Source organism: Pseudomonas sp. WS 5051 (assembly GCF_012985715.1).
GTDB classification, from domain to species: Bacteria; Pseudomonadota; Gammaproteobacteria; order Pseudomonadales; family Pseudomonadaceae; genus Aquipseudomonas; species Aquipseudomonas bubulae.
In genome coordinates this window covers 56,760-287,445 of sequence record NZ_JAAQWV010000007.1, presented here as the reverse complement: position 1 = coordinate 287,445, position 230,686 = coordinate 56,760, and the positions used below count along the sequence as shown (strand labels likewise).

The window sequence follows — 230,686 nt, the reverse complement described above, 5'->3', positions numbered from 1 at the left end:
TCCGTCGTACATGGGTAATACCGCCCGCGTGAACCAGGGTGGCGCGGATATAGTCGATCAGTTGTTCCTGAATCAGCTCGCGGCAGTCGTGAATAGAGTTGAACACTTCACCCACCGCCAGCGGGGTTGTGGTGTGCTGGCGGATAAGTCGAAATGCCTCCTGGTTTTCTGCCGGGGTGCAGTCTTCCAGCCAGAACAGGTTGAAAGGCTCCACAGCCTTGCCCAGGCGCCCCGCTTCGATCGGTGTCAGGCGGTGGTGAACGTCATGCAGGATGTGCAGGTCATCGCCAAAGCGCTCGCGCACGGCGGCAAACAGCTTGGGTACATGATTGAGGTACTTGGCGGTGTCCCAGACATGCTCTGCTGGCAGGTCGCTGTCGGCCGGTTCATAGCGTTCGCCACTGCGCTTGGCCACGCCATAGGTGGTGGCAATGCCCGGAATGCCGCATTGCACACGCACCGCCTTGTAGCCCAGTTCCACATGACGGGCCACTTCGGCCAGGCAGCCTTCGATGTCCTTGCCCGTGGCATGCCCGTACACCATTACCCGCTCGCGGCTTTTGCCGCCGAGCAGCTGGTACAGGGGCATATTGGCTGCCTTGGCCTTGATGTCCCACAGTGCCACGTCAACGGCAGCAATGGCGGTCATGGTCACAGGGCCACGGCGCCAGTAGGCACCGCGGTAAAGGTACTGCCAGATGTCTTCGATACGTCGCGCATCACGCCCGATCAACGCGGGCAGCACGTGTTCTTCGAGGTAGGCGACAACCGCCATTTCGCGGCCGTTCAAAGTCGCATCGCCAATGCCGTAGACCCCCTCGTCAGTGACGATTTTCAGGGTAATCAGGTTGCGACCCGGACAGGTGACAATCACGCGTGCTTCAACAATTTTCATCGGTTCAGGCCTCGGCGACAGAAGAAAATACAGGCATGTTCAGGCTTGGCATGGCCGCTGCGGGAATCAGCGCGCCGGGATGCTGCACCACTTCTGCGGCCAGCGTGTGCCCCCAGCGCGCAGCCTGTTGCGGCTCACCGCCTTGCAAGCGGCAGGCAAGGTACGCAGCACTGAAAGAGTCGCCTGCCGCCGTGGTATCGACGATCTGCCGCACCTGTTCGGCGGGCACCTCGAAACGCCCGGTCGGGCACTGGATAAGGCACGAAGCCGGACCACGCTTGAGAGCCACTTCGCCCACACCAAACCGGGCATAGGCGCCAAACAGGGCTTCGGGATCGGCATAGCCGAACAACGCAGAATCGTCTTCCCAGGTGATCAGCGCCAGATCGGTCAGGCGCAGCATGTCGCTGTACGCCTTGCGTGCAGAAGACGCATCTGGCCACAGGTGTGGGCGGTAGTTGTTGTCAAAGACAATGCGCGTGCCGCTCTGGCGCGCTTGGCCCAGGGCCAGCATCAGGCGCTCGCGGCCGCCGGCGGTGAGGATCGCCAGGCTGATGCCGCTCAGGTACACATAGTCGTAGTCGGCCAGGGCGCGCAGTACGTCGTCGGCTTCTGGTCCGTCGAAAACCCGTCGGGCGGCGGCTTCTCCGCGCCAGTAGGCAAAGCGGCGTTCACCCTGGTCATCGGTCTGGATGAAATACAAACCGGGCAGCGCGTCCTTGATCACTCGCACATGCTGATCGCCGACACCCTCATCACGCCAGAGCTGGCGCATGGCAACGCTGAAAGCGTCTGCGCCGATGGCGGTTACATAGTCGGCAACAATACCGTTGCCAGCACCCAGACGTGACAGATAGACCGCTGCATTGAGCGTATCGCCGCCAAAGGTCTGGCTGAAAAGCGCTCCTGGCAGACCGCGCATCTCAATCATGCACTCGCCCACCAGAGCGACTCGTCGGGGGTGGGGCAAATCGGCCTGTGGGCAATGCCCGAGGGTTACCGTCATCACTTCGCGCCTTGTTTTTATGGGTCGCTTGGCGTCGATACAGGCACGGATCGTGTCCTTGCATCGAGCTGATTATTATTTTCGGAACGGCGTTTCATTTCATTGCTTGAGGGCGAGTTTAATCAAAATCCCCGCACCGTCAAGAAAAATGAAACAGCGTTTCGTTTCCCTACGGTATATCCTTGTTTTTTTCATTTGCGTTGGAGCCTTCATGGACAACAGCACCACCCAGAACAATGAACTGGTCTCTGCAGTCGGCCGCACCATGGCCGTGCTTGAAGCGCTGGCCGAGCACCCGGAAGAGAGTGGCGTGTCCGAAATCGCGCAAAAACTGGATATGTCAAAAAGTACGGTCTATCGCTTTTTGCAGTCGCTCAAGGCCCGTGGTTATGTGGTTCAGGATGCTGAAGACCGCTACCGCCTGAGCGTGCGGTTGTTCGAACTGGGTGCCCAGGCCCTTCCCCATCTGGATATCGTGCGCGAAGCCGAGCCGGGGATGCGCCGGATCAACGAACTGACCGGGGAAACCGTGCACCTGGGCATCCTCGACGAAGGCAGCATCGTCTACGTGCACAAGATCGACTCCAAATACAACCTGCGCATGTATTCGCGTATCGGCCGTCGGGCGCCGCTGTACTGCACCGGCATCGGAAAGGTGCTGATGGCCTGGCTGAAAGAGGATGAGTTGCTGGCACATTTGCGCGAAGAGAGCTTCGAGCGGCGTACCGCCAACACCCTCACCAGCATCGACGAATACCTGCAGGAACTGGCTGTGGTACGCCAGCAGGGTTATGGCGAAGACCATGAAGAATTTGAAGACAACATGCGTTGTTTATCAGCCCCCATCCGCGACCGTTTCGGCCATGTGATTGGCGGCATGAGCGTATCCTTCCCGTGCTTTCGCTTTCGTGAGGAACTGAAACAGGACTACGTCAAACAACTGATGGAAGCCTCGCAGCAGGTTTCAAGTCAGTTGGGCTGGCATCCGCAAGGTTAAAGTAGGGGGCTGTTGCGCTGTGTGGTAAAGCGCAGCCCCTGCGCTAACGCGAATACAACCCAACTGCAATAAACACCTTGAATGCGATAAACTGCCCGCCGTTTAAAAAACGGCAAGGACTTCACCGGCTAGCCTCTCGCACAAGGATCGTCATGTTCAAACCCTCTTTCCCCCTCGCCCTGACAGCGGTGCTGCTTGCAGGTTGCCAGTCAGCGACCATTGACCCCGATAGCCCGCCCAAGCTCACCCAAGCCCAGGAAAAGGAGCAGGCGGTACAACGCGGTGTGTATGAAAAACTGATCAGCAGTGTGCTCGCCCGTGAGGGCGACCTGGCTAATGCCCAAGGGCGCGATGGCAGTTTCAATCTGATGCTGACCCTCGATGACAAGAACCGCATCATTGGCTGCGGCACTCAACCCAACAAGAAAGTGGATGCCAGGGTTTACCCCTACAATCGCAAGCTGGCTCTGGACCTGCGGTCGATCTGCTGGACAGCGGTGTTCCCCGAGCTGCCCTCGTCACTGATCGACCCCAAGAGCAAGACGGCAAGTGTCGTGGCGCCGGTTCTGGTGTATCCATTGGTTGGGCTTTCCCCCGAGACCCGGGCACGGCGCGATGCGGCTTTGCAGGACAAGGCGCAAAACGACTTTTTGTTCAAGCAACTGCTCGCGCCGATGCCCATCGACAGCATTGGTGTCGCCACGCTGATGATGATGACTGACAGCACCGGCCAGGTGCGCGAATGTGCCGCCAGCCTTGATCCGCACGCCATGCGCCCTTCTGAGTTCAGGCATGACGATGGGTTGCTTGCAGGACTGGTTCAGCGCTGCAAGCAACTGGACTTGAGCGCCATGCCGGGCTTTGTGCCCAACACCCTGGGCATGAGCAGCGCGTTTTATCGCGTCGAGTACACGCCCTGGAAAGCCGGGCTCAAGCCCGCTCAATCGCAAAGTTGTTCCACGACTGGCTCACAGGCATCAACTCAAGGCTGTTGATATTGATGTGCGCCGGCTGGTTGAGAATCCAGAAAATCGTTTCGGCTATGTCCGCTGGCTGAATCGCCTGGGCGCCGGCGTAGACCGAATCATATTTGGCCTTGTCCCCGGCAAAGCGCACCAGCGAAAACTCGCTCTCGCACAGGCCAGGTTCAAGGTTGGTGACGCGCACGCCGGTACCCTGCAGGTCACAGCGCAGGTTCAATGAGAACTGCCGCACAAAGGCTTTGCTCGCGCCATACACATGACTGCCAGGGTACGGCCAGTTACCGGCAATAGACCCCAGATTGACGATGCCTGCCCCGGCACCGTGAGCGATCAACCGTGGCAGCAGCAAGCGCGTGCTGTACAGCAGGCCCTTGATATTGGTGTCGACCATGGTCTCCCAGTCATCCAGCGAACACTCGGGGGCTGGCGCGGTGCCCAAGGCCAGCCCGGCATTATTGATCAGCACGCGTAACCTGCTGAATTCCGCAGGCAGATGTTCAATGGCCTGCTCCATCGCGACACGGTCACGCACGTCCACCACCAGCGGCAAGATTCTGGCTTGCGCACACAGCTCGTCAGCCAGTGCATGCAGGCGCTCGGCCCGGCGACCGGTAAGCACCAGCGACCAGCCTGCGGCAGCAAAACGACGGGCACAGGCTTCGCCAAAACCGGACGTGGCACCGGTAATAAAAACAGTCGGCATCATAGACAGCTCCTTGGGATCGATCAGGACCACGACCGGCCCAGCAGACCAACGCCTGCCAGCACCAGCAATAGCCATTGGGTAAAACGGGCGGCCTGTTCGGCCTGGATACGCGCGAACAATTGTTGCCCCAGCCACAGCCCCAGCAGCAGCGCAGGCAGCATCAGCAATGCCTGCCGGCCTGTGCCGGGGGGGATGGCCAAAGCCACCGCCAGCCCGGCCAGCGCCGCAAGATCGACGGCAAAAAAGAACATGATCAGCGTCGCTCGCAACGCCCGGGCCCGCAACCCGCAGTGGCTGAGCCACGCCACTACCAGCGGCCCGCCAATACTGAATGCGGCGATCAACGCCCCGCTGCTGCCCCCCACCAGCCAGGCACCGGCGCGACCCTCGCCCATCGGCAGGCGAATACGCGCCAGACCCAGAATCGCCAGTAGCCCCACCAACAGGTAGACCCCCACTGTCAGCCCACCGCTGTCGATACCCGTCAGCAACCAGATACCGCACGGCACTCCGCACGCGGCCGCCAGCAGCAGGCGTTTGAGCAGCGGGTAATGCGCCTCGCGCCAGGCACTGCGCAACAGCATCACACTGGACCCCACCTCCAGAAACAGCACCAGCGGCACCGCCTGTTGCAGCGACCCGAGCATCGCCAGCCCGACCACGGCAATGGCCGCAAAACCAAACCCCGTGAGCCCGCGCACCACAGCCGCCACCAGTACGCACAGCGCACTCAGGGCCCAACTTGCTTCAGGGTTCATACACTGCTCCAGGGTGCTCAATGGCGCCACTGTAGTCAGCCGCGCGCCCCGAGGCTTAGATCCAGTCGGGGCTTTCGATGGGGCCAGAACTGGCCCTATCGAAAACCACATCTGGATCTAAGGATTGCCCCCGGCCGTGACTAGTCTGCGAGCAACTGGCCGCACCGGACCGACCCTCAGGAGTGACATGCATGGCGACGAATCTGAACCACCAATGGATGCCTTTTACCGACAACCGTGAGTTTCACCGCGCACCGCAGTTGTTCGTCCGCGCCGAGGGCGTTCGTTACTGGAATGCCGAGGGCCGCGAACTGCTCGATGGCAGCTCCGGGTTGTTTTGCAGCGCTGCCGGCCATGGCCGTACCGAGATCGCCGAGGCGGTGTGCAAGCAATTGCTGACCCTGGATTTCACCCCGCACTTTCAACGGGCTTCGCCGTTGTCTTTCGAGCTGGCGGAACGCTTGAGCGACTTGTTGCCTGCTGGCCTGAACAAACTGTTTTTCACCAACTCCGGCTCCGAGTCGGTGGACAGCGCGATGAAAATTGCCCTGGCCTATCACCGTGCTCGCGGCGAAGCCCAGCGCACCCGGTTTGTGTCCCGCGAGTGGGCTTATCACGGCGTCAACTTTGGCGGCGTGGCCCTGTCGGGGATGATGCGCAACCGCCAGGCCTTCGCCACCGGCGGCCTGCCCCACGTCAGCCATATGCGTCACACCTGGCAAGAGGACCAGCGCTTTCAGTTGGGCGAACCGCAGCAGGGCGCCGACCTGGCCAGCGACCTGGAACGGATCATCGCCATGCATGGCGGCGACAGCATTGCTGCCTGCTTTGTGGAGCCGATTGCCGGCTCCATCGGCGTGTATGTGCCGCCTGTGGGCTACCTCAAGCGCCTGCGCGACATTTGTGACAAACATGGGATTTTGCTGGTGTTCGATGAAGTCATCACAGGTTTTGGCCGCACCGGCCAGGCGTTTGCAGCACAGAGCTTTGAGGTGAAGCCGGACCTCATCACCCTGGCCAAGGCCCTGACCAATGGCGCAATCCCGATGGGTGCCGTGGCGGTGGACGAGGCGGTTTACGACACAGTGATCAATGCCAGCAAAGGTGGCGGCCCGGAACTGTTCCACGGTTATACCTACTCCGGGCACCCGGTGGCCTGTGCGGCAGCGCTGGCTTCGCTGGATATTTACCGGGATGAGGATTTGTTTGCCAAGGGCGCGCAACTGGCGCCGTATTTTCTGGAGTGCCTGAGCGGGTTGCAAGGCCTGCCACAAGTCAGCGACTTGCGCGGTTATGGGTTGCTCAGCGGAATACAGCTGACGCCGGGGGATGCGCCGGGAGCCAAAGGTGCGCGGGTGCAGAGGGCGCTGTATGACGCCGGGCTGCATGTTAAAACGACCGGGGATGCGATCATCTTTGCCCCGGCGCTGGTGACTGGGCGGGCGGATTTGGATGCGATGTTTGAAGTGTTGAGAGAGACGTTGGGGCGGGAGGTTTTGTAAGGCTAAAGCAAGTCCCTCACCCTAGCCCTCTCCCAGAGGGAGAGGGGACTAAAAGCAAAGGCAGAACTGACCGCACGCGGCTGCGAGATCACCCCCCATCAAGCGCCCTCTCCCTCTGGGAGAGGGCTGAGGTGAGGGGCTTTCAGCTCGCGCCACGCTTCACCCAGCGCCGCAATCCCCGGCTCGATCAGTTCTTCGGCAATCGCCCCGAAGCCCAGCCGAAAGCAGTTGAGCGGGCGCGGCTCGCTCAAATAATGAATATCCCCCGGTTCGATCAACACACCACGCCTGGCCACCAGCCGCTGCAACACCCAGGCATCCACATCCGGCGGGCAACTGACCCACAGCGACGAGCCCCCCGCCATGCCGCTGGCATTGAGTTGCGGCAAATGCTCGGCCATTGCCCGACTGATCACCCGCCACTTGCGCGCCAGCCGGTCGCGCAACCGCCGGGCATGGGCATCGTAATGGCCCATCGATAAAAACAGCGCCAACGTACGCTGGTTGTTCGACGGCGGATGCCGGTAGATGTAACGGCGCAGCGCCCGCAGTTCATGGATCAGCTCGGCATCCGCGGCAATAAATCCCAACCGTACCCCCGGCAGCAGGCTTTTGGTCAAGCTGCCCAGATAGATCACCCGTCCGCTGTCATCAAAACTCTTCAAAGCCGGATGGTTGCTGCCCAAAAAATTCTGTTCGTTTTCGTAGTCGTCCTCAATGATCAACAAGTCATTTTCACGGGCACTGGCCATCAGCTCCAGGCGTCGGTACAGCGGCATGGTCACGCCAGTGGGCGACTGATGGCTGGGCGTGCAAAACACCATCTCGCAGTCGGCCAGTTGCTCATTGACCACCAGCCCCTGGCGATCAATGCGCAGCGGTTTCAACGCGCAGCCACTCAGGCTGAAAATATTGCGCGCGTCCACATAGCCCGGATCCTCCAGCCCCATCACCAGCCCCGGGCGGCCCAGCAGCCTGGCGAGCATATACAGCGAATTCTGCGTGCCGATGGTGATCATCACTTCCTGCGTCGACACGCTGATCCCGCGTTTGGGCAACACACGCTGGACAATCTGTTCGACCAACAACGGATCGTCGAGCATCACTTGATCATCGACCCAACTGCGCATATGTGCGCCAGTGCTGGCGATGCGCGAACAGTCGCGCCAGCGGGCAGCGGTTTGCTCATCCGCCTCGACCTGACCATAGATGAACGGGTAGCGATACTCACGCCAGTTGCGCGGCTTGACGATGGCCCGCAACTGCGACGCACTGCTTTGCAGGCGCGCCTCCCAGTCCGGTGCATGGTCGGGGCGCTCGAAGATTTTTTGCGTGGCGGGTTTGAGGCTGACATTGAGCTGCTGGCGCAGGTACTTCTCGTTGATAAAGAAACCGCGCCGGTCCGATGGGATCAGATAACCATCCTGCACCAACTGCTCATACACCAGCACCACAGTATTACGCGACACGTTGAGCAGCTCACATAGCTTGCGCGATGACGGCATCGGCTCACCGGGCGGCATGGCACCGTCCAGAATCGCGCTGAGCAAGCTCTCGCGCAGTTGCTCCTGTAAGCCCCGGCCAGCTTCGAAGGGTCGAAAATAACGCTCCAACATGGTTCAAGCTCCTGGCCCGGCGCCCCGTCATGGCGCACCCAATGCGCTACAACCCTTGCCACACAAGGCCTGCAACGACCTCTGGCACCACAGCTTGCAGCAACTGGATCTAAAGCAAGCGCCGAGCCAGCGCCTAAGATCGGGCTGACAAAAACACAGACATCCCCCAGCCCGGAGTCTCACCATGCTCAAGCCCCTGAACAAATGGATCCGTCGCACCGTCTTGTTGCCCCTTACCGCTCTGAGCCTGGTAGTCACTGCCCACGCTCAGACCGTGACCATCGGCGTGCAAAGCATGTTTGCGCCCTGGAAAGACGCCATCGCGCAAAAGCAGTTCGAGCAAGCCACCGGCTGGGATATCCAGTGGCGCAACTTCGACAGCGGCGGCGACGTGATGATGGCCATGGCCTCGGGCGATGTGCAGATCGGGGTCGCCGGCAGCAGCCCGATTGCCGCCGCCGTGAGCCGCGGTGTGGATGCGCAATTGTTCTGGATTCTGGACAACATTGCCGATGCCGAGGCGCTGGTGGTACGCAATGGCAGCGGTATCGTCGCGCCACAGGACCTGGCCGGCAAAACCCTCGCCGTACCCTTTGTCTCCACCACCCACTTTCACGCGTTGTTTGCCCTTGAGCAGTTCGGCCTGACCGGCAAGGTCAAGGTTATCAACCTGCAACCTTCGGATATCCCCGCAGCCTGGGAGCGCGGTGATATCGACGCGGCGTTTATCTGGGATCCGGCCCTGGGCCGTCTCAAGCAAAGCGGCCATGTGCTGATGACCTCGGGCCAACTGACCGACTGGGGCAAGGCCACCTTCGACGGCCTGGTGGTAGATAAACAATTCGCTGCCGCCAACGGCCCCGGCATGCAGGCGTTCACCCAGGTGCTGCAAGACAGCACCGCGGGTTACGTCAAGGCGCCAAAATCCTGGACCGCCGACTCGCCGCAGGTCATCAACGTGGCCAAGCAGTCCGGGGCCAAACCTGAAGAAGTACCACCGGTGCTGGCGCTGTACCAGTTCCCGCTGGCCAGCGAACAGGCCGGCCCGACGTGGCTGGGCGGTGGCGCTGCCAAGGCACTGGCCGCCACCGCCGAGTTCTTGAAAGCTCAAAAGAAAATCCCGGCCTTGCTGCCTGACTACAGCGCGGCGATCAACCCGACGTTTGTGCAAAACGCCCAATAACCCGCTCCCACAGGGCATCAAGTTAATTGACGAGGAACACGCCATGCCCCTCAGCCTAAAAATTCATGATGTGTCGGTGCTCTACCCCGGGCAGCAAAAGGGTCAGCCGGTAAGGGCTCTGTCCGGGGTCAATCTGGACATTGCCGCCGGTGATTTTGTCGTCGCCCTGGGTGCTTCAGGGTGCGGCAAGACCACACTGCTCAACCTGATGGCCGGGTTTATCCAGCCCAGCAGCGGGGTAATTACCCTGGGCGACTATCACGGCCAGGTGCCCGAGCGCATCGACGGCGCCGAGCTGCGTGACCAGGTCACCGGCCCCGGCGCAGAACGCGGTGTGGTGTTCCAGAAACATGCGCTGCTGCCGTGGCTGAATGTGATCGACAACGTGGCCTTCGGTCTCAAGTTGCGCGGTATCCCCAAGGTCGAACGCGAAGAACGTGCCCTGCATTTTTTGCAGTTGACCGGGTTAGCGGAGTTTCGCGATCACGCCACTTATCAGCTGTCGGGCGGCATGCAGCAACGTGTCGGGATTGCCCGCGCCCTGACCAATGACCCGAAGATGCTGCTGCTCGACGAGCCCCTCGGCGCACTGGACGCCCTGACCCGCGAACGCTTGCAGGAACTGATCCTGGAGATCTGGCAGCGCACGCAAAAGATGATGTTTTTTATCACCCATGACGTCGAAGAAGCGCTGTTTATGGCCACCCGACTGATCATCATGTCGCCACGCCCGGGGCGTATCACCCACGAGTTTTCGGTGGATTTCGGCCAGCGCTTTCTCAAGTGCCGCGACGCTCGCGCCGTAAAATCCAGCCCCGATTTCATCGCCCTGCGCGAGCAGATCCTGAGCATCATCCACGGTGACGAGGAGGCAGCGTAATGAGCCTTTTGGACGAAAAACAACGCAATGCCGTGCTGCGCACCCTCCATGAACTGCGCCGCGCCGCGCCGGCAAAGCCGGGCGAGCAATATGGCGCACCGGGCAACGGCTCCAGTATGGGGCTGAGCCTGGGCACGATTTGTGTCGTGTTCGCCTTGTGGTTTTTCGCCACCAATGGCGGTTGGATCAAGCCGCTGTTTTTGCCCTCGCCCCAGGCGGTATGGGCGCAGATCGTGGATGTCAGCCGCGACGGGTTTGCCGATGCCAGCCTGTGGACACATATCGGCTGGAGTGCCCTGCGGGTGTTTGGCGCGTTTGCGCTGGCGGTGCTGACGGCAATCCCGGTGGGTATTTTGATGGGCGTCAATCGGGTGGCCCGAGGCGTGTTCGACCCACTGGTGGAGTTTTACCGCCCGCTGCCGCCGCTGGCCTATCTGCCGTTGGTGGTGATCTGGATGGGTATCGGTGAAGGCTCAAAAATCCTCCTGATCTACCTGGCGATGTTTGCCCCGCTGGCACTCAGTGCCCGGGCCGGGGTCAAGTCGGTGGCCATTGAGCAGATCCACGCGGCCTATTCGATGGGCGCCAGCCGCGGGCAAGTGCTCAGGCAGGTGATCATGCCGGCAGCCCTGCCGGAAATTCTGACCGGCATGCGCATCGCCATCGGCTTTGGCTGGACCACCCTGGTGGCCGCCGAAATGGTCGCGGCCACGGCCGGGCTGGGCTTTATGGTGCTGACGGCGTCCAAGTTCATGGCCACTGATGTGGTGATCATGGGCATTCTGGTGATCGGAGCGCTGGCCCTGCTGTTCGATCTGGGCATGCGCTGGCTGGAGCGCAAACTGGTGCCGTGGAAGGGCCGGGGATAAATGAAAACCCGTAGCCGGCCCAGTGGGAGCGAGCCTGCTCGCGAAGGGCGTTCGCGAGCAGGCTCGCTCCCACAGTCGCAGGTCTTAGCGCACCAACCCGCGCAACAGGGTCACGGTCTGCTCGCGCACGATGCCCATCAGCATGGCGTAACGCTCGGCCGTCAGTGTGTCCCAGCCCAGTGACTTCAGCGAGCTGGTGCGGGTCAGGTGAAACGGCAGTAACTGCCCGGTCAGGGTCATGGAGCGCAGGATGCATTCTTCATCACTGGCATCCGGGCCCATCAGCCGCGAAATGATTCCGCTGGTCACGCCGATAATGCGCTGGCCTATACGCTGGCTGATCATTTCTTCACCGGCGCTGGGGCCCAGCCCCGCCTGCTCCCGCGCATAGAACTTGCGCCAGCTGTTGGTACGGTTGGACACCAGCATGAATTCGGCAATCTTGCTCTGGATGGCGCAGAAGGTGTCGATCAGCTGTTCGGTGTCCGGCCGCGTGCCCAGCAGCGCCTGGGCCGCTTCGATGGTCGGCGCCAGGTAATCCCAGATCCGCTCCACCATGTACTCGGTGCAGGCGCTATACACCCCTTCCTTGTTCTTGAAGTAGTAATTGAGCGCCGGTGCATTAACCCCCGCCAATTCGGCGATATCGCGGGTCGAAGCGCCCTCGTAGCCACGCTCGCCAAACAGGTTGAGGGCCGCTTCGATAATTCGCGCACTGGTTTCATCCCCACACGTATAGCCGCCTTCGCTGGCAGGTCGGCGCCGGTGAATCGTGGTCATGGGCTTCTCCTTGATCGATGAAGACGGGAGTGTGCCTGAATTTATATCGATTGACATAATTTTACCGATCGCAATAATTGTTACAACCGATAACAATTGAGAGCACCATGACCGCACATCAGGCCCTAGACCCATCGATCAAGATCAGGCCCAAACGCCAGCCTGGTAAAACCCTGGCGCTGGGTGCTCTCGGCCTGGGCGCGCTGCTGGGTGCTGCCATATGGGGTGCACACTGGTGGAATGTGGGGCGTTTTATCGAAAGCACCAACGACGCCTACCTGCAGGCCGACAGCCTGAGCGTAGCCGCCAAGATCGCAGGCACGGTGAGCGAGGTGTATGTCAGCGACAACCAGAACGTCAGCGTCGGCCAGCCGCTGGTGCGCCTCGATGTGCGGACTTATCAGGCTGCGCGGGAAAAATCCGAAGCGGCCATTCGCGCAGCCGAGGCCGATATTGCCCGGGGCGAAGCCGAGCTTGAACAGCACGGCGCGTCCATTGCCCAGGTGCAGGCGCAGCTGGAAGGCGAAAGCGCCAACGAGCAGTACGCCGCCGCCCAGGTCAAACGCTACGCGCCCCTGGCCGAAAGTGGCGCCGAGACGCAGGAGCGCATGGCCGAGCTGCGCAACGCCCTGCGTCAGGCCAGCGCAAGGCGGGCTGCCCAGGCGGCGGCACTGAACGTTGCCCAGCGCCAATTGCACACCCAGCGCGCCGCCATTGAACAAGCCCGTGCACAACTGGCCAGCGCCCAGGCCAGCACCCGCCAAAGCAAGCTTGATGAACAGGACACCGTGGTTTACAGCTCCCTGGCCGGCCGCGTCGGCAGCCGCTCGGTGCGGGTGGGCCAATACCTGCAACCCGGAACGCGCCTGATGACCATAGTGCCCCTCGATGAGGTCTACCTGACCGCCAACTTCAAGGAAACCCAGATCGAGCGCATGCACCCCGGCCAGACCGTGGCGGTGCATATCGATGCCTGGCCGGGGATAAAATTTGAGGGTGTGGTTGAAAGCCTGTCGCCCGGTACCGGCTCACAGTTCGCCCTGCTGCCGTCCAACAACGCCACCGGCAACTTCACCAAGATCGTACAGCGGGTGCCGGTGCGCATTCGCCTGAACCCCTCTGCCGATAAAGGCATTGAGTGGATGCCGGGGCTGTCGGCCACTGTCGACGTCGACACCCATCGTGGCTAGTGCTGTTGCTGCATCCGCAGCGCTGCAACCGCCCCGGGCAAACGCCAGTACCAGCGACTGGATTGTGGTCTTTGCTGGCGCATTGGGCGCGTTGATGGCCACGCTGGACATCTCCATCACCAACGCCGCCCTGCCTCAGATTCAGGGCCAGATTGGCGCCTCTGGCACCGAAGGCACATGGATCTCGACCGGCTATCTGATGGCTGAAATTGTCATGATCCCGTTAACCGCCTGGCTGACACGGGTGTTCGGGCTGCGCAATTTCCTGATCGGCAACGCGATTCTGTTCAGTCTGTTTTCGATCCTGTGCGGCATTAGCGAAACCTTGCCGCAGATGGTCATTGGCCGGCTCGGCCAGGGCTTTGCCGGGGGGGCCATGATTCCCACGGCGCAGGTGTTGGTGGCCACCCGCTTACCGCGCCATCAAATGCCCATCGGCATGACAATGTTCGGCCTGATCGTACTGCTCGGGCCACTGCTGGGCCCGGTATTGGGCGGCACCCTGACCGAAAATTTCAGCTGGCGCTGGTGTTTCTTTCTGAACATTCCGGTGTGCGCCTTGCTACTGGTGATGCTCAGTCAGGGTCTGAAAAAAAGCCCGAGCAACTGGCAAGCGTTTATCAAGGCCGACTGGCTGGGGATTATCGGCCTGACCGTGGGCCTTAGCGCCATGACCGTGGTACTCGAAGAAGGCAATCGCGAGCGCTGGTTCGAGTCTTCGCACATCATCGGCCTGAGCCTGCTGGCGGTGTCCGGGATCGCCTTGCTGCTGATTGCCCAGAGGCTGTCGAAGACGCCGATTGTGCGTCTGAAACTCCTGCTCAATCCGCGCTTTGCCAGCGTGATCGCGATTGTATTTGTGGTGGGCTGCGGACTGTATTGCGTGGCCTTTGTACTGCCGCAATTTCTGAGCAATATTGCCGGTTTCAATGCTCAGCAATCCGGAGCGGTGATGCTGATGTCGGGTTTGCCGGCGTTTTTGATGATGCCTGTTTTGCCACGCCTGCTTGGCCGCGTGGATACCCGCATCATGGTCATGCTTGGCCTCGGTTGCCTGGCCAGCAGTTGCCTGTTGGCCATGGGGCTGACCGCCGACAGCGTGGGCGAGAATTTCACTCGCACCCAACTGCTGCTGGGCCTGGGCCAGGTAATGGCGATGATGCCGCTCAATCAGGCCTCCATGAGCTGCGTGCCGGCCCACGAGGCGGGTGAGGCTGCGGGTATCTACAACATGGCGCGCAACCTCGGCGGCTCGGTGGGGCTGGCGCTGCTGGGGACGTTTATCGAACGGCGCAGCAGCTTCCATGATGCCACCTTGCGCGATGCCGTAAGCGTACAGTCGGTCGAAGCTCACACTCAGCTTGCAGCGTCCGCCCAGGGCTTTTTCGCTGAGCACGGCGATCTCGCCCATGCCCAGCTCCAGGCACTGGGTCAACTGGCCGGGCAGATCCAGGTTCAGGCGCAAGTGATGACCTACAGCGAAACCTTCTACGTGCTCGGCATCGCCTTGCTTTTGTGTCTGCCCCTCGCCCTCTTTCTAAAAAAACCGCCTGCCGGTACGCCATTGAACACAGGACACTGACCATGATCGCTTGCAAACCCTTGAGCCTGTTGGGTCCGTTGTTGCTGGTGGGCTGCACCTTGGGCCCGGACTATCACGCGGCACCCGACAGCCACCTGCAAGACAGGGACTTTACCCGTCAGGTGGTTGGCACCCAGGCGCAAACAGCACAGGTTGCCGAATGGTGGCGCGACCTCAATGACCCGGTGCTCAACCAGTTGATCGACAGTGCACTGGGCCACAGCCCCGATCTGCAAGCGGCCGCCGCGCGGTTACGCCAGGCCCGCGCCGGACTGGCGGAAAAACGCAGCAACCAGATGCCCAAAAGCTCGGCCACGGCAGCGGCGCTTTACACCGGCTCGGGTGACAGCCAGACCGACGCCACCCACCTGTACCTGAGCGGTTTTGATGCCAGCTGGGAGCTGGATATTTTCGGCGCCAGCCGCCGCGCGGTAGAAGCAGCCAGTGCCGAAGCCGATGCCGTACAGGCGGATCTGGCCGACGCTCATGTGCAACTGGCCGCTGAAGTGGGCCAGGCCTATATCGGCCTGCGCGACCAGCAACAGCGGCTGCGCATCGCCCGCCAGTCCGAACAGCTTGAGCGCCAGTTGCTGGACTTTACCGGGCAGCGCCTGGCCCAGGGAACCGCCTCGGAACTGGACCGTGAACGCATCGCCACCCAGGTCGAAACCACCCGTGCCGCGTCCATCGCCCTGGAGCTGGAAGTGATTGAATCCCTCGACGAACTGGCCTTGCTCAGCGGTCTCGAGCCCGGCGCCCTGGACACCCGTTTGGGCACCGAAGCCGCGCTGCCGGCACTGCCCGCCATGGTCAATATCGGTGACCCGGCGCAGTTGCTGCAACAGCGCCCCGACATCCGCGCTGCAGAACGCCGGCTGGCCTCCAGCACCGCGCAGATCGGAGAACACAAGGCGGCGGCATTTCCCAGGGTCAGCCTGTTCGGCTCCCTGAGTTTCAGCGCCAGCGCGCCGGGCCATCTGTTGCGCAAGGACAACCTCAGCGTCCTGGGTGTCCCCTATCTGCAGTGGAACTGGCTGGACTTTGGCCGCGTGCAGGCCCAGGTCAAACAGGCCGAAGCCGGACGCGACGAGGCCCTGGCCAGGTACCGCAGCAGCGTGCTCGGTGCCCTGCGCGATGCCGATGTGGCACTGGCCCGCTACGGTAACGAACGCCAGCGCAGGGGCACCCTGGGCCGGGTCGAAACCAGCGCCGTACGCGCATCCACCCTCACCGAACAGCGATACCGCGCCGGTACCAGCAGCGTGCTCGACTGGCTGGACGCCGAACGCACCCGCTACCGCGCCGAACAGGACCGGGTTCACAGTGACGGTCAGTTGATCAAGGACTACATAGCCCTGCAAAAGAGTCTTGGGTTAGGGTGGCGCTCCCCGACCTGATTTCCGGATAGACCATGCGCTCCAGTCAGCACGATTTGATGTGGCGCCAGCTGCTGCCCAAAGTGCGCAGGCACGATGAGCCGCTGCAGGTGCAGCTGTGCACCGCGTTTGTCACGGCCATGCTCGACGGGCGTTTGCCTGGCGGTACACGGCTGCCATCGAGCCGTGATCTGGCGATGCTGACCGGGGTTTCGCGCAATACCGCAGTACTGGTCTACGAACGCCTGGTAGCCGAGGGTTATGTCGATTCGCGGCCCCGTGACGGTTTTTTTGTGTGCGGCGCCATCACTCCGACACAGACCACCCGGCCTCTGCCCGAACAGGCTGCGCAACCACCTGACTGGGCCTCGCGCATGCACCTGGCGCGCAACCCGCTGGCGTTTATGGACCGCCCGCCCACCTGGCGTGAAGTGCGCTACCCCTTTATCTACGGCCAGTTCGATCCCCGGCAATTCCCGCTCACCCAGTGGCGCCAGTGCAGCCGTCAGGCACTGGAATTGAAGGCCGTGGATCGTTGGTGGCAGGAAGGCGAGAACGTCGGCGCCAGCCAGCTGATCGATCAACTGATCCGCCGCGTGTTGCCGCGCCGCGGAATTGCCGCCACCCATGATCAAGTGTTGTTGACCCTGGGCCGCCAGCAGAGTTTTTACCTGCTCGCGCGCCTGTTTGCCCGCCCCGGCAGCGTAGTCGGGGTCGAGGAACCGGGCTTTCGCGATCCGCGCAATGCCTTTGCCCACGATGGCGCGCACATGGTCTCGCTGCCCATCGACGAACACGGATTGCAGATATCCCCGGCACTGGCAGCCTGCGACTATCTGTATTGCACACCCGGCTACCAGTGCCCGACCGGTGTGACCATGAGCCTGGGCCGGCGCCAGGCCTTGCTTGAACATGCGCAGATGCACGATCAGGTGATCTTCGAAGACGATGATGACCCCGAGACCGAATACGACGGCCGCGCCCTGCCAGCGCTCAAGGCCACCGACCCGGCGGAGCGAGTGATCTACCTCAGCAGTTTGTCAAAGTTGCTGTCCCCGGGGCTGGGCATCGGTTACATCGTTGCCCCGGCACCGGTGATCGAGCAACTGCGCCAGCTGCAACGGCTGATGATCCGCCAGATCCCGGGCAACAACCAGATCACCGCCGCGCTGTTTATTCAACAAGGCCACTACGATCGGTTGCTGCAACAGGCCCGGGAAAAACTGCAACTGCGGGCCGGGGCGATGGCCACCGCATTGCGTGAAGTGCTGCCGGATGCGGAGTTTGTCATGCCCAGCGGCGGCGCCACGCTATGGCTCAAGCTGGCCGGCGAGCACGACTTGCTGAGCTTGTACTACGCAGGGTTGGCCAAGGGCGTGCTGTTTGACCCGAGCAGTGCGTTTTGCGTCGAGCCCGACACCCTGCCCCGGCCTTGCCTGCGCCTGGGGTTTGGCTCCATCGCCCAGGAGCTGATTGCCCCCGGCATTCGCGAGCTGGGACTGGTGATCAACGCCCACGCGAAACGACCTGCAGTTGTGCGCGGCTGAGCCATTTGCCCCACAACAGCGCCTGCGTTGCCCCTGTGGGAGCGGGCTTGCCCGCGATGCAGGCAACACGGTGCATCTGGCCCACCGCAGTGCCCCCATCGCGGCCAAGCCCGGCTCCCACAACCCCAGGGCCATCTCTTCCTGTGGGAGCGGGCTTGCTCGCGATGCAGGCAACGCGCTGCATCTGGCAAACCGCAGTGATCCCATCGCGGCCAAGCCCGGCTCCCACAACCCCGGCTCCCGCACGGTAGTCGCACTACCAGCCCCTGGCCCTATCGATAGTCCCCGCTGGCCCCATTCGCTGGTCACGGATATGCAGTACTACTGCTGACCACCAAAGCACTTGGCGTCGTCCTGAAAACAAAACGTTAAGGATGGGAAACTCTCACTATGTTTTACGCAAAGTATCCGTTAGCCGTCAGCCTTGCCGCCTTCGCTTTTACCCAGCATGCGCTGGCAGCCGACACGTCCGCTGCCCCCGAATGTGCCCAGTATGAAAAGCTGCTGACCCGCGCCGAACTGGCCTTCAAGAACGTGCCCATTTGCGCGCGGATCAAGCCGGACCTGTGGGGGCTGCGCAAGGAGCTGGCCGAGCATGGCATCGGTTTTACCGCCACCTCGTATAACGGTTACACCTATGACGTATTGGGCAACAACGCGAAAAAGCAGGTGTATAACGGCCAGAACCCCAGCTACAACACGTCGCTCAACCTGTACCTGACTTACGATCTGACCCGCATCGGTTTTGCCAATGACGCGCAGCTGACACTGGCCGGCAACTGGGTGGACTCGACCTACACCCCGGCCAACCCGCGGGTCAAAACCGTCTCGGTATTTGCCATCAACCAGTCCTTTTTCAATCACCAGCTGGAACTGGAATACGGCTTCATACCCGGCGTGCGCCTGTTCTATGGCATGGCGCTGGGGGGCAGTGCCTCGACCGCCGCCCTGGGGCCAAGCAGCGTGGTGCCATTTCAGGTCGGCATGTCGGCTACCGAGCCGACCCCAACCGTCAACGTGATCGTGCGTGACCCGTCGCTGCGCTTCTACAACAGCACCGCCCTGACCCGCAGCGTCAGCCCCGAAGGCATCCAGAAGGATGTCGACCTCAACCCCAGCGGATTGCGCCTCAAGGTGCCGGATGCCCGCGCCATGCTGATCAATGAGTTCGGCTACAAGCAGGCACCGTCGGCCAGCTCCAACGCCATGTGGCTGCGCGCAGGGGCCATGTACAACACCAGCCATTACACCGAGTTCACCACCGGTGAAAAGTCGGACAACAACTACGGCGTATACCTGGCCGAGACGGTGCAGGTGACCAAGCCCTACGGCGATGCCCGCGGCTGGTATCTGGACAGCAAACTTGATTACTCGCCTGACTCGGTCAACGCCATCAACAAGGCATTCCAGGTCAGTGCCTTCAATGTCGGCCCGTTCGCCAGCCGCCCTGCCGACATGGCCGCCGTGGGCCTGACCAAGAGCTACTACAGCAAGGATCTGCGCGACGTGACCAGGAGCTATGGCATGGAAGCGGCGCCCTACACCCTGGCGGTAACCGCTTCCTATGCGGCCCGCCTGATCCCCGGCGTGTATTTGATCAGCGGTCTGACCTACACCAAGAACCCGGTATTCACGCCGATCCATTCCGATGCCCTGTTGCTCCAGGAATCGCTGAACTTCCTGTTTTAAAGCGCCAGCCCCCAGCCGTATATACCCGTCACCTGGTCCTTTGCAGCGCAGGCCCAGGTGCTAATGCGAGGTCGTAGAACATGAGCGATGAACGTTATCAACTGTCCACCGGCGACTATCTGGCGCTGGACGCCACAGCCATGTCCGCTGCGGTCAAAACCGGCGAACTGCCCCCCCGGATGCTGCTCAGCGCCGCCCAGGCGCGCTGCGATGCGGTAAACCCGCTGGTCAATGCGGTCAACATGCGCCACGACGAGCATGCCAACAGCGTGCTCAGGGCCCGTCACCACGCCGGCAGCGAGCTGCTGGGAGCATTGGCCGGTGTGCCGATGCTGCTCAAGGACTTGAACACTTACCTGACTGGCACCCTGACCACCAACGGCTCAAGAATGCTGGCCGACACACCGCCGGCAACGCGCAACAGCACCATCGTGCAGCGCTACGAGGCTGCGGGGATGCTGATCTTCGGCAAGACCACCAGCCCCGAGTACGGCCTGACCACGACCACCGAATCCTCACTGTGGGGCCAGACACGCAACCCTTGGAGCCTGGCCCACAGCGCAGGCGGCTCATCCGGCGGTGCGGCGGCAGCCGTGGCCGCAGGCATCGTGCCCGTGGCCCACGCCACCGACGGCGGCGGCTCGATTCGCATCCCGGCGTCGTATTGCGGCCTGTTTGGCCTCAAGCCCACGCGCTATCGCACCCCTCAGGGCCCGGACACCTTCGAAGGCTGGTTCGGTGCCAGTTGCGGTCATGTGGTATCACGCAGCGTGCGCGACTCGGCACTGTTGCTGGACGTCAGTCACGGTCATGAAAAAGGCAGTCCCTACTGGCTCGCGCCACAGGCCATAAGCTACAGCGAGGCAGTGCGACGCAGCCCCGGTTCGTTGCGCATCGGCGTGGTCGATCAGGCCATGACCGGCCTGGAACTGGACGCCGATATCCGCAGCGTTTTGAACACTACTGTTGATCTGCTGTTGGGCCTCGGACATCGGGTAGACCCCGTGACCCTGCCCGTCGACCCGCAGCAGGTATACGGCGCTCACGGCGCCGTGAGTGCAGCCGCACTGCTGGCCGCCGTGCGTGACCGCGAAACCGTCCTCGGCCGCCCGTTGCACGCTGACGAACTGGAGCCCGTCAGCCGTTATCTGGTCAACAATGCCACTTCGGCCACCGCCGAAAACCTGTACCGTGCCCGACGCAGTTTCGAATTGATCGGCAGTCGCATGGAACACCTGTTCGACGACTATGACCTGCTGCTCAGTCCGGTCACCTCGCAGATCACTCCCGAACTGAAAGTGGCCAGTCTGGATCAGGATTACCCGCACTACATCCAGGGCATCATCGGCAGCATCGGCTACAGCGTACTGGCCAATGTCAGTGGCCAGCCGTCCATGTCGGTGCCGCTGGGCACCAGCAGCAGCGGCTTGCCCATCGGCATGATGTTCAGTGCAGGCTGGTGCCGCGAAGACCTGTTGTTCCAATTGGCCGGGCAACTCGAACAGGCAAGCCCCTGGGCTGATCGACGCGCACCGCTGTAAGCCACTCAACCGATGAACACTGCTCGATGGGATTGAAATGATGAATAACCAAATCTCCGGATTTCGCCGTCATTACACCTTGTTTGTGTTGTTCCTGATTTCGGCGGTCAGCCTGATCGACCGTCAGGTCATGGGCGTTGTGATTGAACCGATCAAGGCCGAATTTCACGTTTCCGATACCCAGATCGGCCTGCTTACAGGTCTGGCCTTTGCTCTGGTCTACTGCCTGTTTGCGATCCCGTTGGGGCGCTTTGCCGACCGTGGCCATCGGCGCAACCTGATCGGCTGGTGCTGTGCGCTCTGGAGCGTGATGGCCATGCTTTGCGGCTTTGCCAGTAACTTCTGGACCCTGGCCCTGGCACGCATCGGCGTGGCAGTGGGCGAGTCGGGCAGCGGCGCAGCATCGATGTCGATGATCGCCGACCTCTACCCGCCCCATCAGCGCTCCAAGGCCATCAGCGTATTCATGCTCGGAGCGCCCATCGGCGCCTTGCTGGGCATGAGCCTGGGCGCCTATATCGCGTACTACCACGGCTGGCGCGAAGCCTTTATCTGGATGGCGCTGCCTGGTATCGCTGCCGCTCTATTGCTGCGGTTTACGGCTGCCGAACCATTGCGCGGCTTATGGGAGAAAGCCCGTGAGACGCGCCCAGCCGTGCCCCATGAAAGCGTGATGCAAGTGATGCGCGTGGCCTGGGCGTCGAAAACCTTTGTACGTATTGCCCTGGCCGGGGCGCTGCTGGCGTTTGCCAGTTATGCGTTCAGTATCTGGAGCACTGCATTTCTGGTACGCAGCCACGGGCTGACGCTCAAGGACGCAGGCATCATCATGGGCCTGGCAGCCGGGCCGGGGGCCATTATCGGCTCTCTGTCCAGCGGCTGGTTGAGCGCCTGTCTGGCCCAACGCGACAGCCGCTGGCAATTGGGCGTGCCGATCGTCGGGGCACTGCTGGCTTTGCCGATGTCGATTGCCTTCGCGCTGTACCCGGCCGGTCATCCCTGGACGCTGGGTGCGCTGCAAGTGCCCCAGGCAACGGTGTTCATGTTTGGCATGTCGGTGTTCGGCATGTGGTGGATGGCACCGAGCTACACCGCCATTGCCCAACTGGTGGCGCCTGAGCGCCGCGCAACCATGATCGCCCTCTACAACTTCGGGATCATGGCCATCGGTGCAGGTTTCGGCCCATTGGCCGTGGGTGTGCTGAGTGATCACCTGACCCCGCTAATGGGCATCAATGCCCTGCGCTGGTCGCTGGTCATCTGTTCCGGGGGGTATCTGCTGGCGAGCGGGTTATTGATCAGCGTATTGCGGCCGTACGGGATCGCAGCCGGTCTTGCCAATGTACTGCCGGTGTTGCCGACGAACAAGCTGCAGACTGCGTAATTCTGTTGGTGGGGGCAGACTTGCTTGCGATGCCGGCGACTCGACTCATCTGGTCGACTGCGGCGGGGCCATCGCGGGCAAGCCCGGTTACCACAGATATTTAGCGCTCAAAAAGCCTGATGTAAATAGTTACCGAGGGTCTGCTTTCACACGAACAAATCCAGGGTCCAGACCGAATACCTCAACCCCTTCGACAGTCGATTGGCCGATCGTAACCTCACGCCGCACCACGGGTGCGTCTAGACGCTCGCGATACTGTATGACGTAGGCGTCCCCTTCCTTCTCAACTGCACCGTGAGGAATGACCAAGCTGTTTTCATTGCTATAGGTCACGATCGTCATGTGCGCACTCATACCTAGCCTCACCTTTTTCAGGTCACCATCCTCGGGATCATTGACGGTGATCGTGATCGGGAATCTTGCTGAGCTGCTGCTATCATCCGGCACAGCCAACTGGCTGATGGCGCTTACATAACCGTTTAAATTCGGCACCGAAAAACCCACCCCATGGATCGCTACTGGCTGATTCAGGGAGAACTTGTTGACGTCTGACTCCAACACCTGGGTGACGACCTTAAGCCCAGATATGTTGGCCAACTTGAGTATTTGTTGGCCTTGGGCCAAAGACGCTCCTTTGTGAAGAGACCCCGGCTCGCCCCCTGACGATTGGGGTGCGCCAATGGATAGCACTACTCCCGGAAACGGGGCATGGATCGTCTTTTGCTCCAGCATCGTGTTTAGCCGCTCATGAGCAATGGATGCATTCTGGTATTCCATATCAGCTATGACTTTGCCCTCGCCCTTGCCAACAGCCAGCATGTCTTTGAGCTGTGCTTTGGCTGAGGTCACCTCAAGCAATTGTTGGTCACGTTGTTGCTTCAAGGTATCTCGCTCGTTGCGAGATACAATGCCGCTCTGATAAAGCGTCTTGACCTGGGCAAGCTCAAGGTCAAGCCTCTGCATGGCCAGCTCGGCCAGTCTTAGCGCCTGCCTGGCTTGCCTCACTCCCGAGCCCGTATCCCAAACGCGAAACGCTGCAGCAGTCTGCTGCGCTTTCAACTTGCTGGCCAAAGCGTCCCTTACTTTGACTTCCTGCAACCTGGTATCGAGGGTCAACAGAGCCTGCCCCTCTTCAACATACATACCTGGACTCAAATTGTTGTCCAAGGCAAAACCTTCAAAAGGCGCCGTGAGAATGGCTGTCTCAACCGGCTCAACTTTACCCACCAGCCCGATTTCATGCTCCAGGTTCCGACTGTTAACCGCTACCCAGGAGTCAGTGCCGTGCGGGGCTTCGGGTACGATAAATACCAGTATCAAGCTCAATACCAGCACTCCCGCTGCGAGAAATTTCCAACGCCTCTTCGAAGCCTGGATTCTGTCAAAAACTCTCAAGTGAGATCTCCCAACTCTCCAACATTACGCCCAACAGCACATCCAACTGGGACCTGGCATCCAGATATGAAATTTTTGCGCTCAAGTTCGCTTCCTCAGCGGCCCGCAGGTCTGACTCAAAACTGATGATCTGAAAGTTGCTGGATCGGCCTGCGTTCAATTTGTCGTTCTCTATCGCCAGCTTGCGCCTGGACAGGTCCATCACCCGCTGGGAAATTTCAAGCTGACGCCACTGGGTATTCAGGCTACGTACTGCGTCAGTAGTCTGGCGCTGCAAATCAACCCGAGCCTCCTCCAGCAGCAATTGCTGTTGTTCCAACGCTGTCTGGGCATGGACCTTGCCCTGGCGAGTACTGAGATCATTGATGGGAATTTCCAGTTTGAGCCCCGCGTAAGTGTCCCAGGCCCTGGCAGAACCGTTGAGGCTGTGTTGATCGCGCTGCTGAGAGGCACCCGCCACCAAAGAAAAATCCCAACGGACCTTGTCTTTGGCAAGCAGCAGGTTGATCGAGGCCTGTTCGCTCTGCACAATCGTGCTCAAGTACTGGGGTTGCTTGGCCTGTGCCACTTTAAATGCCGTCGCCTGATCCAGTTCAAGCCGGGTCACTCGCAAGCTGTCACTGGCGCGCACGGGCGTTGATAGGTCAAGCGCCAAAAGCTTGAGCAGCAACAAGCGGCTCGCCTCCAACTGATTCTTTGCATCTTCCACCGCCAGCTCCTGACTCGCGATATCCGCCTCGATCTGCACAACATCAAACTCGGCTACTCGTCCTGCTGTGATCAGTTGCTTGTTGACCTTGAGCAAAGCGACTGCCCGCTCCAGCGCCTGCGTGGCGATCGTCACCTGATTCTGGGTTTTAAGCAGTACGCGATAAGCCGCAATGATTTCGTAAATGGTTTGGGACACACTGGCTTTCAAATTAAGCTGGTTGACTTGCTCAGCCAATTTCGCCAAGCGCAAGGGCGCAGTTGTGACGTTTTTACCCGCCCCCCGAAGCAAGGGTTGAGTCAAGGTCAACGCGAGGCCATTACTGCTCAAATCACCCGAGTTTCTCGTGGCATTGAACTCCTGGTTCCAGCTCAATTCCACGTTGCTCCCATACTCACCCAGCAGGCTCACCGAAGGCCCAATACCTGTTGCACGACTGCTGTCCACGCTCCCTTTGGAAAGTTTGTGAGTGCCAATGAGCTTGAGCTTGGGGTTAAACATGTCATCAGCGACAAACAAGTCGAACTTCTCTCGCACGCGCTGAAGTTTAAGGCTGCGTATGTTGTAGTTGCGGCGCAAGCCCAGAGACACTGCTTCGACCAACGACAAATCAATCGAGTGCTGACTCATCAAGGCTGTGGGGGGAGCATTAGGGGCCGGCACGTCTGTTTGCGCAGATGCCACCAAGGATTGCATCGCCACACCGCACACCACGGCCAGAATCAGTCCTGTTTTAATAATCACGCAGGGCCTCCACCGGAGTCAGGCGAGAAGCCGTAATGGCAGGTTTCAAACCAAAGAACACGCCGACCAAAACCGTGCTTGTGACGCCCAAGGGGATGGCGCTGAATGCCATGGCGAACGCCCAACCCGATACTTGGGCATAAATGTAAGCCAGTGCCATGCCCAGCCCAGCGCCCAACACAGCCCCTAAAACGCTAAGCGCAGCGGCTTCGATCAGAAACAAATTGCGAATGTCCTGACGGCGGGCACCCATTGCCATACGTAAACCTATTTCACTACGGCGCTCAGAAACGTTCATATACATAACGTTCATCACCGCCACTCCGCCGCCTACCAGCGTGATGACCCCCAAGGCCATCAAGAGGTAATGGAAAGTGCGATTCTGGCTATTCATCCCCTCGATCATTTGCACAGGTGTAACCACCTCAATGTCTCGAGACTTGAAAGTACGGGTCAGCATTTCACCGAAGGTCGAGGCTACGTTTTCACTTTTTTTGTGAAGGGGGATACGCGCAACCAAATCATCTATTCTGGCCTCGCTTGCCACACGATTCATGGCCTGCAACGGTACAAAAACTGAAAGATCGGCGGAGACCGGACTGATCAGTGAGTGCGTTCGAGATTGCAATACACCGATAACCCTAAACAGGTAGTTATTGATTTTGAGCCAGTCACCGGTCTTGATCAGAGTTCCATCGCTGCTCAGTGAGGTTGCGATATCGTGACCAAGCACAACCACATTTTCGTCCTGATCAAAGGGATGCAAAAACCGCCCATACGCTAACGACAGTTTCATCACGTCTAACAGGGAAGGCTCGGTTCCTACCAGGCGGATATTGATAGTCCGGTGGTTAAATCCGGCCTGGGCAGGCACTATCGCTGCAGGAGCGATCAACAGACCTTCCAGGACCAACTTCCTGAATGTTGCAGCCTCGATAGAGAGAGGTGACGCTTGCCGCCCTTGCTTGACAGAGAAACTCACCGCAAATGTATCGACGCCCATGTTGTGGAAGACACTTGCGACCTCCTGCCGTGCGTTATGCCCGATATTGATGACTGCGATAATCGAGGCGCTACCTATCACGATGCCTAACAAGGCGAGAATCGAGCGCTTGCCCAGCGTGCGAAAACTGTCTGCTGCATCTGCGCCCACTTGCAGCAGTGATGGAGGCAGGAAAGTCATCAGGGCTAGCACTTGCCCGCCTCCTCAACCCGCCCGTTACATACACGGACTTGCCTGCGCATAAGGCCTGCAACCAGTGGGTCGTGGGTAACAATCAATAATGTGACGCCTTGTTCTTTCTGGATCGACAGCAACAGCTCGAGAATTTCACTGGCCGTCTGGCCATCCAGGCTGCCGGTCGGCTCGTCAGCCAGTATCAGGGATGGCTGCCCCACCAGAGCCCGGGCAATAGCGACGCGTTGCTTTTGCCCTCCCGACAGATCGGCAGGCTTGTAGCCTGCGCGATGAGCCATCCCGACCCGTTGCAACATCAGCATCGCCCGTTCCAGAGATTGCCCGCGGTCAACCCCGTGATAGCGAAGCGGCAAGGCTACATTTTCGACAACATTTAAACGGGGGATCAAATTGAAATTCTGAAAGACAAATCCGATGTTCTTCTTTCTCAGGGCTGCCAACTCGTCACTCTGTTTTTTTGTGACAGGGCGTCCCATAAACAGGTACTCACCCGCGTCGGCAAAGTCCAGCAGGCCGATTATATTCAACAATGTACTTTTACCGGATCCGGACGGACCAATAATGGCGCAGGAGTCTGCGACCGCGATATGAAAATCAACGTGGCTTATGACCGGGCTCCCTCCCCCTTGGCACGCATAACTCTTGCTGACCCCCTTCATTGAAATGCATGCCGGGCTGCTCATGACAACACCGCCCCCCCCTGCCCGTCAGACCTGTATTCGACCCATGCACAAACATAAATAGCTGGGACTGACAAACGACCAGAAGAACAAAGAACAGTTGGCTGCTCACATAAAAATGAAGGCATAGAAAATCTCTGAATTTTAAAACTTTGAGCCCACTACAATTAAAACCGCCTAACCAGCAAACACATTTAATCACTGGCCGACACTAGAAAATGTAGGGGCTCGCCTCACAATATGTAGGTAAAGACCACGCGACCAGCTCAATAAAATACGCCCCCAGAACATATAGAACTTGTACCCGCTTATGCTAACTTTAAGCGAGCCGGTTCAGAGTGACCAGAAACAGCTCGGCTGCCAGCTTTCGAGCCATCGCATCTATATACTCACAAGGGTCGTACCGCATTATCAGAGCTCAGTGTTCAGGCGCCGAAAAGCATGACGTTTTTTCCCTGACAATCGAGCGAAAGCCCATATCAGGGCGGACTGTCTTCCTGACTCAACCCGAACAACAGCCAGAACTAAAACTGAGTTCCAATCGCCGCAACAGTCGAACAAACAAATCAAAGAATAAAAAGGCCGACCTAGTATTTCATTATTTTTTTAAATACTGCAGCCCCACGCAGTGCAACCACGCTCAAAACACCACCCTGGCATCTCTATGTACGCCTCCGCGGATTTTATACGCTGGTAACCTTAGAATTTCTTACGCAGAACGCAGGAAAATTTTTGCACTTTACCATTCGCTGATAAGTTGACACTAAACTCAGGTGCTGGTGCATAGGTACGCAGTACAATATTGGCTGGGGTCCAGCTATCACTCATCTTAAAAATCTTCGCCCCAGTAAGCTGCTCGCCGGTAATAAAAAATGATGCGGAGACGCTCCCATAAAAACGTGAACGGTCCACAGGGGTGATTTTGTATTTTGTAACCTGCACAACGGTATGCTTCCCGCTAACAAGCGGAGTAATAGAGCTTACGCCTTCAATTTGCGCAGTCACACCCGACGCACTGCAACTCAATGCCAATGCGCTCTGTACCGCTGGCCCTACAGGCACCTGCGATGCTTTTCTGGCTGCATGGCTTTGTTTTGCACTCTTTAGCGTTTCGGCTCTGCGTGCTGCTAATTTTGCGGCCTTATCTGCTGTTTTTTGTACTTTATCTGCGGCCAGTTGCTTTCGGATTTGTTCGCCGATGGCATCATTTTTTGCATGTACGGCGGCCGCTTTTTTTCGTGCCTCTTCATTTCTGAGTTGGGCTTGTTTTTGAAGACGCGCTCGCTCCTCAGCTTTTTTAATGTATTCCTGGGTTAACAGTTTCTGAAGCTGTTCCTGGGACATTTTATTCCCGGCTTGAACAGAAGATACGGCCCCCACAGACGCACACCCGAGAGCAAGTACTGCAATAGTTTTTTTAAAACTAGCTGAAAGCATTATAGGCACCTGATCATTTAGTTTTTGAACAAATTTACAAACTCAATTTAGCCGTTGTATTTGAGCATCAGAAAAAAACAAATAATGTAGGCCTAGACTTTGCAATCAGTAGGAAAACAGCAAAAAACAAACCAACCACCAAACATTTCCGGTGTGTAGCCCCCCCCTGAGCCAATTTGCACACGTGAATTTCCGCATAAAAAAACCCCGCTCTTCTTTCGAAGGCGGGGTTTTTCACTCTGGACAGATCAGTGCGCGTAAGTCAGTAACAACTCGGCAGGCGCTTTGAAATCCAGGGACATCATGACGCTCAGCGCGGTGATGGTGAAGATCGAGAACACGAACAGCTTGCGTGCCCAGACCTTGTCGTCGACGGCCTTGTAGCCCGTCCACGCCATGTACAGCCAGTACATGCCCATCGCAGCAGCCACGGCCATGTAGCTCATGCCGGCGTAACCGCCGAGGGTGAGCATCAGGGTCGCGATCAGAAACGCGAGGATGTAGAGCAGGATGTGCTTCTTGGCAACCTTGATCCCGCGCTTCACTGGCAACACCGGAATCGATGCAGCCAGGTAATCGTTGAAGCGGAAGATCGCGATGGCGTAGGAATGCGGCATCTGCCACAGGCTGAACATCACCAGCAAGGTCATTGCAGCCATGTCGAAGCTGTTGCTCACAGCTACATAGCCGATGACCGGAGGCATTGCACCCGACAGACTGCCGATAAGCGTGCCGTGAACCGACTTGCGCTTGAAGTACAGGCTGTACAGACCGACGTAGATCACGAAACCGATCGCGGCGAACAGAGCCGCCAGCGGGTTGGCTACGCGATACAACAGGTACAGGCCGGCGCCCCCCAGCAGGGTGGCGTAAACCAGCGCCACCTTGAGGGAGATCAGGCCTTGAACCAGTACGCGGTTCTTGGTGCGGTCCATCTTGATGTCAATGTCGCGGTCGATGCAGTTGTTGAACACACAACCGGACGCTACCACCAGGGAGGTGCCGATTACCGCAGCCAGGAACAGGGCAAGATCGAAATGCCCCTTCGAGGCCAGGAAGAACCCGCCTGCCACAGAAAGCACGTTACCGAAAATGATCCCCGGTTTGGTGATTTGGATAAAGTGCTTGAAGGACATCGGGTCTTACCTCACTTCGCCATCATTTCAGTGTGGATGCTGAACATGATCCACAGGGACAAGCCCACCAGCAGCACAATTACCAGCGCAGCAAATACCAGCGCGGTGACGTTGTTGCGTTGTGCAGGCGAACGGTCCAGGTGCAGGAAGTACACCAGGTGAACAACCACTTGCACCACGGCGAACAACAGTACGATCGCCAGGGTGGTGAATTTGGGCAGCGATGGGTACATCACCAGCCCGAACGGAATAACGGTCAGGATCACCGACAGGATGAAGCCGATCGCGTAGGACTTCACGCTGCCGTGGTTGGCGCCGTCGGAATGTGCGTTAGCCATTACAAAGTCCCCATCAGGTAAACAACGGTGAATACGCAGATCCACACCACGTCCAGGAAGTGCCAGAACAGGCTCAGGCAGCTCAGGCGGGTCTTGTTGGTCGAGGTCAGGCCGTTTTTCTGCACCTGGTACATCATGATCGCCATCCAGATCAGACCGCTGGTCACGTGCAGACCGTGGGTACCGACCAGGGTGAAGAAGCCAGACAGGAAGCCCGAACGGCTAGGGCCGTAGCCCTCGGAGATCAACAGGTGGAACTCGTTGATTTCCATGGCGATGAAGCCTGCACCGAGCAGGAAGGTCATGGCCAGCCAGAACAGCACCTGCTGTTTCTTGCCCTTGAACAACGCCAGCATGGCGAAGCCGTAGGTGATCGAACTGAACAGCAGCAGGGCAGTTTCACCCAGTACGTACGGCAGTTCGAAGATGTCGTGGCCCGACGGGCCACCTGCAACGTTGTTTACCAATACCGCGTATACCGCGAAGATCGATGCAAACAAGATGCAGTCGGTCATCAGGTAGAGCCAGAAACCAAAAATGGTTGTCTCGCCCGCGTCGTGGTGTTCCTCATGCTCATGGTCGTGACCATGAGCGTGTCCAGCAGTGGTCGCTAAGTTCGACATGGTTTAAGCCTGTTCCAACTTGGTTTCAACACGAGTAGCCGGAATTGCTTTGGCGGCTACCAGACGCTTGTGCTGCTCGGCCTCGATACGCTCGATGGTCTCGACCGGCACCATGTAGCCTTGGTCGTCACGGGCGGCGTGAGCAACGAAGACAACAACCGTACCTACCAGACCCACGATGGCCAGCCACCAGATGTGCCAGATCATCGCGAAACCGAAGACGGTCAGCAAAGCACCCATGTACACACCGGTAGCGGTGTTGTTAGGCATGTGGATAGGCGAGTACTTGGCCGGAACCTGGTACGCAGTGCCGTTTTCCTTGGCTTCGGTGAACGGGTCGATACCGTCGACTTTTGGCAGTACAGCAAAGTTGTAGAACGGTGGTGGCGACGAAGTCGACCATTCCAGCGTGTGAGCATTCCATGGATCGCCGAATTCGCAGGCGTTCTCTGGCTTGTTGCGGTCACGGACGCTGACATACAGCTGGATCAGCTGGCTGGCGATACCCATGGCAATCAGTACTGCGCCGAACAGGGCTACGTACAGGTAAGGCACCCACTCAGGGTTGGTGCTGGCATTCAGACGACGGGTCATGCCCATGAAGCCCAGTGCATAGAGCGGCATAAAGGCGATGAAGAAGCCGACGATCCAGAACCAGAACGCGCGCTTGCCCCAGGTTTCGTTCAACTTGAAGCCGAACGCTTTCGGGAAGTAGAAGCTGAAGCCTGCGATGTAACCGAATACTGCGCCGCCGATGATCACGTTATGGAAGTGAGCAATAACGAACAGGCTGTTGTGCAGTACGAAGTCAGCACCCGGGATGGCCAGCAGTACGCCAGTCATGCCGCCGATGGCGAAGGTCACCATAAAGCCCAGGGTCCACAGAACCTGGCTGGTGAAGCGCAGACGGCCCTGGTAGATGGTGAACAGCCAGTTGAATAGCTTCACCCCCGTCGGGATCGAAATCAGCATCGTCGCCAGACCGAAGAAGGCGTTGACGCTGGCACCCGAACCCATGGTGAAGAAGTGGTGCAGCCAAACCATGAAGCCCAGCACCGAGATCGCGCCGGAGGCGTAGACCATCGAGTGGTGACCGAACAGACGCTTGCCGGTGAACGTGGAGATAACTTCGGAGAAGATACCGAACGCCGGCAGAATGAGGATGTACACCTCAGGGTGACCCCACGCCCAGAACAGGTTGACGTACATCATTGGATTGCCACCAAGTTCATTGGTGAAAATGTGGAAATCCATGTAACGGTCAAGTGTCAGCAGTGCCAGGGTAGCGGTCAGGATCGGGAACGAAGCCACGATCAGGACGTTTGCCCAGGTGCAGGTCCAGGTGAAGATCGGCATGTCCATCAGTTTCATGCCTGGAGCACGCATCTTCAGTACGGTCGCCAGGAAGTTAACCCCGGTTAACGTCGTACCTAACCCCGATAGCTGTAGAGCCCAGATGTAGTAATCCATCCCCACGCCCGGACTGTACTGCAAGCCCGACAGCGGCGGATAGGCAACCCAACCGGTCTTGGCGAACTCGCCGACGCCCAGCGACAGGTTGACCAGCACAACGCCGGACACCAGCAGCCAGAAGCTCAGGGAGTTGAGGAACGGGTAGGCCACGTCACGGGCGCCGATCTGCAGCGGCACTGCAAGGTTCATCAGGCCGGTGAAGAATGGCATCGCCATGAAGATGATCATGATCACACCGTGAGCGGTGAAGATCTGGTCATAGTGTTCAGGTGGCAGGTAGCCAGGCGAACCCTCGGTGGCCATGGCCAGCTGGGTACGCATCATGATTGCGTCGGCAAAGCCGCGCAGCAGCATGACCATGGCGACGATGATGTACATCACGCCGATTTTCTTGTGGTCGACTGACGTTAGCCATTCGGTCCACAGGTAGGTCCACTTCTTGAAATACGTGATTGCTGCAAACAGTGCCAGACCACCCAGCGCGATCATGGCGATGGTCACCATCACGATCGGCTCGTGGAACGGGACCGCTTCCCAACTTAATTTACCAAACATCGTTTACTCCTCTGCCCCGGCAGCTGAATGCGAACTCATGTCCACCACATCGGTCCCGGCCACTTCTTTCTTCTCGTGCTTCACCGGCTTGCCTGGCGTCATACCTTCGTACTTGTCGACGATTTTCTGAAACAGGTTCGGTGTGTACGAGGAGAACAGTTCAACGGGGTTGTTCTGACTTGGCTTGCTCAAGGCTTCGTATTCAGCTTGGTCAAGCTGTTTAGGTGATGCTTTGACTTCACTTACCCAAGCATCGAAATCAGCCTGAGTAGTCGCGATCGCTTTGAATTTCATGCCCGTGAAACCGGCACCGCTGTAGTTGGCAGAGATGCCTTCCATTTCAGCGTTGCGGTTGGCAATCAGGTGCAGCTTGGTCGTCATCCCGGCCATGGCGTAGATCTGACCGCCCAGGCCTGGAATGAAGAACGAGTTCATGACCGTGTCAGAGGTGATACGGAAATTGACCGGGGTGTTGGCCGGGAACACGATCTTGTTGACGGTAGCGATACCCTGTTCCGGATAGATGAACATCCACTTCCAGTCCATTGCCACCACTTCGATGGTAATCGGCTTGACGTCGGACTCGAGCGGACGATAAGGGTCCAGCGCGTGGGTCGACTTGTAGGTGATCACGCCCAGGGCGATGATGATCAGAATTGGCACAGTCCAGATCACGACTTCGATCTTGGTGGAGTGCGACCATTTAGGTGTATAGGTAGCGCTGGTGTTCGACGCGCGATATTTCCACGCGAAGACGAGGGTCATAATGATGACCGGCACCACGACCAGAAGCATCAGCAGTGTTGCAGTGATGATCAGATTCCGCTCTTCGATCCCGACCTGCCCCACCGGATCGAGCAATGTCATGTTGCAACCTCCCAGCAGCAGCGTGCCGAAAAGTGGCAATAAGCCAAGGAGTCTGGGGTACCTTTTTTTAGTCATCTCACGACCTCTAAAACAGCTTGCACAATGCAGTTGGTTTTTTTCGCCAACACTTCGCCCTGCCAAGGGTTGGCTCTTTTCCGGAATTGAATGAAAGCCTGCTCTATCACCATCAGGCGAACGGGCAAAATTCCGGGTTAGCAGTGATTTCTTATTCGATACGTGGTCAATGGCCTTGTCACAGACCAATTCCATTTGGTGCGGAACTTAGAAGGGTTGCCAGTACCTGGGAGTCGCATGGGACGCCTGTATTGAACAACCCAGTCGGCCTTCAACTTCCCGCTTGGGCTCAGGGATGAGCAGGCTGGACGTTCAGTGCGGGCGATTGTAGTTAGGTAGCTCTCTATAAACCATGTCTCATCCCGAAATAATTCTTATCGGGTACGGTAACAATCCCTGCCTATTATTACGCCAAGCGTTCAAGCCCCCCCTTGAAACAGAGTTGTAGCACGTCTTTAGCCCTGCACTTTCATGCCCCTTTTTAGCGCATGAACACACCCCCCTGACCCCGCCTGAACGCCCAAATAAAAAGGGCTACAGCCGATTTGCGTTGAGTCTCGCAACCCTGATTTCAACCCCTTTGCCAGCGTCAAAATGCCTCAGCTGGGTTACACGAAGTCATACGATTAAAAGACCACTGGTCAGACCAAAACCAGCCCTGCGACACCCTGCGCGTGACAATATGTCGCAGTGTCGCACAGCCTTTTTCGACGTGAGGATCACGCCTTCTTTACATTTGCGCAGGGACAAAAAAACGCCCCGCACTGCCGAAGGAAGCACGAGGCTGCTCAAGCAAAAATTGGTGGCTGGCTCAGCTCGATTGTTTCCGGTTGCGATAGATGCCCAGTGGCACCAGCACCGCAGTCATTACAAAGGCCACCAGTGCCCACTGTGCCAGCGACAGACCAAGCACCGGCGGGTATGGGGTGGAGCAAAACCCGTCGACCTGAAACCCCAGGGGGAACACGGCTGCCAACGGCAGACCATCGACGATTGGCTGCAACACATCAAGACCGCAGCTCACGGCCGGGTGAGCGAGGATATAGACGTGGCGCCCGGCGGCGGCAATACCACCGATGGCACTGAGCACCACCAGCACTTCAAACACGGTGAGGCTGCGCCGGCCAGGCATGGCTGCACCGATAAAGGCAAAGATCGCGATCAGCAGCAGTGCATAGCGTTGCAGGATACACAGCGGGCAAGGTGCCTCGCCGAGCACGATCTGCATGTACAGCGCGCCGCCGATCAGCGCCAGGCAGATCACCCCGAGCAGGACCAGGAAGCGTTTCTCCCGGCCCAGTTGCAACATGTCATTGGTCATCCCGCGTCCCTTTGCCTGATTATGTGTAAGCCGCACAGTTTACACCCAGACCCCGGGTCTGGATGTATCTGAACGTTGCAGGAAAAGTGGCGCAAGGGGATTAATGGGGGATTAAGGTCTTGCCTGCTTCTTGTAGCAGCCTTCGTTCCTCGGCAGCTGCCACGCGCCCTACTTCAGCTCGGCTGCCGGGCCGAAGAACTCGTAGCGGCTTTGCTGCTCCGGCACACCCAGGGCTTTGAGATGACGCTTGACCGCCCCCATAAAGCCTTTTGGCCCCAGGAAGTAGGCATCCAGATCACGCTCTTGCGGTAACCACTGAGCCAGTACTTCTTCGGTCAAAAGCCCTACATGATCTGCAGACTCGCCCTGCTCGTCATAGCAGTAGAAACGCTTCAATTGCGGATGCTGGTCTGCCAGTTCATCGATCCATGTGCGGAAGGCATGCACATCGGCATTGCGGGCACAGTGGATAAAGTGGATCGGGCGTTTTGTCGCCAGGGCCGCTTCAAGCATCGCCAGGGTCGGTGTTATGCCCACACCGCCACTGATCAGCACCAGCGGTTTTTCGCTATTGGCCAGGGTGAAGTCGCCCGCTGGCGGGAACAGTTCCAGGGTATCGCCCACATTCAGACGGTCGTGCAGGAAGTTGGACACCACCCCACCCTTCTCGCGCTTGACGCTGATACGGTAGCGACCGACCTGAGCCAGCGCCGACAGTGAGTAGTTGCGACGCACTTCTTCGCCATCGATCATGAGTTTCAGACCGATATACTGGCCCGGGGCAAAGTCGAGGATCGGTTGCTGGTCTACCGGGCGGAAGTAAAACGAAGTGATTTCAGCACTTTCCTGGATTTTGGCAGCCAGTTTGAACTCGCGCCCGCCGCGCCAGCCGCCAGGTGCTGCAGCTTTTTCGTCGTAGATGGCAGCTTCGGCACCGATCAGGATATCGGCCAACTGGTTGTAGGCCGCTCCCCAGGCGCTGAGCACTTGCGGGGTCGCGATGTCGCTGCCCAGCACTTCTTCAATAGCCCGCAGCAGGCAGCTGCCAACAATTGGGTAGTGCTCAGGGAGGATTTGCAACGCAACATGCTTGTTGATGATCCGGGCCACCAGATCGCCCAACTGGTCCAGCTGATCGATGTGCCGTGCATACATCAGCACGCCGTTGGCCAGTGCTCGCGGCTGGTCACCACTGGCCTGGTTGGCCGGGTTGAACAGCGAACGCACTTGCGGGTATTCCGAGAGCATCATGCGATAGAAGTGGGTAATCAGCCCTTCACCGCCGCTTTCCAGCAGTGGCACGGTAGATTTAACGATGGCACGATCCTGAGCAGTAAGCATATGGGTGACTCCTGAGCACGTAGGCTTCAACAATTACCCTTTACTTATCAGTTTCCGTGCCAACAATTAAACCCTTTAAAATCAGCAAGTTAATACAAACATAGTCATTTTGACACGAGTTACTATACAGTCATAAAGACTACGCGAGGTCAAAATGACTGCAAAACTGCTACTGACCACCCTGCTGCCGCTGGTGGACGATCTGTCCCGTGATCTGCCCGAGAGCGAACGCTATCGCCGCTTGCTGCACGCGCTGCGCACCCTGCTGCCTTGCGATGCCGCAGCCCTGCTGCGACTGGATGGCGAATGGCTGGTGCCGTTGGCTGTTGATGGCTTGAGCCTGGACACCCTGGGGCGCCGCTTCAAAGTCAGCGAGCACCCGCGCTTTCAGGCTTTGCTCGCAAGTCCAGGGCCCACCCGTTTCCCCAGCAACTGCGAACTGCCAGACCCCTACGACGGCCTGGTCGACGGGCTGGCCGAACACCTGGAAGTCCACGACTGCATGGGCTGCCCGCTGTTCGTCGAAGAGCGCCCATGGGGGCTGCTAACCCTCGACGCACTGGATTCCAAACGCTTCGAGCCGGTCTCGCTGGATGACCTGCAGGCCTTTGCCAGCCTGGCTGCCGCTACGGTCAATGTGGCTCAACGGATCGAACGGCTGGCATTGCGGGTCGAGGATGAGCAGCGCAAGGCCGAACTCTATCGGCAAGCCAATGGTTCGCCCAACAAGGAGCTGATCGGCCAGAGCAAGGTGCACAAACGCTTGCTGGAAGAAATTGCCCTGGTGGGCGGCAGCGATCTGACGGTACTGATAACCGGTGAAACCGGTGTCGGCAAGGAGCTGGTGGCCCAGGCCATTCACGCAGCCTCGCCACGGGCAGACAAACCGCTGATCAGCCTTAACTGCGCGGCCTTGCCCGACACGCTGGTTGAAAGCGAACTGTTCGGCCATGTGCGCGGTGCCTTTACCGGTGCCACCAACGACCGACGCGGCAAGTTCGAGCTTGCCAACGGCGGCACGTTGTTTCTGGATGAAGTGGGCGAGCTGTCGCTGACCGTGCAGGCCAAGCTGTTGCGGGTGCTGCAAAGCGGGCAGTTGCAACGCCTGGGCTCGGATCAGGAGCACCGGGTCGACGTACGCCTGATCGCAGCCACCAACCGCGACCTGGCCGAAGAAGTGCGCAGCGGTCGCTACCGCGCCGACTTTTACCATCGCCTTAGCGTTTACCCGCTCAGGGTGCCAGCCTTGCGCGAACGCGGCCGTGATGTGTTGCTGCTGAGCGGCTTTTTCCTGGAGCAAAACCGCTCGCGCATGGGCCTGGGCAGCCTGCGCCTGAGTCCCGACGCGCAGGCGGCGCTGGTGCAGTATTCCTGGCCGGGCAATGTGCGCGAACTGGAACACCTGATTGGCCGCAGCGCCCTTAAAGCCTTGGGCAATTGCAGCACGCGGCCGCGCATCCTGACCCTGACGGCGGCGGATCTGGATTTGCCGACCTCCGGCGCCAGCGCTGCGCCGATCGCCCCCCAGAACCTGCCGGATGCCGTGGGCGACTTGCGCCAGGCCACTGAAAATTACCAGCGCCAGCTGATCAGCACCTGCCTGGAACGCCATCAGCACAACTGGGCCAGTGCGGCGCGGGAGCTGGGGCTTGACCGGGCAAACCTGGCCCGCATGGCCAAACGGTTGGGCCTGAAACCCTGATCCCGTAGCAACTGCCGAGGAACGCAGGCTCGACAGCTGCAGGAACACTGCAACTGTGGGAGCGAGCCTGCTCGCGAAGGTCGTTCGCGAGCAGGCTCGCTCCCACAATAGGGCTTGACCTGCAACAGAGTATCTACAAGGGGATTTATGCCGACCGGTTAAAGCCCGTAACATTCAGGTCGATAACCCCGTATCGCTCCCAGCACAGAAGATTTTTATGTCATCGAACAATGCCCGCGCAGACTCACTCTCCCTTCTGCTCTTCACTCTGCGCAGCGGCAAGTTGTTGGCGATCAACCTGCTCAAGGTCAGTGAAATCATTCCCTGCCCGCCGCTGACCAAAATGCCCGAGTCCCACCCCAATGTGAAAGGCATCGCCGTGTTACGCGGCGCGGCACTGTCGGTAATCGACCTGAGCCGTGCCATCGGCGAGCAGCCGCTGCTCGACCCGGACGCTGGTTGCCTGATCGTCACCGATGTCAGCCGCTCCAAACAGGGGCTGCATGTGCAGGCGGTGAGCAAAATCGTGCACTGCCTGAGCACCGATATCCGTCCGCCGCCCTACGGCTCCGGCAAGCGCTCGTATATCACCGGTGTGACCCAGGTCGACGGCGTATTGGTGCAGGTACTGGATATCGAAAAAGTGATCCACGGCATCGCCCCGGCCAAGGTCGAGGACGCCAGCGACAGCCTCAGTAAAGAAGAGTCAAAACTGCTGGCCAATGCCCGCATTCTGGTGGTGGATGACAGTCAGGTGGCCCTGCAACAGTCGGTCATTACCCTGCGCAACCTGGGCCTGCATTGCCACACCGCACGCAGCGCCAAGGAAGCCATCGAGCGGTTACTGGAGCTGCAAGGCACGCCGGATCAGATCAACGTGCTGGTGTCGGATATCGAAATGTCGGAAATGGATGGCTACGCCTTTACCCGTACCGTGCGCGACACCCCGGACTTTGCCCATCTGTATGTGCTGCTGCACACCTCGCTCAACAGTGCGATGAACAGCGAAAAGGCGCGCCTGGCGGGGGCCAATGCGGTGCTGACCAAGTTCTCTTCGCCGGAGCTTACACAGTGCTTGATCCTCGCCGCGCGCACGGTTGCCGAGCAAGGTTACTGAGTAGCATGAGCCAGTATTGCCTGTTGCTGCGCAAAGATTTGCGCCAGCCATTGCCACCGGCCCACTGGCCCCAGGGCTTCACCCTGGTAACGCTCACCGAGGAGCTGCTGCAACCGGTACATGCCCTGATCAGCCTGAGCCATACCGACGGCACCGGCAGCATGCAAACCCTGCAGGACTGGCAATACGGCCTGCAACATGACCCCGAGTACGATCCCGCACTGTGTTTTGTGATCCTCCTGGAGGGCAAGGCCGTTGCGGTTGCCCAGGCCTGGACCAGCGCCTACCTCAAGGATCTGGCGGTACACCCGCACCACCGGGGCCGGGGCTTGGGCGGCGCACTGCTCAACCATGTCTTTGCCGTTTTCCGCCAGCGCCGTGAGGCTTGCCTGGATCTCAAGGTCATGGAGCACAACCACAACGCCCGGCGCCTGTACGACAAGCACGGCATGACCCTGATCCGGCGCGAGGCGCTTTAGCGCCGGGTTTGCCAGAACTCTTGCGCAAGCGAGCGCAAACCTGCGGCCAGCTCGGCGACATCCCCTGAATGGCGATGGCTCTGTTGCCCGGCATCCACAGTGACGTCACAGGCACTGCGAATCCCGGCGATATTACGGTTGATATCTTCACTGACCACGCTTTGCTCTTCGACCGCCGAGGCGATCTGCACACTCATCTCGGTGATCTTCTGAACTTGTGCACTGATCCCGTCCAGCGCGCAACTGGCCAGTTGGGTCTGATTGACACTGCTCTGAGCGTATTCACTGCTTTGCTGGATGACCTGCACCGCCGCCCGGGCACCTTCTTGCAGAGCGCTGATCATGGCCTGGATTTCACTGGTCGACTGCTGCGTACGCTGGGCCAGACCACGAACCTCATCGGCCACCACGGCAAAGCCGCGGCCCTGATCACCTGCGCGGGCCGCTTCGATAGCGGCGTTGAGCGCCAGCAAATTGGTTTGTTCGGCAATACTGCGGATCACTTCCAGCACCGAGGAAATATCGCTGCTGTGACTTTCCAGGTGATGCACCACCTCGGTGGCTCGCTCCAGCTCCGTCGCCAGGTGCTGCACCGTGCTGCGGCTCTGCGTCACCAGCTGATGGCCTTCACGGGTTTCACTTTGCACCCGATCGGCTGCTTGCGACGCCTGCTGGGCGTTGATCGCTACCTGCGCCACACTCGCCGCCATTTCGTTGATAGCAGTGGCCACCTGATCGGTCTCCAACTGTTGATTCAAGGTGCTGGCATGGCTGCTTTGCAGATGCTGAACCAGTTCGCTGGCGTGCCCGGCCAATCGCTGCGAGGCATCACCGATACGCCCCACCACAGCGCCGACCTGGGCCTCAAGCATATGCAGGGCAAACTCGATCTGGCCGAACTCATCACGGCGCCCGGTATAAATCTGCTGGCTCAACGGATTGTCGCCAACGCCTTTGGCGCGACGGGTCAATGCATGCAAAGGCCGCAGCAACCAGGCAATGGCCAGCGAACTCAACAGACTGCCCAGCAGCCAGATCAACAGCCCGGCCTGTGCGTCAACGCTGGCCAGCCACAGCGTGCCCACGGCTGTAACGGCGCCAAATACGGCACTGACAAACAATGCCAGCCTGCCCCCCAAGCCAAGGCGCAAGCCGGCCGGCAACAGCGGCTTGCGCCCCGAGCGTAGAGCGGCGTAGTGGGCCTCGGCGACTGCGACACGTTCAGGAGTCGGGTGGGTACGCACGGATTGGTACTCGACGGTCTCGCCATTTTTCATCACCGGCGTGACATAGGCGCTGACCCAATAGTGATCACCGTTTCTGCAACGGTTTTTCACCATCCCCATCCACGAGCGCCCCGCCTTGAGGGTCTGCCACATATGGCTGAAAGCGGCGGGCGGCATGTCGGGATGGCGCAGCAGGTTGTGCGGGGTGCCCAGCAACTCGCTCAGTTCATAACCGCTGACCTCGATAAAGTCAGGGTTGGCGTAGGTGATGGTGCTGTCGAGATCAGTGGTGGAGAGGATGTTGGCGTCGGGGGCAAAATCAACGGATCGGCCGGTAATCGGTAGATTGATTTTCATGACGGGCGCGCTCGGATTATTAGAGAAGAGTCGGCAGGGTCGTCGACTCTAAGCGCACCTATTAAGCAAATACTGATCTGGCGCATGACTAAAGGAGTTAATCAGGCCTGAACAAACACTAATGGCATATTGCCACTTTTTAGGGCATAAAATTAGCGTTTGCCCATGGTTTTGCGGGTGCCATGAGGGGGCGCGTTAGGGGTTTTATCATGACCGCCGAGGCCGCTTTTTTGGTAGTACGCCTTGCCCTGGGACTTGGCCTTGGCAAACTCCGATGGCTTGAACGGAAAAGTGAACGCAGGAATGACCGGTTTTTCCGGGGTATCGAGGTTCTCGGTGCTCACGGCATCAGGAGCGGTCGTTGGTGTAGGAGAAGTCATGAAAGCTCCGATATACGGGAAATAAACAGGCCGGATGGCGCAAGACCGCCCAGTATACCTGCGCACCCTGTATAGGTTGCACTCGCTGGTCGTAAAAATAATCCAACCCGCGGTGAAAACCCGTGACGTAGCAGCTGCCGAAGGAACGAGGCAGCTGCTACAAACCTTAAAGCTGTCACAAATGTCAGTTAGCCGTCACCGTTATGACCGGGTCCACACGCTATAACCTTTCTATAAGCCCCCATTCCACGCACACGGCGTCTATCCGGCATGCCCAATAAAACCAAAAAAATCTTGCTGGGCACGCTGCTGATTGCCCTGATGGGTAGCAGCGTCTGGTGGCTCAATCGCCCGGCGCCCGGCAAATCGGCAGGTAGCGCGCCAGTGCCGGTGCGGGTCGTGCAAGTCCTGCAACAGGATGTACCGCGCTATATCAACGGGATTGGCGCCGTACTGTCGCTGCACAGCGTCATCATACGTCCGCAAATCGACGGCATCCTCACGGGTATTCGGGTCAAGGAAGGCCAGACGGTCAAGGCTGGCGACCTGCTGGCTACTCTCGATGACCGCTCGATCAAGGCCAGCCTGGATCAGGCCAGGGCCCAACTGGGACAGAACCAGGCGCAACTGCAGGTCGCATTGGCCGACCTCAAGCGCTATCAGTTGTTGAGCGTGGACAATGGCGTGTCCCGGCAAACCCTCGATCAACAGCAAGCCCTGGTCAATCAGCTCAAGGCTTCGGCCCAGGGTGATCAGGCGGCGATTGCCGCGGCACAGGTGCAGTTGTCCTATACGCAAATCCAGTCCCCGGTCAGCGGGCGCGTGGGCATTCGCGCAGTAGATGCGGGTAACTTTCTAAGAGTCAGCGATGCCCAGGGACTGTTTTCCGTGACCCAGATCGCCCCCATTGCCGTGGAGTTTTCCCTGCCCCAGCAGCACTTGCCCCTGCTCCACGACTTGCTCACGGCCAAACAACCGGCCCGGGTCAAAGCCTTTGTCGGCAATACCGGCAGCAGCGGCACGCAACTGGGCGAGGGCCGCCTTAGCCTGATCGACAATCAGGTCTCGGCAACCACCGGCACAATCAAGGCCAAGGCTCAGTTCGACAATTCCACGCAAAGCTTGTGGCCGGGCCAGTTGGTCAATGTCGAAACCCAGACCGGACTGGACCGCAACGCGCTGGTAGTGCCACCGCAAGTGGTGCAGCGCGGGCTGGATAATTACTTCGTCTACCGGGTCAGCGGCGACAAGGTCGAAACCGTTCCCGTGCAGCTGACTTTTCAGGACACCGAACTGAGCATCATCACCGGCGTCAACCCCGGCGACACACTGGTCAGCGATGGCCAGTCGCGGCTCAAGTCCGGCTCGCGGGTTGAAGTCCTGAGCGGGCCAACGGCTGCCCGGGTGCAGCCATGACCCGCAGCCGCTCGGTGTCCGCCTGGTGTGTCGATCACCCGGTCGCCACGGTATTGCTGACCTTCGCCCTGGTGCTGGTGGGGCTGATTGCCTTTCCCCGGTTACCCGTGGCGCCCTTGCCCGAGGCGGAATTCCCGACCATCCAGGTATCTGCGCAATTGCCCGGCGCCAGCCCGGACACCATGGCGTCTTCGGTGGCAACGCCCCTGGAGGTGCAATTCAGCGCCATCCCCGGCATGACCCAGATGACCTCCAGCAGCGCCCTGGGCTCGACCACCCTGACCCTGCAATTCACCCTCGACAAAAGCATCGACACCGCCGCGCAAGAGGTTCAGGCAGCGATCAACACCGCGTCCGGCAAACTGCCCAAGGACATGCCGACCCTGCCGACCTGGAAGAAGGTCAACCCGGCCGACAGCCCGGTACTGATCCTCAGCATCAGTTCGCTGCAGATGCCAGGCACTGAACTGAGCGATTACGTCGAAACCCTGCTGGCCCGGCAAATCAGCCAGATTGATGGTGTGGGCCTGATCAATATCACCGGTCAGCAACGCCCGGCGATCCGCGTCCAGGCCTCGGCCGACAAGCTGGCGGCCATCGGCCTGACCCTGGCCGATATCCGCCTGGCGATCCAGCAAACCAGCCTCAACCTGGCCAAGGGCGCGCTGTATGGCCCGTCGAGCATTTCTACGCTGTCGACCAACGACCAGTTGTTCGACGCGGATGAATATGGCCAGTTAATCGTCTCGTACAAGGATGGCGCCCCCGTGCAGCTACGGGATGTGGCACGGGTTATCAACGGTTCCGAGAACGACTACGTACAGGCCTGGTCGGGCCACCAGCCGGGGCTCAACCTGGTGATTTCGCGCCAGCCGGGGGCCAATATCGTCGACACGGTAGACCGCATCCAGGCCGCCCTGCCCGGTCTGCAGGCCATGCTCCCGGCTTCGGTCGAAGTGACGGTGCTGAGCGATCGCACCAAGACCATTCGCGCCTCCCTGCATGAAGTGGAAATCACCCTGCTGATCGCCGTGCTGCTGGTGGTTGCGGTGATGGCGCTGTTTTTGCGCCAGTGGTCGGCCACGCTGATTGTGTCGGCGGTACTCGGCGTGTCGCTGATCGCCAGTTTCGCACTGATGTATGTGCTGGGCTTCAGCCTCAACAACCTGACGCTGGTGGCCATTGTGGTGGCGGTGGGCTTTGTGGTGGACGATGCGATTGTGGTGGTGGAGAACATCCACCGCCATCTGGAAGCCGGAGAAAGCATGCGCGACGCAGCGATCAAGGGCTCCAGCGAGATCGGCTTTACCGTGGTATCCATCAGCGTCTCACTGGTGGCCGCGTTTATCCCGCTGCTGTTTATGGGCGGGGTGGTCGGGCGGTTGTTCAAGGAGTTCGCCCTGACCGCGACCTCGACCATCATGATTTCCGTGGTGGTATCGCTGACCCTGGCGCCCACACTGGCCGCGCTGTTTATGCGCACACCGGAACACAAGCCCGATGCCAGGCCGGGCTTTGGCGAGCGCCTGCTGGGCCTCTATGAAAAAGGCCTGAAGCGGGCCCTTGCGCATCAGCGATTGATGCTGGGGATTTTCGCCGTGACCCTGGCCATGGCTATCGCCGGCTATGTGTTGATCCCCAAGGGCTTTTTTCCGGTGCAGGACACCGGCTTTGTACTCGGCACCACCGAGGCGGCGTCCGACATTTCATTCCCGGACATGACGCAAAAGCATCTGGCGCTGGCCGAGATCATCGGCAACGACCCGGCCGTGCAGGCGTTCTCCCATGCCGTGGGCGTGACCGGCAGCAACCAGACCATCGCCAACGGCCGCTTCTGGATTGCCCTCAAGGACCGCGGCCAGCGCGACGTGTCGGCCAGCGAATTTATCGACCGCATTCGCCCGCAACTGGCCAAGGTGCCTGGCATCGTGCTGTACCTGCGTGCCGGCCAGGATATCAACCTCAGCTCGGGCCCCAGTCGTAGTCAGTATCAATATGTGCTCAAGAGCAACGATGGTCCGACGCTCACCACCTGGACCCAGCGCCTGACCGAAAAACTGCGCGCCAATCCGGCCTTTCGAGATCTGTCCAACGACCTGCAACTGGGGGGCAGCATCACCCATATCAGCATTGACCGTAATGCGGCGGCGCGCTTTGGCCTGACCGCCACCGATGTCGATGAAGCACTGTACGACGCCTTCGGTCAGCGCCAGGTCAATGAGTTCCAGACCGAGACCAACCAGTACAACGTGATTCTGGAAGTCGACGCGCAGCAGCGCGGCAAGGCCGAAAGCCTCAATTACTTCTACCTGCGCTCGCCGCTGACCGGGGAAATGGTGCCGCTGTCGGCCGTGGCCAGGGTCGATGCGCCCATCAGCGGGCCGTTGTCCATCAGCCATGACGGCATGTTCCCGGCCGCCAACCTGTCGTTCAACCTCGCCCCCGGCGTGGCCCTGGGCGATGCGGTGCTGATGCTCAATCAGGCAAAAAACGACATCGGCATGCCCGGCACCATCAGTGGCAACTTTCAGGGCGCCGCCCAGGCCTTTCAAAGTTCGCTGGCCAGCCAGCCCTGGTTGATCCTCGCGGCGCTGGTGGCGGTGTATATCATTCTGGGGGTGCTGTACGAGAGCTTTGTACACCCGCTGACCATCATCTCCACCCTGCCCTCGGCCGGGCTTGGCGCGCTGCTGATGCTGTGGATATGTGGCCAGGATTTCTCGATCATGGCGCTGATCGGATTGGTGCTGCTGATCGGTATCGTCAAGAAAAACGGCATCCTGATGATCGACTTTGCCCTCGATGCCCAGCGCACCCGTGGCCTGAGCCCCGAAGAGGCCATCTACCAGGCGTGTATCACGCGGTTTCGGCCGATCATCATGACCACTCTCGCCGCGCTGCTCGGCGCCCTGCCGCTGATGCTGGGCTACGGCACCGGCGCCGAACTGCGCCAGCCTCTGGGGATTGCCGTTGTCGGCGGGCTGCTGGTGAGCCAGGCGCTGACGCTGTTTACCACGCCGGTCATATACTTGTGGCTTGAACGACTGTTCCATCGTTCCAAACCCGTCAGCTTGCTGGCGACGAATCACTGAGGCGGGTCATGCGCGTTCTGATTATTGAAGATGAAGAAAAAACCGCCGACTACCTGCACCGCGGCCTGACCGAGCAGGGTTACACAGTGGATGTGGCCCGCGACGGCATCGAAGGTCTGCACCTGGCAATGGAGAGCGATTACGCCGTGATCGTGCTCGATGTGATGCTGCCTGGCCTCGATGGCTTTGGCGTACTGCGGGCCTTGCGCGCGCGCAAGCAAACCCCGGTGATCATGCTCACCGCCCGCGAACGGGTGGAAGACCGCATACGCGGGTTGCGCGAAGGCGCTGACGATTACCTGGGCAAACCGTTCTCGTTCCTGGAGCTGGTCGCCCGCCTGCAAGCCCTGACCCGCCGCAGCGGCGGTCACGAACCGGTGCAAGTGACCGTCGACGACCTGTGGATAGATCTGATCAGCCGCAAGGCCAGCCGCGCCGGAGCCCGCCTGGACCTGACCGCCAAGGAGTTTTCATTGCTCAGCGTGATGGCCCGTCGTCAGGGCGAGATCCTGTCCAAGACCGCCATTGCCGAGATGGTCTGGGACATCAATTTCGACAGTGACGCCAACGTGGTCGAAGTGGCGATCAAGCGCTTGCGCGCCAAGCTCGACGGGCCATTCGAACACAAGCTGCTGCACACCATTCGCGGCATGGGCTACGTGCTGGAGCGGCGCAGTGTTTAAGCGCCCCGCCGCCCTGAACTCCATCGCCATGCGCCTGAGCGCAATGTTCGCCCTGGTGGCGTTGCTGGTGTTTGTGCTGATTGGTGGAGCGCTGTACCAGCAGGTCGACAAAAGTATCGGCCGCCTGCCTGAAGCAGAGCTGGATGCCCGCTACAGCGTGCTTGAGTCATCGATCAACCGCTACGGCAACGCCGAGCACTGGGCCAAGATGAGCACCAAGCTCAAGCTGCTCAGCGAAGAGGACAAACGCATCCGGTTTTGGGCGATCAGTTCAGACCCGGCCTATGAGTACGGCAACCCCGAGGCAGCCGTGCGCAAATTTGCCCAAGGACCCGTGGGCGTGCGGGACTTGCGCCTGCCCGGCCAGGCCTACCCGTTCAAAGTATTGATCAGCGAAATTCCAGCCAAAGAGCAGCGCCCGGCGCTGCGCTTTTTGATTGCCATCGATACCCAGACCTTTCGCCAGACCCAGCATCACTTGCTGCTTGCCCTGATAAGTCTGGCAACGATTGGCGTACTGCTGGCCTCATTGCTCGGCTATTGGGTGGCGCACATCGGCCTCAAGCCGCTGATCAAGCTGTCTGAAGAAGCGCAAAAGCTGGCTCCACCGCGCCTGTCGGGGCGTTTGCACCTGGCACCGCTGGCTCCGGAGCTGGACCAACTGGTCAGTGCCTTCAATTCGACCCTGGACCGCGTCGAGCAGGCCTGGACCCGGCTGGAGTCATTCAATGCGGATGTGGCCCATGAACTGCGTTCGCCGCTGACCAATCTGATTGGCCAGACCCAGGTGGCGCTGACGCGGGGGCGTTCGGCCGAGCATTACTTTGAAGTGCTGCAGTCGAACCTCGAAGAGCTTGAGCGCCTGCGCAGCATCATCAACGACATGCTGTTCCTGGCCAGCGCCGATCAGGGCAGCAAGGCCTGCAAGCTGTCGAGCGCCTCCCTGGCTGATGAAGTGGCGACCACCCTGGAGTATCTGGAGTTTATTCTTGAAGACGCCCGGGTTGTGGTGCGGGTCAGCGGCGATGCCCGGGTCAATATCGAAAAACCCCACCTGCGCCGGGCGCTGATCAACTTGCTGAACAATGCCGTGCAGCACACCGAAGCCGGGCAAACGATCGAGGTGTCGATCGAGCAGAATTCCGGGCGGGCCATAATCAGCATCAGCAACCCCGGCCTACCGATTGCCGCAGAACACTTGCCGCGCTTGTTCGAGCGTTTCTACCGGGTGGACGCGGCCCGCCACAACAGCGGTGCCAACCACGGGCTGGGGTTGGCCATCGTCAAGGCGATTGCACAGATGCATGGCGGCGAGGTGTTTGTGCACAGCGACGGCGGGCGCAATACGTTCGGGTTGGATCTGCCCGCTTGACCTGTAGCACTGTAGATACTCTGTTGCAGGTCAAGCCCTATTGTGGGAGCGAGCAGGCTCGCTCCCACAGTTGCAGTTTTCCTGTAGCTGCCGAGGCTCTAGTCCACGGCCCTCGCATTTGTTACTCAAAACGCAAAAGTCCTTGTCTAAAACAAGGCTTTTTCGCCCCTGCCTGGCGCTATAGATTTAACCCATCACACAGCACTTGCTAAGCAAGAAGGTCTTTGAAATGTCCAGCAGTATGGGTATGGCTAGCGTTTTCGTTTTGTCGTCTTTGTTGTTGTCGCCTTTGGCCATGGCGGAAGAGTCCCCTGCATTCGTCGCACAAAATGCGGCCCGCGCGGCATCGTTTGAACAGCATCAGGCAGAGCTGACAGCACGCCATCAAAACGACGCAAAACCGCAGCCTACACAGGCAAAAGCCAGTGTTTCCGATCAAGCCAAAGACAGCTGATTGCTCACTCGCAGACTTCCCGACCCAGTCGGTCATCTGTCACACATGTGACTGACTGTTTCAAAAGCCGCTATCATAGCGGCTTTTTTTTGTTTTAAAAAAAGCGCTGCCAACACTGGGAGCCCTTCGAACAAGAACAGAATTTGCAAAGAAAATAAAAACTGCCGCCACTTTCAAGGAGCAACAAACTGGTGAAGTACTCACACAAACTCAGTCCGTTATTCATTGCCCTGGCTGCAACGATCCCCACCTACGCCCACGCCGACGAAGACTCAACCAAAGACGGTTTTATCGAAGGTTCCAGCCTTAAGATCCACGCCCGCAATTACTATATGAACCACGATATCCGCAGCCCCCATGCTGATGACAGCAAGGAATGGGGCCAGGGTTTTGTCGGCAAGTTCGAGTCGGGCTTCACCCAGGGTACGGTAGGCTTCGGCCTGGATGCCTACGCCTTGCTCGGGCTCAAGCTCGATGGCGGTGGTGGCACCGATGGCAGCAGCATCCTGCCAGTCAGTGATGGCAACGGCAAAGCGCCTACCGCCTTTTCGTCTGCCGGTGCCGCACTGAAAATCCGCGCCTTCGATACCGAGCTCAAAGCCGGTGATATGTTCCTCACCAATCCGGTAATAGCCGGCGGTGAAACCCGCATGTTGCCGCAGACCTTTCGCGGTGTCAGCCTGACCAACACCAGCTTCGAAGGCTGGATGTTCGAAGGCGGCCAGGTCAGTTTTGAAAAACCTTACAACCAGAGTGGCATGCGCCGCCTGACCACCACCTACGGTGACCTGGGCGATCAAAGCAGCAAGCACATCACCTGGGCCGGCGCGTCCTGGAGCGGCGTGCCAGAAATCACCAGCAACCTCTACGCCGCCCAGTTGCAGGATATCTGGAACCAGTACTACTACGACTTTGACTACACCTGGGAGATGAGCGAGGGCATCACCCTCAACCCCGGCCTGCACTACTATCACACCCAGGACACCGGCAAGGCCCTGCTGGGCGATATCGACAACAACACCTTCAGCCTGCACCTGGCCCTCGGCATTGACGGCCACAAGGTGACCGCGGTGTACCAGCGGGTCAATGGCAACACGCCTTTCGACTATATCTATCAGGGCGACAGCGTTTACCTGGACAACTCGCAGCAATATTCGGACTTCAACGGCCCGAACGAGCGTTCCTGGAAGCTGCAATATGAGTATGACTTTGCCGGCCTCGGAATCGCCGGCCTGACCGCCAGTGCGTCGTATTCACGGGGTGAGCTGGACCTGACCAAGGCCGACCCCGACAGCATCGGCTACAGCAACTGGTACAACCCGGAAGGCAAGAACGCCCATCACTGGGAACGCGACCTGGGCCTCAAGTACGTGATCCAGGAAGGCAAAGCCAAGGATCTGGCAGTGACCCTGCGCTGGGCCACCAACCGCGGCAACACGGCCTACCAGAGCGTGGACAGCGATGTGGATGAGTATCGGGTGATCATCGACTATCCTATTGATGTGTTTTAATCCATGAACAAAGGGCCAGCGTAAAGCTGGCCTTTTCATATGATTGCGTTCATTTTATGGGGCCGAACCCAGGGCGACAATGAGCATGGCCATCAAGCATATCTTGCGCAGTAACGTGCTGACCCTACGCCTGCTGATCGGCGCCACAAGCGTTTCAATCATTGCCATTCTGAGCATCGTCAGCTTCCTGCTGGTACGCGAACACCGCACCGCAGAACTGGCCGCCATCCGCACTTCCCTCAATATCGTGCAGTTGGTCGGGCGTGACGTTCAAAACACGGTAAATCTCTACGACTCAGCGCTCAACGCACTGATCGACGTATCTAAACGCAGCGACCTGAACAGTGTCTCCCTGCCGCTGAAACATATGCTGTTGTTCGATAAAGCCGAACAGACCCCGGCCAATGGCGGCTTTTACCTGCTCAATGCCCAAGGCGACCTGGTCGCCGACTCACGCACTGAAGTCAGCCCCAAAGAAAACTTCAGCCACTGGCCAAGTTTTGTGGAACACCGGGAGTCGGACAGCCCCAACCTGTTTATCTCCCACCCTTTTGACTCAGCCCAAAACGATGGTATGTGCTGCATCAGCTTCAGCCGGCGGATTTCCGGGCCAGACGGTAGCTTTCTCGGCGTCGCTGTGGCGCAGATGAAGCTGGATTATTTCAAGACCCTGTTCCAGAGGCTCGACCTGGAACCCCATGGGTTTATCCGCCTGATCAGTACCGATGGCACGCCACTGACCCAGCATCCGGAACCGGCATCCGCCGACGCGCACACCAACCTGAGCAACAACCCCGTGTTTGTCCGCTTTCTGCAAGAACACAGAGGCAGTTTTATCGCCCTCTCCAGCATTGATGGCGATGAGCGGCTGTACAATTTTTCCGAGGTCGGTGACCTGCCGTTGATTGTGGTGGTCTCACTGGCCACTGAGGATGTGTTCAGCGCCTGGAGGCGCAACGCCATTTTGGTCGGTATCGGTACGCTATTGTTGTGTAGCGCCCTGCTTACGCTCACCTGGCTGCTGGGCCGTGAATTGCATTTGCGTCAACGTGCCGAGCGCCAGCTCGAGGCGCTGGCAACCACCGACCCGCTGACCGGGCTGGCCAACCGCCGCAAGCTGGACCAGACCCTGGAACAGGAATGGCGGCGGGCGCAGCGCTCAGGCAAGCCGCTGTCGCTGATCATGTTTGACATTGACCATTTCAAGAATTTCAACGACACCTATGGCCATCAGGACGGTGACGAGGCTTTGAAACGTGTGGCACGGACTATCCAGCAGTGCATGCACCGTTCCACCGATCTGGCGGCCCGTTATGGTGGCGAAGAGTTTGCAGTGGTGCTGAGCGATACCGATGCCAGTGGCGCGTACAACCTGGCACAGAGCATCCGCCAGGCCGTCGAACAACTGGAACCGTTAACGCCCTCCCATCGCCGGCTCACCACCAGCATGGGGGTCAGTACCCGCCAGGTTAAACCGGACGACCAGCTAGCAGGCTTGATCAACAGCGCCGATCAGGCCCTGTATCAGGCCAAGAAGGCCGGGCGCAATTGCGTAATCAGTGCAGCAGAGTTGTCCTGAGTGAGTGCCAGCCTTGAATGAAAGGCCCGCTGTACATGGTTTTTTCTTCAGAGGGTCAAGCCATTAAATATCATCTGCGCACACCGGTTATCACCCGCCGCATGCTGGTCTGGGCCAGCGCCTTGTCGGTGGTTGCGATTGTGAACATCGTCGGCTACCTGCTGGTCAGGGAATACCGCAATACCGAAGATGATGCGGCTCGCTCTGCCTTGAATATCGTGCAGCTGATCAGCCGTGATATCCGCAATACCATTTCCACCTATGACTCGGCGCTCAACAGCCTGGTCAGCCTGGTGCAAAGCCAGGCGCTGGCCTCGCTTTCGCCGCAGACACAACAACCCCTGCTTTTCGACAGAGCGGCCGAGGCGCCGTCCAATGCCGGTTTTTTTGTGCTGGATGCCGACGGCAAGGTGATTGCCGGCTCACGCCCGGTCGAGCCCCTGCTCAACAACGCTCGCCAACAGTCCTGGTTCAAGGTTCATCTCAAGGGGCAAAATGAAGGCATCTTTATCAGCCGCCCCTTGCCTGCCAGCGATGCCCCCAATGACTGGAGCCTGGTACTCAGCCGCAGGATCACTACCCCGGACGGCAGGTTTGGCGGCGTCGCCGTGGCCCTGATGAAGATGAGCTACTTCCAGAACCTGTTTCGCGGCCTGGACCTGGGCCCGAAGGGTAATATCAGCCTGGTCAGCAGCGAAGGCATCATGCTGATCCAGTACCCGGCCACCACCATGTTCTATACCGGCCAGGACCTAGGGCACACGCCGATCTTCCTGCGTTTTCTGACCGAGCGCCACGGCAGCTTTACCGCCGTGTCCGGTATCTATCACCTGCAGCGCCTCTACAACTTCGCCCAGATCAGCGAGTTACCCTTGCTGGTGGTGGTGGCTTTGTCCACCGAGCATATATTCAGCAACTGGCGACACACGGCCCTGTTGATCGGCAGCGCAACCCTGCTGCTGTGCCTGGGCCTGCTGTGGCTGACCTGGTTGCTGGTACGCGAATTGCGCCTGCGCCAGCGCGCCGAAGGCGAACTCGCCGCCATGGCCGCCACCGACCCGCTGACCGGACTGGCCAACCGGCGCATGCTGGACAAGACCCTGGATCTGGAATGGCGCCGCGCACAACGTACAGGCGCGCCGCTGTCACTGATCATGATTGATATCGACCACTTCAAGCCCTTCAACGATGCTTATGGTCATCAGGCAGGGGATGAGGCCCTGCGCCAGGTCGCCCGGGTCATCAAGGCCAATGTGCGACGCCCCGCCGACCTGGTGGCCCGCTACGGTGGTGAAGAATTCGCGGTAGTACTGACCGAAACCGACGCGGCAGGCACGCGCCTGCTGGCAGAAAAAATTCGCGCCGCGGTTGAGCAAATGGAGCCGGTCGACCCCACCACCAAAAAGCTCACTGTGAGCCTGGGCGCCTGCACCCGCTACGCCAAACCCGGCGACGACCGGGAAGAACTGCTCAGCACTGCCGACAAAGCGCTTTATCAGGCCAAAAAACGCGGGCGCAATCGGGTGATGGATATCAATGAAACCGGCCTGAATGCGCTGAAACCTAAAAACGAAACATAAAAAAAGGCCACCCGAGGGTGGCCTTCAAAAACTAGAGAAAGAAGTTTTACTTAAACTGCCGCAACCGGACGCATATACGAAATCGGTGCAGTGCTGGCATCTTCAAAGGTCACGACTTCCCACGCATCGGTCTGTTCAAGCAGCTTGCGAATCAGCTGGTTGTTCAGTGCATGGCCAGACTTGAAGCCCTTGAATTCACCGATCAGGCTATTGCCCAACAGGTAAAGGTCGCCAATTGCATCGAGGATCTTGTGCTTCACGAATTCGTCTTCATAGCGAAGGCCGTCTTCGTTCAGTACACCATCCGCGTCGACCACGATGGCGTTTTCCACGCTACCGCCGAGTGCGAGGTTGTGCTTGCGCAGGTACTCGATATCACTCATGAAACCAAAGGTACGCGCGCGGCTGACTTCTTTTACAAACGAAGTGCTGGAAAAATCCACGGTTGCACTTTGGGTGCGGTTACGGAAAACCGGGTGATCGAAATCGATCTCGAAGCTCACCTTGAAGCCTTCGAAAGGGACGAAAGTGGCGCGCTTGTCGCCATCTTCCACTGTCACTTCACGCAGGATGCGGATGAACTTCTTCGGCGCGTCCTGTTCTTCCAGGCCGGCAGATTGAATCAAGAACACGAAAGGTCCGGCGCTACCGTCCATAATCGGGACTTCAGACGCGGAGAGTTCGACGTAGGCGTTATCGATCCCCAGGCCAGCCATGGCCGAGAGCAGGTGCTCTACCGTGTCTACTTTTACATCGCCGTTGACCAGCGTGGTCGACATCGTCGTCTCGCCGACGTTTTCCGCGCGCGCAGGGATCTGCACAACAGGGTCAAGGTCTGCACGACAAAACACGATGCCGGTGTCCACAGGCGCAGGCTTGAGGGTCAGGTAGACCTTCTCACCGGAGTGCAGGCCGACACCTGTGGCACGGATAATATTTTTCAGGGTGCGTTGTTTAATCATGGCATTGGCCGCTTCAGCGCAAATTGCGAACTGGTATCAACAAAGGCTGGCGATAATAGCAGACCGAGCCTTTGCTGAACACCAATCACCTTAATACCCCTGATTGATTTCATTAATCAGCCTGGCGACGCAGGAAAGCCGGGATGTCCAGGTAATCCAGATCATCTTGCGGATTGAGCTTGGCAGCAGTCGTCGCGCCTTGCTGGGCCTGGTTGCGCATCACGGTCGGGCGATCCAGATCACGGTAGTTGACCACCGGTTGTTCCTGACGCTCGGTACGGGTTTCCTGACGAACAGGGGCGCTGTGTGCTGCCGAAGCTGCGTACGAAGCCTGCAGGGTGTTGTCGACAACCTTGACCGGCTTCTCGATTTTTGCACCCAGACCGGTAGCAACCACGGTGACATGCAGCTCGTCACGCATGTCCGGATCGATAACAGTACCGACCTTGACCATTGCGTGTTCCGAAGCGAAGGCTTCGATGATGCTGCCCACGTCGGAGTACTCACCCAGGGACAGGTCAGGGCCGGCGGTGATGTTTACCAGGATGCCGCGAGCGCCTTCCAGGTTCACGTCTTCGAGCAACGGGTTGCGAATGGCCGCTTCGGTGGCCTCACGTGCACGGTTCGGACCGCTGGCGCAGCCAGTGCCCATCATCGCCATGCCCATTTCGCTCATCACGGTGCGTACGTCGGCAAAGTCGACGTTGATCATGCCCGGACGCTTGATGATGTCGGAGATACCGCGAACGGCACCGGCCAGTACGTCATCGGCCTTGGCGAACGCAGACAGCAGGCTTGCGTCTTTACCCAGGATGGTGAGCAGTTTTTCGTTCGGAATCGTAATCAACGAATCGACGCTTTCGGACAGCAGACGAATACCTTCGTCGGCGATCTGCATGCGCTTGCGACCTTCGAACGGGAACGGACGGGTCACCACCGCAACGGTGAGGATGCCCATTTCCTTGGCCACTTCGGCAATGATCGGCGCAGCACCGGTACCGGTACCACCGCCCATGCCCGTGGTGATGAACACCATGTTGGTGCCCTGCAACACTTCAGCGATACGCTCGCGGTCTTCCAGGGCAGCCTGACGACCGACCTCAGGGTTCGCGCCGGCACCCAGGCCCTTGGTCACGCCAGTGCCCAGTTGCAGGATGGTACGCGCACCAATGCTTTTGAGCGCTTGTGCGTCTGTGTTGGCGCAGATGAATTCCACGCCTTCGATGTTGCTCTTAACCATGTGGTTAACAGCATTGCCACCGCCACCACCAACACCGATAACTTTGATTACCGGGCTTTGCGGGATGTTGTCTACGAGTTCGAACATGGTCCCTCTCCTTTCATTTCTCTAGTTTTTTTCGCCTACTTCTACCGCTTTGAATCTGTTTACAGCTCAAGCTTTAAAAGTTGCCCTGTACCCAGCGCTTGAGGCGCTCAAGCACAGGGGCTTTTTGTTCGTCACTGCTGTAGTTGTCGCGGTTGCTGATACCCGATATCGAAATACCGTCTGACTGCTTTTGCAGCCCGTACAACAACAAGCCCACAGCGGTGGAATAAATCGGATTGCGCACAACGTCGGTGAGGCCCTTGAAACTGTGCGGCACACCCAGACGGACCGGCATGTGGAAGATCTCTTCGGCCAGTTCGACCGCGCCTTCCATCTTTGAAGTACCACCGGTCAACACGATGCCCGCCGGAATCAGGTCTTCGTAACCGCTGCGACGCAGCTCGGCCTGAATCAGGGTGAACAGCTCGTCGTAACGCGGCTCGACCACTTCGGCCAGGGCCTGACGGGACAGTTCACGGGGTGGGCGATCGCCCACGCTTGGCACCTTGATGGTTTCGCCGGCACCGGCCAGTTTGGCCAGTGCACAGGCGTAACGAATCTTGATTTCTTCGGCATATTGCGTTGGTGTACGCAGCGCCATGGCGATGTCGTTGGTCACCTGGTCACCGGCAATCGGGATCACTGCCGTATGGCGAATCGCACCTTCGGTGAAGATCGCGATGTCGGTGGTGCCGCCGCCGATATCAACCAGGCAAACGCCCAGTTCCTTTTCATCATCGGTCAGTACCGAGTAAGCCGATGCCAACTGCTCAAGGATGATGTCGTCCACCTCAAGGCCACAGCGGCGTACACACTTCTCGATGTTTTGCGCGGCATTCACGGCGCAGGTCACGACGTGAACCTTGGCTTCAAGACGTACGCCCGACATGCCCAGTGGCTCACGTACGCCTTCCTGGTTATCGATCACATAGTCCTGCGCCAGGGTGTGCAGCACACGCTGGTCAGCCGGGATCGCGACAGCCTGGGCGGCGTCGAGGACGCGCTCAAGGTCGGCGGTGCTGACTTCACGATCACGAATCGCCACGATGCCGTGGGAATTCAGGCTGCGGATGTGATTGCCGGCCACGCCGACAAATGCCGAGTGAATCCGGCAACCGGCCATCAGCTGCGCTTCTTCGATGGCGCGCTGGATCGATTGCACGGTGGACTCGATGTTCACCACCACGCCTTTCTTCAGGCCACGGGACGGGTGCGTGCCAATACCGACGATTTCGATCGTGCCGTCTTCACCGACCTCGCCTACCAGCGCAACCACCTTGGAGGTGCCGATATCGAGGCCGACGATCATTTTGCCGCTTTGCACATTTGCCATGGGTCCTGCCTCTTCTTAATTCTTCGCGACAGCGGGTTGGGCTATCGTGGGTGCCACAGGTTCCCGCCAGCCGACGGCCAATCCGTTGGCATAACGCAAATCGATGCGCGCTATGTTTGTAATCTGTTCTTTCAGCGTTTTTTCATAGATGGCTATGAAGCGACGCATTTTTTCTACCAGATGATCGCGCCCCAACAACAGCTCGATCCCGGGCCCTGCACTACCGGCTCCAGTGGTCAGGAACCAGCTACCGCGCTCACGCAACTCCAGCCGGGCTATGGAAAAGCCCATCGGACGCAGCATCTGGCTCAACACCTGATACTGCTGCATCACCTGCTGCTGAGCCCGTTGTGGACCAAACAGCTGCGGCAAATGTTCGTAATTGGCCAGCTCACGCGGGGTGAACGCCTGGCCCTGGTTGTTCAACAGTGCCTCATCCCCCCAACGCGCAACCGGCAGTTGCTCTTCAAGGCGAATCACCACCTGGTCGGGCCACACGCGACGGACTTCGGCGTGGGCGATCCAGGGCATCTGCTCGAGCTCGGTGCGCATGCCTTCCAGGTCTACGGTGAAGAAGCTCGCTGCCACATAAGGGGCAATGCGCTGCTGCACGGCTTGCTGGCTGATATAGGTCAAATCGCCCTGCACGTTGATATTGGTGATCGGGCGATCGGCATAGGGCATCAGGCGCTGCGCACCTTCATAGGTGCCATAACCCAACGCCACCAGCAGCACCGGCCAGAACAACGCTTTCAAAAAGCCGAAATTGGCTTTTGGCAAACGCACCGACATCGGCTCTTTCGCCACCATCCGGCTGGCGCCACGCGGCACCGGCTTGCGGCCGGGAGCGGGTGGTTGATGACGAAGCGATGCACCTTGCATGGACTTAACCCCGCGCCTCTAAACTTGCCGCCAGAATCGACAGCACCAGCTGTTGGAAATCCAGACCCGCCGCCTTGGCCGCCATCGGCACCAGGCTGTGATCGGTCATGCCCGGCGCGGTGTTGACTTCCAGCAGCCAGAACTGGCCTGCGGTGTCCTGCATCACGTCCAGACGCCCCCAACCGGCAATGCCGATCGCCTCGCAGGCTTTCGCCGTGAGGTCCATGAGCTCCTGTTCCTTGGCACTGTCGAGGCCGCACGGGATCCGATACTGGGTATCGTTGGCCACGTACTTGGCGTCGTAGTCGTAAAAACTGTGGGGCGTACCCAGGGCAATCGGTGGCAACACCTGGTCACGCAGGGTGGCGATGGTGAACTCGGGACCTGTGATCCACTGCTCAACCAACACTTGCGAGTCGTACTTGCTGGCATCGGCCCACGCGACGATCAACTCGTCCACGTTACTCACTTTGGCCATACCGATACTTGAACCTTCATGAGCCGGTTTGACGATCAAAGGGAAGCTCAGTTCCTTGGCCGCAGAAATACAATCGGCTTCGCTGCTCAATACTGCGTGACGTGGCGTTGGAATACCCAGGCTGTGCCACACCTGTTTGGTGCGCAGCTTGTCCATGGCCAGGGCCGACGCGAGGATGCCGCTGCCGGTGTAAGGAATGCCCAGGCACTCCAGCAGGCCTTGCATGCTGCCGTCTTCACCGCCACGACCATGAAGGATGATGAACGCGCGGTCGATTTTTTCGCTGGTGATACGGGTGATGAAGTCATCGCCCACATCGATACCGAAGGCATCCACACCGGCGCTTTGCAGCGCGCCCAGCACGGCATTGCCCGACTTCAACGAGACTTCACGCTCAGCGCTTTTGCCGCCGAACAACACGGCCACACGGCCGAAATCGGCTGGGGCAATGGTCGAGAACAGATTGGCATAGGCAGCAGTCATTTCAACTTTCCTTCACTGGTAGCGGCAACAGCGCCGGCGAACAGCGGGCTCTTGATAAGTTGCGGTGCCAGACGGCCGATATCGCCCGCCCCTTGGCACAACAGAATGTCGCCAGCGCGCAGCAGCGGCTTGACGATCGGCGCCAGCTCGACGCCGCGCTCGATGTAGATCGGGTCCAGCTGGCCGCGCTGACGGATGCTGTGGCATAGCTGGCGGCTGTCAGCCCCGGGAATCGGCTCTTCGCCAGCCGGGTAGACTTCCATCAACAGCAATACGTTGGCATCGGCCAGGACCTGGACGAAATCGTCGTACAGGTCACGGGTGCGGCTGAAACGGTGCGGCTGGTACACCATCACCAGGCGACGTTCCGGCCAGCCACCACGTACGGCCTTGATCACCGCGGCGACTTCGGTCGGGTGGTGACCGTAGTCATCGACCAGCATCACGCTGCCGCCATCAACTGGCAGCTCGCCATAAACCTGGAAGCGTCGCCCCACCCCTTCAAAGCCCGACAGGCCCTGAACGATGGCTTCATCGCTGATGCCTTCATCAGAGGCTATGCAGATGGTGGCCAGGGCATTGAGCACGTTGTGGTTGCCCGGCATGTTCACCGACACATCCAGCGGCTCGCGGTCAGGGCGCAACACGGTGAAGAAGGTTTGCATGCCCTGCTGGCGCACATTGATCGCGCGTACGTCAGCGTTTTCGCTGAAGCCGTAGGTCACGGTCGGACGCTTGACCAGCGGCAGGATTTCACGCACCACCGGATCGTCCAGGCACAGCACGGCCAAGCCGTAGAACGGCAGGTTGTGCAGGAACTCGACGAAGGTCTTCTTCAGCTTGTTGAAGTCGCCTTCGTAGGTCGCCATATGGTCGGCGTCAATATTGGTGACCACCGCCACCAACGGCTGCAGATGCAGGAAGCTGGCATCGCTTTCATCAGCTTCGGCAATCAGGTAACGGCTGGTACCCAGTTGTGCATTGGTACCGGCTGCATTCAGGCGGCCACCGATCACGAACGTCGGGTCCAGGCCACCGGCCGCGAACACCGAGGCCAGCAAGCTGGTGGTAGTGGTTTTGCCGTGGGTACCGGCAACAGCGATACCGTGGCGATAGCGCATCAGCTCGGCCAGCATCTCGGCACGAGGCACCACCGGAATGCGGCGCTCAAGTGCGCTCGCAACCTCGGGGTTGGAGGTATTCACGGCACTCGATACCACCAGCACATCGGCGTTGGCAGCGTTCTCGGCGCGGTGGCCGATATAAATGTGTGCGCCGAAGGACTCGAGCCGCTCGGTCACAGGCGAAGCGTTCAGGTCCGAGCCCGACACTTCATAGCCCAGGTTCAGCAACACTTCGGCGATACCGCACATTCCCACACCGCCGATACCGACGAAGTGGATGCGACGGATACGGCGCATTTCCGGTTGTGGCATAGCTTTTTGATTCTCAACCATTGGCCACCTCCAGGCAGATATCTACAACGTTGCGGGTCGCATCGGGTTTGGCCAGGCGGCGGGCATTGGCCGCCATGCTGTTGAGTCGTTCCGGTTGCATCAAAACCTCTGTCAGGCGTGCAGCCAGTTCGGCTGCGCCAGTTGTCGCTTGCGGCATCAGGAAGGCTGCGCCCTCGCGTGCCAAAAAGTCGGCGTTACGGCTCTGATGGTCATCGATCGCGTGGGGCAATGGCACCAGCAGCGAAGGCAGACCGGCCGCAGCCAGTTCACTGACGGTCAGCGCGCCTGCGCGACAAACCACCAGGTCGGCCCAGCCATAGGCATGGGCCATATCCTTGATAAAAGGCTGTACGTCAGCCTCGACGCCGACCGCGACATAGCGCTCGGCGGTAATCCGGTCATGCTGCTTGCCGGCCTGGTGAAACACTTCAGGGCGAACGTCAGCCGGGACCTTGGCCAGCGCTTCAGGCAACAACTTGTTCAACGGCTCGGCGCCGAGGCTGCCGCCCAGTACCAGCAAGCGCGCCTTGCGCCCTTCGAGCGCAGCCCGAGGCGCCAGGGTAAACAGCTCGGGGCGTACCGGATTACCGGTGCTACGCAGCGTCTGCGAGGCTGCAAAGGTGCCGGGAAAGGCTTCGCACACCCGGCTGGTCATCGGCACCAGCAGGCGGTTGGCCGTACCGGCTACCGCGTTCTGCTCGTGAATGATCACCGGTACACCGCAGGTTTTCGCCGCCAGGCCGCCAGGCCCGGTCACGTAACCGCCAAAACCCAGCACACACACCGGCTTGAGTTGACGAATGATCCTGCGCGCCTGAAACAGCGCCTTGAGCAGTACAAAAGGGGCCTTGAGCAACGACAGCTTGCTCTTGCCACGCAGGCCCGCCACGTTAATCAGGTGCAGTTTGAAACCGGCAGGCTCGACCAGTTCATTCTCGATGCCACGGGGCGTACCGAGCCAGTGCACGGTGTAGCCGCGGGCTTCGAATTCGCGGGCGCAAGCCAGCGCCGGGAACACGTGGCCACCGGTGCCGCCCGCCATGATCAGCACGTTAGCGCCCATGGGTCGGCTCCTCTGCAAAGTCGCTTTCTTTGAAATCGGTCTCTTCACTGCCCAGGTGGGTTCGACTCTCCCACTCGATGCGCAGCAACAGCCCCATGCACACGCAGCAAATCACCAGCGAGCTGCCGCCATAACTGAGGAACGGCAGGGTCAGGCCCTTGGTTGGCAACAAGCCGACGTTTACCCCGATATTGATCAGGAACTGGCCGATCCACAGGAACGACAGGCCGTAGGCCATATAAGCCGAGAAATACTGCTTGGCGCGCTCGGCCCACATGCCGATGTACATGCCGCGCACACACACAAATACGAACAGGGCCACGGTCAGCAGCGAGCCGACAACACCCAGCTCTTCTGCCAGTACCGAAAACACGAAGTCGGTATGTGCTTCAGGCAGGTAGAACTGCTTCTGCACACTGTTGCCCAGACCGACACCAAACCACTCGCCGCGACCGAAGGCGATCAGGGCCTGGGTCAACTGGTAGCCGGAGCCGAACTGGTCGGACCACGGGTCGGTAAAGGTAATCAAACGCGCCATGCGGTAAGGCTGTGCCTGTACCAGCACGAACACCGCGCCGACAGCCAGCGCCACCATCAGAGCGAAACGGAACAGGCCGACACCACCGAGAAACAGCATGGCAGCAGCGGCGCCCATCATCACAACCGTGGCTCCGAAGTCGGGCTCCATCAGCAGCAGGCCGGCCATTGGCAGCAGCACGATAAATGGCTTGAAAAAGCCCATCCAGCTATCCCGCACTTCCTTCTGCTGACGCACCAGGTAGCCCGCCAGGTAGATCACCACAAAGACCTTGGCGATCTCCGAAGGCTGCACGTTGAAGAAGCTGAAACCGATCCAGCGCATCGAGCCGTTTACCTCACGGCCAATGCCCGGGATCAGTACGGCCACCAGCAAACCGAATGCACCGATCAGCAACATGAAGCCCATGCGTTGCCAGGTCGCGATCGGCACCATCATGGTCATGATGCATGCGCCCAGGCCGAGCACGATGTAAAACAGGTGGCGGATCATGTGGTACAGGGTGTTGCCCGACTGCAACGCCGCCACTTCGGACGAAGCCGAAGTGATCATCACCAGCCCCAGACCGAGCAAGGCCAGGCAACCGGCGAGCAACGGGAAGTCGAGGTCGATGCCACGGCCCGTAATCAGCGGTGAAGGATAAGGCTTGAGGATGCCGAACATCATGCCAGCACCTCCACGGCGCGAGCGAACAACTGGCCGCGCTCTTCGTAGTTTTTGAACATGTCGAAACTGGCGCAGGCTGGCGACAGCAAGACTGCATCACCCGATTGCGCCAGTGAGCGGCTCAGTGCGATGGCTTCGTCCAGCGAACCGGCACGCACTTGCGGCACGGCATCGCCAAGGGCGTCGGCTATCAGCCCCGCATCACGACCTATCAACACTGCCACGCGGCAGTGCTTGGCAACCGAATCACGCAAGCCGCTGAAATCCGCGCCCTTGCCGTCGCCGCCGGCGATAAGGATCAGCTTGCCATCCATGTCCATCCCCAGCCCTTCGATAGCAGCCAGTGCCGCGCCGACGTTGGTGGCCTTGGAGTCGTTGTAGTAGCTCACGCCATCCAGCTCGCGCACCCACTGACAGCGATGCTCAAGACCGGTGAAATTGCGCAGGCTGGCGAGCATGGCGTCGAACGGCAGACCAACCGCGTGACCCAGCGCCAGGGCAGCCAGGGCATTGGCCTGATTATGTGCGCCACGCACTTTCAGCTCGCGCACGGGCATGAGGTTCTGGAATTCGAAAGCGAGGTATTTTTCGCCATTTTCTTCACGCAGGCCGAAGGCCTTGAAGTCCGGCGCGCTGAGGCCGAAAGTCCAGCACGGCTGACCTTCGCTCATCAGCGGGCGGGTCAGGGCATCCTGACGATTGACCACCACCTGCCGGGCGCCACGGAAGATCCGGTGCTTGGCCAGGTGGTACGCAGGCAGGCCGCTGTAGCGGTCCATATGGTCTTCGCTGACATTGAGCACTGTGGCCACTTCAGCACCCAGCTGGTTGGTGGTCTCCAGCTGGAAGCTCGACAGCTCCATCACGTACAGCTCGATATCATCGCTGAGCAGGTCCAGTGCCGGCGTGCCAAGGTTGCCACCCACCGCAACGCGCTTGCCGGCTGCCGCAGCCATTTCGCCGACCAGGGTGGTCACGGTGCTTTTGGCGTTGGAACCACTGATTGCCACGATAGGCGCTTTCGCGTTACGCGCGAACAGGTCGATGTCGCCCGACAGTTTCACGCCGCGGGCAGCAGCAGCTTGCAGCGCCGGAGTCGCCAGGGCCAGGCCGGGGCTCACGTAAAGCTCGTCGGCGCGGCACAGGAATTCGACATCCAGCTCGCCACAACGCACTTCCACTTGCGGGTAGTCACGGCGCAGCGTGGCAAGCTCCGGCGGGTTTTCCCGCGTATCTGCCACGGCAAACGACACGCCCCGTTGCGCCAGGAAGCGCACCAGGGACATGCCGCTCTTGCCGAGGCCGACAACGATGCGGAAGTGGTCAGAAGCGATCAGAGACACAGGTTCTACCTCAGCTTCAGTGTGGCAAGGCCGACCAGTACGAGAATCACGGTAATGATCCAGAAGCGGACGATCACACGTGGCTCAGGCCAGCCTTTGAGTTCAAAGTGGTGATGAATCGGCGCCATGCGGAACACCCGCTTGCCGGTCAACTTGAAGGACGCTACCTGGATCACCACGGACAGGGTTTCCATCACGAACACACCGCCCATGATGAACAACACGATTTCCTGGCGCACGATCACGGCGATAGTGCCCAGGGCTGCGCCCAGCGCCAGTGCGCCGACATCACCCATAAAGACTTGTGCCGGGTAGGTGTTGAACCACAGGAACCCGAGACCGGCGCCAATCAATGCGCCGCAGAACACAATCAACTCACCCGCGCCCGGTACATAAGGGATCAGCAGGTAGTCGGCAAATTTCACGTTGCCCGACAGGTAGCAGAAGATACCCAGCGCACCGCCGACCATCACGGTGGGCATGATCGCCAGGCCATCGAGGCCGTCAGTCAGGTTGACCGCATTGCTCGAACCCACGATCACAAAGTAGGTGAGAACAACAAAGCCGATGCCCAGCGGAATGCTGGCGTCCTTGAGGATGGGCAGGATCAGCGTGGTTTCTACCGCGCTTGGCGCCGTCACGTACAAGAAGATCGCCGCGCCCAGACCGAACACCGACTGCCAGAAATACTTCCAGCGGCTTGGCAAGCCACGGGAGTTTTTTTCGATTACCTTGCGGTAGTCATCCACCCAGCCGATGGCGCCGAACAACAGGGTCACGATCAGCACGACCCACACATAACGGTTGCTCAGGTCAGCCCACAACAGGGTGCTGATGGCGATGGCCGACAGGATCAACGCGCCGCCCATGGTCGGAGTGCCCGATTTGGACAGGTGCGATTGTGGGCCGTCATTACGTACCGACTGGCCGATCTGACGGTTTTGCAGGGTGCGGATCATCCACGGCCCCAGGCACAGCGACAAGGTCAACGCGGTCAGCACCCCGAGGATCCCGCGCAGGGACAGGTACTGGAAGACCGCGAAGCCTTTATGGAACTGTTGCAGATACTCCGCTAGCAGCAGCAGCATTAATGTTTCTCCCCGCTGGAACCGCACAAAGCCGCAACGACGTTTTCCATCGCAGCGCTGCGCGAGCCCTTGATCAAAATAGTGGTGTTTGTTTCGTGCTCAGCGCGAAGCGCCTTGATCAGGTCAGCCTGATTGGCGAAGTGACGAGCCTGGTGTCCAAAAGCAGTGACGGCATGAGCCATCATGGGTCCCACCGCATAGAGCGCTGAAACTTTGTCGGCGGCATAAGCGCCTACTTCACGATGTCCTTGCTCCGCCCACTCACCCAGTTCGCCAATATCTCCGAGCACCAGGACGGTGCGGCCGGAAAAGGCGGCGAGTATATCAACGGCAGCGCACATTGAGGTGGGGTTTGCGTTGTAAGTGTCATCAATAATTCGCAGGCCCGCGGCGGTCAATTGCGCGACAGCGCGACCTTTTACCGGCAACACGGCTTCAAGGCCGGTTTTGATACCAAACAGCGACACGCCGAGGGCGTGAGCAGCTGCCGCAGCGGCCAGTGCGTTGGCCACGTTGTGGGTGCCCAACAGGTTAAGTTGGACCTGCTCGCTACCCAGCGGGCTGTGCAAGGTGAAGCCCGGGCAACCGCGAGCGTCACGGCTCAGATCGCTGGCATAAAAATCGGCTTGAGGGTTGTTCAAGGCAAAACTCAGCACCTTGCGCCCCGCTGCCCGGTTCTTCCAGATGGCGAATGCCTTGTCATCCAGATTCAGGACAGCGATTCCGTCAGCCTTCAGCCCTTCGATGATTTCGCCCTTGGCTTCGACGATTTTATCCGGGCCACCGAACTCGCCCACGTGGGCAGTACCGGCATTGTTGAGCACGGCGACATGGGGCTGGGTCATGGCCACGGTGTAGGCAATTTCGCCGAGGCGTGAAGCGCCCAGCTCAATAACCGCAGCCGTGTGCTCAGTTGTCAGTTCCAGCAGCGTCAACGGCACGCCCAGATCGTTGTTCAGGTTGCCTTTGGTCGCCAGCACCGGGCCACGGGTGCGCAGAATGCAGGCGAGCATTTCTTTGACCGTGGTCTTGCCGCTTGAGCCGGTAATCGCCGCCACCGGCTTGTCGTAGCCGGCACGGTTGAGCGCACCCAGGCGACCCAAAGCTTCGCGGGTGTCCTTGACCACCAGCTGTGGCAGCGCCGACTCCGGCACTTCGCGCTCAACCAGCGCGGCAACGGCGCCCTTGGCAGCCACTTCATTGAGGTAGTCGTGGCCATCGAAACGCGGGCCGGTCAGCGCAATAAACAGCTGACCCTTGCTGATCGCCCGGCTGTCGATGCTGACCCCGCTGAAACGGCAGTCGACATCGACCACACGCCCCTGCAGGGCAGCAGCCACTTCACTGAGCAACAGAGGCTTAAGCATGGGCAGCCTCCCAGGTGTTCAAGGCTTTTTCGGCTTCGACCAGATCAGAGAAGTCATGGCGTTCGCCGTTGATTTCCTGATAGTCCTCATGACCTTTACCCGCCAGCACGATTACGTCAGCGGCGCTGGCACCGGCGATCAACTGCGCAATGGCATCACCGCGACCGGCGACAAAAGTGACGTCCTGCGGCGCGACAAAACCCTCACGAATATCATCAAAAATTTGCCCCGGTGCTTCGGTGCGCGGGTTGTCGTCAGTCACCAGAACACCATCAGCCAAACGCTCAACCACCTGCGCCATCAACGGACGCTTGCCGCGGTCACGGTCGCCGCCGCAGCCAAACAGGCACAGCAACTGACCTTTGGCATGCGGGCGCAGGGCCAGCAGTACTTTTTCCAGTGCATCCGGGGTGTGGGCGTAGTCGACCACCACCAGCGGCTTGTTGCCGCCACCCAAACGCTGCATGCGACCGACCGGGCCTTCCAGCTTGGGCAGCACTTTGAGAATTTCGTCCAGCGGGTAGTCCAGCCCAAGCAAGGCGCCAACGGCAGCCAGTACGTTGCTCAGGTTGAAGCGTCCCAGCAGCGAGCTGCGCAACAGATGCTCGCCTTGCGCCGTCACTACGGTGGCCCGCACACCGTCATCATCAAAGATGGCATCACGGCAGTACAGGGTGGCCCCTGTGTCCTCAAGGCTATAGCTGATCAGGCGCGACTCATGCTTTTCAGCGGCCAGTTGGCGGCCAAATTCATCGTCCAGGTTCAGCACCCGGCAGCGCAGGTCCGGCCAGGCAAACAACTTGGCCTTGGCGGCGGCGTAAGCCTCCATCGTGCCGTGGTAATCCAGATGGTCGCGGGACAGGTTGGTCAGCACGGCGACGTCAAATGCCAACGCACTGACGCGCCCCTGATCCAGGCCATGGGAAGAAACCTCCATCGCTACCGCTTTGGCCCCGGCCTTTTTCAGGTCGGCGAGCATGGCCTGTACGGCAATCGGGTCTGGCGTGGTGTGACGACCGCTTTGCAGCGCACCATAAAAACCGGTGCCCAAGGTGCCGACGATGCCGCAGTGCTGACCCAGCAGGTCAAGCGCCTGGGCCACCAGCTGAGTGACGCTGGTTTTGCCGTTGGTGCCAGTGACACCTACCAGATTCAGATGCCGGCTGGGCTCACCATAAAAACGCCCGGCGATATCCGACAGCTGGGCCGCAAGGCCCTTGACCGGAATCAGCGGCACGGCAGAGATAGGCAGCACATCAGCGCCGTCCACTTCATAGGCCACGGCAGCAGCGCCGCGCTTAAGGGCGTCAGCGATATGTTCACGACCATCGAGCTTGCCGCCAGGCACCGCAAGGAACAGATCACCTGCGCGTACATTGCGGCTGTCGAGGGTCAGTTCACGGATCAGCAGATCGTGACCGGCGTGAGGGAAAATCTTGTTCAGGCTCAGGGACATTAGCCACGCCCTCCTTTGGCTGCTGCAGCGGCTGCCGCTGCTTGTTGCTCCGCTGCCGTTGGCAGGTTATCCGGGATCACGTTCATCAGACGCAGCGTGCCGGACATGACTTTGCTGAATACCGGTGCCGAAACCAGACCACCGAAGTAGCCCGCCTTGCTCGGCTCATCGATCACCACGACGATCGCGTAACGCGGGTCGCTCATGGGACCAAAGCCGGCAAACAGGGAACGGTAGGAGTTCACTGCGTAGCCTTTTACGCCACCACCCGTGGTTTTACGCGCCGTACCCGACTTGCCGCCGACGTGATACGCCGGAACCTTGGCACGCCATACACCACGCGGGTTTTCGATTACTTCCTGGAGCATGCCCTGCAGCGTCTTGGCGACTTGCTCCGGCATGACCTGAGCGGCCTGAACAGGTTTGTCCTTGTCTGTCTTGAGCAGGGTCAGCGGAGCGAGCTTGCCGTTGTTGGCCAGGGCCGAGAAGGCATGCACCAGCTGGATCGCGGTCACGGACACGCCGTAGCCGTAAGACAGGGTCGCGGTTTCCGCCTTGCGCCATTCACGGTAGTTGGGCAGGTTGCCCACACGCTCGCCCGGGAAGCCCAGACCGGTGTCCTGGCCCAGGCCCATCTTGGCCATCTGGCGGAAGATCGCTTCACCGCCGATATCGAAGGCCACCTTGCTCATCCCCACGTTACTGGAGTTGATCAGGATGCCGGTCAGGTCGAGGACCGGACCTTCAGTGCGCGATACGTCACGAATGGTGTATTTGCCCAGCTGCAAAGTGCCCGGGTACACCTCAACCTTGTCGGTGGGTTTCCAGCGCCCGGTTTCCAGGGCGGCACTCATGGAGATCGGTTTGACCGTCGAGCCCGGCTCGAACACGTCGATCATGGCGCGGTTACGCATCATCGCCGGTTGCAGGTTGCGACGGTTATTCGGGTTGTAGGTGGGCTGGTTGACCATGGCCAGAATCTCGCCGGTCTTCACATCCATGATCACCAGGCTGCCAGCCTTGGCGCCGTTCTCGACCAGCGCATTGCGCAGTTCGCGGTTGGCCAGGTATTGCAGGCGCAGGTCAATCGACAACGCCAAGGTCTTGCCGGCCTTGGCGTTTTTGGTCACTTGCACGTCTTTGATCAGACGCCCGCGCCGGTCCTTGATCACTTGCCGCTTGCCCGGCACCCCGGCCAGCCATTCGTCATAGGCCAGTTCGACGCCTTCGCGTCCTTTATCGTCGATATCGGTAAAGCCGACCATATGCGCCGTCACCTCACCCGCTGGGTAGAAACGGCGGAACTCTTCAATGCCATAAACACCCGGCACCTTGAGGTCGAGCACCACCTGGCCCTGCTCGGGAGTCAGGCCCCGCACCAGATAGATAAATTCTTTGTTGGCTTGCTGTTCCAGGCGTGCGGTCAGCACCTTGGGGTCTTGCCCAAGCGCGTGTGCCAGGGCTGGCCAACGGTCTTTGGCAACCTGCATTTCCTTGGCATTGGCCCACAGGGTGGTCACCGGCGTGCTCACGGCCAAGGGCTCGCCATTGCGGTCGGTAATCAGGCCACGGTGTGCAGGGATAGGGATATGCCGCAAGCTGCGAGCATCGCCCTGGCCCTTGAGGAAGTCATGGTCGATAACTTGCAGATAAACGATCTGGCACGCGATTGCACCTACCAGCAGTGCCAGCAATGCCAGCACCACACGAAAACGCCACGGATAGAGCGCGCCTTCGAGTTTGATCATGGCGCCACCATTCGAACTTCTGCTGCGCCAGGAATGCGCATCTTCAGTTGTTCGCTGGCCAGGGTTTCGATGCGGCTATGGGCAGTCCAGGTGCTCTGCTCGAGAATCAGGCGGCCCCATTCGGCCTGCGCCTTGTCCCGTACGCTCAGCTCCCCGTACAGGGTGTTGAGCAACTGGCGGTTCCAGTGGGCGCTATACGAAACGCCCACAGCCGAAACCAGCACGCCAATAAACAACAGCAGCATGAAAAAACTTCCGCCGGGAAGTGGTTTGGCGAAGAGCTTGTTCAACGAAGCTTCTCCGCGACGCGCATGACAGCGCTGCGCGAGCGCGGATTGGCTTTGAGTTCGGCATCGGACGCGGTCTGTGCCTTGCCATGAATCTTGATCTTCGGTTCGAAGGCAACGTGCTGCACGGGCAAGCCGCGCGGCAGGTTGTCGGGCTCGCCCTTGACCAGTTTGCGCATAAACAGTTTGACGATGCGGTCTTCCAGCGAGTGGAAGCTGATAACGACCAAGCGGCCGCCGATAGCCAGGGACTCAAGGGCAGCTTCAAGGCCAGCCTCAAGGTCACCCAGTTCGTTGTTCACATGAATGCGCAGGCCCTGGAAAGTGCGGGTCGCCGGGTGCTTGCCCTTCTCCCAGGCCGGGTTGGCCACTTTCAGCACTTCGGCCAGGTCGCCTGTACGCTCGAACGGCTTGATATCGCGACGTTCGACAACCGCACGGGCCATGCGACCGGAAAACCGCTCTTCGCCGTATTCCTTGAATACGCGGGCAATTTCCTCCTGGGAGGCAGTGTTGACGAACTCGGCCGCGCTGATACCGCGATCAGGGTCCATACGCATGTCCAGCGGGCCGTCATTCATAAAGCTGAAGCCGCGCTCCGGGTCGTCAAGCTGTGGTGAGGAGACACCCAGATCAAGCAACACGCCGTCGACCTTGCCAGCCAGACCGCGCTCGGCAATTTCGGATCCCATTTCCGCAAAACTGCGCTGCACAATGACAAAGCGGCCGTCTTCGGCCGCCAGCGCTTGCCCGGTGGCAATCGCTTGTGGATCTTTATCGAACCCGAGCAGACGCCCCTCAGGGCCCAGCTTCTGGAGTATCAGGCGGCTATGTCCGCCGCGACCGAAGGTGCCATCCAGATAGCATCCATCAGGGCGTACGGCGAGAGCCTCTACGGCTTCGTCGAGCAGTACGGTGATGTGGTTGAAGCCGCTATCTATAGTCACAGAATTAAATCACGCAGTTCGTCAGGCATCGCGCCCGGTTGTTGAATGGCTGCAAGGTCAGCGGCAGAAACCGCCTCCCAAGCATCCTCGTCCCACAGTTGAAACTTGTTCAGCTGGCCCACCAGCATTGCGCGCTTGTCCAGTCGGGCATATTCACGCAAGCGGGGCGGTACCAGAAAACGACCACTGCCATCGAGCTCAAGATCGACGGCGTTACCAATCAACAGACGTTGCAAGCGGCGGTTTTCTTCACGCAGCGAAGGCAACGCCCGAAGCTTGGTTTCAATCAACTCCCACTCATCGAGGGGGTACACACACAAGCAGGGATCAACGGCATCAATGGTCACGATCAGTTGCCCGGAACTGCGCAAATTCAACTCGTCACGGTACCGGCTCGGCATTGCGAGACGGCCCTTGGCATCGAGACTGATTGCGTTGGCTCCGCGAAACACTGGCCGCATCTCCAAATATTAGCGTTTTACGTCTAAAAAACCCACTTCACGCCACTTTTCACCACTTATGCACACTATAGGAATGCGCCCACACCACCGTCAAGGAGCGGCCTACAGGAAAACCCTTACATAACGGAGATTTAGGAGGGGAAATAGACGTGGAGCAGTAAGCGGAGAGATTTTTTGACCCGCGACGTGCCGCAAATTCAAAGCTCTGGACTTCAAACTTAAAGTAGTTTGTTAAGAGTAAGAACTTTTCGGCATTACGTCGGGAAATAATCTTGCGATGAATTGCAGGGGGGATAAGGCAATTGCGAATATAGCAATCTGCCTGCAGCGCAGACAGAAGAAAAAAAGGTGGAGAGTCGATCTGTAAGCCGGGTTCTGTCGTGAACAGTCATTCGTCTACGATGGCCATCACTGGACATCTTTAGCAACCTACCCGGTCCCAGCGCGGGCCACGCCTTGGGACCCTATTTGGTCTTGCTCCAAGTGGGGTTTACCTAGCCACGAACTGTTGCCAGTCGTGCGGTGCGCTCTTACCGCACCTTTTCACCCTTACCGGCGCCGAAGCGCTTAGGCGGTTATTTTCTGTGGCACTTTCCGTAGGCTCACGCCTCCCAGGCATTACCTGGCACTTCGCCCTATGGAGCCCGGACTTTCCTCCCCCCCCTAATTTTCATAGAGGGCAGCGACTGTCCAATCGACTCTCCGGCGCGAAGATTAACTGTACAGAGCGTATAGAACAAGCGTTAAAAGCCGCAAGGCAGGTTGATTTGCCTGACTTGCGGCCTTTAGCCACGGGCTAGAACACAAAGAAATATCAAAGTGCCATCACCCGATATCAATTGTTACTCACTTTTCTGCTTTTCAAGTGCAACTTGGTACAACACGTTTTTGCGCTCACCGGTTATTTCAGCTGCAAGTGCAGCAGCACGCTTGAGCGGCATTTCTTTAAGCAGCAAGTCGAGAATACGCATTGCCTCACTGCTGACCGCGTCTTCCGTTTCTGGCGCAGTCCAGCCGGCAACCAGAACCACACACTCGCCGCGCTGCTGGTTACTGTCGCCTTCAACAAAAGCGCGCAGCTCGGACAGGGGCAAACCTTTGAGCGTCTCGAATGTTTTAGTCAGCTCACGCGCCAGCAATGCCGGGCGCTCGGGCCCGAATACCAATTCAAGATCTTGCAGGCACTCAAGAATACGGTGCGGGGCCTCGTAAAAAATCAGTGTGCGCGGCTCTTCCTTAAGTAATTGCAGCCGCGAACGACGCCCAACCGCCTTGGCCGGCAGGAACCCCTCAAAGATAAAGCGATCAGAAGGCAGCCCCGCAGCCGACAAGGCGGCGATCAAAGCGCAGGCTCCCGGCACGGGCACGACCTTGATCCCGGCAGCACGCGCCTGGCGCACGAGGTGATAACCGGGGTCGGAGATCAGCGGGGTACCGGCATCCGAGATCAATGCCACATCTTCACCCGCCAGCAAACGCTGGATAAACCGACTGCCTTCATCACGCTCGTTATGCTCGTGACAGGCACCCAGCGGCGTGGAGATACCAAAATGCTGCATCAAGCGCAGGGAGTGGCGCGTGTCTTCGGCCGCAATCAGCGATACATCACGCAATACCTTGAGCGCACGCGCACTGATGTCGTCCAGGTTACCGATGGGCGTGGCCACCACATAAAGTGAGCCAAGAACGGAATTCAAATCACCTGGAGCAGTCAAAACGCACACCTCATAAGAGTTAAAGGCGCCATTGTAGCGCGTAGAGCCCTCATGAACGCACCCACCCTGCAGGCCGCAAAACGCCAACCGGGTAAACTTTTAATGCCACAACGTACATAACGCATCTAAATTCAGGCTTTATTGCCTCTAACATCGCGCCCCGGCCAGTGCTTGGGTACACTTCCCAACTCATTTGATCGAGTATCAGGAACACTACATGATCGCTTGCCTGCGGCTGTTCACTGCCCTCTGCCTTGCTGCCCTGCTGGCGGCTTGCGCCAGCTCGCCCTCGTCCAGCCTTGGCGAACTTCCACGGACCCCGGATGCCAGCCTTGAGCAATTGCTCCAGCAGGCCACCGAGAGCACCAATCCGGAAAAGGCCGCCCTGTTGCGCCTGTCGGCAGCCGACCTTGCCCTGCGCCAGCAAAACAACGCCCGCGCCGCGCAGATCCTGGCCATGGTCCCGCTGGACCAGCTCAAGCCCGCACAACAGGTTTTTGCCAACACCCTGGCAGCCGAACTGGCGATGAACCGCAATGATCCCAAGGCCGCAGTCGCCGCCCTGAATCATCCAAGCACATCGATCCTGGGCGAGCTGCCCGTCGACCTGCAAGTGCGCACCCGTACCGTGCATGCCCGCGCCCTGGAGGCTGACGGCCAGGCCCTGGCCGCCGCCCGTGAACGCGCAGCGCTGAGCCCGAACCTGACCGGCGATGCCGCCAACAGCAACAACGACGCTATCTGGGCACTGGTGGCCAGCTTGCCGGCCGAGCAACTGCACGCCCAGGGCAATGATGTACTGAGCGGCTGGATGTCCCTGGCCCTGGCGGTGAAAAGCGCCGGCACCCTGCAAGACCAACAGAACGCGATTGATCAATGGCGCGCACAGAACCCGGCCCACCCGGCCGCTATCCAGCTGCCGACCCCACTGGTCAAGCTCAAGGAGCTGGCCAGCCAGCCCCTGACCAAGATCGCCCTGCTGCTGCCACAGGACGGCCAACTGGCCTCGGTGAGCAAAGCACTGCGTGATGGCTTTATGGCTGCACATTATCAGGCCCAGCAAGCCGGCCAGAACCCGCCGAGCATTCAGTTCTATGACAGCTCGCGCCTGACCTCGCTGGACGAGTTCTACCGCCAGGCACAAGCCGACGGCGTGCAACTGGTGGTTGGCCCACTGGAAAAAAACCTGGTCAAGCAACTGAACAGCCGCCCGCAACTGCCGATTACCACCCTGGCCCTGAACTACAGCGAGGGCACCCAAGGCCCGGCGCAACTGTTTCAGTTCGGTCTGGCGGCTGAAGACGAAGCCCGCGAAGTGGCTCGCCGCGCCCGGGCCGACGGCCTGACCCGCGCTGGCGCCATGGTCCCGGTCGGTGAGTGGGGCGATCGCGTGCTCAAGGCATTCCGCCAGGAATGGGAAGCCCATGGCGGCACCGTCGTTGGCGTTGAACATATCGACAAACCTGTAGCCCTCGCCCAGCAAGTGGCCGATCTGGTGCAACTGCGCAAAAACGGCGGCTCGAGCGAACCAACGCGTCGCCAGGACATGCAGTTCCTGTTCCTCGCCGCGACCCCGCAGCAGGCCCAGCAGATCAAACCCACGCTGAACTACCAGTACGCAGGTGATCTGCCGGTATACGCAACCTCCCACGTATTCAGCGCCAGCGGCGACCAGAACCAGTACAACGACATGAACGGCATCCGTTTTTGCGAGACCCCCTGGCTCCTCGACCCGAACAACCCGCTACGCCAGCAAGTGACCGCACAATGGCCGCAAGCAGGCGGCAGCCTGGGCCGCCTGTATGCGATGGGTATCGACGCCTATCGCCTGGCACCGAGCCTGGGCCAGCTTAAAGCCCTGCCCGACAGCCGGATCGACGGTATGTCCGGCAGCTTGAGCATGAGCTCGACACAACGTGTAGAACGTCAACTGCAATGGGCCGAATTCGCCAATGGCCAGCCTCAACGCCTGCCGGCTACCGCCAACTGATGCCCGAACGCTCAAGCCAGCAAACTGGCAAGGATGCCGAGCGCCTCGCGCTGCGGCATCTTGAGCAACAGGGTTTGCGCCTGCTGGTACAGAACTGGGCATGCAGGCGCGGCGAGCTGGATCTGGTCATGCTTGACGGCGATACAGTAGTATTCGTCGAAGTTCGTTACCGTCAACATGCGCAATGGGGTGGCGCACTGGCCAGTATTGACGGCCGCAAGCGTCAAAAACTGATACTTGCCGCCCAGCATTTCTTGCAGCAACAGACACGCTGGGCCAATCACCCGTGCCGCTTTGACGTGGTGACGATGGACAGCACAACACCCCGACTGAACTGGCTACGGAATGCCTTTGACAGCCAGTAGCGCTGCCAGGCCGATTCCAGCTCCCTTTTTCAACGATTTTGCTTTGCTTTGCGGGCTGCACATTCTTGTGCCGGGAAGTCACCCAGGAACACCTGGTTCACGCCCGACCAGCCGCCCTACTTAAGGTCACATAGATGGACATGCAATCCCGGATTCGCCAGCTTTTTCAGGCCAGCATCGACACCAAGCAGCAGGCGATGGAAGTGCTTGCCCCTCATATCGAGCAAGCCAGCCAGGTGATGGTTAACGCACTGCTCAATGAAGGCAAGATGCTCTCGTGCGGCAATGGCGGGTCGGCAGGCGACGCCCAGCACTTCTCCTCCGAGCTGCTCAACCGCTTCGAGCGCGAGCGCCCGAGCCTGCCTGCCATCGCACTGACCACCGACACGTCGACGATCACCTCGATCGCCAACGACTACAGCTTCAACGAAATCTTCTCCAAGCAGATCCGCGCCCTGGGCCAGCCCGGCGACGTGCTGCTGGCCATTTCCACCAGCGGCAACTCGGCCAACATCATCCAGGCCATCCAGGCGGCCCACGATCGCGAAATGATCGTGGTCGCAATGACGGGCCGTGATGGCGGCGGCATGGCCTCGCTGCTGCTACCCGAGGACGTGGAGATCCGCGTTCCTTCCAGCGTCACTGCACGCATCCAAGAAGTCCACCTGCTGGCGATCCACTGCTTGTGCGATCTGATCGACAGCCAACTGTTCGGGAGTGAAGAATGACTTTAAATCGCCTAGGCCTGGTAGCCCTGACCCTGTGTCTTGGTCTGACCGCCGGTTGCAGCTCGGTACTGACCGCTACCCGCGACACCCCTATCGAGGATGATCGCGGCACCCGCACCTTCGGCAGCAAAATCGATGACTCGCTGATCGAAACCAAGGTCGCCGTGAACGTGGCCAAGGCCAATCCGGATCTGGATACCGGTTCGCACATCGTCGTCACCAGCTACAACGGTATCGTGCTGCTGGCCGGCCAGACCCCGCGTGCAGACCTCAAGGCCCAGGCCGAACAGGCGGCAGCTTCAGTCCAGCGGGTGAAAAAGGTCAACAACGAGCTGCAGGTCATGGCTCCTTCGTCAATCCTGGCGCGCAACAACGACGCCTGGCTGACCACCAAAATCAAGACCCAGATGCTGACTGACAACGCCATCCCTGGCTCACGCATCAAAATCGTCACCGAGAACGGCATCGTCTACATGCTCGGCCTGGTCACCAAACAGGAGGCCGCCCGCGCCACCAGCCTGGTGCAAGGTGTTTCCGGGGTGCAGAAAATCGTCAAACTGTTTGAGTACATCGACTGACGGCCACGGCTGCCAGACACAAAAAAGGCGACCTTTTCAGGTCGCCTTTTTTATTACTTCACCACTTTCAGGCTTGGCCGGCCTGTAGGTCGCGGCGGCTCGGAGCCTGGCGGCGGACTATCGTCACCCGGCTCAACCTCGTCATCAGCCTCGAGAGGCTCTTCCAGGTCAAACACCATGCCCTGGCCATTCTCACGGGCGTAAACGCCCAGAATGGCTGCAATAGGCACGTACAAGGTGTGTGGTACACCACCAAAGCGCCCTTCAAAGCTTACTGCTTCGTTGTCCATGTGCAATTGACGCACGGCGGTTGGCGAAACATTGAGGACAATCTGCCCGTCACTGGCAAAACCCGCAGGCACTTGCACCTTGGGGTAGTCAGAGTTAACCAGCATGTGCGGAGTGCAGTCGTTATCAACGATCCACTCGTAGAGCGCACGCACCAGATAAGGTCGACTTGAATTCATCGAGGGCTCCTAAAGCTTTAGCGCATGTCGCGTTCGACACCAGACAGACTCGCCTGGAAAGCCTCACGCGCAAATTGGCGCTCCATATAGTCGAGCAACGGCTTGGCTGGCCGCGGCAATTCAATACCCAAAACAGGCAGACGCCAGAGTATCGGCAATAGACAGCAGTCGACCAGACTTTGCTCATCACTGAGGAAAAAAGGTTTGTCGGCAAATAATGCAGAAACACCCGTCAGGCTCTCGCGCAACTCCTTGCGGGCCTGCACGCGCGCCGGCTCCTTGGTCCGCGAATCAAGAATCAGGTCGACCAGCGCACACCAGTCGCGCTGAATACGATGAATCAGCAGACGGCTATTGGCCCGTGCCACCGGGTACACCGGCAACAGCGGCGGATGCGGATAGCGCTCATCCAGATATTCCATCACCACAGTCGACTCCCACAACGCCAGGTCACGATCGACCAGGGTTGGCAGGCTGCCGTAGGGGTTCACTTCGATCAGCTTCGGCGGCTGACGGCCCGCCTCCACACTGATGATCTCGGCGCTGACACCTTTCTCTGCGAGCACAATGCGCACTCGGTGGGAATAGTGGTCGGCGGGGTCGGAGTAACAGGCCAACCGATTGGTCACGCCCATGGCGGTCCTCCTCGCTTGTTGAAATTATCGGGAGCGGAAAAACGAACGCGCCCAAGGAAAGCCTCTGATAACCACAGGCCAGGTGACTGGCAAGGTCATTGACCCCGCCTGTCACCCGCCCTGCACTGTTACCTTTTCAGAGACACCCTTGGGCGCGCACGATTAACAGCATTGCGTGTAACTATATCAGTGCACATCTTTCCAGTATTCGCGCTTGAGCAGATAAGCGAATACAAAAAGGAAGGCCAGGTAGATCAGCACGTAAGTACCGATGCGCTGATGCTCCAGCTTCACCGGGTTGGCCGAGTAGGCCAGGAAGGTCACAAGGTTCTTGATCTTCTCATCGAACTGCTCTTCAGTCAGGGCGCCGGTTTTTGGCAGCACTGTCAGCTGGTCGCACGCTTCATGGGTCAAAGGCGTGCCGGTGAGCGGATCATACTGCTTCTTGCCGTCTTCGACGATCTGTACTTGCTTGCAACCGATAACCTGGCGACCCTGCAACGGTGCCAGCACGTTGGGCATGCCCACGTTCGGGAACACTTTGTTGTTCACACCCCAAGGGCGCGACGGGTCTTCGTAAAAGGCACGCAGGTAGCTGTACAGCCAGTCCGTGCCACGCACACGGGCCACCAGTGTAAGGTCAGGCGGTGCAGCACCGAACCAGGCCTTGGCGTCGTTGGGCTGCATGCCGATGTTCATGTGGTCGCCAATCTTGGCACCGGTGAACACCAGGTTATCGAGCATGACCTCATGGGGAATGCCCAGGTCATCAGCGACCCGCTCATAACGCTGGAACTTGGCACTGTGACAACCCATGCAGTAGTTGGCGAACGTACGCGCACCATCCTGCAGGGCCGCCTTGTCAGAAACATCGATGTCGACCTTGTCGAGCTGCACGCCTTGCTCTGCCGCAAAGGAGAACACAGGCATTACCGCGAACATCAATACAGCAAATAGCTTTTTCATCAGCCAGTCACCCTTTCCGGAACCGGTTTGGTCTTCTCAAGCCTGGTGTAGAACGGCATCAGAATGAAGTAGGCGAAGTACAGGAACGTACACACCTGCGACAGCAGCGTGCGGCCCGGGGTAGGAGCCAAGACACCCAGCACACCCAGAATCACGAAGGAGATGCAGAACACCCACAGCCATACCTTGCTCATCCAGCCTTTGTAGCGCATGGATTTGACCGGACTGCGGTCAAGCCACGGCAACACGAACAGCACGGCAATCGCGGCGCCCATGGCAATCACGCCAAGCAGCTTGTCCGGGATGGCACGCAAGATCGCGTAGAACGGCGTGAAGTACCAGACAGGGGCAATGTGTTCCGGCGTTTTAAAGGCGTTAGCCTGTTCAAAGTTCGGTTTTTCCAGGAAGTAACCACCCATTTCCGGGAAGAAGAACACAATCGAGCAGAAGATAAACAGGAATACCACTACGCCGACGATATCTTTCACGGTGTAGTACGGGTGGAAGGGAATGCCATCCAGCGGTATGCCGTTTTCGTCTTTGTGTTTCTTGATATCCACGCCGTCCGGGTTGTTGGAGCCAACTTCGTGCAGGGCAAGAATGTGCAGCACCACCAGGCCCAGGATTACGATAGGCAAGGCCACGACGTGAAGGGCAAAGAAGCGGTTGAGGGTAATACCGGAGATCAGGTAGTCACCACGAATCCACTGGGTCAGGTCGTTACCGATAACCGGGATCGCACCGAACAGCGAAATGATCACCTGGGCGCCCCAGTAGGACATTTGCCCCCAAGGCAGCAGGTAACCCATAAAGGCTTCAGCCATCAGGGCCAGATAAATCATCATGCCGAACAGCCAGACCAGCTCACGGGGCTTCTGGTAAGAGCCGTAGAGCAGGCCGCGGAACATGTGCAGGTAGACGACGATAAAGAACGCCGATGCACCGGTAGAGTGCAGCAAGCGCAGGATTGAACCGTATTCGACGTCACGCATGATGTATTCGACAGAAGCAAACGCCTCTTCTGCCGATGGCGTGTAGCTCATGGTCAGCCACACACCGGTAACGATCTGGTTGACCAGAACGAGCAGTGCGAGAGAGCCAAAGAAATAGAAGAAGTTGAAGTTCTTCGGAGCGTAATACTTGCTGAGGTGGTCTTCCCACATTTTGGTTGCGGGGAAGCGGGCATCTACCCAATCCATGAACTTGCTCATTACGCGTTCTCCCCATCGAGGCCAACGACGACAATGTTGTCCGTCTCATAGTAGTACGGCGGCACTGGCAGGTTCAGCGGCGCTGGCTGGGCCTTGTACACGCGGCCGGCCAGATCATAGTGCGAACCATGACAAGGGCAGAAATAGCCGCCTACCCAGTCCTTGCCAAGATCAACCGGCGCGACCTCGGGACGGAACGTAGGCGAGCAACCCAAGTGGGTGCAAATACCGATCAACAACAGAATTTCTGGCTTGATCGACCGCAGCTCCGGATTTACATAAGCAGGCTGATCAGATTGCTTGGAATCCGGGTCAGCAAGCTGCCCTTCAATCTTCTTCAGATTTGCCAGGATTTCCTCGGTGCGACGTACGATGAATACCGGCTGGCCACGCCATTCAGCAATCATTTGCTGACCTGGCTCAACCTTTGCAATATTCACTTTCACCGGTGCGCCAGCGGCTTTCGCCTTGGCACTGGGAAACCACGACCCCACGAACGGGACCGCCGCCCCCACCGCTCCTGCAGCACCCACCACGGATGTGGCTGCTACGAGGAAGCGACGCCGGCCGACATTTACGCCGTCATTGCTCATTCAGTCCTCTCCCATCAGCTTTGTGGCCTGTTAAATCAGGCATCTACTAAATATGCATCTATTACTTATAAAAATTTTGCAGAATGGTAATGAAAAGCCCCTAGTCTTACAAGGTAATTACCGCTCTGGGGCGGCTACAGGCCTTGTAGTATAGGCGTTTGCTGGATGTGGCAAGTTGTCACACCGCTAAATCATCGCCCATAAAAAAAGCCCAGCTCCCGAAGGAGGCTGGGCTTTTTTGAACGAAGCTGCGAATTAACGCTTCGAGTACTGCGGACGCTTACGCGCTTTACGCAGACCGACTTTCTTACGTTCAACTTCACGAGCATCGCGAGTAACGAAGCCAGCTTTGCGCAGAGCGCCACGCAGGGTTTCGTCATACTGCATCAGTGCGCGAGTGATACCGTGGCGGATTGCGCCAGCTTGACCACTTACACCACCACCGATCACGGTGACGTAGATGTCGAATTTCTCGACAGTCTCAGTCAGTTCCAACGGCTGACGAACTACCATGCGGGCAGTTTCGCGACCGAAGAAATTCTCCAGAGTGCGGTTGTTGATGGAGATGTTACCGGTACCCGGACGCAGGAAAACGCGAGCGGTTGCGGTTTTACGACGGCCAGTGCCGTAGTTTTGAGTCGCCGACATAATGAACTATTCCGTTAAAACTTCAGTTCTTGGGGCTGCTGAGCAGTATGAGGGTGAGCAGCGCCCGCATAGACTTTCAGCTTACGGTACATGTCGCGACCCAGTGGGTTTTTAGGCAGCATGCCTTTAACCGCGGTCTCGATCACGCGCTCAGGAGCTTTGGCGATCAGCTTTTCGAAGTTGATCGACTTAATCCCGCCCGGGAAACCGGAGTGAGAGTAGTACATCTTGTCAGTGGTTTTAGCACCAGTAACACGGATTTGCTCAGCGTTGATAACAACGATGTAGTCACCGGTGTCAACGTGCGGAGTGTATTCCGGCTTGTGCTTGCCACGCAGACGGCTCGCGATCTCGGTGGCCAGACGACCCAGGGTCTGACCAGCAGCGTCGACGACAAACCAGTCGCGCTTTACTGTTTCTGGTTTAGCAGTAAAAGTTTTCATTCTTTATAGCCTCAGGGGCCGCCCTGTAAATTAGACGGCGGATCTTACTGAATAGTGCGTACTTTGACAAGTCAAAGGCAGCCGGATACAGACGCTATCGGGGGCTCGGGTCAGCGCGTCCGTTCAACGGCAAGATTCTTCGGCAGGCGGCGCATCACTTCCACTGCAGAAAGAGGTGGGCAATTATCCAGATTGCGCAAAAAATTACAACCTGCTTTTATGTTTGTTTACCCGAAGGAGCACCCGATGGACTACCGAAAGCTTGGCCGTACCGATCTGAAAGTAAGCGCAATCGCCCTCGGGACCATGACCTGGGGTGAACAGAACACCCAGGCCGAAGCCTTTGAGCAGATCGCCTGCGCCAAAAATGCCGGCATCAACTTTATCGACACCGCCGAAATGTACCCGGTGCCACCCAAGGCCGAAACCTACGCCACCACCGAGCGTTTTATCGGCAACTGGTTCAAGGAACGCGGTGATCGTGCCGACTGGGTGCTGGCGAGCAAGATCGCCGGCCCCGGCAACGGCATCGACTACATCCGTGACGGCCACCTCAAGCACAACCGCAGCCATATCGTGCAAGCCCTGGACGCCAGCCTCAAGCGCCTGCAAACCGACTGGATCGACCTCTACCAGTTGCACTGGCCCGAGCGCAGCACCAACTTCTTCGGCCAGTTGGGTTACACCCACAACGCCGACGAAGACTTCACCCCGCTGGAAGACACTCTCGAGGCACTCGACGAGCAGGTCAGGGCCGGCAAGATCCGCCACATCGGCCTGTCCAATGAAACGCCGTGGGCCACCATGAAGTTCCTGCAACTGGCCGAAAGTCGCGGCTGGCCGCGCGCCGTATCGATCCAGAACCCCTACAGCCTGCTCAACCGCAGCTTTGAAGTGGGCCTGGCGGAAATCGCCATTCGCGAACAATGCGGCCTGCTCGCCTACTCGCCCCTGGCGTTCGGCATGCTCTCGGGCAAGTACGGTGGCGGCGCCCAACCACCAAAAGGCCGCCTGACCCTCTACAGCCGCTTCTCGCGCTATTCAAACCCGCAGGCCGTGGCTGCCAGCGAGCGTTATGTGGCACTGGCCCGCGAACATGGCCTGGACCCTGCGCAAATGGCCCTGGCCTTCGTCACCCGACAACCGTTCGTCACCAGCAATATCATTGGTGCCACGACCATGGAGCAACTCGAAAGCAATATCGCCAGCTTCGACCTGAAACTGTCGGATGAGGTGCTGGCCGGTATCGACGCCATCCACAAGGACCAGCCAAACCCGGCACCTTGACCCACCGCCCCCTTGCGGGAGCGGGCTTGCTCGCGATGCAGGCGACGCGGTGTTTCAGAGAAACCCCATGGATGCCATCGCGAGCAAGCCCGCGGCTACAAAAGCAGCAACCTCTGGACACACAGGAAAAAACATAAGACGATCCAGCCGTAAGTTGACCAATTTCACCTATAAGAATAATCAAAATATGTCTATGTCTAATCAACTCTCCACGCCGCTGCGGCGTGTCAGCATTTTGGCCATCGATCGGGTTTTCGCGTCGACCCTGATGCATGCCAAGGATTTCTTTCACCTCGCCAGCCTGCGTCACGGCAAGCAGCTGGGACAAGGCCTGACCCCCACTTTCGAGACACGCCTGGTCAGCCCCGACGGCAAACCGGCCACCAGCTTCAGCAATGTGGTGCTCCCTGTGGACGGCGGCCTGGAGGATAGCGACATCATTATCCTGCCGGCCTTCGGTGACGATTTCGACACCCTCTGCCAGCGCTATCCGCAAGTACTGCCCTGGCTGCGCGAACAGCATGCCCGCGGCGCTGTCCTGTGCGCTGAAGCCACCGGAGTCTTCTGGCTCGCTGAAGCCGGGCTGCTCGATGGCAAAGAGGCCACCACCTACTGGCGCTTCTTCGATACCTTTGCCCGGCGCTATCCCCTGGTGCACCTCAACCAGGACAAACACCTTACCGACGCCGACAACCTCTATTGCGCCGGCGGGCCTACCTCAGCCTGCGACCTCTACATTTACATGATCGAGCGTTTTTGCGGCGCCAATATCGCCCAGGCCGTAGCCCGCGACATCCTTTACGAAGTACAGCGCAATTACACCCCGGGGCGCATCGGCTTTGGCGGCCAGAAGCTGCACCAGGACGTGATCATCCTGCAAATCCAGCATTGGCTCGAAGAGCACTTCGCCGACAAGTTCCGCTTTGAAGATGTCGCCCGCGATCACGGCATGAGCATCCGCAACTTCATGCGCCGCTTTCAGCTGGCCACCGGCGACAAACCCTTGCACTACCTGCAACGCCTGCGCATAGAAACCGCCAAGGGCCTGCTCTCGGCCACCCGCAAAAGCATCAAGACCATCAGCTATGACGTGGGCTACGACGACGCAAGCTTCTTCGCGCGTCTGTTTCGCCAACACACAGAGCTTTCACCAAACCAGTATCGTCAGCAGTTCCTGCATGCAGGCCTCAATCAGGTCGCTTAAATCTAAGCGTTGTACTACACACCAAGCGGAACAATCTGATTTCTCCGCCAGCCCAAAAAGCCTCTGATGAAATGCCCTCCAACCAGGGGCACTCACAAGAAGAGGCTTCACCGGCCACTGGCGGAGGTACGCAGCATGGCGCAAAGACTCAATCACAACTCCCTGCCCATCCTTTCCATAGGAGCCCTGGGTGGCACCGTGAGCATGCGCACAACACAGCCCGGCTCAGGCGCACAACCCGTGATCACTGGCGAAGCACTGCTTGACGGCATTTCGCAGCTGCACGAAGGGCTGGACGTTCATATCGAGACCCTGTGCCTGGTTCCCAGCGCCTCCCTGGATTTCAATCTGCTGCTTGAAGTGCTGATCTGGGCCCAGGAGCAAGTGAAGCTGGGCGCGCTGGGCATCGTCATCACCCAAGGCACCGACACCCTGGAAGAAACTGCATTCTTCCTTGACCTGTTATGGGATGCCGATGTGCCACTTGTGCTGACCGGCGCCATGCACCCCAGCGATCATCCCGGCGCAGATGGCCCCGCCAATCTGCTGGATGCCTCCAGGGTTGCGCTCGATACACAGAGCCGCAAGCGAGGCGTTCTAGTGGTAATGAACGGCCAGATTCACCAGCCGCTGCATGTGCGCAAATGCTCATCAATAACGCTGGACGCCTTCAACTCGCCGTTTTTCGGCCCTGCCGGGCTAATGCTCGAAAATCGCGTGCTTTATCTGCGCAAAGCCTGCGCACGCACTGTCCTGCCCATGCCCCGCAGCATTCATCACAAGGTCGCATTGCTGCCAGCAACACTGTCTGCCGACACGGTACTGCTGGAGCATGTGCTGGCCCTGGGGTATGACGCGCTGGTGGTCAGTGCTTTCGGGGCCGGGCATGTCAGTGTCGAATGGGTCGACCTGATCGAACAGGTCACCACGGAAATTCCGGTTCTGGTGGCGTCACGAACAGGTTCAGGCCCCACCGCCGAAGCGTCTTACGGGTTTATCGGCAGCGAGATGGACCTGATCGACCGCGGCGCGCTGATGTGCGGGTTTCTCTGCCCGTACAAGGCGCGGATCCTGATATGGCTGCTGATAGGTTGCGGGCATGCCCGCGACATTGCCAAGTACGTGCAGCGCCTGGGGTTCAAGGCCGCCGAGGCCTGAGGCGGGCATAAAAAAGGCCTGCAATGCAGGCCGTTTTTTTGACTAGGGTTTGTGCGCCCGCGTCAGATATTCATGGGACTGCATTTCCAGCAAACGGCTGAGGGTACGCTGGAACTCGAAGTTCAGGCGCCCGCCCTTGTAAAGGTCTTTCAGCTCGACTTCAGCCGAGATGATCAGCTTGACGTTGCGGTCGTAAAACTCATCGACCATGTTGATAAAGCGTCGGGCGATGTCGTCCGTTTTCACTTCCATCTGCTCTACACCGCTGAGGATTACAGCGTTGAAGATCTTGCCAAGCTCGATGTAATCATTCTGGCTGCGCGGGCCGTCGCACAACTCGCGAAACTCGAACCAGGCCACATCATCACAGGTACGCAAGGCACGGATGGTGCGGTTCTCGATGATCAGATCATCGTTTTCGATCGCCCTGTTGGAGTTGTGAGTCAGCGCCTTGAAGCTTTCTCTCAAGCTCTTCTCGGACTCTTCGTTCAACGGAAAGTGAAACAGTTCGGCCTGCTCAAGGTGACGCAAGCGATAGTCGACGCCGCTATCGACGTTGACGATTTCGGTGTTCTGCTTGATCAGCGCAATGGCGGGCAAGAAGCGCGCACGCTGCAAGCCGTCCTTGTACAAACCGTCAGGCACAATGTTCGACGTAGCCACCAGGGTGACACCGTTTTTGAACAGTTCTTCCATCAAGGTGCCGAGAATCATGGCGTCGGTAATGTCCGACACAAAGAATTCATCAAAGCAGATCACCCGCGCCTCGTCAGAAAAACGCTTGGCGATAATGGTCAGCGGGTTCTTTTCGCCATTGAGGGTGCGCATTTCTTCATGCACGCGCTTCATGAAGCGGTGGAAGTGGGTACGCACCTTCTCCTTGAACGGCAGGGCATCGAAAAACGTATCGACCAGATATGTCTTGCCACGGCCTACACCGCCCCAGAAGTAGAGGCCCTTGACCGGCGTCTGCTCCTTTTTGCCGAACAGCTTGCCGAAAAGGCCCGGCTTGCTCTGCGAGGAAGCGACCAGGTCGTCGTACAGGCGCTGCAAATGGCGCACAGCGTTTTCCTGCGCGGCATCGTGGAAGAAGTCCGGGCGTTTCAGATCTGCTTGATATCGTTCTAGAGGCGTCATAATTCGTTAGCAAGGCAACAAAAACGGGCCGACACTGTAGCGACGACCCTTGGGAATGGCAATCAAACCTGAGACGAAACGTCGCACTTTCTCAGTCTTGAACGGGTACCAGCGCAAGGCGCAACGCTTCGATTGCCTCATCTCTGGCTGTGGCATCGGCAAATACCGGGCTGTCAGCCACGCAGGTGTCGCCCAGCCAGACACTGAAGCTCAACGCGTCACTGCGCACATCCAGAGGCTCGCCGGATTGCAGCTGCTTGGTCACCTGACCGGCGGTTTTACCGTCGGCAAAGCTGCGCGACAGCAGCAATTGTTCGCCAGCAGCGGCCAGCAGGCGGAAACGGAAGCTGCCGTCTTCGTCGCGGAAGCTGACAAAGCGCGGGCCCTTGGCGGCTTTCTTTTTGCTCGCAGCAGTGGTTTGCGCGGCACTGACAAACGAGCGCAAGCCAACGGCTTCACGCAATTCGACAAGGAAAGGCGCTGCGATCTTGCGAGCTTTTTGGGCGCCAGCCAGCAGGATGTCTTCCATATCATCAGGACGCGACATCAAGTCGTGGTAACGCTCGCGGGACTCGCCCAGCTCGGCGTCCAGCAGCTTGAACAGGCGCTCTTTCGCTTCGCCCCAGCCCAGGCCCTGCAACAGCTCGCTGCGGAACTCAACCGACTGCTCAGGCGTGGAGAATGCCTGGTACAGGGTGAACAGGTGCGAGTTGTCCGGATCCTTCGCCTCGCCCGGTGCACGGGAGTCGGTAACGATGCGCGAAATCGCGCTTTTCATGTCCTTGGCGCTGCTGAACAACGGAATGGTGTTGTCATAGCTCTTGGACATCTTGCGACCGTCCAGACCCGGCAAAGTGGCCACGCTTTCTTCGATCAGCGCTTCGGGCATGGCGAAAAACTCTTTGCCATTGCCGAACAGGTGGTTGAAGCGCTGGCCAATGTCACGGGCCATTTCAACGTGCTGGATCTGGTCACGCCCCACAGGCACCTTGTTGGCATTGAACATCAGAATGTCCGCAGCCATCAGCACCGGGTAGCTGTACAGGCCCATGGTGATGCCCGCATCCGGGTCTTCGCCGTTTTCCAGGTTCTTGTCTACCGAGGCCTTGTAGGCATGGGCCCGATTGAGCAGGCCCTTGGCCGCTACGCAGGTCAGCAGCCAGGTCAGCTCGGGGATTTCCGGGATATCGGACTGACGGTAGAAGGTCACACGCTCGACATCAAGGCCGGCCGCCAGCCAGGTTGCAGCGATTTCCTGACGCGAACGCTGGATGCGCAGCGGGTCATCGCACTTGATCAGGGCATGGTAGTCAGCCAGGAAGTAAAACGAATCGGCGTTGGGGTCGCGGCTGGCCACGATCGCAGGGCGGATGGCCCCGGCGTAGTTGCCCAGGTGCGGCGTACCGGTGGTGGTGATGCCGGTGAGGATACGAGTACGAGAGGTCATGGGTAATCGCTTATCAGGCTGCAATCAATTCGAAAGGCGTGGCGCTACCAACTCTTTGAGCTCGGGCAGCTTGCCGTGAAAAAAGTGTCCGCATTCTGCCACTTTCAGCAGCTCATGGGGGCGCGACAGGTCGTTTGACCAGTTATAGACCAGCTGCGGGTCGATCACTTCGTCGGTTTCAGGCTGGATAACGGTCAGCGGGCAGTTATGTGGCAAGGCATCTTCGTCACGCAAACGCATCACCGCAGGGGCGATCATAAACACGCGCTCAAGCTTTTCGCCCTGGGCTTCAAGGCGACCACCCAGGCTGGCGGCAACAAAACCACCAAACGAAAAACCGAACAGGGTGATCGGCAAGTCAGGGTGTCTGGCGCGCAACCACCGGGCTGCTGCAAAGGCATCGTCGACTTCGCCGGTGCCCATATCGTGGCTGCCTTCACTGGCGCCGGTGCCGCGGTAATTAAATCGCAAGGTAATCAGGCCAGCATCGCGGGCAGTGCGTTGCAAGGTCGAAACCACTTTATTCATCATGGTGCCGCCCTGTACCGGATTGGGGTGACACAGCAGCGCAAGGCCCTTTGGCTCAGCACAATCAAGGTACAAGGCTTCCAGTTGGCCGACCGGGCCAGCAATTACTACGGGGGTTTCGCGGGTAAGCAAGAGGGAACTCCGTGACCTCAGATTGGGTCGACTCGTCTAGCTGATAGATTCTGTCTGACATATTTGCGAGTGCATCGCGGTATACAGCGCAGGTCCGAGCCGTTAACGTAAAGCAAAGCCGTTTATAGAGGAAGGACTCGTGGAACACTCGCTCTTGATTTGGTTGTTGCCGACTCTCGCCCTGGTTGCCGGTGTCGCCATTGGTTTTCTGGTTGCTCGTCTGCTGCCCAATGCCGTGCCTAACCGCACGCAGCGTCAGCTGGACGACATCCAGGAACGTTTTGACAGTTACCAAAGTGAAGTGGTTACCCACTTCAACACCACCGCCAACCTGGTGAAGAAACTCACACAGAGCTATCAGGACGTGCAAGAACACCTCGCCGAGGGCGCCAACCGTTTGGCCCTGGACGAGCAGACTCGCCAACGCCTGCTGGCTGCCCTGCACCCGGATGTGCCACAACCGCATCGCGAGCGCATCACCCCGCCGCACAGCACCGAGCCGCCATTGGACTACGCACCAAAAAGCCCGAACGGTCCTGGCATGCTGGATGAGCATTACGGCCTGAAGAAGTAATTTCCCAGCCGGATGCCCAATAAAAAGCCCCGCGATCTGCAAGGATCGCGGGGCTTTTTGTTGTGTGTCTTGCGCCCCCCCGTAGCCGCTGCCGCAGGCTGCGTTCGACGACGAAGTCGTCGCAATATCAGCCAAACCCCGCACTCAGGGTTTACGACTGCTGCGCAGCCGAACGCAGCCTTCGGCAGCTGCTACGAGGTAATGATCAAGGGTACTGCTGCACCTGACCCGGCTGCTGGTATTGCATGCCCGGGATTGGCGCCAGTGTCACTTGTACGCGACGGTTCTGTGCGCGGCCATCTGCGGTGGCGTTGCTGGCAATCGGATCAGCCGGGCCCATACCTTTGACTGACAGGTACTGGCCGCTCACACCTTGAGACGTCAGGTAGGTCGCTACGCTTTGCGCACGCTGCTGGGAAAGCTGCATGTTGTAGTTGTAGTTACCGGTGCTGTCGGTGTAACCCACGATCTGGATCAGGTTCTGGTTGTTGAACTGCTTGAGCGAATTCGCCAGGTTGTTCAGCGGCTGATAGAAGCTGGGCGCAATGTTGGCCGAGTTGGTCGCGAAGGTAATGTTGCCTGGCATCACCAGGGTGATGTTGTCGCCCTGACGCTGAACTTCAACGCCCGTGTTGGCCATGCTCGCACGCAGGGCTGCTTCCTGCTTGTCGGCGTAATAGCCATAACCGGCTGCACCCAGGCCTGCCACGGCAGCACCGATCAGCGCGCCCTTGCCACGGTTGTTATGGTCGATGGCAGCACCCGCCACAGCACCCGCCAGAGCCCCCAGGCCACCGTAGGTGGCAGTCTTGCTCAAGCCCGTCCCGGAAGACCCCTGGCCCTGGTTGTCATACGGGTTAGGCGTAGCGCAGCCAGCCAGCAAGGCCACCGCACTTGCAGCAACAATCAAACGACGCGAAATGAACATGGTGAAGCTCCTGATCAATCTTTCTAGGGGCAAAGGCCATTGGCATTAGACCTTTATAAATCTTGGAACACGACCAACGTTAAAAATTCCTTGGGTCGCTTAAACTCATGCTTAACAGACGATAGTCGTCAAATTGCGACACCACCAATCGATGCATAAGCGACCCAACAACGAACAACTCAATGGAACAGGCAATTGTGTAATGGCCTACAAAAGACCCTGGAAATCCTTCACTGATCAACTCCAACAGCTCAAGGACCGCGGCATGATCATCACCGACGATGCCGCAGCGCTCAGTTATCTGGAGCGCATCGGGTATTACCGACTGACCGCTTACTGGTACTCATTCAGGGTATTTCGGCTTGAACAAGACCCCACCACCAAAGCTTTGAGCACAGTGCGCACCGATCAATTCGAGACCAATACCCAGTTCGTAGATGCCGTAGAACTCTATCTATATGACAAGAAGTTACGCCTACTGGTCATGGACGCACTGGAGCGTATTGAGATTGGCCTGCGCGTCGACATCGCTTACCTGTTGGGCCAGCGCAATACCTTTGCCCATTTGGACGCTGGCGAATTGCATCCGTCGTTTGCCGGCAAGATGGACAAGCGGACGGGGAAGTCGGCTTTCGACAGCTGGCAAGACAAGTACAAAGGGCTACAAGATCGCTCCAAAGAAGATTTCGTCAAACACTACCGCGAAAAACACGGCCTGGATTTGCCACTCTGGGTGGCAGTGGAAATCTGGGACTTTGGGGCTATCTCGCAGTTGCTGGCCATGATGAAAGTAGCGGATCAGCAGCAGATTGCTGCGAAATATGGCGTGAACGATTGGAAGGTTTTCAAAAGCTGGGTTCGCTCTCTCAGCTACCTTCGCAACTTGTCAGCACACCTCAGTCGCTTGTGGAATCGCAACATTACAGATCAGCCCGGCCTGCCAGCAAACAAGGGGGATATTGACTGGTGTGATGACTTCATCGGTAAGGCAGACCTGATCGCCAGGCCTTTTTTGCTGCTCGGGATTGCCAGGCACATGATCAAAATCGTTTGCCCGCGTACCGAATGGCACCTGCGTGTGCAGCAACATGTGCACAAATTCCCGCAGTTGCATTCAAACCGCAAACTGTCCATTGCGGACATGGGAGTACCGGCCGGGTGGGAAAAATGGTGGATCAAGTAGATCCAGGCCGGAAAATAAAAACCCCCGCGTAAGCTCAATTAAGCGCAAAGAGGCGGGGGCCGTGTTGGGGCCAATGATAGGGGGGCCAGGCGGTTTTTTCAAGCATGCCGCACGGCCCCGAAACATCTTGAACCGCAGCTTCGCGCAAGCAAAACCACAAAGCGTATCCCAACCTGGTTGAGCTACCACCGGCCTAGAACTTCACACCCATCGTCAGCGCCACAAAGTCGCGGTCACTGAGGGTGTTGTAGCGCCCACCAAAAAAATTGGTGTACGACAGGCTGCCGGTGTAGGTGCTTTGATAGTCACCCTCCAGCCCCAGGGAGATGGCTTTGCGGCCCTCTTCGAAGCTGGCATCGGGCCCCGGCGAATAGCCGCTGACATCATGGGACCAGCCCAGATTGGGCTTGAGGTTCACCCCGGGAACAACGCTTCTGTATTCCCACACGGCGCGACCACGGTAGCCCCAGGAGGTGGCCGTGGTGAAGCCGTCATTACCTTCAGAGCCAAACACCGGATCACGCCCGTAACGCAGCCCTGAAGGGCTATCCAGGCCACCAACCCGGGTCACCCCCACTTCACCGGTCACGGTCAGGTGATCGGCACCCATCGCGTTGTCGAACACATGGCTGAGGGACGTCTGGAACCGGGTGACTTCCTTGCGCCGATAGCCCTGCACATCTGCGCCGGGAGTGACGCTCAGTGGCGATGCATCGGCAAGCCCGGGCAGCAACGTGACATTGGCGTACAGCAAGTCGTTGCTGTTGAGTTGCACCGGCGCATTGGGACGGTAACTCAACTCGCCCTTCCAGGCCGTGCCTGTGGATAAAGTGGTGGAGAAGCTCAGGCCGTAAAGGCGGATGTCTTCAGGGTATTCAACGTAATAGCCCGAATTGCCGGCAACAACCATCGGCGCCAGCCCTCCGGCGCCTGCTGCCGCGTTATAGGCCGACTGCGGCGCCGCGCTGGCGCTGAGGATCGGGTCGCGACTGTGGTAGTTCATGAAGTAGGCACCGAACTCGGTGCCCAGCGGCTCGAACACATAGTGCATGGCCACCCCGAACTGCCCGCTGTTGCGCGCATAACGATTGGCGCCACGGCGTACCAGCACGCCCTCCTCGTTCACCTCAACCCCGGCACCGGTCAGCGCGGCGAGGTCGGCCACATCGAGTGCCGAACGCTTGCTCATGACCCGGTAATTGCCGCTGCAGCCGTCAGCCATCACGTCTGACCGGGAGAAAAACGTCCCGCAGTTGTCCGCTTCGGACGGCTCCCAATCCAGCTGATAAAAGGCTTCAGCCGACAGGTTGTCGGTCAGGTTTTGCGAGAGATAGAACAGGTTGACCGGCACCAGGCCATCTTTGAACTCAGTGCCAGGCCGACGATAGGCGGCAGGGTCGGTGGGGTTGATCGCATTGATGCCGCCACCGATAAACGCACTTTCGCCCCAACTGACCACCTGTTTACCCAAGCGGACTGCGCCGGGCTGATCGGCAATGGCGTAGTTGTGGTAAACGAACGCATCGAGCAGTTGCGCGCCGGCCGATTGCGCGCTGGCTCGGCGGCCTGAGTCACTGATGGGCTTGAAGGGGCGGCTGTCGTCCTGCAACTCGAAGTCATACCAATACTTGCCGCGCACATACAGGCCGCTGTCGCCGTACTTGAGTTCCAGTGCGTGCATGCCGGTAAAGATTTTCGAAAAAGTTTCGCCGCGTTTGAAGTTAAGGCGGCCATCGTCCGAAATGGCCGATTGCCCCGTGCCGCCATTGTTGGCGCCTATCAGTTTGCTGTCGGCCCTGGCGGTGGACCAACTGGCGCCGATGGACAGCTCGGTATCGATCTGCCCCTCAACCGGGCCGACATTGAAGCTCACGCCCCAAGCGGACGTCGACGCAAGGCTGACTGCCAGCGCCAGTCTGGCGCGGCGCCAGGACCGGTGGACTGAGGACATCGATACTTCTCCGTGGGCACACTGCAATAAGCCCGCAAGGATGAAGCAAATCCAGATTTTGACAAGAACCCGACCATCTCCCCGTAGCTGCTGCCGGACGCAGCCTTCGTTCCTCGGCAGCTGCTACGGAACCAAGGTGTGTCAATGCATCTCGGTAAACGCCAGTTTCACGCCCAACGCCACCAGTACCGCCCCCATGGTGCGGTCAAACCAGTGACCCATGCGGGCAAAGCCTGTACGCACGCGCTGATGGCTGAACAGCATCGCGACCATGCAGAACCACACACCGGTTGCCACTGCCAGGTACACGCCATAACCGGCCTGGATCGACAGCGGGGTGTGCGGGTTGATCACCACGGTAAACAGCGACAGGAAAAACAGCGTCGCCTTGGGGTTCAGGCCGTTGGTCACAAAGCCCGACGTGAAAGCCCCGCGTGCCGTGCGCTCGCCCACCGGCAAGCTGGCCGCCAACGCCGCAGGATCGGCCGGTTTGGCCCGCAGTGCCTTGATGCCGATATACAGCAGATAAGCCGCTGCCAGCCATTTCAGGGCGTTGAACAGGACAATCGATTGCGACACGATGATGCCGATACCCAGCAATGAATAGCCGACATGGACAAAAATCGCCGTGCCCACACCAAACGCGGTAAACATCCCGGCACGGCGGCCGTGAGTGACGCTCTCGCGTACTACCACGGCAAAATCAGGCCCGGGGCTGGCCACCGCCAACAGGTGAATCAAGGCTACGGTCAAAAATTCTGTCCAGTACATGCACGGCTCCATTACAAATTGTTTCTTCTGTTAGGCTCGCCACATTACGCCTTCATTTCACAGCACAAAAGGTACAGTTGATGACTAACACTCAGCGCGCCGTATTCCTTGATTACACCTCACTGGACCTGGGCGATCTCGACCTCGACCCGCTGCGTCGCAGCTTCGGCGACTTGCAGCTGTGCGCAGACACCACGCCAGCCAATGTGATCGAGCGTCTGCAAGGCGTCAGTGTGGCCATCAGCAACAAAGCGCTGCTCAACGCCCAGACCCTGGCTGCCTGCCCGGAGCTGAAGTTGATTCTGGTGGCAGCCACCGGCACCAACAACGTCGACCTTGAGGCCGCCCGAGCCCTGGGGATCACCGTGGCCAACTGCCAGGGCTACGGCACGCCATCGGTGGCGCAGCACACCCTCGGCCTGCTGCTGGCACTGGCTACGCGCCTGGTCGATTACAACAAGGCCGTGGCCGACGGCCAGTGGCAGCAAGCGAAGCAGTTCTGCCTGCTGGACTTCCCGATTGTCGAGCTGGAAGGCAAGACCCTGGGCCTGTTCGGTCACGGCGAGCTGGGCAGTGCGGTCGCGAAACTGGCCGAAGCCTTCGGCATGCGCGTGCTGATCGGTCAGATCCCGGGGCGCCCGGCCCGTGCCGGGCGCCTGACGCTGGACGAACTGCTGCCCCAGGTCGACGCGCTGACCTTTCACTGCCCGCTCACCGAGCATACGCGTAATTTTATCGGCGCCCGCGAACTGGCACTGCTCAAACCCGGGGCCTTTGTAGTCAATACCGCACGTGGCGGCATGATCGACGAACAGGCACTCGCCGACGCCCTGCGTAGCGGCCATCTGGGTGGCGCGGCCACCGACGTGCTCAGCGTCGAACCACCACGCGACGGCAACCCATTGCTGGGGGCCGACATTCCGCGCCTGATCATCACCCCGCACAGTGCCTGGGGCAGTCGTGAAGCACGCCAGCGCATCGTCGGCCAACTGGCGCAAAATGCCGAAGCGTTCTTCAACGGTACAGCGCTGCGGGTCGTCAGTTGATAGACTGCGCCCCTTTTTGAGGAGCAGATTATGGATCCGCGCAGTGAAGTACTGCTTCGTCAGCCTGAATACTTTCAAGGCTCGGTGCTATTGGTCGGCTTGCCCGCTGACGAACTGCTGGGCGAACTGCCCGATGCCCATGGCTGGTGCTGGCATGCCGGCGACCAGGCCGCGCTCGACGCCCGCTTTGCCGGGCGTGTGCAGTTCGGTGTCGATATCCCTGAGCGGGCGTTCGACACCGCCGTGGTGTTCCTGCCCAAGTCCAAGGAACTGAGCGACTACGTGCTCAAGGCCGTGGCCGCCCGCCTGCCGGGTGCCGACGTGTTTCTGGTCGGTGAAAAAAAGGGTGGCATTGAAGGCGCGTCCAAGCAACTGATCCCGTTCGGCAAGCCGCGCAAACTCGATAGCGCGCGGCATTGCCAGCTGTGGCAAGTGACGGTGGATAACGCCCCGCCCGTGCCGATACTGCACGACCTGGCGCAACATTACGAACTGCCGCTGCCCGAAGGCCCGCTCAAGGTCGTGAGCCTGCCGGGCGTGTTCAGCCACGGTCGCCTGGATCGCGGCAGCGCCCTGCTGCTTGAGCATCTGGACAAGTTGCCCAGCGGCCACGTGCTGGACTTCGGCTGCGGTGCGGGTGTGCTCGGGGCTGCGGTCAAGCGCCGCTACCCGCACAACAACGTCACCCTGCTCGACGTGGATGCCTTCGCCACCGCCAGCAGCCGTTTGACCCTGGCGGCCAACGGTCTGGAAGGGGAAGTGATTACCGGCAACGGTATCGACGCCGCGCCCATGGGTTTGAACACGATTCTGAGCAACCCGCCGTTCCACGTGGGGGTGCATACCGATTACCACGCCACCGAAAACTTGCTGCAAAAAGCAGTGAAACATCTGAAATCAGGTGGCGAACTACGGATTGTCGCCAACAGCTTCCTGCGATATCAACCGCTGATCGAAGAGCATTTCGGTGCCTGCACGGTCAAGGCCGAGGGCCAGGGTTTCCGGATTTACAGCGCCAAGCGCCGTTGAGCCTGCGGAAAAATAAGAGCTTGCCGGATCGGATTTGCCTAGGCAGAATCCGCTCCGTCCTAGGGGAGTAGTCTCCCACGAGCGTCAAGCTCGTCCGGCATACGTCAACATACTTGGTCAACAGACCATGGCGTATGCGACCCAGGTGTCCGCACAGACGGACCGGGGTTTGACAAGACCTATGACACGAACACCTTACCCGGGGCGGGGAGGCTGTACGTGTCATAGCCGTGTCGACCCGCCCCTGGAAACCACCTGATGATGCTCGATTCCCTGCTTGTCCCTACTGCAATCGTTGCCTTGGCCGAAATCGGCGACAAGACGCAACTGCTCGCCCTTATTCTGGCCGCACGCTTTCGCAAACCCTGGCCGATAATCGCCGGTATCGTGGTCGCGACCCTGGCCAACCATGCCGCCGCCGGTGCTGTAGGCGCCTGGTTCAGCACGTTCTTCAGTGACGCCATGCTGCACTGGATCCTCGCCGCGAGCTTTACCGCCACCGCGCTGTGGACCCTGGTGCCGGACAAGATGGACGACGACGAAGCCAGCACCGCACGCAAGTACGGGCCGTTCGTGACCACATTGATCACCTTCTTCATTGCCGAAATCGGTGACAAGACCCAGGTGGCGACGGTGATGCTCGCCGCACAATACCCGGATCTGTGGCTGGTGATTATCGGTACAACCCTGGGCATGCTGATTGCCAACGTGCCGGTGGTTTTGGCGGGCAACTTTGCCGCTGACAAACTGCCGTTGACCCTGATCCGCAGACTGGCTGCCACCGCGTTCGTAGTACTGGCTGTAGTGGCCGTGTACAAGGCGATGCAGATCAGCGGCTGGGTGTAACCCACACTTTGTGTGGGAGCGGGCTTGCTCGCGATACAGGCACTGCGGTCTTTCAGTTGAACCGCGTAGACGCCATCGCGAGCAAGCCCGCCCCCACAACAAGCGTCACGATTTCGGCGCTTGCTGATACAGCGGCATCACCTTCGGAATGGCCGCCTCCAGCGCAGCAATCCGGCTGCTTGAAGCCGGGTGGGTGCTCATGAATTCAGGCGGCGCATTCTGTGATTGATGAGCCATTTTCTGCCACAGGGTGATCGCCGCATTCGGGTTGTAGCCCGCACGGGCTGCCAGCTCCAGACCGATCAGGTCCGCTTCGTTTTCATTGCTGCGGCTGTTGGGCAAGGTCAGGCTGTAGTTCACCACCGTGTCGGCCAGGCCCAGGCTGTCCTGGCCCAGGCCCAACAAGGCGCCAGCACCCTGCTTGGCGATTTCGATGCCATAGGCCTTGGACATGGATTCACGCCCGTGCTCACGCAAGGCGTGGGCAATTTCATGGCCCATGATCGCGGCAATTTCATCGTCACTCAGTTTGAGTTGCTCGATGATCCCACTATAAAAGATGATCTTGCCGCCAGGGCCGCAGTTGGCGTTGAGCTCGTCACTCTTGATCAGGTTGACTTCCCAGTTCCATTGCGCGGCATCCGGGCGAAAGGCCGGCGCCTGGGCAATCAGTCGGTTGGCGATCGCCTGCAGGCGCCTGGCGTTGGCGCTGGTCTTGTCCAGGACGCCCTTGGTGCCCGCCTCGCTGACGGTCTGTTGATACGACTGGGCGTACATCTGGTCAACCTGCTGGCTCGACAGCATGCTGAACATGTACTGCTTGCGCTCTACGCCCACGGCGCCGCCATTGGTGGTATTCACCGCCTGGCATCCACCCAGCAACAACCCGGCGCCCACGGCGCACACTACCGCTAACTTACCCATCAAAAATCTCCATAAAGATGGCGCGTATCGTATCTCAACCCGGCGTCAGGCACTCGGGCGCGTTGAGTTTTGGATCGTTGACCAGATTGGCCAGCGGTCTTTCTCGCAGCGGCATCTGCGCACTGGCCAGCAGTGCCTGCAAGGCCTGCAGCGGAGTCTGAGGGTCAAGCCAGGCCTGCTGGCCAGCCTCATCCAGAATCAGCGGGCGACGCTGGCTGGCCGCTGCCTGTGTAATCACGGCGGTGCTCAGCCACACATGCCCCTCAACGGGGTATGCCTCCCAGATACCGGCAAAAAACAGCGAGGAGCCTTCACCCGGCGTCAGCCAGTAGGGGCGTTTACGGGTCGTGCCGCGCCATTCATAAAAGCCGTTGGCCGGGATCAGGCAGCGGCGCTCACGCAAGGCATCGCGGAACATGGGCTGCTCGGCCACGGTTTCAGCACGGGCATGGGCCGGAGTCCGTGACAGGTCGGTCAGCCACGCCGGGGTCAGGCCCCAGCGCGCTCGCGCCAGCTCTCGCTGGCCAGGCTCAGCACCGGCGCGCAGAATCAATACCGAATCATTCGGCGAAATATTCCACTGGGCCTGCTGATCCGCCGGGAAACCGGGCAAGGCTGCAAATGCAGGGTTCCAGCGAAACAGGGCAAAACGTCCACACATGGGGCAGCACAACTCTTCTTTTGTATAGCAATGAATAAACCGTCGCTGGCATCAGCAATCCAGCACATCGGGGAAACTCTCAGGCTCATCACCAGCCACCGGTGACGCGGCATTGTACGCATCGATCAACTCCCGTGCGTATTGCGCCCGATCATTGGCCACCGCCAGGCCGAGCAAGCCGAACACCGGCAGCTCCCCCGTGGCGCCGACCAGATCACGGCCCTGTAGCCGGGCCTCGACCCCTTCACTGGCCAGCATGCCCAGCAACAGTTCGGCTTCCATCAGGTTTTCCGGCTCGTAGATGCGTTGCATGGTCTTCACTCACTACTCATTCTCGGTATGTACATCGAGCATCCATTCATGGCCATCGGTCTGAAGGTGAAAAAGGATCGGCCGACAGCACACCGGGCAGTCTTCGATGTAGCTCTGATCACCCCCCGACAGGTCGAGCACCGCTTCAGCCGGCTCGCCGCAATAGGGGCATTCATAGTGTTCAGTTTCAAGCATCGCGGTCTCCAGAGTGACTTGTGCGTATAATCGCCGGTCTATTAGCAGGGCTATTATTTTTGCCCTGCCCTGCGTACCAACCCTAGTCGTTTCCAACAAGAGAGCATGATGGGCCAATTCGATAGCATCCGACCTTACGACGACGCCGAAGTACCAGCAGTGCTGGCCCGGCTGCTCAGCGACAAGGCGTTTCTGGATATCCTGACCCACTTTCGCTTTCCGCGCCTGGCCGGCGCTTTCGGTTGGCTGTTAAAACCACTTATAGCTCATCGCCTGCGCAAAGAGTTCGCCAGCGTCAATTCGGTCGCGGCCCTGCAGGACAAGGTCGAGGTGTACGTCGATCGCACCATCGAACATGCCACCGACGGCGTAACCTATACCGGCGTCGAGCAACTGAAATCCGGCAGCGCCTACCTGTTTCTGGCCAACCACCGCGATATCGTGATGGACCCGGCGTTCGTCAATTACGCCGTGTACCACGCCGGCCTGCCAACGCCGCGCATCGCCATTGGCGACAACCTGCTGCAAAAGCCGTTTGTCAGCGATCTGATGCGCCTGAACAAGAGCTTTATCGTGCACCGCTCGATCACCGGGCGCCGGGAAAAGCTCGCGGCTTATCAACTGCTGTCGGCATACATCAACCACTCGATCCGCAACGACTGCCAGTCAATCTGGATCGCCCAGGCTGAAGGCCGGGCCAAGGACGGTGATGACCGTACCGATTCGGCGATCCTCAAGATGTTTCATATGAGCCGTAAAAACGAGCCGTTTGCCGAGGTCATTCAGTCATTGAACCTGACCCCGGTTTCCATCAGCTACGAATACGACCCCTGTGACCAGGCCAAGGCCCGCGAGCTGTTTATCCGCGCCACTACCGGCACCTACAGCAAGGCTCCTGGCGAGGACGACACCAGCATCGCCAACGGCATTACCGGCTACAAGGGTCGCGTGCACGTGAACTTCGGGGCGCCGGTGACCGAGTTGTTCGAAGACAGCAAATTGCTGGCCGCCGAAATGGATCGTCATATCCTCGGTGGCTACCGCCTGTTCCCCGCGCACTACCTGGCGTATGCGCAGTGGAGCGACCACGACCCCGAGTTACAAGTGCCGACGGCCGCAGAGGTATTCGGTGCCGAAGAACTGGCCAAGGCCCAGGAAGAATGGCAACGCCGTCTGGACGCCTGCCCGGCCGAGCACCGTCCGTATCTGGTGCTGCAATACGCGATGCCGGTGCGTAACCAGTATCGGATCAAGGCTGGCCTGGCGCTGTAACCCAATAAACCCGTGGGAGCGAGCCTGCTCGCGAAGGTTGTTCGCGAGCAGGCTCGCTCCCACAGAAGGGCTTAAATTCTGCTGTCACCGTATCGTCATATTGAGAGGCCACTCTGTGGCCCCTCGACACCGAGACGGAGCTTGTCATGCTGCACGCAGAAAACCAGGACCGCCTTTACCTTATCGCGCCCAGCGACGAACAACAGGCATTGATCGAGGGTTTGGCCTTTAACGTGCAAGACCGCCACTGGCTGGTTTACTGCGCCCTGAGCGGCCACGCCCATGCCGACCTGCCCGAGACAGACCTGCTCACCGGCGTCAGCCGGCTGGAGCTGTATGCCGAAGCGGCCTGAATGTTTCGAACACAAAAAAACCCGAGCTCACTGAGTTCGGGCTTTTTATTTTACCGGCTTACTCGCTGAGCAAACGACCGATGGACGGGTCCTTGAACACACGGGTCAGGGCATCACTCAACACATCGCTCACCAGCTTGGTGTTGGTCTCCTGGTTCGGCGCCATGCCGAAGCGCTGATCCAGGGACGCGCCATAACGGCCGCTGTAGGTACGACCACCGTTCTTCACATCGGAACGGAAGGTCGCGCCAATGGTGGCTTCAGTCACGTACATGGTGTCCTTGGGCGACTGATACTTGAGTTCGGCCAGGGTCACGGTCAGCGTTGGCGCGTTCATCGCATTGGCTGTCGGGGTGAAACCCAGCAAGCGCACGGCTGCTTCAGCCTGGGCTTGCAGCTTGGGAACCAGGTCGGCACTGCTGACGCTGATCGCGCTGGTCTCGGGGTACATGCCACCACGGGTCCCCAGGGTTGGGGAAGGACGACCGTCCACCACACGCACAACCACCGGCTGGCCACGACCCACTGGCGCAAGCTGGGTGGTCAGCTTGGGTTGCGGGCTGAGTTGTTGCGGGCTGTGGGCGCAGCCGACCAGGGTCAAACTGGTCACAGTAATCAAACCGAACAACAGGCGTTGCAACATGCTTATCTCTCCAGGACTGGGTATAACAGGCCGTCAGTATAGGGTGCCGGACGCCTGCGAACTAGCGGCTTGCCGTCACCCGCCTGTCATCGCCAATTCATCCGTATGTCACCTGCACAGGGCATAGTCTCGACGACTGACTCAACAGGTGCCGCCATGAACATGCTCTTGACCCTGCTCGGCTTCAACCGCCCCGAGCGCTGCTTCGCCCGCCTGGATTCGGCAGGTCGCTGCCAGGCCTTCAAGCAGTGCAAACAACCGCCGGTCGGCGACAGCTGGGTCGAAATCGAAGAAATCCGCCTTAACTGGTTGCACCAGGTGCTACCTGCCAACGCCCGTATTGCCTCGCCCGCAAGGCATTCGTCAGGGCACCCGCTGCCGGGCCTCTGAACGGCGCACCAATAAAAGTCATTTAACAGGATCAATTGCCCACGTTTCTTCGCTACAATCTCCCCCCGATTATAAGGACGTCTCCTGATCGGGCCCCGCAACATCGCTAATGCGCTTGTATTGGCACCCCAAAACCGCCCACAGAGAGCCGCCCACACAGATCATGTGAAGCTGGCGCGCTTGAATTTCATTGCGTAACCCCCACTTTCTGCATGGTCTGCCAGAGCTGCCACAACGTTCGGCCACTGGTTCGGTGCCCAGCGTGCGGTAGCCCTTTTTTGAGGTTCACGTCTTCAAGAGAGCGTGAAAAAAACGGGTTTCACAACTTCACAAGAGTGTGGCGAGCAAATGAAAAGTTTTGCGTCTGAACATGCACCATTAGCGTCTGATATTGCCTCACCAAGCAGGATCGAAGTCGGCTCCACAGCACGAGACTGAAAGCCTGTCCGCTTACGGATTTGGTTGCACAAACGGACGCTCTAGACATTAAGTCGAATTGCCTCCCGAGTACTGAAATGCGTTCATATGAACCTTGAAGGCCCGGTTGGTGGCGTCCGCTAAAGTTGCAAGAAATTGCGAAGAATCGGACATGGCGATCCTGGCCATGAGTGGCCCGGGGCTAATCAGAACCACGCCCCGGACACCTGGCAGCTATGCCGTCAATTTGGTGCCGTAGATTTTGGAGACGCGTTAATGGCGCATAACGAAGCAGTCGACGTAGTACTGGTTGGGGCGGGCATCATGAGTGCCACCCTCGCCGTACTGCTCAAAGAGCTCGACCCCGGCATTAAGCTGGAAGTTGTTGAGCAAATGGACTCAGGTGCTGCGGAGAGTTCCAACCCGTGGAACAACGCAGGCACCGGTCACGCCGGCCTTTGTGAGCTGAACTACACGCCGCAGGCGGCTGATGGTTCGATCGACATCAAAAAGGCTGTGCATATCAATGCCCAGTTCGAAGTGTCGAAACAGTTTTGGGCCTACCTGGCGCAAAAAGGCACCTTCGGTTCCTGCAAGTCCTTCATCAGCCCGGTTCCTCACCTGAGCTACGTTGAAGGTGAAAAAGGCGTGTCGTTCCTGAAAAAACGCTTTGACGTGCTGAGCAAGCACCATGCGTTTGCCGACATGGAATACACCGAAGACAAGGCCAAAATGACCGAGTGGATGCCCCTGATGATGCCGGGCCGCCCTGCGGATCAGCTCATCTCGGCCACCCGCGTGGAACATGGCACCGATGTCAACTTCGGCGCCCTGACCCAGCAACTGCTCAAGCATCTGGCCAGTGCACCGGACACCCAGATCAAGTACAGCAAAAAAGTCACCGGCCTCAAGCGTAACGGTAACGGCTGGACAGTAAGCATCAAGGACACCAACAGCGGCAATACTCGCCACGTTGATGCCAAGTTCGTATTCCTGGGCGCCGGTGGCGCGGCCTTGCCGCTGCTGCAAGCCTCGGGCATCGAAGAAAGCAAAGGCTATGGCGGCTTCCCGGTCAGCGGCCAATGGCTGCGTTGCGATAACCCGGAAGTGGTCAAGCTGCATCAGGCCAAGGTTTACAGCCAGGCTGCCGTCGGCTCTCCGCCGATGTCGGTGCCGCACCTGGACACCCGTGTGGTCGATGGCAAAAAGTCGCTGCTGTTCGGACCTTATGCCGGTTTCACCACCAAGTTCCTCAAGCATGGTTCGTTCCTTGACCTGCCGATGTCGATCCGTCTGGGCAATATCGGGCCGATGCTGGCCGTGGCTCGCGACAACATGGACCTGACCAAGTACCTGGTCAGCGAAGTGCGCCAGTCGATGGAACAACGCCTGGAGTCCCTGCGTCGTTTCTATCCACAGGCCAAGGCTGAAGACTGGCGTCTTGAGATTGCCGGGCAACGGGTACAGATCATCAAGAAAGACCCGAAAAAAGGCGGTGTGCTGCAGTTCGGTACCGAACTGGTTGCGGCCAAAGACGGTTCGCTGGCCGCTCTGCTGGGGGCTTCGCCGGGCGCCTCGGTAACCGTTTCGATCATGCTGGACCTGATCGAGCGCTGCTTTGCGCAGAAAGCCACGGGCGAGTGGGCGACCAAGCTCAAGGAAATCTTCCCTGCACGGGAAAAGGTCCTCGAAACCGACGCCGACCTGTACCGCGAAATCAGCACCCGCAACTCCGAGCTGCTGGAACTGGTTACGCCTAAAACAGCCAGCACCAGTATCGCTTAATGCAACATTGACGTTTCATGCGTCATAAAAAGCCCCTCGCCCTATTTCAGGGCGAGGGGCTTTTTTGTTGCCCTGATTCGGGGCACTGCAAAGGCGTAAGCCCAATGCAAGGTAACTCGTGAATCAGAACATGAAACAAGATCCGTAGCAGCTGCAGGAACACTGCAGCTGTGGGAGCGAGCCTGCTCGCGAAGGTCGTTCGCGAGCAGGCTCGCTCCCACAATAGGGCTTGACCTGCAACAGAGTATCTACAGGGTGTGGATCAACCGCGAGCCTGGTTGATCAGCTCGATGTACTCGTCAGCATTGCGCTGGTCCTTGATGATGTCCACGAACGTCTGGCCCTGTTCGTCTTTGCCATCCAGGTCGTAGCCAGCTTCCTTGAAGAAAGCCAGGAAGCGCCCGAAGTCATCGATGCGCAGGCCACGATAAGCCTTGATCAGTTTGTGCAGCGACGGTGAAGTAGCGTCCACAGGCTCAAAGTCCAGGAACAACTTGATCTGCTCGTCGCCGATCTCGTCACCAATCAACTGCTTTTTGTCTTTACGCATGTCCGGCTCCAGCCTGTTGATACTTCACGGGGCCCGCAGTTTACCCAAGGCTTATCGTGCGCGCACGCTGCCGGTGTGCAAGTCGGCCCAAATATGGCCATTGGCATAGGTCAAGAACTGGACATAAAGCGTGTCATTACGCAGCAAATCAATCACGACCCGGTACTGGCTCTGTGGATAAGACAAGCTCAGGGTTCGCGTCTTGCTGTCGAACACGGGCTTTTTCAGGCTTTTGCTTTCGCCATCAAATGAAATCAGCACCTGGCGCACGGTAGCGCCCTGGCTCATCGGCTTGCCCTTCAAGCGCACCAGCAGTGGCGAAGTCACCGGGATAGGCTGCTGATTGGACTGGCGCTGGCTACCCACCACCACCGAGTACGAAGTCACCAGCATCAACTGCTGTTGCTCGGGTACTTCGCTGCGCACTTGCAGATCATCGGCAGGCAGAAACTGCCCGTGCAACAGCGGTGTGGCCACAGGAGCCGCCGCCAGAGGCAAGCTTGCCAGCAGCAGGCTCAGGGCAACACTGCGAAATAGAAGACTCATGTCAGGTTCCAGAAAGCGGGAAGCAGCACTCTAGCATGTCGCGCGCCCGCCTCTTCTACTGTGCAACCAGTTGCCCCGCCACGATCCGCACATGCTGCGGATGAAAGCGCGCCAGGCTGCTGCGATGGCCCACGCTGACAATGCTCAAGCCCGGCAGTTGATCGATCAGGGCCTGGTACACCATGGCCTCGTCTTCCTCGTCCATTGCCGAGGTTGATTCATCCATATACAGCCACTGCGGGCGATACAGCAGCGCGCGGGCAAAAGCCAGGCGCTGCTGCTCACCACCGGACAGCAACCGTTGCCAGTGATTGATCTCATCAAGCTTGGGAATCAGGTGCTCAAGCCGGCAAGTACGCAGCACCTCTTCATAACGCTCAAGGGTGTAGGTGTCCCCGGTCTGTGGATAACTCAGGGCATCGCGCAAGGTGCCTATGGGCAAGTAGGGTTTTTGCGGCAGAAACAGCGCACGCTCGCGGGGCATGCAGATCGCCCCGCCCCCTCTAGGCCAAAGCCCGCCCATCGCCCGGAGCAAGGTACTCTTACCACTGCCGGAGCGACCGCTGAGCATCAGCCTCTCACCCTCCTGCACCTGCAGGCTGGCGTCATGCAGCAGCGGGCGACCATCGGCCAGATCCAGGCTCAAGTCATGGATCTGCAAGTTTTCGCCCAGATGCTGCACATCAATCGCCGGGCTACGCTGCTCGTTGTCGGTCATGGCCTGACGAAAACTCAGCAACCGGTCGCAGGTGGCACGCCATGCCGCCAGAGTCACGTAGGCATCGATAAACCAGCTGAAGTTCTCTTGCACATTGCTGAAGGCCGAGTTGATTTGCATCAGCTCACCCAGCTCGATCTTGCCGGAAAAGTAACGCGGGGCCGCGACGATAAACGGAAAGATAATGGCGATCTGCGAGTAACCGGCGGTGAAAAACGTCAGGCGTTTTTGTACCTTCATTTGCGTCCAGAAGTTTTTCCAGACCTTGTTGAAACGCGTGCTCAGTTGCTCATGCTCATTGGCTTCGCCGTTGTACAAGGCAATGCTCTCGGCATTCTCGCGCACCCGCACCATCGAGAAACGCAAGTCAGCTTCGAAGCGCTGTTGCTGGTTGCTCAAGCCAATCAGCCGCCGACCGATCAGATGCGCCAGCCAACTGCCCACGGCGGCATACAACAGCGCGCACCAGAACATATAGCCGGGGATGGTGACGCCAAAGACTTCGATGCTGCCAGAAACGCCCCACAGGATGATCGAAAACGACACCAGGCTGACCACGTTACGGATCAGCCCCAGGCCCAGGGTCAAGGTGCTGTCGGTGAACGAATTGATATCTTCACTGATGCGCTGGTCAGGGTTGTCGGTATAGCCGCCCTGCTCCAGCTGGTAATAGTTCTTGTGGGCCAGCCAGCGTGCGAAGTGCTGCTCGGTCAGCCAGCGGCGCCAGCGAATGGTCAGCATCTGGGTCAAATAGAGCCGATACACCGCGCCGACAATACCCGCCGCGGCAATGATGCCGAAGTAGCCGATCAGGCTCCAGAACGCCTTGGCGTCCTTGTTTTCCAGGGCATTGTAGAAGTCCTTGTACCAGTGGTTGATCCACACCGAAATGCCCACGCTGACCAGCGACAAGGCAACCACGGCGATCAACAGCAACCACGCCCTGGCGCGTTCTTCACTGCGCCAGTAGGGGGTTATAAGGCGCCACACCCGAGGGATGAAATCCCCACGCACAGCATCATTCACGACAGAAGGCTCGGCGTTCTGATTCATCGTTCAGGCTCGTTCGGAGTAAAGAGCAACCTGCAAGCCGGTCAGGACAACCGGCCCACGACGCTGGGACACGTCTTGTTACAGGTTAGAAGCTGTAGCCGTCAGCATGCAAGGCGCAATGCAAATGCTACAGCTCCCGTTCAGCGTCGCACCGGACGCTTCTGCAATTTGCGCTGCAAGGTACGCCGATGCATGCCCAGGGCGCGGGCAGTGGCCGAAATATTGCCTTCATGCTCACCCAGCACGCGCTGGATGTGTTCCCACTGCAGGCGGTCAACCGACATCGGGTTGTCCGGCACCAGGGTTTCCAGGTCGGCATGCTGGGACAGCAAGGCGGCGAGCACGTCATCGGCATCGGCTGGTTTGCACAGATAGTTGCAGGCTCCGCGCTTGATCGCCTCAACGGCGGTGGCGATGCTCGAATAACCGGTGAGGATCACCACCCGCATCTCCGGGTCGAGTTCCAGCAGCTTGGGCAGCAGGACCAGGCCGGAATCGCCGTCCATTTTCAGATCCAGCGCGGCAAAATCGGGCAGATCCTGTTGTGCCAGGATCAGCCCCTCTTCGGCGGAACCTGCCGTGCTCACGCGAAAACCGCGTCGGCTCATGGCGCGAGCCATCACACGGGTAAAAGTGGCGTCGTCATCTACCAACAACAAATGCGGCAGTTCTTCGCCTTCGACCTGAATTTCTTCACTCATTTTCATTTCCTCGGGCGACACGTGGCAGGCGCAGCTCAGTGAGCGTACCGCCATCCTCATGACTGTAGAGTTTTACCGAGCCGCCAGCGCGGGTCACGCTGGCCTTGCTCAAGAATAGGCCCAGACCGAAGCCTTTGCCCTTGGTAGTAAAAAAGGGTTTGCCGATTTGTTCGGCGATGGCCAACGGTACACCCGGACCGTGGTCACGAATACTGATTGTCAGATCAACCGCATCCCAGTCGACTGTCACTTCCAGCCCTTCCGGGCAGGCATCGGCGGCATTGTTGAGCAGGTTGAGCAGCGCCTGGGTCAAGTCAGGTGGCGGCGCCAGGCGCGGAACCGGCGCGTGGCCCAGGCACTGGAAGCGATAAGTGGCTTCAGGCCGCATCAAGTGCCAGCGGTTCAGGGCTTCATCCAGCCATTGCGTAACGTCCTGAACCTCGATCGCCAGCCGGCGGTTGGCCTCGGCGGCACGCACCAGTTGCTGCAGGGTTTCCTTACACAGCTTGACCTGATCCTGCAGCACGCTCAGATCGTCCTGCAAATCCGGGTCAAGGTGATCGCGACGCATCTCCTTGAGCAGCACGCTCATGGTCGACAACGGCGTCCCCAGTTCATGGGCTGCACCGGCCGCCTGCGTGGCCACGGCCAGCAATTGCTGGTCGCGCAGGCCTTCTTCACGGCGCAGGGCGCGCAGTTCTTCCTGACGGCGCAGTTCCTCACCCATTTTGGCGGCAAAGAACGTGATCACCGCAGCTGACAGGGCGAAACTCAACCACATGCCATAAATCTGCAGCTTTTCGCGAAAGAACGGCACGGTATCTATAGGGTAGAACTGCATCAACAGCAGCGTATACAGCGCCAGCGCAATCCCGGTCAGCACCAGCGAATAGCGCCAGGGCAGCGTGACGGCGGCGATGGTCAGCGGCACCAGATAATACGAAACAAACGGGTTGGCCGAGCCACCCGAAAAGTACAGCAGGGCACTGTGGATAAACAGGTCACAGGCCAGTTGCAGCGCATATTCCAGCTCAGTCACCGGCCAGGTGGTGCGCAACCGGATTGCGGTAAACGCGCACAACAGCATGGAAAACCCAAGGGTGATGCTGAGCTGAAACCAGGGTAATGGCAGCAGGTTGAACAGATAGGCAAAGCCCACTGAACCCGCTTGCGCGGCCAGCACCAACATGCGGATAAACGTAAGACGCCAGAGGTTCTGGCGTGTTGCGGACAATAACTGAACGGGGGCGAGCATGAGCTCTCCTGATGAGCGCTCCAGGCGGATCACCGGGAGTATAACCAAGCAGGCGGCCCCGCAGGCAAAAGTGCGGCAAACAGCCACAGTGTTTTTTATGAAAATGCGGCAAAAAGCCTGCGCAAAAAACGCCCTCGTAGCAGCTGCCGAAGGAACGAGGCTGCGTTCGGCTGCGAAGCAGTCGCGAAATCAGACATTGCGATCTATTAGTTAAATCTGGTTCTCAGCATTGACGACCGCTTCGCGCTCGAACGCAGCCTCGTTCCTTCGGCAACTGCTACGCAATCTGTGGAGACCATATGTATCGAAAATGTAATTGGGCGAACTGATGGCCACTGATTAGAGTCATATGGCCATTGCTGTTCTCAATCAAGGAGCTTCCATGTCCAACTTCCAACGCACCGCTGCCCTTTTGACCCTGAGCATCGGCGCACTTGCCAGCCTGCCGGCCCTGGCAGACGACATTCATTACAACCAGATTTCCCTGCGTGCCGAAGCCAGCCAGGAAGTGCCTCGCGACTTGATGATCGTGACGCTCTATACCGAAGCGCAAAATACCGACGCCGCCAAGCTGGCCGCAGAAATCACTACGTCGATGAACAAAGCCATCGGCCAGGCCAAATCCGTCAAGGAAGTCACCCTGCGCCAAGGCAATCGCAACAGCTACCCGATTTACGACAACAAAACCCAGAAGATCACCGGCTGGCGTGAACGCGCAGAACTGCGCCTTGAAAGCACCGATTTTGCAGCTCTGTCCAAGCTCACCGGCGATCTGATGCAAACCCTGAAAATGGGCAGCATGCAGTTCACCGTCGCCAATGCCACGCGCAAAACCAGCGAAGACTCGCTGCTCAAGGACGCTGTCAATGCGTTCAAGGCTCGCGCCCAGTTGGCCACCGACGCCCTGGGCGGCAAGGGTTACAAGATCGTCAACCTGAACCTCAACACCAACGGCTACCCGCAACCTTACCTGCGCAGCGCAATGATGATGAAGGCCGCAGCCCCGGCGATGGACTCGGCGCCTACCCCGGAAGTCGAAGCCGGCACCAGTGAAGTCAGCATGAGTGCCGATGGCGTGATTGAAGTGCAGATGCAGTAAGCCTGATACGCCCTGCCAACCCCTGAAGCCAGACCGTTTCAGGGGTTTTTTTATGCCCCCGGGAAAACGCCTGCAATCGTTCTAGAATTTCAAGGTGATTACCTGCAGCAGCGCTGCCCTTCACAACAATGTTTCCCGCACAGGGGTATTGATTAGTAACAACACTGTCCTAAAACAGTGCAAGAAGGTCGCAAAAGCCCCCCGCAGATGTAAGCAAATGAGTCGAAATGCCATGCGCAAACGATCAAATGCGTCATAAGTTATATAAAAGCGACATTCCTGTACGATCGTCCCACCTTTTCAAGCTTCAACTGCTTCCACATATTGCATTGGGTATGGGCTGTGCATAAGTATCGCCGGGTCGACTCATAAGGTCGCCCTCAAACCAAAAATGACAAAAATCATGAGGCCACCATGTTCAAACACGCGGTCATTCCGTTTTTAGTAGGCGCCAGCCTGTTGGCAAGTGCACCTTTCGCCCACGCTGCTTCCAACCTGGTGTTTTGCTCTGAAGGCAGCCCGGCAGGTTTTGACCCTGGCCAGTACACCACCGGTACTGACTTTGATGCGTCGGCCGAGACCATCTTTAACCGCCTGAGCCAGTTCGAACGTGGCGGCACCAAGGTTGAGCCCGGCCTGGCGACCAGCTGGGATGTCTCGCCAGATAACCTGACATGGACCTTCCACCTGCGTGATGGCGTCAAGTTCCACACCACCCCTTACTTCAAGCCAACCCGCGATTTCAACGCCGACGACGTGCTCTTCACGTTCAACCGCATGCTCGACAAAGACATGCCGTTCCGTAAGGCTTACCCCACCGAATTCCCTTATTTCACCGACATGGGCATGGATAAAAACATCGCCAAGGTGGAAAAAATCGACGACAAGACCGTCAAGTTCACCCTGAACTCGGTCGATGCCGCGTTTATCCAGAACATGGCGATGCACTTTGCATCCATCCAGTCCGCCGAGTACGCCGACAAACTGCTCAAGGAAGGCAAGCCTGCCGACATCAACCAGAAACCGATCGGCACCGGCCCGTTTGTGTTCAAGAGCTACCAGAAAGACTCGAACATCCGCTACACCGGCAACAAGGACTACTGGAAGCCAGAAGACGTCAAGATCGACAACCTGATCTTCGCCATCACCACCGATCCCTCGGTACGCGTCCAGAAGCTCAAGAAGAACGAGTGCCAGGTCACCCTCTTCCCGCGTCCGGCCGACCTCAAGGCCCTGAGTGAAGACCCGAATCTGAAGATGCCCCATCAAGCGGGCTTCAACCTCGGTTACATCGCCTACAACGTGATGGACAAGATCAAGGGCAGCAACGAGCCAAACCCGATGTCCCAGCTCAAGGTCCGCCAGGCCCTGGACATGTCGGTGAACAAACAGCAGATCATCGACTCGGTGTACCAGGGTGCAGGCCAACTGGCTGTTGGCGCCATGCCACCGACCCAATGGTCCTATGACACCAGCATCAAGGACGCACCTTTCGATCCGGAAAAAGCCAAACAACTGCTCAAGGAAGCAGGCGTCAAGGAAGGTACCGAGATCGTGCTGTGGGCCATGCCGGTGCAACGCCCGTATAACCCCAATGCCAAGTTGATGGCTGAAATGCTGCAGTCGGACTGGAGCAAGATCGGCATCAAGGCCAAGATCACCAGCTACGAATGGGGCGAGTACATCAAGCGCTCCAAAGGCGGCGAGAACGGCGCGATGCTGATTGGCTGGAGCGGCGACAACGGTGACCCGGACAACTGGCTCGGCACCCTGTTTGGCTGCGACTCGCTGGAAGGCAACAACTTCTCCAAATGGTGCGACCCGGAGTTCGACAAACTGGTCAAAGCCGCCAAGGCCACCACCGATATTGCAGAGCGCACAAAACTGTACCAACAGGCGCAGCAACGACTCAAAAGCCAGATTCCGATGACACCTATCGCACACTCGACGGTGTATCAACCGATGCGCAAAAACGTAGAAGATTTCAAGATCAGCCCGTTTGGCCTGAACTCCTTCTACGGGGTCAGCGTCGGCAAATAACAAGGACCGGTGAATGCGGCTACAAGGCTGCATTCACTTATCTACCAGGACGGTGGAAATCACCTACAGCCTAAAGCCATATCTGACTACATCAGAGGCTATAGGAAGCCAAGACGATTCCTACAAGATTGTCAGATCCCATGTATTTACTGCTGAGCGCCGGCTGCTTAACTTCGGCCAAGGGCAGTCTATTGCAGCGGGTGAGGCGCAGTAGTTGATGGCATCGACGCCCTGAACCGTACGCCTTCGATCAAGGCGCGCTCAGGACTCAAAAATAAAAAAAGGATAGGGAACGCCATGCGCAACCCTCTGGTTTTATCAGTATTGATCGGCGCCGGCGTACTTGCCGGCAGCCCACTCGCAAACGCAGCCAACAGCCTGGTGTTTTGTTCCGAAGGCAGCCCGGCCGGTTTTGACACCGCGCAGTACACCACCGCCACCGACAACGACGCGGCCGAGCCCATTTACAACCGCCTCGCTGAATTTGAAAAAGGTGGCACCGCAGCCGTTCCGGCCCTGGCAACGAGCTGGGATGTTTCCGAAGACGGCCTGACGTGGACGTTCCACCTGCGTGACGGGGTCAAGTTCCATACCACCAAGTGGTTCACCCCGACCCGCAACTTCGATGCCGATGACGTGCTCTTTACGTTCAACCGCATGCTCAACCCGGACCATCCCTTCCGCAAGGCCTACCCCACCGAGTTCCCGTACTTCAACGGCATGAGCCTGGACAAGAACATCGCCAGCGTCGAAAAAACCGGTCCCATGACCGTGGTCATGAAACTCAACTCGGTAGACGCCGCCTTTATTCAAAACCTGGCCATGAGCTTTGCCGCCATCCTGTCGGCCGAATACGCCGACCAGTTGCTCAAGAGCGGCAAGCCCAGCGATATCAACCAGAAGCCTGTCGGCACCGGCCCGTATGTGTTCCAGCGTTATCAGAAAGACTCGAACATCCGCTACGCCGCCAACAAGGACTACTGGGCCCCCAGCCAGGTCAAGCTCGACAACCTGATTTTCTCGATCAGCGTCGATGCCTCGGCGCGCATGCAAAAGCTGCGTAAAAACGAATGCCAGGTCTCGCTCAACCCGCGCCCGGCCGACGTTGCCGGCCTCAAGGCCGATCCGAAGCTGCAGGTGATTGAAAAGCCCGGCTTCAACCTCGGTTACATTGCCTACAACGTGCAGCACAAGCCGTTCGACCAGTTGCAGGTGCGCCAGGCCCTGGACATGGCGGTCAACAAGGACGAGATCCTCAAGGCGGTGTATCAGGGCGCAGGCCAAAAAGCCGTCAACGCCATGCCGCCAACGCAATGGTCCTACGACGAAACCATTACCGACGCCCCCTACAACCCGGAAAAAGCCAAAGAGCTGCTCAAAGCCGCTGGGGTCAAGGACGGCACCGAAATAACCCTGTGGGCCATGCCCGTACAGCGCCCCTACAACCCGAACGCCAAGCTGATGGCCGAAATGCTGCAGTCGGACTGGGCCAAAATCGGCCTCAAGGTCAAGATCGTCAGCTATGAATGGGGCGAGTACATCAAACGCACCAAAAATGGCGAACACGACATCAGCCTGATTGGCTGGACCGGGGACAACGGAGACCCGGACAACTGGCTCGGCACCCTCTACAGCTGCGACGCAATCGGCGGCAACAACTACTCCATGTGGTGCAACAAGGAGTACGACACCCTGGTCAAAAATGCCAAGGTCGTGACCGATCGCGATCAGCGCACAGTGCTCTATAAACAGGCCCAGCAGTTGCTCAAGCAACAGGTGCCGATCACCCCCATTGCGCACTCCACAGTCAACCAGCCGCTGAGCGCCAAAGTCGAAGGGTTCACGGTCAGCCCCTTTGGCCGTAACGCCTTCTCAGGTGTCAGCCTCAAGGACTGATTACTCCAATAGAACAGTGCCACTGTGGGAGCGAGCCTGCTCGCGAAGTCCTCAAGAGCAGCGCGGTATCGCCAACGACCTTCGCGAGCAGGCTCGCTCCCACAACAGAGATCACAAACAACACCGCTCTTTCAGCAGGTCACTTAACCCATGGCCCGCTAAAACTTCGCCAAATCTGCACCAGGCAAACGTTTGCAATGCTTTAAATCGTTTCACAACAGCCGAGTCATCACAAAAAAAGACCGGCCATAAAAAGAAGAAACCAAAGAGGAGCCTCAACCATGAAACTCACCAGCCGCGCGTTATTGGCCTTGTCCATCAGCAGCATCACTGCGATGGCCAATGCCGATGAATTCATGCCGACCGAACTCAAAGCCAGCAGCGCTCAAAGCGAGACCAAGGGCTTTGTCGAAGACCAGACCCTGGGCGGCACTACCCGCAACTGGTACGCCAACGAGCTCAAGCGTCGCGATGACCGTTTCAGCTACAACAACCACGGCACCCGTGAGTCCACCCCGCGCCGGATCAACTGGGTACAGGGCACCATCCTCGACTACAAGTCGGGCTTCACCGAAGGCACCGTAGGCTTCAGCACCCAGGTCGCGGCTTACAACGCCATTGCCCTGGATCGCGACGCCAAGGACATCGCCGGGCCAAACAACCGCACCCTGACCCACAGCGACGGCGACGCCGTCGGCCAGTGGAGCAAGCTGGGCCTGGCCAACCTCAGCGCCCGCATCTCCAACACCACGCTGACCGTGGGCCGACAGAACTTCAGCAGCCCGACCATCGACGTGATCGGTAACCGCGCACTGCCTTCCAGCTTTCAAGGGGTGGGCCTGCACAGTGAAGAGTTCAACAACCTGTCGTTCGATGCCGGCTCCTTTGACCGCGTGTCCCCGCGAACCGAATCGAGCCTGAGCAAGTTCCGCAGCGAATACGGCGCAACCGGGGTTGAAACCGATCGCGCCAGCGTCGCCGGCCTCAACTACCAGCCGTTCAAGAGCCTGAAGACCACGCTGTACGCAACCCACGTTGAAGACTTCTGGAATCAGTACTACTTCGGCGCCGTACACGACATGGGCGACAACGCCACCCTGGGCCTGAATACCAACTTCAACTACTACAAGACCCTGGATACCGGCAGCAAGGCCCTGGGCAACATCAACAACGACGCCTACAGCCTGGCCTTCGCCCTGACCCACCAGGCCCACACCCTGAGCCTGTCGTTCCAGCAGATCGTCGGCGACGAGTACTTCGACTACCTGCACGAAACCAACGGCATCTACCTGGCCAACTCCCTGCTCTCGGACTTCAACGGCCCGAACGAGAAATCCCTGCAACTGGCCTACAGCATCAATATGGCGCAGTACGGCATTCCGGGCCTCAAGTTCAACGCCTACCACGCCCGCGGCTGGGATATCGACGGCACCAAGTACACCGGCACCGCCTACGACGTGAAGAACATGGACGGCGAAACCCATTACGAGTACAGCGTTGGCACGTCCTATGCAATCCAAAGTGGCCCGCTGAAAGCCACCGCGATTCGCGCGACGTACACCACGCACCGCGCCAGCAAAAACCAGTCTGACGGCAACATCAACGAATTCCGCCTGGTGACCACCATTCCGTTCAACATTCTGTAAAACACTGCTCAAACCCGAAGGCTGCGGCTGATTCGACGAATCAGCCGCAGCCGTTACGCTGGCTCACCCGACTCTGGAGAGGGTTGCTATGAAAAGATTCCCACTACGCACTGCCCTGGCCGCGGCACTGCTCTGCACCACTGTGAGTGTCAGCGCGAAAACCCTGGTGGTCTGCACTGAAGCCAGCCCTGAAGGGTTCGACATCGTTCAGTTCACCACCGCCGTGACTGCCGATGCTTCGGCCGAGACCATACTCAACCGCCTGGTCGACTTTGCCCCCGGCACCACGGATGTGGAGCCCGCCCTGGCCGAGCGCTGGGACATCAGCCCGGACGGGCTTGAATACACTTTTCACCTGCGTCCCGACGTAAAGTTTCACACCACTGATTATTTCAAACCGACCCGAACCCTGAACGCCGATGACGTGGTCTGGAGTTTTCAGCGCCAGCTGGACCCGAATCACCCGTGGCACAAACTGTCGCTGGTCGGTTACCCCTACTTTGAAAGCATGGGTTTCAAGGACCTGCTCAAGAGCGTCGAGAAAGTTGACGACCTGACGGTAAAAATCACTCTCAACCACCCTGAAGCGCCGTTTCTGCGCGACGTGGCCATGCCGTTCAACTCCATCTACTCCGCCGAATACGCCGACCATCTGCTCAAGTCCGGCAAAACCGCCGACCTCAATACCAAGCCGATCGGCACCGGCCCGTTTATCTTCGTGCGCTACAACAAGGATGCCCAGGTACGCTTCAAGGCCAACCCGGACTACTTCCGTGGCAAACCGCCCAGTGATGCGCTGATCTTCGCCATCGCCACCGACAGCAACGTGCGCCTGCAAAAGCTCAAGGCCAACGAATGCCAGATCGCGCTGTACCCCAAGCCTGATGAGGTCAAGAACATCCGCAAGGACCCCAACCTCAAGGTCGATGAGCTGGCCGCCCTGATGACCAGCTATATCGCCATGAATACCAGTCACAAGTACCTGAGCGATGTGCGCGTACGCAAAGCCATCGACATGGCCTTCGACAAGCAGACCTATCTGAACTCCGTCCACGGCGAAGGCAACGCACTGCTGGCCGTCAACCCTTACCCGCCGACCATGCTGGGCTACAACACCAGCATTCAGCGGCCGCCCCGCGACCTGGACAAGGCCCGGGCCTTGCTCAAGGAAGCCGGGGTACCTGAAGGCACGGTACTGACCCTATTCACCCGCAACGGCGGCGGCCCGACCAACCCCAACCCGATGCTGGGTGCGCAGTTGCTGCAGTCCGACCTGGCACAAATCGGCCTCAAGCTGGATATCCGGGTCATGGAATGGGGCGAAATGCTCAAGCGCGCCAAAAATGGCGAACATGATCTGGTGTCGACCGGTTGGGGCGGCGATAACGGCGACCCGGATAACTTCCTGACCCCGCTGCTTAGCTGCGAGGCGGCCAAAAACGGCGAGAACTACGCCCGCTGGTGCAACAAGGACTTCGAAAGCCTGATCACCAAAGCCCGTGGTATCACTGAACCCTCGCAACGGGCCGAGTTCTATCAACAGGCACAGATGATTTTTAATCAGGACCAACCCTGGATCAACGTAACCCATCCTATGCTGTTCACGGCGATGCGCAAAAACGTCGAGGGCTATACCCTTAGCCCCCTGACCAACAACAACTTCGCCACAACCCAGGTGAAGTAGAACAATAAAAACCCGCCAGGGTTTACCTCAACCCCGGCGGACCTGCCTGACCGGCTGATAAGGAACACCACACGATGTTTAGTTTTATTGCCCGCCGAGTGGGGTTGTTGATCCCCACGTTCTTCGGCATCACCTTGCTCACCTTTGCCCTGATTCGCATGATCCCGGGTGACCCGGTCGAAGTCATGATGGGTGAGCGCCGGGTAGACCCTGAAATGCACGCCCAGGCCATGGAGCGCCTGGGTCTGAACAAGCCGCTGCACGAGCAGTACATCGACTACGTCAGCAAACTGGCACATGGCGATCTGGGCGAGTCATTGCGCACCCGTGAAAGCGTGTGGAGCGAATTTTCCGCACTTTTCCCCGCCACGCTGGAACTGGCCAGCGCCGCCCTGTTGTTCGCCGGCATCCTCGGGCTACTGGCGGGAGTGATCGCGGCACTCAAACGCGGCTCATTGTTTGACCACGGCGTGATGGGTATCTCCCTGGCGGGGTATTCGATGCCGATCTTCTGGTGGGGCCTGATCCTGATCATGTTCTTCTCCGTGGGCCTGGGCTGGACCCCGGTGTCCGGGCGTATCGACCTGCTCTACGACATAGAGCCCAAAACCGGCTTCATGCTTATCGACACCCTGCTCAGCGACGAGCCCGAAGCCTTCTGGGACGCGTTGCACCACCTGATTCTGCCGGCCATTGTGCTGGGTACCATTCCGCTGGCCGTGATCGCGCGGATGACCCGCTCATCCATGCTTGAAGTGCTGCGCGAAGACTACATCCGTACCGCCCGCGCCAAAGGCCTGTCACCCGCCCGCGTGGTGTTCGTGCACGGCCTGCGCAACGCCCTGATCCCGGTACTGACCGTGGTCGGCCTGCAAGTGGGCACCCTGCTGGCCGGTGCAGTCCTGACCGAAACCATTTTTTCGTGGCCCGGTATCGGTAAATGGCTGATCGAAGCCATTGGCGCCCGGGACTATCCCGTGGTGCAAAACGGCATCCTGCTAATCGCCTGCCTGGTGATTCTGGTCAACTTCGTAGTCGACATCCTCTACGGCTTTGCCAACCCACGCATCCGTCACCAGCGCTGAGATCCTGACCATGAGCACCTCCCCAAGCACGACCGAAGTGGATCAAAGCCTGCTTTATCCATCACCGTACAAAGAATTCTGGCATGCCTTCTCCCGAAACAAGGGCGCTGTGGCGGGTCTGATTTTCATGACCATCATCGTGTTCTGCGCGATCTTCGCCCCGTGGGTCGCCCCCCATAGCCCGAGTGAGCAATACCGCGACTTTCTGCTGACCCCGCCGGTCTGGCTGGAAGGCGGCAACTGGCAATTTCTGCTGGGCACCGATGAACTGGGGCGCGACCTGTTGTCACGCCTGATCGAAGGTTCACGGCTGTCGCTGTTGATCGGTTTGTCGTCTGTGGTCATCTCGCTGATTCCGGGCGTGATCCTGGGCCTGTTTGCCGGCTTTTTTCCGCGCCTTCTCGGCCCGGGCATCATGCGGTTGATGGACATCATGCTGGCCCTGCCTTCCTTGCTGCTGGCCGTGGCGATTGTCGCCATCCTCGGCCCTGGCCTGATCAACACCGTGATCGCCATTGCCGTGGTGTCGTTGCCATCGTACGTGCGTCTGACCCGTGCCGCCGTGATGGGCGAGCTGAACCGCGACTATGTGACCGCTGCCCGCCTGGCCGGTGCCAGTCTGCCGCGCCTGATGTTTATCACTGTGCTGCCCAACTGCATGGCGCCGCTGATCGTGCAGGCCACCCTGAGTTTCTCCTCGGCGATCCTCGACGCCGCAGCACTGGGCTTTCTTGGCCTCGGCGTACAACCGCCAACCCCGGAGTGGGGCACCATGCTGGCTTCGGCCCGCGACTATATCGAACGCGCGTGGTGGGTCGTCAGCCTGCCTGGCTTGACCATTTTGCTCAGCGTGCTGGCAATCAACCTGATGGGCGACGGCCTGCGCGATGCGCTGGACCCGAAACTCAAGAACGCCGCCTGAGGAGATTCCCATGTCACTGTTAGAAATCAAGAATCTCAATGTCCGTTTTGGCGACGCTACGGCCGTGCCGGTGGTAGACGGCCTGAGCCTGTCTGTGGATAAAGGCGAAGTACTGGCAATTGTCGGTGAGTCGGGGTCGGGCAAGTCCGTGACCATGATGGCGCTGATGGGCCTGATCGAGCACCCTGGTATCGTCAGCGCCGACGCGCTGACCTTCGACGGCAAGAACATGCTGACCCTCAGCGCGCGTCAGCGCCGCCAGATCGTCGGCAAGGACATGGCGATGGTCTTCCAGGACCCCATGACCGCACTGAACCCCAGCTATACCGTGGGTTTCCAGATCGAGGAAGTGCTGCGCCTGCACCTGAAAATGTCCGCCAAGGCAGCGCGCAAACGAGCCATCGAGCTGCTGGAAAAAGTTGAAATCCCGGGGGCTGCCAGCCGCATGGACGCCTACCCGCACCAACTGTCAGGCGGCATGAGCCAGCGCGTGGCGATTGCCATGGCGATTGCCGGTGAACCCAAACTGCTGATCGCCGACGAACCTACCACGGCCCTGGACGTAACCATCCAGGCGCAGATCATGGACCTGCTGCTGAGCCTGCAACGCGAACAGAACATGGGCCTGGTGCTGATTACCCACGACCTCGCCGTAGTCGCCGAAACCGCCCAGCGGGTATGCGTGATGTACGCCGGCCAGGCCGTGGAAGTCGGCAACGTGCCGGGGCTGTTTGATGTGCCCGCGCACCCGTACAGCGAGGCGCTGCTGGCTGCGATCCCGGAACACAGCATGGGTGCTGCCCGTCTGTCGACCTTGCCCGGCATCGTGCCCGGTCGCTATGACCGGCCCAAAGGCTGCCTGCTGTCACCGCGCTGCCCGTATGTACAAGAGCAATGTCGTCAACAACGTCCTGCGCTGGAGCAACAGGCTCACAGCCAGGTGCGCTGCTTCTTCCCCTTGAATCAGGAGGTGGCGTAATGACTGTTGTTCTTACCGCCCGCGACCTAACCCGTCACTACGAAGTATCCCGTGGCATGTTCAAAGGCCATGCGCTGGTGCGCGCACTCAACGGCGTGTCATTTGAACTGGAAGCCGGTAAAACCCTTGCCGTGGTGGGAGAGTCCGGTTGCGGAAAATCCACCCTGGCCCGCGCGTTGACCTTGATTGAAGAGCCCTCCTCGGGCTCGCTGAAAATTGCCGGGCAAGAAGTTGCAGGGGCCAACAAGGCCGAGCGCAAACAACTGCGCAAAGACGTGCAGATGGTGTTCCAGAGCCCCTACGCCTCGCTCAACCCGCGGCAGAAAATCGGCGATCAACTGGCCGAGCCACTGCTCATCAACACCAGCCTGAGCGCCAGCGAGCGCCGCGAAAAAGTCCAGGCCATGATGAAACAGGTCGGCTTGCGCCCCGAGCATTACCAGCGCTACCCGCATATGTTCTCGGGGGGCCAGCGCCAGCGTATCGCCCTGGCCCGGGCCATGATGTTGCAACCCAAGGTGCTGGTGGCGGACGAACCAACTTCGGCGCTGGACGTTTCGATCCAGGCGCAGGTGCTTAACCTGTTTATGGATTTGCAGCAGGAGTTCAACACTGCCTACGTGTTCATTTCCCACAACCTGGCGGTGGTGCGGCATGTGGCCGACACGGTACTGGTGATGTACCTCGGTCGCCCGGTAGAGATGGGCCCCAAGGAGGAGATCTACACCCGGCCGTTGCACCCCTACACCCAGGCGCTGCTGTCGGCCACGCCGACGATCCACCCCGATCCGCTCAAGCCAAAAATCAAGATCGTCGGCGAGCTGCCCAACCCGCTGAACCCGCCATCAGGTTGCGCCTTTCACAAGCGCTGCCCGTATGCGACCGAGTTGTGCAGCACAGACGAACCTGTACTGCGCCTGCTCGACAACCGCCAGGTTGCCTGCCATCACGCGGAGCAGTTTTTGCAGAGCTAAACACGACCCGTAGCAGCTGCCGAGGAACGAAGGCTGCGTTCGGCGGCACAGCCGTCGTAAAATCGAGGCCCGCGGAGTAACAGACATACCGCAAGCTCAGGTTTTACGATTGCTTCGCAATCGAACGCAGCCTTCGGCAGCGGCTACACATAGAGGTAATGCATTACGTCTGGCTATCGCCTTCATCGCCCTCATCGCCGTTATCCCCACCGTCACCGCCGCCATCACCATCGGTCTGGTCATCATCCCCCGAACTGCCGCCCTGCCCCTGGTCCCCAGGTTCGGAATCCGACTTGTAGATGGCATGAATTGTCGGCCCCGGCACGCCTGTTACTGAAAACCCGGCCCCCGTGCTGCTCAGCGGGTTGCTCGCCCAAGCCGCCGAGGCACTCACCGTCAGCAGCACCAGCACCTTGAGCAACAGCACAATGCGTTGAAAAAGCTTCATCGCGATTTCCATCCTGTTATGAGAAAAGCACCCTTTAAACCTAGTTCGCCCCTTTCAGCTTTTCCAGAAACTCACAGGCTGGGATATACCCATTCGGAGTAACGCAGCCGCGTTTGTCGATACTGTGTGGTGGGCCATACGCTCACTTGTAGCCGTTGACGAGCAGCCCGAGGCTACGTCCGGCTGCGTAGCAGTCGTAAATTGCTTCGGGCGCGATCGCAGCCTTCGGCAGCGACTATAAAGTTCGCGGGCAAAAAAAAGCGAAGCCCAAGGGCTTCGCTTTATTTCAACCAGACACCGAAGTGTTTAGTGATGCTCACGGGTTGCGCGGAACTTCACATCCGGCCAGCGCTCTTCCATCAACGCCAGATTGACGCGGGTCGGAGCCAGATAGGTCAGGTGACCGCCACCGTCCACGGCCAAGTTTTCCACAGCTTTGACGCTGAACTCTTCGAGCTTCTTCTTATCGTCGCAATCAATCCAGCGAGCCGAGTACACAGTGATCGGCTCGTAGGAGCATTCCACTTTGTATTCTTCTTTCAAGCGGCTGGCGACCACGTCGAACTGCAGCACACCCACGGCGCCCAGGATGATGTCGTTGCTGCGCTCCGGGAAGAACACCTGGGTGGCGCCCTCTTCGGCCAGTTGCTGCAAGCCCTGGCGCAATTGCTTGGACTTGAGTGGATCGCGCAGACGTACGCGACGGAACAGTTCCGGGGCAAAGTGCGGAATACCGGTGAAGCTCAGGCTCTCACCTTCGGTGAAGGTGTCACCGATCTGGATGGTGCCGTGGTTGTGCAAACCGATGATATCACCCGCAAAAGCCTCTTCGAGCTGTTCACGCTCGGAGGAGAAGAACGTCAGCGCATCGCCGATACGAACATCTTTGCCGGTGCGCACATGGCGCATTTTCATGCCCTTTTCGTATTTGCCCGAGCAAATGCGCATAAAGGCGATACGGTCGCGGTGTTTCGGGTCCATGTTCGCCTGGATCTTGAACACGAAACCGGTGAATTTCTCTTCAACCGGCTCGACGGTACGCTCGTTGGCAACACGGGCCAGCGGCTTCGGGGCCCAGTCAACTACCGCGTCGAGCACATGGTCGACACCAAAGTTGCCCAGTGCGGTACCGAAGAACACCGGGGTCAACTGGCCGTCGAGAAATTCCTGCTGGTTGAATTCATGGCAAGCGCCCTGAACCAGTTCCAGTTGATCAACAAAACGATCGTACTCGTCACCCAAGTGGGCACGGGCTTCATCGGAATCGAGCTTTTCGATGATTTTGGTTTCGGTGCGCTCATGCCCATGACCGGCGGTGTAGACGATGATGTAGTCGTCTGCCAGGTGGTAGACACCCTTGAAGTCGCGGTAGCAGCCGATCGGCCAGGTGATCGGCGCCGCCTTGATTTTCAGGACCGCTTCGATCTCGTCCAGCAACTCGATCGGGTCGCGAATATCGCGGTCGAGTTTGTTGATAAAGCTGACGATTGGCGTGTCACGCAGACGACACACGTCCATCAGGGCGATGGTACGTGGCTCAACGCCCTTACCGCCGTCGAGGACCATCAGCGCCGAGTCGACCGCGGTCAGCGTGCGGTAGGTGTCTTCGGAGAAGTCTTCGTGGCCCGGGGTGTCGAGCAGGTTGATCATGTTGTCGCGATACGGGAACTGCATGACCGACGTGGTAATCGAAATACCCCGTTGTTTCTCCATTTCCATCCAGTCGGAGGTGGCATGGCGGTCGGACTTTCGCGATTTCACCGTACCGGCGACAGCAATCGCCTTACCCATCAGCAAGAGCTTTTCGGTGATGGTGGTCTTACCCGCATCGGGGTGGGAAATAATGGCGAAAGTGCGGCGTTTCGCGACTTCGGCGGCCTGGTTGGTCATGGGAAATCGCCTGACGATTGATTCAAAAAAGGGCGCGGATTATAGCTCAAATCAGGCGCCTACAGCCACCGTTGGAACCGTGGCTCGTCGGACAAGGGTGGCAATGTGCCGTAAAAAATGTGAACCTTTTAAACAGTGGAGGCGTCCACTCTCCTGATACGACAAAGCGTCAGGGGCTGAAATATCAGCAAGTTAGCCTGACGAGGCTGCGCTAATGACAGGTGTTGAGGGCGCATTTTCGCCACCACCTGTTGCTCTTCGCGAACATATTGCCGGCAGCCAGGAATGGCCTTGCCACACGACGATGTGTTCGCCGACTGAAAAAAAAGGAGTCCGTCTATGGCGAATCGCTATGGAAAAGGGCTTATAGGATGCGCGGTCGTTATCGCGCTTCTGGCCCTGTTGGTCCACTGGATCGGCATCAGCACTATCGAACACTATCAAGATGATTTGTTGTTCTACCTGCAAGCCCACCTGTACCTGGTACTCGCTTCAATGCTCGCCGCCCTCCTTGTAGGGATACCTGCCGGCATTTTCCTCAGTCGACCTTCAATGGCCGGACGTGCGGAACGCTTCATGCAAGTCTTCAACATCGGCAACACCGTGCCTCCTCTGGCGGTACTGGCCATTGCCCTGGGTTTCCTGGGCATCGGTAGCGGCCCTGCCATCTTCGCCCTGTTTCTCGCCTCGTTGCTGCCCATTGTGCGCAATACCTACGAAGGCTTGAAAAACGTCCAGGGTTCGCTCAAGGAAGCCGCCGTCGGTATCGGCATGACCCCGCGCCAGGTGCTGTGGCGGGTCGAGTTGCCCAACGCCGTGCCCATCATCATGGGCGGTGTGCGCGTGGCACTGGCGATCAACGTCGGTACCGCCCCGCTGGCGTTCCTGATCGGCGCCAACAGCCTGGGCAGCCTGATTTTTCCAGGCATTGCCCTCAACAATCAGCCGCAACTGATCCTCGGCGCCGCCTGTACTGCGCTGCTGGCACTGCTGCTCGACGGCCTGGTGATACTCATCAGCCGCCAGTGGTTGGAACGCGGTCTGCGACCTGCTTAAGGTCTGGCTGAGCAAAGGAATAACCATGAAAAAAATTAGCTTTTTACTAGGCTGCATCCTGCTGTGTGCAGGAATTGCCCAGGCTGCGGAAAAACCCTTGATTCGCATTGGGGCGCGGGTGTTTACCGAGCAAACCCTGCTCGCGGAAATCACTTCGCAATACCTCAACAGCAAGGGCTATAACGCTCAGGTCACCGGCGGGCTGGGCAGCAGCCTGGCGCGTTCGGCCCAGGAGTCGGGGCAACTGGACATGGTGTGGGAATACACCGGCGTTTCGCTGGTGGCCTACAACCACATCACCGACAAACTCGACAGCCAGCAATCCTACGACCGGGTAAAAGAGGTCGATGCTAAACAAGGACTGGTCTGGCTGCATCCGTCCAAGTTCAGCAACACCTATGCGCTGGCACTGCCACAAAAGGTGGCCGAAGCGTTTCCGGGCATCAACAGCATCAGCGACCTGAACAAGGCAATGCGCGAACCGGACAACAAAAATGCGCTGGTGGCCCTGGACACCGAGTTCGCCAACCGCTCCGACGGCTTGCTGGGTATGGTCAAGCTCTACGACATGGACCTGACCCGTCGCAATATCCGCCAGATGGACGCCGGGCTGGTCTACACCGCGCTGAAAAACGGCCAGGTGTTTGCCGGACTGGTCTACACCACGGACGGTCGCTTGAGCGCCTTCAATCTCAAATTGCTTGAAGACGACAAGCACTACTTCCCGGACTACACCGCCGCGCCGGTAGTGCGTCAGGCCTACCTGGATCAGCACCCCGACCTTGCGGGGCTGCTCAAGCCACTGGCCGATCTGTTTGACGATGAAACCATGCGTCAACTCAACGCCCGGGTCGATGTAAACCACGAAAGCCCGTCCAAAGTCGCCGCAGACTTTCTGCGCCAGCATCCACTGAACTGAAAAGAGGAGAAGACATGGAATTTTTAAACGCCTTTTCCCACATGGACTGGTCGCTTGTTCTGCATCTGACCTTGCAGCACATCACCCTGGTCGGCATTGCCGTGATTCTGGCAATCCTGATCGGCGTGCCGCTGGGCGTGCTGATGACACGCTTTCCGTCGCTGGCCGGCCCGCTGCAAGCCAGCGCCACGGTGCTGCTGACCATTCCTTCAATTGCCCTGTTCGGCCTGCTGCTGCCGTTCTACTCGAAGTTCGGCCAGGGCCTTGGCCCTATGCCGGCCATTACCGCCGTGTTTTTGTACTCACTGCTGCCGATCATGCGTAACACCTTCCTGGCCCTCACCGGCGTGGAACCGGGGATTCGCGAAGCCGCTCGCGGTATCGGCATGACCTTCAGCCAGCGCCTGCGCATGGTTGAACTGCCCATCGCCGTGCCGGTGATTCTGGCCGGTGTGCGTACCGCCGTGGTCATGAACATCGGCGTCATGACCATTGCCGCCACCATCGGTGCCGGTGGTCTGGGTGTACTTATTCTTGCTGCAATCAGCCGTAGCGACATGTCGATGCTGATCGTAGGCGCCGTGTTGGTCAGTGTTCTGGCCATCATCGCCGACCTGCTTCTGCAATGGCTGCAACGCTCGCTGACTCCAAAAGGACTGCTCAAATGATCGAACTTCAAAACCTCAGCAAAACATTCCAAAGCAACGGCAAAGATGTAAAGGCCGTGGACTCGGTAAACCTGACCGTCAATGAAGGCGAAATCTGCGTATTCCTCGGGCCTTCGGGCTGCGGCAAAAGCACCACGCTGAAAATGATCAACCGTCTGATCAAGCCCACGTCGGGCAAGATCCTTATCAATGGCGAAGACACCACTGACCTCGACCCGGTAACCCTGCGTCGCAATATTGGTTATGTGATCCAGCAGATCGGCCTGTTCCCCAACATGACCATCGAGGAGAACATCACCATCGTTCCGCGCCTGCTGGGGTGGGACAAGCAAAAGTGCCATGACCGTGCCCGCGAACTGATGAGCATGATCAAGCTGGAGCCCAAGCAATACCTCAACCGTTATCCGCGCGAACTGTCTGGTGGTCAGCAGCAACGAATCGGCGTGATTCGCGCCCTGGCGGCCGATGCGCCGCTGCTGCTGATGGATGAACCGTTTGGTGCGGTGGACCCGATCAACCGCGAGATGATCCAGAACGAATTCTTCGAGATGCAGCGCGCGCTGAACAAGACCGTAATCATGGTCAGCCACGACATCGACGAAGCGATCAAACTGGGCGACAAGATCGCCATCTTCCGTGGCGGCAAACTGTTGCAAATGGACCACCCGGATACCCTGCTCGCTCACCCGGCGGACGACTTCGTGAGCAACTTTGTCGGCCAGGACAGCACCCTCAAGCGCCTGCTGCTGGTCAAGGCCGAAGATGCCGCGGACAACGCGCCATCGGTGAGCCCGGAAACCCCGGTGGCCGAAGCCCTGGAACTGATGGACGAACTGGACCGTCGCTATGTGGTGGTCACCTGTGCCGACAACAAGGCACTGGGGTATGTACGTCGTCGTGACCTGCATCGTCAGACAGGCACCTGTGGCCAGTTCCTGCGGGAGTTCACCGCGACCGCTGCGTCGGAAGAGCATTTGCGCATCCTGCTGTCGCGCATGTACGAGTTCAACCGCTCGTGGTTGCCGGTGATGGACGCCGAACGCGTGTTCCAGGGTGAGGTGACGCAAGAATCGATTGCGGCGTACCTGAGTTCGGGTCGTTCGCGTGGCGCCAAGACCAGCATTGTTTCACCGGCTGAAATAGCTTCCGCTTGACCCTGCAGCCGTTGCCGCAGACTGCGCCGGGTTGCGCAGCCTGCGGCAGCGGCTACAACCTGTTGTATCCAACACGAATCATGTTCTGAGCCATCACTGCATCGCCATTGATGGTGCTCCCCGCGTCCTTATGATGGTTCGCACGCCTCCCGCTGCGAGCCATCACCATGCCCCATGCCAAAACCCTCTACGACAAGCACATTGATGCGCACACCGTGTGCGCGCTCGATGATCAAGGTCACGTCTTGCTATACATAGACCGTCAGGTCATTAACGAATACACCAGCCCGCAAGCCTTCAGTGGTTTGCGTGAAGCCGGGCGCGAAGTGTGGCGTCCGGAAACCGCCCTGGCGGTGGTTGACCATGTGAACCCGACCGCCCCCGTGCGCGTGGCCGCCATGGCCGATGCAGGCGGCGCTTTGCAGGTGTCGTATCTGCAACAGAACTGCGAAAAGTTTGGCATCGAGCTGTTCGATGTGCTCGACCAGCGCCAAGGGATCGAACACGTTATCGCCCCCGAGCAAGGCTTCATCCTGCCCGGCATGGTGATCGCCGCAGGCGACAGTCACACCACGACTTATGGCGCGCTGGGTGCCTTCGGCTTTGGTATCGGCACCTCTGAAATCGAGCACCTGCTGGCCACTCAGACACTGGTCTACAAACGTCTGAAAAGCATGCGAGTGACCGTCCAGGGCGCGCTGGGCCTGGGGCTGACGTCAAAAGACCTGATCATGGCCCTGATCGCCAAAATCGGCGCTTCAGGCGCCACCGGCTATGCCATTGAATTTACCGGCTCGACCATCGATGCATTGAGCGTCGAAGCGCGCATGACCATCTGCAACATGGCCGTGGAAGCCGGTGCCCGCGGTGCTTTTATGGCGCCCGATGACAAGGTGTACGCCTACCTCAAAGACAAACCCCGTGCCCCACAAGGCGAGTTGTGGGAACAAGCGGTTGAGCATTGGTGCCTGCTTTATAGCGACCCCGACGCGCAGTTCGATCAAGAGGTGCAAGTGGACGCCACTGACCTGCAACCGATGGTCACGTGGGGCACCAGCCCCGATCAGGCCGCCGCCATTGGCAGCCGCGTGCCGGACCCGCAGGCGATCAGCGACTTGATCTTGCGTCAGGACATGCGCCGGGCCTTGAACTACATGGGCCTGGAGGCTGGCACGCCGCTCAATGAAGTGGTGATCAGCCATGCCTTTATCGGTTCGTGCACCAACGCCCGCATTGAAGATTTACGTGACGCCGCACAGGTGGTGCGCGGCCAGAAAGTGGCCACGCATGTGCGGGCGATGATCGTGCCGGGGTCGACTCAGGTGCGTGATCAGGCCGAGGCCGAAGGGTTGGCCGCGATCTTTATCGACGCCGGTTTTGAGTGGCGCCAGTCAGGGTGTTCCATGTGCCTGGCCATGAATGATGACGTACTCGCCCCCGGCGACCGCTGCGCCTCCAGTACCAATCGCAACTTCGAAGGCCGCCAGGGCGCCGGGGCACGCACCCACTTGATGAGCCCGGCGATGGTCGCGGCCGCCGCCATTACCGGCCATCTGGTCGACGTTCGCCAACTGTCAGGGAGAGTCTGAGCATGCAACCTTTCACCACCGTCAGCGGCAAGGCAGCACCGATGCTCGCGGCCAACATCGATACCGATGTGATCATGCCCAAGCAGTTTCTTAAAGGCATTGATCGCAACGGACTGGATCGCGGTCTGTTTTTTGACCTGCGTTTCCTGCCTTCGGGCGAGCCGAACCCGGCGTTCGTCCTTAATCAGCCGGGCTGGAAAGAGGCACGCTTTTTAGTCACCGGGCCGAATTTTGGCTGTGGCTCCAGCCGGGAACATGCAGTCTGGGGATTGAAGCAACTCGGTATCCGGGCCTTGATTGGCAGCAGCTTCGCCGGGATCTTTTATGACAACTGCCAGCGTAACGGGGTGTTGGTGATTACCCTGGAAGAGGCGCAGGTGCAGGCGCTAGGGCACACTGTCAGCCACGCAGACACGGCTGAAATTGCCGTTGACCTGCCGAGCCAAAGCATTTGTCTGGCCGATGGTTCAACGGTTGAGTTCCAGATCGACGGTCTGCGTAAAACCGCGCTGTTGCAGGGACTGGATGCCATTGGCAGCACCTTGCAACGCAGTCGGCAGATTCGCGAGTTCCAAGAGCGGCACTTGCAGGCCAACCCTTGGTTGAGCTGAAAAGCGCCCTCACGGCAGAGGTCACAACCGCCCCAACTGCTTCTGCAAAAACTCCACACACACCCGCAGCTTGCCCGAGTTAGCCAGCCGTGTCGGGTACACCGCCCACACGTCAGCGCTTTGCCAGTATTCAGGCAGTACCTGCACCAACCTGCCCTGTTCCAGCAGTGGCCTGACATCCCACATCGAGCGCAGCAACACGCCACGCCCGTCCAGTGCCCACTGCAACACTATCTCGCCACTGTTAGACGACAACGGCCCGCTGACGCGCACGCTGGCTTCGCCTTCCGGGCCTTGCAGTTGCCAGATGCCAAACGCGTTGTCGCGCTCTTTAAGCACCAGGCAATCGTGCTGCCCCAGGTCTTCCAGATGTTGAGGTACACCCCGGCGCTTGAGGTAGTCAGGGGAAGCGCACAACACGCGATTGTTGGTCACCAGCCGGCGCCCGATATGCTGGCCCGGAATGTCATCGCCCACATGAATCTCCAGATCGAAGCCTTCATGGACGATATTCACCACTCGATCAAATACGTCGAGGCGAATCTCCAGCTCGGGGTACTGCTCGGCCAGCAACGAAATGGCAGGCGCCACATGGTTGCGGCCAAAACCGAAAGTACTGCATACGTGCAAGCGTCCACGCGGGGCCGAATGCGCTTCGGACAGCTCATCCTGTAGCTGCTGAACATCATCCAGAATCCGTACCGCCCAGCGCTGCACCCGCTCGCCGTCATCGGTCAGCGCGATACGGCGGCTGGTGCGATGCAGCAAGCGACTGCCCAGGGTAGTTTCGAGAATTTGAATACGTTTGCTGACATAGGCTGGAGACAACCCCAGCTCTTCTGCCGCTGCGGCAAAGCCACCTTTGCGCACCACCGTGAGGAAGACCCGCAGGTCTTCAGGCAACGGCGCACTGTATTTTATTGGCGGCATGGTCATGAGCGGCTTGGCGGCAAGAGCGTACAGAATAGCTCAGCGCAGAAAAGGCAGCACATGTTCAAGCAGCAGTTCAGGGACTTCTTCGGCAATGTAGTGCCCGGACGGCAACGCCTGGCCACGCACATCGGTCGCGACTTTCTGCCATTCGCCAAGCGGGTCGAAACAACGCCCCACCGTGCCCTCCGCGCCCCACAACAGCAACACGGGCATATTCAAATACCGACCTGCGGCAATGTCCTCGCGGTCATGCTCAAGGTCAATCCCGGCGCTGGCACGATAGTCTTCGCAGATCCCCCGCGCCGCGCCCGGCAGTTTGATGCAGCGCACGTATTCAGCCAGCGCTTGGGCCGTAAACGGTTGCAAGCCCGCACTGCGGCTGCCCATCACGCTGAGCAGGTACTGCTCAGGATCGGCCTCGATAAGGCGTTCAGGCAACGGCGCCGGGCGAATCAAGAAGAACCAGTGCCAGTAAGCACGGGCAAAGGCCTCATTGGTTTGCGCATACATGGCCAGCGTCGGCGCAATGTCGAGCATGACCAGGCGGGTAATCGCCTGCGGATGGTCCATCGCCAGACGATGGGCAACTCGCGCGCCACGGTCATGGGCCAGTACCGAAAACTGCTCGAAACCCAGGCTGCTCATCAGCCTCAGCGAGTCACGGGCCATTTCACGCTTGCTGTAGTTGCTATGGTCGGCTACCGCTTCGGGCTTTTCACTGTCACCGTAGCCACGCAAATCGGCCACGACCACTGTGAAGTGCTCGGCCAATTGCCCGGCAACCTTGTGCCAGATCACATGCGTCTGCGGGTGCCCGTGAATCAACAGCAACCCCGGCCCGTGACCGCCGACCCGGAAGGCAATCTGCACGCCATTGACCTGGCGCTGTACTGTGTTAAAACCGGCGAACATGAGGCTGCTCCTTCTAATGGTCAGCCCATGCTAGAGCTCCCAGATTCGGCGACAAGGGCCAAACCGTGGCGGCTCGATTCATGAAGTGTGGTACATCAGCTCGGCATCAAGGTCGGTGACTCAAATAGATCTCCCTACCCCCCGGGTCAAGGCTTTTGAAGTTCCGACGTGTTGAGTTGCTCTCAAGCCTTTGCCTGAGCGCTTGCGCCCTCACCCTCCCTGAGCGGCAAGAAAATACAGGCGGTCAAACCTCCCCCTTCACGATTGCCAAGCACCAGGCTGCCCTTATGGCTGACGGCAATACGCCTGGCGATACTAAGCCCCAGTCCAAAACCGCCAGATTGATCATTGCGTGAGGTATCCGCACGTACGAACGGATCGGTGACTGAATGCAGAACAGATTGCGCTATACCAGGCCCGCGATCATTGACTCGCAACGTCACACCGCTTGACGAGCGCTCGACCTCAATCGTTATTTCCCGGGCATAGGCCTGCGCGTTCACCAGCAAATTCTGCAAGCAACGGTGCAGCAACACGCCGTTTGCGTAGAGCATCCCGCCCCGGCCGCTGACAGGCAATGGCTCGGCGGGTGTCGACAACTCGGTACACAGGTTGCGCAATACGCTGTCGAGATCAATAAACTGGCATGTGTGTTGGTTGGCACTCTGCAGATAGACGAGTACCTGAGTAATCATCTTGTCCATTTGATAAATGTTTTGCTTTAAGCGCTCACGCTGATCGAGATCGCTCAACCGCTCAATGCGTAAACGCATGCGGGTCAAGGGCGTTCGCAGATCGTGGGACACTGCCGCCAGAAAAAAACTCTGGTCATTGACCATCGCGACAATCTGTTTCTGCATGGTGTTAAACATCTGGGCGGCCTGGCGGACTTCCAGAGGCCCTTCAATCGCCAACGGCGTCTGATCAAGGTTATCGCCCAACGCATTGGCGGCGTCACTGAGCCGTTTTAGAGGGCGCAGGCACAGTCGCACAGCCAGCCAGCACATCCCTATGACGCCAATAATTCGCACCACATAGACCCGCAGAATGTAGTCGGCAATTAACGCCCATGCTGACTCGCCGCTCCAGCCCTGCAACTCGTGCCCCTCGATGCTCAACCAATGACCATCGGCCAGGGGCACGGCGAAATCCACATGGGCGGTGGCCGTTTGCAGGCCAAAAAGGCTGCGCCAGACCAGCGGCTGACCGGATGCATCGGTCAGGTCGACCTCTATCATCTCAATCGCTGGCGCGTAGCCCAACTCATACGCCAGTGCCTGTTTCAACAGCAAGGCCGTGCGTCGGGCCGCGCGATCATTGCCGGGTTGAGTATCGGGTTTCGTGGCCAGGCACCTGGCCGTGTAATTGGCCGGTGCTGTCTGGGGTTGCCCCGCAATGCAACGGTCTTGGTTAATCAATTGTGCCGTTCGGCTGGCCATCAACCGGACAGGCGCTTCGAGGACTTGCGCATAGCGCACATCGAACCAGATGCTGCTCGACAACAATTGAATAGCCAGCGTGCCGCTGACCAGAATCAGCGTCAGTTGGCCGAACAGGGTTTTGGGCCACAGGCGCATCACCCCCCGCACCAGAGCATCGCGCACCTGGTTAAACCGCCGCTTCAGGGCTGTAGACACTTAGCAGGTAACCTTCATTACGCACGGTCAGTATCTGGACGTGCCCCTCCTTGAAATGCTGGCGCAGACGGCTGATGCACATGTCGATCGAGCGGTCGTCGGGCGAGTATTCTCGTCCCATCGCACTGAGTGTCAATTGATCACGCGACAACACTTGTTCACGGGCCTGGAGCAAATCACGCAACACCCTGAAGTCGGAGCGCGGCAAGGTCAGGGTCTGGCCAGCCGGGGTGTGTAACAGGCGCTTTACATAATCGAGGCGATAGCCGACGAAGTCGCGGTGGGTCGTGACCGGGCGATCCGCGATGGGCTCGGCCCGTGCTTGCCGGCGCAGCACCGCCTTGATTCTGGCCACCAGCTCACGGGGCTCGAAAGGCTTGGTCAAATAATCGTCGGCACCAACCTCCAGGCCAATGATGCGATCCAGCGCTGATCCCTTGGCGGAAAGCATGATCACGCTAAGGCCGGGGCGCGATTGAAGCTGGCGACACAGACTCAGGCCGTCTTCTCCCGGCAGCATGACGTCCAGCACGACCAGATCGACAGCCTGGCGCTCCAACTGCGCCCACATCTCAAGGCCATCGGCTGCTGCCAGCACATGGTCGCCGTTCTCACTCAGGTAATCACATAACAACTCGCGAATTTCATCATCGTCATCCACCACCAACAGCGTTTTGGCGGCCACGGGAGGTTTTGACGTGGGTAAAACGTGGCGCTCATTACATTCCATTACATACCCACACATATCCGTAATAGTGCCTGACGGCGTGATACCTAAAATGCTACCAAACATTATCTGCAAATACGAAGTATTACCAATGACAACGCAGGGCATGATGACGGATCTCTCAGCACGACCTTTGATGCTAACCACCCCGGCTCGCCGAAATGCACCCCGCAACCAGGCCGCGCTCATGGCCGCTATCAGCCTCAGCGCCATGGTCGGCTTGGCCAGCCAACCGGCAATAGCGGGGACGATTGAACTGGACACCCTGAATGTCGAAGGTACCCAGCCATCAGCCGATGAAAACACCGGCCAACTGGGTTACACCGTCAAGAGCACCACCAGTTCCACGGGCATGAAACTCACCCCGCGCCAAACGCCACAATCGGTCACCACCATCACCCAGGAACAAATGGCAGACCGCCAGATCACCAATATCGAGCAAGCGCTGGACAGCGCACCCGGCGTCACCATGAGCAAGTCAGAAGTGGGCGGACGCACCGAGTACCGCGCACGCGGCTATCCGATTACCAACTGGAAAACCGACGGCCTGCAGTTTCAGGGCGGCTCGGACTTCAGTGGCGCAGGCAGCTCGCTGAACATGGATATGTACGAGCGTATCGACATCGTACGCGGCGCCAATGGCCTGCTGGGCGGCACCGGCGACCCATCGGCCACCGTCAACCTGATCCGCAAACGCCCTGGCTACGAGTTCGGCGGCAGTGCATACGCCACCTATGGCAGTTGGGACAAGCGACGCCTGGGCGCTGACCTGAACCTGCCCTTGTCTGAAGATGGCCGATTGCGCTCTCGTCTGGTCATGACGCAAGAGGACGCCAACTCTTTCCGCGATCAACAGTCCGAGCGTTCGCGGGCCGCGCTGGCCAATGTCGAGTTTGACCTGACGGATGCCACGACCCTCGGTGCCGGCTATCAATATGAGTACTACAAGATCGTGGGCGGCGGCTGGGGCGCGAACATCCCTATCTGGTACGGCGATGGCAGTAAAACAAGCTTGCCGCGCAGCACCAACGTGGTGCCCAGCTGGAGTTTTGGTGAGTACACCACGCGTACAGCGTTCGGCTCGCTGGAGCATCGCTTTGATAATGACTGGACGCTCAACGTCAAAGCGGCGCAAAGCACCACCGATGCGTTGAATCACCGCGGGCTGGCCAAGGTCAACTCCAAAGGTGGCGGCGCATTCGGCGGTTACTGGAACCAGGATGGTAGCGGGGCCATTCTCAATGGCCTGCACAGCTCCACCGACACGACCCAGCAATCGGCACAAGTCGACGTGACCGGACCTTTCAGCCTGTTCGGACGCACCCACCAGGCCATGTTCGGCTACAACGACAGTCGCACCGTCGCCTGGTCACCTCAATATCGTTGCAATATGGTCAGCGATGACCGCACCAGCCCTAGCGCGCTGGGGTGCCAGTTCCGGGCAAACAACGGTTTCCCGATTACCGACTGGCACAACGGGGTCGATAGCGACTACCGGATCAACGCTTACAAAACCGGCCTGCACAGCAAAACCACCACCCGCCTGCAAGGCATGTATGCGGCCACCCGCCTGAGCATTACCGATCCGTTGTCGGTGATCCTGGGCGCGCGCATCAGCGATTACAGCAGCACCACGGTGTCGACCGCCGGAGTGCGCAGCAATCAGCAACAAAACGGTATCGTCACGCCTTACCTGGGGGCGGTGTATGACCTCAACGACACCTACTCGCTGTACGCCAGCTACACCGATATCTTCAGCCCTCAAAGCGAAGAAAACGCCAGCGGCAACAAGCTCGAGCCGATTCGCGGCCAGAGTTATGAAACCGGTATTAAAGGGGAATGGTTTGACGGTCAGGTCAATGCGCAAGCGGCCTACTTCCTGACCCGCCAGGAAAACAAGGCAGTGACCGATGGCGCCAACCTGACGCCCACCGGAGCCCAGGCCTACACGACCGGCACCGGCGTAGAGACAGAAGGTATCGACCTCGAAGTCTCCGGCGCGTTGACGCCCAACTGGAATGTCTACGGTGGCTACACCTATCTGCACTTTCGTCGCCTTAACGCCGACGGCCAAAGTGACCCGTCGCACCTGTTCAAGGCTTCAACCACCTACCGCCTGTCGGGTGCTCTTGATCGCTTGACCGTGGGTACCGGTGTCACCGCGCAAACCAGCATTCGCGCCACCTCTACTCCGGCAGGCATTCCCACAGACGGTGTAAGCCGCGGCCCCACCGATGTGACCTGGGCAGGTTATGCCATCTGGAGCGCAATGGCCAAATACGACCTCACCGAAGATACGGCCGTTACCCTGAACGCCAACAACCTCTTCGACAAAACCTACTACACCCGCTACGGCTTCTACGCTGGCGCCATATACGGTGATCCGCGCAGCCTGTCGTTGACCCTGAGTACTGCATTTTGAGACCTGGCCTGTTCCTTCCCCCAAGGTAAGCCCTGCTTCAACATGCAACTACCGAAGCCCGCCAAATGGCGGGCTTCGTCTGTTTGGCAACGGCCAAAAAAGCCACCGGGGGAACATCACACCGTCATCAAGGTCGGTTACTTAAATGGCTCACTTTGGCCCCACGACGAAGGCTTATAAAATTGCGACATTTTTTGTTGATCTAAGCGCAGTCACGCCCTAAAGTTCGCGCCGAACATCCATGCTGGAAACGATCCATCCGGCTCAAGTACTGACGACGAGACAGCAAGGTCCATTTACCTTATTTGCTTTCGGCGGACATGCCTTGGGAAGTAGGCGAACCAAAGTGGGGATACGGAGGATGTTCAGCTGCACCCATTTATTGATGACGTTTGCCACAGGAGTTCCCCAGCATGTCGATCCAGGTCGAAGACTATTACGCGCGCGACACCTTCAACAAAATGAAGGCGTTCGCTGACACCCAGGAAACACCGTTCGTGGTGATCGATACCGCCATGATCAGCAAGGCTTACGATGACCTGCGCGCAGGCTTCGAATTCGCCAAGGTGTATTACGCGGTGAAGGCCAACCCGGCCGTCGAAATCATTGATCTGCTGCGCGACAAAGGTTCGAGCTTCGATATCGCGTCGATCTATGAGCTGGATAAAGTCATGGACCGCGGCGTCAGCCCGGACCGCATCAGCTACGGCAACACCATCAAGAAATCCAAAGACATTCGTTATTTCTACGAGAAAGGCGTGCGTCTGTTTTCCACCGACTCCGAAGCCGACTTGCGCAACATTGCCAAGGCCGCGCCGGGCGCCAAGATTTACGTGCGCATCCTTACCGAAGGTTCGACCACCGCTGACTGGCCTCTGTCGCGAAAATTCGGCTGCCAGACCGATATGGCCATGGACCTGCTGATTCTGGCCCGTGACCTGGGCCTGGTGCCTTACGGCATTTCGTTCCACGTAGGTTCGCAGCAACGTGACATTAGCGTGTGGGACGCAGCCATCGCCAAGGTCAAGGTGATCTTCGAGCGTCTGAAAGAAGAAGACGGCATCGTCCTCAAGCTGATCAACATGGGCGGCGGCTTCCCGGCCAACTACATCACCCGTACCAACAGCCTGGAAACCTACGCCGAAGAAATCATTCGTTTCCTGAAAGAAGACTTCGGTGACGACCTGCCAGAAATCATTCTGGAACCGGGCCGTTCGCTGATCGCCAACGCAGGCATCCTGGTCAGTGAAGTGGTTTTGGTCGCACGTAAATCGCGCACCGCCGTCGAGCGTTGGGTGTATACCGACGTGGGCAAATTCTCTGGTCTGATCGAAACCATGGACGAAGCCATCAAGTTCCCGATCTGGACTGAAAAGAAAGGCGAGATGGAAGAAGTGGTCATCGCCGGCCCAACCTGTGACAGCGCCGACATCATGTACGAAAACTACAAATACGGCCTGCCCCTGAACCTGGCCATCGGCGATCGCCTGTACTGGTTGTCGACCGGTGCCTATACCACCAGCTACAGCGCCGTTGAGTTCAATGGCTTCCCGCCGCTGAAATCGTTCTACCTGTAACAACTGGCCCCCCGCGCAAGCGTGCGGGGGGCAGCCCCTATCGGCTGATGTGCCGTAAGAAACGCAGAAAACCAGCCAGCTCTGCCGAGGCTTGCACCATCGAGTGCTCATTTGCATCAATGGCTGCATTGACCCGAGTGGAAAACACGGTCAACCCGTTGGCAATCCGCTTCATGTTGTCGACCCAGTACGCCCGCGCCTCAACCAGCTCTGCGTGACGCCTTATTTTTTCAGCGCGCTCCTTGAGCACGCGCCTGTCTGACTTGTCCCTGGATTTACGCATGCTCAAATCAGCCAGTTTGTCGGTGATTTTGTTGCGCGCTTCAATCAGCGAAAACATCCTGTACCCACTGTCAATAAAACCCAGATACTGCGTTATACGCTCAATGGCGGCAGTCACCACATCCGCCTCGACCTTTCCCACTGCAGCTGTTGTCACAAGTACCTGAATTTGTTCAATACCAGGCAGCAAATCCCTTGCATGATCAAGCCAGGTCCTGGACTGAAGGATCTCCAGAGCCGCGACAACAACCTGTTTGTCCGCACGCAATTGATCTTCTTCCAGTTGCAGCGTAATCGCCTGTTGCTCCAGTTCATCCAGCTTGGCCACGTCATACGCCAGCAGCGGATCGGAATAGTGTTCGAGATTCAGTCCCTCGCCTTCGGCAGTACGCAATGCTATTTGCGCTTTGGCCGCCGCAACAGCACTCACCAGGCGCCGGCTTCGCTGAGTGAAAGTTTCATTCAGAATATGGATTGCAGAGGTGCGAGCCTCTGGCGTTAATGGGCCATGAGTGTGAATGGCTGCCCATTGTTCCGCCAGTTCATCAAAACCCGCACTGTCCACCATTACTTCAAGGCTACGCACCTTGTCGACAATACTGCGCGCACCACGACTCAAGCATCTGGCCGCCAGGCTTAAACGCTCCTGCAACGATGGAATAAAATCGTATTCATGACTGACCGCCACAGCATTAAACTTTTTTAGCCCGCTGAAAACACCTGGCATATCAGGGGTTTCATACTCCACTTCATCGACGCCCGCATTCATATTGTGACTTCCTTTTCAAATACGCTTTTCAATAATCTCATTAAATGCATTGGATATTTGCACGCTGTAATCCTTAACACGCTTCCACGGATTCAGCAGCTGTGCAAAATCAACTTTAAGTTTGTATAAGCGACCAAAAGAATCCACGTACCCCAATTCATGATCAACTTCATCCAGGTAGTTACTGATATAGCTCCATACTTGCGCCAGACGCTTGGCGCCCTCTTCCGCTCCCAGCATGCGACTGCGCAAGTCGGTAAAACGCTGCTGGGTGGCATCCAGCACCATCGCGAGTTGCTCTTGCTCCTGGCTGCCTTGCCTGGCAATGTCACGCTCGGCAATCAGTTTGTTTTTTCGTGTGCGTATTGCTTCGGCCTTTACCCCGAATATCCCGCCTGTGACAGCCAAGCCGATAGGCCCCAGAAAAATCCCTGAGTGCCCGTACAAAACCTGAGACCTGTAATCCCTTATCAATCGCTCGATTTCGCTGTCCAGCTCTTTGATGCGCGCAGTCAGTGTTTCACGGTCCCTGGAAAGGCCCGCTTTGGCATAGGCATCCAGTTTGGCATTGACTTCATGAGTCAATTCATCGGACAGGACGCGCTCAAACTCGGCCGCCAATGCCCCCACTGCGTAGGCTCTTTTTATATAGGACTCGGTGCTGCTTTTGATCGACTTTACATGTTCGCGCATGATGGTGACTGCCTTGAGCTCTGTAGAGCTAAGCCCATCAGCCAACTGCGCGGTTTCCGCGGCCGTCAGATCGTCCAGCCCACCAGAGAACAGCCGATCGGAATCCAGCCTGTTTATTAACTCAATGATGCCATTGGCATGGGTAATGAAACTGTCCGAGAACCGGTTCAGTTGGCGAGCAAGTTCCTTTGTTTCCCGCTCGAGCGCCGACCAGCTGCCGGCATGCTGCACGACGCGTTGATGAAAAGACTGAATACTGGCGGGTTCTAGCCCCGGAATACTTGTAGTGTCCAGGCCAAACCAGGCCACAATCTTGTTGTAATCCACGGGTAACTTGCGTGACTCACTCACATAGGCTCGAACACTGTGAATATCACTGCGCCGGATAATAAAACCCAATTCTTCCTTTGAAACAGCGGAATCTTTTTCACCGGCCAGCATTTGAATATAATGCGATGGCAAATAGATAGCCGCTTCCAGAGCGCTCATTTTCTCAAGCGATCTGGCCTCTTCAGCACTGTTGCTGAACGCCTTATTATCAACCTGCATATTAATTCCCTTTAAAAAATGATCCTGTTCGAACAGCATCACTTCTCAAAGAGCATCCATCAATAACAGAACTACCCGAGTACCTGTAAGACCGGGACAAAAATAAAAATGAATAATTCCCCGAATAAACAGTTATTGGCTAGGACACGCTTGAAAGCCGCGTACGAGCATTACCTTTGACGGTGTAATCACGGTCAGCCGTTGTTGCCCTGCAAGGCATCGATACGCACTTGCCAGGCAGCGCTCAGTGCCCGGATACGGGGTTCCCGAGCCTCTAGCAGGGTGCCCAGGGTGACCCGCAAGAAGTTCAGATTGCCGCCATTCAGGGCACGCTCGAACCAGCGCAACGCGTCATCAATATTGCCGTCTTCGGCCAGTACCGAGGCATGGCTGAACTGGCCACGAAAATCACCGCCGCGTGCCGAGCGCTCGTACCAGAGACAGGCCTCGGCTTTGTCGGCCGGGCAATGCTCGCCTTCTTCGAGGTAACGCCCCAGCAGGTTCATCGACTTGGCATGGCCCGCCTGTGCCGCCACCCGGTACAGCTGGTACGCCGCGTTCTGGTCTTGGGTTACGCCGCGACCGGTAGCGAGCAAGTTGGCGTAGTTGTAGAGCGCCCAATCCAGTCCAGCTTCAGCGGCTTGTCGATATTCCAGGCTTGCCAGGGTGCAGTCGACGGGCCCGCCCCAACCATGCTCCCAGCAGCGACCCAGCATGTTGCGGGCCATCAAGTGGCCGGCATTGGCCGCAATCTGAAACCAGCGCTTGGCCAGCACCGGGTCGCGCTCGATGCCCTGGCCGTCGAGCAGGATCTGCCCCAGCAACGCCTGACCATCGACGATGCCCTCTTTGGCCGCCATCAAAATGGCCTGGGCCGCTTTGGCCGGGTTCTCGCTCAACATGGCGCTCAGCTGGTCACCATTGAGTACTTCTTCGCGGCGTAATTGAAAGCTCATGAATTACACCTCGGCCCAGCGACGCAACAGGTTGTGATAAGTGCCGGTGAGCTGGATCAGCGATGGATGATCAGGAACGTCACGGGTCAGTTGCTGGATCGCGCCGTCCATTTCAAACAGCAACGTGCGCTGACTGTCCTCGCGTACCAGGCTCTGAGTCCAGAAGAACGACGCAAAACGTGCCCCACGGGTAACGGCATTGACCTTGTGCAAACTGGTACCGGGGTACAAGACCATATCGCCAGCAGGCAGTTTGACCTGCTGCACACCATAGGTGTCCTGAATCACCAGTTCGCCGCCGTCGTACTCCTCGGGGTCACTGAAAAACAGGGTCGCCGACAGATCAGTACGCACCCGTTCAGGGCTGCCCTTGGGCTGGCGCACGGCATTGTCGATATGGAAGTCGAAACTGCCGCCCCCGGTGTAGCAGTTCACCAACGGCGGGAAGACCTTGTGTGGCAGGGCCGCCGACATATACAGCGGATTTTTCCACAGCCTGTCTACCATCGCCGCGCCGATCTCCTTGGCGAGGGGATGGTCTTCGGGCAGTTGCAGATTGTGCTTGGCCTTGGCCGATTGAAAGCCGGCGGTGATTTTACCGTCAGCCCATTGCGTCTGCTGCAGTGCCTCACGGATGCGCTGCACCTCTTCACGGGAGAACAAGCCGGGGATATGCAGCAACATGACGCAATACCTGATAGCAAAGGGATGGCAATGGTATTGATTCTTATTGTCTGTGTAAAACTTTGTTAAGAGACCTGTAGACGAACGAGTGTGAAAAAACCGTAAAGGCAATTTGTAAAGAATGTAAATTCAGCGCAAATAGTAATGCCTCTCAATTGATAGTCAGAATTGTTTGCCATATATTTCGCGGCTCAAATTCTGGGGGAAGGGATCTTCAAATGTCGCGCCAACAAATAAAAATACCCGTCAGCTCACCGCGTTTACTGGCTTCGGCCATCGGTGTCGCGATTACCGCGACCTCGGCAGGCCATATGGTTCAGGCTGCCGAGAGCACTGACAGCAAGGCACAGGGCAGCAGTATTTCCCTTGGCGCGACCACAGTTACCGGTGAACAGACCGAGCAGTCTTATCAAACCGAAAAAGCCAGCTCCCAAAAATACACAGCGCCCCTGGTAGATACCCCGCGCTCTGTCACCGTGATCCCACAGCAAGTGCTGCAGGACACCGCAGCCACTTCGCTGCAGGATGCATTGCGCACCGTACCGGGCATCACCTTCGGCGCAGGCGAAGGCGGCAACCCACAGGGCGACCGTCCATTTATCCGTGGTTTTGACGCACAATCCGATATGTACCTGGACGGCGTGCGCGATGCTGGCGGCCAGACCCGGGAAATCTTCGACATCGAATCGATCGAAGTCAGCAAAGGCCCGAACTCCACCTTTGGTGGTCGTGGCTCGGCTGGCGGCAGCCTGAACATGGTGAGCAAGACCGCCAAGGCGGGTGACTTCCTCAACGGCGGCTTCACCTACGGCTCCGACCAGACCCGCCGCTACACCCTGGATGTAAACCGCCAGTTCCTGGACACCGCAGCGTTCCGCCTGAACCTGATGAGCCACGAGCAGAATGTCGCTGGCCGTGAGTCGGTCAACTACGACCGCTGGGGCGTAGCGCCATCGCTGACCTTCGGCCTGGGCACTGAAAACCGCCTGAACGTCAGCTATTACCACCTGGAAAGCAACGACCTGCCGGACTCGGGCATTCCATACGGCTACAGCAACAGCTCCAAGACCGCTGTTCACGCCCACGACAAACCGGACGATGGCGGCGACAGCAAAAACTTCTACGGCTTGAAAGACCGTGACTTCCGCAAGACCCGCGTGGACATCAGCACCATCTCGTTCGAGCATGACTTCAACGATGCGATGACCCTGAAAAACACCTTCCGTCACGGCAACACCGGCCAGGACTACATTCTCACCCAGCCGGACGACAGCCAGCACAACGTCAACCAGTACGGTACCGTATGGCGTCGCGCCAACACCCGGGTTTCGACCACTGAAACCACTGCCAACCAGACCGATCTGTTCGGCAACTTCCAGGTCATGGGTTTCAAGAACAACTACTCCACAGGTGTTGAATTCACTCGTGAAGAGACTCGGGCCAGCGGTTACACCGTGACCCCGAACAGCAACCCCAACTGTACACCGGATAAAGTCGGTAACAGCGGCGGCCAGTGCACCTCGCTGTCCAACCCGAACCCGAACGATGTGTGGACCGGTACTGAAGCGCGTAACTACTACGGCACCAACACCGTGGGTGTGACCAAAGCTGCCTACGTATTCGACACCATCGAGCTTGATCCGAAGTGGCTGTTGAACGCCGGCCTGCGTTACGACGCATTCAGCACCACCGCCAATACCAATGCGGCGAGCGGTCGTACCAAGGCCTCAAACGACAGCCATTTCTTCAACTGGCAGACCGGCCTGGTCTGGAAGCCACTGGATAACGGCAGCGTTTACCTGTCCTACGCGACCTCGGCTACCCCGCCAGGCGGCGTGGTGGGTGAAGGCGTTGAAGGCAACGGCCTGGTTGCCCCAGGCAGCACCATCACCAGCGACCTGAAGCCGGAAGAAACCGTCAACTACGAACTGGGCACCAAGTGGGACGTGTTCCACGATCGCCTGTCGCTGACAGCAGCCATCTTCCGTACCGAGAAGAAAAACACTCGCGTCCTGACTGACTCGTTCACCTACGAAAACGCCGGTGAATCCCGCGTTGACGGTCTGGAACTGTCTGCCAGCGGTAAAATCACTGACAAATGGCAAGTGTTTGCAGGCTACAGCTACCTGAAAAGCGAGCTGGTTGATCCAGGCCAGAAAGCCAACCGTAACGGCACTATCAATACCGCAGCGGTTTCGGACAAAGGCAACGAAATGCCGAACACTCCGAAAAACAGCTTCAGCCTGTGGACAACCTATGAAGTGATGCCAAAGCTGACCATCGGCGGCGGCGCGTTCTATGTTGACGAAGTCTACGGCGACACGGCCAACACCGTTTACGTGCCGGCTTACACTCGCTACGACGCAATGGCCAGCTACAAGCTGACCAAAAACATCGACCTGCAACTGAACGTACAAAACCTGACCGACAAGACCTACTACGACAAAGCCTACGCTGCGCATTTCGCCAGCCAGGCCGCAGGCCGTACCGCCCTGTTGACCACCAGCTTCCACTTCTAACTCGAAGTTGAGCTGAACCAGGCCCCGTCCATTCAATGGTCGGGGCTTTTGTGTGTAAAAAGACGTACACGGCATACTGCGCCGTGATGAATTCAATTGAGCAAGCAAGGCGGTCGTTGTGTTTAAGAAAACACTGTTTCAGCTGCACTGGTTTTTCGGCATAACCGCCGGGCTGGTTCTGGCCCTGATGGGGATAACCGGTGCCACGGTGTCGTTTCAGGACGAGCTGCTGAACTTGCTCAACCCTTCAGTGCTCAAGGTCGAGAAACTCGACAGCGGCGTGCTGCCACCGGCCGAGTTGGTGCGCAGGGTCGAGGCCACCGAGGGCAAGCAAGTCGCCATGCTCTGGGTGGGCGTGGACAGCGGCACCGCTGCACGCATCTTCTTCACCCCGCCACCGGGCGAGCGTCGTGGCCAGTTGCGTTATGTTGACCCCTATACCGGTACCTATCAGGGCGAGGCCAACGGCCAGGGCTTTTTCGACCTGATGCTGCAATTGCACCGTTTCCTGGCCATGGGCCAGAGCGGTCGCCAGATCACCGGCGCCTGCACCCTGATGCTGGTGTTCTTCTGCCTCTCGGGCCTGTACCTGCGCTGGCCGCGCCAGGCGCTTAACTGGCGCACCTGGCTGACCCTGGACTGGGCGAAAAAAGGCCGCAGCTTCAACTGGGACCTGCACGCCGTGGCGGGCACCTGGTGCATGGTCTTTTATCTGCTGGCCGCACTGACCGGCTTGTCGTGGTCCTATGAGTGGTACAACCAGGGCCTGCAAAAACTCCTGTCCGATGCCCCGAGCGGCGAGCAGCGCCAGGGCGGCGGTCGCGGCCCCCGTGGTCAGGGCGGGCCAGCCGGGCCAGCTCCGGTCGCCGATTACGATGCCATTTGGGCCAGCATCCAGAAAACCGCCGGGCCTGAGCTGAGCATGTACAACGTGCGTATGCCGCCAGTGGCCGGCCAGACTGCCACGGTGTTCTACCTGTTGAACACCTCACCCCATGAGCGCGCGTTCAACCAGATTGTGCTCGACCCGGCCACCGGTGCCGTCAAAAAAGTCGATCGTTATGACGACAAGTCCTACAAGGCACAATTGCTGACCAGCATTTACGCGCTGCACACAGGCAGTTACTGGGGCATTACCGGGCGCGTGCTGGTGACCGTAGCCAGCCTGACCATGCCGCTGTTCTTTATTACCGGCTGGTTGCTGTATCTGGACCGTCGACGTAAAAAGCGTCAGATCAAGCAGGCACGCCAGGGTTTTGCCGCTACGAGCAGCGATACGCCGTCCTGGCTGATCGGTTTTGCCAGCCAGAGCGGCTTTGCCGAGCAACTGGCCTGGCAGACCGCCGGGCAATTGCAAGCCGCCGGATTGCCGGTACGGGTGCAGCCCTTGGCCGCCCTGAGCGAAAACGATTTACAACAGGCCAGCAACGCGCTGTTTGTGGTGAGCACCTTTGGCGATGGCGAAGCGCCTGATAGCGCGCGGGGCTTTGAACGCAAGATCCTCGGCCAGCCTCTGGGACTGAACCGCCTCAAGTACTCGGTGCTGGCACTGGGCGATCGTCAGTACCCGCACTTTTGCGGTTTTGCCACGCGGATCCAGCACTGGCTGAGCGAGCGCGGTGCCCAAGCGTTGTTCAGCCCGGTGCAGGTGGACAGCGGCGATGCCGAGGCCCTGCATCAATGGCAACAGCAGCTTAGCCAACTGACCGGAGGCACGCCGAATGCCAACTGGCAGGCGCCTGGTTACAACAACTGGCCCCTGACTGAGCGCAAGCTGCTCAACCCCGGCAGCAGTGGCTCGGGGGTGTACCTGTTGGGGCTCAGCGCGCCTGACACCAACAGCCTGTGGCAGGCCGGTGATCTGGTGGAAGTGATGCCGCGGCAATCGAGCTGGGCGGTTGAGCACTTCATGGAGGGGCTGGGGCTGTCGGCTGACACTCCGATGCAACTCGATGGCCTGCAGGAAACTTTGGCTCAGGCCCTGGCTGGCCGACAACTGCCGGAAAATCGCGGCCATCTTGTGGGCATGCACGCCCAGGCACTGGTGGACGCACTGATCCCGTTGAACATGCGCGAATACTCCATTGCCTCGATCCCGCAGGACGGTCTGCTGGAGTTGATCGTACGTCAGGAGCGGCATGCTGATGGCAGCCTGGGCATCGGTTCGGGCTGGCTTACCGAACATGCCGCAGTCGGCTCGGCGATCAGCCTGCGCGTGCGCCGCAACAGCGGTTTTCATTTGCCGGCCGAACCGGTGCCAATGATTCTCCTCGGCAATGGTACCGGCCTGGCAGGGCTGCGCAGCTTGCTCAAGGCTCGGATTGCCCAGAGCCAGCAGCGCAACTGGCTGTTCTTTGGCGAGCGTAATGCCGAGCACGACTTCTATTGCCGCGATGAGCTGCAGGGCTGGTTGGCCAGTGGCGATCTGGCGCGGCTGGATCTGGCATTTTCACGGGATCAGGCGCAGAAAGTGTATGTGCAGGACCGCTTGCGCGAGTCTGCCGAGCAGGTACGCCAATGGCTGGACCAAGGCGCGGCGATTTATATCTGTGGCAGTTTGCAGGGAATGGCGGCGGGTGTGGATCAAGCGCTGATCGACATGCTGGGGGCAGAAGCGGTAGAGAGGCTGATCGAGCAAGGGCGTTATCGGCGGGATGTGTACTAGTCGGACAAGCTGCTCAGCTCTTGTGGGAGCGGACTTGCTCGCGATGGCATCGCCACGGTTTGCCTGACAGATCCCAGTATCTGCATCGCAGGCAAGCCAGCTCCCACTGGATTTACGGTGACATTGTGGGAGCGGGCTTGCTCGCGATGGCATCGCCACGGTTTGCCTGACAGACCCCAGTGCCTGCATCGCAGGCGAACCAGCTCCCACTGGATTTGCGGTGACATTGTGGGAGCGGGGATTGATTTATGCTTTGGCCGTCTCCAGCGCCATCTCAACCGGCTCCGGACGCTTGATCACCGCGTACACCACCGCCGTCACCAAGCTGCCCGCCACGATCGCCAACAAGTACAGCAGCGCATGGTTGATCGCGTTTGGAATCAGCAATACAAACAAGCCACCGTGCGGTGCCATCAGCTTGCAACCGAAGTACATCGACAATGCCCCCGTCAACGCGCCCCCCACGATGCTCGCCGGAATCACCCGCAGCGGGTCCTTGGCAGCAAATGGAATGGCACCTTCGGAAATAAAGCACAGCCCCAGCACCAGCGCCGCCTTGCCCGCCTCACGTTCAGTCTGGGCGAACTTGCGGCGCGCCAGGAACGTAGCAATACCCAAGCCAATCGGCGGCACCATGCCAGCAGCCATTGTGGCAGCCATCGGTGCATAACTTTGCGAAGCCAGCAGCCCCACCGAAAACGCATAGGCGGCTTTATTGATCGGCCCGCCCAGGTCTACGCACATCATCCCGCCCAGCAATACACCCAGCAGGATGGCGTTGGTGGTGCCCATGCTGTCGAGGAAGTGGGTCAGGCCTTCAAGCATTCCGGCAACCGGCTTGCCCACCACGTAAATCATCACCAGACCGGTAAACAGGCTGGCGAACAACGGAATGATCAAAATCGGTTTCAGCGCTTCAAGGCTTTGCGGCAGACGCGCATAGCGATTGATCGCCTTGGCGCAGTAACCGGCGATAAAACCGGCAATGATCCCGCCGATAAACCCGGCCCCCAAGGTGCTCGCCAACAGCCCGCCGATCATCCCCGGCGCCAGGCCCGGGCGGTCGGCAATCGAGTAGGCGATATAACCCGCCAACAACGGCACCATCAGTTTGAAGGCGGCATCGCCACCGATCTGCATCAGCGCCGCCGCCAGCGTGCCGGGCTCTTTATAAGCTTCAATGCCAAATACGAAAGACAGCGCGATCAGCAGCCCCCCTGCCACCACCATCGGCAGCATAAAGGACACGCCCGTCAGCAGGTGCTTGTAGACCCCGGCCTTCTCCTGCTTGGCAGGCGCCCCGCCCGCAGCGGCGGCACTCTCCTGCTTGCCTTCGCTCAACGCCTTGTTCAGGGTGGCTTCGGCTTGCTTGAGGGCGATGCCTGTGCCGCAACGGTAGATTTTCTTGCCGGCAAAACGCTCGGTCGGCACTTCGATATCCGCCGCCAGCAACACCACATCGGCGTCGCGAATGGCTTCGGCGCTCAACGGGTTGCGCGCGCCTACCGAACCCTGGGTCTCGACTTGCAAGTCGTAGCCCAAACGCTTGGCCGCTTGCTGCAAGGCTTCGGCTGCCATAAAGGTATGGGCCACGCCTGTCGGGCAGGCGGTGATGGCGACGATTTTTGGAGCTTTCTGCGCGTTTTCAACTGCAGCTGTTGGCGCAGGTGCAACGTAGACCTCGGCCTCCTCCACGCCACGCTGCAACACCGCCTCTACATCTTGCAGGGCCTGGGCCGGCGTGCTCTGGAACACACGCTTGCCGATAAAACGCTGCATATCCAGCGGCGTACTGCTGACCAGCAACACCCACTCGGCTTCATCGATGGTCGCCGCCGATAACTGACGTTCAGGGTGCTTGGGGTCGTGGACTTCAACGCTGGTGCTCCAGCCCTGACGCTGAGCCGCCGCATCAAGCAAACGGGCGCACAGCACGCTGGTCACCATGCCGTTGGGGCAGCCCGTCACAATGGCTAATTTCATGTGGATTCCTTTTATTCTTCTGTCAGGGGGCGAACGCGAACGCCGCTTTCGAGCGTCGCCAGGTGCGCTGCATCGCTGATACCAAAACCGATCTGAGTAACGGCCATTGCCGCAATGGCAGTGGCGGTGCGCAGGGTCTGCTCGGGGCTATGGCCGCTGAGCAAACCGTGGACCATGCCCGCCAGCAGCGAGTCGCCTGCGCCCACCGTGCTGGCGACGCTGACCTTGGGCGGCAACGCTTGCAAGGCCGGCCCACGGCTGAACCAGTTCACGCCTTCTGCACCGTGGGAAATCACCACGTGCTCAACGCCCTGTGCCTGCAAAGCGGTTGCGGCTGCAACCTGGGCTGCAAGGTCGCTGATATCGCGGCCCAGCGCATCGCTGAGTTCTTCGGTGTTGGGCTTGATCAACCACGGCCCCGCTGCCAGGCCCTGCTTCAAGGCCTCGCCGCTGGTGTCCAGGATCACTTTCAGGCCCTGAGCCTTCAAGCCCAGCAGCAGATCGTGCAGCCATTGCGGGCTGACGCCTCGGGGCAAACTGCCAGCCACCACGACCGCGTCATGCCCGGGAGCAATGCGCTCAAGGGTATCGAGCAAGGTTTGCTGCGCCTGTGCGTCAACCTGCGGCCCCGGCCCGTTGAGGTCGGTGACGCGGCCATCGTCTTCAGCCAGCTTGATATTGCTGCGGGTTTCGCCCGGCACACGGATAAAGGCATCGACAAAACCGCGACGCTTGAACAGGGCATCGAATGCTTGTGCATTGTCCTCACCCAAAAAGCCACTTACCGTCAGCGTGTGGCCCAGATCGGCCAGTACTTGCGCCACGTTCAGGCCCTTGCCGGCAGCATGGGTCAGCATCAGCGGGCTACGGTTAACCTCCCCCGGGGCCAGTTGCCCAAGACGCACGGTCAAGTCCAGTGCCGGGTTGAGGGTGACAGTCAGAATACGGGCCATCAGAGCGCCTCCACCAACGCACGAACTTCATCCGGGCTGCCCACGCTCAACGCTTCGGCGGCCAAGGTTTTCAGACGATCCATGCTCAACTCGCGTACCCGCGCCTTGACCTCGGGGATGCTGCGCGCCGAAACGCTCAGCTCATCTACGCCCAGGCCCACCAGCACAGGCACGGCCAGCGGATCAGCCGCCAGCTCGCCGCACACGCCCACCCATTTGCCGTGGGCGTGGGCCGCACGCACGGTGATATCGATCAGTTGCAATACCGCGGGGTGCAAGCCGTCAGCCTGGGCCGACAGGGTCGGGTGGCCACGGTCGATGGCCAGGGTGTATTGGGTCAGGTCGTTGGTGCCGACGCTGAAAAAGTCCACTTCCCTGGCCAGCACGGGCGCCAGCAAGGCAGCCGACGGCACTTCGATCATGATCCCCAATTGCAGGTCAGCCACTGGAATTTCCAGGCGCAAACGCTCGGTCATGTCACGGGCGGCACGCCACTCGGCCACGCTGCCCACCATCGGGAACATGATACGCAGCGGGCGGTTGTCGGCTGAACGTAGCAAGGCGCGCAACTGACTTTCCATGATCTGCGGCCGTTGCAGCGTAAGACGAATGCCACGTACACCCAAAAACGGGTTTTCTTCTTTCTCGATCGGCCAGTACGGCAGCGGTTTATCGCCGCCCACGTCCAGCGTGCGTACCACCAGCGGCCGGCCAGCCAGGCCGTCGAGTACACGACGGTATTCGGCTTCCTGAGTCGCCTCGTCCGGTACTTGCGAATGGGCCATGAAAATCAGTTCGGTGCGCAGCAGGCCAATGCCTTCGGCGCCCTGCTCCACCGCAGTGGCGACGCCCTTGCTCTCACCGATATTGGCAAACACTTCAACCGCATGACCATCCTGGGTCACGGCCAGTTCGTGGCGCTGGGCAGAGGCTGCCAGCAAACGCTGCTCACGGCTGTCGCGCTCCTGGGTGGCACGCTGCAAGGCGTCGGCATCCGGGGAGACGTGCAGGCGACCGCGCTGGCCATCAATCAACAATTCAGTGCCCGGCGCCAGCAGCAGCACCGCCTCGCCCGCGCCAACCAGGGCCGGAATACCAAGCGCGCGGGCGACAATGGCGCTGTGCGCAGTCGCACCACCGCGGGCGGTTAAAATGCCTGCCACCCGCGCCGGATCAAGGCGCGCCACATCAGAAGGGCCGACCTCATCCATTACCAGCACATAAGGCTGGTCAGGCTCGGCCGGGGTTTCGACGCCACACAGCTGGGCCAGCACGCGACGGCCGATATCCCGCAGGTCCGCTGCCCGCTCGGCCAGCAGCGCATCCTGCAAGGACTCCTGCTGACGCGCTGCGGCCTCGATCACTGACATCCACGCGGCTTCGGCGCTTTCGCCCTGCTTGAGGCGCGAATCCACTTCATCGGTCAGTTCAGGGTCGTCGAGCATTTCCTGGTGGGTAATGAAAATTTCGCGAATGGCCTTGGACTGGCTGCGCGTAATCAGGCCTTCAATGTCCTTGCGCACTTCGCTCAGGGCTTTTTGCAGACGCTCGCGCTCGACCACGGAAGACTCGCCACGCAGCGGGTAATCGAACGTTTGCAGCACCTGTATATGGGCAGGGCCAATGGCAATGCCGGGCGATGCGGCAATCGCCTGCACCAGGCTGCCAGCCGCCGGGGCGGTAAGCACCGTGGCAATTTCGGCGACACCGGGCACGGCTTCAGCCAACGCCGGCAACGGCTCGACTTCCTCGCCCAAACCTGCCTCGACCGCGGCCAGTAGTGCAGGCAATGCATCGTTGGCGATATTCGGCTCGGCGACAAATTCCAGCACCTGACCGCGACGGGCACCCAGGCTCAGCAGCTTGCTCAAGCTCTTGGCAGATACCGCCGAATCCTGGCCATCGACGATCCGGACGCGGATTTCGCCTTCAAAACTTTTCGCCAGTTGCGCCAGCACTTTGGCCGGCCGCGCATGCAGGCCGTGGGCGTTGGCCAAGGGAATACGGGCACTTGGCCAGTCGGCCGGCAGCTCGCCGCCCAATACTTCAAGCACGGCACGGCGGCTGGTGGCACTGCCCAGTTCGTGGCCACGACCGGCAATCAGTAGCGCGCACAAGCGCTCCAGCAAGGCCTGATGCGCTTCGCCAAGGCTGGCCAGGCAGAACAGACCGCTCAGCGGCTGGCCCAGATAGCGCATCGGTTTGTCCGGTGTCACAAACGCCAGCCCCGGACGTTTGACAGTTTGCTCGCTATGCAGCCACCACAGGCCATCGCCCAGCGGCAGCGCATCGACTTGCTGCAGTACGGCAGCAAAGCCATTGCTCACGCAATCAGCCTGACGCAGCAGACGGGCACCACGCCATACCAGTTCCTCAAAGTCATCGGCAGACACACCCAGGCCGATCATCTGTGCATCCAGCGCCAGCTCCTGTGGTGCGCCCTGCAGCAGTTTAAGCAAGGCTTCGGCGGAGCTGGCGCGACGCAGGGCCTCACCCAGATCGGTTTCGCCCAGGGCACGGGTCAGCAGTTGCAGCAAACGTAAATGTTCGTCGGACTTTGCGGCAATACCGATGGCCAGGTACACCATCTGGCCATCACCCCAGTCCACCCCCTCGGGGAACTGCAACAGGCGCACGCCCGTGGTGAACACCAGCTCACGTGTTTCGGGCGTGCCGTGGGGGATGGCAATGCCCTGACCCAGAAAGGTCGAACCCTGAGCCTCACGCGCTTGCAAGCCACTCAGATAGCCTTCGGCTACCAAGCCATCGGCGACCAGTTTATCGGCAAGCAATTGCAGCGCCGCAGACTTGTCCACAGCCGTCTGGCCCATGGATATCTGCTCTATGGTGAGCTCGAGCATGCGTTCTCCTTTCCGGTACTCAATGGCAACCGGTATTGTTTTGAATTAAGTCAGCTTAGGTCGCTCTTCCCGTGCTGCGTCAGTTGATGCGTGGCAAGCACATCACTGCCGGGTTCGAGGCCTTTAAATGCGCAGGCTGAAACGTTTAATCAAGAATACCCGGCACGTTACTGCATAATTGCCCGCGCTTGAAGTCCAACTTGTCGTATTGCCTGGCGGCAGCGGGTAGATGTCGCAAATAAATACTGCGCACCCATGACAGACGATGGTCGGCTGCCTTTATCGGTTAGGATTGTTCACAATGTCGACATGTACTACAAAAAATAAGGAATTTTCGGCGTGAAACTCAGTGATATCGCTCAATTGGCAGGTGTTTCCGTAACGACTGCCAGCTATGTCATCAATGGAAAAGCCGAACAGCAGCGCATCAGCAGCAGCACGGTCGAGCGCGTACGTGCGGTGGTCGAGGAGCACGGCTTTACTCCCAACCCGCAGGCAGCCGGGCTGCGCAGCCGACACACGCGCACCTTGGGGTTCATCCTGCCGGACCTCGAAAACCCGAGTTATGCGCGCCTGGCCAAGCAGCTCGAACAAGGCGCCCGTGCCCGCGGCTATCAGTTGCTGATCGCCAGCTCCGACGATGCACCGGACAGTGAGCGCCAATTGCTCAAGCTGTTTCGTGCCCGTCGCTGCGATGCCCTGTTCGTAGCCAGCTGCTTGCCCGCAGAAGATGACAGCTACCGCCAGTTGCAGGACCTGGGCATGCCCATCATCGCCATCGACCGGACCCTGGAGCCGGAGCGCTTCTGCTCGGTAATCAGTGATGATTGCGAAGCCAGCCTGCAATTGACCCGCAGTCTGTTGCAGCCTTTGCCGCGCCAGATTGTGTTGATCGGTGCGCGCCCCGAACTGAGCGTCAGCCAGGCCCGTGAAGCGGGTTTCAAGCAAGCGGTCGAAGGGTTCAAGGGCGAGGTCCTGATCGAACACGGCAGTGCGTTCAGCCGTGAATGTGGACGGCGGATCATTGATGATTTGCTGGCACGCCAGGGCCACTTCCCCGAAGCGCTGATCACCACTTCATATGTGCTGTTGCAAGGGATGTTCGACGCGTTGCTGGAGCACCCGACCCAGCGCCCGCCATTGCGCCTTGCCACGTTTGGTGACACCCAGTTGCTGGACTTCCTGCCGCTGCCAGTCAATGCTATGGGCCAACAACACAAGCTGATTGCCGAAACAGCCCTGAACCTGGCCCTGGCGGCGATTGAAGAGCAAAACTACGTACCCGGCATCCATGCCATTGCCCGTAACTTCAAACAACGTATCCATCAGGCCTGAGCATGCAGCTGATCGACACCCACACTCACCTCGACTTCCCTGAGTTCGACGCCGACCGCCCACAGGTACTGGCGGGCAGTCGGGCACTGGGGGTTGAAAGCATGGTGGTTCTGGGGGTTTATCAGAGTAATTGGCAGAGCGTGTGGGACTTGATCCAAACCGACAGCCAACTGTATGCCGCGTTTGGCCTGCACCCGGTGTACATCAATGAGCATCGCCCCGAGCATATGATTGAACTGGGGCAATGGCTGAGCCGCCTGGCAGGGCATCCTCAGGTGTGTGCTGTGGGCGAGATCGGCCTGGACTACTTTTTGCCCGAGCTGGACCGCCAGATCCAGCAACAGTTGTTTGAAGCCCAGTTGCAATTGGCCGCCGACTTTAATCTGCCCGCCCTGCTTCATGTTCGGCGCAGCCATGCGCAGGTAATCGCCACCCTCAAGCGTTTCAAGCTTCAGCGTGGCGGGATTGTTCATGCCTTTTCAGGCAGTCGCGAAGAAGCCCGTGAATATATAAAACTGGGATTCAAGCTGGGCCTGGGGGGGGCTGCCACCTGGCCACAAGCTTTGCGCTTGCGCAAAGTGCTACCTGATCTGCCGCTGGACGCCATCGTGCTGGAAACCGATGCCCCCGGCATGGCCCCGGCCATGTACCCCAACCAGCGCAACAGCCCGCAGTACCTGCCTGATATTTGCCGGGCGCTGGCCGAGATAATGGGCATCAGCCCCGAGCAATTGGCAAAGGCGACAACAGCCAATGCCTGCGAAGTCTTTGGCTGGAAGCGCTGACTTATACCCCTGTAGCAGCTGCCGAAGGAGCGAGGCTGCTACAGATCTTGTGTAATCTCAGAGCAACAACGCCCACACCGCGAAGCACGCATACCACAACACCGCCGCCCGCAGCAGCAAGGCCCACAGGGTGTCGAGGCTGCTCACGCCCTCAGGCCCGGCCTGTGGCGCAGGGATTTCAGCAGCTGCGCAGCCGGCTTTGTTGATCAGCTGCGCAGCACTGATGTCCCAGCTCAGCAACTCATGCAACATCACCCGGCTAACCGCTGCAAAATTACCCACCAGGGCAAAACTCGCGGCCAGCAACCGCACCGGCAACCAGTCAAAAGCATGGCGCAATTGCCCGGCACGCTCCACCAACGCCGGGTTTTGGCTGTGCTCCTGCGCCAGGGCCAGCAGGCGATAGCTCAGGATCACCACCGGCCCCAGCAGGAAGTACCAGAAAATAACCGCAAAGAAGCTCTGGTAGGCCTGCCATAACAAATGCCCCTGCACCCTCTCCAGCAATTGCTCACCGCTGTCCGCATTTATGCTCAGGTCACGCTCGGCAACATGGGCGGCGGCCTGCAAATCACCACGACGCCAGGCATCACGAAACGGCCCGAGCCCCCCCAGCAAGTCTCCACGCCCAAGGCTGTAGATCACCACCAGTAAATGTATCGGCAGTGCCAACAGGCCATAAGCCACCGGATGCAGTACCACCAGCAGCAAGCCCAGCACCGCCGCAGGCAAGGCAATCAGGATAAACAACACCCACCATGGCTTGTTGCCAAGCCTTGGGCTGGTTTCAAGTTTGTGCAACTCGCGCAACCAGCCGCCATCACGCTGCAGACGCTGACGCAGCCCCGAGAATTTCTCGACCACAATCGCCAGCAGTAACACCACAAAACTCATTGTTTATCTCCTGTGTGCTGCAACGCGCTGCGAAAACGCGTCCAGTCAAAAGCCGGTCCCGGGTCCGTCTTGCGTCCCGGCGCCACGTCGCTATGGCCGCAAATCCTGTGCCGGGTAATGGCAGGAAACTGCATCTGCAATTGTCGGGTCAAGGTTGTCAGAGCCTGATACTGGGCATCCGTAAAAGGCAGCTCATCGGTGCCCTCAAGTTCAATGCCCAGAGAAAAATCATTGCAGGTCTCACGTCCTTCGAAGCTCGAAACGCCAGCATGCCATGCGCGATCAAAACAGGAGACAAACTGGGTAACAGTGCCGTCACGCTCGATCAGAAAATGTGCGCTCACGCGCAGGGCACTTATACCTTCAAAGTAAGGATGTTCTGTGACGTCCAGTCGATTCTGGAAGAATTCCTGGACCTTACCGGTGGCGAACTGCCCCGGCGGCAAGCTGATGTTATGAATGATCAGCAGGGAGATTTCATCACCCGGGCGCGCATTGAAGTTGGGTGACGGGCAATGGCGCACGCCTTGAAACCAGCCGCTCGCGGGGTCCATCTGCATACAGGCTCCTTTAACAGGCAAAACCAAAGGCCCAGTATGCCGCGATGCGCGCATCGATGGGGAGCAATCTGCGCTATACGCGATTACTCGCCGCCAGCCTGACGCAAACTGTCTATCACCGACTCCAGAGCCCGATCGATCAACAGGCGGTCATCAACCAGCAGGATACTGCCATTGCGCAGGTGCACGATTAAATCGTTGCGGCTTTTTTCCAGCACCTTGGCCCCGATACGGTTTACAAAGATATGCGTACCGTCCGGCTCAAGAATCGTAATCAGCTTGCAACGCAGGCGGGTGGTCTCATCTTCTTGCAGTTCGATCCAGGCCCCAACCCGCAACTGACTGACCAACAACAACCCCAACTGAGCTTGCTCATCGAGAACCGGTGAAGGCCATGAGCGCACCGGGTTGCGCTGCACCGCAGGGCGGCAACGCACCTGTTCGGCATCCCGGGTGCGCTGCTCAAGCAGCTCGGTGCGGCTGCGCTCGCCGCGGGTAAACATCGAAAAATCATGCAGCAACGACTCAAGCAGCGCCGGATTATTGCCCGCGTACCGGGCCAATTGCAGCACCACGTGCTCGACCTTGCGGTACAGCGGATCGTTGCAACTATTGGCACCGGCGTCCCAGCCAATGGCTGCATCGGCCATGACATTGAGCAGACGCCGGGCCGGATGGCTGTCACAGCTGAAGAAGTTCTGATCACGCCGGGCGATCTGGAGCATGGGTTCACGCAACAAGCCCAGCAGTTTTTTCAAAGGCTGCGAAAGGTTGCGATCATCGCTGATGTAGTCGAACAAAAGCCCGATCAGGTTACTCGCATCCTCACCCGCCCCTGGCAACTCCTGGGCATGGATATCGGCTTTGGCGGCGCAGCACGACTCCCTGTCCGACAGATCTGGCAGCACTCCGGTGGCAATCAACAGCTGGTTGGCGTCGGCGTACAGCTGCCCGGTCTGACTGAGCAGGTACTTGTCGAACAGGCGCAGCATGATCAGCTTGACCTTGATGTCCATTCCCTGGTCACGTTCGGCCTGCAAAAAATATTCGCACAGCATCGCCGGCCCCAGCGGGTTGTTCTGTTCATCCAGTGGCATGCAGCTCAGGGTGTTGAGGCGTGTGCTCAACTGACACAAAGCCAGCTGGTTGCGGCTCAGGACCTTCGTCACCATTGCATTGGTTACCTGAGCGCGCTCAATGTTATCGGCCATCAGCGAGAACACCGCATGCCCTGCGGGAACGACCTGCAGGGCTGGCTCACTGACATCAGGCAGGGTCAGACGGATAAAGGCATCGAACAGACGCTCAAGAAAACCGCGTTCAATGCTTTTTCGTTTGAGCCGCACATCGCGCATGGCCTCAAAGAACAGGCTCTGATCGGTATCGCTCTGCGCCTTGTCGGCCATTTCAAACAGGGTCTGGTCGGCATTTTCGAACAGCACCTGCAGTTCGTTGCGCAACTGCTGCGCAGCCTTGTCATGCACCTGCAGCAGGATCACAGGCAGGCGGGTAAGCGGCGAGTGCATCGCCAACTCCTTAGTGGTCCTGCTCCCAGGCCCCACTTTCCCGTCATTTTGCATCCTGGCCTCCCGGAAGGATTTCTTCGTTTGCCAGTGAACGCGCGTGGTCAGAGCCATTTTTGCCGCTCACTAACAGAAACCGGCGAGTGCATTGGGCACTGGCCGGTGAATCGGAATTTAGGGCAATGGCAGCACGTCAAAGCTATGGCGCCAATAGCAAGGCGGATTATCTTGTAAAAGATGGCGCTTGTACCAGCGGACTCTTCATTTGAGTGATTGCAGGTGCAAATTAATGTTCAAAGTGCCGAAAACAGCACATTGCAGGTATTTGCATGTGACTCTTCGCACACCTTGGGTTCACCGGTGGCATGCCCCTATAATCGGCGCACTTTGTTTGTGGAGCTCGTTATGCCGAATTTACGCCTGGCCGACCTCACTGCCGAAATAGAAGCCAACGTGCGCCGTGCGTTAGCCGAAGATATTGGCAGCGGCGATATCACCGCACGGCTGATCCCGGCCGAGCGCCTGGCCAAAGCCACGATCATTACCCGTGAAGCAGCAGTGATCAGCGGCACAGCCTGGGTCGACACTGTGTTCCGCCAGCTTGACCCTCGGGTTGCCGTGCATTGGCAGGTGGCCGATGGCGATCGCGTGAGCCCCGACCAGGTACTGTTTCATCTTGAAGGCCCGGCCCGCTCGCTGCTCAGCGGTGAACGTAGCGCGCTGAACTTTCTGCAAATGCTGTCAGGCGTCGCCACCCATGCCCAGCACCTCGCTGATCAGGTGGCCGATACGCGGGTCAAGCTGCTGGACACACGCAAGACCCTGCCGGGTTTGCGTATGGCGCAGAAGTACGCGGTAACCTGTGGTGGCTGCCACAATCACCGTATTGGTCTGTACGACGCCTTTTTGATCAAGGAAAACCATATCGCTGCCTGCGGCGGTATCGCGCAAGCCATCAGTGCCGCGCACAAGATTGCCCCTGGCAAGCCGGTTGAAATCGAAGTGGAAAGCCTGCAAGAACTGAATGAAGCGCTGGCGGCAGGTGCGGATATCATCATGCTCGACGAACTGAGCATGGATGACATGCGCGAAGCGGTACGCCTGAACGCGGGCAAGGCCATGCTGGAAGCCAGCGGCGGTATCAACGAGTCGACCTTGCGTCCGATCGCCGAAACCGGCGTGGACTACATCTCGATTGGCGCCATGACCAAGGATGTGAAGGCGGTGGATCTGTCGATGCGGTTGAGCCTGTAAGCCCTGCACACCTTTGCTGTGGGAGCGGGCTTGCTCGCGATGGCCTCACTGGGGTTCGCCAGATACACCGCGGTGCCCGCATCGCGAGCAAGCCCGCTCCCACAAAAAGCACAGGTTTTGCATCAGCCGTGCCGGCGGCACTTGATCTCATGCTCTAGCAGCCATTGCTTGGCTGCCAGACCTCCGGCAAAACCGGTCAAGGTGCCATTGCTGCCAATCACCCGATGGCACGGGATGATGATCGGGATCGGATTGCGCCCGTTCGCCGCTCCCACTGCCCGGGACGCCTTGGGCCGATGGATCTGCTGTGAAATCTGGCCGTAACTGGTGGTTACCGCAAAGGGAATGGTGGTCAGGGCCTGCCATACCGACTGCTGAAAGTCGGTGCCTAGCGGCTTGAGAAACAGGTCGAACGTCTGACGCTCACCCGCAAAATACTCCTCCAGTTGACGGCGAACTTCGGCAAGCTTTGGTGGCGAATGCACCCACCCGTCCTGTGGTACATGGGGCCGGCGATCCAGCTCGAAACGCACTTCGCGCAACCCTTCATCATCAGCGACCAGAAACAGTGGCCCAATCGGTGATGGCATTTGTTCGTAGTAAATCTGCGTCATGTTCACACCTTGCGCGCTGCAATCGAATCGGTAGCTGCGCGCCATAAATACATCACGGAATAGGCCCGCCACGGGCGCCAGCTTTCAGCCAGTGCCTGCAGCGCTTTGGTACTTAACGGCTCACCCTGGGGGTTGGCTTCACGGCGCAGAATCAGATCGGCGGCCGGAAATGCATCTGGGTGTTTGAGCACGCGCATGGCGATGTAATGCGCGGTCCATTCGCCAATACCGGGCAGTTGTACCCAGCGCTCGATAAAACGCTCCAGGGGTTGCTCCACGGCGAAGTCGACGCGCCCTTGTGCAAGGGCGCGGGCGATGCCCTGGATCGTATTGATGCGCGCCTGGGTTATGCCCATTTGCCCAAGATAGGCTTGCGCCAGCTGCTCAGGGCCGGGAAACAGACGATCCAGCCCCGAGCCCTTGTCGGCGTCAATGGCAATGCCATGGCGCTGCACGATTCGACTGGCCAGGGTGCGTGCTGCAGCCACACTGACTTGCTGCCCCAGCACGGCCCGCACCGCCACTTCAAAACCGTCCCAGCCCCCCGGCAATCGCAGCCCCGGATAACGCCCGATCACAGGCGCCAGCAGCGGGCTGGCACTCAAGGTACGGGCGATGGCCAGCGGGTCGGCATCCAGATCGAACATGCGCCGAATCCGCGTGACCACCGCCAGCATTTGCCCCGGCGGCACATTGCGCAGCTCCAATTGCAATGCATGCTGCTCACCCGGCCAGGCGCTGACCCTCAGCCAGCCGGGAGCTTCAGGGTTGCCAAACACCCGCTGATAACTGTGGCCATCGACCTGTTCGATACCGGGCAAGGCCCGGGTCTGCAGAAAGCCCAGCAAGGCCGCAAAGTCGTAAGGCGGGCGATAGCCCAGGCGCAACACCAGCGCCTTGTCTGCCCGTGCCTTCGGGCTGCGCCTGAAGGCACGGGGCTCGGCATGATTGGCTTCGGCAAAAGCCGCATTGAAACGACGCAGACTACCAAAGCCGGAAGCCATTGCCACTTCAGTGATCGACAGGTCGGTTTCGGTCAATAGTTGCTTGGCAAACAGCAGGCGCCGGGTGGAATGCACGGCCATCGGCGGCGCCCCGAGATAGTGAACAAACAGACGACGCAATTGCCGCGCACCGATGTCCATGCGCTCAGCCAACTCTTCCAGCGAGTGCTCTGCCAGGTAACCCTCATTAATCAGCGTCAAGGCGCGCGACACCCGATGCTCGCCCTGCAACCAAAGCTGATTACCCGGTGCCAGCTCGGGCCGACAACGTAAACAGGGGCGAAAGCCTTGGGCCTGAGCCGCTGCCGCGCTGGGGTAATAAACCACGTTTTCGGCTTTTGGCGCACGGGCCGGACACACGGGGCGGCAGTAGATCCGGGTGCTGAGTACGGCAGTGAAAAACACCCCGTCAAACCGCGCATCACGGCTCAGGCGAGCGATTTCGCAGGCAGCGGTACTGGGCGTTGACAGGCGGTTATCTGTATTCATGGTCCGCAGAATAGCACCGCGTTTTGGCCGATTCTCGCCATTTTCGGACGTCAAAGTGCCTGGTGCTGCCCCTGAACGAAAAAGCCACCCGGCATTGACCGGATGGCTTTTTAAATGGTGCCGGAGACAGGAATCGAACCTGCGACCTTCGCGTTACGAGTGCGCTGCTCTACCGACTGAGCTACACCGGCGGTATCAGTAAAACTAGCAGCGCTGGCAAAAACCGGCAATTGCCGCATGTGTGCCGCTGCAGGAGCGGGCCTGCTGACCAAGGTTGTTGGTAAATCGCGATATTCTTGAGCCCTTGGCGCCCAGGCTTCACACACTCGGCATTACGACCATCGCGGGCTATTTGCACGCACCGCTGGCCAGGCAGGTACCATTTTGCGTCCAGTTCAGGGTGCCCCCCGAATTGCTCGGGGTCGGCACCAATACGCTGACCCAGCCGCCTGCTGCCTGGGTCCCCGCCATGGTAATCACACCATCGACTACCGTCATGCCCGCTGCCAGGTTTTCCGTCGCTTCGGCCGGCCCCGGGATGCCGTTGGTGCCCGCATCACAGGCCATCAGATCATTGGTCTGGCTGTAGCACAGGGCGACGGCAGTCTTGTAGGTATTGCTGATGGTGTTCACCTCGGCAAAACGGGTCTTCATCACGTGCTCGTGGTAAGCCGGAAATGCGAACGAAGCAATCAGACCGATAATTGCAACCACAATCATCAGTTCGATCAGGGTGAAGCCTTGTTGTTGTTTCACATGAAGTCTCCAGAAAAGGGGCACCCACAGGTGCCAGGCAGTGCTGTGCAGGCAAAAAAGTGCGCACAGGCTATCAAGGTTAGTGGGCCGTTGCTCCACAACTGCATCGCTGACACTTCTGGTCACTCTCAACTTGCCGGGTCAAGGCTCGGTGCATCTAGTCTTTGGGCTTACAGCACAGCCGGGCGCGCCGCGCTCCAAGGATCGATGCATGGCAACACAGGCCGTTAAAAACAGCCTTTACCGGTGGGAAGGCACCGATCGAAATGGCATTAAAACCAGCGGGCAAATCACGGCGGAACACCACACAATGATTCGGGTCCAGCTACGCCGCCAAGGTATTACCGTTAGTAAAATCCGCCGCCATTACAGTCACACACTGAATGCGGGCAAATCGGTCACGGCACTGGATATCACCCTGTTCACCCGCCAACTGGCTACCCTGATCAGCGCGGGCATAACTATGCAGCAAGCTCTGAAGGTTATCGCCAACGGTTTCGAGAGCCGTGCCATGCGCCAGCAGGTCACCGAACTCCAGCAAGACATCGGCGCAGGCACCAGCCTGTCGGCGGCGCTGCGCAAAAAACCGGCACATTTCGATCCTCTGTTTTGCAGCCTCGTCGAAGCTGGCGAACTGGCCGGGGCTCTGGACGTGTTGCTGCAACGGGTGGCGACCTACAGGGAAAAGACCGCCACTCTGAAAAAGAAAATCAAAAAAGCCATGACCTACCCCAGCGCCGTGCTCATGGTCGCGCTGGCGGTGTGCGGCATTTTGCTGATCGAAGTGGTTCCGCAGTTCCAGGGCGTTTTCCGCTCATTCGACGCGCAACTGCCAGTGCTTACCTTGTGGGTGATCGGCCTGTCGGACAGCCTCCAGGCGCATGGTCTATGGCTGCTGCTTTTTTGCGGCATCACCCTTGCTGGCCTTCACCATCGCTACAAGCACTGCGCAACCTGGCGCCAGCGCGTTGATCGCTGGCTGCTGAAACTGCCCGTCATGGGCAATCTGCTGCACATGTCAGCCATAGCCCGTTTTGCCCGCACGCTGTCGACGACCCTGGCTGCCGGCGTGCCTTTGCTCGAAGCGCTGAACTCCGTAGCCAGCGCCACTGGCAATAGCCTGTACAAAGACGCGGTGCTACGACTGAAGAAGCAGGTTGCAACGGGTAGCCAGATCCATGTGGCCATGGCCGCTGCCGGAGTATTCCCGGGCATGGCAATCCAGATGACAGCTATTGGCGAAGAATCCGGCACATTGGACAGCATGCTTGACCAGGTTGCCGCCTATTATGAAAGCGAGGTCGACACTCTGGTCGACAACCTGACAACCTTGCTGGAGCCGATAATCATGGTGGTACTTGGAGTCATGGTTGGCGGGCTGGTCATCGCCATGTACTTGCCGATATTCAACCTTGGCCGGGTAATATGAGCATGATTGATTTGCTGAGCCGTCACCCCGACGCTTTTATTGCCTGCGCACTGATACTCGGCTTGCTGGTAGGCAGTTTTATCAATGTGCTGGCGTGGCGATTGCCAAAAATGCTTGAACAGGAATGGCAAGCCCAGGCCCGCGAGGTGCTGGATTTGCCCGAGCCAGCCAAAGGCCCTGTGTATAACTTGCTGCGCCCGCGCTCTCACTGCCCCAATTGCCGGCATTCGCTGCGCGTCCGAGAGAACATCCCGCTACTGAGCTACCTGTTTTTGCGTGGCAAATGCTCGCAGTGCAAAAGTGCCATTAGCCTGCGCTATCCCCTTACGGAACTGACCTGCGCGGTATTGTCGGCTTTTGTCGCCTGGCATTTCGGTTTTGGCGCCCAGGCGGGCTGGATGCTTCTGCTGACCTGGGGGTTATTCGGCATTTGCCTGATCGATATCGAGCATCAAATCGTGCCTGACGTGCTGGTTTTCCCTCTGCTGTGGCTGGGATTGTTGCTCAACAGCTTCTCCCTGTTCACCACTTTGGGGCAGGCCGTATGGGGGGCCGCGCTGGGCTATGCAAGCCTGTGGTCGGTGTTCTGGATATTCAAACTGGTCACCGGCAAGGACGGCATGGGCTACGGCGATTTCAAGTTGCTGGCCGTACTCGGGGCATGGGGCGGGGTTGCGGTTCTGCCGCTAACCCTCCTGCTCTCTTCACTGCTGGGGGCGACGGTGGGGCTGGGGCTTTTGGCCATGCGGCGAGCCAAAACCAGTACCCCGATCCCCTTTGCGCCGTATCTGGCAATTGCCGGCTGGATTGCATTGCTCTGGGGTGGTCAAATAACCGGCTTCTATTGGCAGGTTTCGGTTTGACATGATGACTCCACCCTCCAAACCCTGGATTCTCGGGCTTACCGGCGGTATCGGCAGCGGTAAAAGTGCCGCTGCCGAGCACTTCGCCGCGTTGGGCATACATGTGGTGGACGCCGATCATGCGGCGCGCTGGGTCGTTGAGCCGGGACGCCCGGCGCTGGCCAGTATTGCCGAACACTTTGGAGCACAGGTGCTGCAAGCCGACGGGCAACTCAATCGTGGCGCATTGCGCCATCTGATCTTCACCGACCCCGAGCAACGCCGCTGGCTTGAAGCACTGCTGCACCCGCTGATTCGTGAAGAGATCGCAAACAATCTGGCACAGGCAAAATCGCCTTACGCCATTCTGGTTTCGCCGCTGCTGATCGAGTCCGGCCAATACACCACAACCCAACGTGTACTGGTGATCGATGCACCGCAAGCCCTGCAGATGCAGCGCACCCTTGTGCGTGACAACACCACCGAACAGCAAGTCCAGGCCATTCTCAAGGCACAGGCCAGCCGCGAAGATCGCCTTCGTCACGCTGACGATGTGCTGGTCAATGACAAGGATCTGAAGGCGCTGCAGACTGAGGTCGAGCGCCTGCATCACTTTTATTTAACTTTGCGTGGAGGCCAACCATGACCAAACCTATGACCATCGACTGCCCGACCTGTGGCACAGCCGTGCAATGGGATACCACCAACGCTTTTCGCCCGTTCTGCTCGGACCGCTGCAAGCTGATCGACCTGGGTGCCTGGGCCAGCGAGGAACACAAGATCCCGGTCAGCCCGGATGCTGAAGATGATCTGTTTTCCGAGGACCTGAGCGAGCGCTTACATTAAAAACCAAATCCTGTAGTCGCTGACGAGGTACGAAGGCTGCGATCGAGCCCGAAGGGGTCGTGCTTTTAAAGAGCACAGGCCCTGAGGTCCATCTCGCAGCCTGCGTCGGCGATTACGGCTTTTCTCCATCATCCTTCCATGGCGCCGCCAGGTAGCGGGTGCGGTTAAAGGTCTCAAGCCACTCCGGGCAGAACACCACCAGTGCGGTTACCAGCATCCCGTTGATAAACGCTTCGGGAAAGATGATCAGCCACAGATAGCCGACAAAGTCCTCCAGCCAATACGGCATGACGAACAACCCGTCCAGCCACAACACACCCAGCACCGCCCCTATGCACAGCAACGCCGCCAACGCTGCGGCAAAAAAACCCGAGCAAAAGATATACACAAAGGGGTTACGCGGTTGCGCACGCTCGACCATACGCGCACACCCTTCGGTCACTGCTATCGGCAACAGAATCAGCAGCACGCCGTTGACACCCATCGCGGCCAACTCCTGACGCCCCAGCAACACCAGTCCGACTTGCGCCAGAAGCGCACCGACGACTGCCAGCGGCCAGTCGAGCAGCAACGTGACCACCGTCAGGCCAATAAAGTGGTAAGACACCCCGCCTTCAAAGTCACGCCGTACCAGCCAGAGCAAAAACAGCCCGAACACCGTGCCAAACAACAGGTGCTGGCGCCGCGTATCGGTAAACAGCTCAACCCAGGGAGCACGCCAGATGGCCCACAGCACAACGGGAACATAGATCAGCCAGCCGATGACCAGCGTTTGTGTGGATAACACCTGTGTACTTATCATCGGCCTTGCCCTGCCTTGTCAAAACACACCGTTCAACCCTCCCTGTCGGATGCAACTGAGTCTACACCCGGACTTTCAGTAACACCTGTTTCAAGGCTAAGCTGCGTGCATGGACGACTCAGATTATTTACGCCTGCTCACCATCCAGGCCGAGCAAGCCAATGCCTTTTTATCCAATGCCCGCAAATGGGAGCGTGAGCGTTGGGTCTGCCAGCGCCTGTTGCAAGGCCTGAATATCCCCTACCACAGTGAAGATTTCCGGCAGGCGGGCCAGGAGCCTCCCGATGTGCTGTTCGGCGATGCACGCTTTGAGGTGTTCTTTGTCCTCGATGAGGGCCGGCGCCTTAACGATGAATGGCGCGCGGAACTGCAGCGCAGGCGCAGCGCCTACTCCCTTAGCCAATTGGTCCGTCGCGAAGCACGGCCCAAACGGATTCCGGCGAGCAAGCTGTTGCAGCGGCTGGGCCCCACCCTGCATAAAAAAGCCACTAACTACAAAGAGCGCGATATCGACCTGGGGCAGCTGGATATCATTGCGTTTTCCAGCCTCAAGCGCGAAGTGCTGGACCTTAACAGCCACTTTCCGCCGCCGACTGAATATTTGCGCCAGGGCTGGCGCTCGCTGTCGCTGGTAGGGCCGACCTTTGCCCGGGTGCTGTTTGCCCAACCGGACGCTCCGGATTTTTTGCGCAACAACCTGGGACGCAGCATTATTTTTGATGTGGGTATCAGCCTGTGAGCCCGTTGCAGGCGCTTATTGCCGATGTGCCGCAAACCGGGCGCGTGTGCTGGATCGGCGTACGCCCCGAGTCCCGGGCAGACATGCTCGAACTCGACGCGGTTGAAGCCCGCCGCGAAGCCGGGCTGACCGGCGATCATGCCCGGCCCGGCGCCCGCAATGCCCGCCAGGTGACGCTGATACAATGGGAACACCTGGCCGTTATCAGCTCACTGCTGGGGCGCACGGAGGATCAGCCGATCCTGGCGCAGGACTTGCGCCGTAACCTGGTGATCCGCGGAATCAACCTGTTCAGCCTCAAAGGCCGGCGCTTCAAGGTTGGCCAGGCCATTTTCGAAACCACTGGCTGGTGTCAGCCTTGTGCCCGACTGGAGCAGCGTCTGGGCCAGGGGACTTTTCAGGCGGTACGTGGCCACGGCGGGATCACGGCCCGGGTAATCGAAAGCGGGATCATTCGTCTAGACGACGAACTGCGGGTCGAGCCGTTAGGCCCGCACGGCTATGCTTCATTTCATCCCGGTTGATCAATGCTGTAGCTTTTACACACCCAGCAACGTCTATTTGACGAGGCCAAAAATATGCCCAGTCGCCTGAACCCCGATGATCTGAAGCGTGTCGAAGAGTACCTTCAATTGCCACAAAATCAGGTTGAGCGCCGCCCTTTCAGGCCCTGGCTGCTCCTTGCCATAGTGGTGATCGCGGTGATCGGCATGGGCCTTTTGAGCCGCCTCCTGAGTTACCTGGCGCTATGAGCTGCATTGCGCTCGCCCGGGGCTACTCAGGCACAGAATTTTTTTCAAGCCTTGTGAGTGATATCCATGACCCATCGTATTGTTATCGTCGGCGGCGGCGCCGGCGGCCTGGAGTTGGCGACCCGCCTGGGCAAGACTCTGGGTAAGCGCGGCAAGGCCAGCGTCACGCTGGTCGATGCCAACCTGACCCATATCTGGAAACCGCTGCTGCATGAAGTCGCTGCCGGCTCATTGAACTCATCGGAAGACGAGCTCAACTACGTCGCCCAGGCCAAATGGAATCACTTTCAGTTCCAGCTGGGCCGCATGAGCGGGCTGGATCGTGAACTGAAAAAGATCTCATTGTCGGCAACCCTCGACGAAAACGGCCAGGAACTGGTACCTGCCCGCGAATTGGGTTACGACACCCTGGTGATTGCGGTGGGCAGTACCACCAATGACTTCGGCACCAAAGGCGCGGCCGAACACTGCCTGTTCCTCGATACCCGCAAGCAGGCCGAGAAATTTCATCAGCAACTGCTCAATCATTACCTGCGTGCCCACGCAGGGCAAAGCGATACGCTCGAACAGATCAGCGTGGCCATTGTCGGCGCAGGTGCAACCGGAGTCGAGCTGGCTGCCGAACTGCACAATGCCGCCCACGAACTGGCAGCCTATGGCCTGGACCGGATCAAGCCGGAAAACATGCATATCACCCTGATCGAAGCGGGCCCACGGGTATTGCCTGCCCTGCCGGACCGTATCGGCGGGCCTGTGCATAAAACCCTGGAAAAACTCGGGGTCACCGTGCTGACCAACTCCGCAGTCAGCGAAGTAACTGCTGACAGCTTGATAACCAAAGATGGTCAGGTGATTCCTGCAAGTTTGAAGGTTTGGGCTGCGGGCATTCGTGCACCTGGCTTCTTGAAGGAAATTGCCGGGCTGGAAACCAACCGCATTAACCAGTTGGTGGTACGCCCTACCCTGCAAACCACCCGTGACGAGAATATTTTTGCCTTTGGCGATTGCGCCGCCTGTCCGCAACCCGGCACCGACAAGCTGGTGCCGCCTCGCGCCCAGGCTGCTCACCAGCAGGCGTCGTTGCTGGCCAAGTCGCTGAAATTGCGCATTGAAGGTAAAACTCAGCTGCCGGACTACACCTACCGCGATTATGGCTCGCTGATTTCCCTGTCGAGCTTTTCGGCTGTGGGTAACTTGATGGGCAGCCTGATGGGTACCGTTATGCTGGAAGGCTGGTTGGCGCGGATGTTCTATATCTCGCTATATCGCATGCACCAGATGGCGCTGTACGGCACCTTCCGCACCTTGATGCTGATGCTGGGCAGCAGGATCGGACGCGGCACCGAGCCGCGCCTGAAACTGCACTAAGTGCGACTACTCTGTAGTCGCTGCCGAAGGCTGCGACAGTAAAAACTGCAACTGTGGGAGCGAGCCTGCTCGCGAAGGTCGTTCGCGAGCAGGCTCGCTCCCACAATAGGGCTTGATCTACAACAGAGTATCTACAGCGCCGCGTAATCAGCGCCCCGCGTGATTACCCGCCTCGGCTTCACGGCCTTTAAAGCCGTGGGGCTGATGCTCGTCAAAGAATTTCACCGCGCGCACAAAGTCCTCCAGCAACAACTTGGCCATGTCGATCGACATACCCTGCTTCACCAGAATCCGCTGCACCACTACGTTCTCGACATTTGCCGGCAAGCTATACGCAGGTACCAGCCAGCCACGGGTGCGCAACCGGTCTGCCAGGTCATACAGCGAATATGAAGTTTTCGCCCCTGGCTTCAGACGCCAGGTCAACGCCGGAATCCCCAGCTGCGGGTCACCGTTATAGAGCATCTCGAACGGTCCGACCTTGACCAGTTCAGCCGCAAGAAACTGTGCCGTCTGGTAGCAGGCTGAATGAATACGCTCATAGCCTTCACGCCCCAGACGCAAGAAGTTGTAGTACTGCGAGATGATCTGCCCGGCCGGACGTGAAAAGTTAAGGGCGAACGTAGGCATATCACCCCCCAGATAATTCACATGAAACACCAGCCCTTCAGGCAGTTCCTTTTCATCCCGCCAAACCACCCAGCCCGCGCCCAGCGGAGCCAGGCCGAACTTGTGCCCGGAGGTACTGATGGACTTGACCCGCGGCACGCGGAAATCCCAAAGAATATCCGGCGCACAAAACGGAGCCAGCATCGCGCCACTTGCACCGTCGACGTGCAGATCAATATTCAGACCCGTGCTTTTTTGCAAGTCATCCAGAGCATCGGATAACGGCTTTACGGTTTCATACAGCCCGGTGAACGTCTGGCCAAAGGTCGGCACTACGACGATGGTATTTTCATCGACCCGCTCCAGCATGTCCTCGGGGGTCATAAACCAATGCCCTTCCGACATCGGCACTTCACGAATTTCGACGTCCCAGTAACGGGCAAATTTGTGCCAGCACACCTGCACCGGACCGCACACCATATTCGGCGTAGTTGTCGGCTTGCCTGCCGCCTTGCGCACCGCACGCCAGCGCCACAATGCAGCCAGACCACCCAGCATGCAGGCTTCGCTGGAGCCTACGGTGGAAGTACCGATGGTGGTAGCCGCTTCCGGCGAATGCCATAAGTCCGCCAGCATATGAATACAGCGGTTTTCCAGCTCCGCAGACTGCGGGTACTCATCCTTGTCGATCATGTTCTTGTCGATCGACAGGTCCATCAACTTGTGGACCTCGTCCTCTTCCCACGTCTGGCAAAAGGTCGCGAGGTTCTGCCTGGAGTTTCCATCCAGATACAACTCATCGTGGACCAGTTGGAAAACCTCACCCGGCGCTTGCTCAGCCTCGGGGAACAGCTTGATTGCAGCGGCATGAGCCAGCGCAGAAGAACCAAATACGGGGTCGACGTCCTTGTTGCGCTTGATACGGTGCAGTGCCATGTGAACTCTCCTTGAGTATTGGTCAATCTATGAGCCCGCCGTTGCAACTCTGGCTCAGCTTCGGCCCAGCCAGCATAGCCAAGCATTTGAGGTCTGCCGTCCGATTTCCGACCACCGTGCATTTTCCGATCTATAGTCTCGATTCTCGATAGTACTCACGGAGCGAGCACGATGAAGCAAAGACCCACGACCGTAGACAGCACGGTAAAACAGGCGCTGGACCAGTCCCTGCAACGGTTTGCCAGCAATCAGCACGGCAAGAACGCCAGCTACATCCCTTACCTGGCCTCAGTGCCATCCCATCTGTTCGGCATCAGCATCATGTTCTGCGACGGTACCCATGCAGAAGTCGGCGACACCGATTACGCCTTCGCCATCGAGTCGATTTCCAAGGTATTCACCCTCGCCCATGTACTCGATGAAGTGGGACCGCAAGCCTTGCGCAGCAAGATCGGTTGCGACCCCACAGGTGAGCCGTTCAACTCGGTGATTGCCCTGGAACTGCATAAGGGCCGACCGCTCAACCCCTTTGTAAACGCAGGCGCCATGGCCACTGTCAGCCTCCTCGAAGCCGATACGGCGCAAGCGCGCTGGGACCAGATCCAGGCGACTTACAACCTTTTCGCCGGGCGTGAACTGACGGTCAACGACGAGGTTTATCAATCGGAAGCCAAGACCAACCAGCACAACCGCGGCATTGCCTGGCTATTGCAGAGTTACGGCTATATGTACGCCGACCCGATGGAAGTGTGCGCCGTCTACACCCGTCAATGTTCCGTGGCGATCACCTGCCATGACCTGGTGACCATGGGCGCTACCCTGGCCAATGGTGGCGTCAACCCGATCAGCGGAAAACGCGCGGTTCGGGCCAACAACGTGGCGCCAATCCTCTCCGAGATGACCCTGAATGGCCTGTATGACACCACCGGAGACTGGTACTACAAAGTCGGCCTGCCCGGAAAAAGCGGGGTCGGCGGCGGCATTCTGGCGGTGGTTCCGGGGGTGTGCGCCATCGCCGCCTTTGCCCCGCCACTGGACGGAGCCGGTAACAGCGTTCGCGGTCAACTGGCCGCCGAATACCTTAGCCGCACGCTCAATCTGAGCCTGTTGCACGAATTCGCGTAAGGGAGCGGGATACTTATGGCTACCACCAGCAAAGCTAAAACCTACATGTCCTGGCTGACCATCTGCTTTATGATGGTTGCCGCTGTTGCCAGTATTCGTTCGTTACCCAGCATGGCCGTCTATGGTCTGGGCTCGGTCTTTCTCTATGTCATCCCCGCACTGCTGTTTTTCATTCCGGTATCCCTGGTCGCCTCTGAACTGGGCACAGGCTGGAACGGCGGGATTTATGGCTGGGTAAGACAAGCCTACGGCGACCGCCCGGGCTTTTTCATCATGTGGTTCATGTGGGTACAAGTGGTGGTCTGGTACCCGATTGTGCTCGGGTTTGGCGCCAGCACCATGGCGTATCTGATCAACCCTGAACTGGCCAAAAGCGGTGTATTTACTGCCGCCGTCATCATCGTTTTATACTGGCTATCGACATTTGTGGCACTTAACGGGCTGACAGCACTGTCGAAGCTGACGTCATGGTTCATGCTGCTGGGCACCGCATTACCCGCCGCGCTGCTGGTTTTGCTCGGCGTCGCCTGGCTGGTGCTGGGGCATAAATCAGCCACCCCGTTGACTTGGGATGCCTTGATCCCGGCCATTTTCGATACCCACTCCACAGTCAAATCCGGCTCGCGCAACCTGCACCCGGACTTCTGGCAGGAATTTACCGGCGCCATTACCGGCCTGGTACTGATTGTGAGTAACTTCCTGGCGTTTGCCGGTATCGAAATGAACGCCATTCACGCCCGTGAATTGCGTAACCCGCAAAAGGAAATGCCCCGGGCGATTCTCTTGGCCTTCTTTATGATCCTGCTGGTGTTTATCCCGCCCACGGTGGCGATTTCGCTGGTGGTACCCGCTGACTCAACCAGCCTTACCGCCGGGGTTATCCAGGCTTACGCTGCGTTCTTCCAGGGCTTCGACATGCCATGGGCAACCCCGATCATGGCCATTTTGCTGATTATCGGTGCGTTGGGCGGGGTACTGGCCTGGACTGCCGGGCCGTCTACCGGCTTGCTGTTCGTCGGTAAGGCCGGAATGCTTCCACCTGTGATGCAGGAAGTGAACAAAAAAGGCGTGCAAAAAAACATTCTGTATTTACAGGCCGTTATCGTCACGCTGCTGTCGACGATTTACATCTTTCTCGACAATGTATCCGATGCCTTCTGGATGATCAGTGCGATGGCGGCGCTGATGTACCTGATCATCTACGTATTCATGTTTATGGCGGCCATGAAACTGCGTAAAACACAGCCCAATGTAAAACGCGGCTATGTGCTCAAGGGGCTGCATGGCTGGTGCTACTTGGGGTTGTTTTCAACCTGCGTGGCGCTGATTTTCGGCTTTATTCCGCCCAACAGTTTCAGCAGCATGCCGTTTTTCGAATATGCGGGGATTTTGTTGCTGGGATTGATCGTCGCAGGCGTGCCGCCGTTTATCTTCTATGCATTGCGCAAGCCGTCATGGCAGATGGTTCCCAAGGCAGAAGCAGATCAGTATTCGGCCGCGCTGCAGGATCTTCAGGACGCGGACAACAAGGCTGCAAACCCAAGCTGAAGCAAAAACCTCGTAGCAGCTGCCGAAGAACGAAGGCTGCGACTACAGGGTTACGTTTCCTACAGGCATAAAAAAAGCGTCCAATGGACGCTTTTTTTATGGCTACTGGAGCCGAACATGGTGGGTCGTGTGGGATTCGAACCTACGACCAATTGGTTAAAAGCCAACTGCTCTACCAACTGAGCTAACGACCCAAAAATTCTTTGAAACTGGCTCCACGACCTGGACTCGAACCAGGGACCCAATGATTAACAGTCATTTGCTCTACCAACTGAGCTATCGCGGAACTGCATATTTCAACTTTTACAACAATAAAAAAGCGTCCGTAAGGACGCTCTTTTATGGCCTCTGATGCAACTGGCATCAGCGCCTTATTTTCTATACCCATTACTGCCGGGCAGAAAATGGTCGGGGTAAGGGGATTCGAACTCCTGACATCCTGCTCCCAAAGCAGGCGCGCTACCGGACTGCGCTATACCCCGGTAAAAAAAAGCACCTTCAAGAGGCGCCTTCTTCGATCAGTGCTTTTGGCCTCTGATCTTAAGATCTAACCCCAGCGAACTGGAGCCAAAAATGGTGGGTCGTGTGGGATTCGAACCTACGACCAATTGGTTAAAAGCCAACTGCTCTACCAACTGAGCTAACGACCCAAAAATGGTCGGGGTAAGGGGATTCGAACTCCTGACATCCTGCTCCCAAAGCAGGCGCGCTACCGGACTGCGCTATACCCCGGCTTGAAAATGGCTCCACGACCTGGACTCGAACCAGGGACCCAATGATTAACAGTCATTTGCTCTACCAACTGAGCTATCGCGGAACTACATATTTCAATTTGTAACGTTGCTGCCTTACTGCTTAGCAACACTCTTCGAGTTCTTCGCATCGCTGCGTTGGCGTCTCTGAGGTCGGCTATTCTACAAGCTTTAAAAGCCTTGTCAACCCTTATTTTTCGTTAGAAGACAATTACTTAGCTCTTCCAGCGGGCTTCTCGGTTTGGGCCAAGTCGCTATTACGGGTTGCTTGCTGCGGGGCGCATATTACAAGCGTTTTCCTTACAGATCAACACCCTAGAAAAAAAAGGCCTCGCAAAGCGAGGCCTCTCTTAAAACACCGCTTTCAAACCTTATGCGAAGACGATTTCGTCGTCCTTCACGCTGGCTGTCACGGTGGTGCCAGGCAAGAACTGACCGGACAAGATCAGTTGTGCCAGCGGGTTCTCGATCCAGCGCTGGATCGCACGTTTCAGAGGGCGTGCGCCATAAACCGGGTCGTAACCAACCGCAATCAGCTTGTCCAGAGCATCCTGGTTCAGCTCAAGGCTCAAGTCACGCTCAGCCAGACGACTGCGCAGACGACCCAACTGGATTTCGGCGATGCCAGCAATCTGATCACGGGCCAGAGGCTCGAAGATCACCACTTCGTCGATCCGGTTCACGAACTCCGGACGGAAGTGGGTGCTGACCGCATCCATCACCGCTGCACGCTGTGCCTCGCGATCGCCCACCAGCTCCTGGATCTGTGCAGAGCCCAGGTTGGAGGTCATCACGATCACCGTGTTGCGGAAGTCCACGGTACGGCCGTGGCTGTCAGTCAGGCGACCGTCTTCCAGCACTTGCAGCAACACGTTGAACACGTCCGGGTGAGCCTTCTCGACTTCATCCAGCAGGATCACCGAGTAAGGCTTGCGCCGTACCGCTTCGGTCAGATAACCGCCTTCTTCGTAGCCCACATAGCCTGGTGGTGCACCGATCAGTCGAGCCACGGAATGTTTCTCCATGAACTCGGACATATCGATCCGCACCATCGCCTCTTCAGTATCAAAGAGGAACTCGGCCAGCGCCTTGCACAACTCGGTTTTACCCACACCGGTCGGGCCGAGGAACATGAACGAGCCGCTAGGACGGTTCGGGTCACTCAGGCCGGCACGGGAACGCCGCACGGCGTTGGACACAGCCACTACGGCCTCGTCCTGGCCAATCACGCGCTCATGCAACAGGCTTTCCATTTTCATCAGCTTGTCGCGTTCGCCTTCGAGCATCTTGGAGACCGGGATACCCGTCCACTTCGATACCACTTCCGCGATTTCCTCTTCAGTCACTTTGCTGCGCAACAACTGGTTTTCAGTTTTGCCGCTGTGCTCGTCGACCATCTGCAGGCTGCGTTCCAGATCAGGGATGATCCCGTACTGCAACTCGGCCATGCGGTTGAGGTTGCCGCTGCGGCGGGCCACTTCAAGCTCCTGGCGCGCCTGCTCGATTTTCTGCTGGATCTGGGCAGAACCCTGCACTTCGGCTTTTTCCGAGGTCCAGATCTCTTCGAGGTCCGAGTATTCGCGCTCGTGACGCTCGATTTCTTCCTGCAATTTCTCGAGGCGTTTTTTCGCGGCCTCGTCTTCTTCTTTCTTCAACGCCTGGGCTTCAACCTTCAGTTGAATCAAACGACGTTCAAGACGGTCCAGTACCTCAGGCTTGGAGTCGATCTCCATGCGGATACGGCTGGCAGCCTCGTCCATCAGGTCAATCGCCTTGTCCGGCAACTGCCGGTCGGTGATGTAACGATGGCTGAGTTTGACCGCAGCAATGATCGCACCGTCGGTAATCGCTACCTTGTGGTGAACCTCATAACGCTCTTTAAGGCCACGCAGGATCGCAATGGTGTCTTCTTCGCTCGGCTCGTCCACCAGTACTTTCTGGAAGCGACGCTCAAGTGCTGCGTCCTTCTCGATGTATTGGCGGTACTCGTTGAGCGTGGTCGCACCCACGCAGTGCAACTCACCGCGAGCCAATGCAGGCTTGAGCATATTGCCCGCATCCATGGCACCCTCGCCTTTACCGGCGCCAACCATGACATGCAATTCGTCGATAAACAGGATGACTTGCCCTTCCTGCTTCGACAGCTCGTTAAGCACTGCTTTCAGGCGCTCCTCGAACTCACCGCGGAACTTGGCACCGGCAATCAGCGCACCGATGTCCAGGGACAGCAGACGTTTGCCCTTGAGGCCGTCAGGCACTTCGCCATTGATGATCCGTTGTGCCAGACCTTCGGCAATCGCGGTTTTACCCACGCCAGGCTCACCGATCAGTACCGGGTTGTTCTTGGTACGGCGCTGCAGGACCTGAATGGTGCGACGAATTTCATCGTCACGACCGATCACCGGGTCGAGCTTGCCCTCTTCGGCGCGCTTGGTCAGGTCAATGGTGTACTTGTCCAGCGCCTGGCGTGACTCTTCAACGTTCGGGTCATTGACCGCTTCGCCGCCACGCAGGTTGTTGATGGCATTTTCCAGGGCTTTCTTGCTCACGCCCTGACCCAGCAACAACTTGCCCAGCTTGCTGTTGTCGTCCATCGCCGCCAGCAATACAACTTCGCTGGTGATGTACTGGTCGCCTTTTTGCTGCGCCAGACGATCCGCCTGGTTCAACAGACGTGCCAAATCCTGCGACATGTTTACGTCGCCAGTCGGATTCTGAATTTTTGGCAGCTGATCGAGCTCTTTGGTCAGCTCTTTACGCAGGCTGTTTACATCGAAACCGACTTGCATCAGCAACGGCTTGATCGAACCGCCCTGCTGTTCCAGCAATGCCTGCATCAAGTGCGCAGGCTCGATGGCCGGATGATCGAGGCCAACGGCCAATGACTGAGCATCGGACAACGCCAATTGCAACTTGCTGGTTAATCTATCTATACGCATTCGTCACCTTCCTTATGAGCAGGCCGGAGGGATGGAAACTCCTGAATGAAGAAACCTGCCAGATACCATAGTAGATGCGGGCGATTACGAGAGTTTCAAGCGTTTGGAAAATGACGCAGATCAGCTGGACGGTCTTTCGATCCAAACCAGTGATGCGAAGCGGCCAGTATTGGGACTGCGCCGATAGGAGAAGAAACGCGGGTCGGTCACGGTGCAAAAACCCCCGCCGTACACAGCCGTGATACCGAAGCGGGCCAGACGCAAACGCGCCAGCTCATAGATATCGGCCATAAAACGCCCGGCATTGATGCTGGGCACAAAGGCGGCTTCGGCCTGGGGCATGTCTTTTACAAAGACCTCCCGCACCTCGGCCCCGACCTCAAATGCCTTGGGGCCAATGGCCGGCCCCAGCCACACAAGCAGCTCCTGTGGCGCAACATTGAGGCTTAGCGCGGCGGCTTCAAGCACCCCGGCCGCCAGCCCGCGCCAACCGGCATGGGCTGCCGCAACACGAGTGCCAGCACGATCGCAGAACAATGCAGGCAAGCAATCCGCCGTCATTGCCGTACAGGCAATACCGGGGGTGGCCGTCCAGCTGGCATCGGCCTCAACAATCAGTTCGGGATTGGCAGGTGCGACCACAACCCCGTGAACCTGGCTAAGCCAGGCGGGCTGTACGTCAAAAATATGGGTAAGGCGATGGCGGTTATGCGCAACGGCAACAGGGTCGTCGCCTACATGGTCGCCCAGGTTGAAGCTGTCGAACGGCGCCACACTGACGCCGCCCGCACGGGTGGTCACACAGGCCCGGATGCCTGCCGGCGCTGGCCAGTCAGGAATCAGGAAGGTGTTCACCCGATAAATGCCTCACGGTCTTGCTTGAGCAACGTCAACAGCCAGACAAAGTCGTCAGGCAGTGCTGATTCCCAGCTCATGCGCTTACCGGTCGTCGGATGATCCAGCTCGAGGAAACGGGCATGGAGCGCCTGACGCGGGAAGTTTTTCAGGGACTCGACCATCGTCACGCTGGCAGACGGCGGAATACGGAAGCGACCGCCGTAGGCAGGGTCTCCGACCAACGGGAAGTTGATATGAGACATATGCACACGAATCTGGTGCGTACGACCGGTTTCCAGCTTTACCCGCACATGGGTGTGGGAACGGAAACGCTCAAGCACACGGTAATGACTGACCGCCTGCTTGCCGCCTTCCATTACCGCCATGCGCTGGCGCTGCTGGCCGTGACGGCCGATAGGCGCGTCGATCTTGCCCCCGGCGGTCACGACACCGATAACGATGCACTCATAGATACGACTGACACTGCGGCTCTGCAACTGTGTAACCAGTTGTGTCTGCGCCTGAATGGTCTTGGCGACCACCATCAGACCGGTGGTGTCCTTGTCCAGGCGATGCACGATCCCCGCACGCGGCACATTGATAATGTCCGGTACGTGATGCAGCAAGGCATTGAGCAAAGTACCACTGGCATGCCCTGCAGCCGGGTGCACCACAAGGCCCGCAGGCTTGTTGATGACCAGGATGTCATCGTCTTCGTAGACGATATCCAGGGGGATGTCTTCAGCGATCCACTCACCCTGGGCTTCCTGCTCTGCAGTCAGCTCCAGGATGGCACCGCCGTGTACGATGTCACGGGGGCGTATGACGGCTCCGTCCACAGTAAGGCGGCCGTCTTTGATCCAGGCGGAAAGGCGCGAGCGCGAGTGCTCAGCGAATAATTGTGCGGCGACTTGATCGAGGCGTTGGCCACCCAGTTCGGACGGCACCTCTTCGCGAAGTTGAATTTTCTCGGACATGCTCATCAGGACCGCGCCAAGCCTTTGGTTTCGGCTGCGCGCTTGTGGTTAAATACGGCGTCTTTTGCCCCGAGGCTTTTCACGGGGCACTCATCATAACAGGACGGACCCGCCCAAGACAGCGGCCGTCATAGGGACGCAAGCCGCCATGCAAGTGAGACACCTGCTGCTGATCGCCATCCTCGCACTGACCGCCGCTTGCTCGTCGACTAAAGAAGTCGTTGACGAAAACCTCAGCGAAGTGGAGCTGTACCAGCAGGCACAGGCCGACCTGGACAACCACAGCTATACCAGTGCTACCGCCAAACTCAAGGCCCTTGAGTCACGCTACCCGTTCGGTCGCTACGCCGACCAGGCCCAGCTTGAACTTATTTACGCCTACTACAAGAACTCCGAGCCCGAAGCGGCCAAGTCGGCTGCCGAACGGTTTATCCGCCTGCATCCACAGCATCCGAACGTTGACTACGCCTACTACCTCAAGGGCCTGACCTCCTTTGACCAGGACGTTGGCTTGCTGGCGCGCTTCCTGCCGCTGGACATGAGCAAGCGTGACCCGGGCGCTGCACGCGACTCCTACAACGAGTTCGCCCAGCTCACCAGCCGCTTCCCCAACAGCCGCTACGCACCCGACGCCAAGCAGCGCATGATCTACCTGCGCAACCTGTTGGCAGCGTATGAAATCCACGTAGCCGATTACTACCTGACTCGTCAGGCTTATGTAGCCGCTGCCAACCGTGGCCGCTATGTGGTCGAAAACTTCCAGGAAACTCCTTCGGTCGGCGACGGCCTGGCGGTAATGGTTGAGTCCTACCAGCGCATGCATCTCGACCAGTTGGCCAACACCAGCCTTGAAGTGCTCAAGACCAACTACCCGGACCACCCGAGCCTGGTAGACGGCCAGTTTGTGCCGCAGGTTTCCGAGTCGGACAACCGTTCATGGCTGAGCAAGGCCACATTGGGCCTGATCGAATCCAGCACACCGCTGCCACCGGGTGAAACCCGTGCAAACATGGATATCCAGAAGCAGTACCAGGATGCCAAGGATGCAATCCCGGCAGAACTGAAGCCAAAGGATGCCGATGGCGACATCATCGAAGAGCCGCAAGCTGAAGGTAAAAGCCGCTCCTGGTTCAGCTACATGACCCTGGGCCTGTTCGACTGATCGTTCAGCACATAAAAAAAGAGCTCTTCGGAGCTCTTTTTTTATGTTTGATTTACCGCTGTGCGCCTGCCAGGTCCTTGGCTAAACTGGTGCATCTTTTCTCGAATAGCGAATTACCATGCTTCGTTTACTGATCTGGGCAGCGCTGATTGCTGCAGGCGTTTGGCTGTGGCGCAAATACAAGACCGGTATGGCCGCGACCAAAAAACCGGTCGACCCGAGCGCTCAGCCAATGGTGCGCTGCGCCCACTGTGGCGTACACCTGCCCCGTGACCGCGCCCTGAGCCAGCAACAAGAGTGGTATTGCACCCAGCAGCATCTGGAGCAAGGGCCAAAACCAAGGGGTTAAGCCACCTGTGATCGCTGCCGCAGGCTACGACAGGAAAACGGCAACTGTGGGAGCGAGCCTGCTCGCGAAGGTCGTTCGCGAGCAGGCTCGCTCCCACAATAGGGCTTGATCTACAACAGAGTATCGACAGAAATCCCTCTGTGTTTGTAGCCGCTTAAATCCGCCCCTCTGGCGCATAAGGCGTCGGGTCGATAATCGGCTCACGCCCCAGCAGCAAGTCCGCGAATAATTGGCAGGACGCCGGTGCCAATACCAGACCGTTGCGATAGTGCCCGCAGTTGAGCCACAGACCATCAAAACCTGACACCCGCCCAATATACGGAATGCCCTCGGGCGAACCTGGCCGTAGCCCGGCCCAGTGCCCCACCACTTCAGCATCGGCCAGGGCCGGGATCAGTTCGACTGCCGAAGCCTTGAGGCTCTCAAGGGCCGTAAGGGTCGGGGTTTTATCAAAGCCTTCATGCTCCAGCGTGCTACCGATCAGGATATGACCATCACGGCGGGGAATGGCATAACGCCCTTTTGCCAGCACCATGCACGACAAAAAGTCAGATGCGCATTTGTACAGGATCATCTGCCCCTTGACCGGCTCCACAGGCAACTCCAGCCCCAGCCCGTTCAACAACTCACCGCTCCAGGCCCCGGCCGACAACACCACCTCGTCGCCGCGAATCTCACCCCGGGCCGTATTGACCCCGCAAACTCTTTCGCCTTCGCGAACAAAACCGAGCACCTCGCACTGCTCATGCACAGTGACATTCGGCATCGCCTGCAGTGCAGCCTTCAGCGATTTCACCAACCGCGGATTCCGCACATTGGCCACATTAGCCATATAAATTGCGTGTGCATAACCACCGCCCAGCACGGGCACGGCATCATGGACTGCCGACATATCGACCGCCCCCAGAGGTCGCCCTTCGCGCCCGGCCCACTCCAGCGCCTGAGCCTCATCGTCCAGGTCCAGCCAGTACAGCCCGGTGGTGTGTACTTCAGGATCAATACCCGTCGAAGCAAACAGACGCTCGGCCAATTGCGGATAAAAGTCCTGAGACCAGTGCGCCAGGGCCGTTACAGCACAGTTATAGCGCCACGGATAAAGCGGCGAAACAATACCGCCGCCGGCCCAGGAGGACTCCTGGCCCGCCCCGCCACGCTCCAGCACAATCACCTGCTCTACATCAGCCGCCAGATTAAACGCAGTCAGCAGGCCTATGACACCGCCCCCGACAATCACCACCCGTTGCTGCCTAGCCATCTGTTAATCCAGCCCGTCATTCAAAATCAATCGTTAGCGCCCCCAACACTGCTGCATTGTCAGGCCAGGGGCGGCCTGGGTTATCGTTGCCATACCGGTGTGAGCCAGCGTAAAGCTCCCGCACGAATCCCCCGCCATTGCCGAACCTTGTTTGGGCGTCGCCTTCAGCCAGTAGCCGTGGTCGACGAGATCGGCACTGATGTCGTAGTGCTGATTGCCTGAACTAAGGTCTTTCATACCGCTATATACCGCGTTCTTTGTGTAAAAGCGCTCAAGACTTTGGGCTTGCTCCGTCAACAGGACAACAACTTGAGAGCGGTAAGCCCGCTTTACATAATCGCCGTACAACGGATAAACGAATGCGCCAAGGATACCGGTGATAACCACTACGATCATCAGTTCGATCAGGGTAAAACCTGCTGCATACCTGTACATTTCGTGCGTCCTATTGCAGCTGTCGCCACATGACCCGGTGAAAACCCCTGGCAACACGCTCTTGCGAAGCGTTATCCGGCCCTTGATAACGCGCATAAATACTCTCCAGTACGGTGCGCGACTGCCCGTGCCAGCCAATACCGGTAACTCGATACAAACGGGTAGTGGTGGTCACTGGTAAATGGGCTGGCGTAATGCTTGGCCCAAGGTTCTGAACACCATACAGCCCGTTCGCAACGCTTATCCAACGTACCCCGGAGGCCGGATCGATGCCTGGCACAGCCTGAGTACGCGCCTCTGGGGGCGGGTTACAGCTTGCTGGCGAAGTGCAAGGCATTACCCTGCCCCCTTGGATCTGAAGCCAGGCCTCCCCGCTGCCAAGCGCCGCTTCTGCGGCCTGAAATGAGTGGTTGGCATGTTGAACGCCTGCAGACATTTTTTCCTGAAGGGTCGCACTGACCATTGCAGCCATCCCGATCAGGCTCAGCAACAGCATGAAAACCAGGCTGACCAGCAGTGCCATGCCGCGCTGACAAATCAATGGCAAAGGCATGATGCGCGCCCTAAGCCAGCCGGTTACGCAAAGCGACTTCCAACTGATAGACCTGGTCCTTGACCCGCCCGGCGCGGTCTCGCAATGTCAGGCCGATACGGATGCTGCGCAGGCTGGAACCTTTGACCAGACGACTCTCATAACGCAGCACGGAGTGCGAACCTGCCGTCCCGGCCACGCCAAAACTCACGTCAAAGGCAGCCACATTATCGAGCAGGACCGCTTTATTGGGCCCGATCTTTAACTGCCCGTGCTCATGACGGTAAAACAATTCACGCACGGGAAATGCCGTTTCACCGGGAGCCAAAAACGACCTTGCCCCGGGATAGGCCCGGGCGAAACTTGTGCAGTCCGAGACCACAGTCCAGTCAGGCTTGGCAGCCTGAAGCGCCACGTCCGAACTGATCATGCGCAACACCCCCCTCTGCCAGGAGACCGGTGTTTTAAAAACAGAGGGCGCATCAACAATACGATCGACTGACAGGCAGCCAAACATGCCCGCCATGCGAATCTCCCGAGCCAGTTTACTCAGCACATAACGCGCATCCTCCTGCAGCCTTGCCGACGACCGCTGGCTTAAGTAAGCCTCGCGGCTGCTTGAGAAAATCTGCGTCATGCCCAGCACTACCAGCATTCCCAGCGCCAGAGCCACCATCAGCTCGATCAGGCCAAAACCTGAACGGGGATTGCTCATGATGACCCGGCCCCGGCATGACCGCTCGACAAGGGGTGGACGACCTCCGCGCGCATCTGATCCAGCCTGCTGTAGGCAATAAAACTGTCCTGGGTGCTTATCAGCGCGCTTGCCGTATGTTTCAAGGCATTGAGTTGCATAGCAGCAGAGCCCATCAGGCTGATAAACAGAATCAACAGCGCAATAAGCACTTCGATCAAGCTCATCCCGTCTTGTCGATTTTTAACTAATCGAGGCATCCGAATCGTCCATATCAGAGGGTTCGACGGCACGCCCTGTGCCGCCCAGACAAAAGCCTAGCCTCCCCCGCTGCTCTGCACGGCAGGACGAAGCCAAGCAAACCAGCCGGATTTTTCGCCTGACTTCGTAAGCTGTTAACGGTCAGAAAACATGATGAAACCATTGCCGTGAGCCTGTAGTGCCAGAGTTCGCTATACAGAGAAAACACACTTGAACCGTCCAGGGAGGACGCTATGCATCAACGTGGCATGAGTCTGATCCAGCTGCTACTGACGCTGACGATCGTGGCGCTTACGGCCCGTTTTGCCAGCCCGGCCTATAGCGCCCTTGTCGAGCATCAACAGCGCCAGATCACTGCCGAACAACTGGCCAGCAGCCTGCGCAATGCACGCGCCCAAGCACTGCTACGCCAGCAATTTGTGGTGGTTTATCCGTACGAAGAAGATTGGAGCCGAGGCTGGAGGACGATTCTGGACTTGAGCGGCCAAGGCCATCTGGACAAGGGCAACCCGGTGCTGGTCGAGTCTCAGGGCAGTGGGCGCATACCCATTGCGGGCAATACACCGGTTAAACGGTATGTGCGCTTCAACCCGCTGGGCGAGCCACAACTGGTTGGAGGCGCCTTTCAAGCCGGGACACTGCATGTTTGTCAGGCAAGGACTGCACAGAGCCACTATCAAGTGGTGCTGACCAAGAGCGGGCGCATCAGCCTGCGCAGCGATAAAACTGCACAGGCCTTATGCAGGCACGCTTAGGTAATGGCGCGAACGCGCAACTCTTTGGGCATGGAGAACGTAACATTCTCTTCACGGCCGGCCAGCTCGTCGGCACCGGTTGCGCCCCAGGCATGCAGCTGTTGAATCACGCCACGTACCAGTACCTCTGGGGCCGATGCACCGGCGGTGATACCGATGCTGTTTACGCCGTCGAACCAGCTTTTTTGCAGGTCTTCAGCACCGTCGATCAGGTAGGCGGGGGTCTGCATACGCTCCGCCAGTTCGCGCAGGCGGTTGGAGTTGGAGCTGTTCGGGCTGCCAACTACCAACACGACATCGCACTCATCAGCCAGTTGCTTGACCGCATCCTGACGGTTTTGCGTGGCATAGCAGATATCGTCCTTGCGCGGTCCGCCAATGGCCGGGAAGCGCGAACGCAGGGCGTCGATCACACGACTGGTGTCGTCCATCGACAAGGTTGTCTGGGTTACAAAGGCCAGTTTTTCCGGGTCTTTGACCTGCAGGTTCGCAACATCCTTTTCATCTTCGACCAGGTAGATCGCGCCACCATTACTGGCGTCGTACTGGCCCATGGTGCCTTCGACTTCCGGATGACCGGCATGACCAATCAAAATGCACTCACGGCCATCACGGCTATAGCGCGCGACCTCAATATGCACCTTTGTCACCAGCGGGCAGGTCGCGTCGAACACCTTGAGACCACGCCCGGCAGCCTCTGTACGCACGGCCTGGGAAACGCCGTGGGCACTGAATATCACAATGACGTCGTCCGGCACCTGATCCAGCTCTTCGACGAAAATAGCGCCACGGGAACGCAGGTCTTCAACGACAAATTTGTTGTGCACCACTTCGTGGCGAACATAGATAGGCGGACCGAAAACTTCCAGAGCACGATTGACGATTTCAATCGCACGGTCCACCCCGGCGCAGAAGCCACGGGGGTTGGCGAGTTTGATATGCATGCTGGGCCTCGTGGGACGCGCAGAAAAATAATGCCAATCAGGCCCGGCCGCAGCCGGGCACTGGATTACAGCGCTTGAACGTCTTTGATTTCCACGTCGAAGGTCAGGGTTTTACCTGCCAGCGGATGGTTGAAATCAATGGTGACTTGCTCGTCATCGAACTCTTTGACCACACCCGGAAGCTCGGTATTGGCCGCATCGTTGAAGATCACCAGCAAACCTTGCGACAACTCCATGTCCTTGAACTGCGAACGCGGAATGATCTGCACGTTTTGCGGGTTAGGCTGGCCAAAGGCGTTTTCCGGAAGAATCTCCAGTGTGCGCTTGTCACCCGCCTTGAAACCGAACAACGCCGCTTCAAACCCTGGCAGCAAGCTGCCATCACCCACCTTGAAAGTGGCCGGGGATTTGTCGAAGGTGCTGTCAACGGTGTCGCCATTTTCCAGACGTAAAGCAAAATGCAGAGTGACCTGCGTGTTCTGACCAATACGCTGCTCAGTCATGAGCGGGTTCCTCGGGCTTTTTACTTTTGAACATATCCAGTGCCAGCATCACGGCACCTACGCAAATCGCACTGTCGGCGAAGTTGAACGCAGGGAAGTACCAGCGATTTTGCCAATGCACCAGAATGAAATCGACCACATGACCGTAGACAATACGGTCATACAGGTTACCCAGTGCGCCGCCCAGAATCAGGGCAAGGGCAATGGCCAACCAGGTGTCATTGCGCCCCAGACGCTTGAGCCAGACCACCAGCACGGCACTGACCACGACCGCGATCAGGGCAAACAGCCAGCGCTGCCAGCCGGCACTGTCCGCCAGGAAGCTGAAGGCCGCACCGGTGTTGTAAGCTAGGGTCCAGCTGAACAGGTCGGGAATCACCACAATCTGCTGGTACATCTGCAGCGAATTGTCGAAGTAGACCTTGCTGGTCAGGTCAATGACCAGGACCAGCACAGTCAACCAGAGCCAGCCCAGGCGCCCGAAGCGCCCGGTAGTGCTGGTATTAGGCATAGTGACGTACCTCACCAGCGCCGCTGATATTGTCTACACAACGACCGCAGATTTCAGGGTGCTCGGGGTTAACGCCTACGTCTTCACGGCAGTGCCAGCAACGGGCGCACTTGGCATGGGCCGACTTGACCACCTTGAGTTTGAGGCCAGCCACTTCGGTAACCACGGCATCTGCTGGAGCCTGCGCAAAAGGCGCAACGCTGGCAGTGGAGGTGATCAACACGAAACGCAGCTCGTTGCTCAACTTGGACAAATCAGCAGCCAGCTGATCTTCGGCGAACAAGGTCACTTCTGCTTGCAAGTTACCGCCAATGGCCTTGGCTGCGCGCAAGTTTTCCATTTCCTTGTTGACCGCAACCTTGACCGCCATGATTCGCTCCCAGTAGGCGCGATCCAGTTCGGTGCCTTCCGGCAGTTCAGTCAGGCCTTCGTACCAGGTGTTGAGCATCACCGATTCGTTGCGCTCGCCCGGCAGGTACTGCCACAACTCATCAGCGGTGAACGCCAGGATCGGAGCGATCCAGCGCACCAGCGCTTCAGAGATGTGGAACAGCGCGGTCTGGCACGAACGGCGAGCCTTGCTGTTGGCGCCGGTGGTGTACTGACGGTCCTTGATGATGTCGAGATAGAAACCGCCCAGCTCCTGAACGCAGAAGTTGTGCACCTTGGAGTACACGTTCCAGAAACGGTATTCGCCGTAATGCAGCTCCAGCTCACGTTGCAGCAGCAACGCACGATCCACCGCCCAGCGGTCCAGTGCCAGCATTTCTTCGGCAGGCAGGATGTCGGTGGCTGGATTGAAACCGGTCAGGTTCGACAGCAGGAAGCGTGCGGTATTGCGGATACGTCGGTAGGCGTCCGCACTGCGCTGCAGGATCTGGTCGGAAACCGCGATTTCGCCCGAGTAGTCGGTCGAGGCAACCCACAGACGCATGATGTCGGCGCCCAGGGTGTCGTTGACCTTTTGCGGTGCAATCACGTTGCCCAGCGACTTGGACATCTTGCGGCCCGCTTCGTCCACGGTAAAACCGTGGGTCAGCAGCTCGCGGTACGGCGCGTGGTTGTCGATGGCGCAACCGGTCAGCAACGACGAGTGGAACCAGCCACGGTGCTGGTCGGAGCCTTCAAGGTAGAGGTCGGCACGCGGGCCGGTCTCGTGACCCATCGGGTGCGAACCGCGCAGAACATGCCAGTGCGTGGTGCCCGAATCGAACCATACATCCAGGGTATCGCTGATCTTGTCGTACAGCGGCGCTTCGTCGCCCAGCAGCTCGGCAGCATCCAGCTTGAACCACGCCTCGATGCCTTCGACTTCAACGCGCTTGGCCACTTCTTCCATCATTTCGACGGTGCGCGGGTGCAGCTCGCCGCTTTCCTTGTTCAGGAAAAACGGGATCGGCACGCCCCAGTTGCGTTGACGCGAGATGCACCAGTCCGGGCGGTTGGCGATCATCGAGTGCAGGCGCGCCTGACCCCAGGCCGGAACGAACTGGGTGTCTTCGATCGCTTGCAGCGCACGGGTGCGCAAGGTATCGCCATCAGTCGGCTGCTTGTCCATACCGATAAACCACTGGGCGGTGGCACGGTAGATCAGCGGCGTCTTGTGGCGCCAGCAGTGCATATAGCTGTGGCTGATGGTCTCGGTGAACATCAGCGAACCGACTTCGACCAGCTTGTCGATGATGTTCTGGTTGGCCTTCCAGATGAACTGGCCACCGAAGAACTCCAGCGACGGCACGTAAACGCCATTGCTTTGCACCGGGTTGATGATGTCGTCGTTGACCATGCCATAGGCCTTGCAGGTCACGAAGTCGTCTACGCCGTAGGCTGGAGCCGAGTGAACCACACCAGTGCCAGCACCCAGCTCAACGTAGTCGGCCAGATAAACAGGCGACAGACGGTCATAGAACGGGTGACGGAAGTTGATCAGTTCAAGCGCTGAGCCAGTGGTGGTGGCGATGACCGAACCCTGCAGGTTGTAACGCGCCAGACTCGATTCGACCAGTTCTTCAGCCAGTACCAGCAACTTGTCGCCCACGTCGACCAGCGCGTAGGTGAATTCCGGGTGTACGTTAAGCGCCTGGTTGGCCGGAATGGTCCACGGGGTGGTGGTCCAGATCACGATCGAAGCAGGTTTGCTCAGTGCCGCCAGACCAAAGGCCTCGGCCAGCTTGGCCTCGTCGGCAACCGGGAAGGCAACGTCGATGGCCGCAGACTTCTTGTCCTGGTATTCAACTTCAGCTTCAGCCAGGGCCGAACCGCAATCGAAGCACCAGTTCACCGGCTTGAGGCCCTTGAACACAAAACCGCCCTTGACGATCTCAGCCAAAGCACGGATTTCACCGGCTTCGTTTTTGAAGTCCATGGTCTTGTACGGGTTGGCGAAATCACCCAGCACACCCAGACGGATGAACTCGGACTTCTGCCCCTCGATCTGCTCGGTGGCGTAGGCACGGCACAGCTCGCGGGTTTTATCCGCGCTCAGGTTTTTACCGTGGGTCACTTCGACCTTGTGTTCAATCGGCAAACCATGGCAATCCCAGCCCGGCACATACGGCGCGTCAAAACCCGACAGGGTCTTGGAGCGGATGATCATGTCTTTCAGAATCTTGTTCAGCGCATGACCGATATGGATAGTGCCGTTGGCGTACGGAGGACCGTCGTGAAGTACGAACTTCGGGCGATCCTTGCCAATCTCGCGCAACTTCCCGTACAGGCCAATGCTGTCCCAGCGCTGCAAAATTTGCGGTTCGCGCTGTGGCAGGCCGGCCTTCATTGGGAAGGCGGTGTCCGGGAGGTTTAGCGTGGCTTTGTAGTCGGTCATTTCAGGCTCTTTTTAAGCGGTTGACCCAGCCAAAAGGCTCGGGCGGCGGCGACGTCCGCATTGATCGCCGTCTTGAGCGCCTCCAGGGAGGCGAAACGCTGCTCATCACGCAGCTTGTGGTGGAATGCCACGTTCAAACGCCGACCATACAGATCGCCGGCGAAATCCAACAGATGTACTTCAAGATGGGCGCTGCCATCCCCTGCTACGGTTGGCCGCACGCCGATATTGGCGACGCCGGGCCAGGTTTTACCGTCGATCTCGACGCTGGCCAGGTACACCCCGGTCAACGGCACACGACGACGCTTGAGCTGAATATTGGCGGTCGGCGTGCCCAACTGGCGCGCCAGTTTTTGCCCGTGCAATACCCGGCCAGCGATTTGAAAAGGGCGCCCCAGCAAACGCTCTGCCAGGGAGAAGTCGGCACTGGCCAGAGCATCACGCACCTTGGTGCTGCTGATGCGTACGCCATCAAGCTCAACCGTTTGCGCCGCCTCGACGGTGAAACCCTGCATCTGGCCAGCCTGCTGCAAAAAGTCAAAATCGCCGACGCGATCGCAGCCAAAACGGAAGTCGTCACCGACCTCCAGATGCTGCACGCCCAGGCCGTCGACCAGAATGGTATCGACGAATTCGGCGGCGCTGAGCTTGCACAGACGTTGATTGAACGCCAGGCACAGCACCCGGTCGACTCCGGCGTCTGCCAGCAGTTGCAACTTGTCGCGCAACCGGGCCAGACGTGCAGGAGCCGTATCCGGGGCGAAGAATTCGCGCGGCTGCGGCTCGAAAATCACCACGCAGCTGGGCACGCCCAACTCCAGTGCACGCTCACGCAGCCGGCCCAGGATAGCCTGGTGACCACGGTGTACACCGTCAAAGTTGCCAATAGTGGCGACACAGCCCCGATGCTGGGGCCGCAGATTGTGAAGGCCTAGAACCAGCTGCATAACGCGCTTCTTGCTCATAAAGTGGTCGATTATAACCACACCCGGCCCAGTACGACAGGCAACAGCGCAAGGCAAATCGGGTCAATTCGACAAAATCGACGTCTGACCCGTCATTAGCTTACATAAGTGACTTGCGGGCGAAATCCTTCAAACGCAGCCCCAACAGCAGCAGCATACCGAAATACGCCAGCACGCCCGCGACAACCAAGCCGCCCAGACGAATAAAGCGCTCCAGCATATTGCCGTGATCCCAGGCCGGCATCAGGTGCATCAAGCCCAGCAATACCGCCGACATCACGGCTACGGCCAGCACCAGCTTGAACAGGTATTTGGTCCAGCCCGGCTGGGCGACAAACAGCTTTTGCCGGCGCAACTGCCAGAACAGCAGCCCGGCATTGATACAGGCGCCTACGCTGATGGCCAACGCCAGCCCCGCATGCTGCAACGGCACGATAAAGACCAGGTTGAGCAACTGCGTCACCACCAGGGTGAATACCGCTATTTTGACTGGCGTGCGAATGTTTTGCTGTGCATAAAAGCCTGGCGCCAACACCTTGATAATGATGATTCCGAGCAGGCCCAGCGAATAAGCGATCAATGCACGCTGGGTCATGGCCGCATCCAGCGCCGTGAACTGGCCGTACTGGAACAGTGAAACGGTAAGCGGCTCGGACAGGATGGCCAGCGCCAGGGAACATGGAAGCACCAGCACAAAACACAGGCGCAAGCCCCAGTCGAGAATACGCGAATACTCCTGACGGTCTTTGTTGGCGTAGGTCTTGGACAGGGTTGGCAGCAGGATGGTGCCCAGCGCCACCCCCAGCACTCCTGAAGGCAACTCCATTAGACGGTCCGCGTAGTACATCCATGACACCGATCCAGCCACAAGGAATGAGGCAAATATCGTATTGATGATCAGAGAGATCTGACTGACCGAGACCCCAAGGATGGCTGGCAGCATCTGTTTCATCACCCGCCACACGCCGGTATCGCGCAAATTGAGCCTTGGCAGCACCAGCATGCCGATCTTTTTCAGATGTGGCAGTTGAAACAGCAACTGCGCCAGACCACCCACCAGCACGGCCCAACCCAGAGCCATCACCGGCGGATCGAAATACGGCGTCAGGAACAACGCAAACACAATCATGCTGACGTTAAGCAGGGTCGGCACAAAGGCCGGTACCGCAAAACGGTTCCAGGTATTGAGGATCGCCCCCGCCAGGGATGACAGCGAGATCAGCAGGATATAAGGGAAGGTGACCCGCAGCATGTCGCTGGTGAGCTCGAATTTTTCAGGGGTCGTGGCGAACCCCGGGGCCGTTGCCCAGATGACCCAGGGGGCCGCCACCATGCCCAGCACGGTGACAATGGCCAGCACCAGGGTCAAAAGCCCGGCGACATAAGCGACAAAAGTGCGGGTCGCCTCCTCGCCCTGCTGGCTTTTGTACTCGGCCAGAATCGGCACAAAGGCCTGGGAAAAAGCGCCCTCGGCGAAGATCCTGCGCAGCAGGTTTGGCAGTTTGAAGGCAATAAAGAATGCATCCGTGGCCATTCCGGCACCGAAGGCACGGGCAATAATGGTGTCGCGAATGAAGCCCAGAACCCTGGAAATCATGGTGATTGAGCTGACGGCAGCCAACGACTTGAGCAAATTCATTGAAAGAGTTTTTGCCTATAGAGAAAGAGCAGGCGAACAAAGCGCCCACTTATGCGATACTGCGCGCCGCAACAGCACAGAGCCAAGCTCGCGAGTTTACAGGTCAAGCGCCGGAAATAAATATCCCGTCTGCCTCGATCCACCACTCAGCGGATCGCATCAAACGCCCTTGACAAGAGTTCTCGTCATCGGCATGATTCGCGGCCTATTTTGTTTGTTATTTCCCAAAAGTCTTTCGAGGAGCTCGACGGTGGCCAACACACCTTCCGCCAAAAAACGTGCAAAACAGGCTGAGAAGCGTCGCAGCCACAACGCCAGCCTGCGTTCCATGGTTCGTACCTACATCAAGAATGTAGTTAAAGCCATCGACGCAAAAGACGCTGCTAAAGCGCAAGCTGCTTATGTTCTGGCTGTTCCTGTTATCGACCGTATGGCCGATAAAGGTATCATCCACAAGAACAAAGCTGCTCGCCATAAGAGCCGCCTGAATGGCCACGTCAAGGCGTTGAACCTTGCGACTGCTGCTTAAGCGATAAGCTTTTTAAAAAACCGACCTTAGGGTCGGTTTTTTATTGCCTGCGATTTAAGCGACACCCTTGTAGCAGCTGCCGAAGGAACGAGGCTGCGTTCGGTTGCGCAGCGACCGCAAATATTCAAACCCAAGCTTGTCTGACACACAGCAAAACCCGGTTTTACGACGGCTCCGCCGCCGAACGCAGCCTCGTTCCTTCGGCAGCTGCTACAGAGCCGGTAAAATCCGCACAATAAAAAGCCGCGACCAGCGCGGCTTTTCTTGAAGACCGTTACTCGTGTGGCCACGGCAAAATCGGGATTGCCGTTACGGCATTCTGCGGACTGCCTTCGATCAAGCGGTCGCTGTACACCAGATACACCAGCGTATTACGCTTTTTATCCAGGAAACGCACCACCTGCATGGTCTTGAAGACCAGCGAAGTCCGCTCCTTGAACACCTCATCACCCTCTTTCAGGTCACCCTTGAAGCTGATCGGCCCGGTCTGACGGCAGGCAATCGACGCCTCGGCGCGGTCTTCAGCCAAACCCAGACCACCTTTCATGCCACCCGTCTTGGCACGAGAAAGGTAGCAAGTCACGCCATCTACCTTGGGATCATCGAATGCTTCTACGACGATACGGTCATTAGGCCCGACAAATTTGAAGACCGTCGACACCGAGCCAATTTCTTCCGCCGAGGCCATTAGCGGCATCGCCAACATCAAACCCAATAAACCGCCAATCAAGCGCATACCACACCTCAAATTCAAACCAGAATCAGGTTATCGCGATGAACCAGCTCAGGTTCCGCCATATAACCCAACAAGCCGACAATCGCATCCGACGATTGCCCGATAATTTTTTGCGCCTCGGCAGCACTGTAGTTCGCCAGGCCACGAGCGATCTCCCGCCCGTCCGGCGCGACGCACACCACCATCTCGCCACGACGGAAACCGCCCTGAACCGCCTTGACCCCTACAGGCAACAGGCTTTTATTGCCCTTGGACAAGGCCGCCACAGCGCCTTCATCCAGCACCAGCGTGCCACGGGTCTGCAAGTGCCCGGCCAGCCACTGCTTGCGCGCAGCCAGCAGGCCACGCTCCGGGGACAGCAAGGTACCCAGTCGCTCGCCCGCCTTGAGACGATCCAGCACCCGCTCCAGACGCCCACCCACAATGATCGTGTGCGCACCGGAACGCGCCGCCAGGCGCGCCGCACGCAACTTGGTCTGCATGCCGCCACGCCCCAACGCACCACCGGTACCGCCTGCCACTGCATCCAGCGCCGGATCATCGGCACGCGCCTCGTAGATCATCTTGGCATCAGGATTGTTGCGCGGATCAGCATCAAACATGCCGTCGCGATCGGTCAGGATCACCAGCAGATCAGCCTCGACCAGATTAGCCACCAACGCGGCCAGCGTATCGTTGTCACCGAAGCGGATTTCGTCCGTGACCACCGTGTCATTTTCATTGATGACCGGGATCACGCCCAATTCCACCAGCGCACGCAGGGTGCTGCGGGCATTGAGGTAGCGTTTGCGATCAGACAGATCGTCATGGGTCAGCAGGATCTGCGCGGTATGCCGGGAATGCTCGGCAAAGCTCGACTCCCAGGCCTGCACCAACCCCATCTGACCAATAGCCGCAGCAGCTTGCAGCTCGTGCATGGCACTCGGTCGCACCGTCCAGCCCAAGCGGCTCATTCCGGCCGCAACCGCACCCGAAGACACCAGCACCAGCTCTACGCCAGCCTCGTGCAACGCCACCATCTGCTCAACCCAAACGCCCATCGCCGCGCGATCCAGGCCCTTGCCATCCGCTGTCAGCAACGCGCTGCCGATCTTCACGACCCAGCGCTGCGCACCCGTCACCTTGCTCCGCATCATCATCCAACCTATGCCTGAGAGCAGCGCGACCGAGCGCCACCCATGGAATTATTTTTGATTACCAAATCGTAGATGCTGAAACGCCGCTCATTGAGCGGCGCTGTAGTTTACTGCAACGAATCAGTCGCGGACGTAAATGATTTCCGGACCATCTTCATCATCAACATCTTCTTCGTCCCAGTCATCTTCACCGATGTCATGGACGCTCTTCACGCCGCTGCGACGCAGGGCACGCTTGTCATCCAGCGCCTGCAACTGCGCACGCGCTTCATCTTCGATACGCTGATCCAGCTCGGCCAACTCTTGCTTGTAGGCAGGGTCAGCAGCCAGACGATCAGCACGATCTTCCAGATAACGCATGATGTCGTGGCACAGCTTTTCGGTACCGATCTTGGCAATGGCCGAGATCACGTAAACCGGGCCAGTCCACTCAAGGCGATCAACGACTTCCTTGACGCGCGCTTCGTGCTCGTCTTGTGGCAGCGAATCGCACTTGTTCAGCACCAGCCAACGATCACGCTCAGCCAGCGACGGGCTGAACTTGGTCAGTTCGTTAACGATGACTTCCGCGGTATCAGCAGCGCTCTCGCTACCCTCAACCGGCGCCATGTCAACGAGGTGCAACAACAGACGGGTACGCGCCAGGTGCTTGAGGAAACGGATCCCCAGGCCAGCACCATCGGAAGCCCCTTCGATCAGACCCGGAATATCGGCGATCACAAAGCTCTTCCAGCGATCCACGCTGACCACACCCAGGTTTGGCACCAGGGTGGTGAACGGATAATCCGCCACTTTTGGCTTAGCCGCAGACACCGAACGAATAAAGGTACTTTTACCGGCATTCGGCAAGCCCAACAGGCCAACGTCAGCCAACACCTTCAACTCCAGTTTCAGGTCACGCTGCTCACCCGGCTTACCCGGCGTGGTCTGGCGTGGCGCACGGTTGGTACTGGATTTGAATCGGGTATTACCCAGACCGTGCCAACCGCCATGCACCACCAGCAAACGCTGGCCGGCCTTGGTCAGGTCGCCGATGATTTCCTGGGTGCCAGCGTCGATCACGGTAGTGCCGACCGGAACACGCAGCTCCAGATCCTCACCCTTGCGACCGGTGCAATCCGTACTGCCGCCATTCGAGCCACGCTGGGCGTCAAAGTGACGGGTGTAACGGTAGTCAACCAGGGTGTTGAGGTTTTCGTCGGCGACCATGTAGATCGAGCCGCCATCACCGCCATCACCACCGTTTGGCCCACCGTTTTCGATGAACTTCTCACGACGGAAACTCATGCAACCGTTACCACCGTCGCCTGCTTTTACTTTGATCGATACTTCATCTACAAACTTCATAACAAAACGCGCCTCTCGTCATCAGGACGAGCCGATAAAAACCAAGACATAAGACTCTTGCAAAAATGAGCGCAGCGACCTCAATCAACGACCGTTAAATCCAGCGCCAGCAGCCCATACAAACAGTTTTGCAAGAGACTCACCCCACAAACGAAAAAGCCCCGTCGCAAGACAGGGCTCTTCCAGCTACCAAGCTATTACGCCGCGACGACTGCAGTCTTCGGAACGATGCTTACATAGCGACGACCGAAGGCGCCTTTAACCTGGAACTTGATCACGCCTTCCACTTTCGCGAACAGGGTGTGATCTTTGCCCATACCAACGCCGTAGCCAGCGTGGAATTGGGTGCCGCGCTGACGCACGATGATGTTGCCCGGAATGATAGCCTGGCCGCCATACATCTTCACGCCAAGGCGTTTGGCTTCTGAGTCGCGACCGTTACGGGTACTACCACCAGCTTTTTTGTGTGCCATGAGTCAATTCTCCTAGTGAGGAATTAGGCTGAAATTAAGCCTGAATACCGGTGATTTTGATCTCGGTGTACCACTGGCGGTGGCCCATACGCTTCATGTGGTGCTTACGACGACGGAACTTGATGATGCGGACTTTATCGTGACGACCTTGGGAGATCACTTCAGCCACAACAGTGGCGCCAGGTACAACTGGAGCGCCGATGTTCACGTCATCGCCATTGGCGACCAACAGAACGCGATCAAAAGTTACGGATTCGCCGGTAGCGATTTCCAGTTTTTCGATCTTCAGGTATTCACCTGGAGCTACTTTGTATTGCTTGCCACCAGTAACGATTACTGCGTACGACATGGTATTTCTCCGATAATCCTGCTCACCCAGCGCTTTATAGGTAAAGGTATTGGCTGGCATGGCTGCATGGGGCTGGAACGGCCCAGATGCAATTGCGTAAGGCAGGTGCTGCCCAGGAAGTTCAGGGTGCGCGATTGTACGCAAGGCAAGTCAGGCTTGCAAGGGGCCGTCCATCCGCCTTGACAGGCCCAGCCCCCCGACCTAGCATGCCGCGCAACCCTTCTGGAGCACCTGTCGCTGATGCAACCCCAAGCTTTCTACCGCGCGGTGGCGGACGATTTTAGCGCCGTCGATGGCATCATCAAGAAGCAGCTGACTTCACGCGTACCGCTGGTCTCAAAAATCGGCGACTACATTACTTCGGCCGGCGGCAAGCGCCTGCGTCCTTTATTAGTGTTGCTGTGTGGCAAGGCCCTGGGTCGCGAAGGCGACGACTTGCGCCTGCTGGCCGCCACCATTGAGTTCCTGCACACCGCCACCCTGCTGCACGACGACGTGGTCGACATGTCGGGCATGCGCCGTGGCCGCAAGACTGCCAATGCTACCTGGGGCAATGCCCCCAGCGTACTGGTCGGCGACTTTTTGTACTCGCGCTCCTTCGAGATGATGGTTGAGCTGGGCTCGATGCCAGTGATGAAAATCCTGTCGCAAGCCACCCGCATCATCGCCGAAGGCGAAGTATTGCAGCTGTCCAAAGTGCGCGACGCCAGCACCACCGAAGAAACCTACATGGAAGTCATCCGCGGCAAGACCGCGATGCTGTTCGAGGCTTCGACCCACAGCGCTGCAGCGCTGGCCGGTGCCACGCCAGAGCAGAGCGAAGCGCTGCGCACCTTTGGCGATCACCTGGGCGTGGCATTCCAGCTGGTGGACGACCTGCTCGACTACCGTGGCGATGCCGAAACCCTGGGCAAGAACGTCGGTGACGATCTGGCCGAAGGCAAACCGACCCTGCCGCTGATCTACACCATGCGTGAAGGTACGCCTGAACAGGCAGCCCTGGTGCGCAAAGCGATCCAGAAAGGCGGTATCGAGGACCTGGAGAGCATTCGCGAAGCCGTTGAGGCCTCTGGTTCCCTGGACTACACCGCCCGGCTGGCTCGCGACTTCGTGGCCCGCGCCATTGTGTGCCTCGAAGCCTTGCCGCCAAGCGAATACCGCGATGCGCTGGTTGAGCTGAGCGAGTTTGCTGTAGCACGCACGCACTGACTGCCTGTGGGAGCGGGCAAGCCCGCTCCCACAGGGTCAATCTGCCCCGCCATTACCCGCCTCGCACTAAAACCCTATACAATACGTGCCTTTTAGCCATCCTGACTCTTAAGGAGCTTTGAGTGAGCACGTTGCCACCCTGCCCAAAATGCAATTCCGAATACACCTACGAAGACGGCGCCCAGCTGATCTGCCCGGAATGCGCCCACGAGTGGTCTGCCAGTGGCGACGCTGAAACAGCCGATGACGTGAAAGTCTACAAAGACTCCGCAGGCACCGTACTGACCGACGGTGACACCATCACCGTGATCAAGGACCTGAAAATCAAGGGTACTTCCCTGGTGGTTAAAGTGGGCACCAAGGTCAAGAATATCCGCCTGTGCGACGGCGACCACGATATCGACTGCAAGATCGATGGCATTGGCCCGATGAAACTCAAATCCGAGTTCGTACGCAAGGTCTGATTCTGCTGCATGCCTTCCTGTGCCCTGCGCAGGAAGGTGCTACACCCTCCCCCGCCCAGCAACATCAAAAAGCCAGCAACCTTGATCCCCAGCAGTTCTAACGCAGAAAGATCAGAAATCCGCCAATAGGCACTTGCTATTAATTGAATAAGAATTATTCTCATTGGTATTCATCAAGGAGATGACGACCATGACTTATTTAATTGATGCCTGGCTGGACCGTCCACACCCTTATCTGCGAATCCTGCATCGGGAAACCGGGGAAGTCTGTGCGGTACTGGAAGAAGAAGCACTAAGCGAGCTACAGGATCAGGGCGACCTGGATTTCAACGGCCTCAATTCCAGCGAGCCGGTGGTGCTCAAGGAGTTGGTGCGCAATCTGTTTCTGTTCTGCTATGCCCGGGCATTGCGCCCTTGCGGCACGACTGACACTCACCCGCACCACGCCAAGATACAGATATGACGGCACCGGTGTAGCTGCGGGTTTGCCAGCAAACCCGCAGCCAACGTTAAAACGCGGGGTTCTTACAGAACGTCCAGCAGCTCTACGTCGAATACCAGCACGCTGTGCGGAGCAATGCTGCCAACGCCCTGGGCGCCGTAGGCCAGTTCGCTCGGCACGTAGATGCGCCATTTGCTACCGGCGTTCATCAGTTGCAGGGCTTCAGTCCAGCCAGCGATCACGCCGCCAACCGGGAATTCAGCCGGCTGACCACGATCGTAGGAGCTGTCGAACACAGTGCCATCAATCAGGGTGCCGTGGTAGTGAACACGCACGGTGTCTTCACGGGATGGCTTGGCGCCTTCACCCGCAGTTACCACTTCAAATTGCAGGCCGGAAGCCAGGGTGGTGATACCGTCTTTCTTGGCGTTTTCAGCCAGGAAAGCCTTGCCTTCGCCCGCAGCAGCTTCTGCCTTGGCAGCGGCCTCAGCTTGCATGATCTCGCGGATCACCTTAAAGCTAGCCGACATTTCTTCCTGGCCTACACGGCTTTCCTTGCCTGCGTAGGCGTCAGTCAGACCAGCCAGGATTGCATCCAGGCTGATGCCAGGCGGCGGGTTGTCGCGCAACTGGTCGCCCAACTGGCGGCCAATGCCGTAGCTGACGCGGGTTTCGTCGGTCGACAGATTTACTTCGGACATAACACTGCTCCGCTGTGGAGGGGCCGGAAAGAAGCCGCGTCAACCGCGACCCCGAACACCCTGAACCAAAAAAGGGCCAGCAGACTACCACAGCCCCCAAAGCCTTCGCAGCCCGGGGTTGGCTTCAGTGTTTGGTCAGCTTGTCCAGATAGCCCATTGCAAACGCCGACACCACAAAGGTCATGTGAATAATCACGTACCACATCAGGTACTCGGTCTCGATATTGCGCGCGTCCATAAACACCCGCAGCAGGTGGATCGACGAAATGGCCACAATCGATGCCGCGACTTTCATCTTCAGCGAGGTGGAGTCCATGGTGCCCAACCAGCTGAGCTTCTCCTTGTGCTCGTCGATATCCAGTTGCGAAACAAAGTTCTCATAACCGGAAATCATCACCATGACCAGCAAACCGCCTACCAGCGCCATGTCGATCAGCGACAGAATGACCAGGATCAAGTCAGACTCAGTTAGCGCAAACACGTTGGGGATTACGTGAAACACTTCCTGAAAGAACTTCAATGCCAAAGCCAGCAGGCCCAGTGAGAGCCCGAAGTAAATAGGCGCCAAAATCCAGCGCGAGGCGTACATTGCGTTTTCGATAAAGCGTTCCATTGAATCTCACAGGCTATTACAAAATGGGCGCGAGTATATCAGTGCGAAAAGCACTGTGTTAAAGGCTTGGAAACAGCCTGTAAAAACATTTTCTGCTAGTGTCCACCCTCTCAGCATTGTTTACGGACAGGAAAACCGAACCATGGATCTGCGATTCCCCCTGGCTTGTTTTGGGCTTTCGATGGCTTTGCTCGCTGTCGGCGGCTGCTCTCCTGACGACGAACATCAGCAGGCCAGCCTTGAGGAACGCAGCGCAGCGTTCGAACAGAGCCTGGACGGGATCAAGGATCAGCAGCTCAAGGATGCTGTGGCCGACCTCGGCGGCTCCTTGTTGTTGCTCGAACGGGCACGCCTCAAGCTGCAAGACAAGCCGATAGAAACCGAATACGGTGCCGACGACCTGGCGGTGCTCAAGCACTACCCGAGCAGCCAGGCGCTTACCGATACCTATATCAACGGTTTGTTTGTACTGCGCAAAAATACAAGTTCCGATTACCTGACGGACCTGGAGCCGGTCTTCCCGTTCCCGCTTAACAGTGCATCCGAGTTCCCGTTCCCCCATGCGCTGGAATGGCAGTCGGTAACCCTGAGCAACAAGCAAGAGGTGCCTTTTGCGCCGGAATGGTCCGAGAGCGATCCCGGCATCCAGCTGAGCCCCTCCAGCGCCAACCTGAGCAACCCTGACGACCTGACCGTCACTTACCCCTATATCGACGGGGTTGAAACCGCCAACACCCAACAACCTCAACCCCTGACACTGCACGGCAAAGTCGAAGTCATCGCGCCGGGCAAAGTGGTCAATTTCAACCTCACTGCCAAGGACGTGGGTAAAACCAGCACCGACGGCACGATCAGCGTAACCCTGCTGGCACTGGGCAAGAACTTTGCCGAAGTGGATATTGTCAACAGCGCTGCACTGGCCGAACAAGTGCGTGACACCCCGCTCAATCCGCTGATCATCCAGGCCCGCGACCGTACCGGGCAGTTCCTGACACGCTCAGGCTCAATCAACGAAAACGCCGAACAACTGGCGTTTTATCAGCAGCAATTGGCCGAAATGCTCAAGCAAACTGCCTGGAGTGACGCTTTCGAGCAACAACTGGATAACGAGCAAAAGGCCTTCGATCAGCAGCACCCGCATCACTACAGCAAGGTGTACTTCAACGGTACCGTGGAAAATGTCGACATCAACGTGCTCGATTTCTCCACCGCCAATGTCACCCGTAAGTCCCTCGACCTGCCTGTGCGTACACTGGACAAAAACGTGCTGAGCAAAGACATACAGCCCCTGCCGCTCAACGTCGTGGTGTATGACGATCAGGCCGCCAACTATTTGAAAGACGCCACGCTGGCACCCGAGCAACTGGAAAAAAGCGTGGTGATTAGCCAGTCGGTGGACGATGCCAGTGCCGCGTCCCTTGAGTTCAGCTACCCTGCCACTTTCAACGGTGAAATGCTCGGTACGCTCCCGGACACGTCTGACGCGCCGGTGACCTTTTTTGCTGAAGACGACAACGGTAATCGCAGCGAGCCACTGGAACTGCCCGCCGAAGCCTTCGATGTGGACCCGCATGCAGGCGTTATCACCTACGACCTCAACCTGTTCCCCGAGACGCCAGCCTATGCAGTGGGCTCAATCCCCCTGTTTATTGCCGACATCGACAAGCAAGAGCTGGATATCACTCGCCTGCCCAAAGGCCTTGAACTCAAGGGCAATGCCCTGATCGTTGATCAAAAAGTGTTCCCGGCCGAGGCCTGGCGCTTTTATGCCAAGGACGACACGGGTAATTATCTGAAGGAAGTGGCCGCAGTCAGCCATAGCAGCGAACCCGATGGGGCGGCCGTATTTGACGTGCACTACTTTTATGGCCAGCCGACCCGACTGGAAAGCTATGCCCGCACCGCGCTGAACCCTGTCGAGTACGGATTTGAAGTCAAACTCGACAAAGCCCCTGAAGCCAGCACGCCACAATAAAACGCTGCCTAGCCGTGGCAACGCCCACCATTGATCTGCCGCAACTGGGCCTGCACATGCAGGCACCAGATCTGCGGGTCGTTGGCGAGTTCATAACCATGCAGGGTCAGGCTTTCAACGATTGATTCAAGAATGGTTTCGGCCACGAACGGCCCGGGGAAAGGGCCCTGCGCCTTGATCGTTGAGGGTTGTTCGCCTGCCAGGCCGGCGGCGAAGAGCAGTGTCCACATCCCGTTGTTGCCTGCCAGCGGTCGAATGCTGCATTCAATACGGGTCACCAGGCCCAAGCATTGGCGAGTAAGGCAAAGGTTGCGCGACATGACGGCGACCCTCGGTAGAGTCTGTCTTCAGCCGCAGACTACGGGCTGCATCGATCCGGTGACGACAGTGGTGTCCATGACCTGAGAATAGAAGAAAATTTGCGTATGAAAAGTCACCGATGACCAACGGCTTTGTCGATTGGCATCGCAGATCTGTGGGAGCGGGCTTGCCCGCGATTGGATTGCCGCGGTGTAACCATTCCTCCGCGTCGTTCGCATCGCGAGCAAGCCCGCTCCCACAGGTTTCGCTTTAAGGGGTCAGGCCGGTTTTTTCGCTGCCAGGGCTTCCGCCAGCAACTCCTTTTCGGCTTCCTTGAGGTCGTCGTCGTTGATCATTTCAGCAATCACCCGCAACCGCTCGACTACCCGGGCATTGACGCTGCCTTCCGGGAATTGTCCCTCTGCATCCGGCTCTCCCGCAGGCTCACCCACCAGCAAACTCAGGGCCTCATCGGCCTGACGCACGGCATAGACGTGGAACTTGCCATCACGCACTGCCTGCAGCACCTTCTCGTCCAGCATCAGGGTAGCCACGTTGGCCTGCGGAATGATCGCGCCCTGCTCGCCTGTCAGCCCGCGTGCTTCGCAGAGTCGGAAGAAGCCTTCGATTTTCTCGTTGACCCCACCCACGGCCTGCACTTCGCCGAACTGGTTGATCGAGCCGGTAATGGCAAAACACTGCTTGAGCGGGGTTTTTGACAGTGCCGAAATCAGCGTACAGGCCTCCCCCAGCGACGCACTGTCGCCATCGACATAACCGTAGGACTGCTCCAGCGCGATGCTGGCCGAAATCGCCAGCGGGAACTCCTGGGCATAACGGCTGCCCAGGTATCCGGTCAGAATCATCACGCCCTTGGAGTGGATAGGCTGCCCCAGGTTAACTTCGCGCTCGATATCGACAATACCGCTGCCGCCCGGATACACCGTGGCGGAAATCCGCGCAGGCACACCAAAGGCCGAGTCGCCGACTTCCAGCACCGTCAGGCCGTTGCACTTGCCCACGGCCGCGCCATCGGTATCGATCAGGATGATCCCCGCCAGCATGTCATCCAGGATACGCGCCGAGACTCGTCCGGTACGGGTGGCCTTGGCCTTGAGCGCACGCTCGATATGACCCGCATCGGTCATTTCATCGCCCGCCAGGTGACGGATGAAGTCCGCTTCGCTGACCAGTTGGAACAGATCGCCAATACGCGCCGACAAACGTCCCTGGTGCTCGGCCAGACGCGCGCTGTAGGTCGCCAGCCGCGCCACTGCACCGGCGGTCAGCGGTGCCATGCCTTCTTCCGAAGTGCGTGTAGTGAGCAACTGGGCAAACTGCTCAAGGCTCTCATCAACCATCGGGATATCTTCGTCGAAGTCCACCAGAACCCGGAACATTTCCTGGAAGTCCGGATCCAGGTCCTGCAGCGTGTAATACAGCTGGCGGGCACCGATGATGATGACCTTGACCTGCAGGGGGATGACCTGCGGGTTGAGCGTCACGGTGGCCAGGCGCCCCATTTCGCCCAGCGGCGACTCCATCTTCAGCTTGCGCGATTGCAGGGCACGCTTGAGAGCATCCCAGACAAAAGGCTCGCTGAGCATTTTCTCGGCTTCAAGAATCAAAAAGCCGCCATTGGCACGGTGCAAGGCGCCCGGACGCAACTGCCGATAAGTGGTGTAGAGCGCGCCCTGGTCGGTGCTGTATTCGATACGGCCAAACAGGTTGTCGTAGGTCGGGTGCGGCTCGAACACTACCGGCGCACCGCCGCTTAGCGGCTGCCCTACCACCAGGCTCGGCAGGTACTGCTCTTCAAGCAGCTTGCGCGCCTGGGCGTCGGTCTTGCTGTCGTCGACCAGTTGCTCGACCACGGTTTTCAGCAAGTAAACCTGCATCGCCTGCAGATAACCGCAAACCGCGGCATTTTCGGCGTATTTTTGCGACAACGGCGACAGCAACGGCTGCAGGGCCAGGGTGATGGTTTCTTCGTTCAGTTGGCGCAGCTGATTGTTCGACTCACGCTTCCACTGCGGCAGACTGGCCAGCTCTTCGTTCAGTCGCTCCTCCAGCTCGGAAATATCTTCATGGAAGCGTTCGCGATCAGCCTCAGGCAATTGCGAAAACTCGGCCTCATCCAGCGCCTTGCCATCACTCATCGGCGTAAATGCCACGTTGCTGCTGTCGCGATAGAGCGCCACGCCTTTTTCCAGGGCCAGACGCTCGATCACATCCAGCGCACGGTCGTAACGCTGATTGAAGCCGCGGTCGATCGCGCTTTTGCGTTGTTGATACGTCGGGTGTTCAAACACTGCCGGGAAGGTCGCCAGCAGGTTGTCGATCAAGTGATTGATATCGCCAATAAAGGCACCAGCGCTACTGGACGGCAGCTCCAGGGCTCGCGGCTCACGGGGCTCATCGAAGTTGTTGACGTAGACCCAGTCGCTCGGCGACTTCAGGCGCTTGCCCTCGGCCTTGAGGTAGCGTTTGACGAACGAGAAACGACCGGTTCCCGGCTCGCCCATGACAAAAACGTTGTAACCCGGACGTGGCATGGCCACGCCGAACTGCAAGGCCTCGACCGCACGTTCCTGGCCGAGAATGCCGCGAAAAGGCTCCAGATCATTGGTGTTCGAGAAGCTGAACTGTTCAGCAGAAAAAGGACGGGTTAGCGCATCAGGCGCTAGACGCAAGCTGGTGGCAACAGAATCAGGCATCGGGCTTCCTTACATCGGGCGGGGCAGATGGCAGCATTCTGGCGCTGGCTGTACATCACTGGCAAGGCGAACAACACGGGAAAGCACGCCCCCCAATGTTTAGGGGCCAAAAATGTGCAGCAACAGCGATTGTTTTACAAAAAGCCACGGAACCCCCCGATCGTGCCTAGACTCCAAGCTGTTACGCGGCTGGACGGTATAACCGGCCCGTACTGGCGCTTCAGGGCCAGAAACCCTTGTCCATTGGTTGCATACCTATAGAGAACAAAGCTTATGAAACGGATTCTTCTTGGTACTCTCTTTACAGTTGTTTCCCTCAACGCCATGGCCCAGGCACCGGGCGGCCCTAACTGCGGTTGGGGCAACATGCTGTTTGAAGGCCAGCGCGGCACTCCTGCCCACTTCCTGGCATCCACCACAAACGGCACGTCCGGCAACGCCACCTTCGGCATGACCTCCGGCACCAACGGCTGTACCACCAAGGACGCCCTGACTTACGGCGGCAAATCGTGGATTGCCATGAATGGCATGATGAACGAGCTGTCCGAAGACATGGCCAAAGGCAATGGCGAAGCACTGACCACCTACGCGGTGGTACTGGGCGTCGCCCCTGAAGACCGCGAGCATTTCGCCGCCGTCACCCACGAGCACTTCCAGCAAATCTTCAGCAAAGCCGATGTCACGGCTGAAGACGTACACAGCAATACTCTGGCCATCCTCAAGGGCGATGCACGCCTGGCCAAATACGCCACCGCGGCGTAAGTAAATGAGACCCGCCCGCTCCTCTCGGAGCGGGTATTCTCCTGCTTCACTTCTCTTCGTCTGACAACAGTTGCCGAACATGCTCAAACGCCTTGCCTATCTGGCGCTCTGTGCCTGCGCCCCGCTGTATGCCGCACCCCATATCGACGATCAACGTGTGCAACAGTTGGCCAACGACCCTTTCTGGATTTCGCTGGGGCACTACGAAGCCGGCAAGCTGAGCGGCTGGCGAAGCTATGTCAGCGACGACAAATTCTTTCTCGCCGCCGAGGGAGCCCATCACCCTGATGCCGAACTGCGTGCCACGGTTGAGGCGTTGTATGCGCCCTTGAGCCTGGGCGACAAACACCCGCAGTGCGTGTACCCGCTGGCTCAAGGCCCAACTGAATCTGACCGACCTGCCCAAGGCCGAATGCGCAGAGTTCAGCCAATGGTTCAAGGACGTGGCACCCCACAGCACGGTGATGATTTTCCCGGCGGCCTACCTCAACAGCCCGTCCTCCATGTTCGGTCATACCCTGTTGCGCATCGACCAGGCCGATGTGCAGGACAACAAGACCGCCCTGCTCAGCTACGCGATCAACTTCGGCGCCTATATCGAGGGTTCCGACAACAGCATCCTGTACGCCTGGAAGGGCCTGGCCGGTGGCTATCCGGGGCTGTTCGCCCTGGTGCCCTATCAGGAGAAACTCTCGGAGTACCGGAGCCTTGAAAACCGCGACCTGTGGGAATACCGCCTTAATCTGACACCCGAAGAAACCCAACGCATGGTTGAACATGTGTGGGAACTCAAACAGATCCAGTTCGACTATTTCTTCTTTGACGAAAACTGCTCCTACCGCCTGCTGGAGCTGCTGCAAGTGGCCCGCCCGGGCCTGCAACTGACCACCCAGTTTCCGCTGACCGCGATCCCCACCGACACCGTGAAAGCGGTCAAGGAAGCCGGACTGGTTGAAAGTATCGAGTACCGCCCGTCCCGCGAACGGGAGCTGCTGGACCGGGCCAAGGCCCTCGATCCAGAAGAGCAGCAATGGGTACTGCAGGTCAGCGCCGATCAGGCCCAATTGCAAACCCCGGCCTTCAAGGCGCTGCCCAAAGCGCGCCAGGCGTTGATTATCGACGCGGCTTACCGGCTTGAGCGGTACCGGGCCAATGGCCTTGAGCGCGATCCTGCACGCTCGCAGCGCAGTTTCGAACTGCTACGGGCGATCAATCAGAACCCCGCGCCAGAACTGCAAGTCGACAAACCCGAACTGCCTGAAAACGGCCACGAGTCGCGCACCTGGCAGCTGGGCGCCGGTAGCCGTGACGACAAGGCCTTTGCCGAATATGGCCTGCGCATGGCTTACCACGACCTCAACGACAACGCACCGGGCTTTCCCCTGGGCGCGCAGATTGAAATTCTGCAACTGAAACTGCGCCAGTACGAAGGCAACAAGTGGCAAGTGCAACAACTGGACCTGGCCAATATCCGCTCCCTGACCCCGCGCAATGACCTGCTGCAACCCTGGTCATGGCAAGTGGGCGGCGGGCTGGAACGGGTACTCGGCAAACATGGCGACGAAAACCTGGTCAGTCATGTCAATGGCGGTGCAGGCGGCACCTGGCAATTGGCGGACAATATGCTCGGTTTCGCTCTCGGTACGGTACGCATCGAGCACAACAACGACTTCGCGGCGTTTGTATCACCGGCAGCGGGCTTCAATACCGGGCTTCTTTGGCGTAACCCGGTGGGCAACCTGAGCCTGGAAGCCAAGGGCGACTACTTCACCAACGGTGAAGTCCGTCGTAGCCTGAGCCTTAATCAGCAATGGGAAGTTTCGCGAAATCTTGGTCTGCGCCTGAGCGCACAGCGTGAGTTCAGCAAACTGACCACCCCTATCAACGAAGTGATGCTGGAGCTGAAGTGGTATCACTACTAAGGAGTTTTCAAGACATGGTTGTTAATTGTGATTCCCTCGAGCAGGTGCGCGAGAAAATCGATGGGCTGGATCGCCAGATTGTCGGCCTGATCGCCGAGCGCGGGGCTTACGTATCGCAAGCGGCGCGGTTTAAAAAAGACAGCGATGCGGTCAGGGCGCCGCAGCGGGTTGAGCAGGTGATTGGCAAGGTGCGGACGTTGGCCGATGAGCTGGGCGCCAACCCGGACGTCACTGAAAGCGTCTACCGCGCCATGATCGCGGCCTTTATCGAACAGGAACTGGCTGAACACAAGACGCTTGCAAAATAGACAGCCCCAATGTGGGAGCGGGCTTGCCCGCTCCCACAGGATGGGGTTACACCACGCCTTGGGCCAGCATTGCGTCGGCAACTTTGACGAAACCGGCAATGTTCGCGCCTTTTACGTAGTTGATCCGCCCGTTTTCCTCGCCGTAGTGCACGCAAGCGTGGTGGATCGACTGCATGATGTTGTGCAACTTGCTGTCCACTTCGCCGGCCGTCCACAGCAGACGCATGGCGTTTTGCGACATTTCCAGCCCGCTCACCGCCACGCCACCGGCGTTGGATGCCTTGCCCGGTGCAAACAAAATACCTGCTTCGATAAACAGATCGACCGCTTCCAGGGTGGTCGGCATGTTCGCACCTTCAGCCACGCACACGCAGCCATTGGCCAGCAACGTACGGGCCGCTTCAGCGTCCAGTTCATTCTGGGTAGCGCATGGCAGCGCGATATCACACGCCAGGCTCCACGGGTGCTGCCCTGCCAGGAATTCAACCCCGAACTGCCCCGCCAACTCGCTGATACGGCCGCGCTTGACGTTTTTCAGTTCCATGAGCGCTTCCCACTGCTCTTCGCTCAAACCGGCTTCGCAATACAGCGTGCCTTCGGAATCCGACAGCGAAATAACCTTGCCGCCCAGGTCCATGACCTTGCGCGCGGCGTATTGCGCCACGTTGCCCGAGCCCGAAATCGCCACGCGCTTGCCGTCGATGCGCTGGCCGCTGCGCTTGAGCATTTCCTGGGCGAAGTACACACAACCAAAGCCGGTAGCTTCAGGACGGATCAGGCTGCCACCGTAGCTCATGCCTTTGCCGGTCAACACGGAGGTGAACTGGTTGCTCAGGCGCTTGTACTGACCAAACATAAAGCCGATTTCGCGGGCGCCGACACCGATGTCGCCTGCTGGCACATCAACATCCGAACCGATATGGCGATACAGCTCGCTCATAAAGGCCTGGCAGAAACGCATGACTTCGGCGTCGCTCTTGCCCTTGGGGTTGAAGTCCGAACCGCCCTTGCCGCCGCCCATGGGCAACGAGGTCAGGGAGTTCTTGAAGGTTTGCTCAAAGGCCAGAAACTTGAGGACGCCCAGATTCACCGACGGATGAAAACGCAGACCGCCCTTGTACGGACCAATGGCGCTGTTCATCTGGATACGGAAGCCGCGGTTGACCCGCACTTTGCCTTCGTCATCTACCCACGAAACGCGGAACACGATCGCACGCTCTGGTTCGCAAATGCGCTCAAGAATCCCTGAAGTCAGATAATGCGGATTGGCTTCAAGAAACGGCCACAGACTGCGAAGGACCTCTTCCACTGCCTGGTGGAATTCTGGTTGGTCCGGGTCACGTTTTTTCAGGCGGGCAAGGAACTGGTCGACGGATTCGATCATGGTAAGTCTCGGCAAATTTATTGTCGTTAAACGGAGATTGACCGGAACTTTATCAATTCATGTGGAACCGCGACAGCGCAAAATGTCGCAGTTATGAATTTAAATGGTGCATTTATATAAATAGCACCGATTTATCGGGCTTTTGCGCACCAAAAAAATACTTCTTGTACCCAGTTTCGCACCAACTTATAAACGCCAAAGTCCCATTGTGGGAGCGGGCAAGGTTTGTGATGCGCAAAAAAAACGGCGCCCGAAGGCGCCGTTCTGTGATGCAAACCGCCCTTACTGGGCCAGTTTTTTGTGACGCACACGGTGCGGCAGGGTAGCCGCTTCGCCGAGGCGCTTTTTACGGTCAGCTTCGTACTCGGTGTAGTTACCTTCGAAGAAGATCGCCTGCGAGTCGTCTTCGTACGCCAGGATGTGAGTCGCGACGCGGTCAAGGAACCACCGATCGTGAGAGATCACAATGGCGGCGCCAGGGAAGTCCAGCAGTGCTTCTTCAAGCGAACGCAATGTCTCAACGTCAAGGTCGTTGGACGGTTCGTCGAGCAGCAGCACGTTGGCGCCCTCTTTCAAGGTCAGGGCCAGGTGCAGGCGACCACGCTCACCACCGGACAGATCCTTGACGAACTTCTGCTGATCGCCACCTTTGAAGTTGAAACGACCTACATAGGTACGCGACGGGATTTCATAGTTACCAATACGGATCACATCGGAACCGTCAGAAATCGCCTGGAACACCGTCTTGCTGCCATCCAGGTCGTCACGGCTCTGGTCAACGCACGCCAGTTGCACGGTTTCACCGATTTCGATGCTGCCCGAATCCGGCTGTTCCTTGCCCATCAGCATGCGGAACAGGGTCGATTTACCGGCACCGTTACCACCGATCACGCCAACAATGGCGCCTTTGGGCATGGCGAACGACAGGTTGTCGATCAGCACGCGATCGCCGTAACCCTTGGAGACGTTCTTGAACTCGATAACCTTGTCACCCAGGCGCGGACCGGCCGGGATGTAGATTTCGTTGGTTTCGCTGCGCTTCTGGAATTCCTGCGACTGCAGTTCTTCGAAACGTTGCAGACGGGCCTTGGACTTGGACTGACGCGCCTTGGCACCTTTGCGAACCCATTCCAGCTCGTCTTTCATGGCCTTTTCATGGGCCGACTGCTGCTTGGATTCCTGGGCCAGACGATCGGACTTGGCTTCCAGCCAGCCCGAATAGTTGCCCTCGTAAGGAATGCCCGCACCGCGGTCAAGCTCCAGAATCCAGCCCGCTACGTTATCCAGGAAGTAACGGTCGTGCGTAATCGCAACCACGGTACCCGGGAAGTCGTGCAGGAAGTGCTCCAGCCAGGCGACCGAATCGGCATCCAGGTGGTTGGTCGGTTCATCGAGCAGCAGCATGTCCGGGGCCGACAGCAGCAGGCGACAAAGGGCAACACGGCGCTTCTCACCACCCGACAGGTGCTCTACCTTGGCATCCCAGGCCGGCAGGCGCAGCGCATCGGCTGCAACTTCCAGCTGGCGCTCAAGGTTGTGCCCGTCGCTTGCTTGCAGGATCGCTTCGAGCTTGGCCTGTTCTGCGGCCAGCTTGTCGAAGTCGGCATCAGGGTCGGCATATTCGGCATACACTTGATCAAGACGCGCCTGAGCGTCCTTGATCACGCTAACGGCTTCTTCAACCACTTCGCGTACGGTTTTGCTCGGATCCAGCTGCGGTTCCTGCGGCAGGTAACCGATGTTCAGGTCCGGCATCGGACGGGCTTCGCCGTCGAACTCGGTGTCAACGCCTGCCATGATTTTCAACAGGGTGGATTTACCCGAACCGTTCAAGCCGAGTACGCCGATTTTGGCCCCCGGGAAAAACGACAGGGAGATGTTTTTCAGGATTTCCCGCTTCGGCGGAACAACTTTGCTCAGCCGATGCATGGTGAAAACGTATTGAGCCATGGATAACCTAGGGTCAGTGACGGGTGAATAAGGCGCGAGCAATGCCCGGATCAGGCCATAGCAGAAAGTCAGGGACTGATCGAGATCAATGCCTGCTCGCAGAAAAAGCACAAATGTAGACCCCAGAATCTACCTGAATGCGTGATGCAGGGCAAACCAGCGCAGACCAGAGGACTGGCACTTTGCCACAACCCAAGGCATGCTTGGCGCCTTTAGGGGGCCTCGCGCCATTGCCGCCAAATCGCAGGATCACAAGTTGCCCAATGTCACCCCGCCCACTCGTGTCAAAGCGTCCAGCCAATTACTCGGGACACCTGTGCGCGGAACGTTGAAAAGTGCATTGGCGACCCTGGTTTTACTGCTGCTGGCGATGCTGTTCTGGCTGTTGGTCGAGCAGTTTCAGGAAACCCTGCAGCAAGAGCGCCAGACCAGCATCAACTACAGCGCCGACCTGGCCGACCATATCGGCCTGAGCATGGCCTTGCGGGCCGAAACCGCGCTCAATCTGCTGCCCGTAGACAAGTCGCCAAGAAACCAGCGCCAGCAACAGGCGCTGGTCAAGCAACTGGGCCAGTCCTTGCCATCCCTGCAAAGCCTGGCCCTGCTCAGTCCAGCCGGCGAAGTGTTGCTCGACAGTACCGGGACCAGCCCCGACGCTGCGTATCTGGCCGACTGGGTCAAACGCAGCCCGTCGCGCAACCGCACTGAAGGTTACTACTTCAGCAACAACAGTGATGCCAGCATCATCTACCTGTTGCTGCGCCAGCCCAGCGGCGCCATCGACGGCTACTGGCTGCTGCGCATGAGCCCGGACCTGCTGCAAAACCTCACGCATCAGAACGCCAACAGCAGCAACCGGCCGCAGTGGCTGGTGGAAAACAGCCAGACCCGCAAGGTACTCAGCCGCGCGGATAAAAACGTCTCGCCCCCCTCGGCCCTGAGCCAGCGCGATGAAGACGACACCGTACTGCTGGCAGCTATCAGCCATAGCGACTGGCAACTGCGCGGGCTGTTCAATGACCGCCAGGCAATCGAGCAGCTGCTGCCCGGACTGATCGGCAAATGCCTGCTCGGCTTGGTGTTTTCGTTGCTGCCCATTATGGCGCTGTTAAACATGCGCCGCCGCCAGCGCCAGTTGCATGAAGGCCGCCGGCGTTACCACGATATTTTTGAAGGCACCGGGGTCGCCCTCTGCGTGCTCGACCTGTCCAGCCTGCCAGGGTTTCTTGAGCGCGAAAAACTCCATGACACTGATGCCCTCAAGCATTGGCTCAGCGATCATCCGGAACATCGTCGCCAGTTATTCGAGCAACTGCGCATCACCGAAGTCAACCAGGTAGCCATGCAACTGCTGGAGGTCGATTCAGGAGAAGGTGCCTGGCACAAGCTGATCAACGGCTGCCCGCTGAGCAGTTCAGCCATTGGCTATCAGGTCGTCGAGGCCGTGCTCGACCAGCAGCAACAGCTTGAGCTGGAAATAAAACTGACCGATGCCAGCGGTCGCGACCAGCACTTATGGCTGGTGCTGCGTCTGCCTGTGGATCAGCAGGACTACCATGCCGTCATTTTGAGCATCAGTGATATCACCAGCCGCAAGTTGATCGAACTGTCCCTGCAAGAGCGCGAAAGCTTCTGGTCCGATGTGGTGCGAACCGTTCCCGACCATCTTTATGTACAAAATGTAATCAGCCAGCGGATCATTTTCAGCAACCATCACCTTGGCCAGACCCTGGGCTATAGCGCTGTTGAACTGCAGGAAATGGGCGCTTACTTCTGGGAGTTGCTGTTGCACCCTGAAGACGCCGAGCGCTATCACCAGTTGCGCAAAGAGCAGCAGGAAAACGGCTACAAGCAACTGATGCAATGCCAACTGCGGTTTCGCCATCAGCAGGGTACCTGGCGGCGCTTTGACATCCGTGAGCAAGCCTTTGCCCGTCATACCGGTGATCAAGTCTCGCGAATTGTAGGGGTGGCCAAGGACATCACCGACCAGATTGAAGCCAGCGAGTCATTGCGCGACAGCGAGCAACGCTACCGGATGCTGGCCGAAAGCATCAGCGACGTGATTTTCTCCACTGACAGCTCGCTGCGCATGAACTACCTCAGCCCCTCCATACAGACTGTACTGGGCTATGACGCACAATGGGTATTCGACAATGGCTGGCAGTCTATTATTGCCACGCCGCAACAGCTGGAGGGTATCTACAACCTGATCGAGCGTATCCGTGGCGCACTGCACAAGCCCCAGCAACTGTCGGCTTTGCGTGCCCAGGTACAAACCCAGCTGTTTCTGTTCGACTGCCTGCGCGCTGACGGGCACAAGGTGCCCATCGAACTGCGCCTGGTGCTGGTATGGGATGAAGACGACGGTTTTGAAGGCATTCTGGGTGTTGGTCGCGACATGAGCCAGCAACGCCGTGCCGAAAAAGACCTGCGCATGGCCGCCACGGTTTTTGAACACTCCACCTCGGCCATCCTTATTACCGACCCTGCAGGCTATATCGTGCAAGCCAACGAGGCTTTCAGCCGGGTCAGCGGTTACGCCGTCGCACAAGTCCTCGACCAGCTACCAAGCATGCTCACTGTCGATGACCAACAACGCGCACACCTCGCCTATGTGCTCAAGCAACTGCATTTGCACGGCACATGGGAGGGTGAAGTCTGGCTCAAGCGCCTGAACGGCGAACACTACCCGGCCTGGGTCGGCATCACGGCAGTGCTCGATGATGAAGGCGATCTGGCCAGCTATGTGTGCTTCTTCAGTGATATCAGCGAGCGCAAGGCCAGCGAACAGCGAATCCACCGCCTGGCCTACTACGACGCCCTGACTCACCTGCCCAATCGCACCCTGTTCCAGGACCGTCTGCACACCGCGCTGCAACAGGCCGAGCGCAACAAGTCGTGGGTGGTGCTGATGTTTCTTGACCTCGACCGCTTCAAACCGATCAACGACTCCCTGGGCCACGCAGCCGGCGACCGCATGCTCAAGGACATGGCCATCCGCCTGCTTGCCTGTGTGGGTGACGACGATACTGTGGCGCGCATGGGCGGTGACGAGTTCACCCTGCTTCTGCAGCCTCGCACCACCCGTCAGAAGGCCTTGAACCGCGCTATCAATGTGGCCGAACAGATCCTCGCCAGTCTGGTAAAGCCCTTTGTACTCGAAAGCCGCGAGTTCTTTGTAACCGCCAGTATTGGTATTGCCTTGAGCCCGCAAGACGGCAACGAACTCAGCCAGTTGATGAAAAACGCCGATACCGCGATGTATCACGCCAAGGAGCGCGGCAAAAACAACTTCCAGTTCTACCAGGCAGACATGAACGCCAGCGCTCTTGAGCGCCTTGAACTGGAAAGCGACCTGCGTCATGCCCTGGAGCAGCAGGAATTCATTCTTTATTACCAGCCGCAGTTCAGCGGCGACGGCAAACGTCTGACCGGCGTTGAGGCACTGTTGCGCTGGAATCACTCAAGGCGCGGGCTGGTGCCACCCGGCGACTTTATCCCGGTACTCGAAGAACTGGGGCTGGTGGTCGAAGTCGGCGACTGGGTGCTGGCCGAGGCCTGTCGCCAGCTCAAGCTCTGGCATCAGGCCAAGGTTCGCGTGCCCAAAGTCTCGGTCAACATATCAGCGCGCCAGTTCTCCGACGGCCAGTTGGGTACGCGCATTGCCAATATCCTCAAGGAAACCGGCCTGTCCCCGGCCTGCCTGGAGCTTGAGCTGACCGAAAGCATCCTCATGCGCGAGGTCAGCGAAGCGCTGCATATCCTGGCCAGCCTGAAAAACCTCGGCCTGAGCATTGCCGTGGACGACTTTGGCACCGGTTATTCGTCGCTCAACTACCTCAAGCAATTCCCCATCGACGTACTGAAAATCGACCGTACCTTTGTCGACGGCCTGCCCTCCGGCGAGCAGGACGCGCAAATCGCCAGGGCCATTATCGCCATGGCCCACAGCCTGAACCTTGCGGTAATCGCCGAAGGTGTAGAGACCCACGAGCAGCTGGATTTCTTGCGTGAACACGGTTGCGACGAAGTGCAAGGCTATCTGTTCGGGCGACCGATGCCGGCGGGCCAATTGGTGGAGCAACTGCAAGCGGCAAGCGCGGATCTACAAGCTTGAAGCTCATAGTTGCTCACCGTGAATCGCATTCATATGCCAGATAAAACCCATTGAGTTAGAATGCCCTCCTTTTCTGCCCCCGATCCTTGAGGACCGCCATGTTCAGCCGTGATTTGACACTTGCCAAGTTCGACGCCGACCTTTTTGCCGCCATGGAGCAAGAAGCTCAGCGCCAGGAAGAACATATTGAGCTGATCGCTTCGGAAAACTACACCAGCCCAGCGGTGATGGAAGCTCAAGGCTCGGTTCTGACCAACAAATACGCCGAAGGCTACCCTGGCAAGCGCTACTACGGCGGCTGCGAATACGTAGACGTGGTAGAGCAACTGGCTATCGACCGTGCAAAAGAACTGTTCGGCGCCGATTACGCCAACGTTCAACCGCACGCCGGTTCCCAGGCCAACAGCGCCGTTTACCTGGCCCTGCTGTCGGCTGGCGACACCATCCTGGGCATGAGCCTGGCTCACGGCGGTCACCTGACCCACGGTGCCAGCGTTTCGTCTTCGGGCAAGCTGTACAACGCCATCCAGTACGGCATCGACGCCAATGGCCTGATCGACTACGACGAAGTTGAGCGTCTGGCCGTTGAGCACAAGCCAAAAATGATCGTGGCTGGCTTCTCTGCCTACTCGCAGGTTCTGGACTTCCCACGTTTCCGCGCTATCGCGGACAAGGTTGGCGCCTACCTGTTCGTGGACATGGCACACGTAGCCGGTCTGGTGGCTGCTGGCGTTTACCCGAACCCGGTTCCATTCGCTGACGTAGTGACCACCACTACCCACAAGACCCTGCGCGGTCCACGTGGTGGCCTGATCCTGGCCAAGGCCAACGCCGACATCGAGAAAAAGCTGAACTCGGCTGTTTTCCCGGGTTCGCAAGGCGGCCCGCTGGAGCACGTTATCGCGGCCAAGGCCGTGTGCTTCAAAGAAGCTCTGCAACCAGAGTTCAAGGCTTACCAGCAACAAGTGGTAAAAAACGCTCAGGCCATGGCTTCGGTATTTATCGAGCGCGGTTTTGACGTGGTTTCGGGCGGTACTGAAAACCACCTGTTCCTGCTGTCGCTGATCAAGCAGGAAATCTCCGGTAAAGACGCCGACGCGGCTCTGGGCAAAGCCTTTATCACCGTAAACAAAAACTCCGTACCAAACGATCCACGCTCCCCGTTCGTCACTTCGGGTCTGCGTTTCGGTACTCCAGCTGTCACCACTCGCGGCTTCAAAGTTGAAGAGTGCCGTGAGCTGGCTGGCTGGATCTGCGACATCCTGGCAGATATCAACAACGAAGCCGTTATCGACGCCGTTCGCGAGAAAGTCAAAGCCATCTGCGCCAAGCTGCCGGTATACGGCAACTGATCGCAAATAGCTGAATAAAAAGCCCGGCTTTCAAGCCGGGATTTTTATTGCATCTGTTATTTTGAAACACTTGGCCGCTCCCCCCGAACAATAACAGCCTAGTCTGAATTTATGCATTCTTACCAACTGCAGAGTTCAGACAATGACTAACGATTCGCAACACTCCTTTATCGCCACCTTGCATATACCGAACCATAACCTTCATCTTTTAGGGGCTCTTCATGGCCAGTCGGTCATAGTAACTGACTTGCTGGGCAGTGGCGGTGTCTTCTCCGGCAAACCACAGTTGAGGGACGACTCCGCAGCCTTGGGCATTCAAGCCCACGCCACAGGCGGGATCAAGGCTACGCTCAAGCTTTATTTCCGGCATACCGCCAAGGGCTATGAAATACATATCAAACACCCTGGCCAGTATGACCGGCACCGGCTGGCCATGAACCATATGGATATACTCTATGCGAGAAGTCCGACACTAAAGCATCCACTTGCCTTCACACTACTCGATCAAAACAACCGAACAGTGACAGAGAGGAACTTGAGTGAACCCCATACCCTCATCACACTTAAAACCCATAACAACAAGTATATCGGCGTAAGAAAAGCCAAGGGCTCACCTCATTACTATCTTGGCGAAACAGCCGAACATAAAAAAATGGTATTTCTTTTAAATATTATTGAAAGAAATGTGTCCTATTGATTTTACAACCGTGAAGTTGTGCGAAATAGCTGTTATTGCAGTAAGACAAAAAAATCAAAAGCCCCTGACCCTCTCCCGGAGGGAGAGGGTCAGCTATCACTCAAACCCCAAGCCGGGCAAAACCCTCGCGAATCTTGGCCTCTGGCAAATCATCGGCAATAAACACCATCACACTTTCACGGGCTTCACCTTCGGCCCACTCGGTGTCCCAATCAAAGCCATACAACTTGAGCACCCCCTGAAACACCAGTCTGCGATCTTCACCGGCAATGCTCAGCACGCCTTTGTAGCGCAGCAATTGCTTGCCGTGCTCTTCCAGCAGCTCGTTCATGAAGGCGCTAAGGCTGTCGATATCCAGCGGCTTATCGGTGCGTAGCACCAGACTGGAGATACGGTCGATAGAGGCCGCAGGCTGTACCGGGCGCAAGCTCAGGCCACCCCCCAAGTCTGCGTTGAGGTTAAACCCGCGCACATCCAGTAATTCGGCCAGATCGATCTTGCCGTGCTCAACCACGCGGATCGGCGCCCGGCGGTTGATACGGGTCAAACGCTCGCTCAAGGCATCAAAGGTGGCGTCATCCACCAGATCGCGCTTGCTCACCAGTAAGCGGTCAGCAAAACCGATCTGCGCCTGGGCAATGGTCTGACTCAAATGCACATCGGCGTGGGCTGCATCCACCAGGGTAATAATGCCGTCCAGCAGATAACGCTCGCGCAGCTCTTCATCGATAAAAAAGGTTTGCGCCACCGGTGCCGGGTCGGCCAGGCCGGTGCACTCGATCACCAGGCGGTCGAAGGCAATTTCGCCATTGTCCAGACGCTCAAGCAGCAGGTACAGCGCCTTGGTCAGGTCGGTGTGGATGGTGCAGCACACACAGCCATTGGCCAGGGTCATGACTTGCACCGGCTCGTCCCCCAACAGTTGGGTGTCGATCCCGGCATCGCTGAATTCGTTTTCGATCACGGCGATTTTCAGGCCGTGTTCTGCCTTGAGCAAATAACGCAACAAGGTGGTTTTACCGGCCCCCAAGAAGCCGCTGAGAATGGTGACGGGGATTGGAGAGGTCATGCAGTGCCTCCTTAAACATAACGCAAAAACAAATGTGGGAGCGGCCTTGCTCGCGATTCAGGCGACACGGTGTCACTGACACACCGCGCCGCTCTTATCGCGAGCAAGCCCGCTCCCACAGTCAGATACAGCTCAGCCCTGACGGGTTAACAACACTTGGGCCCGCCCTTGCCGCCGTAACGCGCTTCCTGGCGTTCACGAAAGAACGCCTCGTAGCTCATCACCGGCTTGTCCGGGTGCTTGGTTTGCATATGCTCGACGTAGTTGTCGTAGTCGGGCATGCCGACCATCAGGCGTGCGGCCTGACCGAGGTATTTACCGAGGCGACTCAGGTCATTGAACATGGTTGCAACCCTCTATCAAGCATCTGGCATGGCTTGGTACGGCGACTCTTTATCCGTACGTTCTTTGCTGCCCCATGCAGCGACACCCACTTTGATCGCAAAGAACAGAATGCTGAACACCACGAACAGAAACAGCACGGTCAGACCGGCGTTGGTGTAGGCGTTGATGATCACATGTTGCATCTGGTCGATGTTTTTCGCCGGGGCAATCACCTGGCCGGCTTCCAGCGCAGTGCTGTATTTGTTGGCCAGGGACAGGAAGCCCACTGCCGGGTTGGCGTCGAACAGCTTGATAAAGCCTGCCACGGTGGTGCAGATCAGCAGCCAGACGGCTGGCAGCATGGTCACCCAAATGTAGCGCTGGCGCTTCATTTTGATCAGCACAACGGTTGCCAGCATCAGCGCGATACCCGCCAGCATCTGGTTGGAGATACCGAACAGCGGCCACAGGGTGTTGATGCCGCCCAGTGGATCGATCACGCCCTGATACAGCAGGTAGCCCCACATCGCCACACACAGGCCGGTGGCCAGCAAGTTGGCGCCCCAGGACTCGGTACGTTTGAGTGCAGGCACAAAGCTGCCCAGCAAGTCTTGCAGCATAAAGCGACCGGCACGGGTACCGGCGTCAACTGCGGTCAGGATAAACAGGGCTTCGAACAAAATGGCGAAGTGATACCAGAACGCCATAGTGTTTTCACCCGGCAACACGTTGTGCAGGATCTGCGCGATCCCCACCGCCAGGGTCGGTGCACCGCCGGCACGTGCCAGGACGGTGGTTTCACCGATGTCCTTGGCCAGCGCGGTCAACGCATCCGGGGTAATGGCAAAGCCCCAGTTGGTGATGTTTTGCGCAACGGTAACCACGTCACCGCCGACAATCGCTGCCGGGCTGTTCATGGCGAAGTACACACCCGGCTCGATCACCGAAGCAGCAACCATCGCCATAATGGCCACGAAGGACTCCATCAGCATACCGCCGTAACCGATATAACGGGCGTTGCTTTCGTTATCCAGCAGTTTTGGCGTAGTACCCGAAGAAATCAGCGCATGGAAGCCCGATACCGCACCGCAGGCAATGGTGATGAACAGGAACGGGAACAGGCCGCCTTTCCAGACCGGGCCGGTGCCGTCGGTGAACTGGGTCAGCGCGGGCATTTTCAGCTCGGGCATGGTGACCAGGATGCCGATGGCCAGCGCAACGATAGTGCCGATCTTGAGGAAGGTCGACAGATAGTCACGAGGTGCCAGTACCAGCCATACCGGCAGAACCGCCGCAACAAAGCCGTAGCCGATGAGCATCCAGGTGATTTGCGTACCGGTAAAGGTGAACACCGGTGCCCACTCGGGGCTCGCCGCAATCTGGCCCCCCAGCCAGATGGAGCCAAGTAGCAGCAGCACACCGACGATGGAGATTTCACCTATGCGGCCCGGGCGGATGTAGCGCATGTAAATGCCCATGAACATCGCGATCGGGATGGTCGCCATCACCGTGAACATGCCCCACGGGCTCTCGGCCAGGGCCTTGACCACGATCAGCGCCAGCACCGCGAGGATGATGATCATGATCAGGAAGCAGCCAAACAGCGCGATGGTGCCCGGGATCTTGCCCATTTCCTCACGCACCATATCGCCCAGGGAGCGACCGTTGCGGCGGGTGGACATGAACAGGACCATGAAGTCCTGCACCGCACCGGCCAGTACCACGCCGGCGATCAGCCAGAGTGTGCCCGGCAGGTAACCCATTTGCGCGGCCAATACCGGCCCGACCAGAGGGCCAGCGCCAGCAATGGCGGCAAAGTGGTGACCAAAGAGAATGTGCTTGTTGGTCGGCACATAGTCCAGACCGTCGTTGTTGAGCACCGCAGGTGTTGCGCGGCTGGAGTCCAGTTGCATCACCTTGGTGGCGATAAACAGGCTGTAATAACGGTAAGCAACCAGATAAATGGCAACAGCTGCCACAACAATCCACAAGGCGTTGATCGCCTCGCCCCGGCGCAATGCCACTACGCCAAGGGCGCAGGCTCCTACAATTGCCAGCACCAGCCACGGGATGTGGCGGAGCAGGCTATTTTTATTATTCATTTTTTTAATTCCGGCCAGTTGGACAAGAAAGACTGCACCCGGAGTTTAGCGCTACTGGCTTTAAAGACCAGCCCCCAACATTGGTCTAGAGCCTTCTTTTGCGGTTTTTTGGCAGGCGGTGCTGCACATTTTTTCCGTGCAACGCCGCTGTCTGTACCAGGCTGTCAGCCCGATACCGCGCCCAACCCTTGCAGATTTTTTTACACCTTTGAACGCTTATTCGAACAACGCATCCAACGCCTGTTCCAGACGGGTAACGCCAATGACTTTCAGCCCCGGCGGCGACTCCTTGGGCGCATTGCCCTTGGGCACGATGGCGCGCTTGAAACCGTGCTTGGCCGCTTCCTTGAGCCGCTCCTGGCCGCTTGGCACAGGGCGCACCTCACCCGACAGGCCGACTTCACCGAACACCAGCAGATCATGGGGCAACGGACGATTACGCAGGCTGGACATCACGGCGGCCATGAGCGCCAGGTCCGATGCGGTTTCCAGCACCTTGACCCCGCCCACCACGTTCAGGAAAACATCCTGATCGTGGGTTGGAATACCGCCGTGTCGATGCAATACGGCCAATAACATGGCCAGACGATTCTGGTCCAGGCCCAGGGTCACCCGCCGCGGGTTGGACATATGGCTGTCGTCCACCAGCGCCTGCACCTCCACCAGCATCGGGCGAGTCCCTTCCCAGGTGGCCATCACCACACTGCCAGGGACTTCTTCCTGGGCGCGGGTAAGGAAAATTGCGGAAGGGTTGGAAACTTCCTTCAGGCCTTTGTCGGTCATACCGAATACGCCCAGCTCGTTGACCGCGCCAAAACGGTTTTTCACTGCCCGCAGCAAGCGCAGCCGCCCGTCGGATTCACCCTCGAAATACAGTACGGTATCCACCATATGCTCCAGCACCCGCGGCCCGGCCAATGCGCCTTCTTTGGTCACATGGCCCACCAGGAAAATCGCCGTGCCGCTGGACTTGGCATAACGCACCAGCAAGGCCGCACTTTCACGCACTTGCGACACGCCGCCGGGGGCCGATTGCAGTTGCTCGGTAAAGATGGTCTGAATCGAGTCGATGACCATGACCTTGGGCTTTTCCAGCTTGGCAGTGGCGATGATGCTTTCAATGCAGGTTTCGGTCATCACCTTGAGCTGATCCTGCGGCAGCCCCAGGCGCCGGGCGCGCATGGCCACTTGCTGCTGGGACTCCTCGCCGGTGACGTACAACGCAGGCATGCGTGTAGCCATCTGACACAAGGTTTGCAGCAGGATGGTGGATTTGCCGATCCCCGGATCGCCACCAATCAACACCACCGAGCCATCCACCAGACCGCCGCCAAGCACCCGATCCAGCTCGCCAGAAGCGGTGGAGAAGCGCGGCAGTTCCTCGATGCTGACTTCAGCCAGGGTCTTGAGCTGGGCCTGTTGTCCGGTCCAGCCGGTACGGCCGCTGGGCGGCGCCGCAGCCCCGCTTTCAACGATGGTTTCCACCAGGGTGTTCCAGACGCCGCACTCGCCGCACTGCCCGGCCCACTTGGGGAAAGTTGCGCCGCACTCGGTGCAGCCGTAAATGCGCTTGGGCTTGGCCATCTGAACTCCACGGAAAAACCGCGATGATAGCCCACTAGGCTTTGGTCAGCGCGCTACGGGCATGCGGATTTCGCCATTGGCCAGCCGAGCGGCACTGTTGCCCGATGCATCTACGGCATTCAGGTCAGCCCCTTTGCGGGATAAATCCTTGAGCAACTCGACCCGCTGGAACAGGCCTGCATACATGGCCGCCGTCTGCCCTGCACCATTGCGCTGATCAGGGTTGCAGTCGGCTGCCATCAGGCGGTGGGCAATCTTGAGTTCACCCTTGAAAATCGCCCCCATCAGGGCCGTGTTACCGTGTTTGTCCTGCACGCAGGCATTGGCGCCTGCCTTGAGCAAATGCTCCACCGCCTTGGGCTGGCCGTTATAGGCAGCCAGAATCAGCGCGGTATAGCCTTTGCTGTCTTGAATATCGAGGGTGTAGCCGGATTCGATAAAGGTCTCGAGCATTGGCACATCGCCACGACGGGCGGCATCAAAAAAGTAATCCTGAAGCTGGCCCCGGGTGTCGGCCCCATCGGCCAGGCTCAGGCCGCTGAAAAACAGCAAGGCCAGGGAAATAAACGTTCGCATGCTTCTCTCCTGAATCAAAAGCCCTCACCCCGACCCTCCAAAAGGGAGAGGATCGGGGTGAGGGCTGCGGGTTAATCCGCCAGCTTGGCAGCCAGCGCCTTGACCCGACTCAGATCGCCCTTGGCCACTTTGGCTACGCCAGTGCCGTACTCAGGGTCGGCCTTGTAAAGGAACGACAGGATGATGTGCTTGCTTTCATCGTCTGTAGTTGCCAGCGAACCACCGAAGCTTTCAATCAAATCCTGACGCTCTTTCTGGCTGAATGAACGGTAAAGATCACCGGCCTGCTTGAAGTTCTGCTCACGCTGAATCTTCGCCTGCTGGGTAGTACCCGCCAATGGCATTTCGCTGTAGCGCGCAGCTTGCGGCTCTTCACGCGGCATCAAGCGGCTTGGCTGGTAGTTCACCCCCGACGTGGTGTGGCCCAGGTTCATCGCGCCGTCCTGGTTGCCATTGTTTACCGCGACCCGGGGGGCGTTGATCGGCAATTGCATGGCATTGGCACCCAGGCGGTACATCTGCGTATCGGCATAGGAGAACACCCGGCCCTGCAACAGACGGTCTTCGGAAGGCTCGATACCTGGTACCAGGTTGGCCGGGGCCATGGCGACCTGCTCGGTTTCCTGGAAGACATTGGCCGGGTTGCGGTTCAGGACCATTTGCCCGACTTTTCGCTCAGCCACGTTAGGCCAGATCTTGGTGGCATCCAGCGGGTCGAAATCAAAGGATTTCAAGTCTTCAGGCTTGAGGACCTGCACATACAAGTCCCACTTGGGGAAGTCACCCTTATTGATATGCGTAACCAGATCGTTGGTCATGTGGCTGTAGTCTTGGCCCTGAACCTGCGTCACTTGTTTCGGATCAAGGTTTTTCAACCCCTGCAGGCTCTTCCAGTGAAACTTCACATAGCGCACGTCCCCCTTGGCATTGACCAGTTTGTAGGCGTGTACACCGTTACCATCCATTTCCCGGTAACTGGCGGGGGTACCCGCGTTGGAGTACAGCTCGGTCAGGGTGCGTGTGGCTTCCGGTACGTGAGAGAAGAAGTCGAAACGGCGCGAGTCGTCATCCAGGTTGGTACGCGGGTCAGGCTTGAAGGCGTGAACCATGTCCGGGAACTTGATCGCATCACGGATAAAGAAGGTGGGGAAGTTGTTACCCACCAGGTCCCAGTTGCCGTCCGCGGTGTAGAACTTGGTGGCAAAACCCCGTGGGTCACGCAGGGTTTCTGGTGAGTGGGCGCTGTGTACCACGGCCGAGAAACGCACAAATACCGGGGTGGTTTCGCCTTTGGCAAATACTTTGGCCTTGGTCAGGTCGCTCAAGTCATTGGTGACTGTAAACGTGCCGTGTGCGCCTGTGCCACGAGCGTGAACAACTCGCTCCGGGATACGCTCGCGATCAAAACGCTGCAGCTTTTGCAGCAGCTGCACGTCTTGCAGCAGAACCGGACCATTGGCCCCTGCCGTCTGGGAGTTCTGGTTGTCACCGACAGCGGCACCGTTGTCACGGGTCAGTGTTGCGGCCTGGGCTGTAACCGACAGCAGGCTGGCGCTTAATACACACAGCAGGCGGCGCTGTGAAAGCGCGCCGAAGCCTAGGGGGGTGGTCATGCGTAAGTCCTCTGGTTATTGGTTGCGCAATGGAGCGCTGACCAAAGGCTAGAGGCATGCAACGCAAACTCTAAATAGAAAGGTCTCAAGCCGGCCATTGAGAAAAAGGTCTGGTATTGCGCCATTCAATCGCGTAGTGAAAGCCAATAGAAAACTTCTCACGGCCAAACGGGTCGATTGCTTACCCGCAAACAGCTGTACGGGCAAGATCAGCCATGCTGATTTACACTGCACCCACCAACCTCATCTGTAACAAGGAATAACCTATGGGCGTGATAAGTGAGTTCAAGGCCTTCGCGGTCAAAGGGAACGTGGTCGATATGGCCGTCGGTATCATTATCGGCGCGGCATTCGGCAAAATCGTTTCGTCCTTTGTGGGGGACGTGGTCATGCCACCACTGGGGTTGCTGATTGGCGGAGTCGACTTCAGTGACCTGGCCATTACGCTGAAAGCCGCCGTTGGCGATGCGCCAGCAGTGGTTGTGGCCTACGGCAAATTCATCCAGAGCGTGATCGACTTTATCATCGTCGCGTTCGCTATCTTTATGGGTGTAAAGGCAATCAACCGCCTGAAACGCGAAGAGGCGGTCGCTCCGAGCGTACCACCGCTGCCCTCTAAAGAAGAGGAACTACTGGGCGAAATTCGCGACTTGCTCAAAGTTCAAAATAACCGGCCATAAGTGCTCAATAAAAACAACGGCGCCCTCAGGGGCGCTTTTGTTTTTTCATGTCACACACAATACAAAACAACTACCAATAGTTCTCAACAGCAACTTGACCTGGCCGGCGGCTCAGACTCAACTGCATGTCCCGTGCCTTGAGCAACTTGCGCGTGTCATCGATCATTTGCGGGTTACCGCACAACATGGCCCGTGAGTGCTCACTGCTCAATTCAATACCTGCGGCGTGTTCAAGTTCGCCATTTTCGATCAATGCAGTAATACGCCCGTTCAATGCACCGGGTACCTGCTCCCGGGTAACCACCGGTATGTAGATAAATTTGTGCGCATAGTCGGCCAGGTATTCACGGCTGCATAGCCCGGCGATCAGTTCCTGATAGGCCATTTCGCAGGCATGGCGGGCGCTGTAAACCAGCACGATGCGCTCGAATTTTTCCCACACCTCAAAATCCTGCAGGATCGAGAGGAAAGGCGCGATACCAGTGCCGGTTGCCAACAGCCACAGGTCACGACCGTCGACAAAGCGGTCCAGAGTCAGGAAGCCGTAGGCCTGACGCTCCACCAACAAGGTGTCACCCACTTCCAGGCGACTGAGCTCACTGGTAAATTCCCCGCCTGGCACCACGATCGAAAAGAACTCCAGAAACTCGTCATGGGGGGAAGAGACCATTGAATAGGCGCGCCACACCGTGCTGCCATCGGCCTTGGTCACCCCCAGCCTGGCGAATTGCCCTGCGCGAAAGCGAAAACCCGGATCACGTGTGGTACGCAACGTGAACAGGCTGGGCGTCAGCGGTGTGACGTCGAGAAGCGTCTGTTGGGTGAATTTTTCTGCAGTGGCAGTCATGGGGCACTCCAATGGCGAATGCCCTAGTGTCGCGCAAAGAGGGCCTGAGAAAAACCGATGGTTTGTGATGGCTTTACGGCATCCAGCCGCATCGCAAACACCGCCCGGACTGCAGCCGGAAAGATAGCTTTGCATTGAGCTTTTGGATCCGGTGCCGTTAACCCCACGCAACTGCTATATAGAAACACCCGAAAACGTATAATTAGATACTGTTATTACATGAGCACCCACATCTACAACTAACAAAGTTTTCACATACCAACCCCTACTTTCGAATAATTAGCATTATTCGAAACAGCACCTAAAATCTTCTTAACGGGCTATCTCACAACACCGCTTACTTACTGCCGGGCCGCAGGAGCGCCTTATGACCGCACATCATTCAATCAGTAAAAACCATTACCTTTCTTGCATAAGCGAGGCTGAACTCTGTTCAAACACACTCAAACGAATAGAAGAATACGGCTTTGACTTTTTCTTCTTTCGAATGATTCCTCGCCTTGGAAACATCACAACGAATAGCAAAGTAATTACAAACTATCCAAATGATTATGTCGATAGATATGAAAAAGGTCACCTCTCGCAAAAAAAACCTCTGCTGACCCACTGCCAGTTATCGATCCTGCCCATTATCTGGAGTTCTGATGTCTTTCGTGAGACGCCTGACCAGTGGAGAGCCACGCAAAACTGCGGGCTGACCTATGGCTGGTCGCAATCGGTACACGACCCCAATGGCGCTGTGAGCATGTTGAGCCTCGCCAGAAAAAGCACGCCAGTCACCGAGGACGAGTTTTCAGATAAGGCTGCCAATGTGTTGTGGCTCTGCAACCAACTGCACAGTGCCATGCTCGAGCGCTGCCACCTTCATCACCGGCTGGAGATTCATATCATCCGCCTGTCTTGTCGCGAGCTGGAGATATTGAAATGGACTGCCGAAGGTAAAATCGCTTCCGACATCGGCATGATTCTGGGCCTGAGCACCCGTACCGTGAACTTTCACATCAGCAGCGCCATGAAAAAACTGGGGGCCAACAACAAAACCTCCGCGGTGGTCATGGCGGCCAAGTCAGGCCTGTTGTAGGCCTGCCCTGCGCAGCAGCAATAAACCCATCAGGTAATCTTCGGTAAAAAAAAGTAAAATCACCGCCACCTGTAAAACCCACGGACGCTTCTGCTTGCCAGACTCCCTCAGGGGCAGGCCATGCAACAGTTGATTCCTCAGAGTTTGTATAAATGCCCGTGCTAGAAAGCCCTTTCGCCCAACTTCGCCTGATCCGCCAACCCGAGCAGCAGAACGAGCCCTTGCAGGCCTTTGATGCGGCGGATGAGTATTTGCTTAATCACTTGGCCGAACAGGCGCTGCCCGCAAACAGCCGGGTGCTGGTGCTCAATGACAGCTTTGGGGCCCTGGCGATCAGCCTGGTGGGCACAATGCAGGTCACCAGCAGCAGTGACTCCTTCCTGGCCATGCAAGCGCTGGAAAAAAACCTGGTGCGCAACGGCCATGCTTACGATGCGGTCTCGATCATTCCGGCCAGTGAACCACTGGCAGGGCCATTCGACTGCGTGCTGGTACGCGTGCCGAAGACCCTGGCCTTGCTTGAAGAACAACTGATCCGCCTGCAAGGTCAGCTGGCACCGGGTGCCCAAGTGATCGCGGGCGCGATGGTCAAGCACCTGCCGCGGGCTGCTGGCGATTTGCTGGAGCGTTATATCGGCCCGATGCATGCCTCGCTGGCGGTCAAGAAGGCCCGGCTGCTGATCGCCACAGCACAGGGCCTGGGACCATTTACCTCGCCCTACCCTACCCGCTATCGACTGGACAAGCCGGCCATCGAGCTGCTCAACCATGCCAACGTGTTCTGCCGCGAAGACCTGGATATCGGTACCCGGGCGTTCCTGCCCCACCTGCCGAAAAACCTGGGCTCGGCCCGGGTTGCCGACCTGGGCTGCGGCAACGGCGTGCTCGCCATTGCCAGCGCACTGGCCAACCCGCAGGCGCAGTACACGCTGGTCGACGAGTCGTTTATGGCCGTGCAGTCCGCCCGGGAAAACTGGCAAGCGGCCCTGGGTGATCGCGAAGTGACAGTGCGGGCCGATGACGGGCTGGCGAGCCAGGCACCGGACTCACTGGACGTGGTGCTGTGCAACCCGCCGTTTCACCAGCAACAGGTGGTGGGGGATTTTCTGGCCTGGCGCATGTTCCAGCAGGCGCGTGAAGCGCTGGTGGTGGGCGGAGCGCTGTATATCGTCGGCAATCGCCACCTGGGCTATCACAGCAAGCTGGCCAAGCTGTTCCGTGGCGTCGAGCAAGTGGCCGCCACGCCCAAGTTCGTGATCCTCAAGGCGCGCAAGTAAACCTGGTCCTTGCAAGCCCCTTGTGGGAGCGGGCGTGCCCGCGAAAGCGCCGACTCGATTGAACCGACAAGCGCGCAGCGCCTGTATCGCGAGCAGGCTCGCTCCCACAGAAGACAGTACAAAAAAAAACCCGCCGAAGCGGGTCATAAAACCGTAGCCGCAAGGCAACGGGATGGGAAGTCAGTGGCTTTTCATGCCTGCCGCCGTCATGAACATGCGGATCAGCCAGGCAAATACTGCCAGGGTGGCCACACTGCCGGTCCAGATCACCAGCAGCCAGCCTATGCGTTGCCATAAAGGCTTCTTTTCGCATTCTTGCACGTCGTGTAGATAATCCTTGCCAGCCATGTGGGGCCTCCTCTTGGGGAAAAGGCTGTGGCCCTCAGGCCACAGCGGCACTTGCTACTAGTGATAACCGTCTTCGTGAGTCACCTTGCCGCGGAACACGTAGTAGCTCCAGAAGGTGTAGCCCAGAATGAACGGGATGATAAACAGGGTGCCCACCAGCATGAAGCCCTGGCTTTGCGGCGGTGCCGCCGCGTCCCAGATCGAGATCGAAGGCGGAATGATATTCGGCCACAGGCTGATGCCCAGGCCGCTGTAACCCAGGAATATCAGCACCAGGGTCAGCAGGAACGGCGTGTAGTGGGCCTTGCGCGCGATTGCTTTGAGCAGACCGTACATGGTCACCAGCACCAGGATCGGCACCGGCAGGAACCAGAACAGGTTAGGCAGGGTAAACCAGCGGGCCGCGATGTCTGTGTGGGCCAGCGGCGTCCATAGGCTGACAATGCCCATCAGCACCAGAACGGCCAGTGCCAGCGGGCGACCCAGTTTGTGCATGCGCTCTTGCAGTTCGCCTTCGGTCTTCATGATCAGCCAGGTGCAACCCAGCAGGGCGTACGCCACGATCAGGGCAATACCGCAGAACACCGTGAACGGTGACAGCCAGTCCAGCCCGCCACCGGCGTACTGGCGGTTGACTACCGGCAGGCCATCAATAAAGGCCCCCAATGCCACGCCCTGAAAGAACGTCGCCACCAGCGAACCGCCGATAAAGGACTTGTCCCAGATATGGCGTTTTTCCGGGCGTGCCTTGAAGCGGAACTCAAAGGCCACGCCGCGGAAGATCAGGCCCATCAGCATCAGGATCAGTGGCAGGTACAACGCCGACAACACGACCGAGTAGGCCAGCGGGAAGGCGCCAAACAGCGCTGCACCGCCCAGTACCAGCCAGGTTTCGTTACCGTCCCAGACAGGGGCGACCGTGTTCATCATCACATCGCGATCTTTCTCGCCCTTGATAAAGGGAAAGAGGATGCCGATCCCCAGATCGAAACCATCCATGACCACATACATCATGATCCCGAAGATGATGATGATTGCCCAGATAAGTGGCAGATCAATACCCATGACTCAATTCCCCTTCGTCAGGCTGTCGCTGTGGCCTTCATCTGTACCCTCATGGGCTGCAGACAGAGGACGGGCAGGCGTGCGTTGCTGGCCTGGGCCACCGTGGGTTTCGTCATCGCCTTCGTGGGTGATCGGGCCCTTGCGTACCAGACGCATCATGTAGCCCAGACCTACACCGAACAGCGAGAAATACACCACGACAAACATGACCAGCGTGATGCTCATTTGCGTGACGCTGTGGTTGGACGAAGCATCAGCCGTGCGCATCAGCCCGTAGACCACCCACGGTTGACGACCAATCTCGGTAGTAAACCAGCCCGCGAGGATCGCGATCAGGCCCGATGGCCCCATCCACAGCACCAGGCGCAAGAACCAGCGGTTCTCGTAGAGGGTGCCGCGTTTACGCAGCCACACGCTCCACAGGCCGATAAAGATCATCAACATGCCCAGCGCAACCATGATGCGGAAGGTGAAGAACACGATGGTCGAGTTCGGACGATCCGCTGCCGGATAGTCCTTCATGGCCGGGATCTGCTTGTCCAGACTATGGGTCAGGATCAGGCTGCCCAGGTATGGCACCTCGATCTTGTAGTCCGTGGTCTCGGTTTTCATGTTGGGAATGCCGAACAGAATCAGCGGCGTCGGTTCACCCGGCTTGTTTTCCCAGTGACCTTCGATCGCGGCGATTTTCACCGGCTGATACTCAAGGGTATTCAGGCCGTGGGCGTCACCAATAAAGGCCTGCACCGGCGCAACCACCAGGGCCATCCACATCGCCATCGAGAACATGCGACGAATGGCCGGTGTATTGCGACCGCGCAACAGGTGCCAGGCGGCCGACGCACCGACGAAAAATGCCGTGGCAACAAAGGCGGCCGTGGCCATGTGCGCCAGACGGTAAGGGAACGACGGGTTGAAAATCACCGCCAGCCAGTCCACCGGAATGACTCGGCCATCGATGATTTCAAAACCTTGCGGGGTCTGCATCCAGCTGTTGGAGGCCAGGATCCAGAAGGTCGAGATCAGTGTGCCGATGGCCACCATGACGGTCGAGAAAAAGTGCATCCCGCGACCGACGCGGTTCCAGCCAAACAGCATGACCCCCAGAAAACCTGCTTCAAGGAAGAATGCGGTGAGTACTTCATAGGTCAGTAGCGGCCCGGTAACAGCACCGGCGAAGTCCGAGAACCTCGACCAGTTGGTACCGAACTGATAGGCCATGACCAGGCCCGACACCACGCCCATCCCAAAGTTGACGGCGAATATCTTCGACCAAAAGTGGTACAGGTCGCGGTAGGTGTCGTCACGGGTTTTCAGCCACATGCCTTCGAGCACCATGAGATAACTGGCGAGACCGATGGTAATGGCGGGAAAAAGAATGTGGAACGACACGGTAAACGCGAACTGAATTCGGGCGAGATCGAGAGCCTCCAAACCGAACATAAGTCTTCCTCTATCAGGTATCAGGTCGTTGAGGACCCGAGCGTCGCGCCCGAATCCAACTTCCCCGCAAGCCATGGCCGCTGCGAATCGCTGCTCGCTTTTTAACCACAACAAAAAGGGATCTGGCCGACTGGCCACTCAGACAAAACCGGAGAGGTTTTGATCTGGATCAAGCATGGTGGAAAGAGTAGTCCATTCCTGACACACGGCTAATGTGGTTTGTTGTCGCGTGACACGATGCCTCAGCCCTTGATATAGACCGTTGCAAGAAGTGCAGGGAATCGCAGAAATCCCTTATCAGGCTCCCGGAGATCATGATG

204 protein-coding genes, 7 tRNA genes, 1 other RNA gene, 1 pseudogene and 1 riboswitch (1 of these 214 running past the window's edge) are annotated in these 230,686 nt (G+C 58.6%); of the genes and pseudogenes, 89 read left to right on the top strand and 124 right to left on the bottom strand.

Annotated elements, in window-relative coordinates:
- Both manD and HBN79_RS14255 read right to left on the bottom strand, forming a co-directional pair.
- Window positions 1-895, bottom strand: the 5' portion of a protein-coding gene (gene manD / locus HBN79_RS14260) for a D-mannonate dehydratase ManD (protein WP_095001487.1). Its footprint begins 317 nt before the window's first position; only the first 895 of its 1,212 coding nucleotides appear in the window; its start codon is at window positions 893-895; the stop codon falls past the left edge of the window.
- 4 nt (window positions 896-899) lie between these two features.
- Window positions 900-1,901 (bottom strand): sugar kinase, encoded by a 1,002-nt coding sequence (locus HBN79_RS14255; protein ID WP_169916824.1) that lies wholly within the window; start codon window positions 1,899-1,901, stop codon window positions 900-902.
- 211 nt (window positions 1,902-2,112) lie between these two features.
- On the opposite strand from HBN79_RS14255, the gene kdgR reads away from it, so the two are divergent.
- A complete protein-coding gene (gene kdgR / locus HBN79_RS14250; protein ID WP_095018322.1) occupies window positions 2,113-2,898 on the top strand; it encodes a DNA-binding transcriptional regulator KdgR in 786 nt (261 codons plus the stop codon).
- A gap of 152 nt (window positions 2,899-3,050) precedes the next feature.
- Window positions 3,051-3,893: a hypothetical protein gene (locus HBN79_RS14245; RefSeq protein WP_169916823.1), complete on the top strand. Its 843-nt coding sequence runs from the start codon at window positions 3,051-3,053 to the stop codon at window positions 3,891-3,893.
- On the opposite strand, the gene HBN79_RS14240 is transcribed toward HBN79_RS14245, so the two are convergent.
- On the bottom strand, window positions 3,829-4,587 hold the full coding sequence (locus HBN79_RS14240; protein WP_169916822.1) for an SDR family oxidoreductase: 759 nt from the start codon (window positions 4,585-4,587) through the stop codon (window positions 3,829-3,831). The genes HBN79_RS14245 and HBN79_RS14240 overlap by 65 nt on opposite strands.
- Before the next feature lie 20 nt (window positions 4,588-4,607).
- Window positions 4,608-5,345, bottom strand: a complete 738-nt coding sequence (locus tag HBN79_RS14235) for a sulfite exporter TauE/SafE family protein (protein ID WP_095018319.1) — start codon at window positions 5,343-5,345, stop codon at window positions 4,608-4,610.
- Between the two features lie 191 nt (window positions 5,346-5,536).
- Between HBN79_RS14235 and HBN79_RS14230 the strand changes: the two genes are divergently transcribed.
- Complete coding sequence (locus tag HBN79_RS14230) at window positions 5,537-6,847, top strand: aminotransferase class III-fold pyridoxal phosphate-dependent enzyme (RefSeq protein WP_095025435.1); 1,311 nt, start codon at window positions 5,537-5,539, stop codon at window positions 6,845-6,847.
- 98 nt (window positions 6,848-6,945) lie between these two features.
- Here HBN79_RS14230 and HBN79_RS14225 read toward each other — a convergent pair whose 3' ends face one another.
- Window positions 6,946-8,463 carry a PLP-dependent aminotransferase family protein gene (locus HBN79_RS14225; protein WP_169916821.1) on the bottom strand — a complete coding sequence of 506 codons (1,518 nt, stop codon included), beginning with the start codon at window positions 8,461-8,463 and terminating at the stop codon, window positions 6,946-6,948.
- A 184-nt stretch (window positions 8,464-8,647) separates the two neighbouring features.
- On the opposite strand from HBN79_RS14225, the gene tauA reads away from it, so the two are divergent.
- Genes tauA through HBN79_RS14210 form a run of 3 tightly spaced genes read left to right on the top strand, consistent with a single transcriptional unit; the run spans window position 8,648 to window position 11,395 of the window.
- Window positions 8,648-9,646 (top strand): taurine ABC transporter substrate-binding protein, encoded by a 999-nt coding sequence (tauA, locus tag HBN79_RS14220; protein WP_169916820.1) that lies wholly within the window; start codon window positions 8,648-8,650, stop codon window positions 9,644-9,646.
- Window positions 9,647-9,689: 43 nt separating this feature from the next.
- The gene (locus HBN79_RS14215; protein WP_095001501.1) at window positions 9,690-10,526 is read left to right on the top strand and encodes a taurine ABC transporter ATP-binding protein; all 837 of its coding nucleotides are present in this window, start codon (window positions 9,690-9,692) and stop codon (window positions 10,524-10,526) included.
- Entirely contained in the window at window positions 10,526-11,395 is an 870-nt protein-coding gene (locus HBN79_RS14210; protein ID WP_095020356.1) for an ABC transporter permease subunit, read from the top strand. The genes HBN79_RS14215 and HBN79_RS14210 overlap by 1 nt, the downstream gene beginning before the upstream one ends.
- Before the next feature lie 84 nt (window positions 11,396-11,479).
- Here HBN79_RS14210 and HBN79_RS14205 read toward each other — a convergent pair whose 3' ends face one another.
- A complete protein-coding gene (locus tag HBN79_RS14205; RefSeq protein WP_095001503.1) occupies window positions 11,480-12,175 on the bottom strand; it encodes a CerR family C-terminal domain-containing protein in 696 nt (231 codons plus the stop codon).
- Between the two features lie 107 nt (window positions 12,176-12,282).
- Between HBN79_RS14205 and HBN79_RS14200 the strand changes: the two genes are divergently transcribed.
- From HBN79_RS14200 to HBN79_RS14170, 7 genes are all read left to right on the top strand, one after another.
- The gene (locus tag HBN79_RS14200) at window positions 12,283-13,365 is read left to right on the top strand and encodes an HlyD family secretion protein (RefSeq protein ID WP_095018314.1); all 1,083 of its coding nucleotides are present in this window, start codon (window positions 12,283-12,285) and stop codon (window positions 13,363-13,365) included.
- Entirely contained in the window at window positions 13,358-14,947 is a 1,590-nt protein-coding gene (locus HBN79_RS14195; protein ID WP_095001505.1) for an MDR family MFS transporter, read from the top strand. The genes HBN79_RS14200 and HBN79_RS14195 overlap by 8 nt, the downstream gene beginning before the upstream one ends.
- A gap of 2 nt (window positions 14,948-14,949) precedes the next feature.
- Window positions 14,950-16,344 (top strand): TolC family protein, encoded by a 1,395-nt coding sequence (locus tag HBN79_RS14190; protein ID WP_169916819.1) that lies wholly within the window; start codon window positions 14,950-14,952, stop codon window positions 16,342-16,344.
- A 14-nt stretch (window positions 16,345-16,358) separates the two neighbouring features.
- A complete protein-coding gene (locus HBN79_RS14185) occupies window positions 16,359-17,870 on the top strand; it encodes a PLP-dependent aminotransferase family protein (RefSeq protein ID WP_095001507.1) in 1,512 nt (503 codons plus the stop codon).
- A gap of 390 nt (window positions 17,871-18,260) precedes the next feature.
- Window positions 18,261-19,559, top strand: coding sequence for a carbohydrate porin (locus tag HBN79_RS14180; protein WP_095001509.1), 1,299 nt, complete (start codon window positions 18,261-18,263; stop codon window positions 19,557-19,559).
- An 80-nt stretch (window positions 19,560-19,639) separates the two neighbouring features.
- A complete protein-coding gene (locus HBN79_RS14175) occupies window positions 19,640-21,100 on the top strand; it encodes an amidase (RefSeq protein ID WP_169916818.1) in 1,461 nt (486 codons plus the stop codon).
- A 40-nt stretch (window positions 21,101-21,140) separates the two neighbouring features.
- Entirely contained in the window at window positions 21,141-22,484 is a 1,344-nt protein-coding gene (locus HBN79_RS14170; protein ID WP_169916817.1) for an MFS transporter, read from the top strand.
- A 129-nt stretch (window positions 22,485-22,613) separates the two neighbouring features.
- Here HBN79_RS14170 and HBN79_RS14165 read toward each other — a convergent pair whose 3' ends face one another.
- The 12 genes from HBN79_RS14165 to hmpA all read right to left on the bottom strand — a co-directional run bounded on the left by HBN79_RS14165 (window position 22,614) and on the right by hmpA (window position 36,376).
- A complete protein-coding gene (locus HBN79_RS14165) occupies window positions 22,614-23,819 on the bottom strand; it encodes an HlyD family efflux transporter periplasmic adaptor subunit (RefSeq protein ID WP_346010141.1) in 1,206 nt (401 codons plus the stop codon).
- A gap of 46 nt (window positions 23,820-23,865) precedes the next feature.
- Window positions 23,866-25,332: a TolC family protein gene (locus HBN79_RS14160; protein ID WP_232527625.1), complete on the bottom strand. Its 1,467-nt coding sequence runs from the start codon at window positions 25,330-25,332 to the stop codon at window positions 23,866-23,868.
- Window positions 25,322-26,527, bottom strand: a complete 1,206-nt coding sequence (locus HBN79_RS14155; protein WP_240882077.1) for an ABC transporter permease — start codon at window positions 26,525-26,527, stop codon at window positions 25,322-25,324. Before HBN79_RS14155 ends, HBN79_RS14160 begins: the two co-directional genes overlap by 11 nt.
- Window positions 26,521-27,213, bottom strand: a complete 693-nt coding sequence (locus tag HBN79_RS14150; RefSeq protein ID WP_095018307.1) for an ABC transporter ATP-binding protein — start codon at window positions 27,211-27,213, stop codon at window positions 26,521-26,523. Before HBN79_RS14150 ends, HBN79_RS14155 begins: the two co-directional genes overlap by 7 nt.
- 696 nt (window positions 27,214-27,909) lie before the next feature.
- A complete protein-coding gene (locus HBN79_RS14145) occupies window positions 27,910-28,647 on the bottom strand; it encodes a hypothetical protein (RefSeq protein WP_169916815.1) in 738 nt (245 codons plus the stop codon).
- 248 nt (window positions 28,648-28,895) lie between these two features.
- A complete protein-coding gene (cyoE, locus tag HBN79_RS14140; RefSeq protein ID WP_095001514.1) occupies window positions 28,896-29,783 on the bottom strand; it encodes a heme o synthase in 888 nt (295 codons plus the stop codon).
- Between the two features lie 11 nt (window positions 29,784-29,794).
- Window positions 29,795-30,121, bottom strand: coding sequence for a cytochrome o ubiquinol oxidase subunit IV (cyoD, locus tag HBN79_RS14135; RefSeq protein WP_016779556.1), 327 nt, complete (start codon window positions 30,119-30,121; stop codon window positions 29,795-29,797).
- Window positions 30,121-30,744, bottom strand: coding sequence for a cytochrome o ubiquinol oxidase subunit III (locus HBN79_RS14130; RefSeq protein ID WP_095001515.1), 624 nt, complete (start codon window positions 30,742-30,744; stop codon window positions 30,121-30,123). Before HBN79_RS14130 ends, cyoD begins: the two co-directional genes overlap by 1 nt.
- Before the next feature lie 3 nt (window positions 30,745-30,747).
- The gene (gene cyoB, locus HBN79_RS14125) at window positions 30,748-32,772 is read right to left on the bottom strand and encodes a cytochrome o ubiquinol oxidase subunit I (protein WP_095001516.1); all 2,025 of its coding nucleotides are present in this window, start codon (window positions 32,770-32,772) and stop codon (window positions 30,748-30,750) included.
- Between the two features lie 3 nt (window positions 32,773-32,775).
- Window positions 32,776-33,714, bottom strand: coding sequence for a ubiquinol oxidase subunit II (gene cyoA / locus HBN79_RS14120; protein WP_095001517.1), 939 nt, complete (start codon window positions 33,712-33,714; stop codon window positions 32,776-32,778).
- Between the two features lie 811 nt (window positions 33,715-34,525).
- Entirely contained in the window at window positions 34,526-35,035 is a 510-nt protein-coding gene (locus tag HBN79_RS14115) for a disulfide bond formation protein B (protein ID WP_095001518.1), read from the bottom strand.
- A gap of 168 nt (window positions 35,036-35,203) precedes the next feature.
- Window positions 35,204-36,376, bottom strand: coding sequence for an NO-inducible flavohemoprotein (hmpA, locus tag HBN79_RS14110; RefSeq protein ID WP_095018305.1), 1,173 nt, complete (start codon window positions 36,374-36,376; stop codon window positions 35,204-35,206).
- A 154-nt stretch (window positions 36,377-36,530) separates the two neighbouring features.
- Between hmpA and norR the strand changes: the two genes are divergently transcribed.
- From norR to HBN79_RS14095, 3 genes are all read left to right on the top strand, one after another.
- The gene (norR, locus tag HBN79_RS14105; RefSeq protein ID WP_095018304.1) at window positions 36,531-38,078 is read left to right on the top strand and encodes a nitric oxide reductase transcriptional regulator NorR; all 1,548 of its coding nucleotides are present in this window, start codon (window positions 36,531-36,533) and stop codon (window positions 38,076-38,078) included.
- Window positions 38,079-38,295: 217 nt separating this feature from the next.
- Window positions 38,296-39,195 carry a chemotaxis protein gene (locus tag HBN79_RS14100; protein WP_095001521.1) on the top strand — a complete coding sequence of 300 codons (900 nt, stop codon included), beginning with the start codon at window positions 38,296-38,298 and terminating at the stop codon, window positions 39,193-39,195.
- Between the two features lie 5 nt (window positions 39,196-39,200).
- Entirely contained in the window at window positions 39,201-39,674 is a 474-nt protein-coding gene (locus HBN79_RS14095) for a GNAT family N-acetyltransferase (RefSeq protein ID WP_169916814.1), read from the top strand.
- Here the strand turns inward: HBN79_RS14095 and HBN79_RS14090 are convergent.
- Window positions 39,671-41,257 carry a PAS domain-containing methyl-accepting chemotaxis protein gene (locus HBN79_RS14090; RefSeq protein WP_095018302.1) on the bottom strand — a complete coding sequence of 529 codons (1,587 nt, stop codon included), beginning with the start codon at window positions 41,255-41,257 and terminating at the stop codon, window positions 39,671-39,673. The genes HBN79_RS14095 and HBN79_RS14090 overlap by 4 nt on opposite strands.
- Before the next feature lie 152 nt (window positions 41,258-41,409).
- Window positions 41,410-41,637 (bottom strand): hypothetical protein, encoded by a 228-nt coding sequence (locus HBN79_RS14085; protein WP_095001524.1) that lies wholly within the window; start codon window positions 41,635-41,637, stop codon window positions 41,410-41,412.
- A gap of 270 nt (window positions 41,638-41,907) precedes the next feature.
- On the opposite strand from HBN79_RS14085, the gene HBN79_RS14080 reads away from it, so the two are divergent.
- The 8 genes from HBN79_RS14080 to HBN79_RS14045 all read left to right on the top strand — a co-directional run bounded on the left by HBN79_RS14080 (window position 41,908) and on the right by HBN79_RS14045 (window position 53,324).
- Complete coding sequence (locus tag HBN79_RS14080) at window positions 41,908-43,053, top strand: efflux RND transporter periplasmic adaptor subunit (RefSeq protein WP_169916813.1); 1,146 nt, start codon at window positions 41,908-41,910, stop codon at window positions 43,051-43,053.
- A complete protein-coding gene (locus tag HBN79_RS14075; RefSeq protein WP_095018300.1) occupies window positions 43,050-46,145 on the top strand; it encodes a multidrug efflux RND transporter permease subunit in 3,096 nt (1,031 codons plus the stop codon). Before HBN79_RS14080 ends, HBN79_RS14075 begins: the two co-directional genes overlap by 4 nt.
- An 8-nt stretch (window positions 46,146-46,153) precedes the next feature.
- Window positions 46,154-46,828 (top strand): heavy metal response regulator transcription factor, encoded by a 675-nt coding sequence (locus tag HBN79_RS14070; RefSeq protein WP_169916812.1) that lies wholly within the window; start codon window positions 46,154-46,156, stop codon window positions 46,826-46,828.
- Between the two features lie 28 nt (window positions 46,829-46,856).
- Entirely contained in the window at window positions 46,857-48,200 is a 1,344-nt protein-coding gene (locus tag HBN79_RS14065) for a heavy metal sensor histidine kinase (protein WP_169916837.1), read from the top strand.
- Between the two features lie 229 nt (window positions 48,201-48,429).
- Complete coding sequence (locus tag HBN79_RS14060; RefSeq protein ID WP_095001528.1) at window positions 48,430-48,654, top strand: hypothetical protein; 225 nt, start codon at window positions 48,430-48,432, stop codon at window positions 48,652-48,654.
- A 191-nt stretch (window positions 48,655-48,845) separates the two neighbouring features.
- Window positions 48,846-50,165 (top strand): OprD family porin, encoded by a 1,320-nt coding sequence (locus HBN79_RS14055; protein WP_095031980.1) that lies wholly within the window; start codon window positions 48,846-48,848, stop codon window positions 50,163-50,165.
- An 85-nt stretch (window positions 50,166-50,250) separates the two neighbouring features.
- Window positions 50,251-51,744, top strand: coding sequence for a GGDEF domain-containing protein (locus tag HBN79_RS14050; RefSeq protein ID WP_169916811.1), 1,494 nt, complete (start codon window positions 50,251-50,253; stop codon window positions 51,742-51,744).
- Between the two features lie 35 nt (window positions 51,745-51,779).
- Complete coding sequence (locus tag HBN79_RS14045; protein ID WP_306452947.1) at window positions 51,780-53,324, top strand: sensor domain-containing diguanylate cyclase; 1,545 nt, start codon at window positions 51,780-51,782, stop codon at window positions 53,322-53,324.
- A gap of 50 nt (window positions 53,325-53,374) precedes the next feature.
- On the opposite strand, the gene lpxC is transcribed toward HBN79_RS14045, so the two are convergent.
- The 18 genes from lpxC to rsmI all read right to left on the bottom strand — a co-directional run bounded on the left by lpxC (window position 53,375) and on the right by rsmI (window position 72,907).
- The gene (gene lpxC / locus HBN79_RS14040; protein WP_019823785.1) at window positions 53,375-54,286 is read right to left on the bottom strand and encodes a UDP-3-O-acyl-N-acetylglucosamine deacetylase; all 912 of its coding nucleotides are present in this window, start codon (window positions 54,284-54,286) and stop codon (window positions 53,375-53,377) included.
- 112 nt (window positions 54,287-54,398) lie between these two features.
- Window positions 54,399-55,613 carry a cell division protein FtsZ gene (ftsZ, locus tag HBN79_RS14035; protein WP_095001531.1) on the bottom strand — a complete coding sequence of 405 codons (1,215 nt, stop codon included), beginning with the start codon at window positions 55,611-55,613 and terminating at the stop codon, window positions 54,399-54,401.
- Window positions 55,614-55,686: 73 nt separating this feature from the next.
- Window positions 55,687-56,946, bottom strand: a complete 1,260-nt coding sequence (ftsA, locus tag HBN79_RS14030; protein ID WP_016779533.1) for a cell division protein FtsA — start codon at window positions 56,944-56,946, stop codon at window positions 55,687-55,689.
- 15 nt (window positions 56,947-56,961) lie between these two features.
- Window positions 56,962-57,828: a cell division protein FtsQ/DivIB gene (locus HBN79_RS14025; RefSeq protein ID WP_095001532.1), complete on the bottom strand. Its 867-nt coding sequence runs from the start codon at window positions 57,826-57,828 to the stop codon at window positions 56,962-56,964.
- A gap of 4 nt (window positions 57,829-57,832) precedes the next feature.
- Window positions 57,833-58,789, bottom strand: a complete 957-nt coding sequence (locus tag HBN79_RS14020) for a D-alanine--D-alanine ligase (protein ID WP_088379010.1) — start codon at window positions 58,787-58,789, stop codon at window positions 57,833-57,835.
- Window positions 58,786-60,246, bottom strand: a complete 1,461-nt coding sequence (gene murC / locus HBN79_RS14015) for a UDP-N-acetylmuramate--L-alanine ligase (RefSeq protein WP_095001533.1) — start codon at window positions 60,244-60,246, stop codon at window positions 58,786-58,788. The genes HBN79_RS14020 and murC overlap by 4 nt, the downstream gene beginning before the upstream one ends.
- Window positions 60,239-61,309, bottom strand: coding sequence for an undecaprenyldiphospho-muramoylpentapeptide beta-N-acetylglucosaminyltransferase (gene murG / locus HBN79_RS14010; protein ID WP_095026394.1), 1,071 nt, complete (start codon window positions 61,307-61,309; stop codon window positions 60,239-60,241). Before murG ends, murC begins: the two co-directional genes overlap by 8 nt.
- Complete coding sequence (gene ftsW / locus HBN79_RS14005) at window positions 61,299-62,510, bottom strand: putative lipid II flippase FtsW (protein ID WP_165446512.1); 1,212 nt, start codon at window positions 62,508-62,510, stop codon at window positions 61,299-61,301. The genes murG and ftsW overlap by 11 nt, the downstream gene beginning before the upstream one ends.
- Window positions 62,510-63,856 carry a UDP-N-acetylmuramoyl-L-alanine--D-glutamate ligase gene (gene murD / locus HBN79_RS14000; protein WP_095038590.1) on the bottom strand — a complete coding sequence of 449 codons (1,347 nt, stop codon included), beginning with the start codon at window positions 63,854-63,856 and terminating at the stop codon, window positions 62,510-62,512. The genes ftsW and murD overlap by 1 nt, the downstream gene beginning before the upstream one ends.
- Before the next feature lie 5 nt (window positions 63,857-63,861).
- Window positions 63,862-64,944 (bottom strand): phospho-N-acetylmuramoyl-pentapeptide-transferase, encoded by a 1,083-nt coding sequence (mraY, locus tag HBN79_RS13995; RefSeq protein ID WP_095001537.1) that lies wholly within the window; start codon window positions 64,942-64,944, stop codon window positions 63,862-63,864.
- Window positions 64,944-66,311, bottom strand: a complete 1,368-nt coding sequence (murF, locus tag HBN79_RS13990) for a UDP-N-acetylmuramoyl-tripeptide--D-alanyl-D-alanine ligase (protein WP_095031982.1) — start codon at window positions 66,309-66,311, stop codon at window positions 64,944-64,946. Before murF ends, mraY begins: the two co-directional genes overlap by 1 nt.
- The gene (locus HBN79_RS13985) at window positions 66,304-67,767 is read right to left on the bottom strand and encodes a UDP-N-acetylmuramoyl-L-alanyl-D-glutamate--2,6-diaminopimelate ligase (RefSeq protein WP_095018296.1); all 1,464 of its coding nucleotides are present in this window, start codon (window positions 67,765-67,767) and stop codon (window positions 66,304-66,306) included. Before HBN79_RS13985 ends, murF begins: the two co-directional genes overlap by 8 nt.
- Window positions 67,767-69,512 (bottom strand): penicillin-binding transpeptidase domain-containing protein, encoded by a 1,746-nt coding sequence (locus HBN79_RS13980; RefSeq protein WP_169916836.1) that lies wholly within the window; start codon window positions 69,510-69,512, stop codon window positions 67,767-67,769. Before HBN79_RS13980 ends, HBN79_RS13985 begins: the two co-directional genes overlap by 1 nt.
- Window positions 69,512-69,805, bottom strand: coding sequence for a cell division protein FtsL (ftsL, locus tag HBN79_RS13975; RefSeq protein WP_019823808.1), 294 nt, complete (start codon window positions 69,803-69,805; stop codon window positions 69,512-69,514). The genes HBN79_RS13980 and ftsL overlap by 1 nt, the downstream gene beginning before the upstream one ends.
- Window positions 69,802-70,743, bottom strand: coding sequence for a 16S rRNA (cytosine(1402)-N(4))-methyltransferase RsmH (gene rsmH, locus HBN79_RS13970; RefSeq protein WP_095020423.1), 942 nt, complete (start codon window positions 70,741-70,743; stop codon window positions 69,802-69,804). Before rsmH ends, ftsL begins: the two co-directional genes overlap by 4 nt.
- A 2-nt stretch (window positions 70,744-70,745) precedes the next feature.
- Window positions 70,746-71,201 (bottom strand): division/cell wall cluster transcriptional repressor MraZ, encoded by a 456-nt coding sequence (gene mraZ, locus HBN79_RS13965; RefSeq protein WP_095001541.1) that lies wholly within the window; start codon window positions 71,199-71,201, stop codon window positions 70,746-70,748.
- A gap of 357 nt (window positions 71,202-71,558) precedes the next feature.
- Window positions 71,559-71,912, bottom strand: an RNA gene (rnpB, locus tag HBN79_RS13960) — RNase P RNA component class A.
- Window positions 71,913-72,052: 140 nt separating this feature from the next.
- Window positions 72,053-72,907 carry a 16S rRNA (cytidine(1402)-2'-O)-methyltransferase gene (rsmI, locus tag HBN79_RS13955; protein ID WP_095038612.1) on the bottom strand — a complete coding sequence of 285 codons (855 nt, stop codon included), beginning with the start codon at window positions 72,905-72,907 and terminating at the stop codon, window positions 72,053-72,055.
- Window positions 72,908-73,142: 235 nt separating this feature from the next.
- Here rsmI and HBN79_RS13950 point away from each other — a divergent pair, with 235 nt between their 5' ends.
- The 4 genes from HBN79_RS13950 to HBN79_RS13935 all read left to right on the top strand — a co-directional run bounded on the left by HBN79_RS13950 (window position 73,143) and on the right by HBN79_RS13935 (window position 76,586).
- Window positions 73,143-74,915 (top strand): penicillin-binding protein activator, encoded by a 1,773-nt coding sequence (locus HBN79_RS13950; protein ID WP_169916810.1) that lies wholly within the window; start codon window positions 73,143-73,145, stop codon window positions 74,913-74,915.
- Complete coding sequence (locus tag HBN79_RS13945) at window positions 74,915-75,280, top strand: YraN family protein (RefSeq protein ID WP_095038592.1); 366 nt, start codon at window positions 74,915-74,917, stop codon at window positions 75,278-75,280. Before HBN79_RS13950 ends, HBN79_RS13945 begins: the two co-directional genes overlap by 1 nt.
- Before the next feature lie 134 nt (window positions 75,281-75,414).
- The gene (locus HBN79_RS13940) at window positions 75,415-76,008 is read left to right on the top strand and encodes a phosphoheptose isomerase (protein WP_095001545.1); all 594 of its coding nucleotides are present in this window, start codon (window positions 75,415-75,417) and stop codon (window positions 76,006-76,008) included.
- Window positions 76,005-76,586: a BON domain-containing protein gene (locus HBN79_RS13935; protein WP_169916809.1), complete on the top strand. Its 582-nt coding sequence runs from the start codon at window positions 76,005-76,007 to the stop codon at window positions 76,584-76,586. The genes HBN79_RS13940 and HBN79_RS13935 overlap by 4 nt, the downstream gene beginning before the upstream one ends.
- Window positions 76,587-76,639: 53 nt before the next feature.
- Here the strand turns inward: HBN79_RS13935 and HBN79_RS13930 are convergent, their stop codons facing one another.
- The 7 genes from HBN79_RS13930 to rplM all read right to left on the bottom strand — a co-directional run bounded on the left by HBN79_RS13930 (window position 76,640) and on the right by rplM (window position 81,549).
- The gene (locus tag HBN79_RS13930) at window positions 76,640-77,053 is read right to left on the bottom strand and encodes a ClpXP protease specificity-enhancing factor (protein ID WP_095001547.1); all 414 of its coding nucleotides are present in this window, start codon (window positions 77,051-77,053) and stop codon (window positions 76,640-76,642) included.
- 17 nt (window positions 77,054-77,070) lie between these two features.
- On the bottom strand, window positions 77,071-77,688 hold the full coding sequence (locus HBN79_RS13925; protein WP_016779514.1) for a glutathione S-transferase N-terminal domain-containing protein: 618 nt from the start codon (window positions 77,686-77,688) through the stop codon (window positions 77,071-77,073).
- Between the two features lie 186 nt (window positions 77,689-77,874).
- Window positions 77,875-78,654: a cytochrome c1 gene (locus HBN79_RS13920; protein ID WP_095020341.1), complete on the bottom strand. Its 780-nt coding sequence runs from the start codon at window positions 78,652-78,654 to the stop codon at window positions 77,875-77,877.
- Window positions 78,654-79,865 (bottom strand): cytochrome bc complex cytochrome b subunit, encoded by a 1,212-nt coding sequence (locus tag HBN79_RS13915; protein ID WP_016779512.1) that lies wholly within the window; start codon window positions 79,863-79,865, stop codon window positions 78,654-78,656. The genes HBN79_RS13920 and HBN79_RS13915 overlap by 1 nt, the downstream gene beginning before the upstream one ends.
- The gene (gene petA / locus HBN79_RS13910) at window positions 79,865-80,458 is read right to left on the bottom strand and encodes a ubiquinol-cytochrome c reductase iron-sulfur subunit (RefSeq protein WP_083369776.1); all 594 of its coding nucleotides are present in this window, start codon (window positions 80,456-80,458) and stop codon (window positions 79,865-79,867) included. Before petA ends, HBN79_RS13915 begins: the two co-directional genes overlap by 1 nt.
- 255 nt (window positions 80,459-80,713) lie before the next feature.
- On the bottom strand, window positions 80,714-81,106 hold the full coding sequence (rpsI, locus tag HBN79_RS13905; protein WP_003216038.1) for a 30S ribosomal protein S9: 393 nt from the start codon (window positions 81,104-81,106) through the stop codon (window positions 80,714-80,716).
- A 14-nt stretch (window positions 81,107-81,120) separates the two neighbouring features.
- Window positions 81,121-81,549: a 50S ribosomal protein L13 gene (gene rplM, locus HBN79_RS13900; RefSeq protein ID WP_007917032.1), complete on the bottom strand. Its 429-nt coding sequence runs from the start codon at window positions 81,547-81,549 to the stop codon at window positions 81,121-81,123.
- Between the two features lie 246 nt (window positions 81,550-81,795).
- Between rplM and HBN79_RS13895 the strand changes: the two genes are divergently transcribed.
- The 3 genes from HBN79_RS13895 (at window position 81,796) to HBN79_RS13885 (ending at window position 85,198) form a co-directional block, all read left to right on the top strand.
- The gene (locus HBN79_RS13895) at window positions 81,796-82,836 is read left to right on the top strand and encodes an NADP(H)-dependent aldo-keto reductase (protein ID WP_095020340.1); all 1,041 of its coding nucleotides are present in this window, start codon (window positions 81,796-81,798) and stop codon (window positions 82,834-82,836) included.
- Window positions 82,837-83,104: 268 nt separating this feature from the next.
- On the top strand, window positions 83,105-84,040 hold the full coding sequence (locus HBN79_RS13890) for a GlxA family transcriptional regulator (protein ID WP_169916835.1): 936 nt from the start codon (window positions 83,105-83,107) through the stop codon (window positions 84,038-84,040).
- Window positions 84,041-84,175: 135 nt separating this feature from the next.
- The gene (locus HBN79_RS13885) at window positions 84,176-85,198 is read left to right on the top strand and encodes an asparaginase (RefSeq protein WP_095001550.1); all 1,023 of its coding nucleotides are present in this window, start codon (window positions 84,176-84,178) and stop codon (window positions 85,196-85,198) included.
- A 42-nt stretch (window positions 85,199-85,240) separates the two neighbouring features.
- Here the strand turns inward: HBN79_RS13885 and zapE are convergent, their stop codons facing one another.
- From zapE to HBN79_RS13870, 3 genes are all read right to left on the bottom strand, one after another.
- On the bottom strand, window positions 85,241-86,335 hold the full coding sequence (gene zapE, locus HBN79_RS13880; RefSeq protein ID WP_095001551.1) for a cell division protein ZapE: 1,095 nt from the start codon (window positions 86,333-86,335) through the stop codon (window positions 85,241-85,243).
- 91 nt (window positions 86,336-86,426) lie between these two features.
- A complete protein-coding gene (locus HBN79_RS13875; RefSeq protein ID WP_095001552.1) occupies window positions 86,427-87,782 on the bottom strand; it encodes a tryptophan--tRNA ligase in 1,356 nt (451 codons plus the stop codon).
- 24 nt (window positions 87,783-87,806) lie between these two features.
- Window positions 87,807-88,442 carry an alpha/beta fold hydrolase gene (locus HBN79_RS13870; protein ID WP_095001553.1) on the bottom strand — a complete coding sequence of 212 codons (636 nt, stop codon included), beginning with the start codon at window positions 88,440-88,442 and terminating at the stop codon, window positions 87,807-87,809.
- A gap of 139 nt (window positions 88,443-88,581) precedes the next feature.
- Between HBN79_RS13870 and HBN79_RS13865 the strand changes: the two genes are divergently transcribed.
- Complete coding sequence (locus HBN79_RS13865; protein ID WP_016779504.1) at window positions 88,582-89,016, top strand: DUF1043 family protein; 435 nt, start codon at window positions 88,582-88,584, stop codon at window positions 89,014-89,016.
- A 205-nt stretch (window positions 89,017-89,221) separates the two neighbouring features.
- On the opposite strand, the gene HBN79_RS13860 is transcribed toward HBN79_RS13865, so the two are convergent.
- Entirely contained in the window at window positions 89,222-89,944 is a 723-nt protein-coding gene (locus tag HBN79_RS13860; protein WP_095001554.1) for an OmpA family protein, read from the bottom strand.
- Window positions 89,945-90,209: 265 nt separating this feature from the next.
- Between HBN79_RS13860 and HBN79_RS13855 the strand changes: the two genes are divergently transcribed.
- Window positions 90,210-91,127 carry an Abi family protein gene (locus HBN79_RS13855; RefSeq protein ID WP_262372480.1) on the top strand — a complete coding sequence of 306 codons (918 nt, stop codon included), beginning with the start codon at window positions 90,210-90,212 and terminating at the stop codon, window positions 91,125-91,127.
- Between the two features lie 193 nt (window positions 91,128-91,320).
- On the opposite strand, the gene HBN79_RS13850 is transcribed toward HBN79_RS13855, so the two are convergent.
- The gene (locus HBN79_RS13850; protein ID WP_169916807.1) at window positions 91,321-93,078 is read right to left on the bottom strand and encodes a DUF1302 domain-containing protein; all 1,758 of its coding nucleotides are present in this window, start codon (window positions 93,076-93,078) and stop codon (window positions 91,321-91,323) included.
- A gap of 141 nt (window positions 93,079-93,219) precedes the next feature.
- On the bottom strand, window positions 93,220-93,849 hold the full coding sequence (locus HBN79_RS13845; protein WP_016779501.1) for a LysE family transporter: 630 nt from the start codon (window positions 93,847-93,849) through the stop codon (window positions 93,220-93,222).
- A gap of 80 nt (window positions 93,850-93,929) precedes the next feature.
- On the opposite strand from HBN79_RS13845, the gene HBN79_RS13840 reads away from it, so the two are divergent.
- The 3 genes from HBN79_RS13840 to HBN79_RS13830 all read left to right on the top strand — a co-directional run bounded on the left by HBN79_RS13840 (window position 93,930) and on the right by HBN79_RS13830 (window position 96,770).
- A complete protein-coding gene (locus HBN79_RS13840; RefSeq protein ID WP_169916806.1) occupies window positions 93,930-94,895 on the top strand; it encodes a 2-hydroxyacid dehydrogenase in 966 nt (321 codons plus the stop codon).
- Window positions 94,896-94,925: 30 nt separating this feature from the next.
- Entirely contained in the window at window positions 94,926-95,924 is a 999-nt protein-coding gene (locus HBN79_RS13835; protein WP_169916805.1) for a class I SAM-dependent methyltransferase, read from the top strand.
- A 50-nt stretch (window positions 95,925-95,974) separates the two neighbouring features.
- Window positions 95,975-96,094: riboswitch (yybP-ykoY riboswitch) on the top strand.
- Between the two features lie 91 nt (window positions 96,095-96,185).
- Window positions 96,186-96,770 carry a TMEM165/GDT1 family protein gene (locus HBN79_RS13830; protein ID WP_086799543.1) on the top strand — a complete coding sequence of 195 codons (585 nt, stop codon included), beginning with the start codon at window positions 96,186-96,188 and terminating at the stop codon, window positions 96,768-96,770.
- A 105-nt stretch (window positions 96,771-96,875) separates the two neighbouring features.
- On the opposite strand, the gene HBN79_RS13825 is transcribed toward HBN79_RS13830, so the two are convergent.
- The 4 genes from HBN79_RS13825 to HBN79_RS13810 are packed head-to-tail and all read right to left on the bottom strand — an operon-like array spanning window position 96,876 to window position 98,862.
- Window positions 96,876-97,694, bottom strand: coding sequence for a M48 family metallopeptidase (locus tag HBN79_RS13825; protein ID WP_169916804.1), 819 nt, complete (start codon window positions 97,692-97,694; stop codon window positions 96,876-96,878).
- A 34-nt stretch (window positions 97,695-97,728) separates the two neighbouring features.
- The gene (locus HBN79_RS13820; RefSeq protein ID WP_095001559.1) at window positions 97,729-98,355 is read right to left on the bottom strand and encodes an SOS response-associated peptidase; all 627 of its coding nucleotides are present in this window, start codon (window positions 98,353-98,355) and stop codon (window positions 97,729-97,731) included.
- Window positions 98,356-98,406: 51 nt separating this feature from the next.
- Window positions 98,407-98,667, bottom strand: coding sequence for a DUF2007 domain-containing protein (locus HBN79_RS13815; RefSeq protein ID WP_095001560.1), 261 nt, complete (start codon window positions 98,665-98,667; stop codon window positions 98,407-98,409).
- Window positions 98,668-98,679: 12 nt separating this feature from the next.
- On the bottom strand, window positions 98,680-98,862 hold the full coding sequence (locus HBN79_RS13810; RefSeq protein ID WP_095001561.1) for a CPXCG motif-containing cysteine-rich protein: 183 nt from the start codon (window positions 98,860-98,862) through the stop codon (window positions 98,680-98,682).
- Window positions 98,863-98,967: 105 nt separating this feature from the next.
- Between HBN79_RS13810 and HBN79_RS13805 the strand changes: the two genes are divergently transcribed.
- Window positions 98,968-100,134, top strand: a complete 1,167-nt coding sequence (locus HBN79_RS13805; protein WP_095020337.1) for a 1-acyl-sn-glycerol-3-phosphate acyltransferase — start codon at window positions 98,968-98,970, stop codon at window positions 100,132-100,134.
- Between the two features lie 146 nt (window positions 100,135-100,280).
- Window positions 100,281-100,487: a hypothetical protein gene (locus HBN79_RS13800; protein ID WP_016779492.1), complete on the top strand. Its 207-nt coding sequence runs from the start codon at window positions 100,281-100,283 to the stop codon at window positions 100,485-100,487.
- 58 nt (window positions 100,488-100,545) lie between these two features.
- Here the strand turns inward: HBN79_RS13800 and HBN79_RS13795 are convergent, their stop codons facing one another.
- Window positions 100,546-101,130 (bottom strand): YajG family lipoprotein, encoded by a 585-nt coding sequence (locus HBN79_RS13795; RefSeq protein WP_095001563.1) that lies wholly within the window; start codon window positions 101,128-101,130, stop codon window positions 100,546-100,548.
- Window positions 101,131-101,286: 156 nt separating this feature from the next.
- Here HBN79_RS13795 and HBN79_RS13790 point away from each other — a divergent pair, with 156 nt between their 5' ends.
- Together HBN79_RS13790 and mqo are read left to right on the top strand one after the other, a co-directional pair.
- Window positions 101,287-101,520 carry a hypothetical protein gene (locus HBN79_RS13790; protein WP_095018287.1) on the top strand — a complete coding sequence of 78 codons (234 nt, stop codon included), beginning with the start codon at window positions 101,287-101,289 and terminating at the stop codon, window positions 101,518-101,520.
- Between the two features lie 693 nt (window positions 101,521-102,213).
- The gene (gene mqo / locus HBN79_RS13785; protein WP_095001565.1) at window positions 102,214-103,722 is read left to right on the top strand and encodes a malate dehydrogenase (quinone); all 1,509 of its coding nucleotides are present in this window, start codon (window positions 102,214-102,216) and stop codon (window positions 103,720-103,722) included.
- Between the two features lie 262 nt (window positions 103,723-103,984).
- On the opposite strand, the gene HBN79_RS13780 is transcribed toward mqo, so the two are convergent.
- The 5 genes from HBN79_RS13780 to HBN79_RS13760 form a co-directional block, all read right to left on the bottom strand.
- Window positions 103,985-104,272 carry a PA4642 family protein gene (locus tag HBN79_RS13780; protein WP_095018285.1) on the bottom strand — a complete coding sequence of 96 codons (288 nt, stop codon included), beginning with the start codon at window positions 104,270-104,272 and terminating at the stop codon, window positions 103,985-103,987.
- Window positions 104,273-104,323: 51 nt separating this feature from the next.
- On the bottom strand, window positions 104,324-104,818 hold the full coding sequence (locus HBN79_RS13775) for a hypothetical protein (RefSeq protein WP_095001567.1): 495 nt from the start codon (window positions 104,816-104,818) through the stop codon (window positions 104,324-104,326).
- A gap of 55 nt (window positions 104,819-104,873) precedes the next feature.
- A complete protein-coding gene (locus HBN79_RS13770) occupies window positions 104,874-106,589 on the bottom strand; it encodes an ABC transporter ATP-binding protein/permease (RefSeq protein ID WP_095024051.1) in 1,716 nt (571 codons plus the stop codon).
- 140 nt (window positions 106,590-106,729) lie between these two features.
- A complete protein-coding gene (locus HBN79_RS13765) occupies window positions 106,730-107,290 on the bottom strand; it encodes a response regulator transcription factor (RefSeq protein WP_016779485.1) in 561 nt (186 codons plus the stop codon).
- Window positions 107,283-108,545: an ATP-binding protein gene (locus tag HBN79_RS13760; RefSeq protein WP_095001569.1), complete on the bottom strand. Its 1,263-nt coding sequence runs from the start codon at window positions 108,543-108,545 to the stop codon at window positions 107,283-107,285. The genes HBN79_RS13765 and HBN79_RS13760 overlap by 8 nt, the downstream gene beginning before the upstream one ends.
- A gap of 382 nt (window positions 108,546-108,927) precedes the next feature.
- Here HBN79_RS13760 and HBN79_RS13755 point away from each other — a divergent pair, with 382 nt between their 5' ends.
- The 9 genes from HBN79_RS13755 to HBN79_RS13715 all read left to right on the top strand — a co-directional run bounded on the left by HBN79_RS13755 (window position 108,928) and on the right by HBN79_RS13715 (window position 120,870).
- Window positions 108,928-109,644 (top strand): SIMPL domain-containing protein, encoded by a 717-nt coding sequence (locus HBN79_RS13755; RefSeq protein ID WP_130871860.1) that lies wholly within the window; start codon window positions 108,928-108,930, stop codon window positions 109,642-109,644.
- A 414-nt stretch (window positions 109,645-110,058) separates the two neighbouring features.
- Window positions 110,059-111,684, top strand: a complete 1,626-nt coding sequence (locus HBN79_RS13750; protein ID WP_095018283.1) for an ABC transporter substrate-binding protein — start codon at window positions 110,059-110,061, stop codon at window positions 111,682-111,684.
- A 297-nt stretch (window positions 111,685-111,981) separates the two neighbouring features.
- Complete coding sequence (locus tag HBN79_RS13745) at window positions 111,982-113,580, top strand: ABC transporter substrate-binding protein (protein WP_095001573.1); 1,599 nt, start codon at window positions 111,982-111,984, stop codon at window positions 113,578-113,580.
- Window positions 113,581-113,861: 281 nt separating this feature from the next.
- Window positions 113,862-115,226 (top strand): OprD family porin, encoded by a 1,365-nt coding sequence (locus HBN79_RS13740; protein WP_095024053.1) that lies wholly within the window; start codon window positions 113,862-113,864, stop codon window positions 115,224-115,226.
- Between the two features lie 88 nt (window positions 115,227-115,314).
- On the top strand, window positions 115,315-116,910 hold the full coding sequence (locus tag HBN79_RS13735; protein WP_169916803.1) for an ABC transporter substrate-binding protein: 1,596 nt from the start codon (window positions 115,315-115,317) through the stop codon (window positions 116,908-116,910).
- Between the two features lie 74 nt (window positions 116,911-116,984).
- Window positions 116,985-117,995, top strand: coding sequence for an ABC transporter permease subunit (locus tag HBN79_RS13730; RefSeq protein ID WP_095001576.1), 1,011 nt, complete (start codon window positions 116,985-116,987; stop codon window positions 117,993-117,995).
- A gap of 10 nt (window positions 117,996-118,005) precedes the next feature.
- The gene (locus tag HBN79_RS13725; protein WP_095001577.1) at window positions 118,006-118,917 is read left to right on the top strand and encodes an ABC transporter permease subunit; all 912 of its coding nucleotides are present in this window, start codon (window positions 118,006-118,008) and stop codon (window positions 118,915-118,917) included.
- A gap of 10 nt (window positions 118,918-118,927) precedes the next feature.
- A complete protein-coding gene (locus HBN79_RS13720) occupies window positions 118,928-119,896 on the top strand; it encodes an ABC transporter ATP-binding protein (protein ID WP_095001578.1) in 969 nt (322 codons plus the stop codon).
- Entirely contained in the window at window positions 119,896-120,870 is a 975-nt protein-coding gene (locus tag HBN79_RS13715) for a peptide ABC transporter ATP-binding protein (protein WP_095001579.1), read from the top strand. The genes HBN79_RS13720 and HBN79_RS13715 overlap by 1 nt, the downstream gene beginning before the upstream one ends.
- 163 nt (window positions 120,871-121,033) lie before the next feature.
- Here HBN79_RS13715 and HBN79_RS13710 read toward each other — a convergent pair whose 3' ends face one another.
- Together HBN79_RS13710 and HBN79_RS13705 are read right to left on the bottom strand one after the other, a co-directional pair.
- Window positions 121,034-121,318, bottom strand: coding sequence for a hypothetical protein (locus HBN79_RS13710; RefSeq protein ID WP_095024055.1), 285 nt, complete (start codon window positions 121,316-121,318; stop codon window positions 121,034-121,036).
- Window positions 121,319-121,624: 306 nt separating this feature from the next.
- The gene (locus HBN79_RS13705) at window positions 121,625-123,208 is read right to left on the bottom strand and encodes a peptide chain release factor 3 (protein ID WP_016779471.1); all 1,584 of its coding nucleotides are present in this window, start codon (window positions 123,206-123,208) and stop codon (window positions 121,625-121,627) included.
- Between the two features lie 339 nt (window positions 123,209-123,547).
- Between HBN79_RS13705 and HBN79_RS13700 the strand changes: the two genes are divergently transcribed.
- The 6 genes from HBN79_RS13700 (at window position 123,548) to leuD (ending at window position 129,205) form a co-directional block, all read left to right on the top strand.
- Window positions 123,548-124,264, top strand: a complete 717-nt coding sequence (locus tag HBN79_RS13700; protein ID WP_095001582.1) for an ABC transporter permease — start codon at window positions 123,548-123,550, stop codon at window positions 124,262-124,264.
- Between the two features lie 25 nt (window positions 124,265-124,289).
- Window positions 124,290-125,183 carry a glycine betaine ABC transporter substrate-binding protein gene (locus HBN79_RS13695; protein ID WP_095001583.1) on the top strand — a complete coding sequence of 298 codons (894 nt, stop codon included), beginning with the start codon at window positions 124,290-124,292 and terminating at the stop codon, window positions 125,181-125,183.
- A 14-nt stretch (window positions 125,184-125,197) separates the two neighbouring features.
- Entirely contained in the window at window positions 125,198-125,851 is a 654-nt protein-coding gene (locus tag HBN79_RS13690) for an ABC transporter permease (protein WP_095001584.1), read from the top strand.
- Window positions 125,848-127,005: an ABC transporter ATP-binding protein gene (locus HBN79_RS13685; protein ID WP_095001585.1), complete on the top strand. Its 1,158-nt coding sequence runs from the start codon at window positions 125,848-125,850 to the stop codon at window positions 127,003-127,005. Before HBN79_RS13690 ends, HBN79_RS13685 begins: the two co-directional genes overlap by 4 nt.
- A gap of 167 nt (window positions 127,006-127,172) precedes the next feature.
- Window positions 127,173-128,594 carry a 3-isopropylmalate dehydratase large subunit gene (leuC, locus tag HBN79_RS13680; RefSeq protein ID WP_169916802.1) on the top strand — a complete coding sequence of 474 codons (1,422 nt, stop codon included), beginning with the start codon at window positions 127,173-127,175 and terminating at the stop codon, window positions 128,592-128,594.
- Window positions 128,591-129,205 carry a 3-isopropylmalate dehydratase small subunit gene (gene leuD, locus HBN79_RS13675; RefSeq protein ID WP_169916834.1) on the top strand — a complete coding sequence of 205 codons (615 nt, stop codon included), beginning with the start codon at window positions 128,591-128,593 and terminating at the stop codon, window positions 129,203-129,205. Before leuC ends, leuD begins: the two co-directional genes overlap by 4 nt.
- A 21-nt stretch (window positions 129,206-129,226) precedes the next feature.
- Here the strand turns inward: leuD and HBN79_RS13670 are convergent, their stop codons facing one another.
- The 4 genes from HBN79_RS13670 to HBN79_RS13655 form a co-directional block, all read right to left on the bottom strand.
- Window positions 129,227-130,135 (bottom strand): LysR substrate-binding domain-containing protein, encoded by a 909-nt coding sequence (locus HBN79_RS13670; protein WP_198417404.1) that lies wholly within the window; start codon window positions 130,133-130,135, stop codon window positions 129,227-129,229.
- A gap of 39 nt (window positions 130,136-130,174) precedes the next feature.
- Complete coding sequence (locus HBN79_RS13665) at window positions 130,175-131,050, bottom strand: alpha/beta hydrolase (RefSeq protein ID WP_138738112.1); 876 nt, start codon at window positions 131,048-131,050, stop codon at window positions 130,175-130,177.
- A 182-nt stretch (window positions 131,051-131,232) separates the two neighbouring features.
- Entirely contained in the window at window positions 131,233-132,639 is a 1,407-nt protein-coding gene (locus tag HBN79_RS13660) for an ATP-binding protein (RefSeq protein ID WP_169916833.1), read from the bottom strand.
- A gap of 19 nt (window positions 132,640-132,658) precedes the next feature.
- The gene (locus tag HBN79_RS13655) at window positions 132,659-133,417 is read right to left on the bottom strand and encodes a response regulator (protein ID WP_169916801.1); all 759 of its coding nucleotides are present in this window, start codon (window positions 133,415-133,417) and stop codon (window positions 132,659-132,661) included.
- A 184-nt stretch (window positions 133,418-133,601) separates the two neighbouring features.
- Here HBN79_RS13655 and HBN79_RS13650 point away from each other — a divergent pair, with 184 nt between their 5' ends.
- Both HBN79_RS13650 and HBN79_RS13645 read left to right on the top strand, forming a co-directional pair.
- Window positions 133,602-135,836 carry a TonB-dependent siderophore receptor gene (locus HBN79_RS13650; protein ID WP_130871853.1) on the top strand — a complete coding sequence of 745 codons (2,235 nt, stop codon included), beginning with the start codon at window positions 133,602-133,604 and terminating at the stop codon, window positions 135,834-135,836.
- A 413-nt stretch (window positions 135,837-136,249) separates the two neighbouring features.
- The gene (locus HBN79_RS13645) at window positions 136,250-137,413 is read left to right on the top strand and encodes a type III PLP-dependent enzyme (protein ID WP_095001593.1); all 1,164 of its coding nucleotides are present in this window, start codon (window positions 136,250-136,252) and stop codon (window positions 137,411-137,413) included.
- A gap of 37 nt (window positions 137,414-137,450) precedes the next feature.
- Here the strand turns inward: HBN79_RS13645 and HBN79_RS13640 are convergent, their stop codons facing one another.
- The 4 genes from HBN79_RS13640 to HBN79_RS13625 all read right to left on the bottom strand — a co-directional run bounded on the left by HBN79_RS13640 (window position 137,451) and on the right by HBN79_RS13625 (window position 141,346).
- Window positions 137,451-138,464: an alpha-xenorhabdolysin family binary toxin subunit B gene (locus HBN79_RS13640; RefSeq protein ID WP_169916800.1), complete on the bottom strand. Its 1,014-nt coding sequence runs from the start codon at window positions 138,462-138,464 to the stop codon at window positions 137,451-137,453.
- A gap of 15 nt (window positions 138,465-138,479) precedes the next feature.
- Window positions 138,480-139,745 carry an alpha-xenorhabdolysin family binary toxin subunit A gene (locus tag HBN79_RS13635; RefSeq protein WP_238705498.1) on the bottom strand — a complete coding sequence of 422 codons (1,266 nt, stop codon included), beginning with the start codon at window positions 139,743-139,745 and terminating at the stop codon, window positions 138,480-138,482.
- A 155-nt stretch (window positions 139,746-139,900) separates the two neighbouring features.
- Complete coding sequence (locus HBN79_RS13630) at window positions 139,901-140,662, bottom strand: tetratricopeptide repeat protein (RefSeq protein ID WP_095018272.1); 762 nt, start codon at window positions 140,660-140,662, stop codon at window positions 139,901-139,903.
- A 3-nt stretch (window positions 140,663-140,665) separates the two neighbouring features.
- Window positions 140,666-141,346, bottom strand: coding sequence for a Fe2+-dependent dioxygenase (locus HBN79_RS13625; protein WP_095001596.1), 681 nt, complete (start codon window positions 141,344-141,346; stop codon window positions 140,666-140,668).
- A 218-nt stretch (window positions 141,347-141,564) separates the two neighbouring features.
- Between HBN79_RS13625 and HBN79_RS13620 the strand changes: the two genes are divergently transcribed.
- Window positions 141,565-143,865 (top strand): TonB-dependent siderophore receptor, encoded by a 2,301-nt coding sequence (locus HBN79_RS13620; protein WP_169916799.1) that lies wholly within the window; start codon window positions 141,565-141,567, stop codon window positions 143,863-143,865.
- Between the two features lie 118 nt (window positions 143,866-143,983).
- Window positions 143,984-146,530 (top strand): sulfite reductase flavoprotein subunit alpha, encoded by a 2,547-nt coding sequence (locus HBN79_RS13615; RefSeq protein WP_169916798.1) that lies wholly within the window; start codon window positions 143,984-143,986, stop codon window positions 146,528-146,530.
- 246 nt (window positions 146,531-146,776) lie between these two features.
- Here the strand turns inward: HBN79_RS13615 and HBN79_RS13610 are convergent, their stop codons facing one another.
- The 3 genes from HBN79_RS13610 to ptsP are packed head-to-tail and all read right to left on the bottom strand — an operon-like array spanning window position 146,777 to window position 152,327.
- Window positions 146,777-148,513, bottom strand: a complete 1,737-nt coding sequence (locus tag HBN79_RS13610) for a PTS fructose-like transporter subunit IIB (RefSeq protein ID WP_095018269.1) — start codon at window positions 148,511-148,513, stop codon at window positions 146,777-146,779.
- 11 nt (window positions 148,514-148,524) lie between these two features.
- A complete protein-coding gene (pfkB, locus tag HBN79_RS13605) occupies window positions 148,525-149,466 on the bottom strand; it encodes a 1-phosphofructokinase (protein ID WP_095020326.1) in 942 nt (313 codons plus the stop codon).
- Entirely contained in the window at window positions 149,466-152,327 is a 2,862-nt protein-coding gene (ptsP, locus tag HBN79_RS13600; RefSeq protein WP_095026378.1) for a phosphoenolpyruvate--protein phosphotransferase, read from the bottom strand. Before ptsP ends, pfkB begins: the two co-directional genes overlap by 1 nt.
- Before the next feature lie 339 nt (window positions 152,328-152,666).
- On the opposite strand from ptsP, the gene cra reads away from it, so the two are divergent.
- Window positions 152,667-153,662 (top strand): catabolite repressor/activator, encoded by a 996-nt coding sequence (gene cra, locus HBN79_RS13595; RefSeq protein ID WP_095001602.1) that lies wholly within the window; start codon window positions 152,667-152,669, stop codon window positions 153,660-153,662.
- Window positions 153,663-153,664: 2 nt separating this feature from the next.
- A complete protein-coding gene (locus HBN79_RS13590; RefSeq protein WP_095001603.1) occupies window positions 153,665-154,447 on the top strand; it encodes a TatD family hydrolase in 783 nt (260 codons plus the stop codon).
- 57 nt (window positions 154,448-154,504) lie between these two features.
- Here HBN79_RS13590 and ampE read toward each other — a convergent pair whose 3' ends face one another.
- From ampE to HBN79_RS13575, 3 genes are all read right to left on the bottom strand, one after another.
- The gene (ampE, locus tag HBN79_RS13585; protein ID WP_095001604.1) at window positions 154,505-155,341 is read right to left on the bottom strand and encodes a regulatory signaling modulator protein AmpE; all 837 of its coding nucleotides are present in this window, start codon (window positions 155,339-155,341) and stop codon (window positions 154,505-154,507) included.
- A complete protein-coding gene (gene ampD / locus HBN79_RS13580) occupies window positions 155,338-155,901 on the bottom strand; it encodes a 1,6-anhydro-N-acetylmuramyl-L-alanine amidase AmpD (protein WP_095001605.1) in 564 nt (187 codons plus the stop codon). Before ampD ends, ampE begins: the two co-directional genes overlap by 4 nt.
- A gap of 83 nt (window positions 155,902-155,984) precedes the next feature.
- Window positions 155,985-157,481 carry a DUF1631 family protein gene (locus HBN79_RS13575; protein ID WP_095001606.1) on the bottom strand — a complete coding sequence of 499 codons (1,497 nt, stop codon included), beginning with the start codon at window positions 157,479-157,481 and terminating at the stop codon, window positions 155,985-155,987.
- A 348-nt stretch (window positions 157,482-157,829) separates the two neighbouring features.
- On the opposite strand from HBN79_RS13575, the gene nadC reads away from it, so the two are divergent.
- Complete coding sequence (gene nadC, locus HBN79_RS13570; RefSeq protein ID WP_095001607.1) at window positions 157,830-158,678, top strand: carboxylating nicotinate-nucleotide diphosphorylase; 849 nt, start codon at window positions 157,830-157,832, stop codon at window positions 158,676-158,678.
- A gap of 122 nt (window positions 158,679-158,800) precedes the next feature.
- On the opposite strand, the gene HBN79_RS13565 is transcribed toward nadC, so the two are convergent.
- From HBN79_RS13565 to HBN79_RS13550, 4 genes are all read right to left on the bottom strand, one after another.
- Window positions 158,801-159,292, bottom strand: a complete 492-nt coding sequence (locus tag HBN79_RS13565) for a methylated-DNA--[protein]-cysteine S-methyltransferase (protein WP_095001608.1) — start codon at window positions 159,290-159,292, stop codon at window positions 158,801-158,803.
- A 2-nt stretch (window positions 159,293-159,294) separates the two neighbouring features.
- Entirely contained in the window at window positions 159,295-160,785 is a 1,491-nt protein-coding gene (locus HBN79_RS13560; protein WP_169916797.1) for a DNA-3-methyladenine glycosylase 2, read from the bottom strand.
- A 115-nt stretch (window positions 160,786-160,900) separates the two neighbouring features.
- Window positions 160,901-160,976, bottom strand: a tRNA-Thr gene (locus HBN79_RS13555).
- A gap of 157 nt (window positions 160,977-161,133) precedes the next feature.
- On the bottom strand, window positions 161,134-161,541 hold the full coding sequence (locus HBN79_RS13550; protein WP_095001615.1) for a prepilin-type N-terminal cleavage/methylation domain-containing protein: 408 nt from the start codon (window positions 161,539-161,541) through the stop codon (window positions 161,134-161,136).
- Window positions 161,542-161,752: 211 nt separating this feature from the next.
- On the opposite strand from HBN79_RS13550, the gene HBN79_RS13545 reads away from it, so the two are divergent.
- Genes HBN79_RS13545 through yacG form a run of 4 tightly spaced genes read left to right on the top strand, consistent with a single transcriptional unit; the run spans window position 161,753 to window position 164,658 of the window.
- Window positions 161,753-162,970 carry a type II secretion system F family protein gene (locus HBN79_RS13545; protein ID WP_169916796.1) on the top strand — a complete coding sequence of 406 codons (1,218 nt, stop codon included), beginning with the start codon at window positions 161,753-161,755 and terminating at the stop codon, window positions 162,968-162,970.
- Window positions 162,967-163,833, top strand: a complete 867-nt coding sequence (locus HBN79_RS13540) for an A24 family peptidase (RefSeq protein ID WP_169916795.1) — start codon at window positions 162,967-162,969, stop codon at window positions 163,831-163,833. The genes HBN79_RS13545 and HBN79_RS13540 overlap by 4 nt, the downstream gene beginning before the upstream one ends.
- Window position 163,834: 1 nt before the next feature.
- On the top strand, window positions 163,835-164,458 hold the full coding sequence (coaE, locus tag HBN79_RS13535) for a dephospho-CoA kinase (RefSeq protein WP_095018262.1): 624 nt from the start codon (window positions 163,835-163,837) through the stop codon (window positions 164,456-164,458).
- Window positions 164,455-164,658: a DNA gyrase inhibitor YacG gene (yacG, locus tag HBN79_RS13530; protein WP_016779444.1), complete on the top strand. Its 204-nt coding sequence runs from the start codon at window positions 164,455-164,457 to the stop codon at window positions 164,656-164,658. The genes coaE and yacG overlap by 4 nt, the downstream gene beginning before the upstream one ends.
- 112 nt (window positions 164,659-164,770) lie before the next feature.
- On the opposite strand, the gene HBN79_RS13525 is transcribed toward yacG, so the two are convergent.
- Entirely contained in the window at window positions 164,771-165,460 is a 690-nt protein-coding gene (locus HBN79_RS13525; protein WP_095001619.1) for an energy-coupling factor ABC transporter permease, read from the bottom strand.
- Between the two features lie 109 nt (window positions 165,461-165,569).
- On the opposite strand from HBN79_RS13525, the gene HBN79_RS13520 reads away from it, so the two are divergent.
- From HBN79_RS13520 to HBN79_RS13505, 4 genes are all read left to right on the top strand, one after another.
- Entirely contained in the window at window positions 165,570-166,199 is a 630-nt protein-coding gene (locus tag HBN79_RS13520; protein ID WP_095001620.1) for a DUF1780 domain-containing protein, read from the top strand.
- On the top strand, window positions 166,196-166,723 hold the full coding sequence (locus tag HBN79_RS13515; protein ID WP_169916794.1) for an MOSC domain-containing protein: 528 nt from the start codon (window positions 166,196-166,198) through the stop codon (window positions 166,721-166,723). The genes HBN79_RS13520 and HBN79_RS13515 overlap by 4 nt, the downstream gene beginning before the upstream one ends.
- 54 nt (window positions 166,724-166,777) lie before the next feature.
- Window positions 166,778-166,951 (top strand): DUF3094 family protein, encoded by a 174-nt coding sequence (locus HBN79_RS13510; protein WP_088378952.1) that lies wholly within the window; start codon window positions 166,778-166,780, stop codon window positions 166,949-166,951.
- Between the two features lie 66 nt (window positions 166,952-167,017).
- Complete coding sequence (locus tag HBN79_RS13505) at window positions 167,018-168,319, top strand: NAD(P)/FAD-dependent oxidoreductase (RefSeq protein WP_095001623.1); 1,302 nt, start codon at window positions 167,018-167,020, stop codon at window positions 168,317-168,319.
- A 147-nt stretch (window positions 168,320-168,466) separates the two neighbouring features.
- On the opposite strand, the gene HBN79_RS13500 is transcribed toward HBN79_RS13505, so the two are convergent.
- Entirely contained in the window at window positions 168,467-169,864 is a 1,398-nt protein-coding gene (locus HBN79_RS13500; RefSeq protein WP_095001624.1) for a glutamate decarboxylase, read from the bottom strand.
- Between the two features lie 171 nt (window positions 169,865-170,035).
- On the opposite strand from HBN79_RS13500, the gene glsA reads away from it, so the two are divergent.
- On the top strand, window positions 170,036-170,989 hold the full coding sequence (gene glsA / locus HBN79_RS13495; RefSeq protein ID WP_095001625.1) for a glutaminase A: 954 nt from the start codon (window positions 170,036-170,038) through the stop codon (window positions 170,987-170,989).
- Window positions 170,990-171,004: 15 nt separating this feature from the next.
- Window positions 171,005-172,537, top strand: a complete 1,533-nt coding sequence (locus tag HBN79_RS13490) for an amino acid permease (protein ID WP_095001626.1) — start codon at window positions 171,005-171,007, stop codon at window positions 172,535-172,537.
- A 118-nt stretch (window positions 172,538-172,655) separates the two neighbouring features.
- On the opposite strand, the gene HBN79_RS13485 is transcribed toward HBN79_RS13490, so the two are convergent.
- From HBN79_RS13485 to rluD, 9 genes are all read right to left on the bottom strand, one after another.
- A tRNA-Lys gene (locus HBN79_RS13485) sits at window positions 172,656-172,731 on the bottom strand.
- Between the two features lie 16 nt (window positions 172,732-172,747).
- A tRNA-Asn gene (locus HBN79_RS13480) sits at window positions 172,748-172,823 on the bottom strand.
- A gap of 119 nt (window positions 172,824-172,942) precedes the next feature.
- Window positions 172,943-173,019, bottom strand: a tRNA-Pro gene (locus tag HBN79_RS13475).
- A 92-nt stretch (window positions 173,020-173,111) separates the two neighbouring features.
- Window positions 173,112-173,187: transfer RNA gene (locus tag HBN79_RS13470), tRNA-Lys, on the bottom strand.
- Between the two features lie 5 nt (window positions 173,188-173,192).
- Window positions 173,193-173,269: transfer RNA gene (locus HBN79_RS13465), tRNA-Pro, on the bottom strand.
- 9 nt (window positions 173,270-173,278) lie between these two features.
- Window positions 173,279-173,354 (bottom strand) — tRNA-Asn (locus HBN79_RS13460).
- Window positions 173,355-173,660: 306 nt separating this feature from the next.
- Window positions 173,661-176,228, bottom strand: a complete 2,568-nt coding sequence (gene clpB, locus HBN79_RS13455; protein WP_094999335.1) for an ATP-dependent chaperone ClpB — start codon at window positions 176,226-176,228, stop codon at window positions 173,661-173,663.
- Between the two features lie 120 nt (window positions 176,229-176,348).
- A complete protein-coding gene (gene pgeF / locus HBN79_RS13450) occupies window positions 176,349-177,083 on the bottom strand; it encodes a peptidoglycan editing factor PgeF (protein WP_094999336.1) in 735 nt (244 codons plus the stop codon).
- Window positions 177,080-178,042: a 23S rRNA pseudouridine(1911/1915/1917) synthase RluD gene (gene rluD, locus HBN79_RS13445; RefSeq protein ID WP_094999964.1), complete on the bottom strand. Its 963-nt coding sequence runs from the start codon at window positions 178,040-178,042 to the stop codon at window positions 177,080-177,082. Before rluD ends, pgeF begins: the two co-directional genes overlap by 4 nt.
- A 148-nt stretch (window positions 178,043-178,190) precedes the next feature.
- Here rluD and HBN79_RS13440 point away from each other — a divergent pair, with 148 nt between their 5' ends.
- Window positions 178,191-179,204, top strand: a complete 1,014-nt coding sequence (locus HBN79_RS13440; RefSeq protein WP_094999337.1) for an outer membrane protein assembly factor BamD — start codon at window positions 178,191-178,193, stop codon at window positions 179,202-179,204.
- 118 nt (window positions 179,205-179,322) lie between these two features.
- A complete protein-coding gene (locus HBN79_RS13435; protein WP_094999338.1) occupies window positions 179,323-179,553 on the top strand; it encodes a PP0621 family protein in 231 nt (76 codons plus the stop codon).
- 154 nt (window positions 179,554-179,707) lie between these two features.
- Here the strand turns inward: HBN79_RS13435 and thiO are convergent, their stop codons facing one another.
- Genes thiO through pilV form a run of 5 tightly spaced genes read right to left on the bottom strand, consistent with a single transcriptional unit; the run spans window position 179,708 to window position 182,729 of the window.
- Window positions 179,708-180,808, bottom strand: a complete 1,101-nt coding sequence (thiO, locus tag HBN79_RS13430) for a glycine oxidase ThiO (protein ID WP_169916793.1) — start codon at window positions 180,806-180,808, stop codon at window positions 179,708-179,710.
- A gap of 33 nt (window positions 180,809-180,841) precedes the next feature.
- The gene (locus HBN79_RS13425; RefSeq protein WP_169916792.1) at window positions 180,842-181,243 is read right to left on the bottom strand and encodes a type IV pilin protein; all 402 of its coding nucleotides are present in this window, start codon (window positions 181,241-181,243) and stop codon (window positions 180,842-180,844) included.
- A gap of 10 nt (window positions 181,244-181,253) precedes the next feature.
- Window positions 181,254-181,796 carry a PilX N-terminal domain-containing pilus assembly protein gene (locus HBN79_RS13420; RefSeq protein WP_169916791.1) on the bottom strand — a complete coding sequence of 181 codons (543 nt, stop codon included), beginning with the start codon at window positions 181,794-181,796 and terminating at the stop codon, window positions 181,254-181,256.
- 10 nt (window positions 181,797-181,806) lie between these two features.
- The gene (locus HBN79_RS13415; RefSeq protein WP_094999342.1) at window positions 181,807-182,490 is read right to left on the bottom strand and encodes a prepilin-type N-terminal cleavage/methylation domain-containing protein; all 684 of its coding nucleotides are present in this window, start codon (window positions 182,488-182,490) and stop codon (window positions 181,807-181,809) included.
- A complete protein-coding gene (gene pilV, locus HBN79_RS13410; RefSeq protein ID WP_169916790.1) occupies window positions 182,487-182,729 on the bottom strand; it encodes a type IV pilus modification protein PilV in 243 nt (80 codons plus the stop codon). Before pilV ends, HBN79_RS13415 begins: the two co-directional genes overlap by 4 nt.
- A gap of 234 nt (window positions 182,730-182,963) precedes the next feature.
- Between pilV and HBN79_RS13405 the strand changes: the two genes are divergently transcribed.
- Window positions 182,964-183,485 (top strand): GspH/FimT family protein, encoded by a 522-nt coding sequence (locus tag HBN79_RS13405; protein WP_262372471.1) that lies wholly within the window; start codon window positions 182,964-182,966, stop codon window positions 183,483-183,485.
- Here HBN79_RS13405 and ispH read toward each other — a convergent pair.
- The 6 genes from ispH to murJ all read right to left on the bottom strand — a co-directional run bounded on the left by ispH (window position 183,482) and on the right by murJ (window position 190,871).
- On the bottom strand, window positions 183,482-184,429 hold the full coding sequence (gene ispH / locus HBN79_RS13400) for a 4-hydroxy-3-methylbut-2-enyl diphosphate reductase (protein WP_094999344.1): 948 nt from the start codon (window positions 184,427-184,429) through the stop codon (window positions 183,482-183,484). The two genes, HBN79_RS13405 and ispH, sit on opposite strands and share 4 nt — an antisense overlap.
- A 65-nt stretch (window positions 184,430-184,494) precedes the next feature.
- A complete protein-coding gene (fkpB, locus tag HBN79_RS13395) occupies window positions 184,495-184,932 on the bottom strand; it encodes an FKBP-type peptidyl-prolyl cis-trans isomerase (RefSeq protein WP_086795845.1) in 438 nt (145 codons plus the stop codon).
- Entirely contained in the window at window positions 184,925-185,443 is a 519-nt protein-coding gene (gene lspA / locus HBN79_RS13390) for a signal peptidase II (protein ID WP_094999345.1), read from the bottom strand. The genes fkpB and lspA overlap by 8 nt, the downstream gene beginning before the upstream one ends.
- Entirely contained in the window at window positions 185,436-188,267 is a 2,832-nt protein-coding gene (ileS, locus tag HBN79_RS13385) for an isoleucine--tRNA ligase (RefSeq protein WP_169916789.1), read from the bottom strand. The genes lspA and ileS overlap by 8 nt, the downstream gene beginning before the upstream one ends.
- Window positions 188,264-189,214, bottom strand: a complete 951-nt coding sequence (ribF, locus tag HBN79_RS13380; protein WP_094999347.1) for a bifunctional riboflavin kinase/FAD synthetase — start codon at window positions 189,212-189,214, stop codon at window positions 188,264-188,266. Before ribF ends, ileS begins: the two co-directional genes overlap by 4 nt.
- 118 nt (window positions 189,215-189,332) lie before the next feature.
- Window positions 189,333-190,871 carry a murein biosynthesis integral membrane protein MurJ gene (gene murJ / locus HBN79_RS13375; protein WP_095018378.1) on the bottom strand — a complete coding sequence of 513 codons (1,539 nt, stop codon included), beginning with the start codon at window positions 190,869-190,871 and terminating at the stop codon, window positions 189,333-189,335.
- 250 nt (window positions 190,872-191,121) lie between these two features.
- Between murJ and rpsT the strand changes: the two genes are divergently transcribed.
- The gene (rpsT, locus tag HBN79_RS13370) at window positions 191,122-191,400 is read left to right on the top strand and encodes a 30S ribosomal protein S20 (protein WP_003443902.1); all 279 of its coding nucleotides are present in this window, start codon (window positions 191,122-191,124) and stop codon (window positions 191,398-191,400) included.
- Between the two features lie 274 nt (window positions 191,401-191,674).
- Here rpsT and HBN79_RS13365 read toward each other — a convergent pair whose 3' ends face one another.
- From HBN79_RS13365 to rplU, 5 genes are all read right to left on the bottom strand, one after another.
- Window positions 191,675-192,136 (bottom strand): CreA family protein, encoded by a 462-nt coding sequence (locus HBN79_RS13365; RefSeq protein ID WP_094999349.1) that lies wholly within the window; start codon window positions 192,134-192,136, stop codon window positions 191,675-191,677.
- Between the two features lie 14 nt (window positions 192,137-192,150).
- Window positions 192,151-193,269, bottom strand: a complete 1,119-nt coding sequence (proB, locus tag HBN79_RS13360; protein ID WP_019824017.1) for a glutamate 5-kinase — start codon at window positions 193,267-193,269, stop codon at window positions 192,151-192,153.
- A 123-nt stretch (window positions 193,270-193,392) separates the two neighbouring features.
- Entirely contained in the window at window positions 193,393-194,619 is a 1,227-nt protein-coding gene (gene cgtA, locus HBN79_RS13355) for an Obg family GTPase CgtA (protein WP_094999350.1), read from the bottom strand.
- Window positions 194,620-194,816: 197 nt separating this feature from the next.
- Window positions 194,817-195,092 carry a 50S ribosomal protein L27 gene (gene rpmA / locus HBN79_RS13350; protein WP_003443913.1) on the bottom strand — a complete coding sequence of 92 codons (276 nt, stop codon included), beginning with the start codon at window positions 195,090-195,092 and terminating at the stop codon, window positions 194,817-194,819.
- 34 nt (window positions 195,093-195,126) lie between these two features.
- Entirely contained in the window at window positions 195,127-195,441 is a 315-nt protein-coding gene (gene rplU, locus HBN79_RS13345) for a 50S ribosomal protein L21 (RefSeq protein WP_007901869.1), read from the bottom strand.
- 240 nt (window positions 195,442-195,681) lie between these two features.
- Between rplU and HBN79_RS13340 the strand changes: the two genes are divergently transcribed.
- The 3 genes from HBN79_RS13340 (at window position 195,682) to HBN79_RS13330 (ending at window position 197,577) form a co-directional block, all read left to right on the top strand.
- Window positions 195,682-196,650: a polyprenyl synthetase family protein gene (locus HBN79_RS13340; protein ID WP_095021257.1), complete on the top strand. Its 969-nt coding sequence runs from the start codon at window positions 195,682-195,684 to the stop codon at window positions 196,648-196,650.
- 122 nt (window positions 196,651-196,772) lie between these two features.
- On the top strand, window positions 196,773-197,114 hold the full coding sequence (locus HBN79_RS13335) for a zinc ribbon domain-containing protein YjdM (protein WP_094999352.1): 342 nt from the start codon (window positions 196,773-196,775) through the stop codon (window positions 197,112-197,114).
- 190 nt (window positions 197,115-197,304) lie between these two features.
- Entirely contained in the window at window positions 197,305-197,577 is a 273-nt protein-coding gene (locus tag HBN79_RS13330; protein ID WP_094999353.1) for a hypothetical protein, read from the top strand.
- 62 nt (window positions 197,578-197,639) lie between these two features.
- On the opposite strand, the gene HBN79_RS13325 is transcribed toward HBN79_RS13330, so the two are convergent.
- Window positions 197,640-198,257, bottom strand: coding sequence for an FKBP-type peptidyl-prolyl cis-trans isomerase (locus HBN79_RS13325; protein ID WP_016779413.1), 618 nt, complete (start codon window positions 198,255-198,257; stop codon window positions 197,640-197,642).
- A 124-nt stretch (window positions 198,258-198,381) separates the two neighbouring features.
- Window positions 198,382-198,870, bottom strand: coding sequence for a TIGR00645 family protein (locus tag HBN79_RS13320; protein ID WP_016779412.1), 489 nt, complete (start codon window positions 198,868-198,870; stop codon window positions 198,382-198,384).
- A 142-nt stretch (window positions 198,871-199,012) separates the two neighbouring features.
- Between HBN79_RS13320 and HBN79_RS13315 the strand changes: the two genes are divergently transcribed.
- Entirely contained in the window at window positions 199,013-200,845 is a 1,833-nt protein-coding gene (locus tag HBN79_RS13315; RefSeq protein ID WP_169916788.1) for a hypothetical protein, read from the top strand.
- A gap of 8 nt (window positions 200,846-200,853) precedes the next feature.
- Here the strand turns inward: HBN79_RS13315 and HBN79_RS13310 are convergent, their stop codons facing one another.
- Both HBN79_RS13310 and HBN79_RS13305 read right to left on the bottom strand, forming a co-directional pair.
- Window positions 200,854-201,165 carry a hypothetical protein gene (locus tag HBN79_RS13310; RefSeq protein WP_094999355.1) on the bottom strand — a complete coding sequence of 104 codons (312 nt, stop codon included), beginning with the start codon at window positions 201,163-201,165 and terminating at the stop codon, window positions 200,854-200,856.
- 258 nt (window positions 201,166-201,423) lie between these two features.
- Complete coding sequence (locus HBN79_RS13305; protein ID WP_094999356.1) at window positions 201,424-203,862, bottom strand: ATP-binding protein; 2,439 nt, start codon at window positions 203,860-203,862, stop codon at window positions 201,424-201,426.
- A gap of 273 nt (window positions 203,863-204,135) precedes the next feature.
- Between HBN79_RS13305 and HBN79_RS13300 the strand changes: the two genes are divergently transcribed.
- The 3 genes and pseudogenes from HBN79_RS13300 (at window position 204,136) to HBN79_RS13290 (ending at window position 206,854) form a co-directional block, all read left to right on the top strand.
- A complete protein-coding gene (locus tag HBN79_RS13300; RefSeq protein WP_029611228.1) occupies window positions 204,136-204,624 on the top strand; it encodes a DUF3015 domain-containing protein in 489 nt (162 codons plus the stop codon).
- A 79-nt stretch (window positions 204,625-204,703) separates the two neighbouring features.
- Window positions 204,704-206,546, top strand: a pseudogene (locus HBN79_RS13295) (DUF4105 domain-containing protein).
- 14 nt (window positions 206,547-206,560) lie between these two features.
- The gene (locus HBN79_RS13290) at window positions 206,561-206,854 is read left to right on the top strand and encodes a chorismate mutase (RefSeq protein WP_095018382.1); all 294 of its coding nucleotides are present in this window, start codon (window positions 206,561-206,563) and stop codon (window positions 206,852-206,854) included.
- Window positions 206,855-206,900: 46 nt separating this feature from the next.
- Here HBN79_RS13290 and gdhA read toward each other — a convergent pair whose 3' ends face one another.
- Window positions 206,901-208,238, bottom strand: a complete 1,338-nt coding sequence (gdhA, locus tag HBN79_RS13285) for an NADP-specific glutamate dehydrogenase (RefSeq protein WP_094999359.1) — start codon at window positions 208,236-208,238, stop codon at window positions 206,901-206,903.
- Window positions 208,239-208,520: 282 nt separating this feature from the next.
- On the bottom strand, window positions 208,521-210,188 hold the full coding sequence (ettA, locus tag HBN79_RS13280; RefSeq protein WP_094999360.1) for an energy-dependent translational throttle protein EttA: 1,668 nt from the start codon (window positions 210,186-210,188) through the stop codon (window positions 208,521-208,523).
- A 256-nt stretch (window positions 210,189-210,444) separates the two neighbouring features.
- Here ettA and HBN79_RS13275 point away from each other — a divergent pair, with 256 nt between their 5' ends.
- From HBN79_RS13275 to HBN79_RS13265, 3 genes are all read left to right on the top strand, one after another.
- Window positions 210,445-214,308 (top strand): EAL domain-containing protein, encoded by a 3,864-nt coding sequence (locus tag HBN79_RS13275; protein WP_094999966.1) that lies wholly within the window; start codon window positions 210,445-210,447, stop codon window positions 214,306-214,308.
- Between the two features lie 98 nt (window positions 214,309-214,406).
- Window positions 214,407-215,660: a serine hydroxymethyltransferase gene (glyA, locus tag HBN79_RS13270; protein ID WP_088378929.1), complete on the top strand. Its 1,254-nt coding sequence runs from the start codon at window positions 214,407-214,409 to the stop codon at window positions 215,658-215,660.
- A 142-nt stretch (window positions 215,661-215,802) separates the two neighbouring features.
- Window positions 215,803-216,357 (top strand): hypothetical protein, encoded by a 555-nt coding sequence (locus HBN79_RS13265; RefSeq protein ID WP_095018384.1) that lies wholly within the window; start codon window positions 215,803-215,805, stop codon window positions 216,355-216,357.
- Between the two features lie 100 nt (window positions 216,358-216,457).
- Here the strand turns inward: HBN79_RS13265 and yjiA are convergent, their stop codons facing one another.
- The 6 genes from yjiA to katB form a co-directional block, all read right to left on the bottom strand.
- Window positions 216,458-217,426: a GTPase gene (gene yjiA, locus HBN79_RS13260; protein WP_094999362.1), complete on the bottom strand. Its 969-nt coding sequence runs from the start codon at window positions 217,424-217,426 to the stop codon at window positions 216,458-216,460.
- 146 nt (window positions 217,427-217,572) lie between these two features.
- Window positions 217,573-217,770, bottom strand: coding sequence for a YbdD/YjiX family protein (locus tag HBN79_RS13255; RefSeq protein WP_007937254.1), 198 nt, complete (start codon window positions 217,768-217,770; stop codon window positions 217,573-217,575).
- Between the two features lie 15 nt (window positions 217,771-217,785).
- Window positions 217,786-219,852 (bottom strand): carbon starvation CstA family protein, encoded by a 2,067-nt coding sequence (locus HBN79_RS13250; protein WP_094999363.1) that lies wholly within the window; start codon window positions 219,850-219,852, stop codon window positions 217,786-217,788.
- Between the two features lie 216 nt (window positions 219,853-220,068).
- The gene (radA, locus tag HBN79_RS13245) at window positions 220,069-221,436 is read right to left on the bottom strand and encodes a DNA repair protein RadA (protein ID WP_083369766.1); all 1,368 of its coding nucleotides are present in this window, start codon (window positions 221,434-221,436) and stop codon (window positions 220,069-220,071) included.
- A gap of 45 nt (window positions 221,437-221,481) precedes the next feature.
- Window positions 221,482-222,012 carry an ankyrin repeat domain-containing protein gene (locus HBN79_RS13240; protein ID WP_169916787.1) on the bottom strand — a complete coding sequence of 177 codons (531 nt, stop codon included), beginning with the start codon at window positions 222,010-222,012 and terminating at the stop codon, window positions 221,482-221,484.
- Between the two features lie 71 nt (window positions 222,013-222,083).
- Window positions 222,084-223,625, bottom strand: coding sequence for a catalase KatB (katB, locus tag HBN79_RS13235; RefSeq protein WP_094999365.1), 1,542 nt, complete (start codon window positions 223,623-223,625; stop codon window positions 222,084-222,086).
- Between the two features lie 266 nt (window positions 223,626-223,891).
- Here katB and mscL point away from each other — a divergent pair, with 266 nt between their 5' ends.
- On the top strand, window positions 223,892-224,305 hold the full coding sequence (mscL, locus tag HBN79_RS13230; RefSeq protein WP_094999366.1) for a large-conductance mechanosensitive channel protein MscL: 414 nt from the start codon (window positions 223,892-223,894) through the stop codon (window positions 224,303-224,305).
- Window positions 224,306-224,375: 70 nt separating this feature from the next.
- Here the strand turns inward: mscL and HBN79_RS13225 are convergent, their stop codons facing one another.
- Window positions 224,376-225,152 carry a ferredoxin--NADP reductase gene (locus HBN79_RS13225; RefSeq protein ID WP_094999367.1) on the bottom strand — a complete coding sequence of 259 codons (777 nt, stop codon included), beginning with the start codon at window positions 225,150-225,152 and terminating at the stop codon, window positions 224,376-224,378.
- A 367-nt stretch (window positions 225,153-225,519) separates the two neighbouring features.
- Between HBN79_RS13225 and HBN79_RS13220 the strand changes: the two genes are divergently transcribed.
- Both HBN79_RS13220 and HBN79_RS13215 read left to right on the top strand, forming a co-directional pair.
- Window positions 225,520-226,233, top strand: coding sequence for an autoinducer binding domain-containing protein (locus HBN79_RS13220; protein ID WP_169916786.1), 714 nt, complete (start codon window positions 225,520-225,522; stop codon window positions 226,231-226,233).
- 152 nt (window positions 226,234-226,385) lie between these two features.
- On the top strand, window positions 226,386-227,510 hold the full coding sequence (locus HBN79_RS13215) for a class I SAM-dependent methyltransferase (RefSeq protein WP_094999369.1): 1,125 nt from the start codon (window positions 226,386-226,388) through the stop codon (window positions 227,508-227,510).
- Window positions 227,511-227,690: 180 nt separating this feature from the next.
- On the opposite strand, the gene HBN79_RS13210 is transcribed toward HBN79_RS13215, so the two are convergent.
- Genes HBN79_RS13210 through HBN79_RS13200 form a run of 3 tightly spaced genes read right to left on the bottom strand, consistent with a single transcriptional unit; the run spans window position 227,691 to window position 230,366 of the window.
- Entirely contained in the window at window positions 227,691-227,858 is a 168-nt protein-coding gene (locus tag HBN79_RS13210; protein WP_016779358.1) for a DUF2474 domain-containing protein, read from the bottom strand.
- Between the two features lie 57 nt (window positions 227,859-227,915).
- Window positions 227,916-228,923, bottom strand: coding sequence for a cytochrome d ubiquinol oxidase subunit II (gene cydB / locus HBN79_RS13205; protein WP_095018389.1), 1,008 nt, complete (start codon window positions 228,921-228,923; stop codon window positions 227,916-227,918).
- Between the two features lie 3 nt (window positions 228,924-228,926).
- On the bottom strand, window positions 228,927-230,366 hold the full coding sequence (locus HBN79_RS13200; protein ID WP_094999371.1) for a cytochrome ubiquinol oxidase subunit I: 1,440 nt from the start codon (window positions 230,364-230,366) through the stop codon (window positions 228,927-228,929).
- Window positions 230,367-230,686 lie beyond the last annotated feature (320 nt).

What these genes read in the sequence shown, in the direction of transcription:
- HBN79_RS14255 (WP_169916824.1), bottom strand. Translation starts at nt 1,901, where the DNA reads ATGACGGTAACCCTCGGGCATTGCCCACAGGCCGATTTGCCCCACCCC.
- kdgR (WP_095018322.1), top strand. Translation starts at nt 2,113, where the DNA reads ATGGACAACAGCACCACCCAGAACAATGAACTGGTCTCTGCAGTCGGC.
- HBN79_RS14245 (WP_169916823.1), top strand. Translation starts at nt 3,051, where the DNA reads ATGTTCAAACCCTCTTTCCCCCTCGCCCTGACAGCGGTGCTGCTTGCA.
- HBN79_RS14240 (WP_169916822.1), bottom strand. Translation starts at nt 4,587, where the DNA reads ATGATGCCGACTGTTTTTATTACCGGTGCCACGTCCGGTTTTGGCGAA.
- HBN79_RS14235 (WP_095018319.1), bottom strand. Translation starts at nt 5,345, where the DNA reads ATGAACCCTGAAGCAAGTTGGGCCCTGAGTGCGCTGTGCGTACTGGTG.
- HBN79_RS14230 (WP_095025435.1), top strand. Translation starts at nt 5,537, where the DNA reads ATGGCGACGAATCTGAACCACCAATGGATGCCTTTTACCGACAACCGT.
- HBN79_RS14225 (WP_169916821.1), bottom strand. Translation starts at nt 8,463, where the DNA reads ATGTTGGAGCGTTATTTTCGACCCTTCGAAGCTGGCCGGGGCTTACAG.
- tauA (WP_169916820.1), top strand. Translation starts at nt 8,648, where the DNA reads ATGCTCAAGCCCCTGAACAAATGGATCCGTCGCACCGTCTTGTTGCCC.
- HBN79_RS14215 (WP_095001501.1), top strand. Translation starts at nt 9,690, where the DNA reads ATGCCCCTCAGCCTAAAAATTCATGATGTGTCGGTGCTCTACCCCGGG.
- HBN79_RS14210 (WP_095020356.1), top strand. Translation starts at nt 10,526, where the DNA reads ATGAGCCTTTTGGACGAAAAACAACGCAATGCCGTGCTGCGCACCCTC.
- HBN79_RS14205 (WP_095001503.1), bottom strand. Translation starts at nt 12,175, where the DNA reads ATGACCACGATTCACCGGCGCCGACCTGCCAGCGAAGGCGGCTATACG.
- HBN79_RS14200 (WP_095018314.1), top strand. Translation starts at nt 12,283, where the DNA reads ATGACCGCACATCAGGCCCTAGACCCATCGATCAAGATCAGGCCCAAA.
- HBN79_RS14190 (WP_169916819.1), top strand. Translation starts at nt 14,950, where the DNA reads ATGATCGCTTGCAAACCCTTGAGCCTGTTGGGTCCGTTGTTGCTGGTG.
- HBN79_RS14185 (WP_095001507.1), top strand. Translation starts at nt 16,359, where the DNA reads ATGCGCTCCAGTCAGCACGATTTGATGTGGCGCCAGCTGCTGCCCAAA.
- HBN79_RS14180 (WP_095001509.1), top strand. Translation starts at nt 18,261, where the DNA reads ATGTTTTACGCAAAGTATCCGTTAGCCGTCAGCCTTGCCGCCTTCGCT.
- HBN79_RS14175 (WP_169916818.1), top strand. Translation starts at nt 19,640, where the DNA reads ATGAGCGATGAACGTTATCAACTGTCCACCGGCGACTATCTGGCGCTG.
- HBN79_RS14170 (WP_169916817.1), top strand. Translation starts at nt 21,141, where the DNA reads ATGAATAACCAAATCTCCGGATTTCGCCGTCATTACACCTTGTTTGTG.
- HBN79_RS14150 (WP_095018307.1), bottom strand. Translation starts at nt 27,213, where the DNA reads ATGAGCAGCCCGGCATGCATTTCAATGAAGGGGGTCAGCAAGAGTTAT.
- HBN79_RS14145 (WP_169916815.1), bottom strand. Translation starts at nt 28,647, where the DNA reads ATGCTTTCAGCTAGTTTTAAAAAAACTATTGCAGTACTTGCTCTCGGG.
- cyoE (WP_095001514.1), bottom strand. Translation starts at nt 29,783, where the DNA reads ATGTCCTTCAAGCACTTTATCCAAATCACCAAACCGGGGATCATTTTC.
- cyoD (WP_016779556.1), bottom strand. Translation starts at nt 30,121, where the DNA reads ATGGCTAACGCACATTCCGACGGCGCCAACCACGGCAGCGTGAAGTCC.
- HBN79_RS14130 (WP_095001515.1), bottom strand. Translation starts at nt 30,744, where the DNA reads ATGTCGAACTTAGCGACCACTGCTGGACACGCTCATGGTCACGACCAT.
- cyoB (WP_095001516.1), bottom strand. Translation starts at nt 32,772, where the DNA reads ATGTTTGGTAAATTAAGTTGGGAAGCGGTCCCGTTCCACGAGCCGATC.
- cyoA (WP_095001517.1), bottom strand. Translation starts at nt 33,714, where the DNA reads ATGACTAAAAAAAGGTACCCCAGACTCCTTGGCTTATTGCCACTTTTC.
- HBN79_RS14115 (WP_095001518.1), bottom strand. Translation starts at nt 35,035, where the DNA reads ATGACCAATGACATGTTGCAACTGGGCCGGGAGAAACGCTTCCTGGTC.
- hmpA (WP_095018305.1), bottom strand. Translation starts at nt 36,376, where the DNA reads ATGCTTACTGCTCAGGATCGTGCCATCGTTAAATCTACCGTGCCACTG.
- norR (WP_095018304.1), top strand. Translation starts at nt 36,531, where the DNA reads ATGACTGCAAAACTGCTACTGACCACCCTGCTGCCGCTGGTGGACGAT.
- HBN79_RS14100 (WP_095001521.1), top strand. Translation starts at nt 38,296, where the DNA reads ATGTCATCGAACAATGCCCGCGCAGACTCACTCTCCCTTCTGCTCTTC.
- HBN79_RS14095 (WP_169916814.1), top strand. Translation starts at nt 39,201, where the DNA reads ATGAGCCAGTATTGCCTGTTGCTGCGCAAAGATTTGCGCCAGCCATTG.
- HBN79_RS14090 (WP_095018302.1), bottom strand. Translation starts at nt 41,257, where the DNA reads ATGAAAATCAATCTACCGATTACCGGCCGATCCGTTGATTTTGCCCCC.
- HBN79_RS14085 (WP_095001524.1), bottom strand. Translation starts at nt 41,637, where the DNA reads ATGACTTCTCCTACACCAACGACCGCTCCTGATGCCGTGAGCACCGAG.
- HBN79_RS14080 (WP_169916813.1), top strand. Translation starts at nt 41,908, where the DNA reads ATGCCCAATAAAACCAAAAAAATCTTGCTGGGCACGCTGCTGATTGCC.
- HBN79_RS14075 (WP_095018300.1), top strand. Translation starts at nt 43,050, where the DNA reads ATGACCCGCAGCCGCTCGGTGTCCGCCTGGTGTGTCGATCACCCGGTC.
- HBN79_RS14070 (WP_169916812.1), top strand. Translation starts at nt 46,154, where the DNA reads ATGCGCGTTCTGATTATTGAAGATGAAGAAAAAACCGCCGACTACCTG.
- HBN79_RS14065 (WP_169916837.1), top strand. Translation starts at nt 46,857, where the DNA reads ATGCGCCTGAGCGCAATGTTCGCCCTGGTGGCGTTGCTGGTGTTTGTG.
- HBN79_RS14060 (WP_095001528.1), top strand. Translation starts at nt 48,430, where the DNA reads ATGTCCAGCAGTATGGGTATGGCTAGCGTTTTCGTTTTGTCGTCTTTG.
- HBN79_RS14050 (WP_169916811.1), top strand. Translation starts at nt 50,251, where the DNA reads ATGGCCATCAAGCATATCTTGCGCAGTAACGTGCTGACCCTACGCCTG.
- HBN79_RS14045 (WP_306452947.1), top strand. Translation starts at nt 51,780, where the DNA reads ATGGTTTTTTCTTCAGAGGGTCAAGCCATTAAATATCATCTGCGCACA.
- lpxC (WP_019823785.1), bottom strand. Translation starts at nt 54,286, where the DNA reads ATGATTAAACAACGCACCCTGAAAAATATTATCCGTGCCACAGGTGTC.
- ftsZ (WP_095001531.1), bottom strand. Translation starts at nt 55,613, where the DNA reads ATGTTCGAACTCGTAGACAACATCCCGCAAAGCCCGGTAATCAAAGTT.
- ftsA (WP_016779533.1), bottom strand. Translation starts at nt 56,946, where the DNA reads ATGGCAAATGTGCAAAGCGGCAAAATGATCGTCGGCCTCGATATCGGC.
- HBN79_RS14025 (WP_095001532.1), bottom strand. Translation starts at nt 57,828, where the DNA reads ATGCAAGGTGCATCGCTTCGTCATCAACCACCCGCTCCCGGCCGCAAG.
- HBN79_RS14020 (WP_088379010.1), bottom strand. Translation starts at nt 58,789, where the DNA reads ATGACTGCTGCCTATGCCAATCTGTTCTCGACCATTGCCCCAGCCGAT.
- murC (WP_095001533.1), bottom strand. Translation starts at nt 60,246, where the DNA reads ATGGTTGAGAATCAAAAAGCTATGCCACAACCGGAAATGCGCCGTATC.
- murG (WP_095026394.1), bottom strand. Translation starts at nt 61,309, where the DNA reads ATGGGCGCTAACGTGCTGATCATGGCGGGCGGCACCGGTGGCCACGTG.
- ftsW (WP_165446512.1), bottom strand. Translation starts at nt 62,510, where the DNA reads ATGTTCGGCATCCTCAAGCCTTATCCTTCACCGCTGATTACGGGCCGT.
- mraY (WP_095001537.1), bottom strand. Translation starts at nt 64,944, where the DNA reads ATGCTGCTGCTGCTAGCGGAGTATCTGCAACAGTTCCATAAAGGCTTC.
- murF (WP_095031982.1), bottom strand. Translation starts at nt 66,311, where the DNA reads ATGCTTAAGCCTCTGTTGCTCAGTGAAGTGGCTGCTGCCCTGCAGGGG.
- HBN79_RS13985 (WP_095018296.1), bottom strand. Translation starts at nt 67,767, where the DNA reads ATGTCCCTGAGCCTGAACAAGATTTTCCCTCACGCCGGTCACGATCTG.
- HBN79_RS13950 (WP_169916810.1), top strand. Translation starts at nt 73,143, where the DNA reads ATGATCGCTTGCCTGCGGCTGTTCACTGCCCTCTGCCTTGCTGCCCTG.
- HBN79_RS13945 (WP_095038592.1), top strand. Translation starts at nt 74,915, where the DNA reads ATGCCCGAACGCTCAAGCCAGCAAACTGGCAAGGATGCCGAGCGCCTC.
- HBN79_RS13940 (WP_095001545.1), top strand. Translation starts at nt 75,415, where the DNA reads ATGGACATGCAATCCCGGATTCGCCAGCTTTTTCAGGCCAGCATCGAC.
- HBN79_RS13935 (WP_169916809.1), top strand. Translation starts at nt 76,005, where the DNA reads ATGACTTTAAATCGCCTAGGCCTGGTAGCCCTGACCCTGTGTCTTGGT.
- HBN79_RS13930 (WP_095001547.1), bottom strand. Translation starts at nt 77,053, where the DNA reads ATGAATTCAAGTCGACCTTATCTGGTGCGTGCGCTCTACGAGTGGATC.
- HBN79_RS13925 (WP_016779514.1), bottom strand. Translation starts at nt 77,688, where the DNA reads ATGGGCGTGACCAATCGGTTGGCCTGTTACTCCGACCCCGCCGACCAC.
- HBN79_RS13920 (WP_095020341.1), bottom strand. Translation starts at nt 78,654, where the DNA reads ATGAAAAAGCTATTTGCTGTATTGATGTTCGCGGTAATGCCTGTGTTC.
- HBN79_RS13915 (WP_016779512.1), bottom strand. Translation starts at nt 79,865, where the DNA reads ATGAGCAAGTTCATGGATTGGGTAGATGCCCGCTTCCCCGCAACCAAA.
- petA (WP_083369776.1), bottom strand. Translation starts at nt 80,458, where the DNA reads ATGAGCAATGACGGCGTAAATGTCGGCCGGCGTCGCTTCCTCGTAGCA.
- rpsI (WP_003216038.1), bottom strand. Translation starts at nt 81,106, where the DNA reads ATGTCGGCGACTCAAAACTACGGCACTGGCCGTCGTAAAACCGCAACC.
- rplM (WP_007917032.1), bottom strand. Translation starts at nt 81,549, where the DNA reads ATGAAAACTTTTACTGCTAAACCAGAAACAGTAAAGCGCGACTGGTTT.
- HBN79_RS13895 (WP_095020340.1), top strand. Translation starts at nt 81,796, where the DNA reads ATGGACTACCGAAAGCTTGGCCGTACCGATCTGAAAGTAAGCGCAATC.
- HBN79_RS13890 (WP_169916835.1), top strand. Translation starts at nt 83,105, where the DNA reads ATGCATGCCAAGGATTTCTTTCACCTCGCCAGCCTGCGTCACGGCAAG.
- HBN79_RS13885 (WP_095001550.1), top strand. Translation starts at nt 84,176, where the DNA reads ATGGCGCAAAGACTCAATCACAACTCCCTGCCCATCCTTTCCATAGGA.
- zapE (WP_095001551.1), bottom strand. Translation starts at nt 86,335, where the DNA reads ATGACGCCTCTAGAACGATATCAAGCAGATCTGAAACGCCCGGACTTC.
- HBN79_RS13875 (WP_095001552.1), bottom strand. Translation starts at nt 87,782, where the DNA reads ATGACCTCTCGTACTCGTATCCTCACCGGCATCACCACCACCGGTACG.
- HBN79_RS13860 (WP_095001554.1), bottom strand. Translation starts at nt 89,944, where the DNA reads ATGTTCATTTCGCGTCGTTTGATTGTTGCTGCAAGTGCGGTGGCCTTG.
- HBN79_RS13855 (WP_262372480.1), top strand. Translation starts at nt 90,210, where the DNA reads ATGATCATCACCGACGATGCCGCAGCGCTCAGTTATCTGGAGCGCATC.
- HBN79_RS13850 (WP_169916807.1), bottom strand. Translation starts at nt 93,078, where the DNA reads ATGTCCTCAGTCCACCGGTCCTGGCGCCGCGCCAGACTGGCGCTGGCA.
- HBN79_RS13845 (WP_016779501.1), bottom strand. Translation starts at nt 93,849, where the DNA reads ATGTACTGGACAGAATTTTTGACCGTAGCCTTGATTCACCTGTTGGCG.
- HBN79_RS13840 (WP_169916806.1), top strand. Translation starts at nt 93,930, where the DNA reads ATGACTAACACTCAGCGCGCCGTATTCCTTGATTACACCTCACTGGAC.
- HBN79_RS13835 (WP_169916805.1), top strand. Translation starts at nt 94,926, where the DNA reads ATGGATCCGCGCAGTGAAGTACTGCTTCGTCAGCCTGAATACTTTCAA.
- HBN79_RS13830 (WP_086799543.1), top strand. Translation starts at nt 96,186, where the DNA reads ATGCTCGATTCCCTGCTTGTCCCTACTGCAATCGTTGCCTTGGCCGAA.
- HBN79_RS13825 (WP_169916804.1), bottom strand. Translation starts at nt 97,694, where the DNA reads ATGGGTAAGTTAGCGGTAGTGTGCGCCGTGGGCGCCGGGTTGTTGCTG.
- HBN79_RS13820 (WP_095001559.1), bottom strand. Translation starts at nt 98,355, where the DNA reads ATGTGTGGACGTTTTGCCCTGTTTCGCTGGAACCCTGCATTTGCAGCC.
- HBN79_RS13815 (WP_095001560.1), bottom strand. Translation starts at nt 98,667, where the DNA reads ATGCAACGCATCTACGAGCCGGAAAACCTGATGGAAGCCGAACTGTTG.
- HBN79_RS13810 (WP_095001561.1), bottom strand. Translation starts at nt 98,862, where the DNA reads ATGCTTGAAACTGAACACTATGAATGCCCCTATTGCGGCGAGCCGGCT.
- HBN79_RS13805 (WP_095020337.1), top strand. Translation starts at nt 98,968, where the DNA reads ATGATGGGCCAATTCGATAGCATCCGACCTTACGACGACGCCGAAGTA.
- HBN79_RS13800 (WP_016779492.1), top strand. Translation starts at nt 100,281, where the DNA reads ATGCTGCACGCAGAAAACCAGGACCGCCTTTACCTTATCGCGCCCAGC.
- HBN79_RS13795 (WP_095001563.1), bottom strand. Translation starts at nt 101,130, where the DNA reads ATGTTGCAACGCCTGTTGTTCGGTTTGATTACTGTGACCAGTTTGACC.
- HBN79_RS13790 (WP_095018287.1), top strand. Translation starts at nt 101,287, where the DNA reads ATGAACATGCTCTTGACCCTGCTCGGCTTCAACCGCCCCGAGCGCTGC.
- mqo (WP_095001565.1), top strand. Translation starts at nt 102,214, where the DNA reads ATGGCGCATAACGAAGCAGTCGACGTAGTACTGGTTGGGGCGGGCATC.
- HBN79_RS13780 (WP_095018285.1), bottom strand. Translation starts at nt 104,272, where the DNA reads ATGCGTAAAGACAAAAAGCAGTTGATTGGTGACGAGATCGGCGACGAG.
- HBN79_RS13775 (WP_095001567.1), bottom strand. Translation starts at nt 104,818, where the DNA reads ATGAGTCTTCTATTTCGCAGTGTTGCCCTGAGCCTGCTGCTGGCAAGC.
- HBN79_RS13770 (WP_095024051.1), bottom strand. Translation starts at nt 106,589, where the DNA reads ATGAATCAGAACGCCGAGCCTTCTGTCGTGAATGATGCTGTGCGTGGG.
- HBN79_RS13765 (WP_016779485.1), bottom strand. Translation starts at nt 107,290, where the DNA reads ATGAGTGAAGAAATTCAGGTCGAAGGCGAAGAACTGCCGCATTTGTTG.
- HBN79_RS13760 (WP_095001569.1), bottom strand. Translation starts at nt 108,545, where the DNA reads ATGCTCGCCCCCGTTCAGTTATTGTCCGCAACACGCCAGAACCTCTGG.
- HBN79_RS13755 (WP_130871860.1), top strand. Translation starts at nt 108,928, where the DNA reads ATGTCCAACTTCCAACGCACCGCTGCCCTTTTGACCCTGAGCATCGGC.
- HBN79_RS13750 (WP_095018283.1), top strand. Translation starts at nt 110,059, where the DNA reads ATGTTCAAACACGCGGTCATTCCGTTTTTAGTAGGCGCCAGCCTGTTG.
- HBN79_RS13745 (WP_095001573.1), top strand. Translation starts at nt 111,982, where the DNA reads ATGCGCAACCCTCTGGTTTTATCAGTATTGATCGGCGCCGGCGTACTT.
- HBN79_RS13740 (WP_095024053.1), top strand. Translation starts at nt 113,862, where the DNA reads ATGAAACTCACCAGCCGCGCGTTATTGGCCTTGTCCATCAGCAGCATC.
- HBN79_RS13735 (WP_169916803.1), top strand. Translation starts at nt 115,315, where the DNA reads ATGAAAAGATTCCCACTACGCACTGCCCTGGCCGCGGCACTGCTCTGC.
- HBN79_RS13730 (WP_095001576.1), top strand. Translation starts at nt 116,985, where the DNA reads ATGTTTAGTTTTATTGCCCGCCGAGTGGGGTTGTTGATCCCCACGTTC.
- HBN79_RS13725 (WP_095001577.1), top strand. Translation starts at nt 118,006, where the DNA reads ATGAGCACCTCCCCAAGCACGACCGAAGTGGATCAAAGCCTGCTTTAT.
- HBN79_RS13720 (WP_095001578.1), top strand. Translation starts at nt 118,928, where the DNA reads ATGTCACTGTTAGAAATCAAGAATCTCAATGTCCGTTTTGGCGACGCT.
- HBN79_RS13715 (WP_095001579.1), top strand. Translation starts at nt 119,896, where the DNA reads ATGACTGTTGTTCTTACCGCCCGCGACCTAACCCGTCACTACGAAGTA.
- HBN79_RS13710 (WP_095024055.1), bottom strand. Translation starts at nt 121,318, where the DNA reads ATGAAGCTTTTTCAACGCATTGTGCTGTTGCTCAAGGTGCTGGTGCTG.
- HBN79_RS13705 (WP_016779471.1), bottom strand. Translation starts at nt 123,208, where the DNA reads ATGACCAACCAGGCCGCCGAAGTCGCGAAACGCCGCACTTTCGCCATT.
- HBN79_RS13700 (WP_095001582.1), top strand. Translation starts at nt 123,548, where the DNA reads ATGGCGAATCGCTATGGAAAAGGGCTTATAGGATGCGCGGTCGTTATC.
- HBN79_RS13695 (WP_095001583.1), top strand. Translation starts at nt 124,290, where the DNA reads ATGAAAAAAATTAGCTTTTTACTAGGCTGCATCCTGCTGTGTGCAGGA.
- HBN79_RS13690 (WP_095001584.1), top strand. Translation starts at nt 125,198, where the DNA reads ATGGAATTTTTAAACGCCTTTTCCCACATGGACTGGTCGCTTGTTCTG.
- HBN79_RS13685 (WP_095001585.1), top strand. Translation starts at nt 125,848, where the DNA reads ATGATCGAACTTCAAAACCTCAGCAAAACATTCCAAAGCAACGGCAAA.
- leuC (WP_169916802.1), top strand. Translation starts at nt 127,173, where the DNA reads ATGCCCCATGCCAAAACCCTCTACGACAAGCACATTGATGCGCACACC.
- HBN79_RS13670 (WP_198417404.1), bottom strand. Translation starts at nt 130,135, where the DNA reads ATGCCGCCAATAAAATACAGTGCGCCGTTGCCTGAAGACCTGCGGGTC.
- HBN79_RS13665 (WP_138738112.1), bottom strand. Translation starts at nt 131,050, where the DNA reads ATGTTCGCCGGTTTTAACACAGTACAGCGCCAGGTCAATGGCGTGCAG.
- HBN79_RS13655 (WP_169916801.1), bottom strand. Translation starts at nt 133,417, where the DNA reads ATGGAATGTAATGAGCGCCACGTTTTACCCACGTCAAAACCTCCCGTG.
- HBN79_RS13650 (WP_130871853.1), top strand. Translation starts at nt 133,602, where the DNA reads ATGGCCGCTATCAGCCTCAGCGCCATGGTCGGCTTGGCCAGCCAACCG.
- HBN79_RS13645 (WP_095001593.1), top strand. Translation starts at nt 136,250, where the DNA reads ATGTCGATCCAGGTCGAAGACTATTACGCGCGCGACACCTTCAACAAA.
- HBN79_RS13640 (WP_169916800.1), bottom strand. Translation starts at nt 138,464, where the DNA reads ATGAATGCGGGCGTCGATGAAGTGGAGTATGAAACCCCTGATATGCCA.
- HBN79_RS13635 (WP_238705498.1), bottom strand. Translation starts at nt 139,745, where the DNA reads ATGCTGTTCGAACAGGATCATTTTTTAAAGGGAATTAATATGCAGGTT.
- HBN79_RS13630 (WP_095018272.1), bottom strand. Translation starts at nt 140,662, where the DNA reads ATGAGCTTTCAATTACGCCGCGAAGAAGTACTCAATGGTGACCAGCTG.
- HBN79_RS13625 (WP_095001596.1), bottom strand. Translation starts at nt 141,346, where the DNA reads ATGTTGCTGCATATCCCCGGCTTGTTCTCCCGTGAAGAGGTGCAGCGC.
- HBN79_RS13620 (WP_169916799.1), top strand. Translation starts at nt 141,565, where the DNA reads ATGTCGCGCCAACAAATAAAAATACCCGTCAGCTCACCGCGTTTACTG.
- HBN79_RS13610 (WP_095018269.1), bottom strand. Translation starts at nt 148,513, where the DNA reads ATGAAATTAGCCATTGTGACGGGCTGCCCCAACGGCATGGTGACCAGC.
- pfkB (WP_095020326.1), bottom strand. Translation starts at nt 149,466, where the DNA reads ATGGCCCGTATTCTGACTGTCACCCTCAACCCGGCACTGGACTTGACC.
- ptsP (WP_095026378.1), bottom strand. Translation starts at nt 152,327, where the DNA reads ATGCTCGAGCTCACCATAGAGCAGATATCCATGGGCCAGACGGCTGTG.
- HBN79_RS13590 (WP_095001603.1), top strand. Translation starts at nt 153,665, where the DNA reads ATGCAGCTGATCGACACCCACACTCACCTCGACTTCCCTGAGTTCGAC.
- ampE (WP_095001604.1), bottom strand. Translation starts at nt 155,341, where the DNA reads ATGAGTTTTGTGGTGTTACTGCTGGCGATTGTGGTCGAGAAATTCTCG.
- ampD (WP_095001605.1), bottom strand. Translation starts at nt 155,901, where the DNA reads ATGCAGATGGACCCCGCGAGCGGCTGGTTTCAAGGCGTGCGCCATTGC.
- HBN79_RS13575 (WP_095001606.1), bottom strand. Translation starts at nt 157,481, where the DNA reads ATGCAAAATGACGGGAAAGTGGGGCCTGGGAGCAGGACCACTAAGGAG.
- nadC (WP_095001607.1), top strand. Translation starts at nt 157,830, where the DNA reads ATGCCGAATTTACGCCTGGCCGACCTCACTGCCGAAATAGAAGCCAAC.
- HBN79_RS13565 (WP_095001608.1), bottom strand. Translation starts at nt 159,292, where the DNA reads ATGACGCAGATTTACTACGAACAAATGCCATCACCGATTGGGCCACTG.
- HBN79_RS13560 (WP_169916797.1), bottom strand. Translation starts at nt 160,785, where the DNA reads ATGAATACAGATAACCGCCTGTCAACGCCCAGTACCGCTGCCTGCGAA.
- HBN79_RS13545 (WP_169916796.1), top strand. Translation starts at nt 161,753, where the DNA reads ATGGCAACACAGGCCGTTAAAAACAGCCTTTACCGGTGGGAAGGCACC.
- HBN79_RS13540 (WP_169916795.1), top strand. Translation starts at nt 162,967, where the DNA reads ATGAGCATGATTGATTTGCTGAGCCGTCACCCCGACGCTTTTATTGCC.
- coaE (WP_095018262.1), top strand. Translation starts at nt 163,835, where the DNA reads ATGATGACTCCACCCTCCAAACCCTGGATTCTCGGGCTTACCGGCGGT.
- yacG (WP_016779444.1), top strand. Translation starts at nt 164,455, where the DNA reads ATGACCAAACCTATGACCATCGACTGCCCGACCTGTGGCACAGCCGTG.
- HBN79_RS13525 (WP_095001619.1), bottom strand. Translation starts at nt 165,460, where the DNA reads ATGATAAGTACACAGGTGTTATCCACACAAACGCTGGTCATCGGCTGG.
- HBN79_RS13520 (WP_095001620.1), top strand. Translation starts at nt 165,570, where the DNA reads ATGGACGACTCAGATTATTTACGCCTGCTCACCATCCAGGCCGAGCAA.
- HBN79_RS13510 (WP_088378952.1), top strand. Translation starts at nt 166,778, where the DNA reads ATGCCCAGTCGCCTGAACCCCGATGATCTGAAGCGTGTCGAAGAGTAC.
- HBN79_RS13505 (WP_095001623.1), top strand. Translation starts at nt 167,018, where the DNA reads ATGACCCATCGTATTGTTATCGTCGGCGGCGGCGCCGGCGGCCTGGAG.
- HBN79_RS13500 (WP_095001624.1), bottom strand. Translation starts at nt 169,864, where the DNA reads ATGGCACTGCACCGTATCAAGCGCAACAAGGACGTCGACCCCGTATTT.
- glsA (WP_095001625.1), top strand. Translation starts at nt 170,036, where the DNA reads ATGAAGCAAAGACCCACGACCGTAGACAGCACGGTAAAACAGGCGCTG.
- HBN79_RS13490 (WP_095001626.1), top strand. Translation starts at nt 171,005, where the DNA reads ATGGCTACCACCAGCAAAGCTAAAACCTACATGTCCTGGCTGACCATC.
- clpB (WP_094999335.1), bottom strand. Translation starts at nt 176,228, where the DNA reads ATGCGTATAGATAGATTAACCAGCAAGTTGCAATTGGCGTTGTCCGAT.
- rluD (WP_094999964.1), bottom strand. Translation starts at nt 178,042, where the DNA reads ATGTCCGAGAAAATTCAACTTCGCGAAGAGGTGCCGTCCGAACTGGGT.
- HBN79_RS13440 (WP_094999337.1), top strand. Translation starts at nt 178,191, where the DNA reads ATGCAAGTGAGACACCTGCTGCTGATCGCCATCCTCGCACTGACCGCC.
- HBN79_RS13435 (WP_094999338.1), top strand. Translation starts at nt 179,323, where the DNA reads ATGCTTCGTTTACTGATCTGGGCAGCGCTGATTGCTGCAGGCGTTTGG.
- thiO (WP_169916793.1), bottom strand. Translation starts at nt 180,808, where the DNA reads ATGGCTAGGCAGCAACGGGTGGTGATTGTCGGGGGCGGTGTCATAGGC.
- HBN79_RS13425 (WP_169916792.1), bottom strand. Translation starts at nt 181,243, where the DNA reads ATGTACAGGTATGCAGCAGGTTTTACCCTGATCGAACTGATGATCGTA.
- HBN79_RS13420 (WP_169916791.1), bottom strand. Translation starts at nt 181,796, where the DNA reads ATGCCTTTGCCATTGATTTGTCAGCGCGGCATGGCACTGCTGGTCAGC.
- HBN79_RS13415 (WP_094999342.1), bottom strand. Translation starts at nt 182,490, where the DNA reads ATGAGCAATCCCCGTTCAGGTTTTGGCCTGATCGAGCTGATGGTGGCT.
- pilV (WP_169916790.1), bottom strand. Translation starts at nt 182,729, where the DNA reads ATGCCTCGATTAGTTAAAAATCGACAAGACGGGATGAGCTTGATCGAA.
- HBN79_RS13405 (WP_262372471.1), top strand. Translation starts at nt 182,964, where the DNA reads ATGCATCAACGTGGCATGAGTCTGATCCAGCTGCTACTGACGCTGACG.
- ispH (WP_094999344.1), bottom strand. Translation starts at nt 184,429, where the DNA reads ATGCATATCAAACTCGCCAACCCCCGTGGCTTCTGCGCCGGGGTGGAC.
- fkpB (WP_086795845.1), bottom strand. Translation starts at nt 184,932, where the DNA reads ATGACTGAGCAGCGTATTGGTCAGAACACGCAGGTCACTCTGCATTTT.
- lspA (WP_094999345.1), bottom strand. Translation starts at nt 185,443, where the DNA reads ATGCCTAATACCAGCACTACCGGGCGCTTCGGGCGCCTGGGCTGGCTC.
- ileS (WP_169916789.1), bottom strand. Translation starts at nt 188,267, where the DNA reads ATGACCGACTACAAAGCCACGCTAAACCTCCCGGACACCGCCTTCCCA.
- ribF (WP_094999347.1), bottom strand. Translation starts at nt 189,214, where the DNA reads ATGCAGCTGGTTCTAGGCCTTCACAATCTGCGGCCCCAGCATCGGGGC.
- murJ (WP_095018378.1), bottom strand. Translation starts at nt 190,871, where the DNA reads ATGAATTTGCTCAAGTCGTTGGCTGCCGTCAGCTCAATCACCATGATT.
- HBN79_RS13365 (WP_094999349.1), bottom strand. Translation starts at nt 192,136, where the DNA reads ATGCGCTTGATTGGCGGTTTATTGGGTTTGATGTTGGCGATGCCGCTA.
- proB (WP_019824017.1), bottom strand. Translation starts at nt 193,269, where the DNA reads ATGCGGAGCAAGGTGACGGGTGCGCAGCGCTGGGTCGTGAAGATCGGC.
- cgtA (WP_094999350.1), bottom strand. Translation starts at nt 194,619, where the DNA reads ATGAAGTTTGTAGATGAAGTATCGATCAAAGTAAAAGCAGGCGACGGT.
- rpmA (WP_003443913.1), bottom strand. Translation starts at nt 195,092, where the DNA reads ATGGCACACAAAAAAGCTGGTGGTAGTACCCGTAACGGTCGCGACTCA.
- rplU (WP_007901869.1), bottom strand. Translation starts at nt 195,441, where the DNA reads ATGTCGTACGCAGTAATCGTTACTGGTGGCAAGCAATACAAAGTAGCT.
- HBN79_RS13340 (WP_095021257.1), top strand. Translation starts at nt 195,682, where the DNA reads ATGCAACCCCAAGCTTTCTACCGCGCGGTGGCGGACGATTTTAGCGCC.
- HBN79_RS13330 (WP_094999353.1), top strand. Translation starts at nt 197,305, where the DNA reads ATGACTTATTTAATTGATGCCTGGCTGGACCGTCCACACCCTTATCTG.
- HBN79_RS13325 (WP_016779413.1), bottom strand. Translation starts at nt 198,257, where the DNA reads ATGTCCGAAGTAAATCTGTCGACCGACGAAACCCGCGTCAGCTACGGC.
- HBN79_RS13320 (WP_016779412.1), bottom strand. Translation starts at nt 198,870, where the DNA reads ATGGAACGCTTTATCGAAAACGCAATGTACGCCTCGCGCTGGATTTTG.
- HBN79_RS13315 (WP_169916788.1), top strand. Translation starts at nt 199,013, where the DNA reads ATGGATCTGCGATTCCCCCTGGCTTGTTTTGGGCTTTCGATGGCTTTG.
- HBN79_RS13310 (WP_094999355.1), bottom strand. Translation starts at nt 201,165, where the DNA reads ATGTCGCGCAACCTTTGCCTTACTCGCCAATGCTTGGGCCTGGTGACC.
- HBN79_RS13305 (WP_094999356.1), bottom strand. Translation starts at nt 203,862, where the DNA reads ATGCCTGATTCTGTTGCCACCAGCTTGCGTCTAGCGCCTGATGCGCTA.
- HBN79_RS13300 (WP_029611228.1), top strand. Translation starts at nt 204,136, where the DNA reads ATGAAACGGATTCTTCTTGGTACTCTCTTTACAGTTGTTTCCCTCAAC.
- HBN79_RS13290 (WP_095018382.1), top strand. Translation starts at nt 206,561, where the DNA reads ATGGTTGTTAATTGTGATTCCCTCGAGCAGGTGCGCGAGAAAATCGAT.
- gdhA (WP_094999359.1), bottom strand. Translation starts at nt 208,238, where the DNA reads ATGATCGAATCCGTCGACCAGTTCCTTGCCCGCCTGAAAAAACGTGAC.
- ettA (WP_094999360.1), bottom strand. Translation starts at nt 210,188, where the DNA reads ATGGCTCAATACGTTTTCACCATGCATCGGCTGAGCAAAGTTGTTCCG.
- glyA (WP_088378929.1), top strand. Translation starts at nt 214,407, where the DNA reads ATGTTCAGCCGTGATTTGACACTTGCCAAGTTCGACGCCGACCTTTTT.
- HBN79_RS13265 (WP_095018384.1), top strand. Translation starts at nt 215,803, where the DNA reads ATGACTAACGATTCGCAACACTCCTTTATCGCCACCTTGCATATACCG.
- yjiA (WP_094999362.1), bottom strand. Translation starts at nt 217,426, where the DNA reads ATGACCTCTCCAATCCCCGTCACCATTCTCAGCGGCTTCTTGGGGGCC.
- HBN79_RS13255 (WP_007937254.1), bottom strand. Translation starts at nt 217,770, where the DNA reads ATGTTCAATGACCTGAGTCGCCTCGGTAAATACCTCGGTCAGGCCGCA.
- HBN79_RS13250 (WP_094999363.1), bottom strand. Translation starts at nt 219,852, where the DNA reads ATGAATAATAAAAATAGCCTGCTCCGCCACATCCCGTGGCTGGTGCTG.
- radA (WP_083369766.1), bottom strand. Translation starts at nt 221,436, where the DNA reads ATGGCCAAGCCCAAGCGCATTTACGGCTGCACCGAGTGCGGCGCAACT.
- HBN79_RS13240 (WP_169916787.1), bottom strand. Translation starts at nt 222,012, where the DNA reads ATGCGAACGTTTATTTCCCTGGCCTTGCTGTTTTTCAGCGGCCTGAGC.
- katB (WP_094999365.1), bottom strand. Translation starts at nt 223,625, where the DNA reads ATGACCACCCCCCTAGGCTTCGGCGCGCTTTCACAGCGCCGCCTGCTG.
- mscL (WP_094999366.1), top strand. Translation starts at nt 223,892, where the DNA reads ATGGGCGTGATAAGTGAGTTCAAGGCCTTCGCGGTCAAAGGGAACGTG.
- HBN79_RS13225 (WP_094999367.1), bottom strand. Translation starts at nt 225,152, where the DNA reads ATGACTGCCACTGCAGAAAAATTCACCCAACAGACGCTTCTCGACGTC.
- HBN79_RS13220 (WP_169916786.1), top strand. Translation starts at nt 225,520, where the DNA reads ATGACCGCACATCATTCAATCAGTAAAAACCATTACCTTTCTTGCATA.
- HBN79_RS13215 (WP_094999369.1), top strand. Translation starts at nt 226,386, where the DNA reads ATGCCCGTGCTAGAAAGCCCTTTCGCCCAACTTCGCCTGATCCGCCAA.
- HBN79_RS13210 (WP_016779358.1), bottom strand. Translation starts at nt 227,858, where the DNA reads ATGGCTGGCAAGGATTATCTACACGACGTGCAAGAATGCGAAAAGAAG.
- cydB (WP_095018389.1), bottom strand. Translation starts at nt 228,923, where the DNA reads ATGGGTATTGATCTGCCACTTATCTGGGCAATCATCATCATCTTCGGG.
- HBN79_RS13200 (WP_094999371.1), bottom strand. Translation starts at nt 230,366, where the DNA reads ATGTTCGGTTTGGAGGCTCTCGATCTCGCCCGAATTCAGTTCGCGTTT.